The following is a 230,686-nucleotide window of genomic DNA, read 5'->3' on the forward strand; positions in this document are numbered from 1 at the left end:
ACCATGGGCACCAAACCCCTGATCCTGGCGCTGGCCAATCCGGAACCGGAAATATTGCCGCCGCTGGCCAAGGCAGTGCGTCCGGATGCCATTATCTGCACCGGCCGATCCGACTATCCCAACCAGGTCAATAATGTCCTGTGCTTCCCGTTTATCTTCCGCGGCGCGCTGGATGTGGGCGCCACCACCATTAACGAGGAGATGAAGCTCGCCTGCGTTCATGCTATCGCCGATTTGGCGATGGCTGAACAAAGCGACGTGGTGGCGTCGGCTTATGCGGATCAGGATCTGTCGTTTGGCCCGGAATATCTGATCCCCACCCCCTTCGACCCCCGGTTGATTGTAAAAATCGCCCCGGCGGTAGCGCGGGCGGCGATGGATTCCGGCGTGGCCACCCGGCCTATCGAAGATTTCGATGCTTATGTGGAGAAACTGACGGAATTTGTCTATAAAACCAACCTGTTTATGCGGCCGATCTTTTCCCAGGCGCGCAAACAGCCGAAACGGGTGGTGATGGCGGAGGGCGAAGATGAACGCGTTCTGCATGCCACGCAGGAGCTGGTGACACTGGGTCTGGCAAAGCCGATCTTGATCGGTCGCCCGAGCGTTATTGAAATGCGCCTGAAAAAACTGGGGTTGCATATCGTCGCCGGTACCGATTTCACCGTGGTGAATAACGAATCCGATCCGCGCTTTAAAGAGTATTGGGGCGAGTATTATCAAATCATGAAACGGCGGGGCGTTTCACCGGAACAGGCGCAGCGCGCGTTAATAGGCAACCCGTCGCTGATCGCCGCCATCATGGTGAAACGCGGCGAAGCGGATGCCATGATATGCGGTACCGTCGGCAGTTATCATGAGCATTATAACGTGGTTGAATCGGTGTTCGGCTACCGCGAGGGCGTACATGTCGCCGCGGCGATGAACGCCTTGCTGCTGCCCAGCGGCAATACCTTCCTCACCGATACCTATGTGAATGACGATCCGACACCGGAGCAGCTGGCGGAAATCACCCTGATGGCGGCGGAAACGGTGCGGCGTTTCGGTATTGAACCCAAGGTAGCGCTGTTATCCCATTCCAGCTTCGGCAGTTCCAACGCCCCCGCGGCTTGCAAGATGCGCAAGACCCTTGAACTGGTACGGGAACGTGCGCCCGATTTGGAAATAGACGGGGAAATGCACGGCGACGCGGCGCTGGTGGAAAGCATACGCCATGAGCTGATGCCCGACAGTCCGTTGAAGGGCTCGGCGAATCTGCTGATCATGCCGAACATGGAAGCCGCGCGCATCAGCTACAATCTGCTGCGCGTCTCCTCCTCGGAAGGCGTGACGGTGGGGCCGGTTCTCATGGGCGTGGCGAAACCGGTGCATATCCTGACCCCGGTGGCCTCGGTGCGGCGCATCGTCAATATGGTGGCGCTGGCGGTAGTGGAAGCCCAGACCGAACTGCTGTAAACGGACGACGCTATAAGGCGGTCCGGGCAGGTTTGATGCCCGGACCGCCGGTGCCCGGGACATCAGGCTCGCCCATAAAGGCGCCGCGATGAGTCCGTTATCTCTCAAACGTTGTAGTGATTAGCGACCGCTACAACGCAATTTGCCTACCCTTTTCATTACCGCATTCATTTCGACTCAACAAGTTCAGCCAATATATTTTGAAAATAATGTAATAAAAATAATTAAACTATTATAATGGTGATATTAAAATCAAAGTACAACGTTACTAATATAATAATATATTCTTCAGCTTTGCTTTCGACAGACTATTTTAAACAGCGAAGCGTGTTGAAAGAGTACCTTTCTATATAATGCGTACTAGATCGCAAATATCTCTTTTTATTAAAGCCACAGTAAAAGCAACGTGACATAATTTATTGAGTAATAGCGTATTTATTAACCCGCCGGTCATTCTTTCAGATTGAAAATATTCTTAAGGATTGATATCTATGAGCTTATATAGAAATAGCCAGTCCAGCTGGCCGTCTGCCATTTCGGCATGTCGCGGCAGTAGAATAAAAGGCCCTTGGTTAATCCTGTTGGGGATACTCTGTTTCTTTTCATATATCGCCCTGGCGGATGAAGGCGATTTTGTCTTACCCGGCGAAGCCACGCCGCCGCCAGTCAATCACGAGCTAACCTTATTTCAGAATGTCCGCATCTTCGACGGTAAAAATACCGATCTTTCCGCCCCCTCAAACGTGTTGGTGAAGGACGGCGTCATAGCGCACATCTCCACCGACCCCATTGACGTGGAACAGGCCGACAATGCCCGGGTCATCGCCGGCGACGGGCGCGTGTTGATGCCGGGCCTTATCGATGCGCACTGGCATTCGTTCATGGCGTCGACGCCGCAGATGATGCTGATGACCGCCAGCCCGGATTACCTGCAACTGCGGGCGGCGCGGGAGGCGAGCGATACCCTGATGCGCGGGTTTACCACGGTGCGGGATCTCGGCGGGCCGGTATTCGGCCTCAAGCGCGCCATTGACGAGGGGATGATCGAAGGTCCGCGCATCTACCCGTCCGGGGCCTTTATTTCACAAACTTCCGGCCATGGCGACTTTCGTTTCCCGTTTGAATTGCCTCGTCAGCCGGGCGGCCCATTAAGCTATTCGGAGCGTATAGGCATCGCCGCCATTGCCGATAGCGCGGATGAAGTGCGCCTGCGGGCCAGGGAGCAACTGCGTCAGGGCGCCAGCCAAATCAAGCTGATGGGGGGCGGGGGCGTGGCCTCGCAGTATAATCCCCTCGAATCGGTACAATTCACCGTGCCGGAAATCCGTGCGGCGGTGGAGGCCGCCGGCAACTGGGGCACCTATGTGACGGTACACGCCTATACGCCGGCGGCCATTCGCCAGGCGGTGGAAGCCGGCGCCAAATGCATTGAGCATGGCCAGCTGATGGACGACGCCACCGCCAAATTGCTGGCGGATAAAGGTATATGGCTGAGTATCCAGCCGTTACTCGACGACGAGGACGCTTCTCCGCTGCCGACCGCGCTGTCCCGGCAAAAGGCCCAGTTAGTCTATGCCGGTACCGATAACGCCTATATGCTTGCCATAAAATACCATATCAAGACGGCCTTCGGCACCGATTCGCTGTTCGACCCACGGGTAGCAGGCCGTCAGGGGGCGATTCTGGCTAAGCTGGCGCGCTGGTATACCCCGGCGGGTTTATTGAAGATGGCCACCGGCGACAATGGCGAACTCATGGCATTGTCCGGAAATATCAATCCCTATCCCGGCCGGCTCGGCACGGTAGAGCAAGGCTCGCTGGCGGACCTGCTGCTGGTGGATGGCAATCCCCTGGATAACATCAAACTCATCGAGGATCCGGGCAAAAACTTTGTCGTCATCATGAAGGACGGCCATATCTATAAAGATACTTTGCCGAAATAAGGAAAGAGATTTTTATACAGCGCACCCAAGGTACGGTAAGCCGTTGCCTTCAGGGTAAACAGCTTCCGCCGTGGGCTGGGTAATGCTGTGGGTTAGGCACGGATGGTAGTGCCCATGCGCGGTGACGATGGCCGGATATCGGTGCTTACAAGGGATTCTGGCGCCGGTATAACCGCCGCGGATGGCCGATTTTGCCATAGCGCATCTCAACGCTGAGGAATTCAATTTCCACGCAATATTCCAGATAACGACGGGCGGTGGTTTTGCTTAGTCCGGTCTGGCTGACGATATCGTCAACGGAATGCAGGGTGTCTTGGCCGGTGATAAAAATCTGCCGGATCAGATTGAGGGTATTTTCTTCAATACCTTTGCTCCCCGCCTCCTGGCTGTAGGTTTTGGATTGCAATTGATAAAGAATATCGACGTTTTGCTGATCCACCACCTTAAAGGCGCGTTGTGTTCGGGCAAACTGAATAAACCGTTCCAGAGAATGGCTCAACCGCTTCCAGGATATGGGTTTGAGAATATAATCGAACGCACCGCAGCGGATGGCCTGGCTACAGGTATTCATATCACTGGCGGCGGTGATGAAAATCACTGAACATTCCAAGCCACGCATAAGTTCGCTGTCGATTAATGAGATTCCCTCGCCGTCCGGCAGATAATTATCCAGCAGAATCAGCCGGGGCCGCTTCTGCCGGAGTTGTTCTCGCGCGTCTTTCAAGGTATGTGCTATGCCCACCAGACGAAGCAGTTCATGGTTATCGATAAAATCAGCATGCATCTGTGCCAGTTGGTTTTCATCTTCAACCACCAGCACATCAAAAATTTCGGGTTGCATCATCGAATTCATCCGGGTTAATTGGCGCGGGTAACCTTGCACGATCCTTCATAGGGATAAAAACAGTAAAAACCGTACCATAGGGTTGATTGGTTGAAACTTCAATGGTTCCGCCGGAACGATTGACATAATTGTCCACCAGATGCAGCCCGAGCCCGTGATCGCCGCTGCGTTTAGACGTTATGCCCATATCAAAAATACGTTCCCGCATCGTCGGAGGGATGCCGATGCCCTGATCGGCTATTTCGATCACCATATCACGGGGGGTGCCGACAATGTAGACTTCAACGGGATAATGCTCTCCATCGCGCAACAGCGTTGCCTCAACGGCGTTATCCAGTAGATTACCGACAATTGACATCAGTCCGGTTTCGCACAGACCGGCTGGTATATGTGTCAGGCTACAGGCCGGATCGAACAATAATTCCACGCCTTTTTCCCTCGCGCTGGCAAACTTGCCCAGTAATAAGCCACACAAAGTCGGGGAGCAAAACCGCGCCGAGACAAAATCAAGGATTTCCTGGGCGCTTTCCGATTGGGCTTCAATATAATGTATCGCTTCATCATAGCGCTTCATATGCAATAGCCCGGCGAGGGTGGCGGTCCAATTCAACTGCTCGTGGCGTAAAATGCGTAAATTGTCCGCATAACGCTTGACCTGGCTTAGTTGGATGCTAAGACTATTAATCTCATGCCGATCGCGGAAACTGATCACCCAGCCCTGTAATTTATCCTCCAATAAAATCCGCACGCGACTGGCGATAACCGTGACCTGGTTAAAAAGACAAATTTCATCATGGGTATCGCCGGCCAGCATAGTTTTTTCTTGCAGAAAAGCGATGGGCTTAATTACCGAAGAAAGAAGCTTGCCGCGCAGTTCCCTTGAGGAGGCTTCCAGGGATAATATTGATTTGGCCGCTTGATTGATCTCGGCAACGCGGTATTCTTTGTCGATAGCAATCACGCCTTCAAAGATGGATTCCAGCAGCGCTTTTTGCTGGCGCACTAATAGGCCTATTTCTCGCGGCTCCAGTGAAAACATCTGTTTCTTCATCGTATTGGCAAACCACCAGGAAAAGATGAATAATGCCACCAGCAACATTAACGCCATCAACAGAATATTAATCAATTTCCCGGCACTGAGCATATCTATACGTGTTTTTAAATAACCGATGGAAACAATGCCGATAATGTGATGTTGCTGATCGAATATGGGTGCTTTACTGCGTAAGGATATACCTAATCCGCCGCGTCGAACGGTAATGCTGTCTTTGCCTTGCAATACCTCAGTGTTATCTCCGCCAATCATCGATTTACCAATGCTGCCGGGATAGCCCGAATGATATAAATGCATACCGTGTTCATCGCCGATAACAATATAACTGGCATCGCTGCGTTCCGCCAATTCACTCACCAGGGCGGCAATGGCGGCGGTATCCTGGATTTTGACCGCCTCGATCAGCGAAGGGATCATGGCAATTTCCCGCGACTGAACCTGGGCGCGGGCACCCAGTTCTGCGTAAAGCTGCTTGTCCAAGTCGTGGTAATAATAAATGCCTATCAGCAATAGCAATAATGAAAAGAAAAGAATCAGGCTGATAAATAATTTTAAATGGAAAGAAACTTTTGTGCGCATAATAAATATAGCCATCAGGCAAACGTATTGCTTATTAGCAATCTTATCATGATTAAAATCAGCTGTAAGGGCGCTAAACCTAAAGTGTGATCTCAACCACAACCGACGGGGGATATCACCGGCAAACGCTAGCCTGTTGTTAAAGACCCAACCTACATATTTCCCACTTTTCATTAACACGCCATATTTTGTGGAATAAAAACCATTAAAACCATAAAATCCATTGAAACCATATAACCCATAAAGATTCTATCAAGATAAATTGCACCATTGCCATGACCATGAAATAATAAAATCCATTAAAATCTTTAAGACCTTTAAAATAACGGTTTAAATTTGAATTCAGTCACATAAATAACGTCAGCCGTTTTTTAGTATTCCAGCACTTATTTTATATACCCTAAATAATTCGAGTTGCAGGAAGGCGGCGACACAGCGAATCCCCAGGAGCTTACTCAAGTAAGTGACTGGGGTGAGCGAGGAAAGCCAACGCACCTGCAGCTTGAAGTATGACGGGTATAAAGGGGCTGATTATGAGCACGACAGACGATAGCTATATTTCTGCAGCTGAGCCGGCAGCGGTGAAAAAAATTTCCCTCAAGGAAAAATGGTGGCACATCCTTGATAACTGGAAAATCGGTATCATTCCATTACCGTTATTTTTCCTGGCCGCCATTCTGATCGGTATTGATTGTCTCAGCGGTAAATTACCCAACGATATCGTGGTGATGGTCGCGACACTGGCATTTTTTGGTTTTGCCTGCGGTGAAATCGGCAAGCGCCTGCCGGTGGTGGGCAAAATGGGCGCGGCGGCTATCTGCGCCACGTTTATTCCCTCAGCTATGGTGTATTACGGTTGGTTGCCCGATGTGGTGGTGACGGCCACCACCAGTTTTTATAAATCGACGAACATTCTTTATCTCTATATCTGCTGCATTATCGTCGGCAGCATCATGAGCATGGACCGGCGCACGTTGATTCAAGGTTTTTTGCGGATCTTTTTTCCAATGTTTTGCGGCGAGGTAGTCGGCATGCTGGTGGGCATGGGCGTTGGACTGTCCCTCGGCCTGCCGCCGTTTCAAATCTTCTTCTTTCTTATTCTGCCGATTATGGCCGGCGGGGTGGGAGAGGGCGCCATACCGCTCTCCATTGGTTATGCCGCGTTGCTGCATATGGAGCAGGGCGTAGTGCTGGGGCGGATATTGCCGGTGGTAATGCTCGGCGGATTGACCGCCATAATCATTGCCGGCTGCCTGAATCGGCTGGGTAAGCGCTATCCCCATTTGACCGGCGAAGGCAAGCTGATGCCGGCTAAATACCCGGGCCAGAACGAGCCGGCCGCCGCGCTCACCAGCGTGCTTAGCGGTAAGACCGATGTAACCGCTATCGCCGCCGGGGCGCTGCTGGCGGTGCTGCTCTATATGCTGGGTATGCTGGGTTATAAATTAATCGGCCTGCCTGCTCCCGTGGGCATGCTGTTTATCGCGGTCCTGATCAAATTGGCCCACGGCGTTTCTCCCCGCATGCTGGCTGGTTCCCAGGTGGTGTATAAATTTTTCCAGACCTCGGTAACCTACCCGATTCTGTTTGCCGTCGGCGTTGCCATTACCCCCTGGCAGGAACTGGTGAATGCGTTCACCCTCGCCAATTTGCTGGTGATCGTCAGCACCGTCTGCACCCTGGTGGGTACCGGCTATCTGGTGGGTAAAAAAATCGGTATGCATCCCATCGACGTGGCCATCGTGTCCTGTTGCCAAAGCGGCCAGGGCGGCACTGGCGATGTGGCTATTCTGACCGCCGGCAACCGGATGGAGCTTATGCCGTTTGCCCAGATTGCCACCCGTATCGGCGGTGCGATAAACGTATCGGTTTCCCTGTTGGTCTTGGGCAACTTTTTACTTTGAAATCCGGTTTTTTTGAAATCCGGTTTTTTTGAAACCCGGCTGCGCACGCTGGCCAAGAATGATTCGCCGGCGAATCCAGGTTAGGTCGCCGGGTTGATAAGAATGTTTATTCAGGAAAATGTATGAAACTCGCAAGTTATGTTTATCAGGGCGGCAAGAGCTACGGCATCGTGGTGGCGGGCGGCCTGATTGATTTAGGCCGCCGTCTCGCCCCGCGCTATCCGGATCTTAAAACCCTCTTGGCCGGCGATGCCTTATCCGAGGCCAGTGAACTGTGCAATCAGCCGGCAGATGTGGCGATGGATGAGGTGACATTCCTGCCGGTGATTGAAAATCCGGAGAAAATCTTATGTGTTGGTATGAACTATGCCGAAAAGCGTAAAGAATTTGACGAGATGAATCCGGCGCCGACGCTTTTCGTTCGCTTCGCCGATTCCCAAACCGGTCACGGAATGCCTATTGTCAAACCCCGCCTTTCTGCCGAATTTGATTACGAAGGCGAACTGGCGGTGATTATCGGCCGGGCGGGACATGATATTCCCGCTTCGCAGGCATTGTCTCATGTCGCAGGGTATAGCTGCTATATGGATGGTTCGGCGCGGGACTGGCAGCATAACTGGTTCACAGCCGGAAAAAATTGGCGACAAACCGGCGCGTTCGGGCCTTATCTCACCACTGCCGATGAAGTCCCCAATCCCCATGATCTGAATATCCGTACCTGGTTAAACGGCCGCATGGTGCAAAACGACAATACCGGCAGCATGGTCCACAGTATTGCCGCACTGATTGAATACATAAGCACCTTCACCCAGCTACACGCCGGCGATGTGATTATTACCGGTTCACCGGGCGGCGTCGGCAAGAAGCGCACCCCGCCGCTGTTCATGAATAGCGGCGATTGCATTGAAGTGGAAATCGAAAAAATCGGTCATTTGAGCAATATGATTGTGGATGCGGTTGATTATTCACTGCCCGGGTCGTCCCATGCCGCCGCGTAGTTTAAACGTGTCCGGGATCATCGCCGATACCCGGGATTCGAGCCAAAGGGTAAGCGTTATGTATGATTTGGACGCGTTTGAATTTGCCGTGCTGCCGGTGAAAAGCGTCGCTTGCGGCCTAAACGAAGGGCGCATCCCAATGGAAAGCGGCCCGGATGACGTGCGCACCTTGCTGGGAGGAGACAGCCTGGATGAGGTGCGCGCATTGCTGGATATCAGCGGTCTGGGCATGGACGCGGATATCGATTGTTTCGTGGTGGCCCACCATGGGCGGCAGTTGGCGGGCTGCGCCGGCATAGCCGGCAACACCATCAAATGCGTCGCGGTGGCGGAGGATTACCGGGGGGATAATCTGAGCGCCCGCCTGGTGGGGGAGGTGGAAAACCTGGCGTTACGGCTAGGGCATTCCCACTTATTCTTGTATACCCGCCCGTCCAATATCGCCCTGTTCAAGGGCTGCGGCTTTTATCCACTGGCGCAATGGGACCAGGTGGCGGTTCTTATGGAAAACACGCCGGTGGGCATTACGCTTTATTGCCGCACGCTGGCACAACAGCGTCATTCCGGCGCCCGCATCGGCGGGATGGTCATGAATGCCAATCCTTTCACCCTGGGGCACGCCTATCTGGCGGAGCAGGCCTCCGCGCTCTGCGACTGGGTGCATATCTTCGTGGTGCGGGAGGATGTCTCGCTTTTTTCCTATACCGAACGTCTGGAAATGGTGCGCCAGGGCGTGGCGCATCTCACTAATGTTACGGTGCATCACGGGTCGGATTATCTCATTTCGCGGGCGACGTTCCCCGGCTATTTTTTACGGGATACACAGCTCGTGAGCCAAACCTACAGCGCCATCGATCTGTTGATTTTTCGTCAATATATCGCCCCGGCCCTCGGTATTACCCATCGCTTTGTCGGTACCGAGCCCTATTGTCCGGTGACGGAACAATACAATCGCGATATGCGGGTATGGTTGGAAGAGCCCGGGCGCTCTGCTTTGCCGCCGGTGTCGGTGGTGGAGATTCCCCGCAAATGTCAATCCTCAGGCTGGGCGATTTCCGCCTCGGAAGTGCGGGCCTTGTTAAAGGAAAGGCAGATGTCGTCTATCCGGGAAATCGTGCCGCCTTGTACTTTTGCCTTTTTAACGTCACATCACCGGTCGGAATGTGCGTAACCGAATTTTTTTGTCAGGACAGTCATTATGAAGATAGTTAAAGAATCCTTGGCCGGCACCTTCGAATCCAGCGATCTGCTGGTAAAAATCGCCCCGGCCGACGGTGAGCTGAACGTTGTGGTGAATAGCGAGGTAATAAAACAGTTCGGCATACAAATCCGCCAGGTCATTGATCAGACGCTGGCGGCCATGGGCATCACGGAAGGGTTGATCATTATCGACGATAAAGGGGCGTTGGATTGCGTGATACGCGCCCGGTTACAAACCGCGGTATTACGGGCCGCCGGGGCGGAAGAAATTGTATGGGACAGCATGTTATGAAAAAACTTCGTCGCAGTATGTTGTTCATTCCCGGCTCCAATGCCGCCATGTTGTCCACCGCATTTATCTACCGTCCCGATTCGATCATGTTCGATCTGGAAGATGCCGTTTCGCTGCGGGAAAAGGACAGTGCCCGGATTTTGGTATTTCATGCGCTGCAACACCCCATGTACCGGGACATTGAAACCGTGGTGCGCATCAACCCGCTCAATACGCCGTTCGGCCTGAAGGATTTGGAGGCGGTGGTGAGGGCCGGGGCGGATGTGGTGCGGTTGCCGAAAACCGACAGCCCGGAGGATATACATGAGCTGGAAACCCATATTGAACGTATCGAACGGGCATGCGGCCGGGAGGTGGGTTCCACCCGCACCATGGCCGCCATTGAATCGGCCATCGGCGTAATCAACGCGGTGGCGATTGCCCGCTGTTCCCCCAGGCTTATCGGTATTGCCCTGGCGGCATTTGATTATGTCATGGATATGCAAACTGAACGGGGCGACGGCACCGAACTTTTCTACGCCCGCTGCGCGGTGCTGCACGCGGCACGTGCCGCCGGCATCGACGCTTTCGACGTGGTCTATGCCGATATCAACGACGAGGCCGGCTTCCTGCGGGAAGTGGAACTGGTGCGTAAAATGGGTTTCAACGGTAAATCATTGATTAACCCGCGCCAGATTGAACTGCTGCATAACGCCTATGCGCCGACCCAGGAAGCGGTGGACTACGCCCGGCGGGTGATCGCCGCCGCCGAGGACGGAGAGCGTAAAGGCCTGGGGGTCATATCGTTAAACGGCAAAATGATTGACGGCCCGATTATTAATCATGCCCAGGTGGTATTGGAACGTGCCCGGGCTTCCGGCGTGCGCCGGTAACGGTTTAGGTTAATAAAAGACAGGATGACCTAATGAGTGATTTTTTAGATAATTTACAGGCACAACATCGGCATCTCGGGCACCTGGTGCCGTTCAGCCATGCATGCAGTACCACTCCCTGGCTGGCGGACACGCTGGCCAAACATCAGCGCAAGCTCTGCGACGGTCTGGAACAGGCCATTGAACGCAGCGGCCTGCGTGACGGTATGACCATCTCGTTCCACCATGCCTTTCGGGAAGGGGATATTGTCATTAACCGGGTGGTGGAGACGCTGGCCCGTTTGGGATTTAAAAACCTGACGCTGGCGTCCAGCTCGCTGATGACGTGCAATGACGCCTTAATCGAGCCGATCCGGGCGGGCGTCATTACCCGCATCTATACGTCGGGCATGCGCGGCAAACTGGCGGACGCCATTTCCCATGGCCTGATGCAAGAGCCGGTTCAGATTCATTCCCACGGCGGACGGGTGAAACTGCTGCAGGACGGCGAACTCAAGATCGACGTGGCGTTTCTCGGCGTGCCGTGCAGCGATGAGTTCGGTAATGCCAATGGCAGCCATGGCCAATCCTGCTGCGGTTCCCTGGGCTATGCCATGGTGGACGCTCGTTTTGCCCGTAAGGTGGTATTGCTGACCGAAGCCCTGGTGCCATTTCCCAATATGCCCGCCAGTCTGGTGCAGGATCAGGTTGATTATATCGTCAAGGTGGATCAGGTGGGGGATCCGGCCAAAATCAGCGTGGGCGCGGCGCGTGTCACCAGTAATCCCCGTGAGCTGATGATTGCCCGTACCGCCGCCGAGGTCATTGAGCACTCCGGCTATTTCGTCGATGGATTCTCCCTGCAAACCGGTACGGGGGCGTCGGCCACCGCCTGTACCCGTTTCATGGCGGAAAAGATGGAACGGCGCCATATCAAGGCCCGTTTTGCGCTGGGGGGCATCACCGGCAGCATTGTCGATCTGCACGAGAAAGGCCTGATCGATACCCTGCTCGATACCCAATCCTTTGACAGCCAGGCCGCGCAGTCGCTGCAACATAACCCGCGCCATATCGAAATTTCCACCAATGTCTATGCCAATCCCGCGGCCAAGGCGGCCTGCTGTGATCAGTTGGATATCGTTATCCTCAGCGCGCTGGAAATCGATGTGCATTTTAATGTTAACGTCATTACCGGTTCTGACGGCGTAATGCGCGGCGCCTCGGGCGGGCATTGCGATGTGGCCGCCGCGGCCAATCTGACCATTGTGGTGGCCCCCCTGACGCGCAGCCGTATTCCTACCGTGGTGCGTCAGGTGACGACACTGGTGACGCCGGGTGAAAGCATTGACGTTCTGGTGACCGATCAGGGGATCGCCGTCAATCCGGCGCGGCCGGAGGTGCGCCAGCGGTTGGAAGCGGCCGGTCTCGAGGTGCTGGATATAGAACAGCTCTATCAGCGGGCGGTGGCGCTGACCGGGGAACCAAAACCCATCGAGTTTGCCTCGAGGATTGTCGGTGTGGTGCGTTACCGGGACGGCAGCGTTATTGATGTGGTGCGCCAGGTAAAAGAGGATGACTAGGTGACCCAGACCGAAGATATCAGCATTGACGTTACGCTGGATCAACTGCTGGCGGCGAAGGAGCGCCGCGCCGAGCGGCAAAGGGCGTGGCTTGACCGTTACGGCCGGCCGCTGATTTCACTGACCCTGGTGACGCCGGGGCCGGTGAAGGATTCTGCTGCTTACCGGCAGGTAATGGGGGAAGCCATTAACGTTTGCCAGCGGATGTTGACCGGTCGTGGCTGGCCGGTAGCGGCGCGGCAGGCCTTTTGGCTGCCCACGGGACCGGAAGCGTTTTGGGCGGTGGAGCAAGGGGCGGAGGAAATAAAAGCCGCCACGGTGGCGCTGGAACAGGGGCATCCTCTCGGCCGTCTCTGGGATATGGATGTCATTTCGGTCCATGACGGCATTATCGGACGAAGTTTCCTCCGACAAGCCGGACGCCGCTGTCTTGTCTGCGACCAGCCCGCTCATGCCTGCGGGCGATCCCGCAGGCATCCGTTGCCTCAGTTGATGACTAAAATAAACGATCTGCTGGAGGCCTATTTTGTTCGCGATGAAAGCTGAAGCGCTGCGTGGCGACGCCGATACCGATCTTGGGGTGATGGAACGGTTGGCCGCCGCCGCATTGCGAGAGGAAGTGCTGTTGACCCCCAAACCGGGGCTGGTGGATCAATCGAATACCGGTGCGCATCTGGATATGGATTTACCGCTGTTCAAACGCAGCATAGCGGCGATAGTCCCCTGGTTCAGCCGCTTTACCGCCCTTGGCTATCATTATGCCGCGCTTCCGGCCGGGGAGATAATGACCCGCATACGCCCGGTGGGCCTGGCCTGCGAGCAGGCGATGTTTGCCGCTACCGGCGGCGTCAATACCCACAAAGGCGGGGTTTTCTCCCTCGGGTTATTATGTACCGCAGCCGGACGACTGTCGGGGCGATTACAGCCGTTAACCCGCGAGGGATTGTGTGACGAAGTGGCCGCGATGTGCGCCCGCCTGGTGACGACAGAGCTGGCGGGTTGCAGGCGGGCGGCCACGGTGGGTGAGCATCTGTTCCAGCGTTATGGAATGACCGGCGCGCGCGGGGAGGCGGTGAGCGGGTTCGCCACCGTGCGCCGGTACGCTTTACCGGCTTGGGATCGGCTCAAGGCAGACGGTGCCGACGATCGTATCATTATGCTGCACTGCCTGTTACTGCTCATGGCCTATAATCCCGATACCAATCTGGTCTCTCGCGGCGGTCTGCCCGGCCTGAATTACGTTCAGCGCTACGCCCGGCGCTTATTGACTTGCGGCTGGGATCTTAGCGGGCTGCGGCAGATGGATGAGGCGCTGATAGCTTTTCATCTCAGCCCCGGCGGCAGCGCGGATTTGCTGGCGGTGTCCTATGTGCTGGCGCATCTGCCCCTATGAATGCATATGGCCCGACGCGTCGCTGCGGGCTTTCACCCGACGGGGCATCATCGGCATGTTCCGACGGGCGGCCCGCTGCGTTGACCGTTCTGCTGGTGCCGGGCATTCAGGATAGCGGACCGGAACATTGGCAAACCTGCTGGCAGCAACGGCATCCGCACTGGTTGCGCATCACACAGCGCAATTGGCTCGAACCGGATTTGGACGGCTGGGTGGCGGCGATTCGGCGCGAGCTTGGGAAACAGCACTTTCCTTTACTGTTGATCGGTCACAGCTTCGGTGCGCTCTCATCGTTGTATTTCGCCAGCCGGTTCCCCACCGAGGTGGCCGGCGTGGTGCTGGTGGCACCGGCCGAACCCGTGCGTTTCGAGATTGAAGATCGTATCCTGGCAACCCCTTTACCGGTGCCGAGCCTGCTGTTCGCCAGCCATAACGACCCCTTACTGGCGTTCAGCCGCGCCCGTTATTGGGCTGATTGCTGGGGCAGTGAACTGGTGGACGTCGGCGACGCGGGGCACATCAACGCCCAATCGGGTTTCGGCGCCTGGCCCCATGGTTTGCAACTTATCGACCTGTTCAGCCGCAAACTGAGTCCCCACCCTGCCAGCGGCTCATTATAAATTTGCTTACAATCCGCCTTCCGCAAATCAGCCCTGCCTCTATCAATTAATCTTAGGGTTCACCACAGGTATGCCATAATCAATGCAGTTTGGGTTATGCGTCGCTAAAGCAACGGAGAAAAATAATGAGTAAAAGCAACGATCATCAGCCGGATCATGATCCGGAACATCCCTACTCGGGTAAAGACTACGATCAGACCCTGCATTTACTGCAAATTGAGCTGGTCAAACTGCAACGGGAGATTATCGCCTCCAACGATCAAATCCTGGTGATTTTTGAAGGGCGTGACGCGGCGGGCAAAGACGGCATCATCAAAACCATTTCCCAGCACCTCAGCCCCCGTGAATTTCGTATCGTCGCCCTGGGCAAGCCTTCCGAGCGGGATCGCGCCGAATGGTACTTCCAGCGATATGTGGCGGAGTTGCCGGCGGCGCAGGAGATGGTGCTGTTCAACCGCAGCTGGTATAACCGCGCCGGCGTCGAGCGGGTGATGGGTTTTTGCAGCGATAAAGAGTATGAGCTGTTTATGAATACGGTAACGGATTTTGAACAGTTGCTGGTGGATTCCGGGATTAAAATCATCAAATACTATCTTGATATCAGCAAGCACGAGCAAAAAGAGCGCCTGGAGGCCCGGCTTACCGATCCCCTTAAGCAATGGAAAATCAGCCCCATCGACGAGCAGGCCACCAAACAGTGGAAGCAATACAGTAATGCCCGTAATGAAATGCTGATCCGTTCCCATACCCCCAACACGCCCTGGGTTATCGTGCATACCGATGACAAACACGAAGCCAGGATTAACATTCTGCGCGATGTGCTGGGACGGCTTAACTATAAAGGCAAGGACAAAAAACTGGCCCTGCCGGATCCTGAAGTGGTCTTCGCCTTTGATACCGTCTGCATAGAAAACGGCCGCCTGGCGCCGTAGCCCTCGTTTTAAATAGTGATATATCTTTTAGGAAACCCGCAGGATTGATGCATACTAAGCGCTTTTCTGCGGGCGTCTCGGGATTGTGACGTTTACCGCCTCTTATTATTCGGATCGTGCAGCAAAACCTATGAGCACAGAACATAAACAGTCGTTATCTGTGGCAACACTGGCGGCCATCGGCGTGGTTTACGGTGATATCGGCACCAGCCCTCTTTATACCTTACGGGAGTGTTTTTCCGGCAATTATGGTTTTACCGTCCGCCCGGACACGGTATTTGGTTTTCTTTCGCTGATTTTCTGGATGCTGATTCTCATTGTTTCGCTGAAATATCTGGTGTACGTAATGCGGGCCGATCACGCCGGCGAAGGCGGTATCATGACGCTGATGTCCCTGGCCGGCCGCAATACGCCGGCGCGCACGGCGGTAGTGATTATGGTGCTCGGGCTGATAGGCAGCGGTTTTTTTTATGGCGACGTGGTGATTACCCCGGCCATTTCGGTGATATCCGCCATTGAGGGATTGGTGATTGTCGCGCCCTCATACTCGGGTTATATCGTTCCCGTCTCCATTGCCGTCATAACTTTGTTGTTCATGATTCAAAAACACGGCACCGGCAGCGTCGGCAAGCTTTTTGCGCCGGTGATGCTGGTGTGGTTCCTGACGCTGGCGCTGATGGGCGCCCGGAGCATCCTGTCCTATCCGGCCGTTTTGCAGGCGATGAATCCGGAATGGGCAGTGCATTTTTTCATCGAATATAAAAAAATGTCTTTCTTCGCCCTTGGGGCGGTGGTGCTGTCCATTACCGGCGTGGAAGCGCTGTATGCCGATATGGGCCACTTCGGCAAACACCCCATCCAGCTGGCCTGGTTCGTGGTGGTGCTGCCGTCGCTGGTGCTTAACTATTTCGGCCAGGGCGCGCTGCTGTTGAAGGACCCGTCAACCATCATCAATCCGTTCTTTTTATTGGCCCCCGGCTGGGCATTGATCCCGCTGCTGATCTTGTCGGCCCTGGCGACGATTATCGCTTCCCAAGCGGTAATTTCCGGCGTGTTTTCCCTCACCCGCCAGGCGGTGCGCCTGGGGTACCTGCCGCCGATGCGCATTATCCACACCTCGGCCGAGGAATCAGGGCAGATTTATGTCCCCACCATTAACTGGATACTGTACGTCGCCGTGGTGCTGGTCATTGCCTTTGCCAAACACTCCAGCAATCTGGCGGCGGCTTACGGTATCGCCGTCACCGGCACCATGCTGTTAACCAGCCTGCTGGTGACCTGGGTGGCGGTGAATACCTGGCACTGGAACCGGATCATGGTGGGATTGATATTGGTGGTGCTGCTGATTATCGATGTGCCGATGTTCTCCGCCAATGCCCTGAAGCTCTTTTCCGGCGGCTGGTTGCCGCTGACGCTGGGGTTGGTGATGTTTATCGTCATGACCACCTGGAATACCGAGCGTTTCCGGCTGGCGCGCAAATTGCACTCTCACGGCAACTCCCTGGAGGCGATGATAGCCTCGCTTGAGAAAAACCCGCCGGTGCGCGTTCAGGGCACCGCGGTGTTTATGTCCCACAGCATCAATATCATTCCCTTTGCCCTGCTGCATAACCTGAAACATAACAAGATGCTGCATGAGCGGGTCATCCTGCTGACGGTGCGCACCGAGCACGCCCCCTATGTGCATAACGTTCGCCGCGTGACCATCGAGCAGCTCTCTCCCACCTTCTGGCGGGTGGTGGCCCGCTACGGCTGGCTGGAAGCGCCGAATATGCTGGAAATATTCCACCGCTGCGGTCTGGAAGGCTTGCCCTGCCAAATCATGGAAACCTCGTTTTTCATGTCCCACGAATCGTTAATCCTCACCAAGCGGCCCTGGTATCTCTTCCTGCGGGGCAAGCTGTTTATCACCTTAAGCCGCAATGCCCTGCGGGTGGCGGATGAGTATGAAATCCCTCCCAACCGGGTTATCGAATTGGGTACGCAGGTGGAAATCTAGCGGCCGATTTTCTCCTCGGGCGGCATGCAAGGCGCCGTCCGGCGTGTTATTGTCATAAGGTATCCATCGCCCCGGCCGTGTCTGGCGGAGCGTGATCCCATAGCCTATTCAAGAGGATAATTCATGACAGATTCCGTTTACGACATTCCGGTTAAAAAAATCGACGGCACACCCGCCAGCCTGGCGGACTATCGCGGCAAAGCGCTGCTGGTGGTTAACGTCGCCTCCAAATGCGGCCTGACGCCGCAATATGAAGCGCTGGAAAAACTTTATCAGGACCGGCATCCTCAGGGACTGGAAGTGCTGGGTTTCCCGGCTAATAACTTCAAGGGCCAGGAACCGGGCAGCGACACCGAGATCAGTCAGTTTTGCTCGCTGACCTACGATGTGCATTTTCCGCTGTTTTCGAAAATTTCGGTGCTGGGAGAAGATCAGCATCCGCTGTACGGCAAATTAACCGCGGCGCAGCCGGACGCCATCGGGGAAGGGCCGTTTCGCGAACGATTGAAAGGTTACGGTGTCGATCCCGTCAACCGCCAGGATGTGTTATGGAATTTTGAAAAATTCCTCATCAACCGGCAGGGGGAGATAGTGGCGCGCTTCGCGCCGGACGTCACCGCCGACGATCCGCGTTTGCTGGCGGCCATTGATAAAGCGCTGGCATAAAACCTTTACCGCCGGCCATTGATAAAATGCCGGCGTAACCCATTCATCCACCGGCGTCCGGCGGACGGTTATTTGGCGGAAGAACGCGCGGTGGAAGGGGGGGGCGCCGGCAGCGGAAGCTTTATGGCACCCAGGCCGGTATGCTAAAATCGGCAAGATGCGATTTTCCCCGGGCGTCGGATGAATAAGGCTTCATAGATGATTACCATGCAGGATGTTGCCAAAAAAGCGGGCGTTTCCAAGTCCACGGTATCCCGTGTCCTGGCGGGTAATAACTATGTCAAAGAGAGCACTCGCCTGCGGGTGTCCAATGCCATCGAAGAGTCCGGTTATCGTCCCAATCTGGTGGCCCGCAGCCTGGCCACGCAAAATTCACAAAGCATCGGCCTGATTGTCACCAACTCCATTTTCAACGGACCTTATTTCAGCGAGCTGTTATATCAAACCGCTAAAATGACCGAGAGCTACGGCCGGCAGCTGATCCTGGTGGACGGGAAGCACAGTGCGGAAAGCGAGCTGGAATCCATACAATTTTTGCTGGATCGCCGCTGCGATGCGGTGATTATCTACCCGCGTTTCCTGGGTGAAAATGAGCTGATGGCGGTTATCCGCCAACACGATATCCCCTTTCTCGTCATTAACCGCGATCTGCCGCTGGCACGGCAGCACTGCGTGTTCGCCACCCATCGGGCCAATGCCCGCCAGGCGGTAAATTATCTCATTGAGCAGGGGCACCGTGATATTGCCTTTATCAGCGGCGCGGAGGGTTCTCCCACCGCCGCCGCCCGCCACCAGGGTTACCGGCAGGCGTTGGCGGCGAAAGGCATCCCGTTGAATGAGGCGCTGAGGGTGTCGGGGCGCTGGTCATTGAGCAGCGGTTATGACGCCTGCGTTGAACTGTTGCGGCGCCCGGCGGGTTTTAGCGCGCTGGTGTGCAGCAACGACGATATGGCCATCGGCGCCGCCAAGGCGCTGCGGGAGCAAGGCAAGGCCATTCCAGGGGATATCTCCATGGTGAGTTTTGACGATATTCCCATGGCGTCCTACTTCAATCCGCCCCTCACCACCGTTCATGTGCCGGTGGCGGAAATGATCAAAAGCGCGCTGAATCAGGTGGTGGATGTGCTGGACGGCAAGCCGGTGTCGCCTCTCAAACCCTTTAGCGGCGAGCTGATGATCCGCGATTCGGTTTTGCCCGGACCGTACGCCGTCTTGAACCCAAAAAAAACGCCGGTGGGACATCTTTAGTATCCCGCCGGCGCGGCGATGGTGATATCCGCCATACTTCCCGTTGCGGGTGCGTTGGCTTGTTACCCGGCTCATTCATGAGCCCTTGCACATGATTAATAGTCAATGTCCGTATCCAGACGCTCCCCATTGGTATTGATGACTCGCCGGTACCAGTAAAAACTCTTTTTCGGATAGCGGGCCAGGTCCTTCAGGTCGTGCTCATCACGATTGACATAAATAAAGCCGTAGCGTTTGCTGATGCCCTGATGCGTGCTCACCAGATCAATGGCCGACCAGGGACAGTAGCCGAAAAGTTGGACGCCGTCGGTGATAGCCAGCCGCAGTTGCCGGATATGGGCGCTGAGATAATCGATACGGTAATCGTCATGGACTTTGTTATCCGTCGTCAGCCGGTCATATGCGCCGAGGCCGTTTTCAGTGATGATTAGCGGCAACCGGTAACGCTCGTAAATTTCCCGACAGGTGACCCGGAATCCGACCGGGTCGATATACCAGCCGAATTCATTGTGCTCCAGAAAGGCATTATCAGCGCCTATATACACCGATTTATCGATACCGGGAAGCTGCTGGTCCTCTACGTCGCGAGGGTTCCCGCCCCGGGCGCCACCGGCACGATCGGCGGCCACCGTGGTGGAGGCATAATAGTTGAACGCGATGAAATCGGGACGGCCACGTTGCAATAGCGTCATCTCCGCGTCGGTTATCTCGGGCAGATAATTCTTTTCCCGCATAAAGCTCCAGGCCACCGCGTTATAACGGCCGAAACAGGCCAAATCCAAATAAAGCCAGTTGCGAATTGAGGAGAAATTATTGGCGGCAATCACATCGTCCGGCCTGGAGCTGGCGGGGTAGACACAGGAAATATTCGGCGCAGGGCCGATTTTGGCCTGGGGCAGCATCTCGTGGCAGGCAATCATTGCCCTGGCCTGAGCCAGCATCATATGGTGGTTTTGCTGATAAAGGGTTTTTTGCGGATTGGCGGTGCCCGGCGGCAGCGTGCCGATGACATCCCCCTTCAGGATCATCATATTCTGTTCGTTTATGGTCAGCCAATAGTTAACCTGGTTGCCGTAGAGTTCAAAGGCGGTACGGGCGAAACGCTCGAAGGCGTCGACAGTATGGGGGTTCGACCAGCCCCCTTGCTGTTGCAATGCCCAGGGTAAATCGAAATGGTACAGCGTCACCAGCGGCTCAATGCCGTGACGGCGGATTTCGTCAATCAAGCGCCGGTAAAATGCCACGCCTTTGAAATTCAATTCGCCGTCGCCGGTGGGGAACAAGCGGCTCCAGGCAATGGAAAACCGGTAGGTTTTAAGTCCCAGTTCAGCAAACAGGGCGATATCGCCGGCAAAATGATGATAATGATCGCTGGTAACGGTAAAGTCGCTGAGTTCCGGTGGAAACGTGGCCCGGTCGATGACCGACGGGCCTTTGCCATCTTGATCCCAGGCGCCTTCCACCTGGTACGCCGAGGTGGATGCGCCCCACAGGAATCCCTGTGGAAACGGCGCCAATGTTTGGTAATGCATAATACTACCCCTCTGTGTTTCCGGTATGCCCGTCATACTTCACATTGCAGGTGCGTTGGCAATACTCAGCCACTCACCGGGCTTCGTCCCTCTGGCCGCTGCAAGCAGCGTTCAAATCCGCTCCAGGCGGATTTGTCCCGCGTCGGCGCCTTCAGATCACGGATTTTGCCCATTGGCCCCGCACGGGTGCCTAATGGCGTCAATTTCGCGATACAGGGCGATAATTTCTTCAATCAATTCCCGGCAAAGCATGGCGTTCATCAGGTGATCCTGGGCGTGGACCATGATCAGGTTCACCGGGATTTTGCCCATGCCCTGGTCGGCGCCAATCAACAGGGTCTGGATACGGTGGGCCCGGCGGGCGGCCTCGGAAGCGGCGGCCAATAACGCATCAGCCTTTAACCACTCCCGGTTGCGGGCGGCGCGCAGGGCCTCCATCGATTCGGAACGCGCTTCGCCGGCATGGATAATCAACTCCATCACCGTGCTTTCCATATCCATTGCCGTTACCTCGCTCATGGCTATGCCTCCTGGGCCTGGGTCTGTGGCAGCGGCTCTTCCTGCGCCAGCAACTGCCGCTCGTAGATTTTAAAGAAGGGGTAATAAATCAGCGTGGAGACGGCCACCAGCACCACCACCAGAAAGGCGGCGCGGATATCCCAGCCGGTGGACCAGGCGGCGCCGATGGGGGCCGGGGTTGTCCAGGGCACCACCGAAATCACCCGGCCCACCATGTCGGTACGGGTGGCGATATAGGCCAGGGTGCCGTTAACCAGCGGCGCGGTAATAAACGGGATGAACAGGGTGGGATTCATCACCACCGGCGAGCCGAAAATCACCGGCTCGTTAATGTTGAAAATGCAGGGCACCATGCTGAGCTTGCCGATGGAGCGCAAATGGGCGGAACGGCTGCGTAAATAGAGCCCCACCAGTCCCATGGTGGACCCCGAGCCGCCAATCACGATGAAAAACAGCCAGAACGGTTCGATAAAAATATGGGTCAGCGGCAGGCCGGCGGTGAGTTCCTGCTGATTGACACCCAGATTGGTCAGCCAGAAAGCCTGCAAAACGCCGCCGACGATCACCGCGCCATGAATGCCGGCAAACCACAGCAGATGGCAGATTAACACTGAGAGTAAAATGGCCGGCAGCGTATCGGCTGCGGAGACAATCGGCTGGAACAGCGCCATAATCGCTTGGGGCAGCAGCAAATTAAATTGCCATTGGATAAACAGGCTTAACGGGTAGAGGGTAAAAAATATTGCCAGCACCGGAATCAATAAATCAAATGACTGTTTTATTTTCGGGGGCACCTGTTCGGGCAAATGGATGCCGATGTGCCGCACTTCCAGAAAATGAATCAGCTCGGTGGTATAAATCCCCACTAATATGGCAGTAAATATACCTGTGCCCCCCAGGGAGGACACCGGCAACATCTTATCATTGGTCTGCGGCGCCGCCACCACCAGGAAGGACATTAACGACAGCAGGGCGGCCATGAAACCGTTCATCTTATAGCTGGTGGCTAAATTATAAGAAATCGCGGCGGCGATAAACACCGACATAATACCCATGGTCATGTTATAAGGCATCAGGATAACGTTTTCATATTGCTGCGCCATCCGCAGCCACCATTGGGCAAAAGACCAACTGCTGGTGGTAGAGAAGGGGGGGTGAGCAAACACCAGCATAAAGGAACCGACAATCAAAAATGGCATTGCGGAAATAAACCCATCCCGAATAGCCATGACATGCCGTTGACTGGATAATCTCCCCGCTATTGGACTAATGGTATTTTCAATAACGCCGAATACCTTTTCGCTTATTCCAGACATGGTTATCTCCTAGGCATTAAGCAGCGCCAGAGTATCGTTTAATATTTTTTCGCCGTTCATCATGCCATAGTCCATGCTGTTAATGACGGCTATGGGCTTATGCTGTTCATCGGCGATTATTTTAAAATCTTTGAGTTTATATTTAATTTGCGGTCCCAACAGATAACAATCGTAATGGGGAAACTCCGCGGCGAACTCTTCCAGTCCCACCGCGTTGATTTCCACCTCGATTCCTTTTGATTCAGCGGCTTTTTGCATTTTTCTCACCACCATGCTGGTGGACATGCCGGCGGCGCAACATAAGAGAATTCTTTTCATAACACGAACCTTGTGATGGGTGGTCTGGCAGCAGTATGACCCGAGGGCAGGAATTTCTGCAACCGGTTTCAGAAACCGGTTGCAGTTTTGTGATGACGGTCAATTCCTGTTCTAAGTCAGGTTTTTGGCGGATTTCTGATCCAGAGAAATCAAGTCTGTAAGCTGGGTTGAAGAATTCAGGGCATAAGGCGTTCAAGATATGGTCAAGTCATACATACATCTGAATCTTTGCCGAGAGGTCAACCGTGTCTCGAACCATTATGTTAATCCCCACCGGCACTCATGTGGGACTGACCAGCGTCAGCCTCGGCGTGATCCGGGCCATAGAGCGAAAGGGCGTGCGCCTGAGCGTATATAAACCTATCGCCCAGCGGCGCGACGGCGCCAGTATGCCGGATCAAACCACGGCCATCATTCGGGCCAATTCCGGTATTCCCGCCGCGCAACCGCTGTCGATGGACTATGTGGAAACCTTGTTAAGCAGCAATCGCCGCGATGTCTTGATGGAGGAAATTGTCGCCCGCTATCACGAAAACCGGCGGGATGCGGAGGTGGTGCTGATTGAAGGATTGATGCTGACCCGTCGCCATCAATTCGCCAATGGGCTGAATTACGACATTGCCCGGGCGCTGAATGCGGAGATGGTGTTTGTCACCACCCTCGGCGCCGATTCCCCGGCGCAGCTGAAGGCGCGGCTGGAATTGGCCTGCGCCGGTTTCGGCGGCTGTCAAAATAAAAATATCGCCGGGGTGATCATCAATAAATGGCATGCCCCGGTGGATGATCAGGGCCGTACCCGTCCCGACCTGTCGGAATTGTACGATGCCGCCAACCAGCGGGATGACGTCGCCGCCGATACCCGCCCGTTGTTTGCCCATAGCCCATTGAAGGTGTTGGGCTGTATCCCGTGGAATTTTGAGCTGATAGCCACCCGCGCCGTGGATATGGCCGGGCATCTCCATGCCGAAATCGTGAATGCCGGAGACTTACAGACGCGCCGGGTGCAGTCCGTGACCTTCTGCGCCCGCGGTTTGGCCAATATGGCCCAGCATTTTCGCGCCGGCGCGCTGTTGGTCACCTGTGCGGATCGCCCCGAAGTGCTGGTGGCGGCCTGTCTGGCCGCCATGAACGGGGTCGCCATTGGCGCCGTCCTGCTCACCGGCGGTTTTCCCATCCCTCCGGCCATCGCCACGCTGTGCGAACGCGCGTTCCAAACCGGTTTGCCGGTTATGATGGTGAACACCAATACCTGGCAGACGTCCCTCAATCTGCAAAGCTTCAATCTCGAAGTGCCGGCGGACGATCGTCTGCGGGTGGAAAAAGTGGAGGATTATCTGGCCGGATATATCGACAGCGGGTGGATTGATTCCCTCAGCGCCGCCTCGGAGCGTTCCCGGCGCCTTTCGCCGCCGGCGTTCCGTTATGCCCTGACCGAGCGGGCGCGGCGGGCCGGCAAGCGTATCGTGCTACCGGAGGGGGATGAGCCGCGTACCATCAAGGCCGCCGCCATCTGCGCCGAACGGGGCATTGCCCATTGCGTTCTGCTGGGCAATCCCGACGATATCCGTCGGGTGGCCGCCGCCCAAGGCGTTGTTCTGGGGGATAATCTGGAATTACAGGATCCGGTTGTGCTGCGTGAACGCTACCTGGCGCGGCTGGTGGAACTGCGTAAAAATAAAGGCATGACCGAAGTGGTGGCGCGAGAGCAATTGGAAGACAACGTCATGCTCGGCACAATGATGCTGGAGGGGGGCGAGGTGGACGGATTGGTGTCCGGCGCGGTACATACCACCGCCAATACCCTGCGCCCGGCGTTGCAGCTGATTAAACCGGCCCCGGGCAGTTCGCTGGTTTCGTCGATATTTTTCATGTTGTTGCCGGAGCAGGTGCTGGTTTACGGCGACTGCGCCATCAATCCCGACCCCGACGCCGAACAGCTGTCCGAAATCGCCATTCAGTCCGCCGACTCGGCCGCCGCCTTCGGCATCGAGCCGCGGGTGGCGATGATGTCATACTCCACCGGCACGTCAGGCACCGGCAGCGATGTGGATAAAGTGCGTGAAGCCACCGAGCGGGTGCGGCGTAAACGCCCGGATCTGGTGATTGACGGCCCGTTGCAATATGATGCCGCCATTATGGCCGACGTGGCGCGGACCAAAGCACCTGACTCACCGGTGGCGGGTCGGGCCACGGTCTTTATTTTCCCGGATCTGAATACCGGCAATACCACGTATAAGGCGGTACAGCGTTCAGCCGATCTGGTTTCCATCGGGCCGATGCTGCAAGGACTGCGCAAACCGGTGAATGACCTGTCCCGCGGCGCCCTGGTGGACGACATCATTTACACTATTGCTCTGACCGCTATTCAGGCCGTTGAGTCGTTGGCGACGGAAAAGTAATTGCTTTTTTTGTCATTATGCCGGGACCTGAACTCCCGGCATCTTCAGGTCAAATAAAGAACAATAATAATCAATGCATTACTATGCCATTGCCTCCATTTAATGAAATGGTCCGGGGATAAAAATATCCTGTGCAATATTATTTCCTGACTATACTCTTAGGGTCAGCCTGAATAAGTGCTCATTCCGGTATATCGACTTGAACGTTATTTAGAAAGATATCTCGGGAACAGTTTAATAAATTTACAGGAGCTTCACCTATGGGCATCGGAACAATTGTACTTATCGTTTTAATTTTGCTCCTCATCGGGGCGTTACCCAGTTGGCCGCATAGCCGCAGCTGGGGTTATTATCCCAGCGGTACTCTCGGCATTATTGTGATTATCCTGATTGTTCTGGTTTTGATGGGAAGAATCTGACCTCATACAATCTTAATGGTTTAGTACATAAAGATCTTTAGTGGAAATATGACCCAGTCGGGTTTCATTATAACCCCCGATATAGGGTTTAACCAACCTGGCAGCCACATGATAAAAAATGGGGATGCCGGGTGCGTCTTTTGCCAGAATATCCTCCGCCTGCTGATAGAATGCCATTGCTTCTGAAGTATTCTGAGCGACGGCCGCCTTCGCTAATGCCCGATCGTAATCCGCGCTGCTGTATTTGGCGAAATTGCCGCTGTCCTGGGATCGGTAATTATTAAGAAATGTGGCGGGATTGCTATAATCGGCATACCACCCTGAACGCGTCACCTCAAAATTATCGCTGCGCGCGGTGTTCAACAAGGTTTTCCACTCCTGATGCTTAAGCGTCGCCTCGACGCCAAGATTTTTCTTCCACATGGAGCTTGCCGCGATGGCGAGACGGCGATGGGTCTCGGACGTATTGTACAACAAGGTGAATTTAAGCGGTCGCGCCGCGTCGAAACCGGCCTGTGCCAATAATTTTTTGCCTTCGGCGATGCGCCGCGGGCGTGGCCAATGGGCATAGGCCGGTGCTGCCAATTCAAATCCGCCGATACCCGTCGCGCAGAGGGAATAGGCCGGGGTTTGTCCTTGCGCCATGATATTGTCGGCAATAATTTCCCTGTCCAGTCCGAGATTCAGGGCCAGTCGAACCCGCGCATCGTCAAAAGGCGGTTTACGGGTATTGATATCGTAAAAATAGGTACCGAATAACGGGGTGACACGCACTTCATTGCCAAGCTGTTTTTTTAACGCGGCAAATTGAGTTTCAGGTATATTTTTAACAATATCGATTTCGCCGCTTTTATAGCGATTCAGCGCGGCGGTTTCCGACACAATCGGCAAGAAGGTGACTTTGTCGATTACCGTATGTTGGTTATCCCAATAGCGGTCGTTGCGAACCCCGACAACTTTTTCATTCACCACCCATTCCTGCAGGGTAAATGGACCGCTGCCGACAAATTTCCCCGGCTGGGTCCATTTATCGCCCCACTGATTGATAAGTCCGCTATTCAACGGCACCAAGACCTGATGGGCCAGCATGTCCAGAAAATACGACAGCGGCTGCGCCAGTTGGATCTCCAGCGTATGGTCATCCAGTGCCTTGACCCCCAGCGACTCGGGCGGTTTTTTCCCTTGGACGATGGCCGCCGCGTTCAGCACCTGCATATTGGCGAGATAGCTTGCGGAGGGGGAGGCGGTATCGGGGGAAACCAATCGCCGCCAGGTCAATACCACATCCCGGGCGGTGAGAGGATCGCCATTGGACCAGATGAGATTGGGGCGCAAATGGAAAATCCACAGGGTAGGCTGTTTTTGTTCCCAACGGGCCGCCAGGCGGGGCTCAACGGTGCCGCCGTCGCTGACCGCCACCAGTCGTTCGAAAAAATCATTGATAATCGCGAACTCCACCTCGCTCTCCACTTTATGCGGGTCGAGGGAAGCCGGTTCGGCGGTGTTTTGCCGCACGATTTCCTGTTTGGCGGCCAGGTCGATCCCCGGCGGCACAATGGCGGCAACGGCGGGGGCGGGCAGCAGCGCCAGGCCGACACAGAGGGACAAGACATATTGTCCGCCGGAGAATATAGAAAATTCCGTCATAAGCGCGCTTTCCTCGCTGAAATAAGACATAGATCACTGATGTTATTACCCAGTCTACCCAGCGCCTTATCAACCAGGTGTAAACCTCTTCCGTCGGCTATGATTGATTCATGCGCCGTCGGCGCTTGCGTAAAATATCATCAGTTGTTCGACGCTACAGGAGGAAATCTATGCGGCGTATAATCATATTTCTAGTAACGATTTTGTTCGCCGGACCGTTATGGGCGCAGCCTAACCCGGTGGTGCATACTGGCACCCTATTGGGAATAGAGGGGCAAACCTTGGGTAAAATCACCGTTACCGAGGCGCCGAAAGGGGTCATATTGCGTATCGAGGCGGCGGGTATTTCTCCCGGCTGGCACGGTGTGCATTTCCACGAGAAGGGATCTTGCGGCGCCAAGGATAAATTTATGGATGCCGGGTCCCATGTGCATGCCGTTACTCCCGTGGTGCACGGCATCCTGAACAGTAAAGCCAACGACGCGGGCGATTTGCCCAATGTTTTTGTCGGTGGAGACGGCAAGCTGACGGTAGAGCTCTATTCCACGCTGGTGGCGGTGAATCCCGGCAACGGACGCCCCGCTTTGCTCGATCAGGATGGCTCTTCTTTGATTATTCACGGCAAGCCCGATGACTATGAAAGCCAGCCCATCGGCGGCGCCGGTGAACGTATCGCCTGTGCGGTCATCCAATAAACCGGCAACCATGGGATGCCTGGCCGATTAGCCTGCCGGCATCCTGTCCCGCCTGCTCCCTTTCCGCTATCTTGGTCGGTGACATTTCGGGTCGCGATGGTTAAGTCGAATTCTTTCACGGCGAATAATATCGCTCTAATCATCGGTCAGGAGGTTAACCACCGTCGGTGTTAAGCATTCGACTGCCGGGGCTGAAAAATTTTTGCGGAATAAAGCGGTCAAACCCTTTCTCTTTGCAAAATGCCTGGAGTTGACTCAGGTTATGCACATCGGCTTTTTGATAAATCTGCTGTAATTTATTCTCTATGGTCCGGTGCGAACGGTTGAGTCTTTTGGCGATGTTTTTACTGGACATGGATTGCAGGGCAAAAAAAATCACGTCCAGCTCCCCTTCTGAAAACAGATTCTCCGGCGGATAAAAGCGGAAAAAGCCCGGCTGTTCACCGTTGATATGCTTCAGCAGGGAGAAATTTTCAAATTTCCTGGCATGGAATATGGTCCCGACACATTGGGCGGTGGTATTGTCAAACAAAGGGAATTTATCAAAATAGTAGGGTTTCAATATTTGCTCTGGCCCATAACAATGAATTTCCAGCGAACACAATCGATCTTTGGTCGCTACGGTATTACGGTCATGTTCCTTGAAAAACCAGGCGAACTTTGCAATGGAGCAGGGCAGTTCATCGTCGTAATACCCCTCAATTTTCATAGAGGAGGGGTTAATATTAAGAAGTTCATAATAAGCTTTATTTGCATAAACATACCGCGAGTCGATATTTTTTACGCCCCAAGGCTCCCTTGACGTCTCCCATAAAAGAAGAAGCTGCCGCGATATATCGATGGAGTACTTTTGGAACGCCTCGAAAGCGTGACTGATATTTTGATCCATTTATCTATCATCCAATACATTATTATCTGAAATATCAATTGACTTTACTCTTAGTCAATCGGCGGAAACACCGGCGTAAACAACCTATCGCAGATTGTAAAAATAATTAAAAGTTAAATGAATGATGTTGATTTTATTTAATGATGTTATTCCCATTGTATTTTATGGATTGCGCCCCCTTTTTTTTAACAAAAAACTAGCGACACCACAAATTTTTATGCTTTAATTTGTCTTCCTTTGTCAGGATGAAAATCGTTAATAAGAATAATATCTTTTTTTATTATTCCTCTTTTCGGTCGGTCCCCGTTTGATTTTATCCAGGGCGCCGCACGGAAATATCCACCGGCGGCCATCCTGATAATTACCTTACCACCAGTCGGGACCTGTTATGAGGCTATTGGATAAACAAGCGATTGAACATATCAGTATCGGCGCCTCGCTTATGGCAAGTGGCGGCGGCGGCGACCCTTACATCGGCAAAATCATGGCGCTGAAAGCCATTGAGGAGCATGGCCCTCTGGCGTTGATTTCCGTCGGGGAACTACAGCCGGACGATTTGCTGTTATCCACCGGCATGATAGGGTCGCCCACGGTCATGATGGAAAAAGTGCCGAACGGGGATGAATGCATCACCGCCTGTCGGCTTATGGAACGGCGGCTGGGCAGGAAAATCGCCGCCATCTATCCCATCGAGGCCGGTGGAATAAACTCTCTGCTACCGCTGGCAACCGCTTCTCGCCTGGGACTGCCGGTAGCTGACCTGGATGCCATGGGGCGGGCCTTTCCCGAGTTCCAGATGACGACCTTTCATCTCGAGGGCGTGGGGGCGTCGCCTTTTATCGTGGTGAACGAAAAAGGCCATTCCAGCATGGTGGAAGCCGACGACAATCATATGGCGGAGAAGTTTGCCCGGGCGGTTTCGGTGACGATGGGCGGCGCGGCCATCTTTGCCGCTTATCCCGTTTCACCGGCGCAGGCGGGCGGATCGGGCATCACGGGATCCCTAAGCTTTATGCAGGACATCGGTCGGCAGGTTGAGCAGGCCCGCCGCGATAAATCCGGCATGGTGTCCATGCTGACGAAAGCTCTGGGAGGATACGTTTTATTCCGCGGCAAGGCGGTCAACGTGGATCAGCGCAGTGAAGGGGGCTTTACCCTGGGCGTGGCCGGATTTGCCGGCGTGGATGACCACAAGGGCCGGCAGTTCGAGGTCTATTTCCAGAACGAATATTTGCTGGCGCAATGCGGTACCGGTCCACTGTGCATGACGCCCGATCTGATTATCCTGCTGGATGAGGATACCGGTCTGCCGATTCTTAGCGAACGATTACGGTACGGTGTGCGGGTGGTGGCATTGGGCGTCCCGGCCAACCAAAGATGGCGCTCGCCGCGCGGCATCGAAGTGGCCGGGCCCCGTTATTTCAAATATGACACTGATTTTATCGCGGTTGAAGCCTTGGCCGCAGTGAACGGGAAACATTAATATGACATATCGAATCGGTATCGACGTCGGCGGAACCAACACCGATGCCGCCTTGTTGGACCAGGATAGGATGGTTATCGCCCGTACCAAACAGCCCACCACGCCGGATATTATGTCGGGAATCGACAATGCCATCGCCGCTCTGCTCGACGAGGTCAATATCGATAAGTCCGCGATCAGGCAGGCCATGCTCGGTACCACCCATTGCACCAATGCCATTGTGGAACGCAAAGGCCTGAATCCGCTGGCCCATTTCCGGCTGGGGGCGCCGGCCACGCTCGCCATCCCGCCGCTGAGCGATATTCCCGACGGTTTGCGCAACCTGTTGTCAGACCGGCTGTTTACCGTAGGCGGCGGTTATGAATATAACGGCGATCTGCTGGCGCCACTTGACGAGGCGCTGATTCGCCGGCACCTGCGGGAAGTGAAAGGGCAGGTGGAGTCGATTTCAGTTTGCGGCGTGTTCGCTCCGGTATCCGACGCTCAGGAGCGGCGGGTGGCCTGTCTGGCGCGGGAAGAGCTGGGACCGCATATTGCCGTTTCGCTGTCCGGTGAAATCGGATCCATCGGTTTGCTGGAGCGTGAAAACGCCTGCATATTAAATGCCGCCCTCCATGCCACCGTCCGGGATATTACCGAAGGGTTCGACCAGGCGCTGCGCCGGCACGACATCAAGGCGGATATTTATTTCGGCCAGAACGACGGCACCCTGATGCCGCTTAAACAGGCGCGAGCCTTCCCCATACATACCATTGCCTCCGGCCCCACCAACAGCATCCGCGGCGCTTCATACCTGGCCGACGTGCGTGATGCCGTGGTGGTGGATGTCGGCGGCACCACCACCGATATCGGCATATTGTCGAAGGGTTTCCCCCGGGAATCCAGCCATGCCGTTGAGATAGGTGGGGTGCGCACCAACTTTCGCATGCCGGACATTATCTCCATCGGCATGGGGGGCGGCTCCATTGTCCAGGTAGACGCCGATAACAGCATCCGCATCGGCCCGGAAAGCGTGGGATATCGGTTAACACGATGCGCCATGGTTTTCGGCGGCGACTCCTTGACCGTCACCGATATAGCGGTGGCGAAAGGACTGATTCACCTGGGTGATAGCCGGCGGATCCGGCATTTGCCCGCCGAACTGGTGGAACGGGCCTATAGGCGTTACGTGGGCATGGTGGAGGACGTGATAGACCGGTTGAAAACCCATGACGACCCGATGCCGGTGATTCTGGTGGGAGGCGGGGCCGCTTTGCTACCCACCCGTTTGCGGGGCGCATCGAAGGTTATCCGTCCGGTGAATGCCGATGTGGCCAATGCCGCCGGGGTCGCTATCGCCCAGGTCAGCGGCAGCGTCGATACCATTGTTTCCCTGGAGCACCGGGATCGTGAGAGCTGCCTGGCGGATGCCGCCCTCAAGGCGCGTGCAGCGGCCATCACGGCGGGGGCGATCCCGGGCACCGTCACCATTATCGATCTTGATACCTTGCCCCTGGCCTATATGCCCGGCAATGCCGTTCGAATACGCGCTAAAGCTGTGGGCACGCTGAAGTTCTAAAACGCCGAAGCCTATGGGGGGTATATGCTACTCTGGACCCGGATGGCTTCGCTTCTTAACATAGAGGGACTTTAACCTTACATGACGCGCGTTATTTGTGCGGGAGGAATAGCATGTGTAATTCTGGTTCCTGCTTTTATCAATTCCTTTTCAAAAGCAACCTCGAGTTCAGCCGTAAGTGTGACGGCAGTACGGTGATTTACGGCTCCCTGAATTTAACCTCCAGCGGTATCACGCATATACCCCCTAAGCTGATCGTCATTAATTCACTTATCATGAGATATTCTCAGATGGAAAGTTTACCCAATGGGCTGCAGGTGCTGGAAGATTTGGACTTAAAAAACACCCCGGTCAAAACATTGCCCCAAGATTTACAGGTTGGCGGCAATGTGTTTCTGGAGAACTCACAAATAAGCGAATTACCGGATAATTTTGGCATTGAAGGAGGTTTGGATCTGGAAAATACGCCTATCAAAACATTACCGCGAAATCTTTTTGTTGGTGATTATCTTAATATACAGGGTACCAATATCACCGCCTTGCCGGAAGATTTATATGTCGGAAAGAACTTGCTGCTGGATGTCGATAGAATCGCCCATAACGCCGCTTTTGAAAATATTCTGGCGCAGGGTGTTATCTGGCCGCGCCAAGATTGGGGAGGGGGCAAACGCGCAGCGGCCCGGGCCGAGGCCGGGCAAAGCGTGGTCTATTAAAGAGTCACGCCAAATGACACTCCATTAGATCCTGGCGTGCAATCATCAATGCTGATAAACGGCGATACATGACGACGTGTAATGATGTATAAAGCTCCGCCCATTGTCATCTCTGCGCGTCACTCCTCGCCGAAAAAAGCAACCAGCTCACGGGCGACCGAAGCCGGTTGCTCTTCCGGAAGAAAGTGCCCGCAAGAGGCAATCGTCCCGCCGCGTACGTCATCGGCAAAGTCCTTAAGCGCAGCAGCCATGTCCGTAATAGAACCTTGGTCCGCACCGAGGCCCAGCACCGGCATCTTCAGTTTTCCCTGGGCGCTGAGCTCCCGATTTTGTTGCGCGGAGAGGTCTGCGGCGCGGTAATAGGCGAGACCGGCGCGTAATCCGCCATCCTTCATGAAAACGCGCAAATATTCTTCCATGTCACTCTCGGAAAAAGTTTCCGGGTTGGCGGTTTTTCTGCGCAGAAACCAGTCGAGATACTCGCGCTCTTTGCCCGTAATCAGCGTCTCCGGAAGATCAGGCACCGCATGAAACGCGAAGTGCCAGGTGCGCCACGCACGTTGCGGCGCGGTCGGTAAAGCGTCTGGCAAGGTTATCCCCGGAATGCCCGCATCGAGCAGTACCAGACGTCTGACCTCGTCGCCAAAAAGAACCGAGTACGGATAGGCCACCCATGCGCCTACGTCGTGGCCCGCCATGAAATATCGGCGGACGTCGAGTTGACGCAATAAGCCATGAACCAGGAGAGCCAGGCTTTTCGTGTCGTAGCCGCCCAGCGGACGATCGGAATCACCTTGTCCGGGCAGATCCGGCGCTATTATCCGATAGCGCTCCGCGAGCAGCGGCATGACCTTGCGCCATGCGTACCAGCTCTCTGGAAAGCCGGCGAGCAGGACGATGGTGTCGCCATCGGCGCGCCCTCCCGATACGTAATGCAGTCTCACGCCGTCGACGGTGGCGAATCGATGCTTGAAGCCGTCCAGTCCGGCGTCCGGGCGGGAAGCCGGTTCGGCGTCAATCATTCGAACCGTTGCTGGAGCGGCTTTTTTGGGTTGCGGTTGTGTCATAAATGATTCTCCTGTCGAAAGTGATTTGGCGCAGCCTGTCGCTAAAGCCGGCAAACGGCAATTGACTCGCTGCAATGCCAAGGCCTTTATGATTATATAATTTGGATATAATCATTTCCAAATTGATTAAAAAGTTAACGTATCACGCGCATTGCCTGTTCGGCAGCGGCGAGCATCTCAGACCGGGTGCGTCCCGCCTTGGCGATAACTCGAAAACCTTGAAGTATGCTCAGCAAGAGGCAAGCGCTGGCATCCGTATCGATTTCCTTGGGGATAGAGCCATCGGACTGGCCGAGCTGGATCAGGCCGCGCAGTGTTGACTCCACGCGATGCAGGGCGTTTTTCACGAGGTCCGCCATCTCAGAATCGAAGGTGGCGAGCTCGATGGCGCTGGCCGCCACAAGACAACCACGCCGGCCTTCAGCGCCGTGTGAGGTCTCGGCGTAGAAGATAAGCATGGCTCTCAGCTTGTCGAATCCCGTCGCCTCGACTTCCATGCGCATTTGCAGCTCCGCGTGCCGCGTACTGACATAGCGCTCGAAAGCGCGGAGAAAAATCCCGCGCTTGTCGCCGAAAGCCTTATAAATGCTGCCGGCGGACAGTTGCATCGCCGCACTGATATCGGTAATGGAGGCTGAGCTGTAACCACGTTCGCGGAACAGCGGCACTACCGCGGCAATGGCCGCGTCAATGTCGAATTCCCGCGGTCGGCCCGGACTGTGCGGGTGCCTTGGTAATAAAGAGGATGTTGGCATAGGGTAATAATAGGAAACGATCGTTTCCTGGTCAAGTCATTTATGTCGCGGCCCGTTCAGCAGGTCGGCGGTGATTCACAGGAAGGCCCGGAAGGGTATGCGGCGCCGGCATCGGTCTGCGGCTGAGGTGGATACCTGATAATCAGTCCACGTCGACCGGCCCAGGCTACGTTGTGTTGGCCGGTGGGTTCACGCAGGCAGGTTTATGCCGACAGGCGCGATGGACTCTACATCCAGGTTTTTATACGCCTGCTCCAGCAGGGCGATATCCTGTGGGCGCGCGCTGGCGTGCATGTTGCGCACCGCCGGCACATCAAGGGCGATCGGTTGGCATAACCGGTAATCCCTGACCCGCAGCGCCGGTGCGATAGAGGTAAATATCGCCGTCGACGGCACGTCAAAACCCGCCGCAGCATGGACCGCCGCTGAATCCGACGAGAGAACGAAGCGGGCATGTTTTATCCAGGACAGGAACTGCGGGGTGTCGGTTGATAATTCGCCGATATCCACGTAATGGGGGCTGTCGAGCGGACCGAAGCCCAGCACCGGGCAGGCGAAGCGCCGCCATAACCACGCCACAAAGGTTTTATGCATTACCGCCGGAATGGAACGCAGCGGGGTACTGGCTGCGGGGCAGAACAAGACGTAATCATTATTCTGCCAGGAGTCGGGGAGCTGCGGCAGGCAGAGCCGCTGCAGCCAGCGGTTGGCTTTGTGGCCCGGCGGCACCGCGGCGGGATCGGCCCCCAGGGAGCGAAGAAAAAAGTCAATCATCGGCATGGCGGCGAAGCCCGGCCAAAATAGATGATTGCCGAGATCGATACGAGGCTCCGGCCCCGCCAGCTCCGCCAGTCCCCGGGGCAGCCAGCGCATTTCCCCGATGATGCCGGCCGCCATGTGATATAGCGATTCCACATAGGCCGGCGCTCGGGCCGGCCGGTAAAGCACCGTTCGCAGGGCGGGATTGAGAAAGCGCAGGGCCTCGACGGCGGTGAGGCCGATAATGGAATCGCCGAGGGCTACTCCCATACCGTTGACGATGTGCACCGCGGACAGCCGCGGATAATCAAGGGTGAATGCCGACGCCGCGGCATTGTAAAAACCGGCCTGCGCATAAAGGCTGCGATATACGCCGATATCCCGCTGCTGCTCGATATCGTAGGGGGCCACCACATGGCCGTCCCCTGTCAACAGGCTGCCGGGATGGAACAGCGCGTCATCGCCGCTTATGATGCCCATAGCGGCGACCTCGGGACTAACCGTTCGCTGAAATCTTTCAGCGCAAACATCTGCCGCCGTCCAAGCCCAGGGTCTGGCCGGTGACATAACGGCTTTTGAACAGATAGTTCACCAAATTCACAATCTCTAATTCCCCCGGTTCAATCTTCATCAGGGTTTTATTCAGCACATGCCGGCGATAATCCTCGTTGTCCTGTTCATTAAACAGGATCAGGGCCGGAGCGATGGCGTTGACTTTGACATCCGGGGCCAGCTTGCGGGCAAATGAGCGGGTCATATTGTCCAGCGCGGCCTTGCTGGCCGCGTAGGCAATGTGTTTTTTGCTGCCTTTTTCCACCGCGAAGTCGGTGATATGAATGATGTCCGCCGCCGCGTGTCCCTGATCCCGCAGGCAGGATTCCAGGGCCAGGTTAAGCAGATAGGGGGTATAAACGTGGATTTGCAGCATGGCGGCCATGGTGTCTTCCGGCGGTGTCTCCTCGCTCTCCGCCACCCAGGCGCTGGCATTGTGGATGATGGCCCGCAGCTTGGCGCTGTGGGCTTTGACCTGGTCGGCAAAGGCGTAAATGCCGCGGTTATCCGAAAAATCCGCCTGGATACAGTGGGCGCCGAGAGCGGTGAGCCCATCAAGGGCCGGATAGTGCCGTCGGTAACTGACGATGACCGGTATCCCCTGTTGCAGCAGGGATTCCGCCAACGCCAAACCGATACGGCGCGCACCGCCGGTGATGAGTACCGGCGCGGGTGGGATTATCGTTGTCAACCAAATCTCCTGAAGTCAGTGGCTTATACCGTCATACTTCCCGCTGCGGGTGCGTCGGCTTTCCTGCAACACGAATTATTTTGTATAGCCTCATGGCATTCAGACATTATATCGACAAAAATTTCCCGCGCTCCACTACTCTTTAAGGCAGTTATTCAACCCAGACCTTAACTCAGGCGGTCAGGCTTTCCCTCGCGGCGGTTTTACGGCTGACCAGGGCGCGCAGCGCGACATAAAATACCGGCGTCAGGAACAAACCGAACAAGGTGACACCGAGCATGCCGGCAAAGACCGTGATGCCCGTTACGCCACGCACCTCCGCGCCGGCGCCATGGCCCAAAATCAACGGAACGGTACCGGCGATAAAAGCGATGGAGGTCATGACAATCGGCCGCAGCCGCAGACGGCATGCTTCCAGCGCCGCGTCGACAATGCTCCTGCCCTGAATTTCCAGCTCGCGGGCGAACTCCACAATCAAAATGGCGTTCTTACAGGCCAGACCCATCAATACCACCAGCCCCACCTGGACAAAGACGTTATTGTCGCCGCCGGTCAGCCAGACGCCGAACAGCGCCGAAAGCATGGTCATCGGCACAATCAGGATCACCGCCAGCGGCAGCGTCCAGCTTTCATACAGCGCCGCCAGCACCAGGAACGCCAGCAGTACCGCCACCGGGAAGACAATCAGCGCCGTATGGCCCTGAATGGACTGTTGATAGCTTAAATCGGTCCACTCGATGTTCATGCCGAAGGGCAATACATGGGAAGCAATTGCACTGACTTTTTCCATCGCCTGGGCGGAAGAGAGAATCCGCGGGTTGGCATCGCCGATAAGGTCCGCCGCCGGGTAACCGTTATAACGGATGACCGGATCCGGCCCGTAGGTGGTGCCCAGGGTCACCATGCTGCCGATGGGCACCATTTCCCCTTTATTGTTGCGGGTGCGCAGATTGGCGATATCCTCGATACTCTGGCGGAACGGGGCGTCCGCCTGGGCGAAGACCTGCCAGGTGCGCCCGAATCGGTTAAAGTCATTAATATAGGTTGAGCCCAGATAGGTTTGCAGCGTACCGAACAGTTCGGTGAGCGGCACGCCCTGCGCCTTGGCCTTGTCCCGGTCGACGCGGGCGTCCAGCTGCGGGACATTGGCCTGATAGGCGCTGATGGGGAATTGCATCCCCGGCGTCTGGGCAATGGTGCCGGACATGGCGTTTACCGCGTTTTGCAACGCGCCGTAGCCCAGTCCGGCGCGATCCTGGATATAAAGCGAATATCCGGATCCCTGGCCCAGCCCGAGGATCGGCGGCGGCATGATGGAAAACGCGAAACCTTCCTGAATCTGGCTGATTTTGGCGTTAATTTCGGCATTGATCTCCAGCGCGGTGCGATGCCTTTCGCTCAGGGGTTTCAGGGCGAAAAACACCGTGCCGGTATTGGGCGTATTGGTAAACTGCAGAGCATTAAGGCCCGGAAACGACACCGCATCGCTGACGCCTTCGGTATTCATGCCTATGGCGCTGATTTTGCGGATGATCGCGTCGGTACGGGCCAAGGACGACCCTTCAGGCATTTTCACGCCGGCGATGAGGTAGAGTTTATCCTGGGTAGGGATAAATCCGCCCGGCACCGCTTTAAACATCACCCCCGCGCCCACCAGCAGCAGGATATAGACCGCGAACACCGCCCCGCGCCGGTTGAGGGTGCGGGCGACGGCGCGCTGATAGCGGTGGGAGCCGGAAGCGAAAAAGCGGTTGAACGGCCGGAACAGCCAGCCGAGCAAATGGTCTATGAGGCGCGTCGGCACGTCTTTCGGCGCGTCGTGGGACTTCAGCAACAGGGCCGCCAGGGCCGGCGACAGCGTCAGGGAGTTGATGGCCGAGATCACCGTGGAAATGGCGATGGTCACCGCGAACTGCTTATAAAACTGACCGGTGACGCCGGACAGGAACGCCATGGGGACAAACACCGCGCACAGCACCAGCGCGATGGCGACGATAGGGCCGGATACTTCGCGCATGGCCTGGTGCGCGGCTTGCACCGGGCTGCGTCCCTCGGCGATGTTGCGCTCGACGTTCTCCACCACCACGATGGCGTCATCCACCACGATGCCGATGGCCAGCACCAATCCGAACAGACTGAGGGTATTGAGGGAAAATCCCAATAAATACAGGATCGAAAAGGTGCCGATCACCGATATCGGTACCGCCAGCAGCGGGATAATCGACGCGCGCCAGGTCTGTAAGAACAGGATAACCACCAATACCACCAGGATCACCGCTTCAAACAGGGTCTGAATCACGGCGCGAATGGAGTCGCGCACGAAAATCGTGGGGTCGTAAGGGGCTTTCCAGGTCATGCCGTCGGGAAAGCGGGTGGCCAGTTCGGCCATTTTCGCCCGTACCGCGTTGGAGAGGTCTATGGCGTTGGCGCCGGGAGACTGGAATATACCGATGCCCACCGCTTCCTGGTTGTTTAACTGGGAGCGCAGGGCGTAACTGCCGGCGCCCATTTCAATGCGGGCGACGTCCCGCAGCCGCACCACTTCGCCGTCGTCGCCGCTTTTCAGAATGATGTTGCCGAACTCTTCTTCGTTTTCCAGCCGGCCCCGGGCGTTAATGGATAACAGGAAGTCGCTGGTGGTGGGCATTGGTTCGGCCCCCAGCTGACCGGCGGAAACCTGGACATTCTGCTCGCGGATGGCGGCCACCACGTCAGAGGCGGTCATTCCGCGCGAGGCCACCTTTTGCGGATCGAGCCATACGCGCATGGCGTACTCACCGGCGCCGAACACCTGGATTTGGCCGACGCCGGGCAGGCGGGCCAGTTCGTCCTTGACATTAAGGGTGGCGTAATTACGCAAATACAAAGAATCATATTTGCCCGATGGGGAGGTCAGGTGCACCACCAGGGTCATGGTGGGGGATTGTTTCTGGGTGGTGACGCCCTGGCGCACCACATCGTCGGGCAGCCGGGCCTGGGCCTGGGCCACCCGGTTTTGCACCTGCACCTGCGCCTGGTCCGGGTCCGTACCGGGACGGAACGTCACGGTGGTCACCAGGACGCCGTCCGAACCGGCGACGGATTTCATATACATCATGTTTTCCACGCCGTTAATCGCTTCTTCCAGCGGTGTTGCCACCGTTTCGGCGATTTCCTTCGGATTGGCGCCCGGATATTGTGCCCGCACCTGCACGCTGGGGGGAACCACATCAGGGTATTCGCTGATGGGCAATAGCGGGATGGCAATCAAGCCGGTGACAAAAATGATGATTGATAAGACGGCGGCAAAAATCGGCCGATCGATGAAAAACCGGGAAAAGTCCATCGCAGTGGGTTCCTTGACTGGCCTAGTTAAGCACGGTGGCGGCTGAAGCCGAGGTCATCGGCACGTTTTTGGCGTTAACCTGCATGCCGGGCATGAATATTTTTTGCACGCCGTCGATGACCACCCGATCGCCGGGGACAAGGCCCTGCTGTACCACCAGTAATCCCTCAAATTCGCGGCCTGGCGTGATATCGCGGCGTTGCGCTTTGCCCGCGCTATCCAGCACATAAACAAACTTGCGGTCCTGGTCGGTTATCACCGCTTTATCATCAATCAGCACCGCGTTGAAACGGTTGCTGGCGGGCAGCTGCACGCGGGCGAACAGTCCGGGAGTAAAGCGCCGATCGCGATTGTCCAGCAGGGCGCGCATGCGTATGGTGCCGGTGCTGGGGGCCAGCTGATTATCGAGGAAATCGATTTTGCCGCCGTGGGGATAACCCTCTTCCCCCACCAGGGCGATATGCACTTCCTGCGGACGATTGTCGCCGTTGGCCCTGGCCAGGCCCTGATAACGCAGATAGGTACTCTCGTCCACATCAAAATAGACATACACGGTGTCCAGGGAGACCAGTGTGGTCAGCACGCTGGCGCTGTCGCCGGCGGTGACCAGGTTGCCTGCGGTAATCTGCGCGCTGCCGGCGCGGCCATCGATGGGGGCGGTAACGCGGGTGAAATCCATATTGAGCTGCGCCGTATCGACGGCGGCCTGTGCCGAGAGCACATTGGCCTGGGCCTGTTCCGCGGCGGACCGCCGCTGTTCACCTTCTTCCGCCGAGACGGCGCTGGTGCTGAGCAGCTTTTCCGTGCGTCCCGATTCGCTGCGGGTCAGCTTCGCCTGGGTGACGGCGCTGGCGAGCTCCGCCTTGGCCTGTTCCAGCGAGGCGCGGTAGGTGCGATCGTCGATAGTAAAAAGCACGTCGCCCTTATGGACTTCCTGGCCTTCCTTGAAATTCACCCGGTCGATATAACCTGACACCCTGGGCCGGAGCTGGACGCTTTGCACCGCTTCGATGCGGCCGTTAAACGTATCCAAAGGTTCTATTTGTTTAAGCACAACCGGAGCGACGCTGACGGAAGGCGGCGGCGGGGCGGTTTGCACCGCGCTGCCGGCATCGCAGCCCGTTAGCTGCATCGCCAGCAGAATCGCCGGCAGCATCGTCGGTAAAAACAGGCTAAACCCGGCATGTCCCAAGGGGTAGCGAAAAGCGTTAATGTCTGTCATGGAGGAGGCCCTGATGTTAAGAAGATGGCGCGGAATTCGACGGCATCCTCAATGATTTAATTGCAACTATTATAAATACATTTAAAGCGCAGATTGTAGGAAGGCAGTTGGTAAAATGCAAGTGTTATTGTTGCTTTTTAATTTTCTTACAGGGGGACATTACGCGCCGCTCCGGCAAGGCGGGCTGCTTCGGGTTTATTATGTCCATTACGTTATAGTAAAGTTGAGAAACTGTTTTACCCGAAAGGGCGGTAATGGCGAAATAAGCGGGACAGCGAGGCGGCCTAATCCGCCGGAGGAAGATTCACGGGGATTGACGCGGCGCCGGCGTCCGGTGATGACGGGCGGCGGTCCTTCTCCTGCAGTTCCCGCAGGGCATCGGCCACGGTGCGCCGCGCCAGCACCTCAAGGCAGGCCTGTTCGGCTTCTCCGGCCAGCGAGTCGAAAAACCAGCCGGTATTGGCCGTCACCAGGCAGCACTGCGATGCTTCCGGTCGTTTGCCCCATAGCGGCTTGTCTTCCGTGACCGACAGATAAATATCCTGCAGGGTAATCCGGTCCGCCGGGCGGCCGAGGTGGATGGAGCCCTGACGGCCGTGGGTGGAAATAATAATTCCGCCCCGTGTCAGCGGCACCATCAGTTTGCGGACAAAACTCGGGTTTGCCTGAAGACCGGTGGCAAGGACGGCGCTGGTGGCACGCGTACCGTTCTGTTCCGCGTTGGCGACACTCAGCACCATTTGCAGGGCGGTGGGAAAGCGTAAATCAATCATGTATTCATTCTCACGTTGTCCGGAGAATCAGCATTCTTAAAATCAATTTTTAATAGTTACATATCTTCGGCCCAGAATCCAGTCCCCGCGATATTTGAAAAATTAGAATCCCACCGCCTGTCCGTCCCGGCGGCTATCGCTGGCGGCCACATAACCGTGGTCGCTGTCGGTTGACAGTCGCCAGATAAATTGGCCGGAGCCGAAATCCATATAAGGATCGTTAATGGTGTGGAGCTGATGCCCCAGCCGCTGCAATTGCGCCGACACCGCCGGGTCAAAGGTGGATTCAAGATCCAGGGTGAAATCACGGTTGACTTTCCAACGGGGAGCGTCGCAAGCGGCCTGAGGCTGCTGATGGAAATCCAGCATCCGCACCAGGGTCTGGACATGGCCTTGCGGCTGCATATCGCCCCCCATCACGCCGAAACTCATCTGCGCCTGGCCGTCCTTGGTGAGAAACGCCGGAATAATGGTATGAAAAGGCCGTTTGCCCGGCGCCACGACGTTGGCCGAACGCGGGTCGCTGGAGAATCCCGCGCCGCGGTTTTGCAGGCTGACGCCATATTCCGGCACCACCACCCCGGAGCCGAACCCCATATAATTGGATTGAATAAACGACACCATCATCCCGCTCTCATCGGCGGTGCTCAGATAGACCGTCCCGCCGGCGGCGGGCCTGCCGGCCTGGGGTATGGCGGCCCGGCGCGGGTCTATCATAGCCGCGCGGCGGTCCAGATACGCATCCGCCAGCATGTCGGCGGGAGTGATTTCCATTGAGGCCGGATCCGCCACGTAGCGGTAGACATCGGCAAAGGCCAGCTTCATGGCCTCGATTTGCAGATGCTGGGCTTGGGCGCTGTCCAGCGGCAACGCCGCCAAATCGAAGCGTTCCAAAATCCCCAGGGCGATCAGCGCGGCGATGCCCTGGCCGTTGGGGGGGATTTCATGCACTTGATAGCCGCGATAGGCGCGGCTGATGGGCGTTACCCACTCTGGACGGTAAGCGGCCAGGTCGTCCAGGGTCATGCTGCCGCCGGTACGTGCGGCCCAGGCCACGATGCCTTCGGCGACTTCCCCTTCATAAAAAGCGCGTCCGCCCTGGTCCGCCAACAGTCGCAGGGTGCGGGCGGCGCCGGGGAAGACAAATTTCTCCCCGATGGACGGCGCGCGTCCGGCGGGCATAAATGTTTGGGCATACCCGGGCTGAGCAGAAAGAATCGGGATCGCCGCCTGCCATTTGCGGGCGACAATCGGCGCGATGGTGACGCCGCGTTCCGCCACTTCAATGGCGGTATGCATCAGCTGTGCAAAGGAGAGGCGACCGAACCGCCGGTGCAGCGCCTCCCAGCCCGCCACGGCGCCGGGCACCGTCACCGCATCCCAGCCTCGTTCCGGCCGCCGCGCCAGTCCGTGGTCGTCTTCGCCATAGCGCCGGCGAAAAAAATCCAGGTTCCAGGCGGCGGGGGCGGGTCCGGAGGCGTTCAGACCGTGCAGCTGCGCACCGTCCCATACCAGCGCGAAGGCATCGCTGCCCAGTCCGTTGGAGATGGGTTCAACCACGGTTAAGGTGGCGGCGGCGGCAATGGCGGCGTCCACGGCGTTACCGCCATCCAGCAGAGCGCGATTGCCGGCCTGGGCGGCGATGGGATGCGACGTCGCCACCACGTTGCGGGCGAATAACGGCGCACGGGTGGTGAGATAGGGGTTATGCCAATCAAAGCTCATAGGGTGCTCCGTTATCGTAAGAGGTGCGCCTAGCGCACGGGCGATGCGTTATTTAAAAAGCCGTTTTCGTCGTATAGGGTGGGCCCGTTTAACCACCGGCATTCCGCCGGACCAGCCGTTCGGCTTCCAGTCGTAATGCCCGCCTGTCCACTTTATTGGAACCGGCAAGGGGAAAGCTGTCCACCAGCCAGATATGCCGCGGGTGGAGATAGGCGGCGCCATGGCGCAAAGTGAACTGCTTCAGTTCCTCCCCGGTGGCGGTGTACCCCGGCCGCAGAATCACCCAGGCCGTGGGTTTAGTTCCCTTGATCTCGTCCGTCACCGGCACCACGCAGGCCTGCTGCACCGAAGGGTGCCGTTCGATGATTTGCTCCACCTCGCCGGGGTAGATATTTTCCCCGCCGCTGACGAACATATCGTCCACGCGGCCGACAAAAGTATAAAAGCCGTTTTCGTCACGGCTGAAAACATCGCCGGTAATATAAAAACCGTCGTCGGTAAACGGTGGTTTAATATCGGGACGCTGATGGTATCCCTGCATCAATCCGGGGCTTTTCATTTCCAGCACGCCGGTATGCCCCGTCAGGTTGCCCTCGCTGTCCCGCAGGCGAACCTGGACTTCGGGATGGGGATACCCTGACGATTGCAAGGGGGTGGGGAGATCCTCCGGGTGGGGACCGAACACCACCGGGCCTCCTTCAGTGGTGCCGAAGGCATTGATGATGCGGGCCGACGGCAGCAGTTGCCCGATTTGCGCGTAAAGGGTGGCGTTCACCGGCGCCGAGCCCATGCGCACCACCCGTACGCTGGACAGGTCGCTGTGCTGCAACAGGGCTTTTTCCCGCAGCATCATGGCAATCATCGGCGGGACGGCGGTCAGCCAGGTACAGCGATAGCGGCTTATGGCATCGATATAGGCCGGGGCGCTGAACTGGGGCAGCAGGACGGTGGTGACGTGGCTGGCCAGGGTCAGCAATACCAGCGCCAGGGCGTTCATATGGTACAACGGCGCGGCAATCAGCACCCGCTCGCCGGTTAATTCCCGGTTGGCCAGCCGGCTGCGCACTACCCACAGATGGCTGGCATGGGTCAGTCTTACCCCTTTGGGCATGCCGGTGGAGCCGGAAGTGTAAAGCAATAGCGCCAGATCTCCCGGCGCGGGATTAAACAGGGGCAGCGCGCCGGGGTTTTCAAACGCCCCCAGGCCGTCCGCCTCCGTGGAGCGGAACACCACGCGTGGGATAGCGTACCCCGTGGCCGCCAGGTTTTCCTTGTCCCCCAGCAGCAGTCGCGCGCCGCTGTCGCGTAAAATGTTCTCCTGGGTTTCCACCGGAAATTTGAAGTTGATGGGCACCGCCACCAGACCGGCGCGCAGGATGCCCAGCAGGCTGGCGACATAATCAATGGAATTGCGGCCGAGAATGGCGATACGTTCGCCGGGGGAAAAACCCCGTGCCAGCAGGGCGCGGCCAATGCCGTCCGCCCTGGCGTCCAGTTCGCCGAAGGTCAGCTTTTCGTCGCCGCCGCCGTCCAGCGGGGCGATAAAAGCCAGTTGCCCGCCGTCCTGGCCGGGAGAGATTAATGCTCCCAGATTGGTTGTCTTGGGCAAAGTGATGGCTGTCATGGCAAGAACTCGAGTAAGGTCAATAAATCGGGCAGGGCAACCTGTAGCAGTTCCCCCTCCCGGCGCATGGGCAGGCCCATGGCCGCCGCATCCCGGGCGATGTGCTCGCCGTCGCCGCCGCGCAATCGGATGGCGGCGAACAGGCTGCCGCGCTCGGCGGGCGGTTGGATTAATCCGCCGCACCGGCGGGCGAATTCGGTTGGGTGAATGATTTGCAGCCGAAATCGTTCATCAGTGTGGCCCAGCCGGCGGTAGTGCCGCTCCTGTTGTTGCGGGTCGCCGGCCACCAGGGTCAGGCGGTCGATGGCGCTGACCCCGTTCGGGTGCGATAGCCATTCGGGGCGCCAGACCCATTCAGGCGTATGGTGCTGGCAGAAATAGACGCGACCGGCGGGGAATTCACCGGCGGCGAGGCGAACGGTGGTAAAGCGGGCCACTCCGCGCGCGTCGCCGCTCACTACCTCGCGGGAGAACGATTGCACCGGCTGCAGCGGGAATCCCGCCTGGCTCAGCTGCCGGGCGGTCTGTTCGGCGCCGTCGCTGGTGAAGACCAATCCGTCGATACCCGGCGGGCTATCCAGCAGCTCCCGGCGAATTTTATCACCCTGGGTCGGCAGGCCCACCAGTTCCAGATAATGTCCGGGGAACATCATCAGGTAGTTCAGCGAACCCAGGGAGTGGACGCCGCGGGGGGTCAGGGTAAACCCCAGCCCGCAGAAGATGTCCGCCGTCGTTTCAACGGCGAAGTGGCTGTTTATCACCAGGTGATCCAGGGACAGGTTCATGTTATTTCCTCAGGCGGCGGCGGTGGAGTAAAGCCCTCGTCCGCTGGCCACCAGTACGCCCTCGCTGTCGTAAATCCGCGCTTCGGCGCTGGAGAATTGTTTACCGACTTTGATAACCTGGCCGATGGCGGTTAAATCGCCCCGCGCCGGGCGGTGATAGTCCACCCGCAAGTCCAAGGTGGGCACGCCCTTGCCGGTATAGGCCACCAGCGACCAATCGGCGGTCAAGTCCACCAGCGCGGCGAGAATACCACCGTGGATGTAGCCGCCCGCCACGTTCACCACCCATTCGTCGCGAAAGCGGGCCTGGAGCTTGATTTCCCCTTTACCTACGGACAGGACTTCCAGCCCCAGCCATTGGTGATAAGGACCTTTTAACAGCCGGGCCTGCACGTCGGCGGGTTCGGGAATCTGAATATCTGCCATATAACACTCCTCAATCTGAAAATATAAATACGGCGCATGAGATCGCTGTCACGTTCGATGATAGCGGGCCTACCATGCTGTGGGGCGCTCCGGCGGGCGGTAAAACCACGCCCGCTTCGACCCGGCCTTGGCAAACACGGTCTCCCTTTAACACGCTCGGTTCAGGCCGCCGAGATAGCGGGCCTATCGTGCTGTGGGGCGCTCCGGCGGGCAGAAAAACCATGCCCGCTTCGACCCCATCAGCACGGTCTCCCTTTAACACGCTCGGTTCAGGCCGCCGAGATAGCGGGCCTACCGTGCTGTGGGGCGCTCCGGCGGGCAGAAAAACCATGCCCGCTTCGACCCCATCAGCACGGTCTCCCTTTAACACGCTCGGTCCAGACCGCCGAGATAGCGGGCCTACCGTGCTGTGGGGCGCTCCGGCGGGCGGTAAAGCCACGCCCGCTTCGACCCGGCCTTGGCAAACTCGGTCTCCCTTTAACACGTTCGGTTCAGGCCGCCGTGATAGCGGTCCTACCGTGCCAGGGAGCTCCGTGGTTTCGTTAATTTGTTACGGCGTCACAATTACCTTGCCAAGCACTTCGCGGTCGCGAATGAGCCGCAGGCCTTCCGCCGCCTGTTCCAGCGGCAATACCCGGTCGATTAGCGGGTCGATTGAGCCGTCGGCAATCATGTCCAGCAGGGCGGAAAGGTCCTCTTGGTAAAAACTGTTGGAGCCCTTGACGGTAAGTTCGAAACTCCAGATATAACGCAGGTCTTCTTGCGGGTCGTAGCCGGCGGTGGCGCCGCACACCAGCAGCAGGCCGCCCCGCTTCAGGCATTTGAGGGAAGGGCGCCAGGTCTCGCCGCCGGTGAAATTGATCACCACGTCCACCCCGCCTTCATAGTCGCGGCGCTGCGGTTTGCCGTAATGTTCGATGGCCCATTTGGCAAAATCCGTTTCGCGGTAATTCACCACATGATCCGCTCCCAGCGCCTTCAGCGCCCGGGCCTTTTCCTCGCTGCCGGCGCAGGCGATCACTTCAGCTCCCAAATGCTTGGCCAGGATGACGCAAGCGGTGCCCACGCCGCCGCTGGCGCCGAGTATCAGCACCCGATCGCCCTTTTTCACGGTCTTATGGGTAATCAGCATGCGATGGGCGGTGCCGTACGCCACCGGCAGGGCCGCGGCCTGCGAAAAATCCACACCCGCCGGCAAGGAGATGAGCTGCTTGGCATCCACCGCCGCATATTCCGCCATGCCGCCGTCGGTCATTTCACCCATCAGGCCCACGCCCGGTTTCAGCGGATTGACCAGCACACGGTCGCCGACTTTCCAGTCGCTTACATCCGACGCCACCTCGGTGACGGTACCCGCCAGGTCAAGGCCGATAACCACCGGCAGGGGCACTTTGATGCCCGGCATGCCGCGCACGGTAAAAACGTCGTGGTAGTTGAACGAGGAGGCGCCCACCCGGATCACCACGTGACCTGCGGCGGCGGTCGGGCGCGGTTTATCAGTAACCACCCGCAGCGCATCGAGGTCGCCGTGCTGGGTCAGGACTAAGGCTTTCATGGTATCGGTCACAACAGACTCCTATTATTTAATGGATTTGGCGGCCAGATAAGGACGGTTATCGAACAGGTCGTCTTTCAACTCCCCCTTGATGGCGCCGCTTTGCAAAAATACGCTGTGCTGGCGCTTCAGCGTGTCGATATCCGCCGGTTCAAAAGTGAGCCGGTTCATGCTGTCCCAGCGCCCCACATAAATCCGCGCGTCTTTTTCGGGCAGGTTGGCCTGTTTTTGCAAAATGCCCACTACCGCGTCGGGATTGGCACGGCCCCAGGCCAACGTATCTTTCAGCGCGGCAATGACCCGGGCCACGGCGTCGGGATGCATGGCGAGATAGTCGCTGCGTACCGCGCCGACGCCGATATAGGGCACCGCGTCGGTGTGGGTAAGTTTCTTCCATTCGTCGGCGAAGCTGCCGATGGGGGTGACCTTCAGCTCGTCAAGCTGATCGATGGTTAACGAGCGCAGGGCGGCGGCATCAATCTGCTTTTGCGCCAGGAACTGGGCCAGCCGGGATTCATTGCCGCCAATCAGGGAAAATCCATCCGGTTTTATGCCGTAGTTTTCCTGCAGAATCGTGGCGGCTATCACCGCCACCGACGAACCCGCTGGCGACATGCCGACCTTTTTACCCGCCAGCTGTTTCAGGCTGGTAATGGGGGAGCCGGCCGGCACGACGAACTGCACATCCGCCGGCTGGGTGGCGGCGAAAATCTTGATGGGCACCCCTTCGGCGGCGGTGCTGAATACCCCGGCCAGGGGCGCGCCGAAGGCCAGGTCGATGGAACCGGACGCCAGGGCTTTAATCGGCGCGTTGACATCGGGAAAATGCACGAATTCGGCGTCTATGCCCCGTTTGGCAAGGAAATTCTGGCTTTCCAGCACCGCGCCGTAGCCCAGGCTGACGCCGCTAGTCCAGTAACCGATGCGTATTTTATCCGCGCCCTGGGAACCGAAGGCAGGCAGAAGGCCGACGGCAAGGACGGCGGCGAGGGTGGCGGTAAATAAAAATCTCTTCATGTTTTTCAATCCCGTGTGCGCTGTTTCCAGCGGAATAGGTAACGTTCAAGGGGCTTTAGCAGGCCCCCTTCCAACAGCAGCATCAGCGCCACCAGCAGCAGGGTCCAGGCAAAGACCTGATCGGTTTGCACCAGATCGCCGGCCTGGCGCAGCCGGTAGCCGATGCCGTCGGAGGAGCCCAGGGTTTCCGCCACCAGCGATACCCGCCAACCGAAGCCGAAGGCCAGCCGGGCGCCGGAAAAGAAGTAGGGCATAATGGTGGGCAGATAAATTTTCCACAGGGTTTGCAGACGACCCATGCGAAAACTGTGGGCCAGCTCAACATAGTGGGCATCCACGGTTTGAGCCCCTTGCCAGACATTGGTGAGGATGAGCGGCATGGCGGTCATAAACACCACAAATATCGTGGTGGCGTCGGAGATGCCGAACCAGATAATGGCGAAGATGGCCCAAATCGCCGACGAGACGGTATTGAATACCGCCAGCAGGGGTTCGAAAAACTGCGCCAGGAGGCGATTGGCTCCCAGGGCCAGTCCCAGCAGGGTGCCCACCAGCGTGGCCAGCAAAAAGCCGGACAAGACCCGGGAAAAGGTGATGCCGATATCATGGAACAGCCGGTGCCCTTGCCATAACGCCATCAGCGCCTGCCAGGTTTTGTCCGGCCCGGGCAATACGAACGCCGGCATGCGCTGCGAGGCGAGCCACCAGGCGACGGCGAAAATGGCGATCAGCACCAGCCGCTGGACCACCAGGGTTAATAACGGGGAGTACGCTTTCATTAAACCTCCAGCCTTAACAGCCGCGCCTGTTCGGCTACCTCGGGACTGGTGGGCACTCGGGGATGGGGCAGGGAGATAGGGTGGATATGGTGAATATGGCCGGGGTTGGGACGCAAAATCACCACCCGGTCCGCCAGCACCACCGCCTCTTCCACATCGTGGGTCACCATGACCACGGTCATGGCGGTTAACCGCTGGATCCGCAGCAGTTCGTTATGCATTACGCTGCGGGTTTGCGGGTCGAGCTTGGAGAAAGGCTCGTCCATCAATAAAATTTCCGGTTCCGCCACCAGGCTGCGCGCCAGCGCCACCCGGCTGCGCATACCGCCGGATAGCTGGTGCGGCCAGGCGTGCTCGAAGTCCTGCAGGTTTACCAGACGCAGCACGTCCTTAACCCGTTTTTGCCGTTCCTTGCGGTCGTAGTCGCCGTTTTCCAGACCGAAATTGATGTTTTTGCCCACCGTGCGCCAGGGTAATAAACGATCCTCCTGGAACAGATAACCGACTGTCTGCCAGCGGTTGAATTGTGAGGCGGGCTGGCCCTGAATAAGGATCTGCCCTTCATCCGGCGGCAGCAGGCCCGAGAGAATATTCAGCAGCGTGCTTTTTCCGCAGCCGGAGGCCCCCAGCAGGGCGATGATTTCACCCGGCCGCACCTGGAAGGAGATATTCTCCAATACCCGCAGGGGTCCGAAGCTTTTACCGATACCCTCGACGCGAATGATCTCCGTCGCGGCCTCCCGCGATTCCTGTAACAAAACGCTCATTGGAACAGGCTCCTGTCGAGAATGGGCAGCAGCGCCCCCTCTTTGCTCAGGGTGGCGTAGACCTTTTCCAGCGTCATGGCCTGAAAGGTTTCGATATGGCGCCGGGCAATCAGCTCCACCCGCCGGGCATCTCCTTCTTCGAATGCCGCAATCATGGCGTTATGATCGTGTTTGATTTCCGGCTTGACCTTTTGCACATTGAAACCCAACGCCACCAGCCGAGACATTTCGTCCATCAGGCTGGAGAGGGTACGGATCAGGTGGTTGTTGCCCGACGCTTCAACGATGGCCAGATGAAAACGCTTATTGGCGTTCATAAAGACATTGATCTGTTCCGGCAACGGCGCTTTCAGCTCAACGCGGCAGGCGGCTTCCAATTGGCGCAGCAGACTGATATCCACCTTGCCCACCGCCAGACGGGCGGCCAGGGGTTCAAGCTGGGCTCGCAGGGCGAAGATTTCTTCCACGTCCTGTACGGTGATGGGGGCGATGCGATAGCCCTTGCGCGGGCGGGATTCCACCAGATGCTCATGACACAGACGCGCCAGCGCCACCCGACAGCTGCTTTTGCCAATCAGGTACATTTCCATTAATCCCGCCTCGGTAATCAGCGAACCCGGTAATAACCGGCAGCGCAAGATATCGTGGCGAATATGCAGGTAAGCGCTATCGCCCAATGACAGCTCTTTTTCCGCCGGAACAGCGGGCGTCTTGAAATCTACTGGCATCTGACCGTCTCTACTTAATCTTGTGAGCAGCTCACAGGATCTCTCTGGGGTGCTTAACATAGTGGCAGTCTAAAAGGGAAATAAGCCAGCGCGCCAATAACAAATATGTATTTGCTTAGCTGTAAAAAGACTTTACTGAGCTGCTCAGACTATTAACCTTGCAGCAAGAAAGGTTAATATCCGGCAGTTGTGAACCGGTCACGGAATTAATCATTCTCATAAGAGCGTTCTTTCAAAAATGAGGTCTTTTATCGAAAATAGGAAAGGATATTGCCAAATCAAAGGAAATGGCAATAGCGCTGACGACGCTAATCTTCGCAGATTTGCTGATAGGTTTTCCACCACAGCTGATGCAGTGGGTAATAGGGATCAGCCTGGTCAGGCGGGGTATTGTCTTGCCACGGTTTGGAGAGAATATAATGGAGATTTTTAACCTCAAAAATATTCCACAGAGGGGCATGCTGCACGGCAAGGGTTTTTAATGCATTATAAATATAAGGCAACGGCAGCCAGCGTCCGGTGAAATACTCATTCAATAAATCCTGTTCGGGAAAAGGGTACGCGGCGAGTGAGCGAATGGCGGCAACCTTGTTCTCCAGCTCGGCCGCGGTACGGTCGTCCGGCGTTATCAGCATAAAGCCCGAATTGAAATAGGGGCGGAATTCCCGGGGCAGCGGCGCGCCGTTTTGCTTTGGCAAGTAGCTGTAAAAACAATTCTCCGGCACCCAGTCACTGGGATAGGTGGCGATGCGATGCGGGTTGCAGCGGCAGGCGTGGCAGGCGGCAATATGTCCGTCCGGCAAAGGGAAATCAAAGACTTCATCCATGTTTTTCACCACCAGCATATCGGCATCCACAAAGGCTAGCCGTCCGAACTCCGTCATCCGCCAGGCCGCCAGTTTGGTCCAGACTTCCGAAAACCGGGGGTTAGCGTAACTGCCCGGCACCTCTGGATTGGGGGCGACGGGCTTTACCTGACGCACCAGGCAGCCTTCATCAGTTAATAACCGGCGGGTGGATTCATCAATATTTTCCGTCACCATCACTACCAGGGGATAACGGGTACGGTTATTTTCTAGAGATTTACGCAGGGTTCTGACACCCTGTAAATAGGACGGCTGAGTTAATAACGTTATCCATGCGGGCATGATTTTTTCCTCCGGTCAGAGGGTGACTTTTTATTGGAAAAGAAGTCTAGAGTAAAGAGCGTTTTGACGAAAAAACGTATTGGCAAAATCGTCATTGGAAAAACGCTATTGAAAAAGATCGGTGATAAAATCGTTGGCGAATTTCCCCTCGGGATCCAAGGCGGCTTTTACCCGACGGAAATGCTCCCATTGGGGATATAATTCCCGCCAGTGATAGCGATCTTTATCGTAATATTTCCCCCAATGGGGGCGTCCCCCTTCTTGTGCCAGCAATTTTTCAGCGGCGTTAATAAAACGCACGCCGTCCGGCGACAATGAACCGTCCTCGGCGTAATAGACCACAAAGCCGAAAAAACAGGTGGCTTCGCCATAGGCCGGACTCAGCCAGGCGGCGGAGGGGCCGGTACACCTGAGAATAATGGGATAATGCATATGGGGGCTGGTGTCGTTGTGCCACTGCTTTATCTTATTGATAACCTGGCCGGCGCGGTGCAGGGGAATACCGATTTCAATATTGATTTGCGGGGTGGCGATACCCCGGCAAAAGAGCTGATTGATATCGCCGGTAACGTCGGAAAAGTCCTTGAAGCGAGTGACGGTCTGGTAGGGTTTGCCCTCTTTTTCTTTTATTTTGGTGTCGTCCTGCATATGGCGCAGGGTTCGTTCCACCGTGTCATTCAGGCTGCTGTCGCGGGTGGGGCGGATTACCGGCTGTCTTTTGTTGAGCTGGTAGCGCTGCTCTTCGTCAGCGGTTGCGTTACGGGCGCACCAGACATGCACCTGATCTTCGGCGGGAAACCACCAGGCTTTATTGAAGGGGAACGCTTCATTCCATTCATAAAGCTTGCTGTGCAGATGCTCCGCGCCGGAGGCGCTTTTCTGGCAAGTATAGAGACGCGCCGGCCAGGTGCGCAGGGTGATTTCAGTCATGACGCCCAGGGCGCCGAGGGCCAGTTGCACCGCACCGAAACGGGGATCCTCGGAGGTGAATTCGATCATTTCCCCGTCGCCGCGAATCATGCGGATACGCAGGACCTCGTCCGCCAGGGAGCTTTGCTCCAATCCTTGACCGTGGGTGCCGGTGGCGATGGCGCCGGCCAGGGTTTGCAGCGCAATGACCCCCGGCGAACAGGGCAACATCCGGTCCATCTCCGTCAGCGTCCGGTAGATCTCCTGCAGGGGAGTGGCTGCGGCAAACGTTACCGTATCCGCCGTTGAAGCCAGCAACCCGGACAGGGCCGAAGGATCGATAAGGGTATCCCGCGGTCCCCGGATATGCAGCAGTTCGCCGGGGGACAGGCGGCTGCCCATCACCTTTATTTTGCCCTGGCAGGCGGCGATGATTTTTTGCAGCCGCGCTTCATTTTCAGGACGCTGTACCGCCGCCCGCGCGCCTACGGGATAATTCTGTGCCCAATTCCAAACCTGCGGGTCGCTCTCCGCCAGTTGGGGATGTCTGCGAGGATAAATCTCTCGTTCTTGTGCCATCACACCTGCTCCGTGAGTGAATTCGATGGATAATGCGCGTGAAAACCGGGTTACCATGCCACCTTATCAACATCATCGGCGGCAGAGAGGTCGTGTGCGCCAATGTCAGGGTTATTGCGCTCGTCAGGTCTAGCTGCTTTCGTTATGCATAGTTATGTTCTTGATGACCAGTTACGTTCTTGATGACTAGTTACGTTCTTGATGATTAGTTACGTTCGCTATTCACTGCCGCGGCCTGTTTTTCAACGCCAAATCCGGGCGAAATATTTATTATGCCGCTAAAGAGTAGCGTAGACCATTTATCGGCGTGCCGGTAATAGCGAGGGAAGTCGGGGGGAGAGCCGTACCGGTGGCACGAGGGCAGGCAGATGGAGTAATATTGACGGAATACGTCGCGCGATCTACGAAAAAATGATTAAAATCATATTATTAATATATCCGGCTTAATGAGCTGGTCTAAAGCGTGCACTTGATAACATGCCCTTATAAATATGTGTTTTATCCGGACGGACATCCTCCATGCGTGCAGACTCTTCCACAGCAATTCATTTTCTCCTGGCTTCGCGCCAGTGCGAACTCAACAATCTGCGTTATTTGCTGAAAAACGGTGAACTGGTGGGGAAAGTGAGCCAGCTTATCCACACGCTGCAATGCGAGCGCGGAGCATCCAACCTTTATCTCTGCTCCACGGGGCCTCGTTTTGCCGATGAGCTTGCCCGCCGGGTCAGCGAGACGGATGTCGCCCAGGGTCCGGTTATGGACTCCTTGGCGCAGCTTGAAAAATCCACGGCGGCCCTGCCGCAGTCGTCACGCCTGTTCAGCGGCGTGGCCAGCGTTATTTACGCCCTGAGCGTGCTGTCGCCCCTGCGGCGGCAAATCCTCGAGCGCGCCCTGCCGCAGCCGAAAATGACGGCGTTTTTCAACGATATTATCCGCCATTTGCTGGCGCTGGTTTCCGAGGTAACGGATACCGCCGCCGAACCGGCCGTGGCGCGGGCTCTGATTGCCATGCTCAGTTTTATGCAGGGCAAGGAGTTTGCCGGGCAAGAGAGGGCGGTGGGGGCCGCCGCCTTCGCCGCCGGACTTTTTGACGATGACAGCCGCCGGCGCATGGCGGAGCTGATTGACAGCCAGGAACGGTGCTTTGAACGGTTTCGCGATTTCGCCGATGAGGCGAATGCGCAACGCTTCTCAAGCCAGACGACGGACAGCGGCTTCGAGCGTCTGCGGAGGATAGCCTGTACCCGCACAGTGGCGGGATCCTCGCCGGAAGAGGAAAGCCTGAGCTGGTTTACTCTGGCGAGCCGGCGCCTGGACGGGATGAAACAGATAGAGGACGGATTGGAACGGGTGCTGATGGAGCAGTGCCAAGGGTGTATTGACGCCGCGGAGCGGGCTTGCCATGACCAGCAGGCGGATATCGAAACCCTGATGCGCCGCCAGGGGGAGCAGCCGCCGGACTATGCGGTATTTGTCGCCGGCAATGACGAAGTCTGGCTGCATGGGGAGGGGCTGCGCCCGCGGCTGGGCCGGTCGCTGCTGACCCTGATCCGGCAACAGGATCGGCGTCTGCAGTCTCTGGACCAGGAACTTTCCGCCCTGCGCGTCACCCTGGATGAACGCAAGCAGATTGAACGGGCAAAGGGTTTATTGATGCAGCACAGGGGATTGAGCGAGGAAGAAGCCTATACTACCCTGCGTCGGCTGGCGATGAGCCAGAACAGGAAACTCATCGACATTGCCGCCGCGGTGCTGACTATCGCCGAGGTGTTGCCCAATCATCCGGAGGGACGAAGAGGTTAACCCCTTGAGATAACGCGGCAGTTTCAGCAGCCCGGGGATATTTCCACCGGGCGGCCGACAAGCGGCGAGCCGTCAAATCACACATTCAGTTCCGCGGGCCAATGAGGGTTCGCGGGACGCAAAAGGGCAAAGGCGTCCATAGGCATACGATTATTCGTATGGCTGTGGGCGCCTTTTTTGTTTTTCAGGGGCTGCCGTCCGGTGATTTTCCCCTGGGTAAAAGGCGGCCGTGGGTTGCAAGGACTGATGTCATGAGTAAACCGGTATTAATTGTTATTGGCCACGGCATGGTGGGTCATCATTTCCTGGAACAACTGGTGGAGCAGGACCTGCACCGACGCTACCGGGTTGTGGTATTCGGCGAGGAGCGTTATCCGGCCTACGACCGGGTTCATTTGTCGGAATATTTTTCCGGACGCAGCGCGGAGTCCCTGTCGCTGGTGGAACCGGGATTTTTTGTCGACAACGGCATCGAATTGCGCAGCGCCCGGGAAATCACCCATATCCATCGGGCGCGCCGCTGCGTCGCCGATGCCCAGAGCAAGGAAACCGCCTATGATAAGCTGGTTATCGCCACCGGTTCATATGCATTTGTGCCCCCCATTGCCGGCAGCGAGCGCGAGGGCTGCCTGGTTTACCGTACCCTGGATGATTTGGACGCCATCGCCGCCCGGGCGCGCCGTTCGGAAATCGGCGTGGTGATCGGCGGCGGCCTGCTGGGACTGGAGGCCGCCAATGCCCTCAGGCAACTGGGACTGGAAACCCATGTGGTGGAATTTGCGCCGCGATTGATGGCGGTACAGCTGGACGAGGGCGGCGCGGGTATGTTGAAGCATAAGATTGAAGCGCTGGGCGTCCAGGTACATACCGGTAAGGATACCCGGGAAATCACGGTGGGAAATCACGGTCGCCTGCGGCTCTGTTTTGCCGGCGGCGACACATTGGATACCGACCTGGTGCTGTTTTCCGCCGGCATCCGGCCGCGGGATCAATTGGCCCGGGAGTGCGGCCTGCAAATCGGTGCGCGCGGCGGCATCGTGATCAACGACCAGACACTGACCTCCGATGGGGATATTTTCGCCATCGGCGAATGCGCGGTCTGGCAGGGGCGCAGTTTTGGCCTGGTGGCGCCGGGATACCAAATGGCACGCACAGCCGCCGCTATGCTGGCGCAACGGGACGCGGTTTTTCACGGTTCAGACATGAGCACCAAGCTTAAACTGCTGGGGGTGGAAGTGGCCTCGGTGGGGGACTCTCTGGCCGGTACGCCCGGCAGTCAATCCTATCAGTGGACCGACGGCCCCAGGGAAATTTACAAAAAGATCGTTGTTTCCGCCGACGGCAAGCATTTGCTGGGTGCGGTGCTGGTGGGGGACAGCGGCGATTACAATACTCTGCTGCAAATGGCGCTCAATCAGATGACGCTGCCGCCCCATCCGGAAAGTCTGATCCTGCCTGCGGGGGACGGCCAGGCCAACAAGGCCCTCGGCGTGGCGGCCTTGCCCGACCAGGCGCAGATTTGTTCCTGTCATAACGTCAGCAAAGGCGATATCTGCGCAGCGGTAAAAGACGGCTGCGTCGATCTCAATGCCGTCAAAGCCCGCGCCAAAGCCGGAACCGGCTGCGGCGGCTGCGTCCCCCTGGTGAAACAGATCATGGAATACCAGCTCACACAGTTGGGGGTGGAGGTGAAAAAGGACGTCTGCGAACACTTCCCCTATTCGCGGCAAGAGCTCTACCACCTGGTGCGGGTCAATAACATCCGAACCTTCGACGAGCTTATCAGCCGCCATGGCCGGGGCATCGGCTGTGAAATCTGCAAGCCGCTGGCGGGGTCGATTCTGGCATCCTGTTGGAACGACTATTTGCTGCAACCCGAGCATCTGCCGCTGCAGGATACCAACGATCGCTTCTTCGCCAATATTCAAAAAGACGGTACCTATTCGGTGATACCCCGCATACCGGCGGGGGAGATTACTCCCCGGGGGCTTATCGCCATCGGCCAGGTGGCGCAGCGTTACGACCTCTATACCAAAATGACCGGCGGGGAACGCATCGCCATGTTCGGCGCCCGCCTGGAGCAACTGCCCGACATTTGGCGGGAATTGGTGGATGCCGGCTTTGAAACCGGCCATGCCTATGGCAAATCCCTGCGTACGGTAAAATCCTGCGTCGGATCCACCTGGTGCCGGTTCGGCGTCCAGGATTCCACCGCACTGGCGCTTCGGCTGGAGAACCGCTACAAGGGGCTGCGCTCGCCGCACAAGTTTAAACTGGGCGTCTCCGGCTGTACCCGTGAGTGCGCCGAAGCGCAGGGCAAGGATATCGGCGTCATCGCCACCGACAAAGGCTGGAATCTCTATATCTGCGGCAACGGCGGCATGAAACCCCGCCATGGCGACCTGTTCGCCAGCGACCTGGACGCCGACCAGCTGATACGCACCGTCGATCGGGTGCTGATGTTTTATATCCGCACCGCCGGCCGGCTGCAACGCACCAGCACCTGGCTGGACAATCTGGAAGGTGGGGTAGATTACCTTAAAGAGGTTATCCTGCGGGACAGCTTGCAGCTGGTGGATGAACTGGACCGGGAAATGCAGCGGGTGGTTGACAGTTACCAATGCGAATGGCATACCACGCTCGAAAGCCCCGACCGGTTGCCGCTGTTTCGCGCGTTCCTCAACAGCGACAGCCCCGACGAAGCGGTGGTCATGGTGCCCGAACGGGGACAAATCCGCCCGGCCCGCATTGAAGAGAAACCCGCTGCGGATACCGCGCCGGTCGTACCGGCAACGTCTGTGGCCGGCGACGATCAATGGCATCCGGTAGGCAAACTGGCGGATATCCCCGCCAACGCCGGCATTGCCGTACGGGTGGCGCAGCGGCAGATTGCCCTGTTTTATCTGCCGCAATCCCGGCAGCAGGTCTACGCCCTCGACAACCTCGAGCCGGGCAGCGGCGCTAACGTGTTGTCCCGGGGCATTATCGGCGATATCGCCGGAGAACCGGTGGCCATCTCTCCGCTGTATAAAAAACGGTTTCGCCTGCGCGATGGCATCAGCCCCGACGATAGCGCCCTGCGGGTAAACGCCTGGCCGGTGAAAGTGGAACAGGGTCAGATCTGGGTTGGAAGCCAGCCCCTGGCCGCGGCGGATATCCCGGATGAGGAAATTGCCTGCTGACGGCGGCGGGCTGTTCATCCGGCCCGCTTTTTAAATCCTGAATAATTCGGGGAAAGATCTATTGCCGGATCGTGCCCATACAACTTTCTTAGCGAACTCCGCCACCGCCTTGTCTCACTGGATACTATGACGGCGTGGCGGGATCGGCGCTGAAAGAGTGGCTGAATGCATGATTAGTCGCCTGGTTCGTCAATTTTCAGCCGTTTTTTTGAACATAATTGACTTACCTGTAAGCTTAACCAACTTATATTGGCCTTAAAAATAGGCTGGGAAGGGTAATGGGGTACTGAGGTGTTATCCTCAAACTTCACATTGTCCATAAAATCGAAATGCAATGACTTTATGAACTTTTTGCTAAGGGGATTCCCGATTAAAATTAATTCCTGCACCTGAAGGAGTAACTTCCGGGGTAATTTTTCAATTTTATTATAACTCAGATCGATTTTTACCATCTGATCAGGGTAGGGTAAAGGCAAAGCGGTGAGCTTATTGTGGCTGGCATTGAGGATTTTCACAAAAGAGGGTAATATCGGCAGGCAGCGCAGGCTGAGATGGGATAAATCAAGTTCTTCCTGCCGATGGTTATAACAATTCATTATTCTGTCATAAGCGACTTGTCGGTTTCTTTTTTCCTCACCCCAGGCTTCTCTGGCCCAACCTGCCCATTCACCGTGATAATTAGGAACCCAGTCCAAGTTTCTCATCCTGGCATTGCCATCTGAAAAATCTTGCTTGGGACAACAGGTTAAATATTCCGCTAGTCGCATAATTAATGCTCTCCTAACTGGTTAAAGGATTTAATAAGCAGCATATCAGCGCTATGATAGAAAATCGTATCTGTTTTTATATTTAAGAAAAAATATATTGTCAGATTATCTTTTTACGATAAACCTGTACTCATCTTTTTAAAAATATCTCATGGGTGAGACACACAGAGAACGAGCGCATGCTTACCCACTCACAGATCTCTTTACATTATCATAAAAAATTAAAATCTATTTATTTTTTTCATGATAGGTTAAAGAAAATTTAATAATCTTGTCTGTCATATCATTCGGTTTAATGTAATATGACCTAATAAAATAATGATCACTCCCTCTCATTATAGCATATTCTTTTCTGAAATAATTTTCGGAAATAAGGTCTTGTCCATTTCCAATTATGTATTCATTATTTTTAAAATCATATAATTCTTTTGTTATTGGATCGCGAAAGCTGGTCCCAGTGATCATGGCTTCTTCGAGCTCTGACCCTCCGCCGGCAATGATTATCCCTGCTGTCTTATCTGCCGTCTTTGTTACTAAAGCTCCTTTAGTTACTTTAGCTTCATTCACTGGCGTAAACTTGGCAGGATATGAATTATAATAAATATGCAATAATTCATGGTAAAGGGCAATGGCGGGATCACGATTACGCCAGGGCTCCGCCTTTAGTGATTTACCGTCGCCGATGATGAAATTTCCCGGATCAAACGCGATGGCGCCGCCGGCACTGTTTTTGGCATAAAATATACCGTCCTTGACACGCTCTATGGCGCTCATGGTCGGGGGGTGTATGGTGAAGGCTTTTTCTCGCAAAGCCAGTAAAATTTTTTGTCCCAGCGCTGTCTGTTTGATGCCGTTTAATACATGTGTGACCAATGCAATAAAAAAGTCATTGCCCGAGATGGCGATTTTTGTCGCGGTTCTTGTCCCCTTCAGGACTAGATTATAGTGTAGAGTTTTTGGATTCACACCATAAAGCGGCATGGGTGTGGTGGATAACTCATCCAAGGCTGACGCGAATTTTTTAAAAATATTTTTTGACTCCGACGGTTGGAGATAATTGATGATTTTTTTACAAAATACAGGCGTTTCCATAAACAATTCTTCAATATCATCCACGTCAACTTTCGCATTGGTTTTCAACGGCAGTTTGATATTTTTCAGCCATGCTTCTTGAATAGCTGTTATCTCTGCCGTTGCAAGATTGACCTTTTCATCCCTGAACACACATTTTTTTATAAAATCCATCGCGAGCCGCTTCAACTGGTGTATCGAACCCGCTTCGTATTGCCGGTGTTCTTGGAAGGCCTTATTTATATGGTGAGCGCCTTTCAATACCCGGTTGTTCTCTATATCCTGTTTGGCCTTATCAAGTAATTTTTTTATATTACTCCGCTGTTTAAGAAAGGTGTTTTGCTGGCCATATTTTACCAGTTCTTGAGGTTGAACTGTTAGCTGTCTAAACAGCCCATCCTTGTAGTGTAAGGACAATGCATGTTGGTCATCCTGCGACCTGATTTCATAACAATTGACATAACCTTCCGACGGTGAAACGCCTATAAACCTTCCCTTGATGCGCAAATAGCTTTTTTGGTCTTTTGTCCACTGTAAGCCCCGGTCATCCGGAGCGGATAACATGTGTTCCGTGAAATGAGGGTCAATCATGTCGGTTCTGATAGCATCTAACAAGGACGGATCGATTTCTTCCGCGGTAGGCGTTTGCAATTGCCAGCGATCGTCATTGAACGACAGGGCATGTTGAATATCCGGTTTGCTTTCGTCGATCATGGCATACTTTATTCCATGCCCCTTGGTGCTCGACAGTTTAACGGCGGCCTTTTCGCCTTTTATTTCGATATAATGCCGGTATACCGGTTGCGAAAAGGCCGCGTCTTTGGCCACCAATTCATAAATAGGCACATGGCCATAATAGTCGGAATCAACGAACGGCTTTAGCACCCCTTCTTCGTTGGCGGCGAGCTTGATTTTGCATTGGTCAATAATGCTTGCGCTCGAGCGCGCCGGCGCGTCAGGCCATGCTCTCGCGCTCAAACCGGCGCCGGCCTCCGTGAATCGGACGGCCTCTTGGGCATGGCCCGCCGCCGCTCGTGCGACGGGCAGGGGAACGATCACCAACTCACCACGCTCAGGACCGTCAAGCGGCGATTTTTCCCTCCCGCCGTCAACAGTTTCCTTGCGGCCGGCTAACGGCACGTGGCTCTCAGGCACCTTCACCCCAGGTTTGGCTAACGATGCTTGGCTCTCAGGCAATATCTCCCCCGGCGGGCGGTGCGCCACCCGCTCGGCGGGACGGGCGATTTCCGCCGCCTCGAAAACGTGCTCGGATTTCATCATGTCTATTTCAGCCTTGCCGATCTTGACGCTGACGTCGGGCGAGGGGAGATCCGCAGAGAGCGGAGCGGTCATGTCTGACGTTTCCCGGTTTTTTAACATACTTCCGGGAGGAGCCGTTTTTTTTACCAAATAAGACCGCTTATCACTGACGAGAGACTGTTGCAGCGTCTTAGGCGGGACATTCCCGGGCGACATAACGGGTGCGTCAATGTGATTACGACGCATGCTTGTTAAGAGGTCGGCGATATCATTATTAACGGAGAGGGCAGGTTTATTAGCTGATGCCGTACGATGAATATCGCGCTCTTTAAACGGAGACAAAGCGGCAAAATCATCGTAGTGTGAGACGCTTTTAACGCCGACAGTTTTTACAATAGCGGCGGCACTACCGCCCGCCAACACGACACCGCCACCCGCGGCCTTGGCTCCAGCGCGTAACAGTACTGCACCCCCAGCGCCCGTTTCTGCGAGCGCTGCGCTGCCAGCGGCCGCGGCGCCCGTTTCTGCGAGCGCTGCGCTGCCAGCGACCGCGGCGCCCGTTTCTGCGAGCGCTGCGCTGCCAGCGACCGCGGCGCCTGTTTTTGCAAGCACTGCGCTTCCGCCGATCGCGGCGCCTGCTCCTGAAAGCACCGCGCTCCCGCCGATCACGGCAAGACTTGGTCCAGGTGCTATGATCTCTTCCAGTACGGGCCTCTCAGACACCTTACCGTCGGGGTCCTGCCTTTGGTCGTTAACCGGCGTTTCCAAGGATGCAGGCGCGGGGCGCTCATCAACAGCGGACAGTCGGACGGTATCCTCCTTCGCAGCCCGGCCAGATGAATCAAGCCCCGGACTCAGGTCTTGCCGTCCTGGCCGCTGTTCAATCGTGGGTATGTACGGCGGCGGCAGGGCCGGCACCGAAACAGGTTTCTTATAGACGGGGCGGGCGAATAAGCGCGGGCCAGGGTAATGAGGGTATTCGTCGTGCGGCACGGTAAAAAATTGGAATGAAATCTCATTGTGGTTTTTTTTCACTGTGGGCTGTTGAGGTTCCACTTCCGGCGGCAAAAGGGCCGGCGCCGGCGGACGATTTTTATAGATTGGCACCGCAAAAAAACGAGTGCCTTTATAAGCGGGATATTCGTTATCCGGCAAATACATTAAATTGAACGAAACCTCAGTATTATTTATCTTCGGCAAATGCGGGCGGGGATCGCTATTTCTGTGCCGAGGGTTGGAAGACGTGCCGGCGGTGATATCGGGCGGAGGAGAGGCTAAAGCAAGATTATCTGCCCCACGGCCGCCGGCATGGCCGATCCGCGAATTATTCACCGCCGGCGGGGCCAGCGTTTGCGTCGCATAAAGCCCGGCCATTGCTGCCTGGGTCACGCTTTGGATACGCAGTTTCGGCGCAGACGAATTTTCATAAGCAAGGGTGTTTGGGTCATTTATTTCTTGCGCCAGGTGGTAAAGCGCCCGGCCCTCGGTTCGGTATGCTTCTTCCGCGGCCCGGTCCTCCGCCGTCGGGAGATTGCGTGCCCAGGTGATTGGCAACATAAACAGGGAAAATACCGGTGAATAAATATGTCTGTCATTAATTCTTGAAAATATAAAGTGATTTTTGCCATAGTGACCGACCCCGGTGAAATTTAATTTCATAGATATTAAAAATCGAATGGAATTTTTCGTTTTAGAAACACGTATTTATATTGCTTATAATTTGTGTGATTAATATAGGGTTTTATAACGGACTAATAAAAATCTGAAGGATTAGGCAAAACAATAACAGAACATTTTCCCTCCCGGAAGGGAAAATTATTCTTATATTAATCCCATTCGGGAAAGCCAGACCGTTGAATGAGGTAAACTTCCGCGAGCGTGCTAATTCTTCCGGCCGACAAAGGACATTAATTGCGTGGACCAGACATTTGCATTGCCTTGCATGATGATATGACGAATTTACTCCGGAACGTGCCGCGAACCCGCTAAAGCATCCGGTTCTGCAATGCCCAGACCGCCGCCTCGACCCGGGACTTAAGGCTCATTTTCTTTAGCAGATGCTTCACATGTACTTTCACCGTGCTTTCGGTAATATCCAGCTTGCGGGCAATCAGCTTGTTCGACAGTCCGTGGGCCAGCAGTTTAAGTATATCCCTTTCCCGCGGGGTCAATGACTGGAGATCCCGCTCCGCGCCGGGGCGGTTTTCACGCAGCCCCGCCGCCAGCACCGGCATCAGCGCCGCGCTCAGCACCATCTTGCCCGCCGCCGCCTGTCGCAGAGACTCCAGCAAATCCTCCGGCTCCATATCCTTAAGCAAATACCCGTCGGCGCCGCGTTTTATGGCGGTAATCACGTCATCTTCGTGGTCGGACACGCTAAATACCACGATCCGTCCGGAAAGGGGAATACGGCGCATTTTATCCAGCGTATCCAGTCCGTTCAGTCCCGGCATATTCAGATCCAGCAGAATCAAATCAGGATCCCACTCCTCGGCCAGCCGCACGCCTTCTTCGCCATTGGTGGCTTCCGCCACCACTTTCAGACCGCCGTCCAGGCTGATTAATTGCCGGACCCCGCTGCGAAGCATCGGATGATCGTCAATCAATAAAATGGTGGCGGGCTCTACATCGCTCATGGGTGGCTCCTGTTGACCTGCTCTTCCGGCGCCTCTGTCGTCATCGGTTCCGGATAAACCACCACCCGGACTTCCGTGCCGCCGGCGGGACGGCGCATGGCCCTGCAATGACCCGGCAGCCCGGCGGCGCGATCCCGCATGATCATTAATCCGTAATGATGCGGTCGCTGCTGCTCATCCGGCAGGCCGCGTCCGTTATCGCAAATGCTCAGCACGGTCTCATCACCCTCCCTGCCCGCCGTAACGCTGACCCGGGTGGCATGCGCGTGTTTGAGGACATTATTCAGCGCTTCGCGGCTGATATGGATAAGATGAATCACCTGGTGCGGCGTAAAGGTGCCTGCGGGTAATTGATAATCGAAATCTATCCGAAACCCCAGCTTGGCCGAAAATTCATCCACCGCCTCCTTCAGCGCCGCCCGCAGACCCGGCTCGGTCATAGTCAGCCGGAACGTGGTCAGCAGTTCCCGCAGTTGCCGGTACGCGGTATTCATCTCCTCGCGCATCTGCTGCATCAACAGTTTATTTTCCGGCGCGGTATCCTGGCTTTGCATTTGCAGACAGCCGATTTGCAATTTCAAACAGGACAAAGACTGGGCGATGCTGTCATGCAATTCCGCGGCGATGGCGGTCCGTTCCGCCATCAGCAGCATCTGCTGACGATGCTCGGCCTGTCGCTCCAGCGCCAGCGTACTGGTGACTTGTTCAATCAGCGTAGCCATCAAACGCTGCTGGGCAGTGTCCAGGGGCTGCCGTACCGGATGCCGCGCCAGCACCAGGCCGTAATTGCCCAGTTTATCCCGCAGGCTCCAGCTCAGGGGCTGCAAATCCTCATCCCCCGCCGGACCGGCGGGGGAATGCGCGATCTCAGCCATCGGCGCGTGGTCGTCCGCAGTCGGCTCCGCCGGTCGGTCTTTAAAGGACTTAATCGCCGCTGCCTGGCCGTTTGCGGACGGTTCGGCGGACAGCGCGGGATCGCCCAATCGATCCACGCCGTCGCTTTCGTAAAGCCTGATTTGGATTTCCCGCAGCGGCGTGAAGGCCTGCAATTCCTCCAGCACCGGCAGCAGGCGCCGGCTTAACGGCTGGTTATTATGCAATTGCCGGCTGGTGCGATAGAGATAGTCCAGCACCCGGTTTTTTTGCTGTAAATCGGCGGTTTTTTGTGAAACCCGCTGCTCAAGTTCAGCATACATTTGCGACAGGGATTGTGACATGCTGTTCAATGTCAGGCCGAGCAGGTCCATTTCATGATGACCACGGCTCCCTGAGCCGGATGGCAGCGGATAGCGCTGGCTGAAATCCCCGGCGGCCACGGCGTTGGCCTGCCGCAGCAGCCGTCGCCAGGGTCGCAGCAGGCGCAGGCGCAGGTAAACAATCGTCCCCAGCAGTACTAGCAGGGATAAAACGATCTCCACCTTCTGCACCTGCGCCACCAGCATCAGCCGGTGCTCGGTTTTTTGATCGATGGCTGAAACCAGCGCATCCAGCTGACGTACAAACTCCCCCACCTCGCCGGCGGCATCCTGTGGACGTTGGGCCTGCAATAACCGCGGTTTCAGCCGGGTCAGCCAGTAATCATGCATCGCAAGATACCGGCCCGCCAAATGCTCACGCTGAACCAACTGCTGCAAGTCATCGCTTGATTGATCCCGCTCCAGTTCCGACAGCAACGGGGCGCTGTCTTCGCCAAGAGGCACCCGCGACAGCAGCCGGTAGCTTTGCATGCGCAGCGAGCCGGCCTTGTTGATGGCATGGGCGTTACCCTGCATGCTGTGCGCCATCCACAACGAGAGGCTCATGCCGCCGATACCGAGCACGCTCAGCGTCAGCATGAGCAGCGTCACCTGGCGAACGATGGAGAGCGGGGCGGAAACCTGTTTACTCATGAAGGGGCATACCTTATCAGCAGGGCTTCTGTTTGGTTACACAGGGCAGACGCTATCAACCCTATATCACAGGGCATATCTATCATCCAACGTACATTCTTTCCCATCGCAGGGGATTACCCTATACCCCTTATGGAGTACTCCTAAATAGCCAAAGCGAGGGGATTGATAACCATACAAATTATATATGTTTATAGTGCTTTGAATCTAAATATCTTTTTCAAAACGCCGCATACTTATAAAGGATATGGGCGCCTCATGTGTCGTTTTAATGACAACCGTTAGCTTGATTTACATCAATTCCGGTCGGGGAAAGGTTGCCTAGGGTAGCGAGCAATAACTCTACTCTTCTTAGCCTGAGCGAGGCCCGTCATGAACCCTCTCACACGAACCATCAGCGCTCCCCGCGGATCCGTCATCGAAGAATGGCAGCCGGAGCAGCCGGAATTCTGGCGCGCCGATGGACAGCCTATTGCCCGGCGCAACCTGTGGATTTCAATTTATTGCCTGCTATTGGCGTTTTGCGTCTGGATGCTGTTCAGCGCGGTGGCGGTAAACCTGAACAAAGTCGGTTTCCATTTTACCACCGACCAGCTGTTCTTGCTTACCGCCCTGCCAGCGGCGTCGGGAGCTATCCTGCGGGTGCCGTACTCTTTTATGGTGCCGCTGATGGGCGGGCGCCGCTGGACGGCCATCAGCACCCTGTTCATGGTGATCCCCTGCCTGTGGCTGGGGGTGGCGGTACAGGATCCGCACACGCCGTTCGGCGTCTTCGTCACCATCTCCCTGCTGTGCGGTTTCGCCGGCGCCAATTTCGCCTCCAGCATGGCCAATATCAGTTTTTTCTTTCCGAAAGCCATGCAGGGCAGCGCGCTGGGGCTGAACGGCGGCATGGGTAATCTGGGGGTCAGCGTCATGCAATTGGTGGCTCCGCTGGCCATCTCCTGGTCGATGTTCTCCTTCTTCGGCGGCAGCGGCCAGCTACAGGCGGACGGCAGCCGGTTATGGCTGGAAAACGCCGCCTGGGTCTGGGTGCCGCTGCTGCTTATCGCCACGCTGGCGGCCTGGTTCGGCATGAACGATCTCGCCACCGCCAGGGCGTCTCTGGGCCGTCAGCTCCTGGTGCTTAAACGCGGACATATGTGGATACTCAGCCTGCTCTACCTGGCCACCTTCGGTTCCTTTATCGGCTTCTCGGCGGGGTTCGCCATGCTGGCGAAAACGCAGTTCCCGGCCATGCAAATCCTGCATTACGCCTTTTTCGGCCCGTTTGTCGGCGCGCTGGCGCGTTCCGCCGGCGGTGCGCTGTCGGACCGGCTCGGCGGCATCCGGGTGACGCTGGGGAATTTCATCCTGATGGCGGTCTTTGTCGCCCTGCTGTTCCTCACGCTCCCCAGCCAGGGGCAAGGCGGCTCCTTCGTGGGGTTTCTCGGCGTATTCCTGCTGCTGTTCCTAACCGCCGGGCTGGGCAGCGGTTCCACTTTCCAAATGATTACGGTGATTTTGCGGCGGCTGGCGGTGTCACGAGTGCTGGCCCAGGGCGGCAGCGGCGAGGAAGCACAGCGGGAGGCGGCCACCGAATCCGCCGCCGCGCTGGGGTTTATTTCCGCCATCGGCGCGGCGGGGGGCTTTTTTATTCCCCAGGCCTTCGGCATGTCGCTGGCGCTCACCGGTTCCCCGGCCGGGGCGATGAAGCTGTTCCTGGTGTTTTACGTGGTATGCGTCCTGATCACCTGGTTTGTCTACGGCCGCAATATCAATCACGGCCTAGCCACCAAAAAACCGCGCCCATAGTAACCGGATGCGGTTTCGGAATGATGGCTAACATACTCGGGGTCAATAAAGGAGGGACAGGATGATAGAAGAGTAAACCGTCCGCGCCAGGACGGCGCGGATCGAGCCCACAGGGATGTGTTCACGGCCGGATTTACCGCATTGCTGCGATCTAGCATCCTGTTCCGCCCGGGCACTTTGTAAACGCTCTTAAACCGCGGCGGCACTCTAACTTCAACCTGGAGACATCCGGATGAGCAAATTTCTCGACAGGTTCCGCTATTTCAGCCAGCTGGACAAGCCATTCGCCGACGGACACGGCCAGACGCTGAATACCAACCGCGATTGGGAAGACGGCTACCGCAGCCGCTGGCAGCACGACAAAATCGTGCGGTCCACCCATGGCGTGAACTGTACCGGCTCATGCAGCTGGAAAATTTATGTCAAAAACGGCCTGGTGACCTGGGAAACCCAGCAAACGGATTACCCCCGCACCCGGCCGGATATGCCGAACCATGAGCCGCGCGGATGCCCGCGCGGCGCCAGCTACTCCTGGTATCTTTACAGCGCCAACCGGCTCAAGTACCCCCAGATACGCAAGCTGTTGCTGTTTTTATGGCGCGAGGCCCGGGCGGAACATGAAGATCCGGTTGATGCCTGGGCGGCCATTATGTCCAACACCGCCGCCGTCCGGCGCTACAAACAGGCGCGCGGGCGAGGCGGTTTTGTCCGCACCTCCTGGACGGAAGCCAACGAGCTGATTGCCGCCGCCAATGTCTATACCGCGAAAACTTACGGTCCGGATCGCATCATCGGCTTTTCCCCCATCCCGGCGATGTCGATGGTGTCCTACGCCGCGGGCACCCGCTATCTGTCGTTAATCGGCGGCGTTTGCCTGAGCTTTTATGACTGGTATTGCGATTTGCCCCCCGCCTCGCCCATGACCTGGGGCGAACAGACCGACGTACCGGAGGCGGCGGATTGGTACAACTCCTCCTATATCATCGCCTGGGGCTCCAACGTGCCGCAGACCCGGACGCCGGACGCCCATTTTTTCACCGAGGTTCGCTACAAGGGCACCAAAACCGTCGCCGTGACCCCCGATTACTCCGAGGTCGCCAAGCTGTGCGATCTGTGGCTGCATCCCAAGCAGGGCACGGACAGCGCGCTGGCGCTGGCCATGGGCCATGTGATCCTGCAAGAGTTTTATATCAATCGCCAGAGCGCATATTTCCTGGATTATGTTCGCCGCTATACGGATATGCCGATGCTGGTGCTGCTGGAGCCGCGGGACGGCTATTATGCCGCCGGCCGCCTGCTGCGGGCCGCCGATCTGGTGGAGGGATTGGGGCAAAGCAATAACCCGCAGTGGAAAACCGTGGCTATTGATGCCGAAAGCGGCGAGCTGACGGTGCCGCTGGGTTCCATCGGTTTTCGCTGGGGCGAAAAGGGCAAGTGGAACCTTGAACAGCGCGACGGCGGCAATGGGCGGGCCATCACGCTGCAGCTGAGCCTGATGGAGGGTCGTGATCGGGTAGTAGAGGTAGGTTTTCCCTATTTCGGCGGCATAGAGGGGGAACATCTTAACGCCGTGCCATTGGACAATATCCTGCGGCATAAGCTGCCGGTGAAATCCCTGATGCTGGCGGACGGCAGTCAGGCGCTGGTGACCAGCGTCTACGACCTGACCCTGGCCAACTACGGCATTGAGCGCGGCCTGGGGGATGAAAACTGCGCCGGCGATTACGATCAAATCAAGGCTTACAGCCCGGCCTGGGGAGAAAAGGTCAGCGGCGTTTCCCGGCAGAATATCATCCGCGTGGCGCGGGAATTCGCCGATAACGCCGACAAAACCCATGGGCGCTCCATGATTATCCTCGGCGCCGGCATCAACCACTGGTACCACATGGATATGAGCTACCGCGGCCTGATCAACATGCTGGTCTTCTGCGGCTGTATCGGACAAAGCGGTGGCGGCTGGGCGCACTACGTCGGCCAGGAAAAGCTGCGGCCGCAAACCGGCTGGCTTCCGCTGGCCTTCGGCCTGGACTGGCAGCGGCCGCCCCGGCAAATGAACAGCACATCGTTTTTTTATAACCACTCCAGCCAATGGCGTTATGAAACCTTGTCGCCCCAGGAACTATTGTCGCCCCTGGCGGATAAATCCCGCTTCACCGGCAGCCTGATCGATTTTAACGTTCGCGCCGAACGCATGGGCTGGCTGCCTTCCGCGCCGCAGCTCAATACCAACCCGCTGTCCATTGCCGATTGTGCCCACGCAGCCGGGCTGACGCCGCAGGAGTACATGGTAAAGGCGCTGCAGGACGGCTCCTTGCGCTTTGCCGCCGAGCAGCCGGACGAACCGCGGAATTTTCCCCGCAATCTGTTTGTCTGGCGCTCCAATTTGCTCGGCTCGTCCGGCAAAGGCCATGAGTATATGTTGAAATACCTGCTGGGCACCGAACACGGTATCCAGGGTCAGGATCTGGGCCGCCAGGGCGGCGTGATGCCGGAAGAGGTGGAGTGGCGCGAGCAGGGGGGCGAGGGCAAGCTTGATCTGGTGGTAACACTGGATTTCCGCATGTCCAGCACCTGTCTTTATTCCGACATCGTGCTGCCCACCGCCACCTGGTATGAAAAGGACGATCTGAATACGTCCGATATGCACCCCTTTATCCACCCGTTTTCGGCGGCGGTGGATCCGGCCTGGGAATCGAAAAGCGACTGGGAAATCTATAAAGGCATCGCCAAGGCGTTTTCACAGGTTTGCCGGGGGCATCTGGGGGTGGAAACCGATGTGGTGACCCTCCCCATCCAGCATGATTCTCCGGCTGAACTGGCGCAACCTTTCGGCGTGGAGGACTGGAAAAAGGGCGAATGTCCGTTAATCCCGGGCAAGACCGCGCCGCATTTCATGGTGGTGGAACGGGACTATCCAAACACCTACGAACGCTTCACTTCCCTCGGTCCGCTGCTGGATAAGCTCGGCAACGGCGGTAAAGGCATCAACTGGGATACCCAGGCCGAGGTGGATTTCCTCAGAAAACTGAATCGCGCCAAACTCGACGGCGCCGCCGTCGGGCGTCCCAATATTGATACCGCCATAGACGCCGCCGAAGTGATTTTATCCCTGGCGCCGGAAACCAACGGCCAGGTGGCGGTTAAGGCTTGGACCTCTCTGGGGGTGACCACCGGCCGTGATCACCGTCATCTGGCCCTCAACAAGGAAGACGAAAAAATCCGTTTCCGTGATTTGCAGGCGCAGCCGCGCAAAATAATCTCCAGCCCTATCTGGTCCGGCCTGGAAGATGAGCATGTGTCCTACACCGCCGGTTATACCAATGTGCACGAACTGATTCCCTGGCGCACCCTGTCGGGCCGGCAGCAGCTGTATCAGGATCATGCGTGGATGCGCGCCTTCGGCGAAAGTCTGCTGGTCTATCGCCCGCCCATCGACACCCGTGCCGCACTGCCGTTGCTGAACATGAAACCCAACGGTAATCCGGAGAAAGCGCTGAACTTTCTCACGCCGCACCAGAAATGGGGTATCCACTCCACCTACAGCGACAATCTGCTGATGCTGACCCTGTCCCGGGGCGGCCCGATCCTTTGGATAAGCGAAGACGACGCGCGGGAGCTGGGCATCGCCGATAACGACTGGGTGGAGGCGTTCAACGCCAACGGCGCCCTCAGCGCCCGGGCGGTGGTGAGCCAGCGCATTCCCGCCGGCATGATCATGATGTATCACGCCCAGGAGCGGATCATGAATCTCCCCGGTTCGGAAATCACCGGCCAGCGCGGCGGCATTCACAACTCGGTGACCCGGGTCTGTCCTAAACCCACCCATATGATCGGCGGATACGCCCAGCTCGCCTACGGCTTCAACTACTACGGCACCGTCGGCTCCAACCGCGATGAATTCGTGGTGATCCGCAGAATGGACCGTATCGACTGGCTGGACGGCGAAGGCAATGATGACGCCCAGGGCAATGCGGCGGCGGGAACTTCACATTATACGGCGAGGGTAAAATGAACATTCGCTCTCAAGTGGGCATGGTGCTCAATCTCGATAAATGCATCGGCTGCCACACCTGCTCGGTGACCTGCAAAAACGTCTGGACCAGCCGTGAAGGCATGGAGTACGCCTGGTTCAATAACGTCGAGAGCAAGCCGGGTATCGGTTATCCCCATGCCTGGGAAGATCAGGAAAAATGGCAGGGGGGCTGGATCCGCACCATCAAAGGCCGGCTACAGCCGCGCATGGGCAGCCGGGTCGGTTTGTTGTCGAACATTTTCGCCAATCCCCATATGCCGGAAATCGATGATTATTACGAGCCGTTTGATTACGACTACCAAAACCTGCATAACGCGCCCCAGGGCAAACATCAGCCGGTGGCTCGGCCCCGATCGCTGCTGACCGGCCGGCGGATGAAAAAAATCGTCGGCAGCGCCAACTGGGAAGATATTCTCGGCGGCGAATTCGAGCAGCGCGCCCGGGACCGCAATTTTGATCATATTCAAAAAGCCATGTACGGCGAGTATGAAAACACGTTCATGATGTATCTGCCGCGCCTGTGCGAGCACTGCCTTAACCCCGCCTGCGTGGCCACCTGCCCGAGCGGTGCTATATACAAGCGCGGCGAAGACGGCATTGTGCTTATAGACCAGGACAAATGCCGCGGGTGGCGCATGTGCCTTACCGGCTGTCCTTACAAAAAGATTTATTTCAACTGGAAAAGCGGCAAGTCGGAAAAATGCATTTTCTGCTATCCGCGTATCGAAGCGGGACAGCCTACCGTCTGCTCTGAGACCTGCGTCGGGCGCATCCGCTATCTGGGCGTATTGCTCTATGACGCCGATCGTATCGAACAGGCGGCGTTGGCGCGAGACGAGCAGCATCTCTACCAGAGCCAGCTGGATATTTTCCTCGACCCCAACGATCCACAGGTCATCGCCCAGGCGCTGCGGGACGGCATACCCCAGGGGGTGATCGACGCGGCCCGTCAGTCCCCGGTCTATAAACTGGCGGTGGACTGGAAGTTGGCGCTGCCGTTGCATCCGGAATACCGAACGCTGCCGATGGTGTGGTATGTCCCGCCGCTGTCTCCCATCCAATCCGCCGCCGACGGCGGCTATGTGTCGCAAAACGGCGTGCTGCCGGACGTGGAAAGCCTGCGTATTCCCCTGCAATACCTGGCCAATATGCTCACCGCCGGCGATACCGCGCCGGTATTGCTGGCCTTAAAGCGTCTGCTTGCCATGCGCCATTACAAACGCGCTGAAACGGTGGAGGGCGTGACGGACACCCGCGCCCTGGAGGAAGTGGGCTTAACCGAGGCCCAAGCACGGGAAATGTACCGCTACCTGGCCATCGCCAACTACGAGGATCGTTTTGTGGTGCCCTCCAGCCATCGGGAGCTGGCGCGGGAAGCCTTCCCAGAAACCCGTGGCTGCGGTTTCAGCTTCGGCGACGGCTGCCGCGGCAGCGACAGCCGGTTCAATTTGTTTGATGCCCGGCGTATCGACGCCATCGATATCAGCGGCAAAACGGCCCGGGGAGGCCCCCATGATTAGCCTGAAAATCATTGGCATATTATTGGATTATCCCCGGCAGGATGTCCGGGATAACCTGGATGAACTGATCTCGGCGGTTCAGGGTGCCGATGAGCTTGCCCCTGATCAAAACGCACTGCTGGTGGATTTTATTCAGGGACATTGCGCCGGGCCGCTGTTGGACGCGCAGGAAATCTATTGCGGATTGTTCGACAAGGGCCGCGCCATGTCGCTGCTGTTATTCGAGCATGTGCACGGGGAATCCCGCGATCGCGGCCAGGCCATGGTGGATTTGCTGCGGCAATATCAAGACGCCGGTTTGCAGCTACGCAGCCGCGAGCTGCCGGATTTCTTGCCGCTGTATCTGGAATACCTTTCGCTAAGCCCGGCGGAAGACGCCCGGGAAGGTCTGCGGGATATCGCGCCGATCCTGGCTCTGCTGGGGGCGCGGCTGCGGCAGCGCGAGACCCGGTATGCCGAGCTGTTTGATCTTTTGCTTTACCTGAGCGGTAGCGAATTGCGCAGCACCACCCTGCGGGAGCAGGTCACCGGCGAGGCGCGGGACGACACCCCGGCGGCGCTGGACGCGGTGTGGGCAGAGGAGCAGGTCACGTTCCTGGGCGGGGAAGGCTGTGGCACGGCGGAGCAGACCCGGCATCAACGGAGGTTCGCCGGCGCGGTGGTGCCGCAATATCTTGATATCGGACAGGTCCCGGCGCGGCCGTCCGCCGATGATGTCGCCGCCGATGCGGCCCGGCAATCCTCATTAAACGATCCCGCTGAGGCGTTACAGCAATCTGCGGCAAGTAAAATCGCTGATGCGCGGCCGTCTCCCGCCCGGCACAGAGGACAATAACGATGTTATTTCTCAACGCGTTTTTTTTCGATATCTATCCCTACATCGCCGGCGCGGTGTTCCTCATCGGCAGTTGGCTGCGCTATGACTACGGGCAATACAGCTGGCGAGCCGGTTCAAGCCAGATACTGGACAAAAAAGGGATGCGCCTGGCGTCCAATCTGTTCCATATCGGCATTCTCGGTATCTTTTTCGGCCATTTGTTCGGCTTGCTGACGCCCCATTGGGTCTACGAGCCGTTTTTGTCCGTGGCGCTAAAACAAAAGCTGGCCATGGGGGCCGGGGGAATCTGCGGCTTATTGACACTGGCGGGGGGCGGACTGCTGTTAAAACGCCGGTTATTGAACCCGCGGGTGCGGGCAAACTCCAGCTTCGGGGATATCATGATTCTTACCTTGCTGGTGGCGCAGGTCTGCCTTGGCCTGCTGACCATTCCGTTTTCCGCCCGTCACCCGGACGGCAGCGAGATGATGAAACTGGTGGGCTGGGCGCAAGCGGTGGTAACGTTTCATACCGGCGCCTCGGCGCACCTGGAGGGCGTGGCGTTTATCTACCGCCTGCATCTGGTTCTGGGCATGACGCTGTTCCTGCTGTTCCCCTTCTGCCGGCTGGTGCATATCTGGAGCGCGCCGGTGGAGTATTTGACCCGGCGTTATCAACTGGTGCGGAACCGGCATTAAATGGAGTGGTCTAGAACTGGCTTGTTCAAAGAATTGTTCTGCCATTGTTTTGAGCTTGAGGCCACTCAGTAAAATGGCACGTCCCATTAGCGCGCGTTTCAGACAGATTTATAACAAAATACCAGCGATTTATCGCCGACGAGCTGTGTCCGCGTTTTTTCAAAGTCATTTGGCAGTACCATAAACTCTTTAAACTTAGGCCTCTAAATTTGCAAACGCTCTCCCTTTTCCGTCACTACACCATTATAGTGTAATGCTCTAACAAAAAAAATTATAGAAGCTACATCATGATGCTTAGTATATTGAATACGACGCATTTAGGGGATACCTACTTTAATGAGTTGTATGAAAATTTATTTTTAATTTATAATTATGAAAAACGTTCTTCATACAATCGATATTTGTTAGGGTTGTTTTTCTCCTTGCTGATATCGAAATGAGTTGGTAGTATCTTCGCTAGAACAATCGTTTAATTTTACAAGGTGTTTTTTTATCTGTCAATAATATTCAGCATAGGTATGTTTATTATAAAAAATAATTAAGGTTTAATTTTTTTAGCATGATGTCAAATAAGGATTTTTTTAAAAATAAAAATTCTTAAATGTATAATATCAATAATTTGAATAAATGGCTCATTATTGGTAAAGAATATATTTTTTTGTTTTTAAAAAATTATCTTCCGAAATGATAGGGACATTAAGACGCTTTGTGCAAAATCCGTCATGGATTTTTAAATACGCTCTTATTTCATATAAGGATATTTTATGAATTTTATAAACGTAATCAAACCAACTCATATATGTAATTTGGCATGCACATATTGTTATAATGAAGATGTTCGTAAGCCAATTATGTCAAAACAAACTTTGCAAAAGCTAATTTATGAGAACTTCAGTTATGTACGTAAAATGGGTGCATTCACAGGTATCGAGTTCATTTGGCATGGCGGTGAACCTTTCATCGCAGGCATAGACTTTTACGAGGCTGCTGTGCAATTCCAAAATGAATATGCACAAGGTCTACATTATATTAATACTATACAGACCAATGCAACTTTATTCAATAATAGATGGTTAGATTTCATAATAAAAAATAATTTTGCTGTCAGTGTGTCTATTGATGGCCCAAAGGACATCCATGATGAGAATAGGATAGATCATAAAGGCCGAGGCAGTTTCGAACGCGTTATGGCTGGAATAAAAAAGTTGCGCGAGGCAAATATTAGTTTTGGCAGCGTGCTGGTCGTAAACAAGAAAAATAAAAAATATATCGACGAAATATACGATTTCCTTCTGAGTGAAAAGATTGCTTTCAACATAATACCATTAACTAAATCGGGTAGTGCTGCTACATCATTTGATAATTTAGGATTGGATGCGGAAGAATATGCAGACCCTTGGATAAAGTTATATGATCGTTGGTTTGAAGCTGCAGGCGAGAATTATATCTATATATCAGATTTTGTCAGAAAAACTCAAGCTATCATGGCCGGTAGAGCTGCAGACTGTATTGGTATGTCTCAGTGTGGTAATGCTAATTGCTCAACGGATCCACTCGGGGATATTTATCCTTGCGCTAGCCTATCAGGACATTCAGATCTTAAATTCGGTAATATAAATGATCATTCGCTTTTTGATATCATGAATTTCAATAGTGCCAAAGCGTGGCGAACTCGTAAAGTAGACAAGAATTGTAGCGTATGCAAATGGCAGCATGTATGTCATGGAGGATGTCAGTCAAGGTCTTACAATTTCTTTTCGGGTAATTACAACGTGAGGGATTATTATTGCCCAAGTTTATACAAAACTTACGAGCACATTGAACAGAAACTTCTGACCAAGGGTATAAAAGCAAGGGCTCCTTTCATTGATCATATGAACGACGGTCTGGGAGATACAGCGGCTTTTTTAAATATTCAACGAGATGAAGCTAATAAAATCGATATTACTGCTATTTAAAGGAGAGACTATGAGCGATAGAAACATTTCAACGTTACATACCTGGAATAAGGCACTTATAGATTGCGTTAAATTGACTGAGGATAATGTCTTAAAAGAGGGAGCAAAAATGGACCATGAAATTATTGAAAAATTAGTCCAAGCATCAACGGTACCATCATGGAATAGCAACGTTCACAAATATAGATGTTAAGTTTGTTCTGGCCTGAATTATTCAGGCCTTTGTTTAATGACTCATACCATTATAAAACATTATCCATCATGCACTGAATGAAAGGCTTTACTTCTTCTTTCCGTATATTGTTTGCTTCCTGAAGTGTCTCATCGGTAATGCTGAGTTCTTTCGTTACTTTATTTTTTGTATCGTGTAATTTTTTATCCATGATGACCTTGATACCTATTGTGTATGTATGGCCGTCGGGAAGTAATTCCGCACATTTTTCAATGCGTGTATTAGCGTTCTGTCTCATTATCTCCGTTCTTTCATGTGCCGCATTCGCGTTTGCAAAGGTAGCTACTGTAAGAGATGTAATTAATATGCAAGCTAATTGTTTCATATCGTCTCCTTGTTGAGGTAAATTAAGTTATTTTTTATCCATGAGAGTTGATTACAAGCAGAGATCTCATTATTTAAAGTATATCGCTAAGTAATGTAGATCTGCTGTAAGTAAGGATATTGCTTTTCTGTGTTTACATTTAGAATATAGGCTCAAGGAAAAGTTCATCGAATGGCGTAAGTATTTTTTTAATTTTTATTGCTAGATGGTAGTTAATGTTATAAATATAATTAGGTTTTTAATGAAAATAATATCACTTAAGAAAATCCCGATTAACACATTAAAGCGTCTTTATTTACCCATTTACCCATTTACCCATTTACACATTTACCCAAACTACGGCAGTGGTTGTAGCCGGGTTATTATGTGCAACATCAAGCCGTTCTTTAGCCGATTTTCGATTATCGTTTCTCGAATCCTCTAGCATACTGAACCCAGCACCGAGCAACATAACATGGCCCAATCATTATTCCCATCACATGCACCATATTGGTGCAGTAAAGGCCCGCTTATTGTGCAGGGTACTCTCCTGTTTATATGGACTTTTCACTGCCATCCTGCCGGCGAAAAAATTAAATTCACTCAATTTTGAATCAAATGAATCATCCAACCTGACCCCCTGCTGATTCTTTATCCTTTTAAAACGCTGCTCTGCCGTGCCAAGAATGAATCAATTGAATCATATTGAATCATTCTTGGCATATCCGTTGCAATTATGATTGGGATGAATCAAAACAACGGATAACCCTATGGATCAGCTTGCTCTGTGCCAGGCCATTAAAGCGCAATACGAATCCTTGCCGAAACAGGTACGGCAGGCGGCCAGTTTTGTTCTTGATCACCCGCAGGAAGTGGCGGTGATGTCTATGCGCGAACAGGCCCGGCTGGCGGGTATCCCGCCGTCCACCATGACCCGGCTGGCAAAACGCATCGGTTTATCGGGCTACGACGATATCCGCGATATCTTTATCAACGCCGTGCGCGCCAAGGGACATGAATACGGCTCCAGGGTCCCCGCGCTGGTGGAGATGAAACAGAAGGTGGGGGAGAGTTCGTTGCTGCTGGACCTGGCCAACACCACCACTGCCCATATTCAACAACTGTGCCAGCCCGATAGCCTGGCGGGAATCGTGCGCGCCGCCAAGACGCTATCGGCGGCCCGGGACATCTATTGCCTGGGACTGCGGTCCTCGTTCCCGGTGGCGTTTCACTTCTGCCATGTGGCCGCCTACTTTCAGCACAACGTCCATTTGGTGGAAGGAGCGGGTGAGAGCGGCATCATGTCCCTGATGAGTAACATCGGGCCTAAAGATGCCCTGCTGGTGTGCAGTCTGTCGCCCTATTCGCGCCGTTCAGTGGCCCTGACCCGCTACCTGTCCCAGCAGAAAGTCAAAATTATCGCCATCAGCGATAACGCCAGTTCGCCGGTGGCGCGGCTGGCCGGCGAATCCATCCTGGTAAAAAAACAGACCACCTCCTTTTTCGACACCCTGACGCCGGCTTTCCTGGTGAGCGAACTGCTGGTGGCCCTGATGGCCGCCACCGCTAAAGTGGATGTGCGCGCCTCGGTCAGTGCCACCGAGGAGAAATTATGGGCCATGGGCGAGTGGTGGAGCAACGAATAATTCCCCCTTGACCGGTCCAAACCCCGCAGCGTTATGAAAATTTTATAGGAAAACAACATGAGTGATTACAAGCCAGAATTGACCACCGCACCGAAGCACGGCCATAAAAGCCTGCTCTATTCCGAGGTGGTAAGTGATTTAAATACCCTTGATTCGGTGGATATCGCGGTTCTGGGCATTCCCTACGGTTCCCCTTACTCCATTGATGAGGTCACCAACGATCAGACCAATGCCCCCACCGCGGTACGGCAGGCCACCGATCGCGCGGTGCGCAGCATTGAGCGCTACGATTTCGATATCGGCGGTCCGCTGATGGACAATCAGCCGATCCACATGGTGGATTGCGGCGATATCGCCGGCGATGCCCGCACATTGGGCGGCCACTACGACGCCGCCGAAGCGGTGATACGCAAAATCCTCTCCCTCGGCGGTTTACCGCTGGTGATTGGCGGCGACCACGGGGTGCCTATTCCGGTGCTGCGGGCCATGGATACCCTGGGGCCGATTACCCTGATTCAAATCGATTCCCATCTGGACTGGCGGCAGGAAGTCAACGGCGTGACCGACGGCTACTCCAGCCCCATCCGCCGGGCGTCGGAAATGAAACACATCGGGGAGATTTTTCAGATTGGCCTGCGGGCCAACGGTTCCGCCCGCCAGGAGGAAGTGGATGCCGCGCTGGCTTACGGCGCGCATCTGATTACCGCCCATGAACTGCATGATGAGGGGGCGGAGGCGATTCTGAGCCGTATACCCGACGGCGGAAACTACTACCTGACCCTGGATGCCGACGGCATCGACCCCACCATTATGCCCGCCGTCGCCGGCCCGGCGCTGGGGGGCGTCACCTATTCCGAGGCCCGTAAAATCATTCAGGGCCTGGTGAAAAAAGGCCGGGTGGTGGGCATGGATATCGTTGAAATCACCCCGAAAAAAGATCTTAACGGCATTACCGCTATCACCGCCTGCCGGTTCTTTGTCAATCTTATCGGCACGGCGGTTCGGGCCGGGTATTTCAAAAAATAGTGTCATATCTTGCGCCGGTTCCGGCGAGGGGAGGTCTTTCGGGCCTTTCCTGCCGGCCGCGCTGTATTTCAACCTTTGACTGTTCAGGATTTGCATAATGAAAAGACGCTTTGCAATATCAATACTGGTGGGCACGCTGGCCGCTTTTTCCATGGTGACGGCCAATGCCGCCACGCTCCTCGATACCATCGTCAGCCAGAAAACCCTGCGGGTGGCGGTGCCGGTGGATTATCCGCCCTACGGCTACGTGGGCGGCGACATGGTGCCGCAGGGTCTGGATATCGATGTGGCCAACCTGATCGGCGAGAAGCTGGGGGCAAAAGTCACCCTGGTGCCGGTGACCGCGCCGAACCGGGTGCCTTATCTGCAAACCGGCAAAGCGGACATGACCATTTCCTCGTTGGGCAAAACCGCCGAACGCGCTAAGGTCATCGATTACAGCATCGCCTATGCGCCGTTTTTTGACGCGGTCTTCGGCGGCGCCAAAACTCAGGCGACGAATTATGCCGAACTGGCGGGTAAAACCGTTTCCGTGACGCGGGGATCGATGCAAGACGAAGAGTTGACACGTCTGGCGCCGAACGCCGAGGTGAAGCGATTCGAAGATAACAACAGCACCATCTCCGCCTTTCTTTCCGGTCAGACCCAGTTGACGGCTATCGGCACCACGGTGGCCGCCGCCATGCAGCAAAAGCATCCCGGGCTGGATTTGCAGCTGAAAGTGATTTTGTCCAATTCTCCCTGTTATGTGGGTATGCCCAAAGGCCAACCGGAACTGGTGAGTAAGGTCAATGAGATCCTGCGCGCCGCCAAGGCAGACGGCACCCTGAGCAAGATTTCCCAGAAATGGCTGGGCGCGCCGGCCGGCGATTTGCCGGAATAAGCCGGAATAAATGACGGGACCTGATGAGATGACGATGACAAGCGCTACCCAAACCCTGGCACGCTGGCTGACGGCGCTGGCGCCGGGTGACGTGCCCGGCGCGGTGAGTTGGGTGGCCACCCGCTGCCTAGTGGACACGCTGGGGGTCATGCTGGCGGGTTCGGCCACTTCCGTCGCCGGTATGGCTCGCCGGGTCATCGCGGTGAATGCCGCTACCGGCGCCGCCGCGGTGGCGGGGGACGCTCTGCGGGTTAGCGCCCCGGCGGCGGCATTTGCCAACGGCGTGGCCGCCCACGCCCTGGATTTTGACGATAACTGCTATGCCGGTTTTGTCCATGGTTCGGCGGTGATCGTGCCGGCGGCGTTAGCCGTCGCGCAAACACGCCGCGCCGACGGACAGACATTGCTCACCGCTTTGGTGGCCGGAGCGGAATGTCAGTACCGGGTCGGTATGGCCCTGGGCCGCCCCCTTTACGATCGCGGCTGGTGGACCACCGGCGTGCTCGGGGCGATTGGCGCCTGCGCCGCGTCCGCCCGATTAATGGGTCTGGACGCTGAAACCACTGCTCATGCCCTGGGGCTGGCCATAGCCGGCACCGGCGGGATGAAAAGCGTGTTCGGCAGCGACGCCAAACCGCTGCTGGCGGGGCGGGCCGCCGAAGCCGGCGTGACGGCGGCGCTGCTGGCGGAGCAGGGAGCAAGGGGGCCCCTCGACGCCCTGGAGCATGCTTACGGCCTGGCGGCGCTGTTTAACGACGGACATTTTGAGGCTAAGTGGCTTAATCCGCCGGAAGACGATTGGTGTTTGCTAGCGCCGGGGGTGGACGTCAAGCGCATACCGGTATGCCTCTCGTCCCACGCGGCGGTGGACGGGGTATTGAAGCTGGTGGCGGAGCACGGCATCGAACGGTCGCGGATCGCCGGCATCCGCTGCGACGTGCCGCCGGTGGTGGTCGCCAATCTTATTTATCCCCATCCCCGCAGCGGACAGCAGGGGCAGTTCAGTTTGCCGTTTGCCGTGGCGGCGTCTCTTCTGTTCGGCGAACTGACCCTGGAGCATCTGGACGATGCGCTGATGGCGGATAAAACGCTGACGGCCTTGATGGAACGGGTGAGCATGGTAAGCGGCCCGCGCTGGCAAGACGCCTCCCTGCTCACCGTCGCGCCGGAAGGGGCCGAGGTCACCCTAAGCCTGCATGACGGCAAGACCTTCAGTTGTTTTATGCCCAAGGCTATCGGCAGCGCTGATTACCCTTTGAGCGACGGGGCGCTGGAAAATAAATTCCTGCGCTGCGCAGGCAGGGTAATGGAACCGGCGACGTCGAAGCGGCTGGTAGCGGCGCTATGGCAATTGCCCCGGTTGGCCGATGTCAACGAACTTGCCGAAATGATGACGTTGCCGAGGGTGGACGGGATATGAATGAATTGTCATCGGGATTCACGTTCTCAGGGGCTCAATCTCATCGGAACGCAATGCGGTTCGGCAATGATAGCCGAATTTTCACCGGTAACTTTTCGCCGGAAATTTTTCACCGGTACGAAGGGAGGGCAGGTGATGACGTTTGATTTTTCCTCGGTTTTGCAGCAATGGCCGCTCTTGCTGAAAGGTACCCTGATCACACTGGCGATGACGCTGGTGTCCACGGTGCTCGGCCTGATTCTGGGCATCGCCTGCGGCTGGGCGAGGGCTTACGGCAAAAGGTGGCTGCGCCATCTGACGGGCTGCTACATCGAACTGGTGCGCAATACGCCCTATATCGTGCAGCTGTTTTTTATCTATTTCGGCCTGCCGGCCTTGGGACTGAATTTGTCCGCCATTACCGCCAGCGTCCTGTCCCTGATCCTGAACCTGGCGGCCTATGCCGGCGAGATCACCCGCGCCGGCATCGACGCCACGCCCCGCAGCCAGGTGGAGGCGGCGCAAAGCCTGGCGATGAATCGCTGGCAGATATTTTCCCGGGTGGTGCTGCCGCCGTCGTTGTCCCGGGTCTGGCCGGCCCTGATAAGCCAGGTGATCATCATCATGCTCGGGTCGGCGGTATGCAGCCAGATTTCCACCGAGGAGCTGTCGTTCAGCGCCAGTCTCATCGCCAGCCGCTCATTCCGCAATTTTGAAGCTTTTATCATCGCGGCGGCGATTTACCTGGCGTTGGCGATTTTTGTGCGCCAGTTCCTCGGCTGGGTTGGGCCGCGGTTTATCTTCGGACAAGCGGCGAGGAAACGGTCATGAGCGATTTCACCCTATGGGATATTTTCCGCAATCTGCTGTTGGCGCTGCGCTGGACCGTAGGATTGTCCGCCATCGCTTTTGTCGGCGGCGGCATCGTCGGGGCCATCCTGCTGATTATGCGCCTGTCGCACCGGAGATGGCTGCAATGGACGGTTATCCTCTATGTGAACCTGTTCCAGGGCACGCCGCTGCTGATGCAGCTGTTCCTGACCTATTTCGGCCTGGCGCTGTTCGGCATCAATACCACGCCGCTGTTCGCCGCCAGCATTTGCCTGACGCTCTACGCCAGCGCCTACCTGACGGACATCTGGCGCGGCAGCGTGGAAAGCATCCCCCGCCAGCAGTGGGAAGCGTCCGCCAGCCTGGCGCTCTCCTTTGGCGAACAGCTGCGCTACGTCATTTTGCCCCAGTCGTTCCGGCTCGCCCTGGCGCCGACGGTGGGTTTCCTGGTGCAGGCGGTGAAAGCCACCGCCCTGGCGTCGGTAATCGGTTTTGTGGAACTGACGCGCTCGGGGCAGATCATTTCCAACGCGACGTTTTCGCCCTTTCTGGTCTACGGCAGCGTGGCGTTGCTCTATTTTGTGCTGTGCTTCCCCCTCTCCTGGTGGAGCCGGCATTTGGAAAAACAGTTAACCCGTGGAGCAAACCGGCATGAGTGAACTTTCAACGGACAAGCCCTTCGCGGTGGTGGATATTCAGGGCCTGCATAAGCGCTTCGGCGATAACGAGGTGCTCAAGGGCATCGATTTGCAGATTAAACGCCAGGAGGTGGTGTGCATCCTGGGCAAAAGCGGTTCGGGCAAAAGTACGCTGCTGCGCTGCATCAACGGCCTGGAAAGCTTTGAAGAGGGAACGCTCCGCGTGGACGGGCAGGCCATCAAACAGCACGACCCGGTCGCCATGCGCGATTTGCGTCAGAACGTCGGCATGATTTTTCAAAGCTTTAATCTTTTTCCTCATCTCACGGTGGGCAGAAACATCATGCTGGCCCCGTCGCTGGTGAAAAAAATGCCGAAGGATACGGCGGAACGCGCCGCCCGGCTGCTACTGAAGCGCGTCGGCCTGGAAGAAAAATTCCATACCTGGCCGGACAATCTCTCGGGGGGCCAGCAGCAGCGCGTGGCCATCGCCCGTGCCCTGGCCATGACGCCGGAAGTGTTGCTGTGCGATGAGATCACCTCCGCCCTGGATCCTGAGCTGGTGGGTGAAGTGCTGCAGGTTATCGAGGCTCTGGCTACGGAGGGGATGACCATCATCATGGTGACCCATGAGATGAATTTCGCCCGCAAGGTCAGCGACCGCATCATATTTATGCATCAGGGCAAAGTCCACGAAACGGGTACGCCGACGGAGATTTTCGACAACCCGCAAACCCCTGAACTGAAGCAATTCCTGGCCTGATGGCCCCATTGCCGGCAGCCTGTCCCGCCAGGCACTTTGTCAACAAACTCACCGGCCTAAGGCCGGTATTAATCTTCGCCTCGGCACGCGCCCCGGCCATAAACCGCACTATCATGATATTTGGAGAAACAAGCATGGTCCATACCCGTATTCGTCCGTTCAATACCAAGGAAACCTATCCGGAACAGAAGCTGGATAACGATTTATGCCAGGCGGTGGTGGCGGGGAATATGATTTTCCTGCGCGGCCAGATAGGCCAGAACCTCGATACCCGCGAATCCGTGGGCATTGGCGACGTGGCGGCGCAAACCGAACAGGCGATGTACAACATCAATATGCTGCTGGAAGAAGCGGGCAGCAAGCTGGAGGATATCTGTAAAATCACCGTCTATCTCATTGATGTGCGCTACCGTGAAACGGTGTACAACATCATGGGGCGCTGGCTGAAAGGCGTTTTCCCGGTCTCCACCGGCCTGATGATCAGCCACCTGGCCCGGCCGGAGTGGTGGGTGGAAATCGATGTGATCGCCGTTAAGCCTTAAGGAGCATGCCGATGGTTACCGCAATCGAGCTGTTGTCGGCGCTGGTGGGCTATCCGACCCTGAGTCGCCGGTCGAACCTTGGGTTGATAGATTTCGTTGAGTCCTATCTGGCGGATTTCGGTATCGGCGCCCGCAGAATCTACAGCGAGGACGGAAGCCGGGCCAACCTTTATGCCACCATCGGCGCCGCGGACCGGGGGGGCATCTGCCTGTCCGGCCACTCTGACGTGGTGCCGGCGGACGGGCAACCCTGGAGCAGCGATCCATTCACCCTGCTGCGACGCGGCGACCGGCTGTACGGCCGAGGCAGCGCCGATATGAAAGGCTATCTGGCGTGCGTATTGGCCATGGTGCCCCGTTTCATCGAGGCGACCCGTGCCGCTGACGCCCGGCCGGTGCATATCGCCATCAGCTATGATGAAGAAATCGGCTGTGTCGGGGTGCGGGGATTACTGGATGAGCTGGCCCTTGACGGGGCCCGTCCCACCGGTTGTATTATCGGTGAACCGACCCTGATGCGGGTGGCCACCGCCCATAAAGGCAAAAGCGCCTGGCATTGTCTTGTGCAAGGGCAGGCGGCCCACTCCTCGCAAAATCATCTTGGCGTGAATGCCGTTGAATACGCGGCGGAGTTGGTGCTGTTTTTACGCAGCCAAGGTCGCGGCTGGCGGCAGGAAACCCAGGACAGCCGCTACGATCCGCCCTGGTCGACGGTGCAGGTGGGCACCATAAGCGGCGGCAGCGCGGTGAATATCGTGCCGGATAACTGCGAATTCGAGTTTGAAATCCGCCCGCTGCCCGGTACCCGGCATCACCTGCTGGCTGGAGAACTGGGGGATTACGCCAAACGTCTGCTGCCGGAAATGCGCTCGGTGTCGACGGCGGCGGATATCCTGCTGGAGCGGCGGGCGGAGTATCCCGGATTACTGGACGACGGCTCCCTTGATGCCCTTAAGCACCGTTGCGCCGGTGCGCTGGGACAGAAGGGCTTTGATTCGCTGAGCTTCGGCACCGAGGCCGGACTGTTCCAGCAGGCGGGCATTCCCACCGTGGTGTGCGGCCCGGGCTCCATCACCCAGGCCCATAAGGCGGATGAGTATGTGGATATCGAGCAGTTGGAACAGTGCCAGCGGTTTCTGGGGAAAATAGCGGGGTGCTGACAACTTTCGGCGTAAATCATAAACGATCAGCGCTTAGGTATTCCCGCGATGTATCAGCGCTGCTCCGGGCCGGATCGTTCCATTCGTAAATTTGATTTGAGGCGGGATCGCAGCAACAACAGCCGCCGCATTTTGCGCTTTTTGTCGTATAGCTGATGATTTTGTCTTTTTGCAGCCAGATGTCCAGCATGCCGCTGACCACCTGCGGCTCGCTGTGAAAATGGGTACTGACATCCAGCAGGCTCACCCGTTTTTTGTCACGGATATAATTTCTCAATTCTACTAAATTCATATCTATACCTCCAATGCAAGACCCGGCTCAGTCGCCGCCGGGCCCGGATTTATTCGGTTTTGGCCACCAGCGTCGTCATAGACTTGCCGGCGTTGTGCAACAGCACCAGGGTAACTAAAAAGGCGATTATCACCACGGCAATCGCGATGCTGGAATAAAGCTGATGCTGCATAAAGGTGCCCGCCTGATACACCAGTACCGCCGAACCGTATCCCAGGCCGGTGGTCCACCCTGCGGCGAAGAGGGTCCAGCGGGTTCCCACCTCGCGCCAAATGGCGGAAACGGCGGCGCAACAGGGGATATACAGCAGTATCATCATCAGGTAGGCGAAGGCGCCCAACGATCCGGAAAATAACGTGGTAATGGCGGTAATGGACGATACCGATACTGACTGTTGCGCAGCGGCGGCATTGCGGTCGCTAAGGTCACCGACGCTAATACCCAGCGGATCGGTAAAGGCGGAGCTTAATTTATGCAAATTTTCCGGGATAGTGGCGAAAGCGGCGGTGATACCGTCACGCAGGCTGAATGCTTTGCCATTATTGGCCGCTGTAACGTCCTGGGCACCCGTTGTTGATGCAGCGCCGATAGTGCTATAAAGGGAATTCAGGGTGCCCACCACCGCTTCCTTGGCGAAAATGCCGGTAAAAATCCCCACTGCGGCGGGCCAGTTATCCGGTTGCATCCCCATAGGGGCAAATACCGGTACGATGGTTTGGCCGATGGAGGAGAGCACCGATTTATTGGTGTCCTGGTTGCCGAAAGACCCGTCGGTACCCAGCGAATTCAGGAAGCTCAGAATTGCCACGATCGCGACAATCAGCTTGCCCGCCCGCAGGATAAAACTTTTCAGCCTGTCCCAGGTGCGCTGCAAAATGCCGCGCAGGGTGGGTAAATGATAGGGCGGCATCTCCATGACGAATGAGGACGCCTCGCCGCGCAGCGCGGTGTGTTTTAACAGGTATCCGGTACCCACCGCCGCCACGATGCCCAGGATATACAGCAGGAAGACCAGGTTCTGTCCCCCCACCGGAAAGAATGCGGTGGCGAACAGCACGTAAACCGGCAACCGGGCGCCGCAGGACATAAAGGGCGCCATCATTACGGTAATAATACGATCTCGCGGATTTTCGATGGTGCGGGAGGCCATGATGGCCGGCACATTACAGCCGAAGCCTACGATAAGCGGCACAAAGGCTTTGCCGGATAATCCCAGCGCCCGCATCAGGCGGTCCATGACAAAGGCCGCGCGTGCCATATAACCGGAATCCTCCAGCCAAGATAAAAAAAGATAGAGGCAACCGATCACCGGAATAAACGACGCCACGGTCTTGATACCATTGCCGATGCCGTCCGCCAAAATGGCTTTTAGCCATTCCGGCGTGCCTATCGCTTGCAACAGATGGCCGAAACCGTCAACGAATACCGTGCCGGTAAGCTGTTCGAAAAAATCAATAAAGCTGCTGCCGATATTAATGGTGAAGACGAACATCAGGTACATCACTGCAAAAAATATCGGGATGCCTAAAAAGCGGTGCAATACCACCTTGTCGATTTTATCGGTGAGGCTGGAGGATACCTGACCGTGGCGCATCACCGCCTGGCGAGCGATGGCGGAGACAAAACCATACCGTGCATCCGCCAGGAAAATATCCAGATCATCTTCATAATGTTCGACCAATTCGGCGATGGCGTGGTCGGCGTAGGCCAAGACGGGATCCGGCACCAGGGGACGGATGGTCCGGTCGCCCTCTAGCAGTTGGATTGCCAGCCAGCGGGGCTTGCCGGTGCTTTGAGCCGGAATGCGTCCGGCGATATCCTCAATGGCGCCGGCGATGTCGTCGGCATAAGGAATGCGGCTTTTTGGCAGCGGGGGCTGTTGCAAACCTTGCAGGCATAATTGGCGCAGATCGTCCAAACCCTTGCGACGACTGGCCACCATACCGATGACAGGACAACCCAGTCCGCGTTCGAGTGCCGCCAGATCGATTTCCAACTGATGCGCCTTGGCGATATCCATCATATTGACGACAACGATCATCGGCACAGCCATTTCGATGATTTGGGTTGTCAAATACAGGTTGCGTTCCATGTTGGCCGCATCGACGATATTTATCACCAGTTGCGCTTCGTTGGCAAGAATATAGTCACGGGCGATACGTTCATCTTCCGAACTGCGGGATGACGGATTCAGTGAATAAATGCCAGGCAAATCCACCAGCGTGATCAGCGTGTCGCGGTATTGGTAAGTACCGCTCTTTTTTTCAACGGTCACCCCCGGCCAATTGCCCACTGTCTGTTTACTGCCGGTGAGAGCATTGAACAGCGTGGTTTTACCGCAATTGGGATTTCCTACGACACAAATTACATTTTGTCCCGGCATGGCATTAATCCCTACTCTACATTCGGACTGTTTGCGTCCATTTTTTCCACCATCAGGATCCTGGCTTCTTCTTTGCGTACACTGATAGAGGAGCCTCTGACGCGAATTTCAATGGGATCGCCGAGCGGGGCGACGCGGGTTACCTGGAACAGAACGCCCGGCGTGACGCCCAAGGCCAGTAAACGCCGGCGATAATCGCTGGTGCCTTTGCTGTACCCGGTGACCCTACCCTGATCGTTAGGGGATAATTCCTGTAAAAACATACCCGGTACTCCCTGGTAGACGTTCGATGGGGGAAACCATGATTTTTTTTGCCATGTCATAATCCACGGCGATGCGATTATCTTCCACCGCAACCAATACCGGTCCTTTCTCCGAGCGTTGGATAACGCTGATTTCGCTGCCGGCGCGTAAACCCAAGGCGGCGAGTTGCTCCCGACGATCGTTTTCAAAGCGGATCAACGCCACCACCACCTTTGCCCCCAGGGGAATCTGCGCTAGCGACTGTAACCGCGTTATCCTGTCCGTCATCATAATTTTCCGGTTTTATAAACAATAGGCATCGTATCGGCGCTCGACTATGGGAAACACCGGTGAAATGAGAAGGCTAATCAATTGTATTCGTGCAGGCGTTGAGGCTGTTGATCTATATCAAAGGGGCTGGTTTCAGAGGATGAGAACTGTAAGAGTCTGTAATTGGCACATTAACAGATGATTTATCGGTGGCGGTCACATTATTTTCCCCCTGGACTGATCATGTTTATACTGATTTTCCTACCTCTGCGGATGCCTATGCACGGGTAGGTTACGGAGTGCTGAGAGCTGATAACCGCCGGGCCGCTTCTTACATGATTTATCTGCACGGCAGCAGGTGCCACCCGCATAATAGATGTCACCAGCGCCGCCGCGAATGAAGCGAGGCCCGCGGCAATCGTCTTATAGAACGGTGTTCAGGACAGGTCGGATAGCTTTTGCGCCGAGGCGATAAGTTCCGACAGCAGCATCTGTCGCCGCGTCTCATCCGTGTCGCGGCTGACCATAAAGCAGAACGCCGCAATGGCGTGACCACCGCGGGAGTGTACCGGCGCCGCCATGCAGCAGGTAAAGCTGTCGGACAATCCTTCGGTCAGGGAGAACCCCTGCTGTGCGGCGCGCCTAACATCCTCGAGAAACTGTCCGCTATCGATGGTGCGTCCGTCCGCCAGGATAAAATCTTCCGCCGGGATCAGCTCAAGAATGTCCTTCGGTGAGAGATGGCCCAGCAGCAATCGTCCGGAGGCGGTCCAGGGAATGGGCACCTTGACGCCGATATCCGAGGTGATTTTAAACGGACGCGAGCTGCTTTCCGATAACACCACCGTATATTTATTGCCTTCCAAAACGCAGAGCTGAACGGTTTCTCCCAAACGGTTTATCAGCTCAAGCATCAACTGATGGGCGCGACGCAGCAAATCGTTTTGCATGGCATAATCCGCACCGTAATAGTGCATTTCCCGACCGAAAAACACGCTGCCGTCCGGCAACGTTTCCAGCCAGTCCGCCTCCGTCAATAGGTTCACCAGTTCGTAAATACTCGATCGCGGCGCATCGGTGGATGCGATCAGTTCACGCATGGTCATGGGTCTTCTGGTGATATGCAACTGCCGGAATAATTCAATGATCCGGTCTACTCCCCTGGCCCGAGGCGGGTTAACTGAGGGCATAGCTGTTCTCCGTGATATCGCCGGCCGGCGTAATAGTGAGTATGCCGGAGCCGCCATTGTTCTGTCTAAACGGGCGGCGGCCGCCGGGTTTTGCCAGTGGGTATCATACACGGAATCAACAATATCCACAGCGTCCGTTCATTTTTGCTTAATGATATTCGATGCACTTTTATGGGGCCCTATTATTTTGCGTGGAGTGGAAATCTTATTTTCCATGGTGAAACGGTATTGAAAAGAGTAAACGGATTTAAGCAAAGGCACAGCGGAAAATAACGGCTTAATCGTGACAGTTCTGAATCCAGACATATAAATTCTGATTGCTTATTGCAAATTAAATTCTTTTATGACAGTCTGAAATTGTCCGGTATGTCGGAAATTAATCCGATATACCGGACAGATGTGCCGGACAAAGTGGGGTAATGGCTACTTAAATTATTTTGAACAAACAGGGCGGACAAAACCAGGTTTTGTGGCGCGGGAGACATCCTTATGGCAATAAAACGGTACGGTACCGAAGGCGGCGTGGGTACCGGCGGACAACGATTACCCTTTGCCCGGGCGGTTGAGGCGGACGGCTGGCTCTACATCTCGGGTCAGACGCCGATGACCGATGGCGAAATAGTGGAAGGCAGTATTATTGAACAAACCCGGCTGGCATTTGATAACTGCCTGCGTATTGCACAAGAGGCGGGCTACGAGGCTAAAGACGTGGTGCACGTCACCGCCGTGCTCACCGACGCGCGTTATTTCGGATCCTTTAATAAAGTCTTCGCTGAATATTTCTCTCAATTTCCTCCGGCGCGAATTTGCAGCGTTCAGGACCTTGTGGTGGATTGTAAGGTGGAAGTCGATATGAAATGTTTCCGCGCCGATAAAAAATAAACATTAACCGCCGGCGAGTTTATTTTAATCCAGCAAAATTGAAAACAGATATACCTAATAGGTTTCGAGTTGCTGCCGACGCAGCTGCAACGTGGAAGACGACGGGTATCACAATCATTTATTCGGGGGAATACAATAATGAATTGTTTTAATTACAAGAGGCATGCCGCCTGTCTGCTTACCGCCGCCGGCGTATTATCCATTATCGGCTGTACGCCCACCGATAACGGTAAGGCTAAAGACGCCGCCCTGGCCTCCACCCTGCAAACCGTCTTACAGCGGGGCACCCTGCGGGTGGGGGACTGCTTGTCCTTTGCGCCCTTTGGTTTCAACAATAAAGACGGCCAACCCGACGGCTACGATGTGGACTTGGCCAAGGAGCTGGCCAAGGATATGGGAGTGAAGCTCGAAGTGGTGGACACCACCAGCGCCAACCGTATTCCCAATTTGCAAACCAATAAAGTGGACGTGGTATTCTGTAATTTCACCCGCAATCTGGAGCGGGCCAAGGAAATCGGTTTTACCTCGCCTTATGTGGTGGCCAGCGAAGCGATGCTGGTGCGTAAAAACAGCGGCATCCAGTCCGCCAAGGATATGAGCGGCAAAACCATCGCCACGGTAAAAGGCTCCACCAATGGCGATGAAGTCCGCTCCATGGGCATCCCGGTGAAAATCCAGGAGTATGACAGCTCCCAGGCCGCGATACTCGCCGTCAAGCAGGGACAGGCCGACGCCATGATAGAGGATAACAACTTCCTGGCTTACCAGGCCAAGCTGGATCCTACCCTGGTGGTCACCAACGAGGCGCTGGTGCCGCTGGAATATAACGCCTTCGGCGTGAAGGCCGGCGATCAGCAGTGGATCAATTACCTCAATGAATTCCTGTTTGAAATCAACGCGTCTAAAGAAAACGCCGCGCTCTATCAAAAATGGTTCGGCACGGCGCCCCGTTATCCGCTGAATCCTCAGTATTGATGACCAGCGTGGGGTTTATCCGCCGACGGAGGCCGCTATGAGCTATCAATGGTTAACCCTCATCAGCTATTTTGATGTGTTTCTCACCGCCGCCTGGGTGACATTGCAGGTGACGGTGCTGGCATTTGTCCTGGCAATGGCGTTGGGTTTGCTAACCGCTCTGGCCCGATCCTGCCGTTTCTCCGTCCTGCGGTTTATTGCCGCCGCCTACGTTGAAATCATTCGCAACACGCCGGTGCTGCTGCAAATATTCATCGTGTTTTTCGGCCTGCCGTCCCTGGGGATGACCATGAGTGCCTGGACCGCCGGTATTATCGCCCTGGGCGTGAACGTGGGAGCGTACCTGGCGGAAGTCTTCCGCGCCGGAATCCAATCGGTGCCCCGCGGCCAGCAGGAGGCGGCAATGATTCTCGGTATCGGCCGGCGGGATATTTTTTTGCAGGTGGTGTTGCCCCAGGCGGCAAGGGCGGTCTATCCGGCCATTATCAACAATCTGATCCAGCTGTTGCTGGGCACCTCGCTGCTGTCGGCCATCGCCCTGCCGGAGCTCACCGGCACGGCGACGGTAATTAACGCCCGGACGCTGCTTTATATTCAGACCTTCACCGTGACCCTGGTGGCCTATCTGATTATGAGCAACGCCCTGGTGTGGATTGGCGGCTTTTTAGGACGGCATCTTTTCACGCCGCCGGTCATCGCCATAAAAAAGACCGGACCCTGGTTCAGCCGAAATAAAGCTAAAAACGGGGGCCTGGCATGAACGAATTATTAATCACCAGCATGCCGCTGCTGTTAAAGGGGCTGGGGGTTACGCTGCTGCTGTCGGCGGCCTCCATTATCGGCGGCACTGTGCTGGGGCTGCTGGCGGCCATACTGCGCAGCAGCCGCAACGGACCGGCCATCATCGTCGCCCGCCTGTATACCGAGCTGTTTCGCGGTTCGCCGGTGCTGATTACGTTGATGTTTATCTATTTCGGCGTGGCCTATTTCGGCTATGACATCAATATCTTCGCTGCCGGCGTTATCGGCCTGAGCGTTTATCAGGGCGCCTATATCGGCGAGGTATTTCGCGCCGGTATCGAGGCGGTGCCGAAAGGGCAATGGGAAGTGGCGCAAATCCTCGGCATGAACAAGCGCCACACTTTTTTATCGGTTGTCCTGCCGCAAACCCGGCGCATTGTCTTGCCGCCCCTTATCGGCCAGTACCTGTCGCTGATAAAAGATACCTCCATTATCAGCATGATCGGCATGTCAGAACTGCTGCGCCAGGGACAATCCATCGTCGATCGCATCGGTCAGCCGGTGGCGGTGTACAGCCTGGTGGCCGCCCTTTATTTCATTATCTGCTTTCCCATCTCCCGCTGGGTGCGGCGGCAGGAAAGCAACAGGAGTCTTTTATCATGACGGCTATTGTCAGCCCCAAACCCGCCATCGCCCTGAGCGGCGTGTCGAAATCCTTCGGCAGCACCCAGGTGCTCAAAGGCATCGATCTGGCCGTCAGTCCCGGCGAGGTGTTGGTGTTAATCGGCGCGTCCGGGTCCGGGAAAAGTACCGTGCTGCGCATCATGAGCGGTTTGGAGACCGCCGACGCCGGTGAAATATGGGTCAACGACGTGCCTTTGCATGACAGCCGGCGGGCCAAGGAGATTCGCGGGCATGTGGGCATGGTTTTCCAGCAGTTTAATCTGTTTCCCCATAAAACCGCCCTGGGCAATGTGACGCTGGCCCTGATCAAGGCGCGCAAAATGTCGAAAGCGGACGCCGAGCGCACCGCCATGGCGGCCTTGAATCGGGTGGGGCTGGCGGACCGGGCCGGTCATTATCCGTCGCAGCTGTCGGGGGGACAACAGCAGCGGGTGGCTATCGCCCGCGCCCTGGCGGTGGAGCCGAAGATTATGTTTTTCGACGAAGCCACCTCGGCGCTGGATCCCGAACTGGTGGGGGAGGTGACGGAAGTCATGCGCGAACTGGCCCGTGAGGGGATGACCATGGTGGTGGTGACCCATGAAATGGGTTTCGCCCGCAAAACCGCCGACCGGGTGGTATTTATGGACCAAGGGGTGATTGCGGAACAGGGGGCGCCGGAGCAGATTTTTGTCCATCCGCAAAATGCCCGCACACAGCAGTTTTTAAGCCGGGTGCTTGAGCACTGAGATAACCGATAGCCATCAAGACCGCCAGGCGGTTCGATATTAGGGGAATTCCATTATGTCCGATACCACAGATTTTTATGCCGCCGACGGCAGCCTGAACCCGGTGACACCGGGACCATTATATAAATCCGCCGGGGGAGACGGCCGCTCAGTGCTGGCAGCCGGCACCCCCTTGTTCGGCGGCGACGCGGTTTTTTCGCCGGTCATGATCCTCAAACAGGCGGCTTATGAGCAGAATATCACCGCCATGGCTGTTTATTGCCGCCAGCAGGGAGTGCTGCACGCGCCGCACGGCAAAACCTCCCTGGCGCCGGAACTGCTGCGTGGAGCAATACGCCAGGGGGCGTGGGGACTGAGCGCCGCTACGCCCGCCCAGGTGCGCGCCTTTCGGTCCTTCGGCATCAAAAACGTCTTTTTAGCCAATGAACTGGTGGACCCGGCGGGCATCCGCTGGATAGGGCGCTATCAGCACGACCATCCGGAGCAGCGGTTTATCTGCTACGTGGATTCCCTGGCCGGAGTACGGATACTGGAACAGGCCCTGGCGGATATTGACGTCCGCCTGACGGTATTGCTGGAAGTGTCGGTGGCCGGTGGTCGCACCGGCTGCCGTTCTTTGGCGGAGGCGCTGGACATCGCCCGGGCGGTGCGAGACAGCAATAAGCTGCAACTCATCGGACTGGCCGGCTACGAAGGCGCCATCGCGGGAGATCGCAGCGCTGAATCCCTCGCCAAAGTGCGGGACTATTGCCGCTGGATGATGACCGTGGCGAGCGCCGTGGACGGCGAGGGGCTGTTCGGGGTGGATGAAATATTGCTGAGCGCCGGGGGCGGGACCTTTTTTGATATTGTGGTAGAAATGTTCAAAGCGGTGTCCCTGTCCCGTCCCACCCTGGTGATGATTCGTTCCGGGGCCTATATGGCCCACGACGACGGTCTTTATGCCCGCATCGCCCCATTTGCCCAGCCCGGCTCGGCGTTCCATTTGCAACCGGCGCTGGAAATCTGGGGCCGGGTGCTGTCGCGCCCGGAACCGGAGTTGGCTATTCTCGATTTTGGCCGCCGCGACGTGCCTTTTGACCAGGATTTGCCGATGCCCCACAGCTTTCGCAATCAAGACGGCGGACAGTCGCGTGACGCCAGGGCGGCGGAGGTCACCGCGGTAAACGATCAGCATGCCTATCTGCGCGTGGCGGCGGACGACCCGCTGCAGGTGGGTGACTGGGTGGGATGCGGGATATCCCATCCCTGTACCGCCTTTGACAAATGGCGCTACCTGCCGCTGGTGGACGATGATTATGTCTGCGTCGGACAGGTGACGACCTGGTTTTAACGATTTTTTATCTGCGCTGGCCGTCGGTGATAGCCAATATCATCGAAGGCCTCAGCGCAGAGAAAAGCATGCTGCAAAAAAAATCTATAAGCCCGCCCTAACAGGGAATGTCTATTACAGCACTTTGCTTGAATATTCAGAAATTCAAAGATTGAATTGTATCTAAGGCAGTTGCTTTCGTTATAAAAAACCAAATTTGCAAGTTCCCATGCTTAATCTCCTTTAAAGTAAAATTAATGGATGCATGATATCAACGGCTCATTCCCTGATCTACTTTAATGATTGTCATTGTGTCCTTTAATAATTGAATTTACTGAACTTTTTATCAAACTAAATTAAGGAAGAATAGAGAATGATGAATTCCAGCCCTCATTCCGTAATGGGTTCAACGTTTTGTCCGGTATCTAATGAAGAAAACCTTGATGATAACGGGTTGGCGGAGGTTGCTAAAACCATCAAGGTAAGCAATACCTCTTCAGCGATGCCGCAGTCGACTCATCCTCGAAGCGGCACAGATAATGTTAAGCCAAAGTACACCCTATCTTATTTTCTGGCCGCAAACTCGGGGGAAAAAGATTTCACTTTAGAACATAAATATCATCCTGTGGCTGTATTTGGCTTAAGGAAAAAACAAGATAATCTTAAGTCTCTTTTGGAAGAAGGTTTAGGATTAAAAAGAGTAACAACAATTAATATACTGAATATGCGTATAGGACTAAATGAACCGCCCCGGCACTGGGAAAAACTTAGTTATCCCACAAAAAAACTTTTTGATCGTGCTATTAAAAATATTTCAAAAATCAGTGACCGCGCGCCCTTGCAAACTTCAGAAAAATCCCACAGAGGGTTAATGTTTCGTTGGAGCAATCACTTATATGCTAACAAGGAAAAGCTTGATCCCATCATCCGAATCAGAACTCTTCTTAATCAAACTGTGGCTAATGGTAATAAAGATAATCTGGAACAATTTATTCTTAAAAACAGTGAGGCGGATTGCGACACTGAGGAGCTGTGCAAACATCTTAAATACTTAATTCTTGAGCTTGGTTGCAAAAATAGCGCTGAGATGGAGCAGGCCTTAGGGTCTTACAAAACGGAAAAAGGGGTATCACTACTGTCATCGGAAAACTACAAGGATTTATATCATCTTTATAACTTTCATTTTTTTAGAAATACCAGCAAGCTGGGCTTGAGGTTTTTTGTCGAGGAGCGCTTTGATATTGCGTACGCATGGAATGCGGAGGAAAACGCTGAAATTAACCTCGACGAGGCAAAGTGTAGACCCTGGAAAAGAGGACAGAGACGTGACGACATACAATTAAATCGACCCGTACATGAATGGATTACTTATTCAGAAATTCGATCAATCCTACGTAATAAAAATTTCGTATTTTCTTCCAATAAACCCTTTAAGTTTTTCTATGCATTAGATTATAGAATGAAGAGATTTAATGTTGAAATGGCGCGGTCGTTACGTTCTGATCATTGGGTTAAGCTCTAATAAGTTGTAAAGGGACGTTCATCCCGAGGTGCCCCAGGTTTATCTGTGTCAGCTATCCTTAACATTCAGGATACATTCAACGACGCGAGGATGTCATGGCAAAGCTGACCAGTGATTTTTTTGTTGAGCGCCTGCGGGCGTGGGGCGTGACCCGGATATTCGGCTACCCCGGCGACGGCATCAACGGCGTGCTCGGTGCGCTGCAGCGGGCTGAAGAGCAAGGGCAGGGCATAGAATTTATCCAGGTGCGCCATGAAGAGATGGCGGCCTTTATGGCCAGCGCCCATGCCAAATTTACCGGTCGGCTCGGGGTATGCCTGTCCACCGGTGGCCCCGGCGCCACGCATCTGCTCACCGGCCTGTACGACGCCAAAATGGATCATGTGCCGGTGCTGGCCATCGCCGGTCAGGCGGAGACCACCGCCCGCGGATCCAATTATCAGCAGGAGCTGAACCTCGATCGGGTCTTTGCCGACGTCGGCAGTTTTGTGCAGGAAGCCGCTACCCCCGCCCAGCTGCGCCATCTGGTGGATCGCGGCGTACGTATCGCCGTGGCGCAAAACGGCATTACTGTGCTTATCCTGCCCAAGGACGTGCAGGACGAGCCCTGGCAGGAGCCGAAGCAGGCTCACGGTTTTACCCGCTCCGGACCGGGTTATCAGAGGCCAAAAGTGGTGCCTTACGAGCAGGATTTGCAGCGGGCGGCGCAGGTGCTGAACGCCGGCAAAAAAGTGGCGATTCTGATTGGCGCCGGCGCGCGCGGCGCTGCGGTGGAAGTGGTCCAGGCCGCCAACCTCTTGGGGGCCGGCGTCGCGAAGGCGCTGCTGGGCAAGGATGTGCTGCCGGACGATGCGCCTTTTGTCACCGGCTCCATCGGCCTGCTGGGCACCGAACCCTCGTCGGATATGATGAAGGCGTGCGACACGCTGCTGATGATAGGCACCGGCTTCCCCTGGGCGGAGTTCTTGCCGGCGGACGGACAGGCGCGGGCGGTGCAGATTGATATCGACCCGTCGATGCTGGGGCTGCGTTATCCGGTAGAGGTGAATTTGCACGGGGATGCGGCCGAAACGTTGCGGGCGCTCTTACCGCTGTTGCAGCATAAAGATGACCGTAGCTGGCAGGAAAATATCGCTTTGGGCGTCAAAGCCTGGTGGCTGAAGCTGGAAGAACGCGCCATGGCGGAAGCCCACCCCGTCAACCCGCAACGCGTGGTGTGGGAGATGTCCCCCCTATTGCCCGAAAACGCCATCGTCACCTCCGACTCCGGTTCCTGCGCCAACTGGTTCGCCCGGGATTATCGGGTAAAACAGGGCCAACGGGCCTCGCTGTCGGGGGGACTGGCCTGCATGGGGGCGGCGGTGCCTTACGCCATCGCCGCCAAATTCGCCCATCCCTCGTCGCCGGTGGTGGCGCTGGTGGGTGACGGCGCCATGCAAATGAACAACATGGCCGAGCTTATCACCATCAAGAAATATTGGCAGCGCTGGCAGGACCCGCGTTTTGTGATCTGTGTTTTCAACAATGAGGATTTGAACCAGGTCACCTGGGAACAGCGGGTGATGGAGGGCAACCCCCGCTACCCGGCCACCCAGTCGGTGCCGGACGTGGGCTATGCCCGCTTTGCCGAGTCCCTGGGTCTGAGAGGCATATTCATTGACGATCCCGCCATGCTGCATGCCGCCTGGGTTGAGGCCCTGGCCGCCAATCGGCCGGTAGTGCTGGAAGTGAAAACCGACCCCGAGGTGGCGCCCTTGCCGCCGCACATTACCCTGGAGCAGGCAAAAGCCTTTATGTCTTCCATGGCCAAAGGCGATCGCGGCGCCGGGCGGGTGATTGCCGATACCGCCCATCAGATTTTAGGCGGGATACTGCCGGGTAAGTCCTGAGGATGCATAAATATTTGTAGCGGACCATTAAAACTCTTTATTTCCCTTATCCGGGGTATTCCCTATGCTGGATTCATACGCACCGCAACCCAGTGATAGAGGATTGATGATGTCAGCACCCAAGCGTACCTGTGTTCGCCATGCGCTCCCGGCACTTTTGTTGACAGCCGCCGCCGGCGGATTGTGGCATCCGTCGGCGGCGCTGGCCGCCGAAACCCTGCGCCTTGCCCACGCTTCCAGCAGCGATAGCCTGATTAACCAGGCGATGGTGCGCTTTGCCGCCGAGGTCAAAGAGAAAACCAATGACCGTCTGGAAATCCAGATCTTCCCTGACGGCCAGTTGGGGGATGAAGGCGCCATTGCCGATTCAGCCGGCTCCGGCGCCATCGCCATCGGGCTGGGGGGCGTGGTGGATGCCATTGATCCTCGTCTGAACGCGGTGTCGTTGCCCTTTCTGTTCAAGGATGCCGGCGCGGTGCACCATTTTCTGGACAGCGCGGCGGGGAAAAAATTCCTCACAATGGGCGAAGATCGCGGTTATGTGATGCTGTCCGCCCTGGACTCCGGCTTTCGCCAATTCGCCAACAGCAAGAAAGCCATCGTGGAACCCGCCGACCTGGCCGGTTTGAAAATCCGCACGCCTCCCAACCCGGTGATTCTTTCCACCATCAAGCAGCTGGGGGGGTTACCCCAATCCATTCCCTTTGGCGAGGTATACACCTCTTTGCAATCCGGGGTGGTTGACGGTGTGGAGCCCGAGCTGCGGGACTTCAGCGACCAACGCTGGTACGAAGTGGTCAAGCACGTCTCCATGGCCAACTACATCTGGTCGGCGAATTTCTGGTATATGAATAAAACCGCCTATGACGGCCTAGCGCCGGCCGATCGCCAGGCGCTGCAACAGTCCGTGGCCGATACCACCGCCTGGTACAGGGACCAGCTGTCCCAGGTTTACGCCAAGCTCACCGAGCAGCTCAAGGCGAAACAGGTGGTGTTCAATGATGTCGACCGGGCGGCGTTTCTGGCCAAGTCCGGGCCGGTGTATGACCAGTTCTCCAAGACCTGGGGTGCGGACTTTATCAAACAGCTGCGCGCCGACGCCGCGGCAGAGTAACGGATCATGACCCAGATCCATTACGCCCGATCCAGCGGACCGGCATGGCTCCGGCTTCTGCTGATGTGGGCGGGCTGCCTGCTGTTTTTGGTCACCCTCGGCTCGACGCTGCTGGGTATCGTCGCCCGCTATTTCGGCTGGACCGGCGTTGAATGGACCTTTGAAACCGCCGAAATCAGCTTTATCTGGGTGACCTTTATCGGCGCGGTGCTGGCGGAGCTGCGCGGGGAAAACGTGCGTTTCACCAGCCTGGTGACGCTGCTTCCCCATGCGGCGCAGCGCGCACTGGACCTGTTCGCCACGCTGGTGCTGCTGGGTTTGAGCGGCTGGCTGCTGCAAAGCGGCATCCGCGTCTTGAACGGCTCGGGCCGGGTGCCGACGCCGGTCATGCGCCTGCCCAGCGGCGTTATCACCCTGGCGCTGGTGAGCTTTTCAGCCATGCTGATGTTCGTTTCCCTGTGGCGCATTTGGCACTTTTTTCATGTTCGCAAGGAACCGGCTGAATGACCGTTATCATCCTTATCGTGGCATTCCTGATTTTGTTGTGCGCCGGCGTCCCCATCGCCTGGTCCATCGCCGGCGGCAGCCTGGCCGCCCTGGCTCTGGGGGATTTTCCCATGCCGCCTACCTGGCTGGCGCAGCAGACCATCCGCGGCGCCGACACCGCGTCGCTGATTGCCATTCCGCTATTTTTGTTCGCCGGCGAACTGATGAACCGCGGCGGGCTGACCCATCGCATCATGCGGGTGGCGGAACATCTGTTCGGCCATTTCCGCGGCGGGCTGGGGCTGGTGAACGTGGCCACCGCCTTTATCTACGGCGGCCTGACCGGTTCCGCCACCGCTGATACCAGCACGGTGGCCAAGGTGATGATCCCCATCATGGAGAAGATGGGATATCCGCGGGACTTTGCCGCGGCGGTCACCGCCGCCTCCGGTACGCTGGGCATCGTGGTGCCCCCCAGCGTCATTCTGCTGCTATATGGGGTACTCACCAATACTTCCATCGGCGGCCTGTTCGTGGCGGGTATCGTGCCCGGCTGCCTGCTGGCGCTGGTGTTTATGTTTACCGCCTGGGTCATCGGCGTGCGTGAAAATTTCCCCCGGCTGGAAGGCAGCATTGATTTTCCGCAGTTTTGGCGCGACCTGTGGCGGGCCTTGCCGGCCATGTGCATGCCGGTCTTTGTCCTCGGCGCCATCGTGACGGGTTTTGTCACCGCCACCGAGGCGGCCGGATTATCGGTGGTTTACGCCCTGCTGGCGGGCGGGTTGTTTTACCGGGAACTCTCCTGGCGGGACATCATCCCGGCCATTGTGGAATCCGTGGCTATCACAGGGTCGGTTATGATTATCATGGCGGTGGCGGTGCCCTTCGGCTGGCTGCTGACGGTTACCCAGGTTCCCCATATGGCGGCCGCCTGGATCACCTCATTGCATTGCGGCCCGCTGATGACCGTGCTGCTGGTGATTTTACTGCTGAAAGTGGTGGGCTTCTGGCTTGATCTGGGGCCTGCCATGATCATCCTGGCGCCGATTCTGGTGCCCATTGCCAAACAGGCCGGTCTGGCGCCGTACCAAATCGGGCTTATCTTCACCATGACCCTGGGCTGGGGACTGTTCACCCCGCCGGTGGGCAGCAACATTTTTGTGGTGTGCAACGTGGCGAAAATAGATATCGGGCCGGTATCGCGCCGATTGATTCCTTTCTGGATAGCCACCGCTTTCGCTATCGCGCTGCTGGTGCTATTCCCTGCTTTAACCGAGTGGTTGCCCGCATTGCTGGGCTATTGACGCGCTTTAAACACGAGAACCGACATGAAACATTTAGTGGGTGGAATATCCAGCGCCGGCCGCGCTTTGCCTGAAATGGACGGCCAATCGTTATTGATTGAAAAAGCCGCCGGTCCCTGGCTGTGGGATCGGGACGGCCGCCGTTATATCGATACCGCCCTGGGCTTCGGCGCCACGCTCCTGGGGCATAACCCGCCGGAGGTCCTGGATGCCCTGCGGCAAACCCAGGAAAAAATGATGATGCCCGCCTATTCCCATGCGCTGGAGGAAGAGGCGGCGACGCTCTTAAGCGCGTTTACCGGGGAACTGGACAAGGTCATTTTTGTCAATTCCGGCAGCGAAGCGGTTCATTTGGCCTGCCGTGCCGCCCGCGCCTTCACCGGTCGCAAAAAGGTGGCGAAATTCGCCGCCGGCTACGACGGCTGGTTCGACAGCGTGGCGTTCGGCAACGCCGGTACGCCGGACGCGGAGATGTCGCAGCCGGTGCGTCCCGAGAAAGAGGGTATGCTGCTGCTGCGCTACAATGATTTCACCGATGTGGATCGTTTGTTCGCCGAGCACGGCGATATCGCCGCGCTGATTGTGGAACCGGTGATGGCCAATGCCGGCTGCATTGAACCGGCCCCCGGCTATTTACGTTATCTGGCCGACAGCGCCCATCGCCACGGCACCCTGGTGATTCTGGATGAAGTGCTGATGGGCTTTCGTGTGCACCTGGGGCTGACGGGGCATTTACAGGGCATTGATGCCGATTTTGCCACCGTGGGCAAGGCCATCGGCAGCGGCACGGTGGTAGCGGCGCTGGTGGGGAAATCGGCGTATATGGCGGTATTTGAACGCGGGCTGGCGACGCGGGCCGGAACCTATAGCGGCAATCCGCCGGTGTGCGCGGCGGTGATAGCCACCCTGACAGCGCTGAAAACCCGGGATTACCGGCAACTGCTGAGTCAGGGGGATGCGCTGCGGCAAAAAATCATAAACGGCTGCCGGGCCCGAGGCGAGGCGTTATGCTCCACCGGCTATGGTTCCGTCTTCACGTTCTGGCGGGGGGATGCTCCGCCGCTGGACTACCGGCAAGCGGCGACAACGGCGGATAAAGCGTGGAGCCTGGGGCTGCATTTCGCCCTGCGTCGTCGGGGCATTCTCGCCATGCCCTTTGCCTTCGGCCGTTTTTACCTTTCCTTCAGTCACGATGTCGCGGTGCTGGATACCTTGGCCGCCGGCTGTATCGAGTCGATTACCGAGCGGCCTGAATAGGCCTCGGCATATCCGCAGGGGGAACGGTAATCAGCTCGCGGATAAACTGCGCCAGCCGCCGGGTGCCGACGTGGGCATCGGCGGGGACCAGCAGCGCCAGATCCAGCGGTTTCAACGCCGGCAGGTGGTCATTTTGACCCAGGATGCGCCACTCCGGTGAAATCACCGACGCGGGCAGCACCGTCAGCGCGGCGCCCACGCGCACCGCGGTTTCCACGCCGGTCAGGTGGGACGAGGTGCAGACGATGCGCCAGCGCAGGCCGGCGCCGTCCAACGCCGCCAGCACCTGCGGCCGCGACCGGCAGCCGTCGGGGAATAATACCAGCGGCAGGACGGATTGCCGCTCGGGATAACAGTTTGGCGATGTACACCACAGTTGGGCTTCATGGCGCAGAAATTCTCCCTGTTCCTGGCCTGGACGGCGTGTCACTATCGCCAAATCAAGATGTCCTTCCTCCAGGGATTTTTGCAGCTTGAACGAGAAATCGCTGACAATTTCCACCTGAAGCTGGGGATTGCGCTGGGAGAAATTCTCAATCAGCGCCGCGCCGACGGTGCCCAGATAATCATCGGGCATGCCGATACGGATGCGCGTTCTGGCGTCATAACAGCCCAGGGCGGACAGCGCCTCCTCTTCCAGCATTTGCATCTGGCGGGCATAGCCGATGAGCTTTTCACCGGCGGGGGAGAGGGTAATGCCCTGGCGGGAACGCTCCAGCAGCCGCTGGCCGAGATGTTTCTCCAGCCGGCTTAACATGATACTGACCGCCGCCTGGGTTTTCCCCAGCTGTTCGGCGGCGGCGGTGAAACTGCCGTGATCGTAAACGGCGACAAAGGCGGCGAGGGTATCATTATCAAGATGGCGCATGGCACATTCCGGTGAATAAACGGGCAAGGGAAAGTGATGCAAGATTTATTCCATTCAAACCGGCGATCGCTGCGGCGATGGAAACGGCTCAACGGCGATTCGCGAAGGTTATGCAGACTATGGCCTCAGGGCGCGCGCAGCGGATTATTCAGTCGTCGTCGCGAACCGGCACCATAACCATGCAATGTGGCGGACCTTTGCACCGCATTAACCACTCCCATTCCTGAGCCTGACTGCCGTGCCTGCGCGCGCGCTGACATGTGGTGGGGCCTACTTCGCTTTAAGGCTTTCAAATAAGTAGGCTCGCGAATATCTTGCCCAAATCTCTTTGGTAAGCGGTTTTACGGCAGCCCCAAGCGGGATGCGGCAGACAGAGTCGCCTCAAGACGACGAGTCTGTCTCTCACGGGCACGTTTTTCCAGCCTCTCAATCCTCGATGCACCGGCAAATTCAGGATCCTTCGGGTTGTAGGGCGGAGCCGGATCGTATTCGATAGCAAGCTGGACATCTTTTGCGATCTCTTCGCCAAAGAGCTCACCGACCACGGTTAACGCAAAGTCGATGCCGGCTGAGACGCCCGCGCCGGTGATGCGATTCCTGTCACGCACGACCCTTTCTTTGACCGGGATTGCCCCCAGCATGCCGAGCTGCGGTATTGACATCCAATGGCATGTCGCCCGATAGCCCTTCAAAAGTCCCGCTGCGCCTAAAACCAAAGAACCGGTACACACTGAAGTAATGAGCGATGCATGTTCCGCCTGAGTTCTGATGAACTCGATCGTTTCGCTATCGTCCATCAAATCAATCTGCCCGGTACCGCCAGGAATGCATATTACGTCGAGCTGAGGGGCGCTCTCAAATGTTCGCGTCGGATTGATGGACCACTGAGAACCCGTTACCACCGGCGAGAGATTTTTCCATATCAAATGGACGTCGCAATGTTGGCTTGCCGAAAAAACTTCGGCCGGACCGGTGAGATCAAGCTGGGTTACGCCCGGGAAAAGAAGCAATCCAATTTGCGCTTTAGCCGTAGTCATAGCGTCAGGCCACCTTTAAGACAAATATCCAATATACATTTTAGGGGGGATATTAAATAGAACCTTGCAATCTTCTGAATGTTTACCTATCTATTTTGCCTGATGCCATAATGTCACAGACGTTGCCTTAATTTTGCGTTGGTTAACGCGTTTAGCACATTTGTCCACTTTCTCTCCATGCATGCAGATAAGATAAATTGGCGAGTCTATCAGGAAGCCTCAAAGGGTTGGTGTCGCTTTTATGATTAGCGATATTAAGCAGGCTAATTTGGATGAACAGAATATTTCCATACGGAACGTCGAGGGATAGTCCGTCTTCACAAGGCGAACGCGTCGTGAGTGGCGATTTCAGAACGGGAAAACGTCGTCTAAACAAGAAATTACCTCGATATCATTCATCTCAATGAAGAGGACGTTTTCAAAACCATTAAGTCGATTTTAACAAGGGGATTGTAATGAAAACTAAAATTTGCGTGTACGGCGCCGGCGCGATTGGCTGTCATATTGCGGGCCATCTTGCCCGTTCCGGTCAATGTGAGGTCTCAGTGGTTGACCGTGATGACGTTGTGTCTGCCATACAAAAGCAGGGCGTTCGGGTCAAAACGCACTCAGAAGATTTTACCGTCCCTGTTATAGCCAGCACCAACCCGCAAACGTTGGGAATACAGGATTATGTCATCGTGGCGCTTAAAATTCAGCAGTCTGTAAAAGCGTTGGAAAGTATGGCTCATTTGATCGGTCCTGATACCACTATTGTCCCGCCTTCAACCGGTATACCTTATTATTTTTTCCATCAATTTCCGGGCCGCTACGCCCAAGCTCGATTACCTGAAGTCGATCCCGACGAAAGTCAATGGCGAACCCTCCCTCCCGCCCAGGTTTTACCCATGGTTTTTTGGTATGGCGCGCATGGCCTCGGTCCGGGTTCGATGCAACAGGATGGCGAAAGTGGACGTTATCCGCTGGGGGAACTGGATGGCAGCGTTACGCCCCGGGCCCGTTTATTATCTGAGTTATTGCAGGCTGGAGGGCTTAACGCACCCATTACAGATAACATTCGTGGCGAAATCTGGATAAAATTTGCCAATAGTCTTTGTGGGAATCCCCTTGCCATATTGACATTGGCTGATATGAACGGCTTCGCTTCCTCACCGCAGGTATTGTCGATCTTTGAACGCTCACTGGCCGAGATCGACGCCATGGCGGAGGTTTTTGGTATCACTATTCCGCAAACCATCCCGCAACGGATGGCGTTTACCTTGGGTACCGGCACGCATAAATTTTCGATGCTTCAAGATTTAGAGCAGGGCCGGCAGTTGGAAATCGCGCCTTTTGCCCAATCTTTGGCGGCAATTAAACGCTTATCGGGAGGGACAACACCCATAACCGATATCATACAGGCCCTGGTCATCCTTAGAGATGCTTACCATCAAAAGAAAATTCACGGTATGTAACAACAGAAGAACAATGTCCCCTGGCAGGCTGGCTATTATAGGGAAAGTGATTTCCCTCGCACGGTCATGCCAATATTCAGCGCACTCAATCGACCACGATTACATTCGATAACAGAGTGATAATGATTCGGTTTAGTCAAACCGGCAGGAATAATGCCCTACCGGCAAGGCCAAGGTTCAATGCAATACCTTACTTTCAGGAATATCATCAATTTTGCTATGCACAATCAATTCCATGGCTTCGATTCCCCACTCCGTTAACTGTGGCGGTTCGGTAAGAAAATCGGGATCAACCATGTCACGTAAAAATTCGCAGGCATATTCAGGACCCTGTTCTAATCCATATTCAATGATATGATCCGCTTCAACTTGCCAAGCGATCTTGATTTCAAGCGCGTCCAACTCCAATGGCTGATTAACGCCTTTGAATAAGCAGAAATTTTGATAAGCCAGCGCGGCAACGCGACGGTAGAGGGCGATGCGAAGTTCAGTGGTAAGAATGGCGGTATTCACAGAAGAATCTCCTTAAAGTAAAAATCTTACTGTTACATCACGCTGGGCGCGTGAGGGTCTCCTTAAAGATTCTCGGGCTGCAAATCCCGGCTGACGATTAATCGACAGCAAAAGAATTATATTGAATTTCGAGTAAAGAAAGAAGCTTTCCAAATGGATAATTGGTTTTGTTTAAAAAGTATTTATTGCATAAATATATCATACGTTAAATAAACATTGATTGAAGTATGTAATTTATTTTTTTGAATATACATAATGCCCTTACCTTAAGCATATTTTCAGCCAACATATAACAGTCAAGTTCTTCGGTAGAGCAAAAGGCTCTCTTGACGGAAAAAGTACTATGATTTAATAGATTACACCGGTAAATATCTGATTGGGTGACAATGATGTGCCGCGTAGCGCAGGGAAAGTTTCAACACCGCCACCGAATGACAAATTTGTCATCCGGCGGTCATGGGGCGGAGCGGGTTGGTTTGGCAAGCTAGCGCCATTAAACATGAAAAGGAGATCATATGTTAATCATTATCCTGGCCTATCTCGGCGGCGTGTTGACCATCGCCAGCCCCTGTATATTACCGGTGCTGCCGTTTGTATTTGCCCGGTCGGACCAATCCTTTGTGCGTTCCGGACTGCCGTTGCTGGCGGGTATGGCGCTTACGTTCAGCCTGGTGGCCACCCTGGCGGCGGTGGGCGGCGGCTGGGTGGCGTCGGCCAATCAGTATGGCCGCTGGCTGGCGCTGGCCCTGATGGCGCTGTTTAGCGTGACGCTGCTGATGCCGCACCTGGCGGATCGGGTGATGCAACCCCTGGTGTCGGCGGGCAACCGCATGAACGACCGCCTTTCTTCCGGCAATAAACAGGCGCCCATTGGCGTCTCGCTGTTGCTGGGCGTGGCCACCGGCTTGCTGTGGGCGCCCTGCGCCGGCCCGATTCTCGGTCTGCTGCTTACCGGCGCTGCCCTACAAGGGGCCAGCGTCGGCACCACGCTGTTATTGCTGGCCTATGCCGCCGGCGCGGCCACCTCATTGACCCTGGCGCTGCTGATCGGCGGCAGGGTGTTCAAAATGATGAAACGTTCGCTGGGGGCCGGCGAGTGGATACGGCGCGGCATCGGCGCCGCCATGCTGGTGGGGGTGGTAGCCATTGCGTTTGGCCTAGATACCGGCGTATTGGCGCAGATTTCAACCGCCTCCACCGGCGGTATCGAACAAAAGCTGCTGAACCGCTTTACCCCGGCGGACAGCCATGGCGTCGCCCCGGCGCCGGCGGAAAGCGCCGCGCCGTTGACCGTGGCGGATATTTCGCCAATGCTTACCGATGACGGCCCGATGCCGCCCCTGGACGGCGCGGTGCAGTGGCTGAATTCGCCCCCGCTCACCGCCGCGGCGCTGCGGGGTAAGGTGGTGGTGGTGGATTTCTGGACCTACTCATGCATCAACTGCCTGCGCGCCTTGCCTTATGTAAAAGCCTGGGCCGCCAAATATCACGATCAGGGGCTGGTGGTTATCGGTGTCCATGCGCCGGAATTTGCCTTCGAACGGGATATCAACAACGTGACGCGGCAAGCCAATAAGCTGGGAATCGATTATCCCATCGCCATCGACAATAATTACAGCATCTGGCGCGCGTTCAATAATCAGTACTGGCCCGCCCACTATTTTATCGACGCCAAGGGGGAAATTCGCTATGAGCATTTCGGCGAGGGTGAATACGCCCAGTCGGAACAGGTGATTCAGCAACTGCTGCGGGAGGCGGGAGCACGTAACGTCAATACCGCCATCAGCCAGGTTCAGGGGCAGGGGGTGGAACAGGCCGCCGGCGGGCAGCAGGATATTTCACCGGAAACCTACCTGGGGTATATGCGGGCGGAGAATTTCGGCTCGGGGCAAGCCGTCAACGATAAAGCGGCGGAGTATAAGGTGCCCGCATCGCTCTCTTTGAATGATTGGGGACTGGGGGGACGCTGGACGGTGGGCCCGGAAAGCGTGACGCTGAACGGCAACGACGGACGTATCGTCTACCGCTTTCATGGCCGGGATCTGCATTTGGTGCTGGGTCCGTCCAAAGACGGCAAACCGGTGCGCTTTCGCGTCACGCTGGATGGCAAAACGCCGGGTGACGCACACGGTACCGATGTCTCGCCGGTGGGAGATGGCACGGTGACGGAGCAGCGTTTGTATCAATTGATTCGCCAGCAGGACAGCGCGGGTGAGCATACCTTCAGCATCGAGTTTCCCGATGCCGGTGTTTCAGCTTACGCCTTTACCTTTGGTTAACGGCGGTGGGGACTATCATGACTAGACGCTTATTCACCTCGAACTTTCCATTTTTTCAGGGCCGCCACGGTTTATTGGCGGCGGCCATAACGATTACCGCGCTGCTGTGGCAGTGCATGGCCTGGTCGTCCGGCGGTCCCGAGGATGCGGTAAAGATTCCGCCTCCCGTGCGTGATGAGGCCGCCGCCACCGTGCATGCCGAGACCGCCGTGCTGGCGGGAGGCTGCTTCTGGGGCATGCAGGGGGTCTTTCAGCATGTCAAGGGCGTGACCGGCGTGGTGGCGGGTTATACCGGCGGATCGGCGCAGAATGCCAACTATGACGCCGTCAGCGGCGGCGACACCGGCCATGCGGAATCGGTGGAGGTGGTTTTCGATCCGACCCAGGTATCCTACGGCACCCTGCTGCAGATTTATTTTTCCGTGGCCCATAACCCGACGGAACTTAACCGGCAGGGGCCGGACAGCGGCACGCAGTATCGTTCGGCGATTTTCCCGCGCTCCGCCGCGCAGCGGCAGGTGGCCGAGGCCTATATCACCCAGCTGAATGCCGCCCGTGTCTTTGGCGCGCCGCTGGTAACCCGCCTCGAAAAGGGGGATTTTTACCCGGCAGAGGCTTATCACCAGAATTACCTGACCAATAATCCCGAGGCGCCGTATATCATGATTAATGACCTGCCGAAGCTGACTGAGCTCAAGCAGATTTTCCCGGCTTTATATCGCGATGATCCGGTGCTGGTAAAGGTGCAGGAGTCGTCTTATCGGCTGCCGCCGATATAAGCCCAACCAGGCGCGGTCTCCCTTTAACAGGGTCGTTGCACGATCGGTGATAGCGGGCCTACCCTGGCATGGGGCGCTTCGCGGCCGACTATGGCCGCTCCGGCCCCATTGCCGCGGTCTCCCGCTATTTGGTTTTTTGCACGCGTATTCGACGGCTGAAAATTCACTCGAGGCTGGTAAGGAGGGGCAGGATGATAGAAGAGTAAACCGTCCGCGCCAGGACGGCGCGGATCGAGCCTACACGGACGTATTCACGGCGTGTTTACGATCTATCATCCTGATCCGACCGGACACGTCTTTAATCAGGCGTAGTGCCTGTAATGGAATCCCTGGTATATTCGCCGTTCACCAGCCGCAGCAGGTTCAGCGGGTTGGCATCCAGAAGCGGCGGGGGCAATAGTTCCGCCGGCCAGTTTTGCAGGCATACCGGCCGCTGAAAACGGCTGATGGCCAGGGTGCCGACAGAGGTGCCGTGGGCATCGGAGGTGGCGGGCCAGGGGCCGCCGTGCACCATGGCATCACTGACTTCCACCCCGGTGGGGTAGCCGTTGAACAGCACTCGGCCGGCCTTGTGCAGCAGGCGCCGGCACAGCGGACTTGTCAGCGGCAAATCCGCCGGCTCCGCCAAGAGAGTGGCGGTGAGCTGCCCCTGCAAATGGTCAAGGACCGCCAGCAATTCCTCAAGATTATCCACCGCCACCACCGCCGCCAGCGGTCCGAAAACTTCCTCCTGCAACACCGGGTCCACCGCGGACAGCAGCAGAGCTTTATCCCCCTGATAGAGCCGGGATGCCGCCTGGTTAGCCGCCGTTTTGCCTTCCGCCAGCTGCCGCAGCGCAGGATGCCGGTCCCATCGGGCCACCCCCTGCCGGTAATTTTCCAGGATACCGGCATGCAGCATGAATTGAGGCGGGGCGTCATTCACCCACTGCGCCAATTGGTTTATAAACCGGTCAAAAGCTTCCCCTGCCACGGCAATAATCAGTCCCGGTTTGGTGCAGAACTGGCCCGCCCCTAGGGTAAAGGAGGCCACCAGGTCTCGGGCAATCTGCTCGCCCCGCACATTCAGGGCGTTGGGCAACACCAGCAGCGGATTGACGCTGGACATTTCGGCAAACACCGGGATGGGCTGCGGCCGCCGGGCCGCCAAATCGCACAGCGCCCGTCCGCCTTTCAGGGAGCCGGTAAAACCCACTGCCTGTATGGCCGGCGCCTGCACCAGCTCGGCGCCGATAAGATCGCCGAAAATCATATTAAACACGCCCGCCGGCAGGTTTTGCGCCACCCGGGCGCGCTCAATGGCCATAGCGATGCCCTCGGCGGTGGCCGGATGGCCGCTGTGCGCCTTGAACACTACCGTGCAACCGGCCGCCAGGGCCGAGGCGGTATCGCCGCCGGCGGTGGAAAACGCCAGCGGGAAATTGCTGGCGCCGAATACCGCCACCGGGCCGAGGGCCAGCTGATACTGGCGCAAATCCGGCCGGGGCAGGGGTCGCCTCTCCGGGAGAGCCGTATCAATACGGACATTTTCCGTATCACCGCGGGCCAGCAGTTGGGCGAACAGCCGCAGCTGACCGCTGGTGCGGGCCTTTTCCCCCTGTAGACGGGGCAGGGGCAAGGCGGTTTCCAGATGCGCCAGCTGCAGGAAGTTCTCGTCCAGGGCGTCGATTTCATCGGCTATGGCGGTTAAAAACCGCGCGCGCTCTGCGCTGTCGGTCTGGCTGTAGGCCGGGAAAGCGTCCGCCGCGGCTTGCGCCGCTTGCCGGGCTTCCTCGGCGGTGGCCTGGTAGTAGGCGTATCCGGTGGGTTCACCGGTGGCGGCGCACAGGCTGCGAATGATATCGCGACCCGCGGCGACCCGGTCTCCGGCGATAAATTGCCCGCCGATGACGGCGGTGTGGGAAACAGACATGGTGGTCCTCCGGATACGGCAGTGGCTCAAACGGGTGCCTGCCTTGTTGACGTATGGGGTTACCTTGACGGTTATTACCGATGGCGGCTTGAGGATTTTCGCCGTGAAGGCCGGTGAAATCGGCACAGCGGACAAAGATAGCGGCCCCCATTAGCGTCCATCAGACTGCTGACAAACCCACTCGGGGTCAATAAGGCTGGACAGGCTGCCACAAGAGTAAACCGTCCGCGCCAGGAATGGCGCGGATCGAGCCTACAGTTATCGTCTTATCCGTCAAGCCATGGCAGCCTGTCCCGACCGGGCACTTTGTCAACAAGCTCCGGCTCTCACTAGGGGCTATAGGCTAAATAAACGCCTTATACCCGCAGGCTGGCGCGGAAATCGCTGGGAGTGGTGCCGGTCATGGCCTTGAATTGGCGGCTGAAGGCGCTGTGATCGGTATAACCGCACTGCAGGGCGATATCGGTAATAGGCAGGGCGCCGCTCAACAGCTCGGTGGCTTTCTCGAGCCGGACCTTATGTATGATCTGGCGCGGGGTGAGCTGGAAAATACGTTTGCAATAGCGCTCGATTTGCGCCACTGACAGACCGGTGAGGCGGGTCAGCTCTTCCATGGCCACCGGGCGATGGAAATTGAGCCGGATATGGTTCTCCATGGCGAGCAGACTGTGGTATGACGGATGATTGGCCCGGGTTTCCTGAAGATCGTGAGAGATACCCGCCATGCCGATAATCCGTCCCTGCCTGTCATACAGCGGCAGTTTCTGCGTTAGGCACCAGCCGGTTTTGCGGCCGTTGTAGAAATGCAGTTCCAATTGATCCTGGATAGGCAAGCCGGTGCGCATCACCCGGTAATCCTGCTCGATATAACCGATGCCCAGCTTTGAGGGAAACACCTGTGCCGAGGTTTTCCCCAGCAGTGCATCGACGTTCTTTAACCCGCAGCGGGTCGCCAGGGTATGGTTGGCTATCAGATAGCGCGCTTCACCGTCTTTGACAAAAAATACCACGCCGGAGATGGCGTCCAGTAAAGGCAGCAACAGCGCGACGGCATCCAGCAGGCTGCCCATGTCTTCCGGCCGCCGCTGCCCCAGACCGGCATACAGCGAGGAAAAGGCCCGATGTGGGGACAACCTGTCGGCCGAAATGTTATCCCGGTCAACGGGTAATGGGGAAGATTTTCTATCAACGGGCGCTGACCACATAAGGACCCTCTCTTACCGCGAGTGCGATAGGGATGTAGAGCAACAGGGATGATGTCAGCATGCCAGTGTCGCCGGGGTGAGTAAAGCGCCCGGGTGATAGGATTTGATTATATACACTGAATAATTCGAGTTGCGGAAAGGCGGTAACGTGAAGTATGGCGGGTATAACGCGGCGGCGGGGCTATGCCGTTTTCTCTACCAGGGGTGTGGAAAGGTATCAAGCGCCGGCGGGGGTTATGGGTCCAATCTGCATTAAGGCTCACTAAAACCACCGGGGGCAGTTGTGACATTATCTTCCCGTTATACCGCGATACGCGCCATCGATTCCCATACCGCCGGCGAACCGACCCGCCTTATCGTCGAAGGATTTCCTGATTTGGGCCAGGGTAGCATGGCGGAACGCAAAATACGCCTGGGGGAACAATTCGATCGGTGGCGCAAAGCCGCCATTCTCGAGCCTCGCGGCAACGATGTGCTGGTGGGGGCGCTGCTCTGTACTCCCTGTTCACCCCAGGCCGCCGCCGGGGTGATTTTTTTTAATAACAGCGGCTATCTGGGGATGTGCGGTCACGGCACCATCGGCCTGGTGGCTTCCCTGGCGTATCTGGGGCGGATTTCCATGGGCGAACATGTGATTGAAACCCCGGTGGGGGATGTGCGCGCCACCCTGCACGAAGACGGCAGCGTGACGGTGGAGAACGTGCCCGCCCGCCGCGCCGGCCGGCAGGTGGCGCTGGAGGTGCCGGGTTATGGCCGGGTCTGCGGCGATATCGCCTGGGGCGGCAACTGGTTTTTCCTGATAAGCGGACACGGGCTGGCGGTGAATGCCGATAATATCGAAGCGCTGACGGCTTACGGCTGGGCGGTGCGCCAGGCGCTGGAGCAGCAGAAAATCACCGGCGATGACGGCGGAATTATCGATCATATCGAGCTTTTCGCCAACGATGACCATGCGGACAGCCGCAGCTTCGTGCTCTGTCCGGGCAAGGCGTACGACCGCTCCCCCTGCGGCACCGGCACCAGCGCCAAACTGGCCTGTCTGGCGGCGGACGGTAAATTGCAGCCCGGAGAGCCGTGGCGTCAGGCCAGCGTCATCGGTAGTGAATTCACCGCCTCGTACCGGCGGTATGATGAACACCAGATTATCCCCTCCATCCGCGGCTCGGCGTATGTCTGCGGTGACAACACCCTGTTGCTGGACAATCAGGACCCTTTTATCTGGGGTATAGGCTGAGGGGAATTGATTTATGAGACAAACCAGCGGGGCCGACGTTATCGTTATCGGCGCGGGAATTATCGGCGCCGCCTGCGCCCGGAGCCTGGCGGCGGAAGGGATGCGCGTACTGCTGGTGGATAATCTGGCGGGCGGCGCCACCCAGGCGGGCATGGGGCATCTGGTGTGCATTGACGATAACGCGGCGGAACTGCTGCTCAGTAGCTACAGCCTGCGGCTGTGGCGTGAACTGGCCGCCGACTTGCCGGAAGACTGTGCCTGGCGGGGATGTGGCACCTTATGGCTGGCGGAAACCGACGACGAAATGGACGCGGCGGCGGAAAAACAGCGGCGGCTGTCGCAATATGATGTCGGCAGCGAAATACTCACTTCATCCCAGGTAGCGCAGTTGGAACCGGCCCTGCGTCCCGGTTTGGCGGGGGGCTTGCGGGTGGCGGGGGACGGCATTTTGTATGCCCCGTCCGCCGCCCGTTGGCTGGCGTCACATCCGGGCATCACCAGGGTGGTGGGGGAGGCGGCGGCCATTGAGCGGGATCGCGTGCTGTTGACCGACGGAGAGCGCCTTGGGGCGCCGGCCATTGTGGTGGCCAACGGCTTATCCGCCGATGCGCTGCTGGGCAGCGGTTTTCTGCGGGCAAAAAAAGGCCATCTGGCCATTACCGATCGGTATTCGCCCAGGGTGCATCACCAATTGGTGGAACTGGGTTACGGTGCCAGCGCCCACGCCGCCAGCGGCACGTCGGTGGCGTTTAATTTACAGCCTCGGCCCACCGGGCAGCTGTTTATCGGTTCGTCGCGCCAGTTCGACTCCCTCGATCCCGCCGTGGACGGCGAGGTGCTGGCCGCCATGCTGACGCGGGCCAGGGCCTGGATGCCGGCGCTGGCGGAGATGAACATCATCCGCTGCTGGACCGGGTTTCGCGCCGCCACCGCCGACGGCTTGCCGCTGCTGGGCCCCCATCCCTCTTATCCCGGCCTGTGGCTGGCGCTGGGGCATGAAGGGCTGGGGGTGACCACCGCGCTTGGCAGCGGGGCGATCATCGCCGCGCAAATCCGGCAACGGCGGCCGGACATCGACGATACGCCCTTTCTGCCCGCCCGTCTGTTCACCACGGATTCCACCTCCCATCCAGTGGAGGAGACGCAATGACGTTATTGATTTCCATTGTGGTGGACGGACAGGTTTTTACCGTGCCTGCCGGGATAACCGTGGCGGCCGCGCTGGCCTATACCGATAAACAGGCCACCCGCCGCTCGGTGGCGGGGCAATGGCGAACGCCGTTTTGCGGCATGGGTATCTGCCAGGAGTGCCGGGTCACCATAAACGGCCTGCGCCGTCCGGCCTGCCAAACCCTGTGCCGGGAAAATATGCGTATCGAGAGGATCCAATAGCCATGCTTGACCTGGATTTCAACTGTGAGCTGCTTATCGTGGGGGCCGGTCCGGCCGGATTGGCGGCGGCCTGCGCCGCGGCGAAAAGCGGTATAAGCATCATTATTCTGGATGACAATCCCTTTCCCGGCGGCCAGATCTGGCGCGATGGCCCGGCGGTAAGCCTGCCGGAAAAGGCCCGGCATTACCGGCGGCAGCTTGATCAACTGCCTAACGTCTCCTTGCTCTGCGGCGCCAAGCTTATCGCCCCGGTGGGAGAAAAGCAGTGGCTGTATGAGCAGGAAACCGCCAGCGGCATTATCCGCTATGAGCGACTGATTCTTTGCAGCGGGGCGCGGGAACTGCTGTTGCCGTTCCTGGGCTGGACCCTGGCGGGGGTCAGCGGGGCGGGGGCGCTGCAGGCCTTTATCAAGAGCGGGTTGCCGGTAAAAGACCAAAGGATCGCTCTGGCGGGCAGCGGACCTTTGCTGCTGGCGGCGGCGCAGGCGGTAAAAAAAGCCGGCGGCAAGGTGGTTTTACTGGCGGAGCAGACGCCCGCGTCGCGCCTGGCGCGGCTTTTTCTGGGCCTATGGCGCTGGCCGGACAAGCTGCGGCAGTCCTTTTCGCTGTCCGATCCTCATTATCGGTTAAACAGCACCGTGCTGGCGGCGGAAGGCGAAGGCCGGATCGAACGGGTGATCGTTCGTCAGGGACGGCGGCGCATCAGCGTGGCGTGCGACCGGCTGGCCTGCGGTTTTGGTCTGCTGGCTAATATAGAACCGGCGCTGGCGTTGGGTTGCCGCATTGAACGGCAGGCGATATGGGTGGATGAGTGGCAGCAAACCAGCCGGGAAGATATCTACGCCGCCGGGGAGTGCGCAGGCGTCGGCGGCAGCGAACTGGCGCTGGTGACGGGTAAAATCGCCGGCTACGCCGCCAGCGGCAACCGGGAGGAAGCCGCCAGGCTATGGCGGGAACGCCGTCGCTGGCGGCGATTCGCCAAAATGATGGAGCGCGCCTTTCGCCTCAACGATCGGTTAAAACAGCTGCCGCGGCCGGACACCCTGGTGTGTCGCTGTGAAGATGTCGCCTTGCAGCAGATTTCCGGCGCGGCGGGCTGGCGGCAGGCTAAAATTCACAGCCGCTGCGGCATGGGCGCCTGCCAGGGAAAAGTCTGCGGCGCCGCGACGCGTTTTTTGCTGGACTGGCCGCTGGCGACCCCCCGCCTGCCGCTGGCGCCCGCCAGGCTGTCTACCTTGGTCAAAATGGGGGAGAGGGTGGATAAAAACGCCTAGGAGACAATCGGCGGATTTTTCCCGCCACGGGACATCGACACGCAGCGGCTATGAATCATCTGTCACGCGCGGTTTTATTTCCTTCGCTTGTTCCGGGCCCGGAAGCATGTCAGGATACCATTTCGTATACCATATCGCTTATTCTGTTTACTGAGGTCATGATGTCCCTTTCCCTGCTGAATCCACCGAATCTTGGTGCCGCACCCTCGGCGTCGGAAGTGATCACCAAGCATTTGCGTGAGGCGATTATTGCCGGCCATTTTGCCGACGATGAGCCGATCCGGCAGGATGATATCGCGCGGCTGTTTAATGTCAGCAAGATCCCGGTTCGCGAAGCGTTGAAACGGTTGGAGGCCGAAGGGCTGGTGCAGTTTTTCCGCCACCGGGGCGCGATGGTGGTGCGCATCTCCGAACAGGAACTGGCGCAAATATTCGAAGTGCGCATCCTGCTGGAAGTCCAAGCCATACGGCTGGCGCTGCCCAATCTCACCGCCGATCATTTGTCCCGGGCGCAGGCCATCTGCGATCAGTTTATCGCCGATGACGACGTGGGCCGCTGGGCGGAGCTGAACTGGGCTTTTCACTGCTGCCTGTATGAAGCGGCGCAGCGCCCGTTCCTGGTAAATCTTATCCGTTCCATCCATGACAAGATTGAGCGGTTTTTACGTATGCAGATGAGCCTGTCCCCGGACGGCAAGATGCGTGCCGATCGTGAACACCGGGCGATTCTCGCCGCCTGCGCGCGCGGGAACGAGGATCAGGTAGCGGAGCTGATCGAGCAGCATATCATCGGCGTGTGCCAGACCCTGCTCACCTATTTGCCGAAACCCCACGACGGTCGGCCATAAAGCGCGTAAGACCTCTGCACCATTAAAGCGCGCCATGATGGCGCATGGCGCTGCTCATCCCACGGCGCACTTATCGCCGCCTATTTTCCCATTCAGCTTATAACTCCATAATTAACAATAAATTAATATTTGTCGCCGTTTTTTTTAACTGTGACCGGTATCGCGGCATGGTGATTGCATAATAGATATCGTATACGAAATTATGGCAGTCGCGTTTTCACCCACTCCTTCACAACCGTTATGAGGTCGCCATGAAACGTCAGTCTCTCGCCGCAATCATTACCAGCCTCGTGTGTGTTTTTACCCTTGCCCAGGCCCACGCCGATAAACTCGATGATATTATCAACTCCGGTAAGCTGCGCTGCGCGGTTACCCTGGATTTCCCGCCCATGGGTTCCAGAGATGCGAGCAATAATCCGGTCGGCTTTGATGTGGATTACTGTAACGATTTGGCGAAAACCTTGGGTGTGACCGCCGAAGTGGTTGAAACGCCGTTCCCGGATCGTATACCGGCGCTGATGTCCAATCGGGCCGACGTCATTGTCGCTTCCACCTCCGATACGCTGGAACGCGCCAAGACCATCGCCATGAGCATTCCCTATTTCGCTTTCCAGCAGGTGGTGCTGACCCGCGACGGTACCGGCATCAATACCTATAACGATATGAAAGGACACCCGGTGGGCAATACCGCCGGCACCTTTGAAGGACTGGCGCTGGAAGCGGACGTGAAAAAATGGGGCGGCGGCAGCTTTCGGGCCTACCAGACCGAAAACGACACCATACTGGCGTTGAGCCAGGGGCATATCGACGGTACGGTAGTCACCTCCACGGTCGCCGCCGCGTCAATCAAAACCGGCAAATATAAAGGGTTGAAAGTGGTGGGCAACGCGCCCTATGTCATCGATTACGTTTCCCTGGGCGTTGCCCGGAATGAACTCGGCCTGGTGCATTACCTCAACCTGTTCGTCAACCATCAGGTGCGTTCCGGCCGCTATCAGGAGCTCTATGCCAAATGGGTGGGCGGTACGGCGCCTAATCTGACCATCCCCGGTGTCTATTACTAAGCGACGAGGCGGGCATGATGGCAACGATGACGGCCCAGGGGCGTTTTCTGATTACCGGCAGCGGCCGGGGAGAAGTGCTGTTCAGTCATACCGGCCTGAGCTTCTGGGGCGGCGTTGATGGCGCCAGCGGCGAAATCATCGATTATCATCATCCTCTACAGGGCCGCTCCCTGGCGGGCAAAGCGCTGGCGATACCCAGCGGACGCGGATCCTGCACCGGCAGCAGCGTGCTGCTGGAGCTCATTCTGAACGGCCACGGGCCGGCGGCGCTGCTGCTGGCGGAAGCGGATGAAATTCTGGCGCTCGGCGTATTGGTGGCGCGCCAGCTCTTTGCGCGCGACCTGCCGGTCATCACCCTTGATAAGGAAACCTTCGGACAATTGGCGACGTGCCGGCGGGTGGAAATCAATGACTACCGCCTGCGGGCCTTCGGCCATGACGGACTGTGCTTCCTGGATATCCCCCTAGCCCGGCCCGAGACCGGGCTGTTTGTCCTCAGCGACGAAGATCGCGCCATGCTGGCGGGGGACATGGGCGAGGCGGTGCGGCGGGCCATGGAAATCGTGGTGTATATGGCCCAACTGCAACAGGCGGTGGGACTGATTTCCGTGAGCCAGGTGCATATCGACGGCTGTATTTATACCGGCGGCGCCAGCCTGTCCTTTGCCCGGCAATGGCTGGCCTGGGGGGGCAGGGTGCGGGTTCCCACCACCCTTAACGCGGTATCGGTGGATTGTCGCCGCTGGCGGGAGCAGGGAATTGATCCCAAGGAAGGGGAGCCCGCCGGCCAACTGGCGGACGCCTATCTGCAACTGGGCGCGACCGGCAGCTTTACCTGCGCCCCCTATCTGCTGGCCACGGCGCCTCGGGCCGGCGAACATATCGCCTGGTCGGAATCCAATGCCGTGTCCTTTGCCAACAGCGTGTTGGCGGCGCGGACCCAGAAATACCCCGATTTTCTCGATCTGTGCATCGCTCTCACCGGACGCGCGCCTCTCAGCGGTCCGCATCTTGACGCGTCGCGCCATGCCGAAGTGCAAATTGATGTTCCGCTGCCCGCGGAGGCGGACGACTCCCTCTATCCACTGTTGGGACATCTGGTGGGTGAACTGTCGCCGAACCATATTCCGGTGGTCTGCGGCCTGGAACCCAGCGGGATGAGCCGGGATGATTTAAAAGCGTTCAGCGCGGCATTCGCCACCACCTCGGCGGCGCCGATGTTTCATATCGTCGGCGTCACGCCGGAAGCAACCGCCCTGGCGGACGCGCTGGGCAACCGGCCGCCCGTGCGGCATTACCGCCTGACCTCAACAGACCTGCTCTCGGCCTGGCAGGCGCTCAATACCGCCGTTGATAGCGGCGTTCAGCTGGTGGCCTTGGGCAATCCCCATCTTTCGCTGACGGAATATGCCCGGCTGGCGCAGTTGTGCCGGGGCGGGCACCGGCACCCGGATGTGGCGCTGGTGCTCACCAGCGGCCGGGAGGTCTACCGCCAGGCCGAAGAGGCGGGTTATGTGGCGACCCTGGAGTCCTTCGGCGCCCAATGTATCAACGACACCTGCTGGTGCATGTTGCGCCGTCCGGTGGTGCCTGTGTTTGCCGCCACGTTAATGACCAACTCCGGCAAGTATGCCCATTACGCCCCGGGACTGGTGGATTGCCGCGTTCACTTTGCCTCGCTGGCGGACTGTATCGCGGCAGCCCGACTTGGCTACGCCGATTTACGGCCGCCCCGCTGGCTGATGCCGTTCGTTGACACCTCGGGCGGCACTGCCGATGGCTCGACCGACGGCGTGGTCAAGGGCGCAATCAACGCTGTAGCTAACGGCGCTGCCGACGGCTCTGCCAACTTTACCGCCGACATTTCTACCAGCGGCTCAACCAACGGCACAATCCATGATGAAACCGGCGGTACGATTATCGATGCGCGCCATGGCGCAACGGGAGGCTCGCTGACCGATGTTTAATTACAGTTTTCACTGGAATGCCGCGTTCCGCGCCTTGCCGGAGATGCTGGCGGGCAGTTGGATAACCTTTTATACCGCCGTCCTGTCCATGGTGCTGGGGGTGTCCATCGCCCTGTTGCTGACCATGATGCGCGTCGGTCCCTGGCGTATCCTGCGGATGTTTGCCGAGACCTGGGTGTCGCTGGCCCGCAACACGCCCGCGCTGTTTCAGGTTTACATCCTGTACTTCGGTCTCGGCGCCTTCGGCTTTTATGTGAGTTCCTGGATTGCCCTGCTGCTGGGCATCACCTTTAACAACGCCGGGTATCTGGCTGAGAATTTTCGCGGCGGCCTGCGGGCGGTGCCGGAAACCCAGATGCGCGCCGCGCGCTCCCTGGGCATGACCTCATTCCAGGCCTGGCGGCTGATTGTGATGCCGCAGTTATTACGGGTAGTGTTCTACCCGATGACCAACCAGATGGTGTGGGCGGTGCTCATGACCTCCCTGGGGGTAGTGGTGGGACTGGATAACGATCTCACCGGCGTAACCCAGGCCTGGAACGTCAAGACCTACCGGACCTTTGAGTTTTTCGCCATTGCCGCCGCGCTCTATTACCTGATAGCCAAAGCGGTAATGCTGGTGGGGCGATTGATGGCCTGGAAACTGTTCCGCTACTGAGGGCAACACTATGTTTAGCACCAGCCTTACCGGTACCGATTTTCTCTACTTGCTGCAAGGGGCGGGGGTAACTCTGGAACTGACGTTTTGCGCCATGCTGGCGGGCACCGTGGCCGGTGTGGTTATCGGCATTCTCTATACCCTGCTGCCCCGGCTCTCCATCCCTCTGGCCTGGTTTATGGATATTTTCCGCAGCGTGCCGTTGCTTATTCAGTTCGTGCTGTTCAACGCCTTCAAAAGCATTATCGGTCTTAACCTGAGCGCCTTTGCCGTCGCCTGCGTGGTGCTGGGCATTTATACCGCCTCCTTTTGCGGGGAAATCGTGCGCGGCAGCGTGCTATCGGTGCCGGACAACCTGCAGCGGGCCGGACGCTCCCTGGGCATGAACCGCAGCCAGTCCCTGCGCCATATCGTACTGCCGCTGGCGCTGCGGGTGGCGTTTCCCAGCTGGCTCAGCCTGTCGTTATCCGTGATGAAGGACACCGCGCTGGTGATGTGGATAGGCATCATCGAATTGCTGCGGGCCTCGCAAAACATTATTACCCGCATTCAGGAACCGCTGCTGGTGCTGTGCATCGCCGGGGCCATTTACTACCTGATGAGCCTCGTGATCGCGCGTATCGGCGTCCGGCTGGAAAAAAGGTGGCAGGAAAATGATTGAAATAACAGATTTACACAAATCCTACGGCAACCTTGAGGTGGTGAAGGGCGTCGACCTAACGGTGAATAAAGGAGAGGTGCTGTCGATCATCGGCGGTTCCGGCTCGGGGAAATCCACCCTGTTGATGTGCATCAACGGTCTCGAACCCATACAAAAGGGCCGGATATTGGTGGACGGCGTCGAGGTTCATGACCGACGCACCGATGTGAATAAACTGCGCTGCAAGATAGGCATCGTGTTCCAGCAGTGGAACGCCTTTCCCCATTTGACGGTACTGGAAAACGTCATGCTGGCGCCACGAAAGGTGCTGGGGAAAAGCAAACAGGAAGCGGAGGAGATGGCGGTGCGCCAACTGACCCACGTCGGCCTGGCGAACAAACTGTCCGTCTATCCCAGCCGTCTTTCCGGCGGACAGCAGCAGCGCATGGCCATTGCCCGTGCACTGGCGATGTCGCCGGACTATATGCTGTTCGACGAGGCCACCTCGGCCCTCGATCCTCAACTGGTGGGGGAAGTCTTGGATACCATGCGGCTCTTGGCGGAGGAGGGCATGACCATGATCCTGGTAACCCATGAAATCCGGTTCGCCCGGGATGTTTCCGACCGGGTGGCGTTTTTGCATTATGGACGGGTCCATGAAATCGGTACGCCGGATCAGGTGATAGGCCAGCCTCAGCGTCCTGAAACGGCGGAATTTCTGAAATCGGTAAGATAGGGGAGCGGTATGCGTTCAGCCAAAATCATTCATGTCGTCAGTTGCCATGCGGAAGGGGAAGTGGGGGATGTCATTGTCGGCGGCGTGGCGCCGCCGCCGGGAGAGACACTTTGGCAGCAGTCCCGCTGGATAGCCAGTGACGAAACCCTGCGCAACTTTGTCCTGAACGAACCGCGCGGCGGGGTTTTCCGCCATGTCAATCTGCTGGTGCCGCCAAAGGATCCTCGGGCGGACATGGCGTGGATTATTATGGAACCGGCGGATACGCCGCCGATGTCCGGATCCAATTCCCTGTGTGTCGCCACCGTTTTGCTTGATAGCGGCATCCTGGAGATGCATGAACCGGAAACCCGGCTGGTGCTGGAGGCCCCCGGCGGTTTAATCGAGGTGCTGGCCCACTGCCGCAACGGCAAGACCGAACGGGTGGAAGTACGTAACGTTCCCTCGTTTGCGGACAAGCTGGATGCGGTGCTGGAGGTCCCCGGCATCGGCAGCCTGCGGGTGGATACCGCTTACGGCGGCGACAGCTTTGTTATTGTCGACGCCCAAACGCTGGGTTTTGCCCTTACCGCCGACGAAGCCGCCGACCTGGTGGCGACCGGGTTGAAAATCACCCGCGCCGCCAACGAACAGCTGGGTTTTGTCCATCCGCTGAACCCGGACTGGGATCATATCTCCTTTTGCCAGATTGCCTCAACGGTCAACCGTGATGAGCAGGGCTTAAGCGCCACCAATGCGGTGGTGATCCGCCCGGGAAAAATCGATCGTTCCCCCTGTGGCACCGGCTGTTCGGCGCGGATGGCGGTCTTACACGCCAAGGGCCTGCTGGGGGTAAACGACCCTTTTATCAGCCATTCCATTATCGGTTCCACGTTTCACTGCCGCATCGATGGCCTCACCGATGTGGCCGGCAAACCGGCTATCCTGCCGCGCATTGCCGGGCGGGCGTGGATTACCGGTACCCACCAGCTGCTGTTGGACCCGGCGGATCCCTGGCCGCAGGGCTATCGCCTGTCCGACACCTGGCCGATGGGGATTCAACCACGTTAACGTACACAGCAAACGCTATTTGCAGAGCGTTTAATCAATAGATACCCGATAGATTTCGAGTCGCAGCAAGGCGGCAAGCTCGTGACGAATCTGTCCGGAACAGATTTGTCACGAGTGAAGTCAACACGGCTGCGACTTGAAAGATGAAGGGTTTAGTATACGAAATACCATTTAATCGAGAGGTGAAATAGCATGGCGCAACAGGTTAGCTGGAGTGGGGTATTCCCTGCCGTTACCACCCAATTCAACGACGATTTTTCCGTGAATCTGGAGGCCACCCATCAGGTGATCAATGCGCTGATCCGCGACGGGGTGTCCGGTCTGGTGATTTGCGGCACGGTGGGTGAGAACACCTCCTTGAGCATGGGAGAAAAGGTCAGCATTGTGGAAATGGCCAAAGATGCGGCCAAGGGCCGGGTGCCGGTGATTTCAGGTATCGCCGAATTCACCAGCGCCAACGCCTTGACGATGGCCAAAGAGGTGCAGCGTATCGGCGCGGACGGCATTATGTTGATGCCGGCGCTGGTTTACTCTTCCAAGCCCTTTGAAACCGCGGCGCATTATCGCACCGTGGCCAGCGGCATCGATTTGCCGGTGATGGTGTATAACAATCCGCCGGTGTATAAAAACGACGTGACGCCGGATATTCTCATTTCCCTGGCGGATTGCGAAAACATCGTCTGTTTCAAGGATTCTTCCGGCGATACCCGCCGTTTCATCGATGTGCGCAATGAGGTGGGGGATCGTTTTGTGCTGTTCGCCGGGCTGGACGACGTGGTGCTGGAGAGTATTGCCGTCGGGGCGGTAGGTTGGGTATCCGGGATGTCCAACGCCTTCCCGAAAGAGGGAGAGACCTTGTTCCGGCTGGCCAAAGCCGGACGCTTTGCCGAAGCGATACCTTTATATGAGTGGTTTATGCCGTTGTTGCATCTGGATGCCCGTCCGGATTTGGTGCAGTGCATCAAGCTGTGCGAAGCCATCATGCAGCGCGGATCGGCGCTGACCCGGCCGCCGCGTTTGGCGCTGCAGGAAGAGGAGCATCGTTATATCGATAAAATCATGCAGCACGCCCTGGCTCATCGTCCGCAGTTGCCGGATGTCGGCCTTTAAGTTAACCGCCGGTGGCGCCCGTGCGCAACGAGGGGATACAGCCGGGCCCCTCTTTTAATTCAGCAGCGCCAACAAATCCCGGTAGAGCGAATCCGGCAGGGTGATACCCTGTTCCAGACTGCGCTGCCGGGCTTCATAGCGCCGCTGTGACGGCAGGCGTCCGTTTTGCGCCATGGCGGCGAACAGCGGTTCGGCGCGGGCCAGGTGTTCCGCTGCCTGGGGGCCGAGAAAACGCCGGGGGTCGATGATGATAATCAGCTCGCCGTGATAGGGCAGCGCGCCGGCGCCATTGTCCCAGGCCCGGGATTCGGCGCTGGTGAAATCGCCGATCAAGGGTCCGGCAATCAATTCAATCATGGCGGAGAGGGCCGATCCTTTATGGCCGCCGAAGGTGAGCATGGCGCCGGCCAGGATGGCGGCGGCATCGGTGGTGGGCTGTCCGGCGTCATCAATGCCCCAGCCGGGAGGGACCGGTTTGCCTTCCCGCCGGTGCAGTTCGATTTCACCCCGGGCGATGGCGCTGGTGGCGAAATCGAACACGAACGGCAACTGTCCGGCGCGCGGCCAGCCAAAAGCGAACGGGTTGGTGCCGAACAGGGGTTTGCTGCCTCCCGCCGGCGCCACCCAGGCATGGCTGGGGGTGCAGGCTAGCGCCACCATGCCGGCGGCGGTGATTTCTTCAATCTCCACCCAGAGGGCGGAAAAATGCACGCAGTGGTTGATAGCAAAGGCCGCTAAGCCATTTTGCCGGGCTTTTTCCAGCGCCTGCGGCAGACCGCGGCGAAATGCCAGCGGGGAGAAACCGCCTTTGGCATCCACTTTCAGCAGCGCCGGGGCGATGTCGTGCGTTTCCGGCTGTGCGTCCGCCACTGCTTTGCCGGCCTTGAGGGTGGCGATGCAGCCCAGCAAGCGGTATAAACCGTGGGAGGCGCACTCGTCACGCTGGCCGGCGGCCATGGTGTCGGCGATGGCATCCGCCTGTTCTTCACTGAAACCATGGTGGCGCAGGATATTGTGCGCCAGGGCGTGGGTGTCTTCTAATGAAAGTTGTGCCATTCAATGCCTCGTTTTTCGGTGTTGTTGCACGACTTTCCCATGATTGACTCCGTCATGCTTGTTAAAATTCGTCGCTACGGATGTCGATTCTGGCACAGTTATCCTTCAACACGCTCGTTGCACGATCGATGATCGCGGGCCTACCGTGCCATGAGGCACTCCGGCGGGCGGAAAAACCACTCCCGCTTCGACCTCATTGGCGCGCTCTCCCTTTAACACGTTCGGTTGCATGCTCGGTGATGGCGGGCCTAGCGTGCCATGTGGCGCTCGGTCGAGCGGAAAAACCACGCCCGCTTCGACCTCATTGGTGCGCTCCCCCTTTAACAGATTCGCTGCACGATCGATGATCGCGGGCCTAGCGTGCCATGAGGCGCTCGGTCGGGCGGAAAAACCACGCCCGATTCGACCTCATTGGCGCGCTCTCCCTTTAACAGGTTCGCTGCACGCTCGGTGATAGCGGGCGTGGCCTGCCGACTAAAAGACTTGCCCCAGCCGGCCCAGCACCGAGGCTCCCACTAAGCCGCCCTGGGCGATAAATCTTCCCGGCACCACCAGGGGGTAGTCGTAACGATGCAGTACTCCGGCGCGCACTTCTAAATCCAGCGCGGCAATCAGCGGGGCGGAGGAGGCCAGGCCGCCGCCGGCGACAATCTTCGACGGACCGAGAATATTCACCAGCAGCGCCAGCGGTTCGGCCACCAGTTGCAGCCAGGCGTTCACCGTAAGCGTGCTGTCCGGCTGTTGATCCAACCAGCCGTCGACGATCTCCATGCTGGAACGATCCCGTTGGTGCAAATGGCGGTGCAGCCGTTCCATGCCGCGGGCGCCGCCGAGGGTATCGATGCAGCCGGTTTGCCCGCAGGGGCAAGGCAAACGGGGAATGGGATAGGTTTTGCCGTTAAGCGTCAGCTCGGTGCGGGTGATTGCGCCATGACCCCATTCGCCGGTGACGCCGCCGTAGCCGCGCACCAATTGGCCGTTAATCACCAGCCCGCCGCCGACGCCGGTGCCGAGAATAATCCCCGCCACTACCGAGCAACCTTGCGCCTCACCGGCATGGGCTTCCGCCAGGACAAAACAGTCCGCATCGTTGGCGGCGCTTACCGGGCGGTTTAAGACCGAGCAGAGTGCCGTCGCCAGCGGCCGGCCGGTAAACGCCGGGATATTCACCGACAGCAGTTCGCCGGTTTGCGGCGAAATCAGTCCGGCGGTGGATAGCGCCAGCGGGGTGTGCGGCGGTAAATCCGCGCCATATTGCGTTATCAGGGAGCGCATGGTCGTGACCACATCGGCCCAAGATGCGGTGGGGGTCTGCACTTTTACACATTCCTCAACTTCCCCGGCGCGGCGGGAGACGCCGAATTTGATAAATGAACCGCCGATATCGGCGCAAAAAACCGCTGAATCTCCGGGTGTGGCAACAGAGGCGCTCATAAAGGTCATTCCTGTAAGTCCCGCGGCTCGTCGCCAAAGAGGATGAAATCGGGCATCAGAGGCACCAAGGTCAGGCCGGGGAATCGCGAAAGATAAGGTAAGCCGATAAAATCACGGCCGTCGCTCAGTATGTTACCCCATTGAAAGCGCCGGCTGTACTCTCAACGCAGGGCAATATTGACGGCACGAATGGTTGTCGGCAAAAAAAACTTGCCTGGGTTATTCCACCTCGATTTGTTTTACCTGTAATTGGTCGCCGCTTTCCACCCGCAGGGCATGGCTGCCGCACAGGGGACAACCCGTGTCGTAACCCTGGACGGATACCAGCCTGTCGCACTGCCAGCACCACGCTCTCGCCGGCGCATAACTCACATGCAGCCGGCAGCCTTCAGCCAAGGTGTGGCGGCAGGCAGAGTCAAAGCAAAAACGCAATGCCTCCTCTTCGATGCATGAAAGGGCGCCGATTTCCAGCCATACGCCGGTTATCCGGCTGCCTCCATGCCGCCGCGCCTGATCTTCAATCAGCTCCAGCGCGCTCAGGCAAAGGGAGATCTCATGCATCGGTCCGGCCCTTGACGCGGGTTAATAACCACCGGCGATGCATATTTTCAGGGGCGTCGGCATCTCTTACCGGCAGCGCCAGCGCCATGCGGACGCACTGCTGCGCCAGTATCAGTGCCGGTTCGGCGGCGAGTTCCGCAGGCAGCGGCGACATCAGCGAACTGCTGAGATACTGACCGCAAGCGTCGCTCCCGCCCAGCGGATTAGTGTCGCTCCCGCACGGGGGGAACCCGGCGATTTCTCCCAGGGTAAAACCGACATTACCGCAGGGCAGGGCCAATGCCAGCCGCGTGCCCGCCGAACGGCGGGGCCACAGCTGCCCGGGCCCCGGCAACACCAGCAGACTGAGCATCCAGGGGGTCAGCAGGGCACCGATCCATTGCTGTTCAAACAGTTGAAAGTCGCAGGCGCGGATGGGGATTTGCGGCCGATAAAACGGCAAGGTGCGCATTTCACGCGCTGCAATACCGCTGAACAGGCGCTCCAGCAGAGGCTGCGGATTTTGCTCAAGGCCAGGAATGTATTCAGGCATGCCGGTTGTTCCTCGATATCACATTATGTTCGGGCATACCGGTTCTCCTTCAATTATCATGGGGCCTGGCACGCCGGTTTCCTCACGTTATCATTACAAATCCCGCTATCCCGATTCCGCTTCATTACGGCCGCGACGACGTAAGGAGGGTCGGTCTGCCGGCTGTTTCACAGCCCCGACGGCGTAAGATCGCCGGCCGGCCCCTTGGCGGTTTGCTGAGCGGCGTCGCGAGGGGCCGCGTTCACCCCCGCCTGGGCCAGCAGTGCCAGGATATGGGCCAGCGCCGGTTCAATGGCGGCGGTCGCCGTCGGCGTCAGGCCGATGCCCGGCGCCAGCGATGCCGGCTCTATGCCCACCAGCGTCAGCCGGCGTGGGAACTCATCCGTCAGATGCAACGCGGTCAATACGTCGGACAGGCCCAGTTGATGGGGAGATATTTTGCGGCTGAACAGCGCCGGCACTTCCGCGTCCCGCAGCACCGTTACGCTACCCGGTTCGGCGCCGGTGAGCACCGCATCGGCGACAATCAGGCTGTCGCGGCCGGCCATGACCTCCATCAGCGCCATGCCGGAGGTGCCGCCGTCCAGGATTTCCACCGGCGGCGACAGGATAAAACGCCGCTCCAGCGCTTCCACCACCCGCACGCCGACGCCTTCGTCCCCCAACAGCAGATTGCCGATGCCCAGAATCAGCATGTTCATTACACCACCCGCACGGCGGTCACTTCCGCGCCCGTCGTATCCACGATGTGCACCGCGCAGGCCATGCAGGGATCGAAGGAGTGAATGGTGCGCACCACTTCCAGCGGTTTGGCCGGATCCGCCACCGGGGTTCCCACCAGCGAGCGCTCGTAAGGGCCGGGTTCATCCTGGTTGCCGCGCGGGCTGGCGTTCCAGGTGGAGGGGACCACCGCCTGATAGTTGGCGATTTTGCCGTCCTTGATCACTATCCAGTGGGAGAGCATGCCGCGCGGCGCTTCCACGAATCCCACGCCGCGAATCTCGCCGCTTTGGGGGATATCATGCTTGATAAAGGTCTCGTGGTCGCCGTTGCCGATATTGGTTACCAGCGCCTGCCATTGCTGCGCCAGCGTTTCCCGCAGCACGCAGCAGTGCACGGCGCGGCCGACGATGCGGCCGGCGGTGGACGGCAATTGATCAGGACCCAGCTCCAGGCCGCTGAGCCGGCGGAAGTCGGCGCCGATATGGGCCAGATGTTTCCCGGTGGGTTCATGTCCGACCGCCAGACTGCACATTAGCCAGGCCAGTGGCCCCATTTCCACGGTTTTGCCATAGAAACTCGGGGCCTTGACCCAGGAGTATTTGCCGTCGTCCTGCCAGCCGGTATAGTGAGGCCGGGTTAACCCTTCCCAGGGTGCCAGGGGTTGATCGTCCTGATACCAGGCGTGTCGGGCGCTTTCCTCAATGCCTTTCATTAAATAAGGATCCCGGTGGCTGGTTATCGGGCGGAACGTGCCGTTTTCCAGGTAGCCCCCCGGCAGCAGGAATGTCTCCCCAGGGCCGTCAACGGGCAGTTCCGGGGCGCACAGGTAGTTGTCGGCGCCCTGGCCCAGGCTCAGCCACTCCGGATAGTGGGCCAGAATCAGCGCGGTATCCACTCGGTACACCTGCTCGATAAAGTCCCCCAGCCGGTCGATAAAGGTCTTGAGGTACATCAGGCGCTCCATGTTCAGCACGTTCGGCGCATCCAGGTTGATGGGATTGGCCACGCCGCCCACCGCCAGGTTCTGAATATGCGGCGTTTTGCCCCCCAGCATTGCGACGATGCGGGTGGCGTCGCGCTGGCACTCCAATGCCTGCAAATAGTGCGCCACCGCAATCAGATTCACCTCCGGCGGCAGCGCCATGGCCGGGTGTCCCCCGTAGCCGTTGGCGAAAATACCCAGTTGGCCGCTGGCCGCCAGATCGTGAATTTTACGCTGTACGCGGCTGAACTCCGCCGCGCTGTTCAGCGGCCAGTCCGACAGCCCCCGCAGCAGGTCTTCCGCCTTTTGCGGGTCGGCCTTCAGGGCTGAAACGATATCCACCCAGTCCAGTGCCGACAGCTGGTAGAAATGCACAATATGGTCGTGCAGGGTATGAGCCGCCAGAATGATATTGCGGATGTATTGCGCATTCACCGGCACCGCCATGCCGAGGGCATTTTCCACTGCCCGTACCGAGGCGATGGCATGTATGGTGGTGCAGACGCCGCAAATGCGCTGCACGATAATCCAGGCATCGCGGGGATCCTTGCCCTGTAGAATTTGCTCCATGCCGCGCCACATGGTGCCGGAAGACCAGGCCTTCACCACCTTGCCTTGTTCGATTTCGCAGTCGATGCGCAAATGTCCTTCGATGCGGGTGACGGGATCAATGGTGATGCGCTGACTCATGATCAACCTCTGTCTGATGATGATTGTGTACTACAATATGGGCCGGAAGTACCGGCAAGAGCCGAATCAATAAAATGTAGGCGCACACCTCGATGGCCAGGAATCCCACGCTTATCAGGATTTCGCTCGCAGTGGGGAAATAGTGGTAACCGTTGCCGGGATCGAATGCCAGCAGCGAATAGTCCATACGCCATAACACCGCGCCGAGGATCATGCACAGCGCGCCGGTGAACAGCAGCCGCGCGTCATAGCGGCAGGCTTTCAGGTTGAAAATGATAAGCGGCAACAGCATCAGCAGGATTTCACACCAAAAGGAGAGGGCGTAGCGATCCAGATGCCAGAGATAGGCGGTTTTATGCCGGAACAGCAGTTCGCCGAACCGCAGCACGATGAACAGGATCAGGAAAATATTGATAATCCGCGTCAGCCGGTAAAACAGCGAGGTCTCGCTGCCGCCGGCGCCGCGCAGGCCGGCCTGCACCAGAGAACCTTCGAACACCACCATGGAAAACCCCATGATAAAGGCGGTCAACAGGGAGAACAGCGGCAGCATTTCATAGCTTTGCCACAGCGGATGCACCTTGTAACCGGCGACAATCATCAGCGACCCCATGGAGGATTGATGCATCATGGGCAGCAGCGCCCCCAGGCCGATGACAAAGAACATAATGCTGTTCAGCCGCTTGAGGGGCAGATGCCAGCCCAGGCGTTCCAGCGTCGCCGGCGCGAATTCCAGCGCCATGACGCAGATATAGATGGTCATGCAGACCGCGGTTTCAAACAGCACCGAGGAGGTGTTGTATTGCCCCGGCAACAGGATATAGGGCAGGTTCCAGTAACGGCCGAGATCGATGGTGATGGACAGTCCGCCCAAGGCGTAGCCGAACAGGCTGGCCAACAGCGCCGGCCGTACCAGGGGATGATACTCGCCGCGATTGAACACATAGACCGTCCAGGCCAGGGCCCAGCCGCCGCAGGCCAGGCCGGTGCCCACCAGCAGATCGAAGGCAATCCACAGGCCCCAGGAATAACCGCCGTTCAGATCGCTTACCGCGCCGATTCCCATGATCAGGCGTTTGACAATCATCAGGCCGCACAGCGCGACGAAGGGCGCCAGCAGCAGCACCGGCCAGGTCAGCAGCCGGCCTCCCAGTGGTTTTGCTTCATGCGTCGTCATGATGGTCATTCTCCTCGTCCGGCGGATTTTTTTTCATGTTGCGGTGTACCAGGGTGGTGATCCCCGCCAGCAGCGCCAACGGGATCACCATGCCCTGGTACAGGGTATGCTGCAGATGTTCGGAGCGTTCGCCGGTGGACAGGGGGGCCAGGGGAGGCAGATCCAGTCCGGCGAAGGGGACGCCCGCCAACACCAGCACCTGGGTTCCACCGCCCTCCAGCTCGCCGTAAACATGCGGGGTATAGCGGGCCGCCTGTCGTTCATTGGTGTCATTATCCGTCAGTCGCTGCCGGGGATAGCGATACACCTCGCCGGCTTTCAGCCCTAGACGCCGTTTCGCTTCCGCCAGCAAATCCCTCCGGGCGCCGAAAATAACCGCACCGGTGGGGCACACCTCCACGCAGCCGGGCAATTCGCCGCGATCCAGACGCTCCAGCCCCTGCTGATTGCATAATTCACATTTATGGATCTTGCCCACCGGACTGTCGTAATCATATTTGGGCACGTCGAACGGGCAGGCCACCATACAATAACGACAGCCGATACACACTGACGGGTCATAGTGCACCACGCCGGTGACCGGATGTTTTTGCAGCGCGGTCACCGGGCAGACGGAAACGCAGTTCGGATCAACGCAGTGCATACACTGTTTTTTGATATAGGCGTAGCCGTTTTCCGGCTGGTCTTTGTGTTGGCCGTTGCCACTGCTCCAGACCTGAATAATATTGTTGGTGTAGGGACTGAGCTTATCGTTATTCGACCAGTTAACCTCGCCGCCGGCATAGGGGCCGCCGTGGGGACCCTGTTCGCTGTGGTTCACCTGCTGGCACTTGCTGACGCAGGCCTGGCAACCGATACACAGGGTTGAATCGTAAAGCATGCCCAAGGCGCCGGGGAGCGGCGCTTTGTTTTGCGCCGCGCCTTGGCCGGTGGCTGGGATGGCGGCCATCAGGACGCCGCCGGAGGCCAGTTTGAAAAAATGACGTCTGTTCACGGCTATTCTCCCCGTGGCGGTTGGCCGTCATTGTCGCGATGCTGCTTTTGCTGTCGCCCCAGTTCACGCACCGTCATCAGGCTGACCCCCGCCACCACGCCCACCACGCCGCCAATCAGTCCCATGGCGGTAAGCGAGACCTGGCCGCCTTCGGTTTTGTGAACCGCGGGTTTATCCACCCGGGGAGTGGGATTGGCGACGTTGGCCAATTGGGAAATGCCCTTGGTGAAGCCAATTCCTTTCTCGTTGCAACCGTAACAGGGATGACCAATGCCCACCGGCCAAATCCCTCCCCCCACATCGCAAAATTGCAGGGTGGAGCAGTTGCCGTAGGTTTCCGGACCTTTGCAGCCGAGATGGTAGAGGCACCACCCCTGCCGATGGCCTTCGTCGCCGAATTGCCGGGCAAAGCGGCCAGCGTCGAAATGCGGGCGACGTTCGCAGTTTTCATGGATCAGCCGGCTGTAGGCGAAGGCGGGACGATTCAGGCCATCCAGGGCCGGCGGACGCCGCCAGGTAATGATATGGGCCACCGTGGCCAGGAAGTTATGAGGATTGGGCGGACAACCCGGAATATTGATCACCGTTTTGCCGGGCAGCGTTTCCTGCAGACTGACGGCGCCGGTGGGATTGTCGCCGGAGGAGGGCACGCCGCCCCAGGCGGAACAGGAGCCGATGGCGATAATCGCCGCCGCGTTTTGTGCCGCGGCGCGGATATGTTCCACCACCGGTTTACCGGCAACCATGCAGTAAATTCCACCGTCCTTAAGGGGGATGGATCCATCCACCACCAGGATATATTTTCCCCGGTATTGCGCCATCACCTGGTTTTTATTCTGCTCGGCCTGTTCGCCGAAAGCGGAGGACAGCACCTCGTGATAATCCATCGAGATCATGTTTAACAGGAGATTTTCCAGGGTCGGGTGGGTGGCGGCCAGCAGCGCTTCCGTACAGCCGGTACACTCTTGTGCGCCGATCCAGATAACCGGCGGTCGGAGGGGAGAACTTACCGAGAGCGCCATTTCGGCGGCGGCCCCGGTGCTCAGTCCCATGGTGGCGGCCAGGGCTGTGCAAAGTTTCATAAAATCACGGCGGTTGATACCCTTCTGGGAAAGCAGCTGATTTTCCCCGGCCATGTTTATTATCCTTATTGTTCGAATTTTTCCACGCCTTTAGCGAAGGCTTTATGATCGAACTGATAACTTAATACCCATTAATGCCGCTCAAGTTAATCTGCATCAAATAAAATGAGGTTTTCCTATATTAATTCCATTAAAGACAACAGTTGATGAAAAAATACTTTTTTGTTAAGTGCTAAACGCGCTAATAAAATATTTTCCGAGTGCTAAATCGTGCCAGCTAATTTTTTATGATGTTTTTTTATAAAAGGCCGCTTGATGTCATGGTGACGCGGAAGAATCTGTCTTAAATGATTTATTTCATAAAAAACAGCAGGATGATTCGAGACGTAAACTTTTATCACCCCTGCGCCCAGCGCGGGGAAAATAACCCCGTGGCGTCAATAACAGTCTGTGACGCGTGAAAAAGGTCCCTTCTCGTCCCTGGATGCAATCCACGGATGCTGCCATTAATGCATTTTTGCATGTGGCCCTTGGTTGAACAAAAAAACGGGTATAGCACTATTTCGTTCTTCTTCACCGTCCGATGAAAAATTGAGGTGGCTCTTTAATTCCACAGGTCCAACGGTTATCGGACTTTAATGTAGAGCTATTTTATCTATATCCAACGAGATAATTTTTTTCAGTGATAATTTGACGCTGAAACGGCAATAGGTCTCTGCCAGCAGGTGCAGGGTCTTTTATGACCGTTTTTGCCAAAATGTTACAGCATGTTCCTGTGAGGCGTCCCACGGCAGATTTTGGTTTGTTCGTCCCTGACAAAGGCTTACCATATCAGCCACATTAATTTGCCTGGTTTATGGATATCCAATGCGTTACCTGGCTGTATTAGTTCCTCTATTCGCTTTACTCTCCGCCTGTAGCAGCAAACCGGTGCCTCCCGCCGAAGCCCCTCTTGGCAGCGCTTCGCCGAGTGGTTTCTTGCTCCAGCCGGACCATAGCGGTCTGCTTGAAAACGGCGATTTCGCCGCCGACCCGGCGGTGGACCGATTTGTCGACAAAATGGTGGCTGAGCACGGCTTCGAAAGGGAACAGCTCCATAACGTTTTAGCTCAGACCAAACGATTGGATTATGTACTTCGGCTGATGGATCAGCAGGGGCCGTCGGGGCCGCCGTCAACCATCCCCAATGGGGCCTGGCTCCGCTATCGCAGCAAGTTCATCACCCCCGACAATGTGCAGAACGGGGTGGCTTTCTGGAATCAGTATCAGGATGCCCTGCAACGGGCCTATCAGGTTTACGGCGTGCCGCCGGAGATCATCGTCGGCATCATCGGCGTGGAAACCCGCTGGGGTAGGGTGATGGGCAAGACCCGCACCATCGATGCACTGGCAACGCTGGCCTTTGCCTATCCGCGCCGCGCCGACTACTTCGCCGGTGAACTTGAAACCTTTCTGCTGATGGCGCGCAGCGAGGGGGACGACCCGCTCTCTTTGCGCGGCTCCTATGCCGGCGCCATGGGTTACGGTCAGTTTATGCCCTCATCCTTCAAAAGTTTTGCGGTGGATTTCGACGGCGACGGCCATATCAACCTGTGGGACCCGGTGGATGCCATCGGCAGCGTCGCCAATTACTTCCAGGCGCACGGCTGGGCGCGCGGCGGCGAGGTCGCCATACCGGCCGTCGGTCAGGCCCCGGGGTTCGATCAGGGCTACGATACCCGCTACCCCGTTGCCACCCTGGCGGCGGCCGGACTCAGTCCGCAGGGTTCGCTGCAGAATTATCAGGAAGCCAGCCTGCTGCGCCTGGATCTCGGCAACCGCTATCAATATTGGTATGGCCTGCCGAATTTCTACGCCATTACCCGGTATAACCACAGTACCCATTATGCCATGGCGGTGTGGCAACTGGGCGAGGCGGTAAACCAGGCGCGCCAGGGCAATATGCTGGCGTCGAATTGATTCTCCGCGCCAAAAGCCGGGGGTGGCTATGCCCCGGCTCTTTACCTGTTGGTCTTGAAAGGGCCAAGGCGGCGGATAGAGTGAAAAAATATTTATTGTTCGCAGGGGAATGCTCGGGCCAATATAACCTGCAACGCAGAAATAGACAGGGTGAAATGGTTTTCATAGCCGATAAAACCGTCGAGATTAACCCTTGGGGAGAGTGTCGGTTTTTACGGCGACGCGGAATAGGCATATCCTGAGGGGACATTTATGAAGATATTCAGATAAATTAGTATAACTGACGTCGTGGGCGAGCCGAAAAATTAATAGCTACAGGAAGTCCGCTAATTATAACGTGTATATTTAACACCGCAGTTATTTAGGATATATCTTAAATTCAATAATCCTTCATTATTAAATTTTCGACAAAAAAAACCATGCTTTTATCAAGCATGAGCTGTTTGCCCAACCGAACAGGGGCTAAGGCCTTGCGGCCTTAGCCCTACTATTCAATTATTTCTTTCTTTTATCAGAGGCTTGAGCCGCTTCTGCAGCTGCTTTTTCGTTAGCGGCCGGTTTTTGGTTCTTCTGCTGATCGTTACCTTTAGCAGAACCTGATTTGGCGTTTTTGTCATTCTTGGACATCATATATACCTTGCATAGTAAGGTCGTTCCGACATTGGAACTTTCCTCTGGGCATATCATGTGCCTTTGTAAAATAATTTCAAGCGCTATAACAAGGGTAAATGAAACTATTTTCATAAAAGAGTAAATCGGCGGATTGTCATTAAATTGACGGGTTTTTCACCCAGAGGGTAATGTTATAAAACCTGTGGATTTTTTAATGATAATACTATTTTTTTAGAAAATGGTTATTTTGGAGGATCCCTGAAAATAAATGAAGTCAACCGTATTTTTAAATAATTATACAGGACTCTGGCAATAAAAACGGCGTCAATGCCCTTAATAATTGAGACTAATAGCGTTCTCAGCGTGAACGAAGGTAACATTAATTGATAAAGTTATTATATAGTATCATATAATATCAAAGTGCAATTACCAGTTCCCACATTAACCACTCTCGACTTTCTCCATTATTGGGACTTTCCCGAATCAAAGCATGCCGCCGATGGACCGAACGGGCCGTTTATTTGGGCCGTAATGCCGAGGGGCCGCCGACTGCCATGACGCTATATGTAGCGGCCTTAATGGTTAATAAAAGCGCAAGATAGTGTGAAAGTACGTCGGCCGCCGGCTCCTTGAGGGATTGAGATCCGAGTCTGACAGAATTCGGATCTTGGTTGAAGGAGAAAACAAACCTATGCCTGACCTATGCATACCTGGTGACGAACAATACGAGAGAGTTTGCACGTGTGCCGTTACTGACGCTGGAGGAGTGGCGGAAATGGGGTTAACCCCTCCTTAGTCCATTGCCGTCATTTTTTTAACGAGAGTTTCACGATTGTTTCGCTTGGCCAGCTTCTGTTCGGAACAGCAAAGGGATGCGTGCGGTGAGGGGGCATTAGGGGGAGCTGCTCAAATTTCACATAGTTCAGCATCGGGTCACGCAATGTCTTCCTGAATTGTTTGTTCAGAGGGTTCCCGGTTAAAATTAATTCTTCCACATTGTACAGTAAATCCCGTGGAATTTTTGTAATATTATTATTACTCAGGTCTACCTGAATAAGTTTAGTGGGGTAGGGATAAGGTAAGCCGGTTAACTTATTGTGGCTGGCATTAAGAATTTTCACCTGGCGGGGTAATATTGGCAAGCAGCGCAGGCCGAGATGGGATAAGTCCAGTTCTTCCTGCCGATGGTTATAACAATGAAATATTTTTTTTTAGCCACCTGCCGATTTCTTTTTTCTTCAAACCAAGCTTCTTCGGCCCAACTTTCCCAATTTCCATGATAATTGGGAGCCCAGTCCCAGTTCCTCAACCAAGCATTGCCATCTGAAAAATCTTGCCGTGGACAACAGGTGAAGTATTCCGCAAGACGCATAATTGATACTCTCCTAGGGGGTTAAAGGGTGTTAATGAGACAGCCTATCAGCTCTTCGATAGACAATCATATCGAATGTTAAAATTCAACAAGCCTAAATGTTCACTGTATGTTAATTTCATAATCATGCTTTTTATAAATATTGTAATGATTGACAACAATGACAGCACGTTCCCCCACTCACAAATCATAGAGAATTATCATTATACGTAAAATTTACCTGTATTTATAACTGTAGGTTAAACGGAACTTTATTTGCTTTGGTGTCAGTTCATCCGACTTAACGTAATAAGGTCTTCTATAATAATGATCGGAACCCCTCATGCGGGCATATTCTTTTCTGAAATGATTTTCGGAAATAAGCTCCTGTCCATTTTCTTTTATGTAATTATCTTCGATAAAATCATATAATTCATTCGTTATAGGATCTTTAAAACTGACGCCGGTAATCATGGCCTCTTCGAGCTCGGACCAGCCACCGGCAATGGTTGTTCCCTCTGTCTCCTGTGTCTCCTTTGTTTTTTTTATTTCTTTTGCCGCTGATTTCTTATCTACTGGCTTAAATTTGACAGGATTTGAATTGTAATAAATATGCAATAATTCATGATAAAGGGCAATGGCGGGATCCCGATGACGCCAAAGCTCCATCTTTATTGTGGACCCGTCGCCAACAATAAAATTCCCGGGATCAAACGCGATGGCCCCGCCGGCACTGTTTTTGGCGTAAAACCGACCGTCCGCGTAACGGTCTATGGCGCTCATGGTCGGGGGCTGTATGGTGAAGGCTTTCTCATGCAAGGCTAGCAGAATTTTTTGCCCCATCGGGACCTGCTTGATGTCGTTTAATACTCTTGTGACCGATGCAATAAACAAATCATTGCCAAGGATGACGATTTTTGTCGCGATCCTTGTTTTATCCAGCACCAAATTATACTGTCCGGTTTTAGGGTTAACGCTATAAAGCGCCATGGGCGTGGTCGATAATTCATTCAGTGCTAACGCAAATTTTTCCAAAATCTTCTTTGGCCCCGGTTTATGAAGATATTTCACAATATATTTACAATAAATGGGAACTTCTGTGAATAATTCTTTTATATCATCCTCGTCAGCTTTCATATTGGTTATCAACGGCAGCCTGACATTTTTTACCCATGCCTCTTGAATGGCGGTAACATCTGTCGCTGCCAGGTCGACTTTTCCATCCCGGAAAACACTTTTTTTTATAAAATCCAAAGAAACTCGGGTCAATTGGTGGATAGAGCCGGCTTCGTATTTTTTGTGTTCTTGAAAGGCTTTATTTATACGGTGTGCGGCTTCCAATACCCGTTTGTATTTTATTTCATGTTCGGCCTCATCCAATAGATTTTTTATTCTGCTGCGTTGTTTTAAAAACACGTTTTGCTGACCATATTTATACAGACCATGAGGTGGAACTGTTAGCTGGCGAAAGCGCCCTTCCTTGAAGTGTAAGGACAAGGCATGCCGGTTATCAGGCGAAGCGATGACATAACAATTAACATACTCTTTCGACAGTGAAACGCGGACAAACCTTCCCTTGATACGCAAATAACTTTTTTGGTCTTTTGTCCACTGTACGGACTTTATAGCTGAGCCGGCCCCGCCCCGTTAAACGCAGGGGCGTTGAGCCCTCCATCTGGCCGTTGTGAGCGGATTATCGAGCCTGGCGGGCCGGGAAATATTCTGAAATAAACTATTTTACCCGTTGCGGACAGGGCCAGGGGCAATCCCGCCGGCAATAATCCGTCATCAAACGCGTTTTTTTTCCAATTTGTCTTACGCTTAACATCGATGAAGTTAAATCTTAGTAAGGTTACTATTATGCAAGATAAGGGATGGGGTTCACGATTGCTGATCATCATTACGGTACTCTTCGCCGCGCTGAGCGGCCTGTATCTGTTGATTGGCGGTATATGGCTGCTGAAACTTCACGGCTCGCCATACTATATTATCGCAGGCGTGGTGATGCTGCTCACCGCCTGGCTGTTGTACCGGCGCCGGACCTCGGCGCTGTTGCTGTATGCGGCTTTCCTGCTCGGCACCACGATTTGGGGCCTGTGGGAAGTGGGGACCGATTTCTGGGCGCTGACGCCGCGTCTGGACGTGGTGTTCTTCTTCGGCCTGTGGATCACGCTGCCGTTTATCTATCGCGCGCTGGTGGTAAAAGGCGGGGGAGCGCGGATGGCCTTGCTGGCCTCGCTGCTGGTTACCGTGGTGGTGTTGGTGTATTCGGTGTTTAACGATCCCCAGGAGGTCAACGGCACCCTGAGCGCCGACCAAACCACCGTCGCCAAAGCGGCGTCGACGATTCCCGACGACGACTGGCCGGCCTACGGCCGTACCCAGCAAGGGACCCGTTACTCCCCGCTGAATCAAATCAATGAAAAAAACGTCGGCCAGTTGAAGGAAGCCTGGACATTCCGCACCGGTGATTTGAAAACCAGCAGCGATCCGCTGGAGTTCACCAGTGAGGTTACGCCCATCAAGATTGGCGATATGCTTTATCTGTGCACGTCGCATCAAAAGCTGTTCGCACTGGACGCGGCCACCGGCAAAGAGAAATGGACGTTCGATCCCAAACTTAAAAGCGATCCTTCCTTCCAGCACGTGACCTGTCGCGGCGTGTCTTATCATGAAACGCCCCAAGCGGCTCAGGCTAACGCCCAGGGCGCGGCTCCCGCCGTCTGTTCCCGACGTATCCTGCTGCCGGTGAACGACGGCAATCTGTATGCCCTGGATGCGCAAACCGGCGCGCTTTGCCCCGATTTTGGCGATAACGGCAAGCTGAACCTGCAAAACAATATGCCGAATGCCAAGGCCGGCGCCTACGAGCCCACCTCGCCGCCCGTGGTGACCGATAAAGTCATCGTCGTGGCCGGCGCGGTCACGGATAACTATTCCACCCGCGAGCCTTCCGGCGTGATCCGGGGTTTTGATGTCAACAGCGGCAAACTGCTGTGGGCATTCGATACCGGCAGCAAGGATCCCAATATCATACCGGAAGGGCCGCAGCTGTATACGGCAAATTCCCCCAACTCCTGGGCCCCGGCGGCCTATGACGACCAGTTGGATTTGGTCTATTTGCCCATTGGCGTGGAAACGCCCGATATCTGGGGCGGCAACCGCACCCCGGATATGGAACGCTATGCCAGCGGCATGCTGGCGCTGAATGCCACCACCGGTAAACTGGCCTGGTTTTATCAGACGGTCCATCACGATTTGTGGGACATGGACGTACCGGCGCAGCCGACCCTGGCGGACATCAGCGACGAGAATGGCAACAAGGTCCCGGTGATTTACGTGCCGGCGAAAACCGGCAATATCTTCGTCCTTGATCGCCGTAACGGCAAACTGGTGGTTCCCGCACCGGAAACGCCGGTACCGCAAGGGGCGTCCAAAGGCGATCACGTCGCGCCGACCCAGCCGTACTCCGATTTGACCTTCCGGCCCAAGCAGAACATGACCGACAAGGATATGTGGGGCGCCACCATGTACGATCAGTTGGTGTGCCGCGTGATCTTCCACCGCCTGCGTTACGACGGTCCGTTCACACCGCCTTCCGAGCAGGGCACCCTGGTGTTCCCGGGCAATCTCGGCATGTTTGAATGGGGCGGTATTTCGGTTGATACCGACCGGCAGGTGGCGGTGATGAATCCCATGGCGCTGCCCTTTGTCTCGAAGCTTATCCCGCGCGGACCCGGCAACCCCATAGAGCCCGACGCCAATGCCAAGGGAAGCGGTACCGAAACCGGTATTCAGCCGCAGTACGGTATTCCTTACGGCGTCACGTTGAACCCGTTCCTGTCGCCGCTGGGTTTACCTTGCAAGCAGCCGGCCTGGGGCTATATGGCCGCCCTTGATCTGAAAACCAACGAGGTGGTCTGGAAGAAACGCATCGGTACGGTACGTGACAGTTCGCCGTTGCCGCTACCGTTCAAGATGGGTATGCCGATGCTGGGCGGGCCTATTTCCACCGCCGGCAACCTGGCTTTTATCGGCGCCACGGCGGATAACTATCTGCGCGCCTTTGATGTTTCGAACGGCAACCTGTTATGGCAAGCGCGCTTGCCGGCGGGCGGTCAGGCGACGCCGATGACTTATGCGGTGAACGGCAAACAGTTTGTGGTGATTTCCGCCGGCGGACACGGTTCTTTCGGTACCAAGCTGGGAGATTATATTATCGCCTACGCTTTGCCCGACGCTAAATAACCGTTAATACCACAAAGCCGAGCCACTGTCAGTGAAAAGGAAAACACCCCCTGTTTGAGAAAACAGGGGGTGTTTTTTCGGAAAAATTGGACGGGATGGAAGGATTCGAACCCCCGTTCGTGGAATCAAAATCCACTGCCTTAACCCACTGGGCTACATCCCGCCTCTTCGGCATGGGGATGTCTGACCGGCCATTATCTTCCCTGACCAGCGTCTCCTGCCGATCCTTAGCAATAGCCTGCCAAACAGCCAAACCGATATGAATAGGATAACGCGAGTCCAGGTTTTTGCAGAGGCATTTGCGGCTAGGGTTTTTCCGAGAAAAATTGCGTCCGGTCATTAAAATCCTTGCTCTCCGGCAGGATTTGTCCCCCGTCAACCACAATCGTGGTGCCGGTGATATAAGACGCCCCGGCGGAAGCCAGGAAAATCGCGGCGGCGGCCACGTCCTCCGGACGGCCTAAACGGCCCAGGGGGATGGATTCTTCCATATTGCTGATAAAACTTTGGCTGCGGCCCGCGGTTAACCCTTCAGTGATGATATTGCCCGGTTCGATACCGTTCACCGTGATGCCGTAGGGCGCAAATTCCAGCGCGGCGGAGCGAATCAGGCCGTTTATCCCCGCCTTGCTCGCCCCATAGGCCCCCACGCCCGGATTAGCCACCCGCGGCCCGGTGATGGACGAGGTGAAAATCATGCGGCCGCCTCCCTGCGCCCGCATCACCGGCAGACATGCCTGCATGGCCAGGAAGGTTCCCGTCAGGTTTACCGTCAAGACATGCTGCCACTGTTCCAAGGATAAGTCTTCCAGCAGACAGGAGGGATAAATGCCGGCGTTTTGCAGCAGAATATCCACCTTGCCGAAGCGGCGAACCGCCAGGGCCACCAACTGGTCCATATCGTTTTTGCTGGCGACATCGGCATATTGGAATACCGCTTTGTCTTCTCCCAGTTCCAGCACTAATTGCCGGCCGCACTCACTGTCGATATCCCCCAGAACAACACAACAGCCCTCGCGGGAAAAACTGCGGGCCATCGCCAGGCCAATTCCCTTGGCCGCTCCCACAATAATGGCTACGCGATCGGGTAAATCACTTTCCATTAAGAATCCACCTTAATAACAAATTTACGCTGCCCATTTAGATCGCTCAATATTGATAAATTCATACATCAAAATGTGCAGCCAGTTTAACAAACTCTCTTTAACTGACTTGACGCATCAAGACTTGCAGCTGGTTTGATAAAAATATTTACGCACCGCCGGATCATTGATGTTTTTCTGCGTGGCAATCACAAAAGGCAGCAGGTTATCATGGGGCACCTGGGCCTTATTGATTTGCTTACGGGCAAGCTCCGCGGCTAATTTCACTGACTGATATCCCATTTGATAAGGTTGTTGAATAATGAGCGCATCGTAAATACCGTCTTTTAAATCACGGATTTCCTGCGGATCCCCATCAAAGGAAATGAGTTTAACCGTACCGCGTTTACCCGCTTCCATAATGGCCGAAGAGGCGCCGGTAGCGGCGGCGGAATGGGTCACATAGACCCCTTTGAGATCGGGATTGGCCTGCAGGGCCGCCGCCACTTGCTGTGCCGCTTTGGTGGAACTGGTTTCGGGATAGATAACCGGCAGGAGTTTTGCCTGCGGATACTCTTTCTTGAAGGTATCCATAAAGCCTTTCACCCGCGCATCGATATCCGGCAATCCGGGACGCATCCCCACCGCCAAAAATGTTCCGCTGGTGCCCGCCACTTCCGCCATGGCTTTGGCCGCGGCGACCCCGCCCAGATAGTGGTTGGATTGGATGCTTTGCGTCTCCACCGGCTTGTTCAGCGGCGCATCCACCGTAATGACCGGCGTGCCTTGCTTTTCCAACTCAGCGACCTGGGTAATCAGGGCGTTGCCGTCGGTGGGGGCCAGGACAACCGCCGCCGGGTGCAGCTGTAACGCCGCATCGATAAAGGGCTGTTGCAGCGCAATATCCCAATCCGGCGGCCCGTTCCAGCTCAGCGCCACGTTAAATTCCTTGGCGGCCTTTTGCGCGCCGCACTGCATGGTTGAATAGAAAGGTATCCCCACCTGACCGGGCAGGAAGGCAATATTCACCGGTTTTTCCGCCAGCGCGGACCCTGAAGCCAATAAGGCGGCAATACAAATTCCCAGGCGTAAATTCATGGCACTTTCCTTTACATGTTGAGAGGGGTTTAAACGCTGCGCTGACGGTTACGTTGATCGATATACACGGCCACAATCACAATCAGGCCAACGACGATGAGTTGGTAAAAGGAATCCAGTCCCATAATGACCAGTCCGGTACTGAGCACTACAGGTATCAGGGTACCGATAACGGTGCCCGACATTGAGGCGATACCGCCGAACAGGCTGGTGCCGCCGATGACCGCCGCCGCCACCGCCTGCAGGTTATCGGTTTGATGGCCGCCGATATTGGTGGTGGCGAAGCGGGAAATGTCCAGTACGGCGGCAACGCCGCATAACAAACCCATCAGGCTGAAGAGGTACAGCGAATGGGTGTTGATATCTATTCCCGCGCGCCTGGCCGCGTTAGGGGAAGATCCTAGCGCCAGCGTATGGGTGCCGAACCGGGTTTTGGATAATACATACCAGAGCACGCAGACGATAATCAGCGATACCGCCACCGGCAGGGGGATCACGCCAAAAATCTTGTTGGTGGCAAATGAAATCTGCAATACGCGCGGGATGTCGGGAACATTGGCCCCGTGCGTGATAACCAGGGCGATACCCAGTCCCACTGTGGTGGTGGCGAGGGTCACCAGAAACGAGCTGATTTTGAGTCGCGTCACCACCAAGCCGTTAATCAGTCCGAACAGGGTTCCGGTCAGCAGCGCAACGGCCACGCCGGCGATAATGGCCACCGTTAAATTGGGATAATCCCCCATGGCGACCTGATCCGGGGTACCGGCAAGACCGGTAATGGTTTTTGCCGACAGGATCGAAGAGAGCACCACATTGGCCCCCACCGACAGGTCAAATTCACGGGAACCCAGCAAAAAAGTCATCCCGGCGGCAAGCAGCACCAGTTGAGAGGCGTTGAGGGCAATGGTGAAAAAATTGCTGACGCTGAAAAAAGCGTGATTGGGGGAAATCAGCGAAAAGACAAATACCAGACCCAGCAATATCAACAGCATCCAAAAAGCGGTATGTTCACATAACCTGGAGAACCAGGTGGAGCGATCGGCATGGGCCAAAGGGGACAGATTTTCTTCATGGGACGGTGCGCTCATTGTGTTACCTCTTTTGCGCCAAGCATGACATCCACCACATCGCGCACGGTGACTTCGGCGGGGAGTAGATTCGCAATGGCCCTGCCTTGGCGCATTACGATGATGCGATCGGCGATTTCCAGCACCTGCGGTAAATCATGGGAAATCAACAGTACCGCCAGATTTCGCTTGGCCGCCGCGCGAATGGCCCGATACACCATTTCCCGCTGCAATGTGCCCAGCGCCGCCGTGGGTTCATCAAGCATGATGGCGTGGCGCGCCCACTTGATGGCCCGGGCTATGGCCACCCCTTGCCGTTGACCGCCGGAAAGGCTTTTGGTGGTGGTTCGATAGGTTTTCAGCGTCACCCCCAGCTCACGCAGGGTTTCCGCGGTACTGGCCTGCATGGCGGCCCGGTCCAGCATGCCGAACGTGCCGCGCCAGCCGGCCGCCGGCAGTTCGCGGCCCAGATAGACGTTCTCCGCCACCGATAAATCAGGGGCGAGGGCCAAATCTTGATAGACCGTTTCGATACCGTAGCGTTGGGCATCCTGGGTCGAACGCAGCCGCACCTCCTTGCCGTTAACGCAGAGCTGGCCGCCGTCCGGAATATGCTCGCCGCACAGCACCTTCATAAAAGTGGATTTCCCCGCGCCGTTATCCCCGACGATGGCGGTAATCTCACCGCGGAACAGCGAAACCGATACCCCCCGCAAGACGCTGAGAGAACCAAAATTTTTCACAATATCGATGGCCTGCAGTGCCGCCTCATGATGCAAAAGCGTTGGCGGAGGTGAACTTCCTGCAGTACCGGACTGCGTCGGTGACGACCCTGAGTGTGAAAATGGCATATTCAAGTTCCTACGCAGAAAGTAAGCAGTGAGAAAAAATTCCCTGTAAAGAGATTGAAGTAATCGATTACGTTAATCGATTACGTTATAATTAGTGGCGGGTAATAAAACTGTCAAGAAATATTTGAAAATGCCTGGCTATTTACTTTTCGCATCGCTTGTGCGATGCACTAGGGATCGGGAAAAGGGGGGATGATGTGAAAGGGCGGAAGAAACCAACAATGCAGGATGTCGCTTTCGAAGCGGGCGTTTCATCGGCGACGGTCTCGCGGGTTCTGGCCGGGCTGAAAGCCGGGACATCGGAGGCCACCGCGCTACATGTGCTTCAGACCGCCAGGCAACTGGGTTATGTCGTCAATTCAGTGGCCGCCAGTCTGCGCAAAGAGAAAACCTATTCCGTCGGCCTGATTTTGGCGGATATCGCCAACCCGTTTTTTGCCGGACTGGCACGGGGGGTGGAAGATACGCTGCGGCCGGAGGGGTTCAGCATTTTGCTGGCCAATACCGACAACAACGTTGAGGAAGAAACGCGGCTGCTCAGGCTGATGATGGAAAAACAGGTGGACGCCGTTATCATGTCCAGCTCAGCCAGTACCAACGATCATATTTTAAGCGCCATGGCCCACGGGCTGCAAATTATCCTGGTGGACAGCGAGATTAAAGACACGGCGGTGGATACCATCGTGGTGGATAACCAGCAAGGGGCGCAAAACGCCATTGATTATCTTATCCGGCAGGGGCATGAAAATATCGCCATTGTCACGGGTTCCCTACAGGCCTCTTTTGATCAGGAACGGCTGGCGGGCTATTACGATGCATATAGCGCCCGGGGTCTTACCGTACCGGAACACCTGATTTTTTCCAGTGATTCCACCTATGAAGGCGGGCGTCGGGCGGTGAAATCCCTATTGCAAAATAACCGGGATATCAGCGCATTTTTTATCACTAATAATCTGATGACCATGGGCACCATTACCGAACTGGTTGAACAGGGATTTGTGATTCCCGATGATTTTTCCCTGGTGGGTTTTGATGATATGGAATGGTATTCGATCTTCAAACCGGCGATTACCGCCATCAGACAGCCCATTTACCAGTTAGGCCGGATAGCGGCGGAGCGTTTATTGAAAACCTTGTCCGCCGATATTCCCCCGTCCCCCGAGCGGATTGTGCTCAATACGGAATTATTATTGCGAAATAGCGTCGCACCCCGGTCTTTTCAACTCGATATCTCACCTCAGGAGAAAAAGTAATGCCTGGTTTCCCCCTGATAGACGCCCATGTGCATTTTTACGACCAGCAGCAATTGGACTATCCCTGGCTAAACGACGTGCCGCAGATTCAGGGACGTTATCTGCCGGATATTTTTTCCCTGGCCTGTGGCGGCGTCGAGGTCGAAAAAATGATTTTTATCGAGGTGGATGTCGCCCCACACCAGAAACTCGATGAAGTCCGGTTCGTGGAGCGGCTAAGGGCGGAGGATCCCCGCATCGCCGCCATTGTCGCTTGTGCCGCGCTGGAAAAAGGGGCCGCGGTGGAAGACGAGCTTGAACAGCTGGCTGAATTCGGCGCGGTGCATGGCATCCGCCGGCTGCTTCAGTATCACGCTGACCCGGACTACTGCCTGCGGCCCAATTTTATAGAAGGGGTACAGCGGCTGGCGAAATTCGATTTCAGCTTTGATATTTGTATTCGGCACCATCAGTTGGCGAGCGCCACCGAGCTGGTGCGCCGCTGCCCGAACGTCAGATTTGTGCTCGATCATATCGCCAAGCCGGATATCGCCGCCGGGCTGTATGCGCCCTGGGATAAACACATAGCGGCCATTGCCGGATTACCCAATGTGGTGTGCAAAATAACCGGCGTCACCACCGAGGCCGATCGCGGGAACTGGACCCTGGCGCAAATCCGTCCCTATATCGAGCATGTTATCGAACAATTCGGTTTTTCGCGGATACTGTTCGCCAGCGATTGGCCGGTCATTAATCTCGGCGCCGATTATCCCCGCTGGGTGGCGGTGATGGATGAGATTTTGACCGGTTGTTCAGACCAGGAACGGCGGCGGTTTTATCGCGAAAATGCCGCATCCGCCTATAGATTGAGTTAAAAAAAGGCTTAATTTAATCAACCCCGCGTTAATTCAAAAATAGGCATTCGCAGCGCTGAATTTTTAAAAACGACCTCTTCACAGGTGCGGCTTATTTTTCGTTACGATAAGCCGTACGCAGTTCCATTAATATTTTGCCAAGCTGGTTTTCTCCCCGGCCCTGATATTCACCCCAAAAACGCGCCACCTCGCCGTCAACGGGGGAGTCCTCCGCTAATTTGCGCTCCCCGGTGGCTAATAAACGCTGCTTTAAATCCTCCGCGTCGTCAAATTTGGCCCGAACGATGGCGGACATCGCCTCAACACAGATGTTAGCCCAGTCCGGCACCGTTTCTTCTTCGGTCAGGGCATCGCCGGCCACCGCCGCCAGTTCAGGGGTCGGCGCCTGTTTCAGCCAGTTTTTCATCCTTGGGGACCGCGCTTTTTCAACCTGGAAAGCGTGCTCCGGCGTGTCATATTTCGTGCCGGCAAACACCAGCGGGCGAGGGTGAAGGTTGCTGAGAAAGCAAAATTCTCCCTGCCTCGGATCGTAAAAATTAATGGCGTCCATTTTTGGTTTTCCTGGAATCAAGGTTTTAAGGGCGTCCCAGTTATAAAAACAATATCCTCACCCGTCAAGCTCAGCCTAGGTTGAAATAATATGTTAAAACCCCTTGAAATACGTTCAGCATCCGTGTTAATAATTTAACGTAATCGATTACTCAATATCTCATCGGTGGTTAAATGTTTGTACTTTCTGATATCCAAGCCGCGGCGGAACGCATTGCGCCTTTCATCCGCCGGACGCCGCTGATTAAAGCCGACGCCCTGTTTGAAAACATCACCGAAGCAGAGCTTTGGCTTAAACTTGAATGTCTGCAGCCAACGGGATCATTTAAAGTGCGCGGCGCCACCAACCGGCTGTTATTAACGTCGGAATCGCAGTTAACCCATGGGATTGTTACCGCGTCGGGGGGCAATCATGGATTGGCGGTGGCACGGGCGGCGGCAATGGCGAAGGTGCCGGCAAATATCTTTGTTCCCGCCACCACCGGCAAGGAAAAATTGGACAAACTGGCGGCCTGGGGCGCGAATGTGCATGTTGTGGGCAACGTCTGGGACGAAGCCAATGTCAAAGCCCTTGCCTATGCTAAGGAGCATCAGTGCGCTTATTTCCATCCTTTCGCCGACCCGGCGGTCATCGCCGGTCAGGGAACCCTGGGCCTGGAGATTCTGAAACAGCTGCCGGATCTGGATGTGATTTTGGTGGCGATAGGCGGCGGCGGATTGATATCCGGTATTTCGGCGGCGCTGAAAAGCCTTAAACCCTCGGTGCGTATTATCGGTATTGAACCGGAGGGTTCGCCAACCCTTTATGCCAGCCTACAGGCGGGTAATGTCGTCAGCTTACCGGCGGTGACCACCCGGGTGGCCACCATGGCTTGCGGCCGTACCGATGAGCGGGTTTTTGAACAGGTACGCCAATCGGTGGATGAAATCGTGCTGGTTTCCGACCAGGAGATGATGGCGGCTGCGCGTTGGTTATGGTTTGAGTTCGGACTGGCGGCGGATCTGAGCGGCGCGGCGGCGGCGGCGGCGCTGCGTTCAGGCAAGGTTCGTCTCGCAGCCGGCTCCAAAGCCTGCGCCCTGGTGTGCGGCGCGGGCAAAGATGCCTTGTTGTAGCCTGCCGGCGGTGCATCACCGCGGGTTTGTCATGCAATAATCTTAAACCGGGTAAGCGTCGCGTCTATAAACCAGCGGCATTATGCCGGTTGCGCCGCGGGTCTGGGGGAGCAATATCAGCCGGAGAACGCCCGGTTATGATTCCGGTCGCCGGCGGCTAAAAAGGTCCGGAAACGGTTCACCCCCAGTTCAAGTTTGTCCAATGAGCTGGCAAAGCACCAGCGGATGCAGCCTTCGCCGGCAGGCCCGAAAGCGCTGCCCGGCGCCAGTCCCAGCCCGGCCTCGGCCACCAGCGCTTTGCACAGCGCGAGACTGTCTTTGAGCCCGTCCATCCGGAAAAACAGGTACATGGCGCCTTCCGGCAGGGGCGTTTCGATGCCCGGCAGTTCCCGCAGCTTGCCGTACAGAAAGTCCCGCGACGCCTGGAAGCGCGTCACGGTATCCCGCAGCACATTTTCCCCCTGATTGACCGCCGCCACTCCCGCCTTCTGGATAAACCCCGGCGCGCAGCTGCTGTTATATTCGATTAATTTCCCCAGGTCGTGCATCAGTGCGTCCGGGGCCACAATCCATCCCAGCCGCCAGCCGGTCATCATCCAGCTTTTAGAGAAGCTATTGATGACCACCAGCCGGTCCTGCTCATCGGCGATATCCAGAAAAGAGGGCGCGCACCGGTTCGGCAACCCGTCAAATAAAATGCGGCCGTAGACCTCATCGGAGACAATCCAGATGCCGTGTTTTCTGCAGTGCGCGAGTACGATTGCCTGCTGGGGGGCGGGCATCACCCAGCCGCTGGGATTATTCGGCGAGTTGATCACCAGCGCCCGGCAGTCCGGCGTCAGGGCCGCCAGCAGGGTATCGGTGTCAAGATGCCAGCGGGAGATGCCGGCCTTCTCATGGCGCAGCGTCAGCGGCACTTCTTCCACCCGCGCGCCGAGAATTTTCGGGATTTCCACCAGGTTCGGCCATACCGGCGTCACCACCACCACCCGATCGCCGGGAGTATACAGCGCCTGTGCCGTCAGCATCAGCGCCGAAACGCCGGAGGAAGTGACGGCAATCCGGCTTTCGGCCACCGGACGGTGCCAGGACGATAGGTAGCGCGACAGCGCGGCTCGCAGCGCCGGCTCACCCAGGTTCGGCGTATAGAAGGTTTCTCCCGCCGCCATGGACGCCTGTGCGGCGGCGCAGATAAAGTCCGGCGTCGGACGGTCCGGTTCGCCGAACCAGAACGGCAGAATATCGTTTCTGCCGATACCGGCGTTAGCCACCTCGCGAATGGAGGAGAAGCGCAAATCCCGCACGCTTTCCCGGGCCATGGGGGTGCTGTCTGCCATCAGGAACGGCGGGTGGTCTTTTTGCGCTGACATAACTGTGCCTTGTACATAAAAGCGGAAGAGGGTGACCTGCGTCACGGAATTAAAGCAGAATACCAATGATTAGCTGAAAAATCATTCTGACAATATCATTTCGGGTAGGGAAATTGCGTCGGACATCCCTTGTCCCGCAGGAGCTTGGATCAATTTTGTGCGAGGGATCACAGAAATCCGGAAGGTGTGCAAGATAGCATTAGGGTAATCGATTACCACAGCAAGACGACATGAAAAAACCTACGGCAATCCGTGATGTGGCCCTGGCGGCGGGAGTTTCAACCGCCACCATATCACGCTATATGAACGGTAAATTCCACAAGATGGGTGCCGACACCCGGCTGAGAATTGAAAAGACTATTAAAACAATGGGATATTTACCCAATGACGTGGCGCGCAGCTTAAGGAGCACCAAGAGCAACACTATCGCGGTGATCCTGTCGGATATCCTTAATCCTTATTCCATTGCAATTCTGCAGGGCATTGAAGAGGCCTGCGCCGATGTCGGCTATACCATTTTTGTCTGCAATTCCAACGAGTCGATGGCGAAAGAAAAAGAATTCATCGAAATGATGCTGGCTAAGCGGGTCGATGGTTTTGTTATCAATACCACCGGCGGCAATGATGAATTGATTGCCGCCCTCGCGGACGAAGTGGCGGTGGTTCTGGTGGGACGCAAGATAAGCCTGGGAGCGGTCAATTCCGTTGCGGTGAATAATGTCCAGGGTGTTTTCCTGGCGGTGGAACATTTGCTGGCGCGGGGCTGTACTTCCCTGGCCCTGCTGAGCCCGCGAATTGACCACGTCAGTCCGCGAATTGATCGCGTGGAGGCCTACCGTGCCCTGGCCCGGCGGGGAAAAATGCAGGGGATAACCAGCGCTGTTCATATCATTGAAAAAGTCGCCGTTGAACCGGTCGCCGAAATCTTAAAGGCGCTTATTCGCCAACGCCGGCCCTTGGACAGAATGGGCATTATCGCCGCCAACGGGATGTTATCGCTGGCGGTACTAAAGGCCGCGAAATCCTTGGATTATGAAATTCCGCGAGATTTTCTCTTTATGGGTTTCGACGATACTGAATGGGCGTCGGTGGCTAATCCCAGCCTGACGGTCATCGCGCAGCCGACCTATGAAATCGGCGCCACCGCGGCGAAGCGGCTGCTGGCCGGCTTAGGGAAAGATGCGAAGCAATCTCAGGCAGAATCCCTAGAGCTTCCGGTTAAATTGATAATGCGGAATTCGACGTTGATTTAATCCCTTTTTTTTATCTATTTTGGTAATCGATTACCCGTTATGCAGGAGAGATCTATATGCGTATCAAAGAGATTAAAACGCACATTATCGTGCAGAAATTGGAAACACAGTTCGGCATGTCTCAATGGTTATGGGATACGCGCGGCAGCTGTCTGGTGGAAATCATCACCGACGACGGTCTTATCGGCTGGGGAGAGTGTTTCGGTCCGGCGAAGGCCAATGCCGCATTGATTCATGAACTGTACGCGCCGCTGGTCATAGGGCTGGACCCGTTGCTACGGGCCTCTATTTGGGAAGATTTATACAATCACACCCGGGAATTCGGTCGCAAGGGCATTGCCATTTCCGCCCTATCCGGAATCGATATCGCCTTATGGGATATTTTCGGCAAGGTGATGGGGCAACCCATCGCGAGATTACTGGGGGGAAATACCGCGGTTCCCATCAAGGCCTACGCCTCCTCTTTTTATTATGCCCCCGACAACGGCGATTCCCTGGAAAAAGACGCCGAAGCCTCGCTGGTCCAAGGCTTTCAGTCGTTCAAAATGAAGGTGGGGGGCATGACCCTTCAACAAGATGCGGCGAGAGTAGCCAAAGTGCGGCGGCTTATCGGCCCCGACGCCGGCCTGGCGGTGGACGCCAATCGCGCCTATACCGTCCGGGAAGCCATTCGATTCGGCAAGATGATTGAAGAGTACGACATCTCCTGGTTCGAAGAGCCGGTACTGCCGGATGATTTCCAGGGCTATCGGGAAGTTCGGTCCGCCCTTGATATGCGCATCGCCGGCGGCGAGTCGGAATTTACCCGCTTTGGTTTCCGGCCCTTTTTGCAGCAGGGCTGCGTGGATATCGTTCAGCCGGATGTGGCCGCGTGCGGCGGTTTGGGCGAAGCGCTGAATATTGCCATGATGGCGACGGCCTTCGGCGTCGATTGTTATCCCCATCTCTGGGGATCCGCTATTTCCCTGGCGGCGACGCTGCACTTGATTTCCGCCATTCCGGTGGCGGTGCCCTCCCTGGTGAGAGAGCGTCCGTTGCTGGAGCTTGACCGGGCGCCGAATATCATTCGTGAGCAGTTATCTGATTTAGTCATCGGCCCCTTTTTCCCGGTGCCGGATAAGCCCGGACTGGGGATTGAAATAGATAGAGATCTCATACGACATTTAGAATTGAAATAAGGCTGATGCCGCTGATCCTACTGCGGGACAAATCCTACAAAGAGTGGAATGATGAAATGAATAATTCAAAATGGTACCGTATTGGCGTGACGTTAATGATAGGGTTATTTGTCGCCTATCTGGATCGATCCAATCTCTCCATCGGTTTGCCCGGCATGGAACGGGATCTTGGCTTCTCCGGCGCGGGAACCAAAAGCCTGGCGCTGACCGGCTTCCTTATCGGTTATGCCTTATCCAATTTTTTCGGCGGATTTCTTACCTATAGGCTCAATCCTAAAACCACTATTATCGCTATGGTATTTATCTGGTCACTGGCGCAGATATTCACCGCCTGGGTGACGACACCGGCCCTATTGATTACTTATCGAATCATCCTGGGTATTGCTGAAGGAATTTATTGGCCGCAGCAGTTTCGTTTTGCCCGGGCCTGGTTTAATAAAGAAGAAATCACCCGAGGTACCAACTTAATCCAGTTTTATGGCCAATTCCTTGCCCTTGCCATAGGATTTCTGGTGCTTACGCCTATTTATGATCACGTGGGCTGGCAGTGGTTGTTTTATATCACCGGCGGCCTGGGGATTGTTATTGTCGTGCCGTTATATTTAATTTTTCTTAAAACGTCGCCGGAAGGCGCCGCCAGCGCCCGTCAAGAAGCCAACGTCCTTCAAGAAGAAGTCCGGCCAACGGAAAAACTCACCTTTGATTCATTGGGAGGATATCCTTTCCTGTTGCTGGTGTTCAGCTATTTTGCCAACGGCATGCTGTTCTGGGGTATTACGCTGTTTATTCCCATGCTGGTGACGTCGTTAGGGTTCACCGGATTATGGCAGGGATTCGCCAGCTCGTTGCCTTATATGCTGGCAATTATTTTAGCGATTCCGGTGTCCTATTTAAGCGATCGCACCCAGAAACGGGGCTTGATTGCGGCGTCGGGGCTGGTGGTGGCCGGGGTGTTGCTGGTGCTGCTGCCGGTTATCGCCTCACCGGTGGTGAAAATGGCGCTGATAACCTTGGCGATCGGCTATTTTACCAGCAGCTATACCACCAATATCTGGTCTATCATCACCTCCAGCGTCAAACCGTCGGCGGTGGGGCCGGCAGCGGGCGTCGTCAACGGTATCGGCGCGGGGGGCGGCGGCACGGTGGCGGGTTTTGTGGTGGCCTATTTGTTTAAAAGCACCGGCTCGTATTTGCCGGGATTCAGCGTTATCGGCGCCATGGCGATATTGGGCGGGATAGCGGTATATGCCTACAGCAGAATCGTAGCGGGTAAAAACCGCCAATAAGCCCGCTTACCTCCGGCGTGGTGTTATCGATATGCAGGGCCTGTCCCGACTGGGCACTTTGTCAATAGGCTCAGTCGGTCAGGATTGGCCGGCCCATGCCGAAGGGCGGCAGGGCTATTTCACCAGGGGAGCATTGTTTAAGGTTGCCGGCCCTGACGCCCGTTCCATAGCCGTGGGCAACGCCTTGTCTTTGGTAAAATATTGCAGGATCATCGCTATCAGGGCGGCGCCTGCGCCTACTGCAAACCCAGCGATATAACCGCGGGGATTGTTCCAGCCGCCGAAATGATCAATCAGCCATCCGGCCATGGGAGAAGCGGGCAGGGTGCCCAGGAACGTCAGCATCAGCAATAAGCCCATGGCTGAACCCGAGGCCTTGGGCGCGTGGTCGGCCATCATGGCGTAATACACCGGATAGACGGCGTTAAGCCCCAGCCCCCACAGCAGTAATATGATCCATAACATACTCATTCCGGTAATAAAGATGAGGGCAAATACGCAAAGGGCATACCAGGCGGATAAAAATATCAGGGTCTTGCGGCGTCCGATATGATCGGAAACGTAGCCGAAAAATAGCTGCCCGAACCAACCGGTGATATAAGGAACCACGCCGATAATCGCCCCCACGGTATCATGTTGGTGCATGGTAAATACCACATAGGGCGCCAGGAACCATAATCCCACCGTTTGTGAAAAATTGATCAGGCACGCGCCGATGACCGTTAAAAGTATATTTTTGTCCGCCAGTACGGTTTTGGACTCGATCATTTGCTCGTTGAACGTCAACGTTTCTTCCGCATCGGCGGAAGGAGGCGTCAATCCATGCTCGCGGGCGAATTCGTCCACTTCCCGGTAGCTTTTCGGCGTCGCGAACACCCATAGCGCCAGGGCCAGAAAATAACCGATTATCGGCGTAAATAAAAAGACCATACGCCAATTTTCGCTGCCAAAGGTCCCCAGTATCCAACTTGCCGCCAGACCGCCCAGCAATGCTCCCACCGGATAGCCGGTATGATGCAGTCCAAGGGCAAAACCGCGATGTTCTTTGGGCCAGTATTCCGAACATTGGGCGATATTGGTCACTTCCGCGCCGCCTGCCGCTCCCATGCCAAGCACCCGCCAAAGTATAAACTGCCAAAAATAAAGGCTGGTGGCCTTAATGCCGATAAGAATTGATAGCGTGGTAAAAATAATCATATACCAGACTTGGCTTTTCTTTCTTTTCCAGCCGCGGCCGAGTTTATCGGCAAAAATTCCCGCCGGAAGGGCAATAAGGGCATAAGCCAGGAAAAAGGCGCTGACTATATAACCCCACTGAACACCGCTTAAATGGAATTCATTGATGATAGATGGCTGGACACGGAACATGATTTCCCGGTCATTTGCATTCATCACCCATAAGAACCAGGTAATAATAAGTATAATCCAGCTGGCGCGGGCACCTTTGGGCAGCGTTAAACGGGTCATTTCGACCTCCATACAGGTTATTATCGGTTGGTTTATTTTATTATCTTGATTGAAAAAGCAATCAGATTTATAGCCGAAATTCCGATGACCGAAAATGCCAGTCTGATATAAAATGGATAAGTTAATATCCCGGCTGTACTGAAAGCTATCATCACGCTTATCAATATGCCGGCGGCAAGCATTACATAAAACTCTCGACGAATAAGCATATTCCGTTCGCTTTTGTTGCCTAGCAGCGACTCATCAGTTTTCACAATATATCTCCTACTTCATATAAATAACCCGTTCCCCAGGCATGGTGAGATGAAATTTACCGCCGGGATAATGTTGCAACATATAATCGACAAAATGAGCGGGATTATCGGTATTGTTAGGGAACATATCATAATGAATCGGCAGTAAATAATCGCTACCGACGCTGTGATATAAATCCGCCGCATCCCGGAAAGTCATATTGGGCACGATGCCACGTTTAAGTCTTGAATAGTCGCCGCCGTTTATCGGCAATGCCATGACATCCGGTTTACGCCGTATCAATTCTTCTTCCAGTTCGGCGGTCACCAAGGTATCACCGCTGTGGTAAAACGAGAGGCCGTTGGTTTCGATAAAATAGCCGATATAACGATCGTGGCCCTGGGCGTTTTTCTCATATTCGCTGTGGGCGGAGGCAATGGGCGTGATGGCGAAATCACCGATATGCAACGTTTCATGGGTAATGGCGGGAGCAACATTTCGCCGCAAAGAGGCGTATTTCGCGGCAATATCCCGGGCATCTACAGAAGGTATATAAAAAGGCAAATCAGGCCGTTTTTCCGCAACCCGTAGCAAAGTCTCCAGGTCCATATGATCGTCATGGAAATGCGTGACCAATATGGCGTCGATATCCAGGATATCTTCCGGCTCAAGCACCGGCGGAAAACGCCGGGTGAATTCCGTGCCGGGATGGTTTTTTTCAATGGCGTGGCTCAGATAGGGGTCAATTGCTATCACATCGTCATGATGATTTTTAATGACCATTCCGGCCTGGCCCAGGCTCCACAGTGCAAGGGTTTTTTCAGGCACATGAGTCTGTTCTATCTCGTGTTTTATACTGGATCGGTCTCTTATGTTAAATGACATGATAACCTCTGTCTCATTGGGTATGGGCCACCATGGATACGCCAGCGCTGTTTTCTTCCGCGCCTTCCGTTTGAGCGTCCCGATCCCGGTTAGCGCAGATGAACAAAAGATGATATATCGTAGCACCATAATTTAACATTGTAGTACAATATAGATCACACTTTAGACAAATGGCCCGCGTTGATTCTTTCTCATAAACGGCAACACACTTCTCTGCCGCGCCGCTGCCCGAAAAGCGTATGCTATGCCTCCATCGGAGGATAGCAGCAACATGGGCAAGAAAATCTTTTTATCGCTGGCGGTGGCGCTGACGCTAACGGGGTGTGCGGGTCATCAACAGGACGCCGGGGACAATGCGGTAAATACCGATAGCGCTACCCGGCATCGGATTGAGCGGCTTATGGCCGGGCAAGGGGTGAAGGCTGCCGCAGCGCATGAAGGCGAGGCCATCGCGGCCATTTCCGCGGATTTCCTGGGTACGCCCTATGTGGCCGACACCCTCATCGGTTCGGATACCCAGACAGAGCAATTGGTGATCAATTTTCACGGCGTGGACTGTTTTACCTATCTGGATTATGTCTATGCCCTCAGCAAATCCGCCGATGCGGCGCAGTTTAGCGAGCATCTCCGGCAGACACGTTATGTTAACGGCGACGTCAGCTACCGGCACCGGAAGCAATTTTTTACCGACTGGTCCCATCTGCCGCCGTTGAACGCCACGGACGTGACCCGTGCCGTCAGCCCCAATGCGGTCACCGTCACCAAAAACCTCAATCAAACCGCTGACGGAGGTAAATATTTCCCGTCCCTGGACGTGACGACGCGGGAAATTACCTATATCCCGGCCAAGGCGGTAAATAGCGCCGTTATCCATCGTCTGAAAGACGGCGACTTCATCGGCATCTATACCCCCAAAGCCGGCATGGACGTCACCCATACCGGCATATTTGTCATGACCGAGGGCGGCCCCATGCTGCGCAACGCCTCATCCCGGGCGGCCAACAGAAAAGTGGTGGATTCGCCTTTCCTGGCTTACGTCAGAAGAACGCCGGGCATCGTGGTGCTGAGGGGAATCTAGGCACGGGTAGGTTGATAAAAATAGGCAAACATCCTGTAATAAGGTGCATTCCAAAATTTCCCGCCCCCTCCTATAACTTAATTACTTGCCCTGTAAATACCGAATTATAAAGGTTCGCAGGTTATCAGCGGGATGGGCGTATGGGGGAGACTGAATCACAATGACGCCGGGCATCCTTATCACCGCGGCGGGCTTGGGAAGTCGCTATCAAGCCGCCGGCGGGCGGGGCTTTAAGCTCGATCAGCAGGTTGCCGACGGCCGGTCCGTCTTCCAACTGACGCTGAAACATGCCTGTGATTCCGGATTGCCGGTGCACGTGGTAACCCGCTCCTCTTATCTATCGATCCAGGCCCATTGCCGCGCTATGGGTGTTCCCTATACCTGCCGCGATACCCGCGGTCTCGGCGAGACCATCGCGGAGGGGGTCCGGTATAGCGCCGGCTGGGACGGCTGGTTGATTCAGCTGGCCGATATGCCTTTTGTGCCGGTGGACGTCTATCGGCTGGTAACCCATGCCCTGGCGCGGCATGTTTCCGCCCGGCCTTTTTATCACCGGCTGCCGGGACATCCGGTGGGGTTTTCCCGCCCGGCGAAAGAGGCGTTGCTGCAACTTCAGGATGCCGAAGGCGCCGCGGCGGTTCTCAGGCGTTATCCGCCATTTAAAATCCAGGTGAGGGACGAGGGTGTGGTCAGGGATATGGATTTGCCATTACAACCTATTCGGATGAAAGGCTGATGCAGAATCTGGACAGACAGGTTATCGCCCAGTCCCTGAACTGGGTCGCTCAGGAGCCGGTCTGGCTGTGCACCGTACTGTCTACCTACGGTTCGTCGCCACGGGCGCCGGGGGCCATGATGGTTATCAGCGCCGCCGGGTTATACCGCGGTTCGCTGTCGGGGGGCTGTGTGGAAGAGGATTTTATCGGCCGTATCCGGGCCGGCGCATTCAGGGACGGCAGCCAAATCGTCCGCTACGGGGACGGCGGGTTATCCCCCGATCGCGCGCTTCCCTGCGGCGGCAAGCTCGATATCCTTATTGAAATGCTGCCGGCCGGTCCGGGGAGCGTTGCGTATCTTTCCCGCCTGGGGCAGGCACTGGCAGGCTATCTCTCGCTGCGCAAAGAAGTCATTTTGCCCCATGCCTGCCGTTATCTGGAGGAGTGCGCTTATAGCAGCGGCACGATTATCAACACTATTATCGACACTATCGACAGCACTATCGTCAGCGAGGAGGGGAAGCGGATCGGTTTGACCATTGCCGCCGCGCCACGGCTGATCATCGCCGGTTTATCCCAGGTAGCCCTCTTTTGCGCCGAGTTTTCCGTTGCGCTGGGTTTCGAGACCATCGTCTGTGAACACCGGCCCGACGCACTGCAAAATTTCGTCTCGCAGCTGAATAGGGAAGTTATCGTCAAGGAGACGTTCCCGGCCCACTATCTTGAAAAAGAAGGCTGTCACGGCAATACCGCTGTGGTGGCGCTGACCCACGATCCCCGCATTGACGATTTGACCATGATGGAAGCCGTGCATACCGACTCTTTCTATTTAGGTGTGATGGGCTCCGTGCGCAACAGCCGGCAGCGGTTGCGACGCCTGGAAAATATTGGCGGCCTCACCGCCGGTGAGTTGGCGCGTATCCATGCGCCGGTGGGTTTGGATCTCGGCGGTAAAACGCCGGCGGAAATCGCCCTGGCGGTGATGGCGGATATCGTGCGCCACAAGAACCGGCAATAAGACGGGCGTTAAGGCTGCCCGCCGTTTACAGCCCCGCTCGTCAAATCAATTTATCCAGGGTGATGGGCAAATCCCTGACCCGTTTGCCGGTGGCATGATAGACGGCATTGCCGATGGCCGCCGCCACGCCCACGATGCCCAATTCACCCACCGCCTTGCCCCCCAGGGCCGTGGCCTGGTAATCGGGCTGACCCACATCAAGGGTGATAATCTCGGGCACGTCGGCGTTAATCGCCACCAGGTAATCCGCCAGATTGTTGTTAATGACCCGGCCATGGCGCGGGTCGATCACGCCTTCTTCCAGCAGGGCTTGTCCCAGCCCCATCACCATGCCGCCAATCCACTGGCTGCGGGCCAGTTTCGGGTTGTAGAGCCGGCCACTGTCCATCGCCGCCACCATGCGTTTGACCCGGACGGTGCCGAAATCCTCGTCCACCCGCACTTCCACAAACTGCGCGCTCCAGCTATGAGCGGAGACGCCGGGAACGACGGAATGAGTCGATTGTCCCAACGTGCTGACTATTGCCTCGCGCTCCTGCGCCGTGGCGCCCTCTTTAAAGGTATCCGCCATCACTTCCATGCTGTCCATCCGGGCCAATTGCAGTAATTTACCCAGGGCAATACCCCGTCCGGGACGCATGGCCATACGCACTTCGCCGTCCGCCACCGTCAGGTGGTTTTTCTCCATTTGATGCAGCGGCGATGCCAGTTGCTCCACCGCCAGGGTAATCAACTTTTCACGCATCAGATTGGCGGCTTTACTTACCGCCCCCATCAAATTGCCCGCCAGCTGTGAGCCGCCCGCCACCCCCGCCAGGGGTAACCGAGTGTCCCCCAACTGCACGATAATGGCCTCGGACGGCATTTGCAGCACCTCCGCCGCCGCCTGGGCCAGTATGGTATAGGTGCCGGTACCGATATCCGCGCCGGCGCTTTGCACAATGAGCTGCCCGTCCTGGCGCAGGATAAGCTTCGCCTCCGCCGGGATACGGTTCACCGGATAGGTGCCCGACGCCAGTCCCCAGCCGATAAGCTCATGTCCGTCACGCATGGAGCGCGGGGCAGGGGTGCGCTTATCCCAGCCGAAGGCTTTGGCCCCCGCCAGCCAGGCTTCGCGCAGATGATGAGTGCTCCAGGGAAGATTGGATTTGTAATCATGATCGGGCCAGTTGCGCAACCGCAGTTCCAGCGGATCGATATCCAAGGCATAGGCCATTTCATCCATCGCCGTCTCCAGCCCGAAAGCGCTGGGGTTCTCCCCCGGCGCCCGCATCCAGCCGGGCGTCACGGTATTGATGGGGACAATCCGATGACGGGATCGGACATTGGGTATGCCGTACATCAGCGCGGTGACCTTGTTGCAGGACTCGATATGCACATCATGCAGGGAGGTTTCATTGAAACTGTCATGGAGAATAGACACAATTTTACCATCCCTGCCGGCGCCCATTTCAATGGTTTGCGAGGTGGCCGGGCGCCCCCCCAGGCCGGTGAAAATCTGCGGCCGGGTGAGGGAGACCTTGATGGGACGGTTAAGCTCACGGGCCGCCGCGCAGGCAAGAGCGACGTGGGTATAGGGCACCGGCTTGGACCCGAAACCGCCGCCCACATAGGGCGAAACGATATGCACATTGGCCTTGTCCATACCCATCCACTGGGCGATTTCGGTTTTCGCCCCGGCCACCCACTGACTGGGTTCCCATACGGTGAGATGCTCTCCTTGCCATTGCGCCATGCAGGCATGAGGCTCCATGGGCATATTATATTCCCGTGGGGTGGTGTAGGTGCCGCGAATACGAACCGCCGCGCTGTCCATGGCCTGACGGGCGTTGCCCAAATCAATATTCAACGGGTCGAGGGTCTTGGGCATGGCGCGGGCATCATCGGGAAACACAATGGCCGGAGTCTCCTCATAGTCGATTTCCACCAGCGACGCCGCATAAGTGGCCTGTTCAAAGGTTTGCGCCACCACGATGCCGATATTTTGTCCGTTATGGATAATGATATCATCCTGAATGGGCGTATAGGTTGACTGGGCCGCGCCGCCTTTGGCAATGGGCGTCGGCTTATTGATTTTCAGCCCGCTTTGATGGGTGTACACCGCCAGCACCCCCTGGGCCTGTCGCGCCTTGTCCGCATCCATGCGGGTAATGCGCCCGCTGGCGATAGTGGACTGGATCACCACGCCGTACACCACGCCGTCAAGCTGGTGCTCAATGGCATAGGTGGCCTGACCGCCTATTTTAAGCCGTCCGTCACCCCGGGAGCGGGCGGCGCCCACGCCCTGATACTTTTGCCCGGCGGCACTGTCGGTTGCCGATGCCGGTTCCTCCCCTTGCCCATGGCCTAACCGCATGCCTATGCCTCCGGCGGCGGTTATCACCGCAGTGGCTTTCAGCAGATTGCGGCGCGTGGGATCTGCGGGCTGTTGACTCATGATGTTTCTCCCGGAGTAAGCTGGCCGGCGGTTAACAGGGCGCGGGTAATGACGCGCGGGGCCAGAACGATTTTGAACCGGTTATGTTCCAGCGGGCGGGCATCGGCGGTGATAAGCGACGCCGCCTGGCTTATTTCCCCTTCAGTAAAGGGTTTGCCCCTAAGCGCCGCCTCCACGGCATGCGCCCGCCAGGGTTTGGTGGCGATCCCGCCCATGGCGATACGGATATCGCGAATCACCGACCCTTCCAGATCCAGACCTACCGCCGTGCTGGCGGCGGCGAATTCATAAGAAGTACGATCGCGCACTTTCAGATAATGGGAACGGCGCAGCGCCGGCACGATCGGCACCTCAACGGCAATAATCATCTCATCGGCGGCCATATCATGCTCTTTATCCGGCGTATTGCCCGGCAGCAGATAAAAATCCTCGATGGGTACCCGCCGCTCCCGCCCGGCGGCATTGCGCAAAATCACCCGCGCGTCAAAGGCCGTCAGCGCCACCGCCAGGTCGCCGGGGTAAAGGGCGACACAGCTCTCGCTCGCGCCCAAAACCGCATAATTGCGATTGATGCCGTGCAGCGCCGAGCAGCCCGAGCCGGGGCGGCGTTTGTTACAGGCGCTGAAGGTGGCCGGATCGCGAAAATAGACGCAGCGTGTCCGTTGGCACAGGTTGCCGCCGATGGTGGCCATATTACGTATCTGCGGCGAGGCCGCCTGCCACAGACTTTCATAAATCACCGGCGCCAGGCCGCGGCAGCGGGCATCCGCGGCCACCTCGCTCATATGCGCCAGAGCGCCGATGCGCAGGGTGCCGGCGGTGACGCTTATGTCATTCAGGGCGGAAAGGTGTTTAATATCAATGAGATTATCCGGGGTTTCCACGCCGCATTTCATCAGGTCGAGCTGGGTGGTGCCGCCGGCGATAAATCGGCTGTTGACCCCGCCCGCCCGCGCGATGGCATCATTAACATTCAGTGCCCGATGATAATTAAATTCATTCATACCGACTCCCGGCTGGTTTCCGCCGCCGCTTCTTTTACGGCATCGACAATATGGGGATACGCCCCGCAGCGGCAGATATTGCCGCTCATATATTCACGAATTTCCCCTTCGGAACCGGCGTGGCCCTCTTTGATGCAGGCAATGGCCGACATGATTTGGCCGGGGGTACAGTATCCGCACTGGAAGGCATCGTGTTTTAAAAAGCTGGCCTGCACCGGGTGCAGGGCGCCGTCGCTCCCGGCCACGCCTTCAATGGTGGTGACGCGTCGGTTTTCCGCCTGCGCCGCCAGGGTAAGACAGCTTAATACCCGCTCACCGTCAAGATGCACCGTGCAGGCTCCGCATTGCCCCTGATCGCAGCCTTTTTTCGTGCCCGTCAGCGCCAGATGCTCTCTCAACAGGTCAAGCAGCGTCACGCGGGGGTCCAGCGTAACGTCATAATCTTTATCATTTACATTGAGATGCAACGTGATGCTTTTAGCCATGATGGTCTTCCCGTCAGGATGAGATTGAATGTGTGCCGCGATGTTAAAACGAAGGGAAACAACTGAATAGCAGTGCCGTTGACCTAAGTGTATATGCAGTTCTCACCGGCCGGGTTGCCTGTTTTTGCAATTGTTTTGCCTGATTTTTTATATTTGCTCCATGGCGCGGTAAACCGCTGCATGCCGGGTCGGACGCAGGCCCATCGGGGGAGGTGTATATTACTCTTTGTATCAACTATAATTAATCATCAAAAGGAAGACGATGATAAAGGAAATATAAATGATGATGATATGTTAGCACGATTTTCATTTAACATAACGGTGAGTGTAAAACATGTCGGAATTAAAGAGCGTCATCGATAAACGAAATAAAAAAATGATAGATATCATCAACCGCCTGATTTCCGGCGAAGGCGTGTTTGCCACCAGGATGGCCGAGATTAATTTTATCCGTTCAACAAAACATATCCCGCGCAGCGCGGTAATGTATGAACCCTCCATCGTTATTATTTTGCAGGGAAAGAAAATCGGCACAATGGGGGAAAGACTTTTTATTTATGACAAAAATGAATATCTCACTTTAACCATTCCATTGCCGTTTGAGTGCGAGACCATCGGCTCAATAAATGAGCCCTTGATTGGCATTATTATTAAAGTCAGCCCCACGCTCATTACGGAAATATTATTGCAAATGGATAACCCTTCCTTAAGTGGCGAGGATATTGAATTTATTTCGACGCAATCTTTAACCATGCATCAATCAGGCATACTGGTGAGGTTGGTGGAAAGCCTTGAACATAACGAACCGGCCAGGATCCTATCGCAAAATATTCTTCGGGAGTTTCTTTATAATATCTTAATCGAAAAAAGCGGCGATAATCTCAAATTTCTGGCCATGAATAAAGGCAGACACAGCCAGATAGCCAAGGTATTAATCCAGATGCACGCCAAATACGCTGATAATTTCGATATGGCGGAGCTGGCCAAGGAGAGTGGCATGAGCGTGTCGGCTTTTCATTCCCATTTCAAAGCCATTACCCATTCCACACCGCTGCAATATCTCAAGGAGATCCGCCTGCATAAAGCGCGCCTGATGATGCTGTATGATAATATGACCGCCTCCCGGGCCGCCAGCATCGTTGGTTACAGCAGCAATTCACAGTTCAGCCGGGAATTCAAACGGCTGTTTGGCGATGCGCCCACCATCGATTCCGCCAAAATGAAAAAAAGCTGGCTGAAGGAGAAAAGCGGATAACATGCCGATGCCGATGCCGTTTCGTTGTTGACTTAATGTCTTAATGACGACCTTTTGCGGTGATCCGCCTGCGGGTTCCGGACCGCGACCAATTCAAGAACCTTCAATCCTTAAAGCGGTTAAAATACCTCTGCGGCGTTTCCCCCAGGGTTTTCCTGAACATGACGATAAATGCGCTGCCGTTGAAATAGCCAAGCCGATGCGCTATTTCCTCAATAGTGTAGCCCTGTGCCATCAGGCTGATGGACTCCATGACCTTGAGCTGTTGCCGCCATTGGGCAAAGGTCAGGCCGGTATCGTGGCGGAATAACCGGGACAGCGTGCGCGGCGTGGCCCCGATGCCTGCGCTTAGCTGGTCCAGCGTATCGTCATTGCTTATGTCTTCCGTCAATATCCGGGTCACGGCGCGCAGACGGCGTTCGCGGGGAAAGGGCAGAAAGCCCGCCGACGCCGACGCGGCGGCATTGAGTTCATGCAGCAATAACGGCAGCATCAATGGGTAGCGCTGCTGATGCCGTTCCTTCTCTTCGCCGGGGGGAGTCAAAACTTCTATCAGAGAGTGCACCATCTTCGAGACCAGAATGACGCAAAAATCCCCCACCTGTTTAGTGACCGTGTCTTCCGGCAAATAGAGGTTATGGGTTACGGCGGCCCCCAGCGCATGGATCTGGTGCGGTAGTTCCGCCGGAATCCACAGCCCGCGATAGGGCGGCAGGGTCCATATGCCGGTGGCGGTATGGATTTTAATCGACCCCTGGCTGGCGTAGGTAAGCTGCGCCGTTTTATGGGAATGCCACACTTCGGATTGCAAATGCGCATAACGATAGGAGATAAACGATACAGACTCACCGGTGGATTTCACGGGAGCGCACAGGCGTACAACGGAAGAAGCCCCTTCACCAAGCCTCGCATTGTTATTCATGGTAATAATTTCTATCCTTAAGGATTATTTGCTGCTGTTTCATTATCGCCGCCCGCGGGGCCGGTTCACGGCGTCCCGCGACATTGTGCCTGAAAGCCCCCTGAAATACTTTTTGCATTACCGCCTGAAAATGACTGCCCGTACTGCTTATCGCTAGTGCCTGCTTAATATAGCGCCCGAAATTTTTTGTATCGGCGGCGCAGGTTTTGAGACAACTTTCGTCCCAAATTAAGGGTACCGCCGCAACATACATTATACCGGACGACTCCCGCCTTTCAATAAGAAGAAAAATCATTATCATTCGTCTTCAGGTTGAAATGGGTATGACGGGCCGCAGAGCCTGAACGTCAGTGAGCATTCTTTTCATTATCAGGCAGGAATCAGGCAGGGTTGAATTCATGAGTAAGATCAGATTCAGGCAAGGCGGGGTAATCCGGCAAAGGCGGCTTTTTGCCGTTGAATTCACATTAAGCGCCATGGCCCTGGCATTGACCGGCGCGCAGGCATTCGCCGCCGATCAGGCCCGCGACAACGCGGGTACATCCAATGTGATGACCGTGACCGGCAAACAGGACGGTACGACAATACCGGTGGCGAAATCGGTGTCCAGCGCCACCAAAACCGATACCCCGATCATTGAAATCCCACAGTCCGTTTCGGTGGTGAACAAGGAGCAGATAAAGGCGCAAAACGCCCAGACCGTCGCCCAGGCGTTGCGTTACACCGCGGGCGTGCGTTCCGAGCTTAGGGGGGATTCCACCGCCGGCGCGCCCTATCTGTTTAGCCGAGGCTTCTATCTGGAACAGTTGCTCGACGGTTCGAGAATGCCCAGCGACACCAGCTTCGGCTATGCCATCGCCAATTTCGATCCCTACGGGCTTGAGCGCATTGAAATTCTGCACGGACCGGCGTCGGTACTTTACGGACAGGTCAATCCCGGCGGCGTGGCGAACCTGGTGAGCAAGCGCCCCACTGAAACGCCGGTACATGAAGTCTTCACCACCGTCGGCAGCCATAATCGCTATCAGGCCGGTTTTGATCTGGGAGGGAAACTCACGGACGATGGCAAACTGCTTTATCGGTTGACCGGCACCGGCCTGGACAGCGACACCCAGGTGAAAGATACCAAACAGAAACGGCTGTATATCGCCCCCGCCGTCACCTGGCGACCCAACGACGATACGTCCCTGACGGTCCTGGCCAAATACCAGCACGATCCCGATGTCGGCTATTACAATTTCGTCCCGGCGGCGGGCAGCCTGTTTAATACCGCCGACGGCAAGATCTCATCTCATACCAATATGGGCGCGCGAGGTTTTGATAGCCACTCCAGAACGCAATTCTCGGTAGGCTATGAATTCGAGCACCGCCTGAACGATGTCTTCACCCTGCGCCAGAATACCCACTACAGCTATGTCAAAGATGATTTGGATAACGTGTTCAGCAACGGCTTCGTATCCGGGTCTGATGATACGGTAAATCGATACGCGTTTTTCAATAATGAACATGCCAAGGTTTTTACCATCGATAACCAGGTGCTGGCGGATTTCGCCACCGGACCCGTATCCCATTCGCTGCTCACCGGCGTGGATTTCCAGCGCATTTTATACCGGGAAACGGTGGGGCTGGGGGCCGCGTCGACGCTAAACGTTTTTTCGCCGGATTATGGTGATATCGCCACACCCGCCACGTCATCGGACGATTTTATCCGGCAAAAACAGCTGGGGGCCTATTCCCAGGATCAGATGAGTTTCGGCAACTGGCGCTATTTGCTGGGCATGAGGGAAGATTGGGCGGATGCCGACGATGTCAATCCCGTCACGGCATCTTCCACCGCGCAGTCATCCCGTGCATTTACCTGGCGCACCGGATTGGTTTACCTGTTTGACAACGGCATCGCGCCTTATGCCAGCTTTGCAAAATCCTTTACCCCACAGGTGGGGGAACTCTTTGGCGGCGGCATGGCAAAACCCACCACCGCCAATCAGTATGAAGTGGGGGTCAAATACCAGCCGACGGGCTCCCAAAGCTTTGCCACCGCCTCGCTTTTTGATCTCACCGAGGAGAATGTCCTGACCGCCGACCCTGAAAATCCGGGTTATTCCACCCAGGCCGGCAAGGTGAGGTCCAAAGGGTTGGAGCTGGAGGAGCATGCCCATATTACGGATAATCTGCAACTGATAGCGTCTTATACCTACCTTCACGCGGTTACCGTGGACTCCAACGATTCCGCCACCACGATCGATGGAGACAGCACGCCGATGGCCGGGAAACGGATATGGGGCATGCCGCGCAATACGGTGTCCACCTGGCTGGATTACAGCTTCCATAACGGGATTTTACAGGGCTTCGGCACCAGCGCGGGGGTGCGTTATCTCAGCGCGAGCTACGACACGTCAAACACCATCCGCGTACCTTCGGTGACTTTGTTCGATGCCGGCGTGCACTATGACACCGGACAACACTGGCTGTTATCATTGAACGCCATGAACCTGCTCGACCGCCATTATGTCGCCTCATGCTATAGCGCCAATACCTGTACCTACGGTGACGGCGCGCAAGTGCTGGCCACGGCCCGCTACCGGTGGTAAACGCGGTAGCCGGACGGATCCGGGCGCTCTGCCTTCGGCCGACGGCGGCGGGCTGAGACGATGCAACGGCGCAGATTCGTCAAGACGCTGGCCCTGTGGCTGCTGACGCTGCCGGTCATTCCCCGGCGGGCCTGGAGCGGGACGCAGGCGGTGGCTGAGGTTCCACCCACCGCCCCGGTCCCCCGGCTGGCGGTATTGGACTGGGGGCTGGTGGAAACGGTGCTGGCGCTGGGCATAACGCCGGTGGGCGTGGCTGAGATCGACGGTTATCGCGATAATGTGGTAATCCCGGCTATTCCCGCCGGGGTGGCGGAGGTGGGGCTGCGCCTCGCCCCCTCGCTGGAGTGGCTGCAACAGCTCGCGCCGGATATTATCCTGATTAATTCAAGCCAGGAGTCGCAGCGGGCCATGCTGGAGCGAATCTGCCCGGTGCGCGCCTTTGCCGTTTATACCGATGAAGGCGCGCCCCTAGCCCATGCGCTGGCGATTACCGATGAACTGGGGCGGTTATGCCGGCGGGAGGCGGCGGCCGGCGCGCTGATTGCCGAAACCCACCGGACGCTGGCCCACGCCCGCGGCGAGCTTGACGCGTATCGCCGGCGGATACCCGCGGTGTCGGCGCCCCTCTATCTGATTCGATTTTTCGATGCCCTGCATATCGGCATTTACGGCCGGCGCAGCCTATTTCAGGATGTGATGGATGCTCTGGGGGTCCGCAACGCCTGGGACGGTCCGACGGACTATTGGGGCATTGGCGTCGCCGGGCTGGAGGCTCTGGCGGCACGGCATGATTCAGCCATTTTATACTTCACGCCGCTGCCTGCGCCGGTGGCGTTGAGCCTGCAATCCAACCGGCTGTGGCAGGCGTTGCCGGCGGTAAAACGGCATCAGGTTTTTGGGCTGGCCCCGTTTTGGGGATTCGGCATGCTGCCCTCCGCCGGCCGTTTCGCCCGCGAGCTGTTATCGGCGCTGGGAGAGCAGGGCGGTGAAACCGGCGCGCGCCCTGAGGGAGGGGCTGAAAAATGAGCTCTGTTTTCCGTCCCGGCCCGTTCCGGGCCTCCAGGCAGTGGCCGCTGCTGCTGATTGTGTCGGCCGTCGCCGTCGGGCTGCTTCTGAGCATGGACAATCTGTCGGCAATTTTGCCCCCTTCGCTCTGGTGGCAAATCGGGCTGCGGGAACATCGGCAGGACATCAGTCACATTATGCTTTACGACGGCTGGCTGCCGAGACTGGCGATAAGCGGGTTATGCGGTGCCGTGCTGGGCCTGGCGGGCACGCTGTTCCAACAGGTGCTGAAAAATCCGCTGGCGGAGCCCATGACCCTTGGGGTGAGCGCCGGCGCTCAGTTGGCGCTCACCGTTATCACCCTATTGGCGCCGGGGGTTATGCTTTATCATCCCCAATGGGCGGCCCTTGGCGGCGCCCTGGCCGCGGCCCTTATCGTCCTGGGTCTGTCCCGGTCCCGGCAGTATGAGCCCTCGGCGGTATCGGTGGCGGGCCTGGTGGTCACCCTGTTTTGCGGTTCCATCATCATGGCCCTGCAACTGCTGTATACGCCATATTTACACAGCCTGTTTATCTGGGGCGGCGGATCCCTGCTCCAGCAGGATTGGCATAATGTCGCCGCGCTGGGGCTACAACTTGTGGCCGGGCTTTGTTTCGCCTTGCTGCTGCGGCGGCCGCTGACGGTGCTGGCCGTGGGAGATACCCACGCCGGTAGTCTGGGTCTGGGTTCGTCAACCATCAGATTCACCGGCTTTACCCTGGCGGTGGTGCTCAGCGCCGGCGTGGTGAGCGCGGTGGGCGTCATTGGTTTCGTCGGGTTGTCCGCGCCGGCGCTTGCCCGACTGGCGGGTGCGCGCCGGTTCACACAGCGGTTGATTATCGCGCCGCTGTGCGGTGCGCTGGTGCTGTGGCTTACCGACCAAACGGTGCAACGCCTTTCCGGCCTGTTGGGAGACCTGCCCACCGGCGCCGCCACCGCCCTGTTCGGCGCGCCCTTGATGCTGCTGTTGCTGGCGCGTTTTCAGCCGACGGCGTCCCCCGGTGAGCGCCCCTATGCCGTGACTTCTCTACATCGGCCCGAATATACGGCTATTTATCGCCGATTTGCGGCAATAGTGGTATTGCTGGCGCTGGTGCTGGCGTTATCTCTTGACTTTGGCCGCACGCCGTCCGGATGGCAGTTTACCGCCTTCGACGCGTTGTCGCGGGTGGCCATTTGGCGCGGCCCGCGCGCCGTGGCCGCTATGTCCGCCGGCACGATGCTTGCCGTGGCGGGGGTGATGATTCAACGGTTAACCGGCAACGGGCTGGCCAGTCCTGAGCTGCTGGGGGTCAGCGCGGGTGCCGCCCTCGGGCTGGTGGCCTTGCTGCTGTATCAGGGCGACGCATCCCCTATGGCGCGCCTTTCAGTCTCGACCCTCGGCGCGCTGTCGGCCCTGCTGGCCATCCTCTCTTTCGCGCGCCGAACGCGGTTTTCACCCCAGCGTATCCTGCTGGCGGGGATCGCCGTCAGCGCGCTGTTTCAGGCCATTGTCGCGGTGGTGGTGGCGGGGGGCGGAGATCGGGCCGCCGCGCTTATCTCCTGGCTGGCCGGTTCCACCTATTCCATCGGCCCGGCGGAGGCACGAAACGCACTGTTGCTTTGCCTGCTGCTGTGCCTGGTGACGCCGTGCTGTCGACGCTGGCTGAGCCTATTGCCCTTAGGCGAGGAGACATCAAACGCCCTGGGGTTGGCAACCCCCAGGGTCAGGCTGGCGTTGCTGGGGTTGATTGCGCTGCTGTCGGCGGCGGCCACGTTGATTGTCGGTCCTGTTTCATTCATCGGCCTGACCGCCCCGCATTTTGCCCGGTTTTTGGGCGCCCGCAGGCCGGCGCACCAGGTATTGCTGGCGGCGCCGCTGGGTGCGCTGATGCTGGTGGCGGCCGACTGGCTTGGACGCACCCTGCTGATGCCCAGGGAGCTTCCGGCGGGCCTGGTGGCGACGCTGCTCGGCTCGCCCTACCTGATGTGGCTATTGATGCGGCGGCGCTGACGGAACACCCAACTGGCGTCCCGAGCGATCCGGCGGCGCTGACGGGATAGCGGTGGGGCCGGGCGTTTCCTCATATGCAGGGCATGATAAATAATAGGCCGTGGCGAAGATGTTGATATGTCACCGTGCCCTTGAGCACAGAGCGCCCCATTACCGGGAATTTGTCAGGAGCTGAAAATGATGGATGCCGATACCGGCACTCCGGCATCACACATGATGGCGGAAGTATTGCGATTGCTTAAACCCTTTTGGCCGGTGGTGGCGACGGCGACCCTGCTCGGCATCGTGGGCGGCTTGACCACCACCGGACTGCTGGCACGCATTAACCAGACGCTGCAACGGGGCGAATTGTCACCGGGTTTTTGGCTGAACTTTACCGCACTGCTGTCCGTCAGCGTGGTGGGTACCGCCGTGGCCGGTGTCCTGAACAGTCTGATCGGACAAAAAATCATTGCCTCGCTGCGCAAGGATATTTCATCGCGCATCCTGCGCGCGCCCCTGGATGCCATTGAGCGTTACCGTTCCCATCGGCTTTTGGCCACTCTGAATAATGATATCGATACCGTCAGTGCTTTCACCTTCAATTTCTCGGCTTATGCCATTGCCCTGGCGATGACACTGGGGGGGCTAATCTATCTGTCATGGCTGTCCTGGACGCTGTTTGCCTTCTCGCTGGTTTTTCTCGCCGCGGGCATGTTGTTGACCGCGTTTTCGCGTCACGGCTGGATGAAGGATTATGAAGGGGTCCGGGATGCCCAGGACGATTTGCAAAAACAATACCGCGCCATTATTGAAGGCGCAAAGGAGCTGCGCATCAACCAGACCCGCCGGGCGCGGATCTTCGGTATTCAGCTCGGCGGCGCGGTGGATACCATTGCCCGGCTGAAAAGCCATGCCATGGGCCAAATGTGGATGATGAACGGCGCCAGCACCGCCCTGCTGTTTATTTTTATCGGCATCATGCTTACCGCACGGCGGTTCTTGGGGATAGATTCCGCCGATATCAGCGCCGCGGTTATCGTCTTGTTGTTTATCAAAGGCCCGATGGAACAGCTGGCCAACGCGCTACCGGTCTTGGGGCAGGCCTATGTCTCGATGAAAAAGCTGGCGGCGCTGTCATCGGCGTTCAGTAATCCCGAGCCGGATATCTCCCTGGCGCCGCCGGGAGAAGATGAAGTGACAATGTCACTAAATAGTCTTTCACTCGAGCAGGTGGGTTATACTTTTAAACCGAACGGCGGAACGGGTTTCTCCCTCGGACCGGTGAGCCTGGATATCCGCGCCGGCGAGTTTGTGTTTATCGTCGGCGAGAACGGCTCCGGCAAGACCACCCTTATCAAAATATTGCTGGGACTGTACGCCCCGGACCGGGGGCGAATCCTGTATGACGGCCGGCCGGTCACCGCAGCCGGGCGTGACGCCTATCGTCGGCTGTTTACCACGGTGTTCGCCGATTATTATCTTTTTGATGAGATCCTGGTGGATACGGCCCGGGCAGGCGACAGCCAGCGCTATCTGGAACGATTGGATCTCGCCCATAAAGTCCGGATCCAAAACGGGCGTTTTTCCACCACTGATTTGTCCACCGGCCAGCGCAAGCGGCTGGCGCTGGTACAGGCCTATCTCGAGGATCGCCCGGTTATCGTGTTCGATGAATGGGCGGCGGACCAGGACCCGGTGTTTCGCCAGGTGTTTTATACCGAGCTGCTGCCGGATCTGAAGAGAATGGGTAAAACGTTGATTGTCATCTCACACGACGATCGGTATTTCTCCGTGGCTGACCGGATTATTGTTATGGCTGATGGCAGAATAGCGCAATAGCCTTTTGGCCCGCATGCGGCGGGCCCAACCGGACATGATGCGCTCCGGCAATCCCTCTCAATCGATGTATTTCAGGCCGGCCTGCCGCAGCATGTCCCTCATATGATACATATCCAGCCCTAATTCCCCATTGGCGAAGCGTGCCCGTTTGTCCTGTTCATTATCTTCGCGTTTTTGCGCCGCATCGGCGGTTTGGGCGGCGATTTCCCTGGGCACCACCACCACGCCGTCCTCATCGGCGACCACCACGTCGCCGGGGTTCACCAGCGCGCCGGCGCAGATAACCGGCACGTTAACCGATCCCAAGGTAGCCCTGGCGGTGCCTTTGGCGCTGATGACGCGGGAAAATACCGGAAAACCCATCGCCTGCAATGCGCCCACATCCCGGACGCCGGCCTCGCTCACCAGCCCGCCGGCGCCATGGGCGCGGTAGGAAGTGGCAAGCAGTTCGCCGAACATGCCGTCGCCGTTTTCCACGGTACAGGCCACCACTACGATATCCCCTTGGTGAATTTGCTCCGCCGCCACGTGCAGCATCAGGTTATCGCCGGGCTGAGCCAGCACCGTCAACGCATTGCCGCATAAACGGGCGCCGGTATAGGCGGGGCGAATATGGGATCGCATCAGCCCGGTCCGCCCCATGGCCTCATGCAGGGTGGCCACGCCAAAATGACTCAACCGTTCCACCACCGCCGAATCGGTGCGTTCGATAGTGCGTTTAACGATGCCCAAGGCATTAACACGAGTTTGCATACTCTTTCCTTATCGGCTCTGGGCCGACAGTAATGTGTCCAGTCGGGGATAAACCCGGCGCGCATTATTCTCAAAGATCAGACGCTTTTGGGCGTCGGTAAGCGCCGCCGACTCGATATAGCGCCGGGTATCGTCAAAGGCGAAACCGGTTAGGGGATCGATGCCCCGTACCGCGCCGATCATTTCCGAGGCGAACAGCACATTTTCCACCGGGATCACCCGGGTTAACAGATCGATGCCGGGCTGATGATAGACACAGGTATCGAAGAAAATATTCTTCAGCAGCTTGCTCTGCATATCATCGATGTGCATGGCCTGCGCCAGTCCGCGAAAGCGGCCCCAGTGGTAGGGTACCGCGCCGCCGCCGTGGGGAATGATAAAGCGCAGCGTGGGGAAATCCGTGAACAGATCCGAGGTCAGGCACTGCATAAACGCCGTGGTATCGGCGTTAAGGTAATGGGCGCCGGTGGTGTGAAATGCCGGGTTGCAGCTGGTGCTGACGTGGATCATGGCCGGCACGTCATATTCCACCAGTTTTTCGTAAATCGGATACCAATAACGATCGGATAAGGGCGGTGCCGTCCAGTGGCCGCCGGAAGGATCCGGGCTGAGATTCACCGCCACAAAGCCGTAATCCCTGATGCAGCGCTCCATTTCCCCCAGGCAGGTGCGGGTATCGGCGCCCGGGGACTGCGGCAGCATCGCGGCGCCTGCGAAATAGGCCGGGAAAAGCTGCGTGACGCGGTAACATAATTCATTGCATACCAAAGCCCAGGCGGAGCTGGTATCGGCATTGCCGATATGATGGGCCATAAAGCTGGCGCGCGGTGAAAAAATCGTCATATCGATACCCCGTTCGCGCATTTTGAGCAGTTGATTGCTCTCGAGGGTATCGATGATTTCTTGGTCGGAAATCCGCACGTCCGCGGTATTAACGGTGATAGCCCGATCGGTGAGTCCGGCGATTTGCCGTTTGCGCCACGTCTCCAATCCCTCCGGCGCGGTGGTGTAATGCCCGTGTATATCGATAATCATTGAATTCGTTCCATAGCTGTAGGTTGGTCACTTTCCATAACGATATTGCTCAAATCCCGCCCTCTGGTTTCCGGCAACAGCATGGCGGCAATCACTACTATCACATACGATGCGCAGGCGCAGATTCCCATGGCCGGCCCGAGGTCCAGCTTGATGCTGAGCAGTCCCACCATGGTCGGCATGACCGCCCCCAGGGCGCGGCCGGCGTTGCCGCATAATCCCTGGGCCGAACCGCGGACTCGGGTGGGGAAGAGCTCGGCGATAAAGGCGCCGGTACCGGCGGCGGTGCCGGATTGCAGCGTTCCCAAGACAAAACCCAGCAACAGGGTGATGGTCAGATTGATGGGCGCCATGGTATACACACCCACCGCGATGGCCTGGCAGCAGGCGATAATAATAAAGGTTTTGCGCCGTCCCAGGGCATCGGCCATCCAGCCGTTCAGGAAGGCGCCGGCGAAGGACCCTAGAATATTAATGGCAAGATAACCGCCGACATTGTTGATGGACAAATGCAAAACAAGTTTCAAATAGGCCGGCAACCAGGTAATCATTACGTAATTACCGCCATAGATCCCGAAGGTCAAGAGAATGGCTTTGAGGGTCGTTGCGCGAAATGAAGGTGCGAAGACCTCCCAGATATTTCGGGATTGTCCTTTATCGGCGGCCTGCTCCTTTTTGTAAAGCGGCGCTTCTTCAATATTACGCCTAATCCACAGCACCAGCAGCGCGGGAAGAAGCCCCAATGCAAACAGGATGCGCCAGACGATATCCGCGGGAAAATAGTCGAACAGCAGGGTGGCGATAATCACGGTAATGCCGTAGCCGAGAGCCCATCCCGCCTGTAGCGCGCCCACCACCCGGCCCCGCACCTGCGGGTTGATGGTTTCGCTTATCAGCACCGCGCCCACCGCCCATTCGCCGCCGAAACCCAGCCCTTGCAGGCTGCGGGTCAGCAACAGTTGCCAGAAGGAGTCGGTGAAGGCCGAGAGGAAGGTGAACAGGGAAAACCAGGCAATGGTCACCTGCAGTATTCTCACCCGGCCGTAGCGGTCGGAAAGAATCCCGGCGATCCAGCCCCCCAGCGCCGCCATGATCAACACGGTTGTGCCCAGTATGCCGGCCTGGCCTTTGGTCATGCCCCATAAAGCTATCAGCGTCGGGATGGACAGCGCGTACATTTGCGTGTCCATGGCATCAAGCCCCCAGCCGCTGAAGCATGCCCAAAAGGTGCGTTTTTCCACTTTATTAAGGGATGTGAACCATTGAAACATCATTATTCCCGCCTTATTGCATCCATAGCTGTGCCAGAGTCAGGCATTGCTTCACAACTATCGATGGCAATTTTCCAAGGTTATGTCGTTTCACTTAACAACGGCGTGGATACCACTTCGCTCTGTACCGAACTCCAACCGCCTAAGCACGTAGTAATAAGGGTCTATATCGCGGCCAGCATGGGCGCCCCGTCTCCTCCTAATCGCTCTGTGGCCCGGGCCGCGATATCAAGCAGCGCCGGGCGATACTGCGCCATCAGCGCCATATCCAAACGGCTCACCGGCGCGACAATACCCACCGCGCCGATGAGTTTTTGATCTGAACCGAACACCGGCGCCGATATCCCCGAGGTTTGTTCATCACGTTCGCCCACCGAGGCGTAGGTATAGACGTTGCGCACGCGGTCATAGAGTTCGCCGGGTTCGCCGGAAAATGCCAGCAGGATCCGGCCGCCGGCACCGCGATCCAATGCCTGTACGTCACCTTGCTGGACGTTGACCCGCACGGAAAACTGCGAATTGATGCGAAACAGGCACAGGCGATGGTCTCCTTCGCGGATGTGGAAAGAGACGGTTTCACCAATCTGTTCATTTAATTCGCGCATCAACGGCAGCAGCACGTCGCTTAGATTCAGGTTGGCGAGGTAGTGGGTGCCCAGGGAGAAGGTGGCGGAACCCAGGCTGAACCGACCGTCTTCCAGACGGATCATCAGCCGGTGATGGCAGAGCGCGGCGGCAAGCCGAAGGACCGTGCTTTTGTACAAGCCGGTACGTTTGGAGAGTTCGGTCAAGGTTAATGAGCGATCCTGCTTTTTAAAGGCAAAAAGCAGGGCTACGGCCCTGTCGATGACATCCACGCCGCTGGGGGTGACGCCCAAAAGCTGCGGCGCGTTTTCCTCTTTTTTTGCCATCATGAAACTCCAATTGTTCTATCTGGTAGAACTTAATATCGTCTGATAGAACAATTATAGTGGGGTTCAAGGAGGATTCTGTGGTTCTCATCACAAGAAGAGGTATTGTCGGAAGGGTATTTTCAGGCGATATACGTCGCCCAGAGATAGGAGAACGGCATGATTAAGAACAGCCCGGGCAGCATATTGGCCACCGGGAACAGCTTGATACCGCAAATCCGCAGGCCGGTCGCCAGCATGATAAGGCCGCCCGCGGCGGAAAAGTCCGACATCATATCAGGGGTGGTCATCGGCAGGATAAATGCGGCAAGCGTAGCCAACGCGAGCTGGATAGCCAACTGCGGGATGGCGATGACCACCACCGCGTAACCCAGTATTGTCGCGAAAATGGCCGAGGTGAATAGGTCCAGCACGGTCTTGATATACAAGATGGAGGGATCCCCGGTCATGCCTTCATGCATGGCGCCGAAGACACCGGTGCCGCTGGCGCAAAACAGCACCACGATGGCCACGAATTTATCCATAAATTCCTGATGGGTCAAACCCTGGGCCGGCGGCAGGAATTTATCCACGATGCCCCGGGTATAACCCGCCGCTTTGCCGATGCCTCTTTCGACGAAGAAAAGTTCCCCCAGCATGGCGCCGATGACCATGGCCAGCACCACCGCGGGCATATATTTCACCTTGACGATAAGCATAATACCCAGGCCCATGGAACACAGGCCGAAGGTCATCGGCAAGGCCGAACGAATGCGTTCAGGCAATCGGGTGCCGAGAAAGGCGCCCACCAGGCCGCCAATCACTACCGCCGCCCCGTTTACATAAGGTCCAATTAACATTCCAAATCCTTAAAATTAATCATCCGCCGGTTCGCCTTGGGGTATTGTTGTCCTATCGCCATCACCCCAACGGGGCTGATTTTTCACTTCGATCCCCGGCATACCGAGCGTATGGAAAGATCCGCTGGCGATAGAAGCGCCGAGATTATCAATGGGGTGGACCTTATCCGCCAGGGAAATGACGTCTTCCATCCGATAATCGGTTTCCAGTCAGCAGGTTTTCTCCGCCCCCCGGGAGACAACCAGATGCACTTCCAGAACCAGCCCCTTCAACAGTTCAAGGGCTTTGACTCCATACTTGAAACCTGATGCCCCGCTTATGCCGATGATAATGCGCCGTGAAATCATGCTATCCCTTACTCAAAGTCCGGCAGGAACCGTTTGACATCCACATCTTTAAAGCGGGAACGTTCAAACTGCGATTTCATGCTAAAGGGGACCGTGCAATCAAAAATGGTCTTGCAGGACATGCCTTCTTGCAAAATGCTGGGGCTGTATGCCGGGACCTGCGACGGGTCGAGGGGATGGCAGCGTACGCCTGGAATAAAGACCGTATCCACATCCCCTTGATAGCGGGTTTGCATGGCCCACATCACGTCATCGCTGTCAAAAATGTCCACGTCTTCATCCACTAAAATCACATGTTTCAATTCCGGGAAGGCGGCAAAGGCCAGCAGGCCGGCCTGGCGCTGACGCCCTTCGTCAACCGCGGCTGATTTTTTAAATTGCATCACGGCCAGCAGTTTGCCGCCGCCCGCGGAGTGCGCGAAGACGTTGAGTAATTTACCCGGCATGGCGCGGTTAACCAAATCGAGGATACTGGCTTCCGTGGGGATACCCGCCATATTCACATGCTCTTCACCCGGGCCGATGGTGGTGCGCCAGATGGGATGCAGGCGATGGGTGACCGCTTTCACCTTGATAACCGGCAGGGCCGCTTTCGCGCCGCCGGTATAGCCGGGGAATTCAGGCATCGCTTTGCCGGTATGGGTGTTTTGATCTTCACGCAACCGCACGTTCGGCAGTAATTCGCCTTCAATCACAATCTCGGCATGGGCAATACAACGCTCATTGATGGTTTTACACTGGACCATTTCCACCGCGCGTCCGCGAAGGGACCCCGCGATGCTCAGCTCGTTAAAACCCAGCGGCGTTGTCGGCGGCTCAAAACAGGCGGCGATTTCAATAGCGGGATCCACGCCGATGCTGATGGAGATAGCCAAGGGTTTACCCGCGGCTTCGGCCTTTTGTCGGAAGGCATCGATATGACGCCCGGGCGTCAGCCACATGGAGAGTTCGTCGCGGCTTTGCACGCAAAGACGGTGGATGGTGATATCCGATTCACCGGTGTCAGGGTCGGACGCGTAGCACAGGCCCATGGTCACATAGGGGCCGGCATCTTCTTCGGTATTGGTGGGCGCCGGCAGCAGCGCGCGCAAATCGAAGCCGGCATCGGTGGCTAAATGGACTACTTCCTGACAGGGGGCGCCCTTGGCGTCGATAGTGATGGGCGCAATAGGCGTATGGACCGAATCTCTCAATAAAAAGCCGAGTTTTTCCGGGGCGCAGCCTAAAAATTGTCCCACACGCTTACGGGAGCCCACCAGGCCGATGGCGACGCTGATATCATCAAAGCCCTTGATCTTATTGAACACCATGGCCGGCCCGTTTTTGCGGGTAGGTCGCATACACGTACCGCCGGCGCCGACATAGCGGTAGACCCCTGACAGTTCGGCGTTGGGATCGACTTCCACCTCGGTGGTGACCAGCTCATTGGGCAGGGTTTTCAGCAGCGCAAGCGCGGAACGCAGGTCGTGTACCGGGTTTATATCGGCATGAGATTTTTTAGTAGACATATCTTTTCCCTACAGGGCAAGTATTATACCCGTCATACTTCAAGTTGCAGGTGCGTTGGCTTTCCTCGCTCACCCCAGTCACTTACTTGAGTAAGCTCCTGGAGATTCGCTGCGTTGCCGCCTTCCTGCAACTCGAATTATTTAGGGTAAATGGAATTTGATAGGAAAAATACGCCTATTTTAAAAATTCAGCGAATACCATTTTGATAATATATCTCATACCAAAACGGTTATTTTCTTTGACTAAAGGATGATATGCGTCACTATCTTGAGGTGCGTTTAATTTTAACCTAATCAAGGAGGTATTTACGGATCTTAAAAGGTTGAAGTATTTTTGCGTTATCTTTGAACAAGGGACTATCAGCCAGGCCGCACGTATATTAAATATGGCGCAACCCCCGTTGAGTAAACGTATACAGGAATTGGAAGAAGAACTTAACGTTCCCTTATTTTTGCGTAATGGCAGAAGACTGGAACCTACCGAGTCCGGATATCATCTTTATAAAAATGCCTGTGCCATTTTACGCGAGGTTGAAGATACCAAACGCGAATTAATCCTTATCAAGAACAGGGATAGCCGCCTGCTGCGCATTGGGCTTACCCACCTGTTCCAGTCTTATTTCAAGCCCTTGATCCTGAAGCTGCATCGGCTTAATCCAAACGTGGAAATGAGCGTTTCCGTTTCTGATTCCAGTAATCTTGAATCGTTGCTGCAAAATGGCCTGATTGATATCGCCCTGATTCAAAAACCCTCTCATAGCGAAGGTTATGATTGCGTTTCTTTTGCTCCCATCGGACTTGTGGCGGTTATTAATAAAAAATTATTGCCGGAAATACCTGCCGGTCCCATCCCCTTTTTATCCATCGGAGAATTTCCACTGGTATTATTGCGTCGGTCCAGAGATACCGGAACTTACGAATTAATTACCGATCATTTTCGTAAAGGGGGCGTTAATCCTAAAATCATTATGAATATTTCCCAGCCCGGCGTTATTCTCGACTGGCTGGACTCCGGACTTGAAGCCGCCGCGTTGCTCCCGGCCTCGGAAGTGGATCCGGCAAAGCTCTCTCATTGCCATGTCATTGATATTCTCTCCCCGCCGCAAATTTTTTTCCCGGCGGTGGTAAAAATGTCGGTGGCATCCTATATGAAAGAACTGATGGATATTGTTCAATCCGGCTATCCTTTTCCGGCCGGCGGCGCGGATCGCTAAGCCAACCGCGACAAACGCCGGGCTTAACACCGCCGGATAAATCCTCCCGATCGTCTTGCCCCCTGTCCCACGCACCGTAAATCTTGTCTTTCAGCGCGAGGATTTGCTGAAGCCTGATTTTCCAGGACATGGCCTCGGGCTAAACCGGCGGCAGCCGCAGCGGTGTTCCCAATCCCCAGGCGGAGGGCAACAGGCTTTCGCCGTTGCGGGGACGGGGGAAATCATCATCGATCATCTGCCAGAAGGCCGGCGTTTCATCAAATTGATGCTCAAGCAGATCAATGGTCTCACTGACGGCGCAGGCCACCAAGCTGGCGGCATGGCAAATCGGTCCGCTGGGATTGTGCGGCGCGCAGCCGATGCCGTATGCGGCGGCCAGGGACGCCACCGCAAGCACGCCGCTGATACCCCGAGCATATTTGACATCCGGCATCACCACGTCATAGGCCCCGGCGGCAAGCCAGGGGGTGAATAATGCCGGACTGATGAGTTCTTCCAGTCCGGCCAGCCGCATGCCCAGCCCGTTGGCTTGACCGCGCAGCCTTTTCAGGGCGGGGATGTTTTCCGACGTTTCCGGCAGCGGGCATTCAAACCAGCTCACCCCCAGCGCCGATAGCTCTTTCATTACCGCCGAGGCGGATTGCGCATCGAATCGCCAGTGGCAGTCAACATACAGATCGGCGGCGCCGATGCCTGCCCGGGTGGCCGCCACCCTGGACAGCCCCAGCTCCATCAGTTTCACCCCCTGGGGGGAACGGAGGTTTTCCGGCGTCAGCCCGTCAAACGGCGCGATTTTAATGCGGTTAAACCCGGCGGCGACGGCTTTTTGCCCCGCCAGCATAAAGCCCGGTTCGGAACGGTCGGTAATGCTGCGGTTAATGTTGGCGTAAAGGGGAACGCACTCGTGATGGAGACTACCGGTGAGCGCCGATGAAGGACATCCGCGCCTTTGGCCGCGAATGTCCCACATTGCCTGGTCAAGTGCGCTCCAGATTGCCGCCTGCTGTAACGTGACAGTGTCACCTGAAAGGTATTCGGTTAACCCGGTCCAATCCTGTCCCAGCAGCCGCTCCCGGGCGAGGGCATGATAAACGTCGAGGGCCGCCGGATGACGCACCCAGCTGGCTTCTCCCCATCCCGTCATGCCGTCGGACAAACGCAGCTTGATAAACGACCAGGTGGTTTTCTCCGTCACCGGACAATGAAGCAGTTCCAGCGCCTCAATGCGGCCATTATCGCGATAATCCTTATTGCGGCGAATAGTCATGTTGCTCCCCGGAAGGTTGTGGGTCGGATGAAAGGGCGCCAACCCGCATTCTGTTAAGCAATACCAGCTTCGCGCGCGCGGTATGGGCCGCGGTGACCGCCGCCGCCGATTCGCTGTCGCCGGCGGTAAACGCCGCCAGCAGTAGCCTATGGTCCGCCACCACCCCGGCAAAACGGCCGGATTCATAGCCGTAGCGCCGCCACAGCGCGCGAATCAGCCGCCAATGCCGCTCCAGAATAAGATTGGCGTCGCGATTATCGGCAATGTGATGGATAGCGGCGTGAAAATCCCGGTTTGCCAACAGCGCCAGGGAGGCGTCCCCTCGGGCCACCGCCTCCTCATGCCGCGCCCGCAGGATTTCCAGCTGGGCGAGATTCTGCGGCGTCATGCGTTCGGCGGCGCGCCGGGCCAGATAGCTTTCTATGACGATGCGGATATCCAGCAACTGCGCGACAAAGTTCTCATCCACCGCCACCACCCGCGCGCCCTTGTTCGGCTGGGTGACGATGAGTCCCTCGCTTTCCAGCCGGTGCAGCGCCGCGCGTATCGGCATATGGGAAACGCCGAAACGCGTCGCCAGGGCATCGATACGCAGCGGCGCGCCGGCGTCGAATTCCTGACGATTGATAATGGCGTCACGGAGCCGGTCGGTGATCTCGGTTTCGCTGGTTTTGTTTTCTATATCTAATTTCCGCATAACCATATTTGATCAAAGTATATGAATTGTGATCTTATTTTCTTTTATATGTCGCTACTATTCAATAGTATTCGAACTAAGCAAAGTAAAAGTTTGATCAAATATCGGCTTTGATGTTGATCACATCACAAAGCGCCATGAGGGAATGTATGAGATTGAAGAGGTTCGGCCGCTGGGCCCATGCCGTTGTGTTTATCCTGCCGTTGTTGATAACCCTGGGGCCGGGAAGTCTGAAGCTCTTTGCCGCCGAACGCGACCAACTGGTCATCGGACAAAGCGCCGATATCACCTCGTTTGATCCCACCGAACTGCGCATGGGCACCTTTGTCCTGACGCGCCTGCTGTATAACACCCTCATCGCGCTGGATGCCGACGGCAAGCCCCATGCCGAACTTGCCCAATCCTGGAACCGTTCCGACGACGGCAAAACCATGACCTTCAAACTGCACAAGGGCGTCACCTTTCATAACGGCAAGCCCTTGACCGCACAGGATGTGGCGTTCAGCCTGAACTACGCCAAAGATCCCGCCAACGGCGCCAATATCCTGCCGCTGGCGAAAATGATCAAAAGTATCGACACCCCTGATGACGATACCGTTATTCTGCATTTTGACGGCGCATCAGACGCGGTATTCGATTTACTGGATTTGGCCTTTATCATCGACGGCAGTCAGCCTAAAAACATCAAAACCGACGGCAACGGCACCGGCCCGTTTAAGCTCGGCAGCTACGAACCGGGGCAGGACGCGGTTTTTGTGCGTAATGATGCCTATTGGGGCGGCAAACCGACGCTGAAGAAAATCATCATCAAAATCATTCCCGATCAGCAGTCCGGCGTGATGCAAATGAGCGCCGGCGCGGTGGATTTTCTGCCTTCCCTAGACCGGGAAGCCGCGGGACAGCTCTCGGCGGCCGGTTTTGCCACCGGTGCCGCCACCGCCGAAGGCCGGGTCCTGGATATCACCTTTAATACCGAGGCCCCGCCCCTGGATAAGCCCGAAGTGCGGCAAGCCATCGGCCTGGCGCTGGATCGCGCGCGCATCGCCCATGATATCGCCGGTCCGTCCTCGCTGGTGAAATGTCTGCCCTGGCCGCGGTACAGCCATCGGGAAGCCGCCGGGCACGAGAAGGACTGCGCCTACGATCCGGCCCGGGCCAAGGAGCTGATTGCCCAGGCCGGCGCGGCCGGCGCCGAGATTTCAATTATGTCCCGCAGCCAGTCGGAGCCGCAAATCGGCGCCATGGCGCAGGTGCTGCAAAGCGCGCTGCAGGATATCGGCCTGAAAGCCAATATCGTCGAAATGTCCGAGGCCGCCTATATTTCCCGCTTCCGCAAAGGGGATTTCCAACTGGCCGCCCATGTCTATGGCCGTGCCGGTCGAGGTCCGTCCACCATCCTGCTGTCGGCGGTAATCTTTCGCACCCGTGATAATCCGGCGCAAATCTCCTCGCCACAGTATGCCGACGACATCGCCCTGGTCACCAGCCGTTCGTCCGGACCGGATACCGACCAGGCATGGCAGCGCATCGACAGTTTTATGCTCAAGGAAAACTGGGTGCTGCCGGTGGCGACGCTGCCGGTATTATGGGCCTCCGCCAAAGGTCTTAGCGGCCTGCGGTTCAATCTCGACGGCATGCCGATCCTGACGGATGTGAAACTCGAGAAGTAACGTCCTTTAACCCTGAGGGGTCTTTAATGGCAGCCTATTTGATACGACGAATCCTCCAGTGGATTCCGGTACTGCTGATTTCAAGCGTTATCGTGTTTGCGGTGGTGCGCGCCATGCCGGGTGACCCGGCGGATATCATTGCCGGACCGGACGCCGCCCCGGCGGATGTGCAACGCATCAGGGCAGAGTACGGCCTGGACCGTTCGCTGCCGGTACAATACATCGCCTGGCTTAAGCATATGGCCCGGGGCGACTTCGGCGTTTCTTACATCTATCACCGGGATAATAGCGAGCTGATTTTCAGCCGCCTGCCGTATTCGCTGCTGATCGCCGTCACGTCGCTGCTGACCGCCCTGGCCGTTGGCGTTCCTTTTGGGCTGGCCGCCGGCCTTGGCGAGGGTAAAACCATCGATTGGGCGGCATCGCTGTTTTCATCCCTGGCGGTGGCGACCCCCAGTTTCTGGTTCGGTATGCTGGGGATACTGGTGTTCGCGGTGAAGCTTGGCTGGCTGCCGCCGGGAGGGCTTATCCGCACTGATGAATCAGTGGCCGGCTTTTTGTGCTCGCTGGTGCTGCCGACATTGACTCTCGGGCTGCATGGGGCGGCGGTGCTGATGCGCTCGACGCGCAATGCGGTGATAGACACTCTTGGCGAGGCATACATTCGTACCGCCCGCGCCAAGGGGCTCCGCCACCGGACACTTATCTACGGGCACGTATTGCGTAATTCCCTGTTGCCTATCGTGACCATGACCGGCATTCTGCTGGGCCGCATGCTGGGCGGCGCCGTGGTAATCGAGTCGGTATTCGCCTGGCCGGGCATCGGCCGCCTGCTGGTGCAATCCATTATCAACCGCGATTACGGCATGGTGCAGGGGATATTGATCATCCTGGTGCTGTTTTTCCTGCTGCTCAATCTGGTGGTGGATATGTTATACGGCGCTATCGACCCGCGTATCCGCCTGGTACGGAGTCATCATTGATGAGTGCGGCAGCCATGGAGCCCGCCGGCGCCCGGCAGCAACGCCGCCGGTTCAGGCTGATAAAAGCCGTGCTCTCCAAACCGTCCGGCCTGTTCGGTTTTGCCGTGGTCGCGCTGATCACCCTGGCGGCGGTACTGGCGCCCTGGCTGGCGCCCTGCGGTCCCGATACCCAGTTCGCCGGGCTGCGGCTGGCGGCGGCCACGGCGGGCCATCCCCTGGGCACCGACGAATTGTCACGGGATCTGCTTAGCCGCGTGCTGTTCGGCGCGCGCATTTCGCTGCTGGTGGGGTTCGCCAGCGTCGCCGCCGGCGCCGGCCTCGGGATTATCGTCGGGCTGATTTCCGGCATGGGGAGCCGGATAGTGGATACCCTGCTGATGCGCGCCTGCGATATTCTGCTGGCTTATCCCGGCATCTTGCTGGGGGTGATTACCGTGGCTATCCTCGGGCCGGGGCTGATACAAATTTGTATTGCGGTGGCCTTTGTTAATCTTCCTCTTTTCGCCCGTCTGATGCGCGCCTCGGTACTGCGTGAACGGGAACTCGACTATGTTAACGCGGCGGTGGTGCAGGGCAGCGGCCTGTGGCGCATCATGCTGCGCCACGTCATGCCCAACAGTATCGGCGGGGTGATTACGCAACTGGCCTCGGCGGCCGGCCACGGGGTTTTACTCGAGGCGTCCCTCTCTTTTATCGGCCTGGGCATCAGGCCGCCGGCCGCCTCCTGGGGAACGATGCTCAGCAGCAGCCGGGACTACCTGACCGTCGCGCCGCTCTACGCGGTGGTGCCGGGTTTGCTGTTAATGTTACTGGTGCTGGGACTTAACCTGCTTGGCGACGCCATGCATAAAGCACTGGATCCTGCGGGGACAACCCATGCCTGGTCATGATCTCACCCCGCCGCAAGCGCCGCTGCTGGACGTCAAGGGGCTGAACATACAAATCGAAAGAAAAGGCGGCAACCGGCGGATCGTTACCGATGTGTCCTTCACCGTGGCGCGCGGGGAAACCCTGTGTATCGTCGGTGAATCGGGGTCGGGCAAGACGTTGACGGCACTGTCGCTGATGTCGCTGCTGCCGCCCAGGGTATCCGTGACCGGCGGCGGCATACTGTTTAACGGCCGCGACCTGCTGACCCTGGATTCCCACAGCCGCGAGCGGCTGAACGGCGATGAAATCGCCATGATTTTCCAGGATCCCATGTCATCCCTCAATCCGGTGATGACCGTCGGCCGGCAGCTTACCGAAAGCCTCTCCCGCCATCAGCCCTCCCTGACCCGGGCCCAGCGCGAAAGCCGGGCGGAACAGGCGCTGGCCCTGGCGGGTATCAGCCGGGGCGCGGACATTATGCATCGCCATCCACACCAGCTGTCGGGGGGGATGTGCCAGCGGGTATTGATAGCCATCGCGCTGGTGAATCATCCCCGGCTGATTATTGCCGACGAGCCCACCACCGCCCTGGATGTCACCGTGCAGGCCCAAGTGATGAAAAGCATGCGTGCCGCCTGCGAGCAGACCGGCGCGGCGCTGCTGCTCATTACCCACGATATGCAGCTGGTTGCGCAGTATGCCCACCGGGTGGCGGTCATGTATGCCGGGCGCATTGTGGAGCAGGGGCAGGTACACAACGTGTTCAGGTCGCCGCGCCATCCTTATACCCGCGCCTTGCTCGGCAGTATTCCCGGCCTGGATACCGACGTCGAGGGGGATCTTGAGGCCATCGCCGGCGAACCGCCGGATTTTGCCCGTTTGCCGTCGGGGTGCGCCTTCCGACCACGCTGCGGGTTATGCGCTAACCGCACGCGCTGCGCCACGGAAGTGCCGCTCCTGCGGGCGGGTCAGCAAACACCCGATCATTTGAGCGCCTGTCATTTTGCCGATGAACTGTCCCAACCGGCCAACGCGGGAATAGCCTCAGCATGTCAGTGATCGCACGTCAGACGAAGGAATGAAATCAACATGTCGGTGATCGCAGGTCCGATAAAGGAAAAAATCTCTTCACCGCCGCTGTTGCGGGTGGAAGACATTAAAAAAAATTTTCCCGCCGCCACGGGCTGGTTTGGCCGCTCCGGCGGCGGAGTAAACGCGGTGGACGGGGTGAGCTTTACGCTGCGCGCCGGTGAAACCCTCGGCCTGGTGGGGGAGTCGGGCTGCGGAAAATCCACCCTCAGCAAGATGCTGGTGGGGCTCACGGCACCGACTTCCGGGCGGATATGGTTCGACGGCGAGGAGATTACCGCCATAAAGCGTCGCCATCATGCCAGGCTGTGCAGCGAATTTCAGATTGTGTTCCAGGATCCCCTGGCCTCCCTTAACCGACGCATGACGGTATTTGATATCATCGCCGAGCCGCTCATCGTGCACCGCACCCATCACGGCGCCCGGCGGCAAGAGCGCATTTATGAGCTGATGGCCCAGGTGGGACTTAACCCGGGTCTTGCGCACCGCTATCCCTCAGAGTTATCCGGCGGCCAGCGCCAGCGCATCGGGATTGCCCGGGCCTTGGCCCTTAACCCGCGCCTGCTGATCCTGGACGAGCCGGTTTCGGCCCTGGACGTGTCGATACAAGCGCAGATTCTCAATTTATTGCGCAGACTACAGCGGGAATACGGGCTGGCTTATCTGTTTATTTCCCATGATTTGCGCGTTGTGCGTTATATGGCGCCGCGCATTGCCGTAATGTACCGGGGAAGATGGGTGGAAACCGGCGATAGACAACAGATTTTCACCGCCCCGGCGCATCCCTATACCCAAGCGCTGCTGTCGGCCCTGCCCGAAAGCGATAACGGATAGCGGTGGGGAATGAGTCAGGAATAACCCCGTTAATCTCTGATTGCGGCAATATCAATATCAGCGGCCGTTGCCGATATTCCCCGTATCCCTGATTTTATCGATATCGCTGATGTTATCGGTTTCGCAATTTTTACCGGGATTTTTATCGATATGTCCCGATGGGCGTTCGGGGAAGCAGCGGTCGCATTAACGCTGTTTCAACCGCGCCACGTCGGGAAATCCGCCCTCGTTTTTCCTGTCCCACAGCACTTCCCTCGCCACAAGACTGTTTAAAAAAGTATCAAAAAAAGGATTGTATCGTCGTAAGAATGATACATAGGAATTTTCCTAGATCATTATTATACTCACGCACTCAAAAAATATTATTTCTCAGCCTTACGGCTGAAGGTCGTTATTCAACTAGCATAGTTAAAAATTAAATAACATTATTTTCACAAACAGTACATTAACGAAGAGGTTTATGATGAAGTCGCCTTTCATAGTCTTTTTATGACATTAATATGTTAGTTAATCATGAAATTGAGTTGCGCTATAAGGGTGGCACTTTGTGAAAACGGGCCGGCCATAAAGCGTGGTGTAAAAAATCAGGTAAAGTGGTCTTTATAAAATGAATTTAATTATTTCGTATCTATTTCTTAACATACTAATGGTTTATAGCTTTTACCGTCATATAAAGTTTGTGAGCAGTCGGAGATTGACGAAATCAGCCCATTTACACAGAAGAGGGCATCACCGTTATGGCAAAAATAGCCTGTCGTTTATGCAGCCTCATTCTGTCGGGAATATTTCCGATAGCCGGTTTTCATCAATCCACACGTCTCGGGACGTCAGCAAGGCGGCCTGATAACGGCCTTATTTATCAGATAGTAACAGGGTTTTGGTTGACCAATGCCGATTGATACTGGCGGATCCAGGTTAATGGTGTTAATGAGGGCCAATACAGGCGAATGCGGTGAATACCGACTGATAGGTTAATTAGCCCCTATTTATTCAGCTGTGAAAATTGAAGCACCAAGGGGATCCAGGCGTACTTGTAAATAAATAAGTATTTCTGCGATATCTATTTCCAGAATATGTCATTCGGAAATAAGGCATAGATGTAATAGCTGCTGTCACGCTATTTATTTAAGCATTTATTTTACAAGTAGGCAAAAATGAAAAGGTTGATGTTAATATCAGCGCTGGCACTTTGCGGTTGCAGCGGGGTGGGCCATTATCATGTGGATAAAACGGCAAGCACCAAGGCGGATTTCCATTTCATCGGTATTCCCGTATTGGCGGGCGCGGTGGGCTCCAGCTTCCCGCTCACGGAACATTACAGTCTGACCGCAGGGCATGTTGCTAAAATAATGATGGTGAAGGTGAAAGCGTATAATCCATTATGCGACGTCGCTATTATCTATCATGATAATAAAGGCGCGACATTACCCAGGGTTGAATCCGCCGTAAAGGGCGAACATATAAATCTTTACGGATATAATGCCTATACCGCCTTGCCGACATCGTCCTCAGGTACCTTAAAGGAATTTGGCTGGTGGGATAAACCCAATACCAGTTGCCTGGTGGGGCTTACCGACGCCGGCGGCATACAGGGCATGAGCGGCGGACCGGTTTACGGTGTGGACGGTGCCGTTATCGGCGTATTTACCGCAACCCACCCGAAAAGGGACCAAAGCATTTTTGTCCCCTATCAGAATATCGCGGGCTGGATTAATCAGGAATTGCAGGGGGAGGATTTAGCGCAAATCAGGCAAGCGGAAAACCTGCGCCTGGTTAAGCGCACGGTGACGTCATTGCCGCTGGCGCAGGCCGACACCACAGGCCTTTGATGAACGGATAGGGCATAAACCCGCCAGGGCTGGCCGAGCGACCAGGAAGAAATGACCATCACCCTGTTGATATGATCGCCCGCTACGGTTCAGGGCGGTAATGCCTATACTCGGGACGCCGATGGGCAGGGCAAAGTGGCGTCAGCCCGCCAGGCTGGCGGCATGGGGATCCTAACCCTGTTTGCTTTGCTGCTCACGGTAGGCCAAGGGACTGATGCCCAGATTGCGCTGAAAAACGCGGCGGAAAACGTCCGCGCTGGTAAAACCGCATTTCATCGCAATCTTGTCCAGATTCATCGAGGTCATTTGCAAAAATCGCTGGGCTGTTTCCAGGCGGATATTTTCAATATATTTTGCCGGTGTGGTATTCAGCTCATGTTTGAATATCCTTATGAGCGTGCTGCGACTCATGGCCAACCGGTCCGCCAGCACATCAACCGTGAGTTCCTGGGCGAGATGTTCATGGATCCAGGGCTGCAGGGCTTTTATGTTCCGATGGTTTGAGTATTGGGCCAGCAGGGAAAAACTCAGTTGGGCTTGATCGGCGGGCCGCCGTAAAAAAAGCACCAGTTCCTTGGTCACCTCTCCCGCCAATGCCTCGCCATGATCGTCGGCAATCAGATTCAGGGCCAGATCGATCCCGGCGGACATCCCGGCGGACGAATAGATTTTTCCGTCCTTTACCCATATCGGCTGTTCCTCCACATGCACACCGGGATGGTGTTTGGCGAATTCATCCATCAGGCGCCAATGGGTGGTAACGTGTTTACCTTCCAGGATGCCGGTTTGCGCCAGCGCAAAAATGCCGGACGAGACGGTGCAGATGCGCCGTACCCGGCTTGCCTGGGTTCGCATCCATTCTATCGTCTCTGCCGGATACAGGCCGGAAGAGGCGATATTGGTGGTAACGATCAGCGTATCGATATTCGGCGCGCGCCATTTTTTGTCCGACAGCACGGAGTGACCCAACACACTGATACCCGTTTCGCTTTTGATTTCTTTATCCAGGCCGGCGGAAACCAGTTCCACCTGATAGGGGTAAAACTTCTCCGTAAGAGTATTTGCGATGCGAAATGCCTCCATCGGTCCGGCAATATTTAATAAATCGATGGGGGGAATACCAAGAATGACTATTTTTTTTGTCAATGGGCGATTCGGCATCATTAATCCTCTTCCACTATTAAACGGAAATAGCAAAGAGCCAAATTAACTTTTGACACAAATCGTCGGGAAATTGAAATTTCAGTACGCCTGGAATTATTTTGAGTAACCATTCGCGGCTATAACTTCCTAAAAAATATCCTTGGAAGGATAGTAATGTAAGTAACTGCTTTAGCGCAAGGTTCTGAAATAATTAGATACATTTTAATATTAAAGAAATATCCATTTGGATTTCCACGTAAATAATTGTGTAGCGGAAACGAAGACGCCAGTTATTCCCATACAATCTATATCATTTTTGGCAATTTTCCGAATCCTGGCGCAGTCCAGGATACGATTCATTTTAACTTATTGATAATAAATGGTTTTCAGCAACCATCATTTTCATTTTTCTTTATCAATAAGATTTTACTTAAAGTCGATTCTTTACATAAGATGCTATTCATAGAAGATATACGCCATGCGGTTAAACGTTTAAATGTTATTTTTATTTTTATAACAACCCTAAATTAAATATTATTACGAAAACCAATCGCATAAGAAATATTTTGATACATTTTGTAATTAATATAATAAGCATTTATTGTTCCTGAATGTAATGCCCTATTCGGTATTGCCAATTGATAAGTTTTTTGAATATATTCTGACTCAAACAAGAAAGCCTGCTTATATCTGGATATATTGTTGATTATATGTTATGAAATAGTTAATAACGTTAAAGGAGAATAAATTCCGCCCCACGTTGATAGTGTTTCCGCGCCCGTTATTTCTGAAACCGGCGGGGCATGGACGCCGGAGGTTTTTTCCGCTCGGCGGTGGATTGCCGCTTGATTAACTCCAATGTTTGAATACAGATCATCGGCGGCTGTTCCGGCTGTTGTTTGAATAATTCCAGCAGCAGTTCGATGCCCTTTGATGCCATCGCCGCCGTGGGTATCGCCACAGTGGTTAACGTCGGGCGTGACTGGCCTGCAAGCTGAATGTCGGTAATGCTCACCACCGACAACGTTTGCGGTATTTTGATGTGCAGATCCGCTGCCGCGCTCAATACACCCAGGGCGGGTAAATCGTTGGACACGAACAACGCCGTAATATCGGGTTTGGCGGCCAGCAGCTGGTGCGCCGCTTCATAACCTCCGTCAAAGGAATCTATACACACGGCGGTGAACCGTTCATCACTTTCCAGACCGGCGTTATTTAACGCCGCCAGATAGCCCCTATATCGGCCTCCATGGATGCCGTGCAACGGACTGGCGATAATGGCGCCGATTTTTTGATGTCCCAGTGAAATCAAGTGCTGTGTCGCGATTTCGCCGGCGCGTCCGGAATCAAACGCCACGCAGGGAATACCCGGATGCCGGTGAGGAAATTCCCAGCCGCTGATGACCACCGGCACACCCCGTGCCTCCATGTCTTTTAACTGGCGTATATCCAATTCACCGGTATTCGCCACTAATACGCCGTCTGACAGCGATCCCGCCACCTCATCGAGAAAGGCCAGTCCGCCGTCTTTTTCATAATCCGTATTGCATACCAGCAAAAAGCGCCCGTTACGACGGGCGGCAAGCTGTGCCTGCAGGGCGAATTCCGGATAAAAGGGATTGGTGATACAGCCTAGCATGAGCGCGAGAGTAGGAGCTTTGCGCTCCACCAGGGCCCGCGCATTCAAATTCGGACGATAACCTTGCTCCGCAACCGCCGCCAGCACGCGTTTTCGGGTAGCTTCACCCACCCGGCCGCGGCCGCGCAGGACGTTGGTCACGGTGGTGGGCGTGACGCCGGCGCGTGCCGCTACCTGTTTAATTGTCGCCATATTGTTCACACTCAGGGATCAGGCCATCAATCAAAAGTGAGATCTCTAACGATTTTTTATTATATCACTTGATTTAACGTTAAACCATTAACGGTTGAGGAGAGAGCCAATGGCCGCCATTACGTTACGCAACGTCTCAAAAACGTTCGGGGACAACGGACCCGTGGTCTTGCGCGATGTGGACCTGACGATAGGAAACCACGAATTTTGCGTGTTCCTCGGCCCATCGGGCTGCGGTAAATCTACGCTGTTGCGCATTATCGCCGGCCTGGAAGATCCCTCAAGCGGCGAGATAGCCATTGATGGCAAACGCGTTAACGACGTAGCGCCGGCGCAGCGGGGCGTGGCCATGGTTTTTCAAAGCTATGCGCTGTTCCCCCATATGACCGTGGCGGAAAATATCGGCTTTGGACTTAAAATAGCGAAAACGCCGCCGGAAGAGATTCAGCGGCGCGTTAAAGAAGCCGCGGCGATTTTGCAACTGGACACGTTGCTGGATCGCAAGCCTAAAGCCTTGTCCGGCGGTCAGCGGCAGCGGGTCGCCATTGGCCGCGCCATCGTACGTGAACCCGGCGTTTTTCTTTTTGACGAACCCCTATCGAACCTGGATGCCACGCTGCGCGGTAAAACGCGCCTTGAAATTGCCCGTATCCACGCGCGTTTTAATCATGCCAGCACGGTTTATGTGACGCACGATCAAATAGAGGCCATGACGCTCGCCGATAAAATCGTATTGCTTAATACCGGGAAAACCGCGGAAACAGCCGGAAGTATTGCCCAGGTTGGCGCACCCCTGGAATTATACCACCGCCCCAATAGCCTGTTTGTCGCCGGTTTTATCGGTGCGCCGCAAATGAATTTTCTCGACGCCCAGGTAGCGGATATAAAGGACCAGGGCGTGAGGGTCCAATTATGCCAATCGGGCGAATTTGTCATGACCCGGCAATCCGGTACCCATCTCACGCCGGGGGAGCCGGTCACCCTGGGCATCAGGCCCGAGCATCTCTGCATCATGGATTCAACCGCCGGACCTCCCGCTGATTCGGTAATAACCCGCGCGCTTTCCCTGGTGGAGCGCCTGGGGGAGCAAACCTATTTGCATTTCAATGATCCCGAGGGAGATCAAAAAGGCGCTCCTCTCATGGCCAAGGTGCAGGGAAACAGCACAGCCTGCCCCCCGGACCCAATACAGATGTCAGTTCCCGCGGAGTACTGCCATCTTTTTACCGCTGATGGTCGTGCAGTTCAGCACCTGCAATAACACCTCAGGAGACACTATGAAGAAGGTATTTCGTTATTCCCTATTATGGGCATCAATGGCCCTGGCGGCGATGGCCAATGCCGGTACGCTCAACGTCAATATCGCCTTTAAAGGGGCTAATCAGCGGGCGGTGTGGGAATCCGTTATCAAGGATTTTCAATGGGCCAACCCCGATGTGACGGTTAAAACCGCGTTTATAGAAGAAGAAACCTATAAGGTGCAACTGCCCGCCTGGCTTACCACCGTCGCCCCCGACATTATCAAATGGCACGAAGGCGAGCGTATGGCCTATTACGCCAGCCGCGGCTTGCTTGAAGATATTTCCGGCGACTGGACCGCCAACGGCTGGGATAAACAGTTCACGTCGTTAAAAACCGCATCATCCTATAACGGCAAACAATACGCCGTTCCAACCGACTATTATTCCTGGGGAGTCTTTTACCGCAAAGACCTGTTCGCCAAAGCCGGCATTAAAGCGGAACCCACCACCTGGGTTGAGTTTCTCGATGCCTGCCAAAAGCTCAAAGCGGCCGGGATTACGCCGATTCTGGTGGGCGGGCGAGACTCATGGACCCTGGCGGGATGGTTTGATTACCTGGATTTTCGCCTTAACGGCTACGATTTTCATATGAAGGTCATGAAGGGAGAAATCCCCTATACCGATCCTCGTATTAAACGCGTTTATACCGAATGGAAAAAGCTTATCGATAATCACTATTTTATCGACAATGCCCTCTCATACTCCCTTGATTCGACGCTGCCGCTATTTAACCAAGGGCAGGTGGCCATGACGTTGATGGGAACCTTCTTCTCCGCCGGAATACCGCCTGAAATAAAACAAAATACCGGCTATTTCCGCTTCCCCATTATGGATAAATCCATTCCCGTTGCCGAAGACGGTTCCGCCGAGTGCCTTAATATCCCGGCTAAAGCTAAAAATAAAAAGGATGCCCGCCGTTTCCTGGCTTTTGTCAGCACCCCGACGGTCAATGCCCAATTGGCGAAAGCCTTTGGTTCGCTGCCGGCGAATAACATGGCGAAAGTCCCCTTGGATTCCATTGCGCAAAAAGGATTCGACATTCTGTCTTCCACCACCGGCGGCATCGCCCAGTTTTACGACCGGGATATGACCAAGGAGATGGCGGACGAAGGCATGAAGGGCATGCAGCGCTTTTATACCGACCCCGGCAAGATGGATGAAATATTGGCCCAGTTGGAAAAGGCCCGGCAGCGGATATACAAAGTACAGTAGGCGCCAAGTTGATTTGCTGAAATAAGGAGCATGCTTTATGGCGAAAAAAGCGGTGTTATCCGTTCTGGCCCAGCGACGCCGCCGGGCGGCGTTTATGTTTATCCTGCCGGCGGCGCTGGTGTTCAGCGTCTATGTCATCTATCCGATTTTCAGCAGCATCTTTCTCAGTTTTTATAATTGGGACGGCGTCACCGATAAGGTCTTTGTCGGCTTGGCCAACTATCAGGAGCTATTCCAGACAGAGACATTTTACACCGCTCTCAAGAATAACCTTCTCTGGTTGCTGCTGTTTATGCTGGCCCCGCCCATCGGCCTCGCGCTGGCTCTCTACCTTAACCAAAAGGTGCGGGGAATACGCTTGGTCAAATCCCTGTTCTTCGCGCCATTTGTCCTGTCCGGCGTGGTGGTGGGATTAGTCTTCAGCTGGTTTTTTGACCCGAGCTTCGGCCTGTTAAAGCTGATTATCGGCCATGGCGTCCCGGTATTAGGGGATGAACACTACGCCACCTTCGGGGTGATATTCGCCGCGCTGTGGCCGCAAATCCCTTTTTGCATGATTTTATATCTCACCAGCCTCACGGGAATAAACCCTGAAGTCATCGAAGCCGGACGACTGGAAGGGGCCAAAGGATGGTCGCTGTTATGGCATGTGGTGTTGCCTCAGCTACGTCCCGCCACTTTCATGTCCGTCACCTTAACCGTTATCGGCGCCCTGCGCAGTTTCGACCTGATTGCCGTGATGACCGGCGGTGGTCCTTATGACAGCTCCACGGTATTGGCGTATTTCATGTATGACCAGTCGATTAAATACTTCCGGTTCGGTTATTCCGCCGCCATTGCCGTGGTGCTGTTTTTAATTATGGCGGTGTTCATCACGTATCAACTACGCCATCTGCTGCGTTCTGAAGCTTGATAGGGGAGGTCTATTATGTATCCGCTGCCCGTTGAAAAATGGCGACCGGCCAACCGGTGGTTATATAAAATCACCCTGCCGCTGGCCTTGATAGTCTGGTTATTGCCGCTATTGGCGGTCATGCTCACTTCCCTACGCTCAAATCAGGAGCTGATGCAAGGGGATTACTGGGGCTGGCCGAAACACTTTTCATTGGTGGAAAATTATAAAACCGTGCTGGTTGATTCGCCGATGCTGCATTACTTCTGGAACAGCTGTCTGATCACTTTTCCGTCGGTGCTGGGGGCGATGGCCCTTTCGGCGACGGCGGGTTTTGCCTTGGCAACCTATCCGTTCCGGGGCAATACCGCCATTCTGGCCACCTTTATCGCCGGTAATTTTGTCCCGATCCAAATCCTGATGATTCCGGTACGGGATTTGACGTTGAGGATGGGATTATACAATACCGTTGAGGGCCTGATTTTTTTTCATATCGCCTTCCAAACCGGATTTTGTACGCTGTTTTTGCGAAATTTCATCAAAGAATTGCCTTACGAATTATTCGAAGCGGCGCGGGTCGAGGGGGCATCGGAATGGCAACTATTCTACAAAATCGTGCTGCCGCTGATTGGTCCGGCCTTGGCCGCTTTGGCCATCCTGGTGTTCACCTTTGTCTGGAATGACTATTTTTGGGCTTTGTGCCTCACCCAAGGCGACGCCGCCGCTCCCATCACCATCGGAGTGGCGGGACTGAAGGGGCAATGGACCACCGCCTGGAACCTGGTGTCGGCCGGGTCATTACTGGCGGCGCTGCCTTCGGTAATAATGTTTTTCGCCATGCAGAAATATTTTATCGCCGGCCTGACATTCGGCGCAACCAAGGGCTGAACTTGCGCTTAATAGCGCGACTATTAATGGTGCGCCGCGTTGGCTACTTATATCCAAGCTCTGGCGAAAACTGCTGAATACTGCTGGGAGGTTTTGATGAACGTCGGCGTCGACTATTATCCGGAGCATTGGGATCCCGCCATGTGGCCGGCGGATGCCGTTGAAATGAAAGCCGCGGGGATTACCCTGGTGCGCCTGGCGGAATTTGCCTGGTCAAGGCTTGAGCCGCAGGAGGACCAATTTGATTTCCGGTGGCTGGATAACGCCATCGCACTGTTCGCGGCACAGAGGATTAATATTATTATCGGCACGCCCACGGCGGCCCCGCCAAACTGGCTGGTGGAAAAATATCAGGATATATTACCTGTTGATCATCATAAACACCCGGTTTATCCCGGCGTCCGTTGCCATCGCTGTTATAACAGCCCCTCCTTGCGCCGGCATGCGCTGAATATCATTGAAGCGCTCACCCGACATTATGTCGGCCATTCCGCGGTGATCGGCTGGCAGACGGATAATGAAATAGCCGCCAATGATTGCCATTGCGAAAATTGCACCCGCGAATTCAGATCCTGGCTGCAACGCAAATATTTAACCTTGGAAAACCTGAATCAGGCATGGGGCACGGTGGTGTGGAGCGGGGAATACAGCGCGTGGTCTCAGGTCACCACGCCGTTGGGCGGTTCGCCCCATCACAATCCGTCGTTCGTGCTTGATTTTCAGCGTTTCTCTTCAGATTCCGCGGCTGATTTCAATCGTTTTCAGGCCGAGATTATCCGCAAAAACTGTCCCCGGCATTTTGTCACCCACAATCTTTGGGGATATCCGGTCGTCACCGACTATTACCGGCTGTTTGACCCGATGGATTTTGTCTCGGTGGATTATTATCCCAGCACGGATCTCAAGGACGATACAAAAGCCGCTATCTACCACGGCGCGCTGACCCTGGATTTAACCCGGGGGGTGAAACGCAAGAATTTCTGGGTCATGGAACAGCTCAGCGGCACGCCGGGCTGCTGGAATCCCATGTCCCGCGCGCCGTGGCCGGGCATGATTCGCGCCCATGGCTGGCAAAGCATCTCACGGGGCGCCGATAGCATTATTCATTTCCGCTGGCGCACCGCGCGTGCGGGCGCCGAGCAGTTTTGGCACGGTCTGTTGGATAGTCATGGCCATCCCGGACGCCGTTTAGCGGAGTTTAAAACCTTTGCCAGTGAAGTGGCTCAGTTAAACGATCTTATCAGCGGCACCCGGCTCCATAACGAAGTGGCGCTGTTGTTCTCCCATGAACAAAACAATGCGTTTAACATTCAGCCGCAGTCCGATGGTTTTGATTATTTCAAAAACCTCAAGCAGCTGCATCAGACGCTGGTGCGCCAGGGCGTAGGGGTTGACGTGATCAATTGGACCGAGAACGTTGACGATTATACATTGGTGGTGGCGCCGTTTCTGTTTCTGGAAGATGCCGCGGTGGCGTTAACGCTGGAAAATTATGTGAAGGGTGGCGGGACTTTGGTGCTCACCACCCGCACCGGCGTTAAAAACAGTTTCAACGTCTGTCAGTCTGATTACCTGCCGGGCCTGTTAGGCGGCATTGGCGGCATACGGGTGGAAGAATACGATCCGGTGGGCTTCGATAAACAGAAAATCCTGCTGTTTAAAGATGAAATCGGCTGTTCCCAGTGGTGCGATATCATTATGCCCATCACCGCAAAGACCATCGGCGTTTATGCCAGCGATTTTTTTAGCGGACGCAGCGCCGTTACGGTGAATGCCGTCGGGAAGGGCAGCGTCTATTACATCGGGTCGGTGCTGGATGACAGCGGCTACCGGCGCCTTTTTGCCGATATCCTGCGTGAATGCCGCATTGAATTTATCGACGACTTACCCGCCGGTGTCGAGCTGTCCGTTCGTTGTGATAAAACCAAACGTCTACTGTTTATACTGAATCTGACCAAGGAACAACAGTCTGTCAGCCTGCCGGAGAGAGTAAGATATGACGCGTTTAGCGGCGAAGCGGTACTGCCCACTCTGTCGCTGGGACCCTTTGAGGTCAGGATTGTGCTTGAGGAGTAATAGCGTAGAGGGACTTTTCTTCTGTGGTTTGATGAGAAGACGGCCGGTGATATTGGCGGAACCGGGGCATAGTGATTCTGGGCGCTGTTCACGATCCGCCAGAAGTGTGCCTATCGACCATGACGATGGCGAAATATTGGTGATTAAGCCCTTATCCGCCACAATAAGGGACATCCGGTCAATGACAAATCCGTGTCAGAGAGGGTTTGGGCAATATAGTTTAAAACAGGTATTGCACGCCGGCGGATGCGGTATAATAGGTATTGCTCATGCCGGATGAATTACCGCCAAAATAGTCTTTGTTTCCGCAATGGTTGCAGGTCTTTGTATGGCTGCCTTTATTTTCTTCATATTTATTAAGACTCAGTTCTGCATAAATTTTTGTGTTAGGGGTGACATAATATCCGGCATCCACCGTGGCGGAATAATATCTGGAGCCTTTCCCCTGGTGGCGGAATGTAATATCTCGCATATAGTGTTCATCATTGTCCCTTGCTTTTACCCAAGGGCTGAATTTCAGCAAGGTGTTAAATTCAACGTTTTGGTAACGGTACATGCCGGCCACCCCCAGGTAGGGCATAAAATATTTTTGCCGGTAACCAATGGCTCGCGCTCCCGGAGCATACTCGCCGTTATCGGTTCCGTTTTTATAGTTAAAACTTCCGCCAAACGCTGTCCAGCTAAAGCGCGTCTGCTGATAGCCAAACACTGTCCCCAGACGATACTCCGGCGCATTAAGCAGCCACCCTTTGACATTGACATCAAATTCATTTGCATGATTAAGACGGGAATTAGGATGAGTGGACCGGTCTGTCCAGTGAGACTGACCGCGATCTAACCAGTCGTAGTCGTCCATTTTTGAGCCGCTGGAGGCCAGGGTCGTCCATCCCCGGAGATTGAGCGTCAAAAATTCGGTGGCATCCCAGGCAATATCGCCTTTAAAAATGGCGGTGTTTTTTAGCGTCCAGTTTAATTCACTGATTTTATAACCATCACGTGCATCATATGCAAACTCTTTCGATTCTCCGTTCAGCCAGCCCATGGCCGCGCTGGCTTTTATGCTTTGCGCATCATAGCGGAACTTGTCAGCCAGCGCGGAGGGGACGGTAACCAGAACAGCAACCAGGGCAAAAACATTCTTTTTAAACATGACGATATTTCCCTAGATTAATTAATAAGTGCTTCATTCATATTTCTGATAATTATTTATAAATTGATAATTTCATTAGAAAGCTGATTGTGTTAAAAGCAAATAAAAAGCCAGTGAGTAATTAATCACAGAGAAGCTCAAAAAATAGTAAACGAAACATAAAAGACCTGAATCTAAAACGCAAAAACGGCGGTACCAAATCACCCGCCGCTATGGTCCAAGGGCAGCACTTGAAATCGAGAGGGTATAAAGTGTTGATTGCCGGACTTTTATGGCTCGATGTTAAGACGCCACATTATGCTGGTTTAAAATCGATTATCGGATTCTTGAAAAACTCATAGGTTTCATTATCTGGCGCCGCCGGTAATTCAGCAGCCAGAATGGCTTTCACGGCCGCTTCACAAAGCGGTTACTGATTGATCTTTAAAACTAAAGAAGTTATTTTTTTATTATAATCCAGTGATTATAATGGACCATTGACCAATATTTCCGAGGGGGAAGACTTACCAGGTATGGATCTTATATGATAATGGCATAGAGCTAATAATCATTCTGTCCCGCACCGTGCCAAAATTGATTCACCGTCAGCTTCATCGCTGCTGAGGTATTTTCAGCCATTAAGAAGCCGATGGATCGTATTGACCACCGGCTGCCATTTATCATCAGTTCAGTTTGGCCTTGGAAAAGTCGCTGCCGTTGAGGCTGACGCTATAGCCGGTGACATTACTGCGGGTGGCGTAGAAGGTTTTACCGTTGGCCAGCGGCACCCAGGGGGCCTGCTGATGGAATACCTGCTGGGCCTGTTTATACAGGGCGGCGCGCTGGGCCGGGTCGCTGATGATTTTGGCCTGCTGGATGAGCGCGTCATACTGTTTATCGCACCAGAACGCGGCGTTGGAGCCGCTTTTGACGCTATCGCAACCCAGCAGGGTATTGGCGAAATTATCCGGATCGCCGTTATCCGACATCCAGCCGAACAGGGCGGTAGAGTGTTCTCCCTTGCGAATGCCGGCCAGGTATTCACCCCATTCATAGGTCACGATTTTCGCCGTGACGCCGACTTTCGCCCAATCGCTTTGGATCATTTCCGCAATACGGCGTGAGTTCGGGTTATAGGGACGCTGAACCGGCATTGACCATAAGTCGGTGGTAAAGCCTTTTTCAAATCCCGCCTGCTTCAGTAGTGCCCTGGCCTTGGCCGGGTCATAGGGATAATCCGCCAAATCTTTATCGAAGCCGAGCATATTGGGGGGAATGGGAGATTTCGCCACTGTGCCCGAGCCGAGGAATACCGCATCGACAATGGCCTTTTTATCCACCGCATAATTTAGCGCCTGACGCACCAGCACATTATCAAAGGGCTTTTTCGCGGTATTAAACGCCAGGTAGCCCACGCTCATGCCGTCCACGCTGTGGAGGGCTAAATCTTTATTGTTTTTGATCTGGTCAAAATTCACCGGGCTGGGCGCGGGAATAATCTGGCATTCGTTTTTCTCAAGCTTTGCCAGGCGGGTGCTGACGTTGGGGGTAATGGAGAAAATCAGCCGCTTGGTGGGCACGTCGCCCTGCCAATAATGGGGGTTGGCCTGATAGCGGATAATGGAGTCCACTTTATATTCCTGCAGATTATAGGGCCCGGTACCGATAGGGTCGGTGTCTACGCGTTCCGGCGTGCCGGCTTTCAACATGGCGTCGGCATATTCCGCGGAGAGAATGGAGGCGAAATCCATGCCCCAGTCCGCCAGGAAGGAGGCATCAGGTTTGGTCAGGGAAAACTGGACGTGATAATCATCGATTTTTTTGACGTCCTGAATAAGCGAACCGAGGCCGACGTCGTTGAAGTACTCATAGGTGGCTTGGGATACCTTGTGATAAGGATGATCGGCGTCTTTCTGCCGTAATACGGAGAAAATCACGTCGTCGGCGTTGAAATCACGGCGGGGGGTGAAAAATTTGTTGCTGTTGAACTTGACCCCCTGGCGCAGGGTAAATATATAGGTTTTGCCGTCGGGACTGATTTTCCAGCCGGTGGCAAGGGACGGTATCGGCAAATTATCGCTTTCCCGGAATGTGACCAGCCGGTTATAGAGCACCTGGGAACTGGCGACAAAGGAGGGGCCGGAACTGGCGATTTGCGGGTTGAAGGATTCCGGTGATGCTTCGGAGCAGTAGACCAACACGCTGTTGTCGGCGGCAAGCGTAGCGCCGGCAGGTAACATGGCGCTCATAAGTAATACGAGAGAGGTTTTCCTGAAGTCCATTGTTCTTGCCTTAATAAAGTAATTAATCTGTCGTTTTTTCCAGACCATTATAAGCGGCAATGGGGGAAACTGAAAAATCTTATGCTTATTAGGAGGTTCTTCTCGGTTATAAGCGCTACAGTATTATGCGCGGGCACGGGGAAAATGCTTCGCTGGGACAGCGTGGCAATGAAGCTTTCCCTGTGGTGGTCATAAAAGTGGCGGCAGTCTGCGGCGTCTATATGGATAAGCGGCTATTTCAAGGAGGCCTTTGTCTTTATACTGGCAACGGGATATAAAAATAGTCGTATGTGTTTAAGGTCATTCCATGGATTTAATTTTACCCAGGTATTGCAGCAAAATAGTCTTTGCCGCTTTTCTGTTTACAGCCGGGATTGCGCTCGCGGCGCAAGGCGTTGAAACGGGCAAACTATCCGGCATGGTGCTCGCGGCGCAGGGCGCCGAAACGGGCAAATTACCCGGCATGGCGCTAACGTTGCGAAGCGCCGAGTCGGGCAAACCGGCCGCATTAGCGGTGGTCAAACCCGCCATAGCCTGTTCAGCGCTGGCGCAGTTTGATTTATCAGCCATCGGCGGCAAAGGCGGCCGGGTGGTTTCGGCGCAGGAAGTGTCCGCGGAGGGTACACCGTTCTGCGCCGTTGAAGGTTTGTTGGCGCCGGAAATCACCTTCAAGCTTATGCTGCCCATGGCGAGCTGGAACCAGCGCTATATGCAGCTGGGCTGCGGCGGGTTATGCGGCCAGGTCAATCTTCAGGTCGGCGCGGCGGCCGGCTGTGCTTTGCTTAACAGCGGCGGTTTTGCCCTGGCCGCCACCGATATGGGCCATGCCATGTCGGAGCAGGATTTTGGCAACGATCCGCAAAAACGCAGGGATTTCGCCTATCGTTCGGTGCATCTGACGTCCCTGGCGTCCAAAGCGCTGGTGGCGGCGTTCTATCACCGCCCCGCGACCTGGTCTTATTTTAACGGCTGTTCCGACGGCGGACGTGAGGCATTGATGGAGGCGCAGCGCTACCCGAAAGATTTTAACGGCATCATCGCCGGTGCGCCGGCGATGAATTTTCAGGTGCAAAATGCCCTTTACCAGAGCTGGCAAGCCGTCAGCAACACCGGCGCCGACGGCAAGGCCATTATCACCGCGGCGCAGCTGCCCTTTATTCACCAGGCGGTATTGGCGCAGTGTGATGCGATTGACGGCCAGAAAGACGGTTTGATTGCCGATCCACAGGCCTGCCACTTTAATATGCACGCATTAAAATGCGATGCGGTGAAAACCAACGGCGGCCGGCCATGCCTGACGGATATCCAGCTCACCGCGCTGCGTCGTCTTTATGACGGGCCGCGAGACGCCGGCACGGGTAAAAAAATGACCGTCGGCGGGCCGCAGTATGGGTCGGAACTGGCCTGGGCCGGCGTGTTTGTGCCGCAAAACGCCGACGCCCCTATTTTCAGCCGGACTATCGCGCTGTCCTCCCTGAAGTACATGAACTTTGTCACTAATCCGCCGGCAGCTTTTGCGCTGAAAGACCTGAAGTTCACCACGGCAACGTTCCAGGCGTTGGAGAAATTACACCCGCTTTATGATGCCACCAATCCCGATCTCAGCGCGTTTGCGTCGGCGGGCGGCAAGCTGATTATTTGGCATGGCTGGGCGGACCCGCATATTTCTCCGCTGAACTCCATCGCCTATCACAATGCCCTGGCGCAATTCCTGGGCACGTCAAGGCGGGATGGGTTCGAGCGGTTATACCTGCTGCCGGGGGTATATCATTGTTCCGGCGGGGAGGGGCCAAGCCTGGTTGATTTCCTGACGCCGATGATGGCCTGGGTGGAAAAAGGCACACCGCCGGATGGCGTTGCCACCTGGCAAGCTCCTGACAGGGCAAAAAACAGCTTTGGTCAGCCGGATGCGGGTAAAAATCCGGATAAGGCCGCCCCGCGACAGGAAACCATCCCGGTGAACGCGGCCTCGCGACCGGTGTTCCCATACCCCTATTACGCGGTATACGGCGTCAAGGGAGACCGGGTCGGGGCGGTTTCGTATATCCGCAGGCCGCTGCTGGAAACCCATGACTATTATCAATGGCTCGGCGAAGGTTTTTATCGGCCCTATAAATTCATGGATTAACTGTTATCCCTGAGTACGCCGTTGTTGACAGCATTGGGCTTGTTTATCCTGGGGAATGGCCGTTATCGCGGCGGGGGAAATTGCCGTCCGCTACCTCCGGCAGCATAGGGATATTCAACGCGTAGTGCTCCGCTTTTTCCCGTCCCGGCGGTGGTTACATGCCGCCCCCGGGACCTTGCGGGATAACGTCATACCGTTTGCGGCTGACCGGGCTGAAACCGGTGATAAGCACCGCCCGGCATACCGCCCGATATTCTGGTTTGCTCGCCAGCGACAGAAGCGCCGTCCGCAGGGCGGCCAGCGTCGCCGGGGGGGTGTGCTGTTGCGTAATCAACGGCAGGCCGGGGCAGAGCGGCGTCTGTCCAATCACTTTCAAACCGCGTATCCTTTCGGGGCGATGGCGTTGCAGCAGGGCATAAGTGACGCAATCGACGGCGGCAATGTCCGCCTCTTCCCGCTGCAGGGCGAGCAGGGATTGCTCATGGCCGCCGCTGAATATGACCTCGCTGAAAAATGCGCCCCCGCCCATCAACGGCTTCACCATCCCTTCCAGAGCATGATAGCCCGAATAGGAGTCGGCGCCGTTGCTTACCGCCCGCCGCTGCCTGAAATCCCCCAGCGTCGAACCCTTCTCACGCCGGCGGGCGAGGATAAGGCTCCGGTAGCCGATGCCTTCACAGCCCGGAGCGTCATAATGGAAACAGCCCACCGGCTGTACGTTCGGCAACAGATTCATCAACGGATAGCCGCAGGTCTGGCTGAGCAGCAGGCGAGGATCGCGCCAATGGTCCACCAGGTCTTCCGGCCATTGCAGGCTAAGGTCGGCGACGGGCAGTCCCTGCTCCGCCAGCAGCAGGCGCAGCTGTTGCCACTGGGCGTCGACGTCGGCCCGGTTAACGGCATACATGGGAAGAGAAACGATATCAGTCGGCCCCATCAGGTTTTTTTTCCCCGATGAACGACGCCGGATGAATGTTCACCTCCACGGGCCTGAACAGGAAGCGGCTTAACCATTCGAAATACCCCCGCACGACAAAACCCCGGTTACGCAGCTGATAGCTGTGCCGATAGGTCAGATAGATAGAGCGTAGAGCATACCAGGGAACACCCGGCAGATTATGGTGTACCGAATGATAATTCAAATTCAGAAACAGCAGGCGCCAAGGCAGGGCGGCTTCATTGATGACCGAGCGGGCCTGGGGATCGTCCGCGGCGCGATGTTCCATAAAGGAGCGGATTTTGGTCATGCCCAATGCCGGGTAGCTGACCGCCAGCAGGAAATAGAGCACCGGGAAACCACAGTATCGCATCCAGGCAACAATCAGCGCCAGCAATACACCGTGCACCAGCCACATCCCCATGGCCGGTTTATCATGGCTGCGCAGAGCGCCTATCAGGCAATGGACGGCTTGGGCAATATCCAGCGCCGGTCCCATGATCACCCGGCCCGGAAGGGTATTGTACAGCCGTATCAGACCCCGCTGCCGGCGGGTAAATCGCCCCCAGCGCTCCGCCGAGAAATAATAGGTTTCCGGATCTTCGCCGGGCAGCGTCAGCTGCTCTTCGCGATGGTGGCGCAAATGTAAATCGCGGTACAGGCCGAAGGGATACCAGATAGCCAAAGGCAGCAGCCCCAGCAGCTGGTTAACGCGGGGATATCGGGTGGGATGCCCGTGGATCAGTTCATGCTGCAGCGACATATACCAGGTGGTGAACCAAATAAGGATGAGCGTGGCGGGAACCAGTCCAAGGGTACGCCAATAGGCCATGGCGGCAAACCAGCCGCTGTAAATGGTTAGGATCAGTATCCAGGTGGGCAACTCGCTGCGCCATAACCAGGATTGCGATAACCCATGAATATACTCCCGCTGTTGACCGTGCAGGTAAGACGCACCGTTTTTAACTGTCGCCATCAACTTTATTCCGATTAATAAATACCCACAGATAAATAAAATGGAATAGGCGACCCTAATTAACAACGAATTTGATCGGTAATATATTAACCAGAAATGGATATAAACCCCGCCCGTTAAGTCGCTGGGATGTTACACATTTTTTATCTATAGTTTGCTGAAAATGTTATTTAAAAAATGACGGCGTCCTGGTGCCGGGATTGGCGGCAAAACGCTTTGATGTTATCGGCGCCGGACTCTTTATCAATCATTCCCGTTGCCAGGTCATTGGCTTCTCAAATCCGGTTATCCGATCCGGCGGGGCGTTGATACCGAGGCCCTGGCGGCATTTAAGGCAAGTTGCGCCGCATCATATTGCCGCAAGCCTTGCCTTTTATGCTGCCGCCGCTGGGTAATCTGCTGGTGGAATTATTAAAGTCCACTTCCTTGGTTTCGATGATTACCCTCAGCGACCTGACCTTCTCCGGTTCTACGCTGAAAAGGTGGCGCTGATCGGTCCCAGCGGATCCGGGAAATCCACTATTCTCAGGCTGATCAAGGGGCTGGAAGCAGTGTCGAACGGTGCGGTAACCGTCGATGGCGTGCCGGTAGTTACCGGCCGCCGGCAGCATCGATGGTTCTTACGCGGACCGGTTCGCCATCAGGTGGGCATGGTGTTCCAGCATTTTAATTTATTCCCCCATTTGACCGTTGAGCAAAATATCATGGAAGCGCCGTTAAGGGTGCTTAAGCTTGCCGCGGAGGATGCGCGGCAACGGGCACACTACTATTTGGACATTGTGGGATTGGCGCATAAAGCGCCGGCCTGGCCCGCCACCCTGTCCGGCGGACAGCAGCAGCGCGTGGCCATTGCCCGTGATGTGGCCGATCGGGTGCTGTTTATAGAAAAAGGAAAAATCATTGATGACGGCACGCCGGCGGACGTGGTGGTAAACCCCCTCAATCCACGTACAAGGCAATTCCTCAACATCCTCACGGAACGTTAATCGCCGGGATGTTGATTCAACCGGTCCCATCGCGCGCCTATCATGATGTGCTTTAGGCAAACATGCCGGCTCATCAGGGTTGGTAACGCAGGGCATCAACAAACAGGGCGAAGGCAGTGGTATGCTGTTTGCGGCTGGGATAATAGAGATAATAACCGGAAAAAGGTTCGCACCACGCCTCCAGCACCCTGATAAGATGACCACGGTCAATCTCATTTCGCACCGTATCTTCCGGTACATAGGCCAGGCCGAAACCGGTGGCGGCGGCGTCAATCCGCTGCTTGAGGCTATTGAAGGTGAGTTGCCCCTCAACGCGGACTTTTAGCTGCTGCCCGTCTTTTTCAAACTCCCAGGCATACAATCCGCCCATGGTGGGCAGGCGCATATTGATGCAGGAATGATGCTGCAGCTCTTGCGGCGCGCCGGGGACGCCATACCGTTCTAAATACGTGGGCGCGCCCACCACGGCCATTCTCATAGAGGGCGCGATGCGCACCGCAATCATGTCCTTCGCCACTTGCTCACCCAGGCGGATTCCGGCATCAAAACGGCCGCTGACAATGTCGGTTAAGGCGTTATCAACCGTGATCTCCAGCTTGATATCCGGATACCGGGTGAGGAATGATTTCAACACCGGCCAAAGAATGTAATCCACCGCATGCTCACCGGCGGTCAGGCGAATATTTCCCGCCGGCCGTTCACGCATGTCGCTTAGGGCTTCCAGCTCGCCCTCAATGTCGGCAAAGCGCGGTTCCAGGCTGGCGATCAGCTTTTCGCCGGCTTCCGTGGGGGCGACGCTGCGGGTGGTGCGGGTGAGTAATCGAAGCGCCAGCCGTTCCTCCAGCCCACGGATGGCATGGCTTAATGCGGATTGTGACACGCCGAGTTTTGCCGCCGCCTTGGTAAAGCTGCGTTCCCGGGCAACGGCAATAAACGAAATCAAATCATTGAAATTTTCTTTTAGCATTTCAATCGTGACGCTTTTTTTATGATGGGTAGAGGATAGATTATCACTTTACAGGGGCAATGGGGCATCATTGATGAGCTAACCTCATAGACTTATGCGCGTTGCCCGCACTAATCCTCAACGCGGTTCTTTGCTATCTTACTAATAGGAATATATTATCATTATGTGACATTGTCACATAGGGTTTCACCCTATGTACTGGTTTCGAAATGACATCGGAGGAATTATGGCTCAGGGTATTGAAAATAAAGTGGTGGTTATCGCCGGGGCCAGCAGCGGCCTGGGTGAAGCACTGGCACGTCGTTTGGCCAAGGACGGGGCAAAACTCATGTTGGGCGCCCGCCGCCTGGACCGGCTGGAGAGGCTGGCCGGGGAGCTGTCGCTGGATAAAGAGGCGGTGCTCAGAACCGATGTGACCCGGCCGGAGCAGGTGCAGGCCCTGGTGGATAAAGCGGTGGCGCTGTATGGCCGGATTGATGTAATGGTCAACAACGCCGGATTAATGCCGCATTCGCTGCTGGAACGCCGCAAAATCGACGACTGGAACAAGATGATTGACGTCAACCTGAAAGGCGTACTGTACGGCATTGCCGCGGCGCTGCCGTATATGAAAGAGCAGAAGGGCGGGCATATCATTAACACCTCCTCCGTGGCGGGCCATAAGGTCCGGCCGGGCAGCGCCGTCTATGCCGCCACCAAAACCGCGGTGCGGGTGATCTCCGAAGGGCTTCGACAGGAAGTGAAACCCTACAATATCCGCACGACGATTATTTCACCCGGTGCGGTCACCAGCGAACTGGCGGACAGCATTACCGAGGACGACGTTAAGGCGAATATCAAGCAATTCTATGAGGAGACGGCCATCTCCGCCGACTCATTTGCCGCCGTCGTCGCCTTTGCCATCAGTCAGCCGGAGGAGGTGGATATCAATGAAATCTTGTTCCGTCCCACTAAACAAGAGCTTTGAGTAACAGTATGGGGTTACACACATATTCCACCCGGTTAATACCCGACGAAAACTGTAGGTTATGATCACATCAATCGTCACAAAACCATACTATTTTACAAGATAAGCCTATGGCTTCTGGTGATTATGGAGTGCCGCAGTACTAACGAATTGATAAAAGCGACTCCTGCCGGTGCTATCGCGGTCGGGGTGTCCTTTTTCCATCAACGATAGGGCATATTCATGGATCATATTGTGTATGTTGTTGACGACGATAATTCGGTAAGACAATCCATAGTCAGTTTGCTACAGTCGGAAGACTACCATGTGGCTGATTTTGCTTCGGCCCAGGCATTTCTTGGCCAACCCTTCAGTCATCTGCCCAGTTGCGTCATTCTTGATATGAACATGCCGTTGTCGGATGGGTTTGAGGTGGTGGAGACGCTGGGGAAAACCGGCCGGACATTTCCGGTGATCTTCATCACCGGTTACGGCACCATCCCGATGTCGGTAAAAGCGATGAAGGCCGGCGCTTATGAGTTTTTAACCAAGCCCATCGTGTCCGAACAGCTGTTGAACGCGGTGCGGGAAGGGCTGTTGCTGGCTGAAAAAAATCTCTCTCTTTCCCACGAGCAATCAAGCCTGGCCGAGCGGCATCAAACTTTGACGCCGCGGGAGCGCGAAGTGCTGGGATTGGCCATCGGCGGATTGCTTAATAAGCAGATTGCCACGGCGCTGGGGGTCAGTGAAATTACCGCCAAAGTGCATAAACGACGGGTGATGGAAAAAATGCAAACCCGATGTCTGGCCGATCTGGTCAGGGCGGCGGAGCGTCTGCATATCGTCAAGTCGCAAAGCCGCTAGAAGCCGCCGCGGAACCCTCCGGCATTCACCCGCGCCGTCGTGCCGACCGACTTCGCCATGGCTGAAACCAAAACGTTACGCTTACCGAGGAAAACATCGATGAACACGCAAGAGATAACCGATCCCCGCACCGGCCTTAAAGGGATGTCCATTGCGCTGCGCAAGCTGCACAAAGCTCTGGTTGATCTGGAAACCCAGCGTTTCGGCCCGGTGGGGAGTCCTTTTGAACATCTGCAACTGCTTACCGGCCATTCGCAGTTCGCCTGGTTAAGGCGGCTTTCGGAAATCATGGTTGAGCTGGATGAACGGCTGGATGACAAGGAGGAGATCGATTCCACGGCGGTGGTGGCCTATAAAACCGTTATCGAACGCTTGCTGTCCCTGGGTCCGGAAAACGACACCGATTTTTACCGTAAATATGTGGATGCCCTGCAGGAATCAACCGAGGTCGCCATGGCCCACGGTGAGCTGCGCCATCTGCTGTCATTTCTGGCCGCCCCGGCGGACAAGGCGGCTAAACGCCTGCCATAAACGGCCGACCCGGCAGCATCAAGGCTCAAACGCCCGCAGGGGCGAGCCATCCGTTGGCGTCGACGGTCAATTCAGCCCGCGATGTGAGGCTGCACCATGATTCAGCCGCCGCCGGTAAAATCATGGCCCTTGACCTTGTTACGCTGCCAACTGCCCGGCGGCGTTCCAATAACGCTTTTGAACACGCGGGAAAAATGGCTTTGGTCGGTAAAACCGCACTCAAGAGCGATTTGCGTCAGGCTTTGTTCATGACCGCCAAGTAATTCCTGCGCTTTCAGAATGCGCATTTTTTGCAGCCAGGCATAGGCCGAGGTACCGGTGGTGTTTTTAAAATAGCGGGCAAAGTGCGCTCGCGATAGCCGGCACTCCTTGGCAATCTGTTCCAGGGATATCCCCTTGGCCATATTCTCCAGCATATACTCCTTTGCCCGCTGCTCCTGCCATGGCGCCAGCCGGCCTTTACGGCGGGTCAACTCCGACGGCGCGTTGCCGTAAGCCGCGGTGAGGTGAGCCAGCAGCGCCAGGGAAATATGCTCAATGAGAAAATCCGGCGCGCCGCCGGCCATATCCATCAACGGTACCAGCGCCTGCGCCAGATGGAACATGACCGGATCGGTCGTGCCGGGGGCGCAATCAAGGCGGCCGATGCGTTTCTGACCGCTGTCATAGGTGAATTCGTCAAGGGCCTGGCGGGGAATCAGCAAACGGACATTGTCGAAAGGGCTCAGATGCTGGCAGCGCCAGTCTTCGGTGAGATCGGTAATCGCCAATGCCTGTTTGGCATGGCCCCCTGAATGGACCAGTCGGCCGTCATGCCACAATTTATGCAGCTTGAAATCCGCCAGTTGGACAATCACCGCAAAAGCCTCGCCGCAGGGGATGGCGATGATGGGCGTATTTTCCTCCGGCCCGGTATTCGCCTGCCGGCTGGCATAGAGGCGGGCGGTGCCGGCGCTGAGGGACATTCGGTTGGATAAAATCATGTCGTCAGTATCCCTTGCCTGAATCCAGGCTAAGAATGATATATGCTGTAACAGTAAGCATCATTTTGTTAACAGTAAACTACGGATTTCCCGACAAACGGCGGCGTCGACATCTTAATCCGGCGCGAACGGCGGTGTACCGGCGTTTGCCGCGGTAACGGCGGCCTGCGAATCAGATTAAGACTATTCCGCCGGCGGAGTACTCCAGCGGGTTGACAATCGGGTAGTGAAGCCTGCAAACCGCTGTTTTATCGGCGGCTGACGCGTCACGACGGCGGGTCATAGATGGGCAATATAAAGGAGAAGCAGCTACCGACCGGGTGTCGCGGCGCCGCGGTCATTTTTCCCCGATGGCACTCGATAATGGCGCGACTAATGGCCAGTCCCATGCCCATGCCCTGTTTTTTGGTGGTGTAAAAAGACTCAAAGACCCGTTCCTGAACCGCGGGATCCAGGCCGGTGCCGGTATCCCTTATTTCAAATCGGATTTGTTGCGGCACGGGGTTGACGGATGACAAGGTAAGGATTCGCGGATGGCCCTCAACCGCGGCCATGGCATCAATGGCATTCATCACCAGGTTAAGCAGTACCTGCTGGATCTGGACGCTGTCGCCGAAGATAAAAAACGCCTCGGCGTTGAGTGCATACTCCACCGACACCCGGCGCCGTTCCAATTCGCTGCGGGATAAGGTCAGAATATGCAGTGCGATATGATGCAAATCCACGGGGATAAAAACGGGGTCTTCATTGCGGGTCAGCGCCTGCAGGCTGTGGATGATCTCCCCGGCGCGCTGCCCTTCGGCAACAATCTCTTCCAAACCAATGCGCGCTTTATCCAGCCTGGGCAGCTCCCGGTTCAGCCAGCGCAGGCTGGCGCCCGCGTTGGAGACGATGGACATCAGCGGCTGGTTGATTTCATGAGCGATGGAAGCGGTCAATTGCCCTACCGTGGTTGCACGGGATACCCGCGCCAGATCCGCCTGCGCCACCCGTGCGGCGTCCTCCGCCTGCCGCCGGCTGGTAATATCGGTGACGGTGCCGAAATATTCACTGATCGCCTCACCGGCATAGACCGGTTCTCCCACGCCCAGGATATAACGGTTGGCGCCGTCCGCCCCGATAATGCGATATTCGGCGCGCATGGTGACTCCGTTGCGTAAGCTCGCCTCTATCAGCTCCATCGTGCGCGACCGGTCGTCAGGATGCAAAAGCGCCGCAAAATCTGTAAAGGTCAGGGTTGACCGGCTTTCCGCCAGGCCGAAAATACGCGCGAATTCGGCGGAAATATCCAGCGTGTGCCGCCGTATCTCCCAGCGCCAGCTGCCGGTATGGCTGATTTGTTCTCCCAGCACCAGCGACGTCTGGCTGGCGCGCAGGTCCTTTTCCACTCGGCGGCGTTGGATATTTTCTTCCAGTAGTTCGGCATACAGCCGGGCGGTTTCAAGGGAAACGGCGGCCTGAGCCCCCAGCAGGGCGATAATTTTTGAGTGTTCGGCGGTGAAAACCTCGGGCATAAGCCGGTTTTCCAGATATAACACCCCCACCAGCCTGGACTGCTTGAACATCGGCACACAGAGCGCCGCGGTGCCGGAGGTCGCCAGGTAGGGATCTCGACTGAACGGACTGAATTCCCCCGGCATACCGAGGCGGATTTCCTGGCCGCTGCGGATGACCGCCGACAGGACGGAAAGGGGCAAATCGGTTTGGGTCGGTCTCGCCTTTACCACCCGGACGTTAACGCTGCCGGCGGTGGTATCCGCCCGTGCTTCGATTTCCGGGGTATCGTCCGCCGTCATGCGAATAAGCAGCCCGCGCTGCGCCCCCGCCTGCTCCAGCGTCATGGTCATCAGGATCTGGATCAGCCTTCCAAGATTGATCTCTTCGGACAGTGCGCGGGACGCCTTGATGACGCTTTGCAAATCCCGTATCTCATCGCATTGGACAAAGGCCACCGTGCCGCAGGGGCCGGTAGGCCAGGCGGGGACCATATGGGGATATTGCTCCTCAAGCCGGCGTACGTTGCCCTTGGCGCCCCAGCGCCCATAGGCGGCCATGGCCCCTTTGATATGGGCATCCGCGGCGGTGGCATAGCCGCAGGCACCGGCGAAACGGGCCGCTAGCTCATGGGCCAGTCCGTTAACGTGATGGTATCCTCCGTCACGGGATAGCCTTATCGCTTTCTCGTACTGCGCCATGGCAACGGCGGTTTGGCCGTCAATGCGGGCGATTTCCCCTTGCAGCAGCGCCTCTTTATCCTCAAAGGCGCCGGGGTTGATTCGCGCCCACTGGGCTATTTTGTCATAATGCCGCTGCAGTTTTCGCCGCTGTTCCGGCGAATATTCCCCGCCTATCGGCTGAACCGTCAGGGTGAGGGCGCTGAATAAATGATAATCCATCAGATGGAGATGCCCCGGCGCCGACCAGGCCAGGTCATCCCCACGGCGCAGGCATGATGATGCCGAGTCGAACTCCCCGGCATAAAAGTGGGACATAGCCTGATACAGCCACAGCCAAAATATCATGGTGGGCATCTGCTCCGGCGCCGAGCTGAACAGCGCTTCCGGTAACATGTCATCGCCATCGGTCGGGACGGTGCCGTCATCCCCCGGAGGTTGAATCAAGGGTTGAATCATGTTCCGCACATAGTGCCTCTGAATCAGCAGGATGGTTTCCACATCCTTAAAACGCGCCTTGCGAACGAAGGCCAGCCCCCGGTCTATGTCGGACAGTACGCTGTCCAGAGCATCGCCCCGGGCCAGGTAATTGATGACCTGGTGACAACGGGCAAAACAGGCTTGGGTGAGATCGCCGTTGGCTATCCCCGCTGCATAACCGGCGTTGGCGCAGTCAATGGTGAAAGCCAGGGGCTGGGTCCATACGCTCAACTGCTCAAGGGGCAGCAGGGTCTTGGCTTCAAAAGCGATATAGCCATGACGTCTCACCAGATCCCGTGCCAGCATTCCATACTGAAAACCCGACCGATATTCACCGTAACAGTGGCCGATAAGCACGCCGAACCAGGCCAGCGCGGTAGTGGCTGCCCCGGTCATACCGTATTCCATCGTCAGGCGGAGGGTCTGGCAAAGGAGCAGAAAGTGCAGCCGGGAACAGGAAAAGCCGGCTGTGACGCAGGCAATCGCCAACAGGCTCATGGCGGCCTCAATCTCTCTATTGTCCATGGGCGGCAAGCGGTTGAACGTCTCCACAGGATCCTCGCCGATACGGGTCGCTATTTCCCGGTAGGCTGACTCGCATTCCGATGACTCGGGGCGCCGGCTGAGATGGATACCGAACAGCGCCAGCGCGGGCAGGGCGATTTCCAACGCCTGGCGGTTGTCCGAGCGTCGCATATGGATCTCCGCCAGCAGACGTGCGGCCATGGCTTTCTCGGCCCGATTAGCCGATAAATCCGCCAGTCCGGCGCACAGGTTGCAGGCCAGGGACAGGTTGCCCAGCAAAAATTCACACTCCGCTTCCTCAAGACCGAGGATGAAATCCAGGTCGTTTTGCGGCTGCCGGCGGCTCTCTCTCAACGCGTTGGCCGTGCGCAGATAGCTCAGGGCCGAAACAACGTCACCGGTGCGTTTTGCCCGTTGCGCCGCCAGCAGGCTGAGTTCAAGGAACATCCGGCGCTGTTCCGCGGACCGGATCAACGAGACGGCGCAAGAGGCGTGATCAACGGCGAGAAACAGTTTGTCGTCGCCAGCGGACTGAGGCGCCTTCTCCGCCAGCAGGATGGCGGCGGACAGATGCAGGTGACTTTTTTCCGCCGGATTTAATAAAGCAAACGCCGCCTCCTGGATGCGATCGTGGGTAAACAGATATCTGTCCGTCGACAAGACAATCACCTGGGCGACGATGGCCGGCTGAAGCAGGCGCGGAATTTCGGCGGTCGGAATGCCCTGGACGCGGCTGAGCATGGCTATATCGCCGTAACGTCCAAGACAGGCCAGGCAGCCCAGCAACTTTTGCGTCGTCGCCGGCATCCGTTCCAACTGCTGCAATACCAGATTGGCGACATTTTCAGTATATTGACGCACCTCGATGGCGGTCAGATCGTAACGCCATTTCCCATTGCGCTTATCGCGGGCTATCAGCCCGTCTTCCACGATTTTTTGGGTAAACTGACGAGCAAAAAACGGATTGCCGCCGGTTTTTTTATGGACCAGTTTTGCCAGATCTCCCATCCTGGCCGGTCGGGTCTGGAAGGTTTCCCCCAGCCACCGCTCCATGGATTTCACATCCAGCGGCGCCGGTTCGATGTCCACCACCCGTGGCGCGGCGGCTCGCAACCGCGCCAGCTGCCGATTAAACGACGGGCGGGACAACGAGGCCAGGTCCTGATGGGCCACCACTGTCAGCAAGGGTAGCGACGCCCGTATCCCCAGTAAATATTCCAGCGACTGCATGCTGGCCGGGTCTGCCCAGTGGATATCGTCAATCAGCAGTACCAGCGGGCAACCGGGCGTGGCAAACGCGCTTACCAGACGGTGGACCATGTGGTTAAAACGGTCCTGGGCCTCCACCGAGGGTATATCAAAAAACGGGACGTTATTCCCCAGCAGCAGGGCCAGTTCGGGCACCAAATTCACCGCTAATCCGGCATAACTCCCCAGGCAACCGGTGAGCCTCGCTTGCCACCGGGCAATTTCCGCCGCAGGGAGTCCGAGCACCTGTAAAATCAGCGAACGCAGGGCCGAGGAGAGCGCGGCAAAGGGCAGAACCCGGCGATACTGATCGACTTTAGCTACCGCCAGTAATGCCCGCTTGTGCTGCAATACCTCCAGCGCCGCCGCAATCAGCGATGATTTGCCGATACCGGACGGACCGCTTATGACCACCAGGACATGCTCGCCGCTGATTTTCACCTCATTGAAAGCAGAGAGTAACCGCCGGGCCGGAGCTTGATCGGTAAAAAGCGTATCGGACAAATGAAGCTCGGGGCAGGTATCCTGTAGCCCGGGGGTGAACTGCCGGATAACGCCGGCGGAGGTTAACGACGCCAGGCAGCGTTTAAGATCGGCCTTCAGCCCGTCCACCGTCTGGTAGCGGTTTTCCGGGATTTTGGCCAGCAGCTTGAGAATGATGAGTGACAGCATGTCGGGAATGCCGGGGCGAACCAGATGGGGCGGCAGCGGCTCCGAAGCAATATGATGATGTTCCCATTCCGCCAGGCCACCGGCGTCGAAGGGCAGGCGGCCGGTGAGCAGTTCGTACAAAACGATGCCAAGGCTGTAAATATCGCTGCGGCTGTCCCTCTGACGTTTGGTTCGCCCGGTATGTTCCGGCGACATATAGGCCAAGGTGCCGCCGAGGGCCGGTGAACCCGGCTGGGAAAACAGGGAGGATGTGCTGCCCGCCAGACCAAAGCCCCCGAGGCGAAACGTCCCGTCGCCGGCAATGTACAGCGTGGCGGGTTTGATATTGCCATGGATTAAACCTTGCAGATGCATCTGTTTAAGGGGGGCGCACAGGCGGATGGCCAGGGTAATAAAATCCGTCATATCCCTGGCGGGGGCGCGGGACAGAGGCTCCAGAGTGTTGAAAGGGAAAGCGTCATAGAGCAAGGCGTAACGGCCGTGGTAGAGGGTATAGGCAACCGGTTTTATCGACCAGGATTCAGCCAGTTCGCGGCGTAGGGAAAATTCATTTTTCAGCTGCAAAGCAGCCTGGATTTCCCTCTCCTCGCGGGCGGCTGCCAGAATATACTCCCGGCCGTCCACGGGATGCCGGCACCATGACCAGGAGAGAAATCCGTCATGCGCCAGGGGGCTGAAGATAAAACCGGTCAGCTCGAACGAGAGGGCGCTGTTATCGCCGAGGCTCATACGATCGAACGAGTGGGCGCGGTTATCACCGAGGCCTATCAGATCGAACGATGGGGAGGCAGAATCGCCGCCGGTGAACCTGGGTACCGGGGTCGGTTTATCGTTCATGGTGTGCCCTCGCCGCTGGATAGCGCCCGTTGAATGCTTTCCAGCAGGATATCGACATCGATGGGTTTACGCAAAAAAGCGATGGCGCCGGCGTTGACCGCCAGCCGGTGGGTATTTTCGTCGCCATGACCGGAGATAAAGATAACCCAAGGCGGGGGCGTCCAAAGCAATAGCCGCTCATAGAGTTCAAAACCGTCAATGCCTTTGAGTTTAACATCAAGAATGATCAGCGCAATCTTGGCCGCCCCCGGCCCTTGATTGAGAAACGCTTCGGCGGACTCAAAAGACCGGGTGGCGTAACCGGCGGATTGCAGCAAATTGCTTAATCCGCTGCGAACGGAGCGATCGTCGTCAACAATGGCAATAAGCGGAGGCGGCGTCATCTTGGTGATCCCCATACAAACCCTACCTAAACCGGCGGCGAACCCGATGGCGGTTTTTCACCTCCCGCCGTCGGCGTGCCGCTGATCTTCGGCACGCATTCATGACGAAACCATGCCATGGTCAGCGGTTGCCGGTTAATCAGCCGCTTGCAAACCGGAACGATTTGTTCGCCCACCAGCATGCCGAGCAGTCCCAGCAGGGCAACCACCGGCGGCGCGGGTGAATGCACCTGCAATAATGAATAAATGATACCGGCCAATATGCCGGTTATCAGGGAAACCAGATAGGGTTTCATCACTTTTTCCCCTTCGTATCATTGCCGGCCCGTGCAAAAAAACGCGCCATCACCGACTGTGCCGCCAGACCCGTCGTCGGCGCCATCAATGCCCAGGCGGTATGTTGCCCATTCACCGCCGCGGGTGCCGTTAGCGTTGCAGGGATGTCCGGTCCGACCGGCTGGCGGGCGCCGCCGCCGCGTGCCGCACCATCTGGGTGATGATCTGTTCGCCCGCCAGCATGCCCAGCAGGCCGATAAGGGCGATGGCGGGCGGCGCGGGCGAACGCACCTTGAGCAGGGCGTAAACCATCCCTATCAACACGCCCGCCCCCATGGAAATAAGATAGACTTTCATGGTTGTTTACCTCAGCGACGTCCGCTTCAGCCGGACTGAGATATCTCTTATCGGCCCGCGCAATGTCGCCTGGCCGGAAGATTTCTCCGCCACCGGTTGGAAATATCTCTCGATCGGAAGTTATCCTGCGACTGGTTAGACATGTCTCCCGATCGGAAGTTATCCCGCGACTGGTTAGACATATCTCCCATTCGGAAGGTTTTCCCGCCACCGGCGGATCATGTTATCTGGCCGGAACCGGCGCCAAGGTGCGGTGATCGCCTTGAGTGCGTTCAGGGGCTTTATGGACCATGGTATAGGCATAATCCACACCCATGCCGTAGGCGCCGGAATGTTCCTTGACGATCGCCATGACGGCGTCGTAGGTTTCCTTGCGCGCCCAATCCCGCTGCCACTCCAGCATGACCTGCTGCCAGGTCACCGGGATCACGCCGGCCTGGATCATCCGTTGCATGGCATAATCATGGGCTTCTTTTGAGGTCCCCCCCGAAGCGTCGGCCACCATATAAATTTCATACTGTCCTTCGGCCATGGCGCATAAAGCGAAACTGTTATTACAGACTTCGGTCCATAAGCCCGAAACCACCACTTTTTTCTTGCCGTTGGCCGCCAGGGCATCGCGCACCTTCTGATCGTCCCAGGAGTTCATGGAGGACCGTTCGAGAATGTCATGAGTGGGAAAGACGTCCAGCAGTTCGGGGTAGGTATGGCCGGAAAAACTTAATGTTTCCACCGTGGTGATGGTGGTGGGGATGCCGAATGTCTTGGCGGCTTTTGCCAATGCCACCACGTTGTTCTTCAACGCCTGGCGATCCATTGACTGCACGCCGAATGCCATTTGCGGCTGTTGATCAATGAAGATCATTTGACAGTTGGTGGGGGTCAGTACATCAAGTTTAGAGTCGATCATAATGATTTCCATTGAGGTATGAGTAATGGGAAGCCCGCGTGTCCGCGGCGCGCCGATGAAGTTGATAGCGGCAGAGCCGTGCCCGCTTCCTGGTGTCAGGATAAATCCAGGAAAAGCCTGCCGGCCGATCCGGCGAAGGTCCTTGACGAACGTCCGTACCGACCGGACCGCCGGGGACTGTTATGTGCTATCAGTTCGCATGGTAGGGCGTCTGGGCGGGGGAGACTATTATCTCTATGTATAACAAGAGTGCTGCTGGGTATAGTAAATTTGATGGCGCAAAAAAAGTGCTCTTATTGTCTACAACAACATAATGTTGCCTCGACCATGTGGATTATAAAATAAATTTTCAGGGAGTTTCGCAATGTAATGAAACCCGGCTTTTTTCTTTTGATTATTATTGATAAAGTATTTTTTAAATCAGACAGCACCATGTCTTTGTTAATAAAATTTTCGTAAAGTATTTAAAATTTTTCGTAAGGCATTTTGGTTTTTATTCGGTGAGTTAATTAAATTGGCGCTACATCAAAAAATAAAAACGTGACGATAAGTGTCGCATCGACTAAGGAGATCTGATGCATGGGTTATATGATATTTTTGAGAAAACATACTTCAAGAGTCTTGAGGATAGAGAGAAAATAATCGGCAGAGTCCAATTAAATTTTACTATTTATGTCAGTATGCTTGCTGTGATTTTTTACATGCTGCGCATAGTGGACTACAATGAAAAAATAATTTCGTTGATAATGTTTTTTGTGGCGCTTTTAAGCTGTTTATCATCAATGTTGACATCGCTTTATTTCGCTTACAAAACCCTCTGTGGAAATTATGATTACCGTTATTTTAAACCTCATCACAAAGTATCGGGATATATCAATAATTTACAAAAATATCGTAATAAATCAGAACAATATAATACAAAAAATAATGAAATCTCCATGCATAGTATTGGATTTTAAATAAAAAGGTATATATTTTATGTAGTGGGTTGTTGCAGTGATGAGAACACCCATCTCAATAAAAAGCGGATGTTCTTTTTGAAAAAATCAATGGGATGGCTCTGGATTTCCGGTGCTTTATTCGTTATGGCTTCAGCAGTTTTCGCAATAGTTGATCTTGACGTATCCTCACCTAGAAAGGATACTTTGGTCAAAGATCTGACCGTGGCGAATGAAATTAAAAGTTTTGGTCAACATGTTATAAATGAAATGAGATACTCTATGTCTAATAACGAAGAAAACAAGGCAAATGGAAGTGAAAGCTCCAACGCGAACACTATCTCTCAGCAATGTGATGTCGATGAAATACCCACCAAGCCAATTCCACCTACATATGAAATTATTTCAGATAGTTATAATATTTTTAATATGAAATGGACTGAAGACTGAACGGTCGAAAAATTTCGGCCTCCAGGTCTCTTAAAAAACTTCGAGGCTGTTCCTAAATTCTATCATAAAGTAATGTTTGAAGTGATAAATTCATCTGTTTCCACTCTCTTAACGCTATAACCTTATTTCCGTGGAAATCTGCCCGATTCTGACAACCGTTTCCTTACATTAATCACTCCTAATTAGGTCAATGTAAGCTTCTGGGCAATTTATTCTGGGATGAGCGCGTTTTCGTCAAACTCCCCCCGACAGAACGGTTTATCCACGCGTTAACACCTGTTTTCGCATCTATGAGTCGCCGCCCTCCGGCAAAACCATTATCTCTTTGTATAACTAGACGCTGCTCCGGCTTGCCGACCATAATCCGGTCATTGTCCATGCCGCACTGGCCCTCACGGTTTCGGAGGTTTTATGGTTTCGCCCAATAAAGCAGAGTTAATCCTGATAAACGGGAAATTTCATACCCTCGATCGGCAAAAGCCCCTTGCCGATGCGGTCGCCGTCAGCGGCGGCAAATTTCTGGAAGTGGGGACCCGTGCAGAGGTGATGCGCCACGGCGACGATAAAACCCAAGTGATTGACCTCGGAGGACGGACGGTCATCCCCGGTTTGAACGATTCCCACCTGCACCTTATCCGCGGCGGACTGAACTATAACCTGGAATTACGCTGGGAAGGGGTGCCGTCGCTGTCCGACGCCCTGGCCATGTTGAAAAAACAGGCGGATCGCACGCCTCAGCCGCAGTGGGTCAGGGTAGTGGGGGGCTGGACCGAGTTCCAGTTCGCGGAAAGGCGCATGCCGACCCTGGAAGAACTGAATGCGGCGGCGCCGGATACGCCGGTGTTTGTGTTGCATCTTTACGATCGGGCCTTGCTTAATCAGGCGGCGCTGCGGGTGGTGGGCTACACCAAGGACACCCCCAATCCTCCAGGCGGCGAAATCCAGCGCGACAAGGCGGGCAATCCCACCGGTATGTTGATAGCCAAGCCTAATGCCATGATCCTCTACGCTACCCTGGCCAAAGGGCCGACCCTGCCGCTGGAATACCAGGTGAATTCCACCCGGCAGTTTCTGCGCGAGCTTAACCGGCTGGGATTGACCAGTGTAATCGATGCCGGCGGCGGCTTTCAAAATTATCCCGATGATTACAAGGTGGTGGAGCAACTGGCTAAAGAGGGTCAACTCACCGTGCGCATTGCCTATAATCTGTTCACCCAACGCAAAGGCGGGGAGCTGGATGACTTTAAGCGTTGGACCGATATGGTAAAGCCGGGACAAGGGGATGATTTTTACCGGCAAAACGGCGCCGGAGAGATGCTGGTGTTTTCCGCCGCTGATTTTGAGGATTTCCTCCAGCCCCGTCCCGATCTGGACCCCGGCATGGAGGGCGAACTGGAGGCGGTAGTCAGACATCTGGTGGGCCAGCGCTGGCCGTTCCGGCTGCATGCTACCTATAACGAGTCCATCAGCCGGATGCTCGACGTGTTTGAAAAAGTGGACAAGGATATCCCGTTCGACGGCCTGCACTGGTTTTTTGACCATGCGGAAACCATCACCAGCAAAAATATCGAACGGGTGCGGGCGCTCGGCGGCGGTATCGCCATCCAGCACCGGATGGCATTCCAGGGAGAATATTTTGCCGAGCGCTACGGCGCGGCCGCCGCCGCCCAGACGCCGCCGGTGGCGCGTATGCTGGAAATGGGTATACCGGTGGGCGCCGGTACCGATGCCACCCGGGTGGCCAGTTATAATCCCTGGACCTCGCTGTACTGGATGGTCTCCGGCCGCACCGTCGGCGGCATGAAGCTGTTTGACAGCGTGAACCGGTTGTCCCGGGATACCGCCCTGGAATTATATACCGCGGGCAGCGCCTGGTTTTCTAGCGAACAGGGTAAGAAAGGGCATATCCAGGCCGGCCAGCTGGCGGATCTGGCGGTGTTGACAGCGGATTTTTTCACTGTCCCGGAAGAGGAGATCAAGTCCATTGAATCGCTGATGACCGTGGTGGGCGGCAAGGTGGTCTACGCCGCCGGTGAATTATCGTCCCATGGCCCGGCGGCGATTCCGGTAGTGCCGGATTGGTCTCCCGTCACCCTGGTGCCGGGGCATTACCGCCCGCTGGCCGCCAGCGCATGCCTGTTGCCACATAGCTGCATCGGCGCCTGCGGCGTCCATGGCCACGCTCATGACAATGCCCGGCGTTCGGCGGTGCCGGTATCGGATCATACCGGGTTCTGGGGTGCGCTGGGCTGCAGCTGCTTTGCGTTTTAATACCATGAAAATATTCGGGATAACGCCTTTGACCCCCCGCATCGATCTGGGTCTGCTGTTCCTGCGGCTCTCCGGCTGCTTTATGCTGCTGTACGTGCATGGCATACCCAAGGTGCTGCATTTCAATGAACAATTGACGCAGATCGAGGATCCTTTCGGCCTGGGACCCTATTTAAACCTGTTGCCGGCCATTTTCGCCGAAGTAGTGTGCCCGATTTTTATCATTTTGGGAGTCGCCGCCCGGTTGGCCTGCCTGCCGATTATCCTGGTGCTGCTGGTGGCCATGCTGGCGGTCCATCCCGAGTGGACGGTGGCGGAAGGGCAGTTCGGCTGGCTGCTGCTGATTATATTTATCACGCTGGCGGTATGCGGCCCGGGACGGTGGCGCATACCGCCGGGTTTCGCGGGGGAAATCCATGACTGACGCCGAAGAGAGCCGGCCCAATATCCCGGTTACCGGCGGTTTTTCTCCCTGGAGTCCGCTGCGGCAACCGGTCTTTCGCATACTGTGGATAGCTACCGTGGTGTCCAATATCGGTTCCTGGATGAGCGACGTGGGCACCAGTTGGATGATGTTGTTGCTTAATCCCGATCCGCTATGGGTGGCGCTGGTACAGGCCGCCGGCAGCCTGCCGATGTTTCTGTTCGCATTGCCCTCGGGCGTCATGGCCGATATCGTCGATCGGCGCCGCTACCTGTTGTTTTCCCAGCTTTGGGTGTTTATCGCCGCCTCCGGCCTGGGCCTGCTGGTTCTCAGCGGGCACGTGACGCCCATTGGCCTGCTGGCGGCGGCGTTTTTGCTGAGCACCGGGGCGGCCATGAGTTCGCCCCCTTTTCAGGCCATCGTGCCGGAACTGGTGGCTAAATCTGAGCTGCCTTCGGCCATCGCCCTCAATTCCCTGGGCATTAATATCAGTCGGGCCATCGGTCCGGCCCTGGGTGGGCTGATTTTGTCCTTTGCCGGGCCGGGGGTGGTATTTTTGCTCAATGCGCTTTCGGTATTGGGGGTGGGTTTTGTACTGTATCGCTGGAAAGCCGAACCCACCATCCAGCGGTTGCCTCCCGAACACTTTTTTTCCGCCGTGGGGGCGGGACTGCGTTATGTCCACTCGGCGCCGGTATTAAGAAACGTACTCGTGCGCGCCCTGGCGTTTTTCCTGTTCGGCAGCGCCGGCTGGGCCTTGCTGCCGCTGGTGGCGCGCCGGGAACTGGGGCTGGGGCCCGGGGGCTACGGCGTTCTGCTGGCGTCTATCGGCATCGGCGCGGTGTGCGGTGCCATACTGCTGCCGGGGCTGCGAAAAAAACTCTCCCCGGATCGCCTGACGGTGCTGGCCAGCCTGCTGTTTGCGCTGACCATGCTGGCCCTGGCGTTTATCCGATATTTTTGGGTTTTGACCGCCATTGAGTTTTTTACCGGTTTTGCTTGGATTACTATCCTATCAACCCTCAACGTCGGCGCGCAGCGCAGCGCGGCCCGTTGGGTCAAGGCCCGCGCCCTGGCGGTATATCTCACGGTGTTTTTCGGTTCCATGACGCTGGGCAGCGCCATCTGGGGCCAACTGGCGTCGAAGGCCGGTATTCGCATCGCCCTTTGCGCGGCGGCCGTCGGCATGATCCTGTCCACCGCCGCCGCCCTGCGCTGGCGCTTGGATAAAGATCCCGATTTAAACCTGGATACCAGCGAACATCCCCTGGCCCCGGCGCCGGACTTGCAGCATGAGCGAGGGCCGGTAATGGTCAGCATCGAATATGAGATAGACCCGGCCCAGTCACGAGCGTTTTTGCTGGCCGTCCAGGAAATGCGCCGGGTGCGGCGGCGCGGCGGCGCGATGACCTGGGCTGTCTATCAGGATGTCCAACTGCCGGGCAAATTCGTGGAAGTGTTTGTGGTCGGTTCCTGGCTTGAGCATCTCAGGCAACACGAACGCCATACCGTAAATGATCGTCTTATCCAAAGCCGGGTGCAGGCCTTTCACCAGGGAGCTGGGCCGCCGGTGGTGCGCCACATGGTAGCGCCCGGTTAACACGTCTGGACCTGACGCACAGGTCTTTTTCCAAACTGGTTCCCATGCCAGACATAGCGACACGTCACCCTTCATATCAATCACTTGTGGAGAACATCATGAGTACTATCACTACCAATGACGGCACCAGCATTGCTTATAAAGATTGGGGCAAAGGCCAGCCTATCCTGTTCTCCCATGGTTGGCCCCTGGCGGGTGATGCCTGGGAGGCGCAGATGCTCTACTTCGGTCAGAAAGGTTTTAGGGTGATAGCACATGACCGCCGTAGCCACGGCGCCTCCGATCAAACCTGGGAAGGCAATAATATGGATCAGTATGCCGACGATCTGTCGGAGCTGATTGAACAGTTGGATTTGCAGGAGGTGATTCTGGTGGGTCACTCCACCGGCGGCGGAGAAGTGGCCCATTACATCGGCCGCCACGGCACCGCGCGCGTTGCCCGCGTTGTGTTGGTGGGCGCGGTTCCGCCGTTGATGCTGAAGACCCCGGACAATCCTGAAGGCGCGCCGCTGGAGGTTTTTGACGGCATCCGTAAAGGCACGGCCCTTGATCGCTCGCAGTTCTTCCTCGATCTGGCCCTGCCGTTTTATGGTTTCAACCGTGAGGGCGTTAAATTGAATCAAGGGTTGCAAGAGTCATTCTGGCGTATGGGCATGCAGGGGGGAATAAAAGGCGAATACGATTGTGTGCATGAATTTTCCGAGGTGGATTACACCGGCGATCTGCTGAAAATTGATAAGCCCACGCTGATTATTCACGGCGATGACGACCAAATTGTCCCCATTGCCGCGGCGGGGCTGAAAAGCGCCAAACTGGTGAAAGGCGCCCAACTGAAAATTTATCCGGGCGGCTGCCACGGCCTGGCTCAGTTGCATGCCGAACAGTTTAACGCCGACCTGTTGGCATTTATCAAAGGGTAATGCGGTGCCGGATAAATGCGTATCTGCCGGCGTTGACTAAAAGGTAACGCGCCGGAGGGTAAATACTCATTTGCCTGCGTTTATCAACCAATAACCTGCTGCCATGCCCGCGCCGGTGAGTAAACCGGGGCGGTGCATCCCTGGGCCGCGGGTTTCCAAAACCTCCCTCTAAAAGCCCTCAGCGCCATAAAGCCGAAATTGCCGTTGTACAACGCCGTTCATGTCGGCGAAAAGCGCTGGTTTGCCCGGCAGCCCTGGATTATGCTGGGGTTTTAGCGCGCCAGGGAGATAATATGACCGCCAGCCTGATGATCGCCAACCGGCAAACCTGGTTCGGTACCGGCAGTATCAGCCAACTGATTCCCCTCTTGCAGTCCGATGCGCAACCCACGCTGCTGTTCAGCTGCCGCTCTTTCCTGGGCGGCCCGATCTATGCGGCGTTAGCGGATAGGCTGGCGCCGTTGCTGGCCGGCACGGAAATCGTCAGTCATGAGGCGTCGCCGCAGGATATTGACCGCTGGGTCGCCCGCTGGCGCGGCAAGGTGCGGCGGGTGGTGGCTATCGGCGGCGGCAGCGTGCTGGACGCCGCCAAGGCGTTTGCCGCACTGGTGGAGCATCCGCTGCCGGCCCTGCGCTATATGGAAAAGGTGGGTGATAGTAAAGTGAGCGGCGCTACTCTGCCGCTTATCGCCATCCCCACCACTGCCGGTACCGGCAGTGAAGTGACGCAAAATGCCGTTATTACCGACACCCATGTGTATAAGGTGAAAGCCTCGTTGCGCCACAACAACTTTGTGCCGCAGATGGCGATACTCGATCCGCAACTGCTGGCGGGAGCGCCGGACGCGGTGCTGGCCTATTGCGCCATTGATGCTTTCACTCACCTGTTTGAGTCTTACCTGTCCAAAACCGCCACCAGCCTCTCCCGCGAAATGTCCCTTACCGGCATTCGCCATTTCCTGCAGGCCTGGCCGGCGCTGAACCACGACGATGAGGCCCGTGAAGCCATTATGCAGGCCTCCTACCTGGGTGGCCTGACCCTGAGCATGGCGGGGCTGGGGGTTATCCACGGCATCGCCGGGGAAGTCGGCGCGTTGCGCAGCTATCACCATGGACAAATATGCGGTCGGCTGCTGCTGCCGTTCCTGGATGTGCTGGCGGAAAGCGAACAGCCGCGGCAGAGGGCGCTGATGACCGAACTGGCCCTCCGCCTGTTTCCCCGGGAGCAGGGCAATCCGGAACGCTATTTGTCGGCATTTATCACCCGCAATGCCATTGCTCCGTTCTGGCGGGAGGATTTGCCCCTGAGCCAGCAGGAACTGGCGGTCAGCCTGGAGAAATCCAACAGC

The 230,686-nt window shown here is 56.2% G+C and carries 192 protein-coding genes, 1 tRNA gene and 4 pseudogenes (2 of these 197 cut by a window edge); 107 read left to right on the plus strand and 90 right to left on the minus strand.

Annotated elements, in window-relative coordinates:
- Positions 1 to 1,455, plus strand: partial view of an NADP-dependent malic enzyme gene (maeB, locus tag HB631_RS01020; protein WP_213989298.1) — the 3' portion only. 825 nt of this gene lie to the left of the window's left edge; only the last 1,455 of its 2,280 coding nucleotides appear in the window; the start codon falls outside the window, past its left edge; its stop codon occupies positions 1,453 to 1,455.
- Between the two features lie 491 nt (positions 1,456 to 1,946).
- Positions 1,947 to 3,398, plus strand: coding sequence for an amidohydrolase family protein (locus tag HB631_RS01025; RefSeq protein WP_213989299.1), 1,452 nt, complete (start codon positions 1,947 to 1,949; stop codon positions 3,396 to 3,398).
- A gap of 145 nt (positions 3,399 to 3,543) precedes the next feature.
- Here the strand turns inward: HB631_RS01025 and HB631_RS01030 are convergent, their stop codons facing one another.
- Positions 3,544 to 4,242, minus strand: a complete 699-nt coding sequence (locus HB631_RS01030; protein ID WP_213989300.1) for a response regulator — start codon at positions 4,240 to 4,242, stop codon at positions 3,544 to 3,546.
- Entirely contained in the window at positions 4,220 to 5,875 is a 1,656-nt protein-coding gene (locus HB631_RS01035) for a sensor histidine kinase (protein WP_213989301.1), read from the minus strand. Before HB631_RS01035 ends, HB631_RS01030 begins: the two co-directional genes overlap by 23 nt.
- Before the next feature lie 533 nt (positions 5,876 to 6,408).
- On the opposite strand from HB631_RS01035, the gene HB631_RS01040 reads away from it, so the two are divergent.
- The 13 genes from HB631_RS01040 to HB631_RS01100 all read left to right on the plus strand — a co-directional run bounded on the left by HB631_RS01040 (position 6,409) and on the right by HB631_RS01100 (position 19,558).
- The gene (locus HB631_RS01040; protein WP_213989302.1) at positions 6,409 to 7,779 is read left to right on the plus strand and encodes a 2-hydroxycarboxylate transporter family protein; all 1,371 of its coding nucleotides are present in this window, start codon (positions 6,409 to 6,411) and stop codon (positions 7,777 to 7,779) included.
- A gap of 122 nt (positions 7,780 to 7,901) precedes the next feature.
- Positions 7,902 to 8,777: a fumarylacetoacetate hydrolase family protein gene (locus HB631_RS01045; protein ID WP_213989303.1), complete on the plus strand. Its 876-nt coding sequence runs from the start codon at positions 7,902 to 7,904 to the stop codon at positions 8,775 to 8,777.
- Positions 8,778 to 8,916: 139 nt separating this feature from the next.
- Positions 8,917 to 9,948 (plus strand): [citrate (pro-3S)-lyase] ligase, encoded by a 1,032-nt coding sequence (gene citC, locus HB631_RS01050; protein WP_213989685.1) that lies wholly within the window; start codon positions 8,917 to 8,919, stop codon positions 9,946 to 9,948.
- 27 nt (positions 9,949 to 9,975) lie between these two features.
- Positions 9,976 to 10,269 (plus strand): citrate lyase acyl carrier protein, encoded by a 294-nt coding sequence (citD, locus tag HB631_RS01055; RefSeq protein ID WP_213989304.1) that lies wholly within the window; start codon positions 9,976 to 9,978, stop codon positions 10,267 to 10,269.
- Positions 10,266 to 11,141 carry a citrate (pro-3S)-lyase subunit beta gene (gene citE, locus HB631_RS01060; protein ID WP_213989305.1) on the plus strand — a complete coding sequence of 292 codons (876 nt, stop codon included), beginning with the start codon at positions 10,266 to 10,268 and terminating at the stop codon, positions 11,139 to 11,141. The genes citD and citE overlap by 4 nt, the downstream gene beginning before the upstream one ends.
- Before the next feature lie 32 nt (positions 11,142 to 11,173).
- On the plus strand, positions 11,174 to 12,700 hold the full coding sequence (citF, locus tag HB631_RS01065) for a citrate lyase subunit alpha (RefSeq protein WP_213989306.1): 1,527 nt from the start codon (positions 11,174 to 11,176) through the stop codon (positions 12,698 to 12,700).
- Positions 12,701 to 13,246 (plus strand): citrate lyase holo-[acyl-carrier protein] synthase, encoded by a 546-nt coding sequence (gene citX / locus HB631_RS01070; protein ID WP_213989307.1) that lies wholly within the window; start codon positions 12,701 to 12,703, stop codon positions 13,244 to 13,246.
- Positions 13,247 to 13,283: 37 nt separating this feature from the next.
- On the plus strand, positions 13,284 to 14,093 hold the full coding sequence (gene citG / locus HB631_RS01075) for a triphosphoribosyl-dephospho-CoA synthase CitG (protein ID WP_213989686.1): 810 nt from the start codon (positions 13,284 to 13,286) through the stop codon (positions 14,091 to 14,093).
- Positions 14,090 to 14,713, plus strand: coding sequence for an alpha/beta hydrolase (locus HB631_RS01080; RefSeq protein ID WP_213989308.1), 624 nt, complete (start codon positions 14,090 to 14,092; stop codon positions 14,711 to 14,713). Before citG ends, HB631_RS01080 begins: the two co-directional genes overlap by 4 nt.
- Positions 14,714 to 14,838: 125 nt before the next feature.
- A complete protein-coding gene (ppk2, locus tag HB631_RS01085) occupies positions 14,839 to 15,645 on the plus strand; it encodes a polyphosphate kinase 2 (RefSeq protein WP_213989309.1) in 807 nt (268 codons plus the stop codon).
- Positions 15,646 to 15,775: 130 nt separating this feature from the next.
- Positions 15,776 to 17,644, plus strand: coding sequence for a low affinity potassium transporter Kup (gene kup, locus HB631_RS01090; RefSeq protein WP_213989310.1), 1,869 nt, complete (start codon positions 15,776 to 15,778; stop codon positions 17,642 to 17,644).
- A 123-nt stretch (positions 17,645 to 17,767) separates the two neighbouring features.
- Entirely contained in the window at positions 17,768 to 18,310 is a 543-nt protein-coding gene (gene btuE / locus HB631_RS01095) for a glutathione peroxidase (protein ID WP_213989311.1), read from the plus strand.
- A gap of 198 nt (positions 18,311 to 18,508) precedes the next feature.
- Positions 18,509 to 19,558: a LacI family DNA-binding transcriptional regulator gene (locus HB631_RS01100; RefSeq protein WP_213989312.1), complete on the plus strand. Its 1,050-nt coding sequence runs from the start codon at positions 18,509 to 18,511 to the stop codon at positions 19,556 to 19,558.
- Positions 19,559 to 19,653: 95 nt separating this feature from the next.
- On the opposite strand, the gene HB631_RS01105 is transcribed toward HB631_RS01100, so the two are convergent.
- The 4 genes from HB631_RS01105 to HB631_RS01120 form a co-directional block, all read right to left on the minus strand.
- Positions 19,654 to 21,090 carry a glycoside hydrolase family 1 protein gene (locus HB631_RS01105; RefSeq protein ID WP_213989313.1) on the minus strand — a complete coding sequence of 479 codons (1,437 nt, stop codon included), beginning with the start codon at positions 21,088 to 21,090 and terminating at the stop codon, positions 19,654 to 19,656.
- Between the two features lie 156 nt (positions 21,091 to 21,246).
- The gene (locus HB631_RS01110; RefSeq protein ID WP_213989687.1) at positions 21,247 to 21,591 is read right to left on the minus strand and encodes a PTS lactose/cellobiose transporter subunit IIA; all 345 of its coding nucleotides are present in this window, start codon (positions 21,589 to 21,591) and stop codon (positions 21,247 to 21,249) included.
- Between the two features lie 20 nt (positions 21,592 to 21,611).
- The gene (locus HB631_RS01115; RefSeq protein ID WP_213989314.1) at positions 21,612 to 22,925 is read right to left on the minus strand and encodes a PTS sugar transporter subunit IIC; all 1,314 of its coding nucleotides are present in this window, start codon (positions 22,923 to 22,925) and stop codon (positions 21,612 to 21,614) included.
- 9 nt (positions 22,926 to 22,934) lie between these two features.
- The gene (locus tag HB631_RS01120; RefSeq protein ID WP_213989315.1) at positions 22,935 to 23,243 is read right to left on the minus strand and encodes a PTS sugar transporter subunit IIB; all 309 of its coding nucleotides are present in this window, start codon (positions 23,241 to 23,243) and stop codon (positions 22,935 to 22,937) included.
- 245 nt (positions 23,244 to 23,488) lie between these two features.
- On the opposite strand from HB631_RS01120, the gene pta reads away from it, so the two are divergent.
- A complete protein-coding gene (pta, locus tag HB631_RS01125) occupies positions 23,489 to 25,642 on the plus strand; it encodes a phosphate acetyltransferase (RefSeq protein ID WP_213989316.1) in 2,154 nt (717 codons plus the stop codon).
- A gap of 266 nt (positions 25,643 to 25,908) precedes the next feature.
- The gene (locus tag HB631_RS01130; RefSeq protein ID WP_213989688.1) at positions 25,909 to 26,061 is read left to right on the plus strand and encodes a DUF3309 family protein; all 153 of its coding nucleotides are present in this window, start codon (positions 25,909 to 25,911) and stop codon (positions 26,059 to 26,061) included.
- 12 nt (positions 26,062 to 26,073) lie between these two features.
- On the opposite strand, the gene HB631_RS01135 is transcribed toward HB631_RS01130, so the two are convergent.
- Entirely contained in the window at positions 26,074 to 27,708 is a 1,635-nt protein-coding gene (locus HB631_RS01135; protein WP_213989317.1) for an ABC transporter substrate-binding protein, read from the minus strand.
- 170 nt (positions 27,709 to 27,878) lie between these two features.
- Here HB631_RS01135 and HB631_RS01140 point away from each other — a divergent pair, with 170 nt between their 5' ends.
- On the plus strand, positions 27,879 to 28,403 hold the full coding sequence (locus HB631_RS01140) for a superoxide dismutase family protein (RefSeq protein ID WP_213989318.1): 525 nt from the start codon (positions 27,879 to 27,881) through the stop codon (positions 28,401 to 28,403).
- Between the two features lie 154 nt (positions 28,404 to 28,557).
- Here HB631_RS01140 and HB631_RS01145 read toward each other — a convergent pair whose 3' ends face one another.
- Entirely contained in the window at positions 28,558 to 29,112 is a 555-nt protein-coding gene (locus tag HB631_RS01145) for a helix-turn-helix domain-containing protein (RefSeq protein ID WP_255556714.1), read from the minus strand.
- Positions 29,113 to 29,680: 568 nt separating this feature from the next.
- Here HB631_RS01145 and HB631_RS01150 point away from each other — a divergent pair.
- The 3 genes from HB631_RS01150 to HB631_RS01160 all read left to right on the plus strand — a co-directional run bounded on the left by HB631_RS01150 (position 29,681) and on the right by HB631_RS01160 (position 33,046).
- Positions 29,681 to 30,775 (plus strand): DUF917 domain-containing protein, encoded by a 1,095-nt coding sequence (locus tag HB631_RS01150; RefSeq protein WP_213989320.1) that lies wholly within the window; start codon positions 29,681 to 29,683, stop codon positions 30,773 to 30,775.
- 1 nt (position 30,776) lies between these two features.
- Positions 30,777 to 32,333, plus strand: a complete 1,557-nt coding sequence (locus HB631_RS01155; protein ID WP_213989321.1) for a hydantoinase/oxoprolinase family protein — start codon at positions 30,777 to 30,779, stop codon at positions 32,331 to 32,333.
- A gap of 194 nt (positions 32,334 to 32,527) precedes the next feature.
- Complete coding sequence (locus HB631_RS01160) at positions 32,528 to 33,046, plus strand: hypothetical protein (protein ID WP_213989322.1); 519 nt, start codon at positions 32,528 to 32,530, stop codon at positions 33,044 to 33,046.
- 119 nt (positions 33,047 to 33,165) lie between these two features.
- Here the strand turns inward: HB631_RS01160 and HB631_RS01165 are convergent, their stop codons facing one another.
- From HB631_RS01165 to HB631_RS01250, 18 genes are all read right to left on the minus strand, one after another.
- Positions 33,166 to 34,068 (minus strand): alpha/beta hydrolase, encoded by a 903-nt coding sequence (locus HB631_RS01165; RefSeq protein WP_213989689.1) that lies wholly within the window; start codon positions 34,066 to 34,068, stop codon positions 33,166 to 33,168.
- Positions 34,069 to 34,247: 179 nt separating this feature from the next.
- Positions 34,248 to 34,868 carry a TetR/AcrR family transcriptional regulator gene (locus HB631_RS01170; RefSeq protein WP_213989323.1) on the minus strand — a complete coding sequence of 207 codons (621 nt, stop codon included), beginning with the start codon at positions 34,866 to 34,868 and terminating at the stop codon, positions 34,248 to 34,250.
- Positions 34,869 to 35,057: 189 nt separating this feature from the next.
- Entirely contained in the window at positions 35,058 to 36,107 is a 1,050-nt protein-coding gene (locus HB631_RS01175) for a hypothetical protein (protein WP_213989324.1), read from the minus strand.
- A 37-nt stretch (positions 36,108 to 36,144) separates the two neighbouring features.
- Positions 36,145 to 36,870, minus strand: coding sequence for a dihydromonapterin reductase (gene folM, locus HB631_RS01180; RefSeq protein WP_218626909.1), 726 nt, complete (start codon positions 36,868 to 36,870; stop codon positions 36,145 to 36,147).
- Positions 36,871 to 37,042: 172 nt separating this feature from the next.
- Positions 37,043 to 40,195 carry an efflux RND transporter permease subunit gene (locus HB631_RS01185; protein WP_213989325.1) on the minus strand — a complete coding sequence of 1,051 codons (3,153 nt, stop codon included), beginning with the start codon at positions 40,193 to 40,195 and terminating at the stop codon, positions 37,043 to 37,045.
- Positions 40,196 to 40,217: 22 nt separating this feature from the next.
- Entirely contained in the window at positions 40,218 to 41,417 is a 1,200-nt protein-coding gene (locus HB631_RS01190) for an efflux RND transporter periplasmic adaptor subunit (protein WP_213989326.1), read from the minus strand.
- Between the two features lie 284 nt (positions 41,418 to 41,701).
- The gene (locus tag HB631_RS01195) at positions 41,702 to 42,190 is read right to left on the minus strand and encodes an Rrf2 family transcriptional regulator (RefSeq protein ID WP_213989327.1); all 489 of its coding nucleotides are present in this window, start codon (positions 42,188 to 42,190) and stop codon (positions 41,702 to 41,704) included.
- A 102-nt stretch (positions 42,191 to 42,292) separates the two neighbouring features.
- Positions 42,293 to 43,915 (minus strand): gamma-glutamyltransferase family protein, encoded by a 1,623-nt coding sequence (locus HB631_RS01200; protein WP_213989328.1) that lies wholly within the window; start codon positions 43,913 to 43,915, stop codon positions 42,293 to 42,295.
- Positions 43,916 to 44,003: 88 nt separating this feature from the next.
- Positions 44,004 to 45,539 carry a class I adenylate-forming enzyme family protein gene (locus HB631_RS01205; protein WP_213989329.1) on the minus strand — a complete coding sequence of 512 codons (1,536 nt, stop codon included), beginning with the start codon at positions 45,537 to 45,539 and terminating at the stop codon, positions 44,004 to 44,006.
- Entirely contained in the window at positions 45,536 to 46,324 is a 789-nt protein-coding gene (locus HB631_RS01210) for a VOC family protein (protein WP_213989330.1), read from the minus strand. Before HB631_RS01210 ends, HB631_RS01205 begins: the two co-directional genes overlap by 4 nt.
- A 9-nt stretch (positions 46,325 to 46,333) precedes the next feature.
- Positions 46,334 to 46,750 carry a PaaI family thioesterase gene (locus tag HB631_RS01215; protein WP_213989331.1) on the minus strand — a complete coding sequence of 139 codons (417 nt, stop codon included), beginning with the start codon at positions 46,748 to 46,750 and terminating at the stop codon, positions 46,334 to 46,336.
- Between the two features lie 550 nt (positions 46,751 to 47,300).
- Entirely contained in the window at positions 47,301 to 48,317 is a 1,017-nt protein-coding gene (locus tag HB631_RS01220) for a zinc-binding dehydrogenase (protein ID WP_213989332.1), read from the minus strand.
- A 12-nt stretch (positions 48,318 to 48,329) separates the two neighbouring features.
- Entirely contained in the window at positions 48,330 to 49,322 is a 993-nt protein-coding gene (locus HB631_RS01225; protein ID WP_213989333.1) for an ABC transporter substrate-binding protein, read from the minus strand.
- 5 nt (positions 49,323 to 49,327) lie between these two features.
- Positions 49,328 to 50,101 (minus strand): ABC transporter permease, encoded by a 774-nt coding sequence (locus tag HB631_RS01230; protein ID WP_213989334.1) that lies wholly within the window; start codon positions 50,099 to 50,101, stop codon positions 49,328 to 49,330.
- Positions 50,101 to 50,868: an ABC transporter ATP-binding protein gene (locus HB631_RS01235; protein ID WP_213989335.1), complete on the minus strand. Its 768-nt coding sequence runs from the start codon at positions 50,866 to 50,868 to the stop codon at positions 50,101 to 50,103. The genes HB631_RS01230 and HB631_RS01235 overlap by 1 nt, the downstream gene beginning before the upstream one ends.
- Positions 50,865 to 51,596, minus strand: a complete 732-nt coding sequence (locus tag HB631_RS01240) for a GntR family transcriptional regulator (RefSeq protein ID WP_213989336.1) — start codon at positions 51,594 to 51,596, stop codon at positions 50,865 to 50,867. Before HB631_RS01240 ends, HB631_RS01235 begins: the two co-directional genes overlap by 4 nt.
- A 308-nt stretch (positions 51,597 to 51,904) precedes the next feature.
- On the minus strand, positions 51,905 to 52,744 hold the full coding sequence (locus HB631_RS01245) for a glycosyltransferase family 8 protein (RefSeq protein WP_213989337.1): 840 nt from the start codon (positions 52,742 to 52,744) through the stop codon (positions 51,905 to 51,907).
- A gap of 105 nt (positions 52,745 to 52,849) precedes the next feature.
- Positions 52,850 to 54,232, minus strand: a complete 1,383-nt coding sequence (locus HB631_RS01250; protein WP_213989338.1) for a D-arabinono-1,4-lactone oxidase — start codon at positions 54,230 to 54,232, stop codon at positions 52,850 to 52,852.
- A gap of 519 nt (positions 54,233 to 54,751) precedes the next feature.
- Here HB631_RS01250 and HB631_RS01255 point away from each other — a divergent pair.
- Both HB631_RS01255 and nirB read left to right on the plus strand, forming a co-directional pair.
- Entirely contained in the window at positions 54,752 to 56,035 is a 1,284-nt protein-coding gene (locus tag HB631_RS01255) for a nitrate regulatory protein (protein ID WP_213989339.1), read from the plus strand.
- Positions 56,036 to 56,283: 248 nt separating this feature from the next.
- Positions 56,284 to 59,217: pseudogene (gene nirB, locus HB631_RS01260) on the plus strand (nitrite reductase large subunit NirB); the annotation flags it as partial.
- 173 nt (positions 59,218 to 59,390) lie between these two features.
- Here nirB and HB631_RS01265 read toward each other — a convergent pair.
- The 4 genes from HB631_RS01265 to narX form a co-directional block, all read right to left on the minus strand.
- Positions 59,391 to 59,984 (minus strand): hypothetical protein, encoded by a 594-nt coding sequence (locus HB631_RS01265; protein WP_213989341.1) that lies wholly within the window; start codon positions 59,982 to 59,984, stop codon positions 59,391 to 59,393.
- Positions 59,985 to 60,212: 228 nt separating this feature from the next.
- Positions 60,213 to 63,974 (minus strand): hypothetical protein, encoded by a 3,762-nt coding sequence (locus HB631_RS01270; protein ID WP_213989342.1) that lies wholly within the window; start codon positions 63,972 to 63,974, stop codon positions 60,213 to 60,215.
- Between the two features lie 326 nt (positions 63,975 to 64,300).
- Positions 64,301 to 64,951, minus strand: a complete 651-nt coding sequence (gene narL / locus HB631_RS01275; RefSeq protein WP_213989343.1) for a two-component system response regulator NarL — start codon at positions 64,949 to 64,951, stop codon at positions 64,301 to 64,303.
- Positions 64,948 to 66,840 carry a nitrate/nitrite two-component system sensor histidine kinase NarX gene (narX, locus tag HB631_RS01280; RefSeq protein ID WP_213989344.1) on the minus strand — a complete coding sequence of 631 codons (1,893 nt, stop codon included), beginning with the start codon at positions 66,838 to 66,840 and terminating at the stop codon, positions 64,948 to 64,950. The genes narL and narX overlap by 4 nt, the downstream gene beginning before the upstream one ends.
- A 372-nt stretch (positions 66,841 to 67,212) precedes the next feature.
- On the opposite strand from narX, the gene HB631_RS01285 reads away from it, so the two are divergent.
- From HB631_RS01285 to dynB, 7 genes and pseudogenes are all read left to right on the plus strand, one after another.
- Positions 67,213 to 68,634, plus strand: a complete 1,422-nt coding sequence (locus HB631_RS01285; RefSeq protein WP_213989345.1) for a NarK family nitrate/nitrite MFS transporter — start codon at positions 67,213 to 67,215, stop codon at positions 68,632 to 68,634.
- A 232-nt stretch (positions 68,635 to 68,866) separates the two neighbouring features.
- Entirely contained in the window at positions 68,867 to 72,646 is a 3,780-nt protein-coding gene (locus tag HB631_RS01290; RefSeq protein WP_213989346.1) for a nitrate reductase subunit alpha, read from the plus strand.
- A complete protein-coding gene (gene narH / locus HB631_RS01295) occupies positions 72,643 to 74,187 on the plus strand; it encodes a nitrate reductase subunit beta (protein WP_213989347.1) in 1,545 nt (514 codons plus the stop codon). The genes HB631_RS01290 and narH overlap by 4 nt, the downstream gene beginning before the upstream one ends.
- Positions 74,180 to 74,869 (plus strand): annotated as a pseudogene (narJ, locus tag HB631_RS01300) (nitrate reductase molybdenum cofactor assembly chaperone); the annotation flags it as partial. The gene narH and the pseudogene narJ, both read left to right, overlap by 8 nt.
- A 155-nt stretch (positions 74,870 to 75,024) precedes the next feature.
- Entirely contained in the window at positions 75,025 to 75,702 is a 678-nt protein-coding gene (narI, locus tag HB631_RS01305; RefSeq protein ID WP_213989349.1) for a respiratory nitrate reductase subunit gamma, read from the plus strand.
- Positions 75,703 to 76,466: 764 nt separating this feature from the next.
- Positions 76,467 to 77,660: a dynobactin maturation radical SAM/SPASM protein DynA gene (gene dynA, locus HB631_RS01310; protein ID WP_213989350.1), complete on the plus strand. Its 1,194-nt coding sequence runs from the start codon at positions 76,467 to 76,469 to the stop codon at positions 77,658 to 77,660.
- A gap of 10 nt (positions 77,661 to 77,670) precedes the next feature.
- Positions 77,671 to 77,853, plus strand: coding sequence for a dynobactin A family peptide antibiotic (gene dynB / locus HB631_RS01315; RefSeq protein ID WP_213989351.1), 183 nt, complete (start codon positions 77,671 to 77,673; stop codon positions 77,851 to 77,853).
- 49 nt (positions 77,854 to 77,902) lie between these two features.
- Here dynB and HB631_RS01320 read toward each other — a convergent pair whose 3' ends face one another.
- The gene (locus HB631_RS01320) at positions 77,903 to 78,217 is read right to left on the minus strand and encodes a hypothetical protein (protein ID WP_213989352.1); all 315 of its coding nucleotides are present in this window, start codon (positions 78,215 to 78,217) and stop codon (positions 77,903 to 77,905) included.
- Positions 78,218 to 78,966: 749 nt separating this feature from the next.
- Here HB631_RS01320 and HB631_RS01325 point away from each other — a divergent pair.
- From HB631_RS01325 to argE, 9 genes are all read left to right on the plus strand, one after another.
- Positions 78,967 to 79,842 (plus strand): MurR/RpiR family transcriptional regulator, encoded by an 876-nt coding sequence (locus tag HB631_RS01325; RefSeq protein WP_213989353.1) that lies wholly within the window; start codon positions 78,967 to 78,969, stop codon positions 79,840 to 79,842.
- A 57-nt stretch (positions 79,843 to 79,899) separates the two neighbouring features.
- Positions 79,900 to 80,868, plus strand: a complete 969-nt coding sequence (locus HB631_RS01330; RefSeq protein WP_213989354.1) for an agmatinase — start codon at positions 79,900 to 79,902, stop codon at positions 80,866 to 80,868.
- A 97-nt stretch (positions 80,869 to 80,965) separates the two neighbouring features.
- Complete coding sequence (locus tag HB631_RS01335) at positions 80,966 to 81,751, plus strand: transporter substrate-binding domain-containing protein (protein WP_213989355.1); 786 nt, start codon at positions 80,966 to 80,968, stop codon at positions 81,749 to 81,751.
- A 34-nt stretch (positions 81,752 to 81,785) separates the two neighbouring features.
- Positions 81,786 to 83,171: an MmgE/PrpD family protein gene (locus HB631_RS01340; protein WP_255556743.1), complete on the plus strand. Its 1,386-nt coding sequence runs from the start codon at positions 81,786 to 81,788 to the stop codon at positions 83,169 to 83,171.
- A 135-nt stretch (positions 83,172 to 83,306) separates the two neighbouring features.
- On the plus strand, positions 83,307 to 83,981 hold the full coding sequence (locus tag HB631_RS01345; RefSeq protein WP_213989357.1) for an amino acid ABC transporter permease: 675 nt from the start codon (positions 83,307 to 83,309) through the stop codon (positions 83,979 to 83,981).
- On the plus strand, positions 83,978 to 84,640 hold the full coding sequence (locus HB631_RS01350) for an amino acid ABC transporter permease (protein WP_213989358.1): 663 nt from the start codon (positions 83,978 to 83,980) through the stop codon (positions 84,638 to 84,640). The genes HB631_RS01345 and HB631_RS01350 overlap by 4 nt, the downstream gene beginning before the upstream one ends.
- The gene (locus HB631_RS01355; protein WP_218626910.1) at positions 84,633 to 85,382 is read left to right on the plus strand and encodes an amino acid ABC transporter ATP-binding protein; all 750 of its coding nucleotides are present in this window, start codon (positions 84,633 to 84,635) and stop codon (positions 85,380 to 85,382) included. The genes HB631_RS01350 and HB631_RS01355 overlap by 8 nt, the downstream gene beginning before the upstream one ends.
- A 134-nt stretch (positions 85,383 to 85,516) precedes the next feature.
- Positions 85,517 to 85,924 carry a RidA family protein gene (locus tag HB631_RS01360; protein WP_213989359.1) on the plus strand — a complete coding sequence of 136 codons (408 nt, stop codon included), beginning with the start codon at positions 85,517 to 85,519 and terminating at the stop codon, positions 85,922 to 85,924.
- A gap of 11 nt (positions 85,925 to 85,935) precedes the next feature.
- Entirely contained in the window at positions 85,936 to 87,084 is a 1,149-nt protein-coding gene (gene argE / locus HB631_RS01365; protein WP_213989360.1) for an acetylornithine deacetylase, read from the plus strand.
- Positions 87,085 to 87,100: 16 nt separating this feature from the next.
- On the opposite strand, the gene HB631_RS01370 is transcribed toward argE, so the two are convergent.
- The 5 genes from HB631_RS01370 to HB631_RS01390 form a co-directional block, all read right to left on the minus strand.
- Entirely contained in the window at positions 87,101 to 87,376 is a 276-nt protein-coding gene (locus HB631_RS01370) for a FeoC-like transcriptional regulator (RefSeq protein WP_213989361.1), read from the minus strand.
- A 49-nt stretch (positions 87,377 to 87,425) separates the two neighbouring features.
- Positions 87,426 to 89,759 carry a Fe(2+) transporter permease subunit FeoB gene (gene feoB, locus HB631_RS01375; protein ID WP_213989362.1) on the minus strand — a complete coding sequence of 778 codons (2,334 nt, stop codon included), beginning with the start codon at positions 89,757 to 89,759 and terminating at the stop codon, positions 87,426 to 87,428.
- 11 nt (positions 89,760 to 89,770) lie between these two features.
- Positions 89,771 to 90,022 carry a FeoA family protein gene (locus HB631_RS01380; protein WP_213989363.1) on the minus strand — a complete coding sequence of 84 codons (252 nt, stop codon included), beginning with the start codon at positions 90,020 to 90,022 and terminating at the stop codon, positions 89,771 to 89,773.
- A complete protein-coding gene (locus HB631_RS01385; protein ID WP_213989364.1) occupies positions 89,997 to 90,293 on the minus strand; it encodes a FeoA family protein in 297 nt (98 codons plus the stop codon). Before HB631_RS01385 ends, HB631_RS01380 begins: the two co-directional genes overlap by 26 nt.
- Before the next feature lie 416 nt (positions 90,294 to 90,709).
- Positions 90,710 to 91,462, minus strand: coding sequence for an IclR family transcriptional regulator (locus HB631_RS01390; protein ID WP_213989365.1), 753 nt, complete (start codon positions 91,460 to 91,462; stop codon positions 90,710 to 90,712).
- Between the two features lie 489 nt (positions 91,463 to 91,951).
- On the opposite strand from HB631_RS01390, the gene HB631_RS01395 reads away from it, so the two are divergent.
- From HB631_RS01395 to HB631_RS01450, 12 genes are all read left to right on the plus strand, one after another.
- Positions 91,952 to 92,344 carry a RidA family protein gene (locus HB631_RS01395; protein WP_213989366.1) on the plus strand — a complete coding sequence of 131 codons (393 nt, stop codon included), beginning with the start codon at positions 91,952 to 91,954 and terminating at the stop codon, positions 92,342 to 92,344.
- Between the two features lie 138 nt (positions 92,345 to 92,482).
- Positions 92,483 to 93,319, plus strand: coding sequence for a transporter substrate-binding domain-containing protein (locus tag HB631_RS01400; protein WP_213989367.1), 837 nt, complete (start codon positions 92,483 to 92,485; stop codon positions 93,317 to 93,319).
- A 37-nt stretch (positions 93,320 to 93,356) separates the two neighbouring features.
- On the plus strand, positions 93,357 to 94,079 hold the full coding sequence (locus HB631_RS01405; RefSeq protein ID WP_213989368.1) for an amino acid ABC transporter permease: 723 nt from the start codon (positions 93,357 to 93,359) through the stop codon (positions 94,077 to 94,079).
- Positions 94,076 to 94,723, plus strand: coding sequence for an amino acid ABC transporter permease (locus HB631_RS01410; RefSeq protein ID WP_213989369.1), 648 nt, complete (start codon positions 94,076 to 94,078; stop codon positions 94,721 to 94,723). Before HB631_RS01405 ends, HB631_RS01410 begins: the two co-directional genes overlap by 4 nt.
- Positions 94,720 to 95,472, plus strand: coding sequence for an amino acid ABC transporter ATP-binding protein (locus tag HB631_RS01415; protein ID WP_213989370.1), 753 nt, complete (start codon positions 94,720 to 94,722; stop codon positions 95,470 to 95,472). The genes HB631_RS01410 and HB631_RS01415 overlap by 4 nt, the downstream gene beginning before the upstream one ends.
- A gap of 55 nt (positions 95,473 to 95,527) precedes the next feature.
- Positions 95,528 to 96,805: an alanine racemase gene (locus HB631_RS01420; protein ID WP_213989371.1), complete on the plus strand. Its 1,278-nt coding sequence runs from the start codon at positions 95,528 to 95,530 to the stop codon at positions 96,803 to 96,805.
- A 352-nt stretch (positions 96,806 to 97,157) separates the two neighbouring features.
- Complete coding sequence (locus HB631_RS01425; protein WP_213989372.1) at positions 97,158 to 98,306, plus strand: hypothetical protein; 1,149 nt, start codon at positions 97,158 to 97,160, stop codon at positions 98,304 to 98,306.
- 95 nt (positions 98,307 to 98,401) lie between these two features.
- The gene (locus HB631_RS01430) at positions 98,402 to 100,195 is read left to right on the plus strand and encodes a thiamine pyrophosphate-requiring protein (protein ID WP_213989373.1); all 1,794 of its coding nucleotides are present in this window, start codon (positions 98,402 to 98,404) and stop codon (positions 100,193 to 100,195) included.
- Between the two features lie 106 nt (positions 100,196 to 100,301).
- Positions 100,302 to 101,309 carry a TRAP transporter substrate-binding protein gene (locus tag HB631_RS01435; RefSeq protein ID WP_213989374.1) on the plus strand — a complete coding sequence of 336 codons (1,008 nt, stop codon included), beginning with the start codon at positions 100,302 to 100,304 and terminating at the stop codon, positions 101,307 to 101,309.
- Between the two features lie 6 nt (positions 101,310 to 101,315).
- Positions 101,316 to 101,816 carry a TRAP transporter small permease subunit gene (locus HB631_RS01440; protein ID WP_213989375.1) on the plus strand — a complete coding sequence of 167 codons (501 nt, stop codon included), beginning with the start codon at positions 101,316 to 101,318 and terminating at the stop codon, positions 101,814 to 101,816.
- Positions 101,813 to 103,099, plus strand: coding sequence for a TRAP transporter large permease (locus tag HB631_RS01445; RefSeq protein WP_213989376.1), 1,287 nt, complete (start codon positions 101,813 to 101,815; stop codon positions 103,097 to 103,099). The genes HB631_RS01440 and HB631_RS01445 overlap by 4 nt, the downstream gene beginning before the upstream one ends.
- 24 nt (positions 103,100 to 103,123) lie before the next feature.
- Positions 103,124 to 104,356 carry an aminotransferase class III-fold pyridoxal phosphate-dependent enzyme gene (locus HB631_RS01450; RefSeq protein ID WP_213989377.1) on the plus strand — a complete coding sequence of 411 codons (1,233 nt, stop codon included), beginning with the start codon at positions 103,124 to 103,126 and terminating at the stop codon, positions 104,354 to 104,356.
- Here the strand turns inward: HB631_RS01450 and HB631_RS01455 are convergent.
- Together HB631_RS01455 and HB631_RS01460 are read right to left on the minus strand one after the other, a co-directional pair.
- Positions 104,337 to 105,224: a LysR substrate-binding domain-containing protein gene (locus tag HB631_RS01455; protein WP_213989378.1), complete on the minus strand. Its 888-nt coding sequence runs from the start codon at positions 105,222 to 105,224 to the stop codon at positions 104,337 to 104,339. The two genes, HB631_RS01450 and HB631_RS01455, sit on opposite strands and share 20 nt — an antisense overlap.
- A 341-nt stretch (positions 105,225 to 105,565) precedes the next feature.
- Entirely contained in the window at positions 105,566 to 106,261 is a 696-nt protein-coding gene (locus HB631_RS01460) for a DJ-1/PfpI family protein (protein WP_213989379.1), read from the minus strand.
- A 455-nt stretch (positions 106,262 to 106,716) separates the two neighbouring features.
- Between HB631_RS01460 and HB631_RS01465 the strand changes: the two genes are divergently transcribed.
- Positions 106,717 to 107,715, plus strand: coding sequence for a 2-dehydropantoate 2-reductase (locus tag HB631_RS01465; protein ID WP_213989380.1), 999 nt, complete (start codon positions 106,717 to 106,719; stop codon positions 107,713 to 107,715).
- A gap of 177 nt (positions 107,716 to 107,892) precedes the next feature.
- On the opposite strand, the gene HB631_RS01470 is transcribed toward HB631_RS01465, so the two are convergent.
- On the minus strand, positions 107,893 to 108,228 hold the full coding sequence (locus tag HB631_RS01470) for a DUF5375 family protein (RefSeq protein WP_213989381.1): 336 nt from the start codon (positions 108,226 to 108,228) through the stop codon (positions 107,893 to 107,895).
- Between the two features lie 515 nt (positions 108,229 to 108,743).
- Between HB631_RS01470 and HB631_RS01475 the strand changes: the two genes are divergently transcribed.
- Positions 108,744 to 110,507 (plus strand): cytochrome c biogenesis protein DipZ, encoded by a 1,764-nt coding sequence (locus HB631_RS01475; RefSeq protein WP_213989382.1) that lies wholly within the window; start codon positions 108,744 to 108,746, stop codon positions 110,505 to 110,507.
- A 17-nt stretch (positions 110,508 to 110,524) separates the two neighbouring features.
- Positions 110,525 to 111,286, plus strand: a complete 762-nt coding sequence (gene msrA, locus HB631_RS01480) for a peptide-methionine (S)-S-oxide reductase MsrA (RefSeq protein WP_213989383.1) — start codon at positions 110,525 to 110,527, stop codon at positions 111,284 to 111,286.
- Positions 111,287 to 111,584: 298 nt separating this feature from the next.
- On the opposite strand, the gene HB631_RS01485 is transcribed toward msrA, so the two are convergent.
- Positions 111,585 to 113,198 carry an aldehyde dehydrogenase (NADP(+)) gene (locus tag HB631_RS01485; RefSeq protein WP_213989384.1) on the minus strand — a complete coding sequence of 538 codons (1,614 nt, stop codon included), beginning with the start codon at positions 113,196 to 113,198 and terminating at the stop codon, positions 111,585 to 111,587.
- Between the two features lie 356 nt (positions 113,199 to 113,554).
- On the minus strand, positions 113,555 to 114,403 hold the full coding sequence (locus HB631_RS01490) for an AraC family transcriptional regulator (RefSeq protein ID WP_213989385.1): 849 nt from the start codon (positions 114,401 to 114,403) through the stop codon (positions 113,555 to 113,557).
- 283 nt (positions 114,404 to 114,686) lie between these two features.
- On the opposite strand from HB631_RS01490, the gene HB631_RS01495 reads away from it, so the two are divergent.
- From HB631_RS01495 to HB631_RS01550, 12 genes are all read left to right on the plus strand, one after another.
- Positions 114,687 to 115,637 (plus strand): 4-hydroxyproline epimerase, encoded by a 951-nt coding sequence (locus HB631_RS01495; protein ID WP_213989386.1) that lies wholly within the window; start codon positions 114,687 to 114,689, stop codon positions 115,635 to 115,637.
- A gap of 13 nt (positions 115,638 to 115,650) precedes the next feature.
- Positions 115,651 to 116,787 (plus strand): FAD-dependent oxidoreductase, encoded by a 1,137-nt coding sequence (locus HB631_RS01500; RefSeq protein ID WP_213989387.1) that lies wholly within the window; start codon positions 115,651 to 115,653, stop codon positions 116,785 to 116,787.
- Positions 116,784 to 117,029, plus strand: a complete 246-nt coding sequence (locus HB631_RS01505; protein ID WP_213989388.1) for a 2Fe-2S iron-sulfur cluster-binding protein — start codon at positions 116,784 to 116,786, stop codon at positions 117,027 to 117,029. The genes HB631_RS01500 and HB631_RS01505 overlap by 4 nt, the downstream gene beginning before the upstream one ends.
- A 2-nt stretch (positions 117,030 to 117,031) precedes the next feature.
- Positions 117,032 to 118,303, plus strand: a complete 1,272-nt coding sequence (locus HB631_RS01510) for an FAD/NAD(P)-binding oxidoreductase (protein ID WP_213989389.1) — start codon at positions 117,032 to 117,034, stop codon at positions 118,301 to 118,303.
- 158 nt (positions 118,304 to 118,461) lie between these two features.
- Positions 118,462 to 119,151 carry a GntR family transcriptional regulator gene (locus HB631_RS01515; protein ID WP_255556744.1) on the plus strand — a complete coding sequence of 230 codons (690 nt, stop codon included), beginning with the start codon at positions 118,462 to 118,464 and terminating at the stop codon, positions 119,149 to 119,151.
- Between the two features lie 251 nt (positions 119,152 to 119,402).
- Positions 119,403 to 120,215, plus strand: coding sequence for a transporter substrate-binding domain-containing protein (locus tag HB631_RS01520; RefSeq protein WP_213989390.1), 813 nt, complete (start codon positions 119,403 to 119,405; stop codon positions 120,213 to 120,215).
- Between the two features lie 14 nt (positions 120,216 to 120,229).
- Positions 120,230 to 122,182, plus strand: a complete 1,953-nt coding sequence (locus HB631_RS01525; protein WP_213989391.1) for an aconitase family protein — start codon at positions 120,230 to 120,232, stop codon at positions 122,180 to 122,182.
- Positions 122,175 to 122,840, plus strand: a complete 666-nt coding sequence (locus HB631_RS01530) for an amino acid ABC transporter permease (protein WP_213989392.1) — start codon at positions 122,175 to 122,177, stop codon at positions 122,838 to 122,840. Before HB631_RS01525 ends, HB631_RS01530 begins: the two co-directional genes overlap by 8 nt.
- 10 nt (positions 122,841 to 122,850) lie before the next feature.
- Positions 122,851 to 123,501 (plus strand): amino acid ABC transporter permease, encoded by a 651-nt coding sequence (locus HB631_RS01535; RefSeq protein WP_213989393.1) that lies wholly within the window; start codon positions 122,851 to 122,853, stop codon positions 123,499 to 123,501.
- Complete coding sequence (locus HB631_RS01540; RefSeq protein ID WP_213989394.1) at positions 123,494 to 124,216, plus strand: amino acid ABC transporter ATP-binding protein; 723 nt, start codon at positions 123,494 to 123,496, stop codon at positions 124,214 to 124,216. The genes HB631_RS01535 and HB631_RS01540 overlap by 8 nt, the downstream gene beginning before the upstream one ends.
- Positions 124,217 to 124,225: 9 nt before the next feature.
- Positions 124,226 to 125,266 (plus strand): proline racemase family protein, encoded by a 1,041-nt coding sequence (locus HB631_RS01545; protein WP_213989395.1) that lies wholly within the window; start codon positions 124,226 to 124,228, stop codon positions 125,264 to 125,266.
- A gap of 192 nt (positions 125,267 to 125,458) precedes the next feature.
- Entirely contained in the window at positions 125,459 to 126,376 is a 918-nt protein-coding gene (locus HB631_RS01550) for a dihydrodipicolinate synthase family protein (RefSeq protein ID WP_213989396.1), read from the plus strand.
- A gap of 54 nt (positions 126,377 to 126,430) precedes the next feature.
- On the opposite strand, the gene HB631_RS01555 is transcribed toward HB631_RS01550, so the two are convergent.
- From HB631_RS01555 to hybO, 9 genes are all read right to left on the minus strand, one after another.
- A complete protein-coding gene (locus HB631_RS01555) occupies positions 126,431 to 127,432 on the minus strand; it encodes an Ldh family oxidoreductase (RefSeq protein WP_213989397.1) in 1,002 nt (333 codons plus the stop codon).
- A gap of 474 nt (positions 127,433 to 127,906) precedes the next feature.
- On the minus strand, positions 127,907 to 128,866 hold the full coding sequence (locus tag HB631_RS01560) for an ROK family protein (protein WP_213989398.1): 960 nt from the start codon (positions 128,864 to 128,866) through the stop codon (positions 127,907 to 127,909).
- A 219-nt stretch (positions 128,867 to 129,085) separates the two neighbouring features.
- Positions 129,086 to 129,427, minus strand: coding sequence for a hydrogenase maturation nickel metallochaperone HypA (hypA, locus tag HB631_RS01565; protein ID WP_213989399.1), 342 nt, complete (start codon positions 129,425 to 129,427; stop codon positions 129,086 to 129,088).
- Positions 129,420 to 129,959, minus strand: coding sequence for a hydrogenase-2 assembly chaperone (gene hybE, locus HB631_RS01570; RefSeq protein ID WP_213989400.1), 540 nt, complete (start codon positions 129,957 to 129,959; stop codon positions 129,420 to 129,422). Before hybE ends, hypA begins: the two co-directional genes overlap by 8 nt.
- A 167-nt stretch (positions 129,960 to 130,126) precedes the next feature.
- Positions 130,127 to 130,660: a HyaD/HybD family hydrogenase maturation endopeptidase gene (locus HB631_RS01575; protein WP_213989401.1), complete on the minus strand. Its 534-nt coding sequence runs from the start codon at positions 130,658 to 130,660 to the stop codon at positions 130,127 to 130,129.
- The gene (hybC, locus tag HB631_RS01580; protein WP_213989402.1) at positions 130,660 to 132,354 is read right to left on the minus strand and encodes a hydrogenase 2 large subunit; all 1,695 of its coding nucleotides are present in this window, start codon (positions 132,352 to 132,354) and stop codon (positions 130,660 to 130,662) included. Before hybC ends, HB631_RS01575 begins: the two co-directional genes overlap by 1 nt.
- Positions 132,332 to 133,531, minus strand: coding sequence for a Ni/Fe-hydrogenase cytochrome b subunit (hybB, locus tag HB631_RS01585; RefSeq protein WP_213989403.1), 1,200 nt, complete (start codon positions 133,529 to 133,531; stop codon positions 132,332 to 132,334). The genes hybC and hybB overlap by 23 nt, the downstream gene beginning before the upstream one ends.
- Positions 133,518 to 134,525 carry a hydrogenase 2 operon protein HybA gene (hybA, locus tag HB631_RS01590; protein WP_213989404.1) on the minus strand — a complete coding sequence of 336 codons (1,008 nt, stop codon included), beginning with the start codon at positions 134,523 to 134,525 and terminating at the stop codon, positions 133,518 to 133,520. Before hybA ends, hybB begins: the two co-directional genes overlap by 14 nt.
- 2 nt (positions 134,526 to 134,527) lie before the next feature.
- Positions 134,528 to 135,661 (minus strand): hydrogenase 2 small subunit, encoded by a 1,134-nt coding sequence (hybO, locus tag HB631_RS01595; protein ID WP_213989405.1) that lies wholly within the window; start codon positions 135,659 to 135,661, stop codon positions 134,528 to 134,530.
- A gap of 813 nt (positions 135,662 to 136,474) precedes the next feature.
- Here hybO and mltB point away from each other — a divergent pair.
- Positions 136,475 to 137,566 (plus strand): lytic murein transglycosylase B, encoded by a 1,092-nt coding sequence (gene mltB, locus HB631_RS01600; protein WP_213989406.1) that lies wholly within the window; start codon positions 136,475 to 136,477, stop codon positions 137,564 to 137,566.
- Positions 137,567 to 138,061: 495 nt separating this feature from the next.
- On the opposite strand, the gene HB631_RS01605 is transcribed toward mltB, so the two are convergent.
- The 3 genes from HB631_RS01605 to HB631_RS01615 form a co-directional block, all read right to left on the minus strand.
- Positions 138,062 to 138,310, minus strand: a complete 249-nt coding sequence (locus HB631_RS01605) for a hypothetical protein (protein WP_213989407.1) — start codon at positions 138,308 to 138,310, stop codon at positions 138,062 to 138,064.
- A 985-nt stretch (positions 138,311 to 139,295) separates the two neighbouring features.
- Positions 139,296 to 139,550, minus strand: a complete 255-nt coding sequence (locus HB631_RS01610) for a hypothetical protein (RefSeq protein WP_213989408.1) — start codon at positions 139,548 to 139,550, stop codon at positions 139,296 to 139,298.
- 216 nt (positions 139,551 to 139,766) lie between these two features.
- Positions 139,767 to 141,116, minus strand: a complete 1,350-nt coding sequence (locus HB631_RS01615) for a M91 family zinc metallopeptidase (protein ID WP_213989409.1) — start codon at positions 141,114 to 141,116, stop codon at positions 139,767 to 139,769.
- A gap of 273 nt (positions 141,117 to 141,389) precedes the next feature.
- Here HB631_RS01615 and HB631_RS01620 point away from each other — a divergent pair, with 273 nt between their 5' ends.
- Positions 141,390 to 143,777, plus strand: coding sequence for a glucose/quinate/shikimate family membrane-bound PQQ-dependent dehydrogenase (locus tag HB631_RS01620; protein WP_213989410.1), 2,388 nt, complete (start codon positions 141,390 to 141,392; stop codon positions 143,775 to 143,777).
- Positions 143,778 to 143,864: 87 nt separating this feature from the next.
- Here HB631_RS01620 and HB631_RS01625 read toward each other — a convergent pair.
- The 5 genes from HB631_RS01625 to HB631_RS01645 form a co-directional block, all read right to left on the minus strand.
- Positions 143,865 to 143,940 (minus strand) — tRNA-Gln (locus HB631_RS01625).
- A 142-nt stretch (positions 143,941 to 144,082) separates the two neighbouring features.
- Positions 144,083 to 144,880, minus strand: a complete 798-nt coding sequence (locus HB631_RS01630) for an SDR family oxidoreductase (RefSeq protein ID WP_213989411.1) — start codon at positions 144,878 to 144,880, stop codon at positions 144,083 to 144,085.
- Between the two features lie 117 nt (positions 144,881 to 144,997).
- Complete coding sequence (locus tag HB631_RS01635; RefSeq protein WP_213989412.1) at positions 144,998 to 145,957, minus strand: ABC transporter substrate-binding protein; 960 nt, start codon at positions 145,955 to 145,957, stop codon at positions 144,998 to 145,000.
- 29 nt (positions 145,958 to 145,986) lie between these two features.
- Positions 145,987 to 147,045, minus strand: coding sequence for an ABC transporter permease (locus tag HB631_RS01640; RefSeq protein WP_213989413.1), 1,059 nt, complete (start codon positions 147,043 to 147,045; stop codon positions 145,987 to 145,989).
- The gene (locus HB631_RS01645; RefSeq protein ID WP_213989414.1) at positions 147,042 to 147,875 is read right to left on the minus strand and encodes an ATP-binding cassette domain-containing protein; all 834 of its coding nucleotides are present in this window, start codon (positions 147,873 to 147,875) and stop codon (positions 147,042 to 147,044) included. Before HB631_RS01645 ends, HB631_RS01640 begins: the two co-directional genes overlap by 4 nt.
- Before the next feature lie 221 nt (positions 147,876 to 148,096).
- Here HB631_RS01645 and HB631_RS01650 point away from each other — a divergent pair, with 221 nt between their 5' ends.
- The gene (locus tag HB631_RS01650; RefSeq protein ID WP_213989415.1) at positions 148,097 to 149,128 is read left to right on the plus strand and encodes a substrate-binding domain-containing protein; all 1,032 of its coding nucleotides are present in this window, start codon (positions 148,097 to 148,099) and stop codon (positions 149,126 to 149,128) included.
- On the plus strand, positions 149,128 to 149,982 hold the full coding sequence (locus tag HB631_RS01655) for an amidohydrolase family protein (RefSeq protein ID WP_213989416.1): 855 nt from the start codon (positions 149,128 to 149,130) through the stop codon (positions 149,980 to 149,982). The genes HB631_RS01650 and HB631_RS01655 overlap by 1 nt, the downstream gene beginning before the upstream one ends.
- A 91-nt stretch (positions 149,983 to 150,073) precedes the next feature.
- Here the strand turns inward: HB631_RS01655 and HB631_RS01660 are convergent, their stop codons facing one another.
- Positions 150,074 to 150,532: an NADAR family protein gene (locus HB631_RS01660; RefSeq protein WP_213989417.1), complete on the minus strand. Its 459-nt coding sequence runs from the start codon at positions 150,530 to 150,532 to the stop codon at positions 150,074 to 150,076.
- Between the two features lie 173 nt (positions 150,533 to 150,705).
- Between HB631_RS01660 and HB631_RS01665 the strand changes: the two genes are divergently transcribed.
- Positions 150,706 to 151,644 carry a threonine/serine dehydratase gene (locus HB631_RS01665; RefSeq protein ID WP_213989418.1) on the plus strand — a complete coding sequence of 313 codons (939 nt, stop codon included), beginning with the start codon at positions 150,706 to 150,708 and terminating at the stop codon, positions 151,642 to 151,644.
- 116 nt (positions 151,645 to 151,760) lie between these two features.
- Here HB631_RS01665 and HB631_RS01670 read toward each other — a convergent pair whose 3' ends face one another.
- Positions 151,761 to 153,014, minus strand: a complete 1,254-nt coding sequence (locus HB631_RS01670; RefSeq protein WP_255556745.1) for a pyridoxal phosphate-dependent aminotransferase — start codon at positions 153,012 to 153,014, stop codon at positions 151,761 to 151,763.
- A gap of 230 nt (positions 153,015 to 153,244) precedes the next feature.
- Here HB631_RS01670 and HB631_RS01675 point away from each other — a divergent pair, with 230 nt between their 5' ends.
- Genes HB631_RS01675 through HB631_RS01685 form a run of 3 tightly spaced genes read left to right on the plus strand, consistent with a single transcriptional unit; the run spans position 153,245 to position 156,731 of the window.
- Complete coding sequence (locus tag HB631_RS01675) at positions 153,245 to 154,267, plus strand: LacI family DNA-binding transcriptional regulator (protein WP_213989419.1); 1,023 nt, start codon at positions 153,245 to 153,247, stop codon at positions 154,265 to 154,267.
- A gap of 56 nt (positions 154,268 to 154,323) precedes the next feature.
- A complete protein-coding gene (locus tag HB631_RS01680) occupies positions 154,324 to 155,445 on the plus strand; it encodes a mandelate racemase/muconate lactonizing enzyme family protein (protein WP_213989420.1) in 1,122 nt (373 codons plus the stop codon).
- A gap of 56 nt (positions 155,446 to 155,501) precedes the next feature.
- Positions 155,502 to 156,731: an MFS transporter gene (locus HB631_RS01685; RefSeq protein ID WP_213989421.1), complete on the plus strand. Its 1,230-nt coding sequence runs from the start codon at positions 155,502 to 155,504 to the stop codon at positions 156,729 to 156,731.
- Positions 156,732 to 156,845: 114 nt separating this feature from the next.
- On the opposite strand, the gene HB631_RS01690 is transcribed toward HB631_RS01685, so the two are convergent.
- From HB631_RS01690 to HB631_RS01700, 3 genes are read right to left on the minus strand one after another with little or no spacing between them, the layout of a single operon-like run.
- Positions 156,846 to 158,198 carry an MFS transporter gene (locus HB631_RS01690; RefSeq protein WP_213989422.1) on the minus strand — a complete coding sequence of 451 codons (1,353 nt, stop codon included), beginning with the start codon at positions 158,196 to 158,198 and terminating at the stop codon, positions 156,846 to 156,848.
- Positions 158,199 to 158,230: 32 nt separating this feature from the next.
- Positions 158,231 to 158,452: a hypothetical protein gene (locus HB631_RS01695; protein WP_213989423.1), complete on the minus strand. Its 222-nt coding sequence runs from the start codon at positions 158,450 to 158,452 to the stop codon at positions 158,231 to 158,233.
- A gap of 10 nt (positions 158,453 to 158,462) precedes the next feature.
- Positions 158,463 to 159,317: an MBL fold metallo-hydrolase gene (locus HB631_RS01700; RefSeq protein WP_213989424.1), complete on the minus strand. Its 855-nt coding sequence runs from the start codon at positions 159,315 to 159,317 to the stop codon at positions 158,463 to 158,465.
- A gap of 271 nt (positions 159,318 to 159,588) precedes the next feature.
- Between HB631_RS01700 and HB631_RS01705 the strand changes: the two genes are divergently transcribed.
- The 3 genes from HB631_RS01705 (at position 159,589) to HB631_RS01715 (ending at position 162,129) form a co-directional block, all read left to right on the plus strand.
- Positions 159,589 to 160,395 (plus strand): DUF1460 domain-containing protein, encoded by an 807-nt coding sequence (locus HB631_RS01705; protein WP_213989425.1) that lies wholly within the window; start codon positions 159,589 to 159,591, stop codon positions 160,393 to 160,395.
- 160 nt (positions 160,396 to 160,555) lie between these two features.
- Positions 160,556 to 161,131: an NTP transferase domain-containing protein gene (locus HB631_RS01710; RefSeq protein ID WP_213989426.1), complete on the plus strand. Its 576-nt coding sequence runs from the start codon at positions 160,556 to 160,558 to the stop codon at positions 161,129 to 161,131.
- On the plus strand, positions 161,131 to 162,129 hold the full coding sequence (locus HB631_RS01715; protein ID WP_213989427.1) for an XdhC family protein: 999 nt from the start codon (positions 161,131 to 161,133) through the stop codon (positions 162,127 to 162,129). The genes HB631_RS01710 and HB631_RS01715 overlap by 1 nt, the downstream gene beginning before the upstream one ends.
- Positions 162,130 to 162,169: 40 nt before the next feature.
- On the opposite strand, the gene HB631_RS01720 is transcribed toward HB631_RS01715, so the two are convergent.
- From HB631_RS01720 to HB631_RS01730, 3 genes are read right to left on the minus strand one after another with little or no spacing between them, the layout of a single operon-like run.
- On the minus strand, positions 162,170 to 164,566 hold the full coding sequence (locus HB631_RS01720; protein ID WP_255556746.1) for a xanthine dehydrogenase family protein molybdopterin-binding subunit: 2,397 nt from the start codon (positions 164,564 to 164,566) through the stop codon (positions 162,170 to 162,172).
- The gene (locus tag HB631_RS01725; RefSeq protein WP_213989428.1) at positions 164,563 to 165,570 is read right to left on the minus strand and encodes a xanthine dehydrogenase family protein subunit M; all 1,008 of its coding nucleotides are present in this window, start codon (positions 165,568 to 165,570) and stop codon (positions 164,563 to 164,565) included. The genes HB631_RS01720 and HB631_RS01725 overlap by 4 nt, the downstream gene beginning before the upstream one ends.
- Entirely contained in the window at positions 165,567 to 166,055 is a 489-nt protein-coding gene (locus tag HB631_RS01730; RefSeq protein ID WP_213989429.1) for a (2Fe-2S)-binding protein, read from the minus strand. The genes HB631_RS01725 and HB631_RS01730 overlap by 4 nt, the downstream gene beginning before the upstream one ends.
- A gap of 334 nt (positions 166,056 to 166,389) precedes the next feature.
- On the opposite strand from HB631_RS01730, the gene HB631_RS01735 reads away from it, so the two are divergent.
- Positions 166,390 to 167,310: an AraC family transcriptional regulator gene (locus tag HB631_RS01735; RefSeq protein WP_213989430.1), complete on the plus strand. Its 921-nt coding sequence runs from the start codon at positions 166,390 to 166,392 to the stop codon at positions 167,308 to 167,310.
- A gap of 103 nt (positions 167,311 to 167,413) precedes the next feature.
- Here HB631_RS01735 and HB631_RS01740 read toward each other — a convergent pair whose 3' ends face one another.
- Positions 167,414 to 168,232 (minus strand): helix-turn-helix transcriptional regulator, encoded by an 819-nt coding sequence (locus tag HB631_RS01740; protein ID WP_213989431.1) that lies wholly within the window; start codon positions 168,230 to 168,232, stop codon positions 167,414 to 167,416.
- 398 nt (positions 168,233 to 168,630) lie between these two features.
- Here HB631_RS01740 and HB631_RS01745 point away from each other — a divergent pair, with 398 nt between their 5' ends.
- The 4 genes from HB631_RS01745 (at position 168,631) to HB631_RS01760 (ending at position 175,682) form a co-directional block, all read left to right on the plus strand.
- A complete protein-coding gene (locus HB631_RS01745; protein ID WP_213989432.1) occupies positions 168,631 to 170,823 on the plus strand; it encodes a TonB-dependent siderophore receptor in 2,193 nt (730 codons plus the stop codon).
- 60 nt (positions 170,824 to 170,883) lie between these two features.
- Positions 170,884 to 171,849 (plus strand): ABC transporter substrate-binding protein, encoded by a 966-nt coding sequence (locus HB631_RS01750; protein WP_213989433.1) that lies wholly within the window; start codon positions 170,884 to 170,886, stop codon positions 171,847 to 171,849.
- Positions 171,846 to 173,861 (plus strand): Fe(3+)-hydroxamate ABC transporter permease FhuB, encoded by a 2,016-nt coding sequence (gene fhuB / locus HB631_RS01755; protein WP_213989434.1) that lies wholly within the window; start codon positions 171,846 to 171,848, stop codon positions 173,859 to 173,861. The genes HB631_RS01750 and fhuB overlap by 4 nt, the downstream gene beginning before the upstream one ends.
- A gap of 177 nt (positions 173,862 to 174,038) precedes the next feature.
- The gene (locus tag HB631_RS01760; RefSeq protein WP_213989435.1) at positions 174,039 to 175,682 is read left to right on the plus strand and encodes a cyclic peptide export ABC transporter; all 1,644 of its coding nucleotides are present in this window, start codon (positions 174,039 to 174,041) and stop codon (positions 175,680 to 175,682) included.
- A gap of 57 nt (positions 175,683 to 175,739) precedes the next feature.
- Here HB631_RS01760 and HB631_RS01765 read toward each other — a convergent pair whose 3' ends face one another.
- The 7 genes and pseudogenes from HB631_RS01765 to HB631_RS01795 all read right to left on the minus strand — a co-directional run bounded on the left by HB631_RS01765 (position 175,740) and on the right by HB631_RS01795 (position 182,347).
- A complete protein-coding gene (locus HB631_RS01765; protein ID WP_213989436.1) occupies positions 175,740 to 176,435 on the minus strand; it encodes a 4-carboxy-4-hydroxy-2-oxoadipate aldolase/oxaloacetate decarboxylase in 696 nt (231 codons plus the stop codon).
- 9 nt (positions 176,436 to 176,444) lie between these two features.
- Entirely contained in the window at positions 176,445 to 177,470 is a 1,026-nt protein-coding gene (locus tag HB631_RS01770; protein ID WP_213989437.1) for an amidohydrolase family protein, read from the minus strand.
- Entirely contained in the window at positions 177,467 to 178,744 is a 1,278-nt protein-coding gene (locus HB631_RS01775) for an MFS transporter (RefSeq protein WP_213989438.1), read from the minus strand. The genes HB631_RS01770 and HB631_RS01775 overlap by 4 nt, the downstream gene beginning before the upstream one ends.
- A 161-nt stretch (positions 178,745 to 178,905) precedes the next feature.
- Positions 178,906 to 179,655, minus strand: a complete 750-nt coding sequence (locus HB631_RS01780) for an IclR family transcriptional regulator (RefSeq protein WP_213989439.1) — start codon at positions 179,653 to 179,655, stop codon at positions 178,906 to 178,908.
- A gap of 119 nt (positions 179,656 to 179,774) precedes the next feature.
- Positions 179,775 to 180,491, minus strand: coding sequence for a DUF554 domain-containing protein (locus tag HB631_RS01785; RefSeq protein WP_213989440.1), 717 nt, complete (start codon positions 180,489 to 180,491; stop codon positions 179,775 to 179,777).
- 99 nt (positions 180,492 to 180,590) lie between these two features.
- Positions 180,591 to 180,839 (minus strand): annotated as a pseudogene (locus HB631_RS01790) (flavoprotein); the annotation flags it as partial.
- Between the two features lie 8 nt (positions 180,840 to 180,847).
- Entirely contained in the window at positions 180,848 to 182,347 is a 1,500-nt protein-coding gene (locus HB631_RS01795) for a UbiD family decarboxylase (RefSeq protein WP_213989441.1), read from the minus strand.
- A 293-nt stretch (positions 182,348 to 182,640) separates the two neighbouring features.
- On the opposite strand from HB631_RS01795, the gene HB631_RS01800 reads away from it, so the two are divergent.
- Positions 182,641 to 183,561: a LysR family transcriptional regulator gene (locus HB631_RS01800; protein ID WP_345945684.1), complete on the plus strand. Its 921-nt coding sequence runs from the start codon at positions 182,641 to 182,643 to the stop codon at positions 183,559 to 183,561.
- Between the two features lie 139 nt (positions 183,562 to 183,700).
- Here HB631_RS01800 and HB631_RS01805 read toward each other — a convergent pair whose 3' ends face one another.
- Together HB631_RS01805 and HB631_RS01810 are read right to left on the minus strand one after the other, a co-directional pair.
- A complete protein-coding gene (locus HB631_RS01805) occupies positions 183,701 to 184,828 on the minus strand; it encodes an enolase C-terminal domain-like protein (protein ID WP_213989442.1) in 1,128 nt (375 codons plus the stop codon).
- Positions 184,809 to 185,525, minus strand: coding sequence for a GntR family transcriptional regulator (locus tag HB631_RS01810; protein ID WP_213989443.1), 717 nt, complete (start codon positions 185,523 to 185,525; stop codon positions 184,809 to 184,811). Before HB631_RS01810 ends, HB631_RS01805 begins: the two co-directional genes overlap by 20 nt.
- A 149-nt stretch (positions 185,526 to 185,674) precedes the next feature.
- Between HB631_RS01810 and HB631_RS01815 the strand changes: the two genes are divergently transcribed.
- Genes HB631_RS01815 through HB631_RS01835 form a run of 5 tightly spaced genes read left to right on the plus strand, consistent with a single transcriptional unit; the run spans position 185,675 to position 190,971 of the window.
- The gene (locus HB631_RS01815) at positions 185,675 to 187,195 is read left to right on the plus strand and encodes an ABC transporter substrate-binding protein (RefSeq protein ID WP_213989444.1); all 1,521 of its coding nucleotides are present in this window, start codon (positions 185,675 to 185,677) and stop codon (positions 187,193 to 187,195) included.
- A gap of 26 nt (positions 187,196 to 187,221) precedes the next feature.
- Entirely contained in the window at positions 187,222 to 188,178 is a 957-nt protein-coding gene (locus tag HB631_RS01820; protein WP_213989445.1) for an ABC transporter permease, read from the plus strand.
- Positions 188,178 to 189,068 carry an ABC transporter permease gene (locus HB631_RS01825; RefSeq protein ID WP_213989446.1) on the plus strand — a complete coding sequence of 297 codons (891 nt, stop codon included), beginning with the start codon at positions 188,178 to 188,180 and terminating at the stop codon, positions 189,066 to 189,068. The genes HB631_RS01820 and HB631_RS01825 overlap by 1 nt, the downstream gene beginning before the upstream one ends.
- Complete coding sequence (locus HB631_RS01830) at positions 189,055 to 190,107, plus strand: ABC transporter ATP-binding protein (protein WP_213989447.1); 1,053 nt, start codon at positions 189,055 to 189,057, stop codon at positions 190,105 to 190,107. The genes HB631_RS01825 and HB631_RS01830 overlap by 14 nt, the downstream gene beginning before the upstream one ends.
- 30 nt (positions 190,108 to 190,137) lie before the next feature.
- The gene (locus tag HB631_RS01835; RefSeq protein ID WP_213989695.1) at positions 190,138 to 190,971 is read left to right on the plus strand and encodes an ATP-binding cassette domain-containing protein; all 834 of its coding nucleotides are present in this window, start codon (positions 190,138 to 190,140) and stop codon (positions 190,969 to 190,971) included.
- 186 nt (positions 190,972 to 191,157) lie between these two features.
- On the opposite strand, the pseudogene HB631_RS01840 reads toward HB631_RS01835, so the two are convergent.
- Positions 191,158 to 191,220, minus strand: a pseudogene (locus HB631_RS01840) (Rdx family protein); the annotation flags it as partial.
- Positions 191,221 to 192,137: 917 nt separating this feature from the next.
- Here HB631_RS01840 and HB631_RS01845 point away from each other — a divergent pair.
- Positions 192,138 to 192,800, plus strand: a complete 663-nt coding sequence (locus tag HB631_RS01845; protein ID WP_213989448.1) for a trypsin-like peptidase domain-containing protein — start codon at positions 192,138 to 192,140, stop codon at positions 192,798 to 192,800.
- A 171-nt stretch (positions 192,801 to 192,971) separates the two neighbouring features.
- Here HB631_RS01845 and HB631_RS01850 read toward each other — a convergent pair whose 3' ends face one another.
- Both HB631_RS01850 and HB631_RS01855 read right to left on the minus strand, forming a co-directional pair.
- Complete coding sequence (locus HB631_RS01850) at positions 192,972 to 193,964, minus strand: helix-turn-helix domain-containing protein (protein WP_213989449.1); 993 nt, start codon at positions 193,962 to 193,964, stop codon at positions 192,972 to 192,974.
- A 760-nt stretch (positions 193,965 to 194,724) separates the two neighbouring features.
- A complete protein-coding gene (locus HB631_RS01855) occupies positions 194,725 to 195,774 on the minus strand; it encodes a LacI family DNA-binding transcriptional regulator (protein WP_213989450.1) in 1,050 nt (349 codons plus the stop codon).
- Between the two features lie 109 nt (positions 195,775 to 195,883).
- On the opposite strand from HB631_RS01855, the gene HB631_RS01860 reads away from it, so the two are divergent.
- From HB631_RS01860 to HB631_RS01880, 5 genes are all read left to right on the plus strand, one after another.
- Entirely contained in the window at positions 195,884 to 197,035 is a 1,152-nt protein-coding gene (locus tag HB631_RS01860) for an ATP-binding cassette domain-containing protein (RefSeq protein ID WP_213989451.1), read from the plus strand.
- Positions 197,036 to 197,051: 16 nt separating this feature from the next.
- Positions 197,052 to 198,287: an extracellular solute-binding protein gene (locus tag HB631_RS01865; protein WP_213989452.1), complete on the plus strand. Its 1,236-nt coding sequence runs from the start codon at positions 197,052 to 197,054 to the stop codon at positions 198,285 to 198,287.
- Between the two features lie 37 nt (positions 198,288 to 198,324).
- The gene (locus HB631_RS01870) at positions 198,325 to 199,200 is read left to right on the plus strand and encodes a sugar ABC transporter permease (protein ID WP_213989453.1); all 876 of its coding nucleotides are present in this window, start codon (positions 198,325 to 198,327) and stop codon (positions 199,198 to 199,200) included.
- 15 nt (positions 199,201 to 199,215) lie between these two features.
- Entirely contained in the window at positions 199,216 to 200,067 is an 852-nt protein-coding gene (locus HB631_RS01875) for a carbohydrate ABC transporter permease (protein WP_213989454.1), read from the plus strand.
- 96 nt (positions 200,068 to 200,163) lie between these two features.
- Entirely contained in the window at positions 200,164 to 202,143 is a 1,980-nt protein-coding gene (locus HB631_RS01880; protein WP_213989455.1) for a beta-galactosidase, read from the plus strand.
- A 220-nt stretch (positions 202,144 to 202,363) separates the two neighbouring features.
- On the opposite strand, the gene HB631_RS01885 is transcribed toward HB631_RS01880, so the two are convergent.
- The gene (locus tag HB631_RS01885; protein WP_213989456.1) at positions 202,364 to 203,293 is read right to left on the minus strand and encodes an omptin family outer membrane protease; all 930 of its coding nucleotides are present in this window, start codon (positions 203,291 to 203,293) and stop codon (positions 202,364 to 202,366) included.
- 662 nt (positions 203,294 to 203,955) lie between these two features.
- Complete coding sequence (locus tag HB631_RS01895; protein ID WP_213989458.1) at positions 203,956 to 205,554, minus strand: ABC transporter substrate-binding protein; 1,599 nt, start codon at positions 205,552 to 205,554, stop codon at positions 203,956 to 203,958.
- 307 nt (positions 205,555 to 205,861) lie between these two features.
- Here HB631_RS01895 and HB631_RS01900 point away from each other — a divergent pair, with 307 nt between their 5' ends.
- Positions 205,862 to 207,682 carry a tannase/feruloyl esterase family alpha/beta hydrolase gene (locus HB631_RS01900; RefSeq protein ID WP_213989459.1) on the plus strand — a complete coding sequence of 607 codons (1,821 nt, stop codon included), beginning with the start codon at positions 205,862 to 205,864 and terminating at the stop codon, positions 207,680 to 207,682.
- Positions 207,683 to 207,836: 154 nt separating this feature from the next.
- On the opposite strand, the gene HB631_RS01905 is transcribed toward HB631_RS01900, so the two are convergent.
- The gene (locus HB631_RS01905) at positions 207,837 to 208,619 is read right to left on the minus strand and encodes a PhnD/SsuA/transferrin family substrate-binding protein (RefSeq protein WP_213989460.1); all 783 of its coding nucleotides are present in this window, start codon (positions 208,617 to 208,619) and stop codon (positions 207,837 to 207,839) included.
- Positions 208,606 to 209,595 carry a fatty acid desaturase gene (locus tag HB631_RS01910; protein ID WP_213989461.1) on the minus strand — a complete coding sequence of 330 codons (990 nt, stop codon included), beginning with the start codon at positions 209,593 to 209,595 and terminating at the stop codon, positions 208,606 to 208,608. Before HB631_RS01910 ends, HB631_RS01905 begins: the two co-directional genes overlap by 14 nt.
- A 339-nt stretch (positions 209,596 to 209,934) precedes the next feature.
- On the opposite strand from HB631_RS01910, the gene HB631_RS26855 reads away from it, so the two are divergent.
- Together HB631_RS26855 and HB631_RS01920 are read left to right on the plus strand one after the other, a co-directional pair.
- A complete protein-coding gene (locus HB631_RS26855; RefSeq protein ID WP_255556791.1) occupies positions 209,935 to 210,087 on the plus strand; it encodes a hypothetical protein in 153 nt (50 codons plus the stop codon).
- Complete coding sequence (locus tag HB631_RS01920; protein WP_345945677.1) at positions 210,078 to 210,581, plus strand: ATP-binding cassette domain-containing protein; 504 nt, start codon at positions 210,078 to 210,080, stop codon at positions 210,579 to 210,581. The genes HB631_RS26855 and HB631_RS01920 overlap by 10 nt, the downstream gene beginning before the upstream one ends.
- Positions 210,582 to 210,654: 73 nt before the next feature.
- Here HB631_RS01920 and HB631_RS01925 read toward each other — a convergent pair whose 3' ends face one another.
- Positions 210,655 to 211,548 carry a LysR family transcriptional regulator gene (locus HB631_RS01925; protein ID WP_213989462.1) on the minus strand — a complete coding sequence of 298 codons (894 nt, stop codon included), beginning with the start codon at positions 211,546 to 211,548 and terminating at the stop codon, positions 210,655 to 210,657.
- Positions 211,549 to 211,774: 226 nt separating this feature from the next.
- Between HB631_RS01925 and HB631_RS01930 the strand changes: the two genes are divergently transcribed.
- The 3 genes from HB631_RS01930 to HB631_RS01940 all read left to right on the plus strand — a co-directional run bounded on the left by HB631_RS01930 (position 211,775) and on the right by HB631_RS01940 (position 213,889).
- The gene (locus HB631_RS01930) at positions 211,775 to 212,515 is read left to right on the plus strand and encodes an SDR family oxidoreductase (protein WP_213989463.1); all 741 of its coding nucleotides are present in this window, start codon (positions 211,775 to 211,777) and stop codon (positions 212,513 to 212,515) included.
- Positions 212,516 to 212,737: 222 nt separating this feature from the next.
- Positions 212,738 to 213,358, plus strand: coding sequence for a response regulator (locus tag HB631_RS01935; protein ID WP_213989464.1), 621 nt, complete (start codon positions 212,738 to 212,740; stop codon positions 213,356 to 213,358).
- Positions 213,359 to 213,457: 99 nt separating this feature from the next.
- Complete coding sequence (locus tag HB631_RS01940; RefSeq protein WP_213989465.1) at positions 213,458 to 213,889, plus strand: hypothetical protein; 432 nt, start codon at positions 213,458 to 213,460, stop codon at positions 213,887 to 213,889.
- Positions 213,890 to 213,990: 101 nt separating this feature from the next.
- Here the strand turns inward: HB631_RS01940 and HB631_RS01945 are convergent, their stop codons facing one another.
- The 6 genes from HB631_RS01945 to HB631_RS01970 all read right to left on the minus strand — a co-directional run bounded on the left by HB631_RS01945 (position 213,991) and on the right by HB631_RS01970 (position 222,734).
- Positions 213,991 to 214,872, minus strand: a complete 882-nt coding sequence (locus tag HB631_RS01945) for an AraC family transcriptional regulator (protein WP_213989466.1) — start codon at positions 214,870 to 214,872, stop codon at positions 213,991 to 213,993.
- A gap of 266 nt (positions 214,873 to 215,138) precedes the next feature.
- Complete coding sequence (locus tag HB631_RS01950) at positions 215,139 to 220,808, minus strand: AAA family ATPase (protein ID WP_255556749.1); 5,670 nt, start codon at positions 220,806 to 220,808, stop codon at positions 215,139 to 215,141.
- The gene (locus tag HB631_RS01955) at positions 220,805 to 221,191 is read right to left on the minus strand and encodes a response regulator (RefSeq protein ID WP_213989467.1); all 387 of its coding nucleotides are present in this window, start codon (positions 221,189 to 221,191) and stop codon (positions 220,805 to 220,807) included. Before HB631_RS01955 ends, HB631_RS01950 begins: the two co-directional genes overlap by 4 nt.
- 26 nt (positions 221,192 to 221,217) lie before the next feature.
- On the minus strand, positions 221,218 to 221,487 hold the full coding sequence (locus HB631_RS01960) for a DUF1427 family protein (protein ID WP_213989468.1): 270 nt from the start codon (positions 221,485 to 221,487) through the stop codon (positions 221,218 to 221,220).
- A 130-nt stretch (positions 221,488 to 221,617) separates the two neighbouring features.
- Positions 221,618 to 221,824, minus strand: coding sequence for a DUF1427 family protein (locus HB631_RS01965; RefSeq protein ID WP_213989469.1), 207 nt, complete (start codon positions 221,822 to 221,824; stop codon positions 221,618 to 221,620).
- 223 nt (positions 221,825 to 222,047) lie between these two features.
- Positions 222,048 to 222,734 (minus strand): hydrolase, encoded by a 687-nt coding sequence (locus HB631_RS01970; protein WP_213989470.1) that lies wholly within the window; start codon positions 222,732 to 222,734, stop codon positions 222,048 to 222,050.
- A 575-nt stretch (positions 222,735 to 223,309) separates the two neighbouring features.
- Between HB631_RS01970 and HB631_RS01975 the strand changes: the two genes are divergently transcribed.
- The 7 genes from HB631_RS01975 to HB631_RS02005 form a co-directional block, all read left to right on the plus strand.
- Positions 223,310 to 223,693: a hypothetical protein gene (locus HB631_RS01975; RefSeq protein WP_213989471.1), complete on the plus strand. Its 384-nt coding sequence runs from the start codon at positions 223,310 to 223,312 to the stop codon at positions 223,691 to 223,693.
- Positions 223,694 to 223,771: 78 nt separating this feature from the next.
- Positions 223,772 to 224,122, plus strand: coding sequence for a hypothetical protein (locus HB631_RS01980; protein ID WP_213989472.1), 351 nt, complete (start codon positions 223,772 to 223,774; stop codon positions 224,120 to 224,122).
- 411 nt (positions 224,123 to 224,533) lie between these two features.
- Positions 224,534 to 226,393, plus strand: coding sequence for an amidohydrolase (locus HB631_RS01985; RefSeq protein WP_213989473.1), 1,860 nt, complete (start codon positions 224,534 to 224,536; stop codon positions 226,391 to 226,393).
- 28 nt (positions 226,394 to 226,421) lie between these two features.
- Positions 226,422 to 226,817: a DoxX family protein gene (locus HB631_RS01990; RefSeq protein ID WP_255556750.1), complete on the plus strand. Its 396-nt coding sequence runs from the start codon at positions 226,422 to 226,424 to the stop codon at positions 226,815 to 226,817.
- Positions 226,810 to 228,417 (plus strand): MFS transporter, encoded by a 1,608-nt coding sequence (locus HB631_RS01995; protein ID WP_213989475.1) that lies wholly within the window; start codon positions 226,810 to 226,812, stop codon positions 228,415 to 228,417. Before HB631_RS01990 ends, HB631_RS01995 begins: the two co-directional genes overlap by 8 nt.
- A gap of 98 nt (positions 228,418 to 228,515) precedes the next feature.
- On the plus strand, positions 228,516 to 229,337 hold the full coding sequence (locus HB631_RS02000) for an alpha/beta hydrolase (RefSeq protein ID WP_213989476.1): 822 nt from the start codon (positions 228,516 to 228,518) through the stop codon (positions 229,335 to 229,337).
- Between the two features lie 293 nt (positions 229,338 to 229,630).
- On the plus strand, positions 229,631 to 230,686 hold the 5' portion of the coding sequence (locus HB631_RS02005) for an iron-containing alcohol dehydrogenase (protein ID WP_213989477.1). Its footprint extends 117 nt past the window's final position; only the first 1,056 of its 1,173 coding nucleotides appear in the window; its start codon is at positions 229,631 to 229,633; the stop codon falls past the right edge of the window.

It is taken from the genome of Sodalis sp. dw_96 (genome assembly GCF_018449575.1).
Classification (GTDB): domain Bacteria; phylum Pseudomonadota; class Gammaproteobacteria; order Enterobacterales; family Enterobacteriaceae; genus Acerihabitans.

Coding starts and splice junctions, on each gene's coding strand:
- HB631_RS01025 (WP_213989299.1), top strand. CDS start 1,947: ATGAGCTTATATAGAAATAGCCAGTCCAGCTGGCCGTCTGCCATTTCG.
- HB631_RS01030 (WP_213989300.1), bottom strand. CDS start 4,242: ATGATGCAACCCGAAATTTTTGATGTGCTGGTGGTTGAAGATGAAAAC.
- HB631_RS01035 (WP_213989301.1), bottom strand. CDS start 5,875: ATGCGCACAAAAGTTTCTTTCCATTTAAAATTATTTATCAGCCTGATT.
- HB631_RS01040 (WP_213989302.1), top strand. CDS start 6,409: ATGAGCACGACAGACGATAGCTATATTTCTGCAGCTGAGCCGGCAGCG.
- HB631_RS01045 (WP_213989303.1), top strand. CDS start 7,902: ATGAAACTCGCAAGTTATGTTTATCAGGGCGGCAAGAGCTACGGCATC.
- citC (WP_213989685.1), top strand. CDS start 8,917: ATGGAAAGCGGCCCGGATGACGTGCGCACCTTGCTGGGAGGAGACAGC.
- citD (WP_213989304.1), top strand. CDS start 9,976: ATGAAGATAGTTAAAGAATCCTTGGCCGGCACCTTCGAATCCAGCGAT.
- citE (WP_213989305.1), top strand. CDS start 10,266: ATGAAAAAACTTCGTCGCAGTATGTTGTTCATTCCCGGCTCCAATGCC.
- citF (WP_213989306.1), top strand. CDS start 11,174: ATGAGTGATTTTTTAGATAATTTACAGGCACAACATCGGCATCTCGGG.
- citG (WP_213989686.1), top strand. CDS start 13,284: ATGGAACGGTTGGCCGCCGCCGCATTGCGAGAGGAAGTGCTGTTGACC.
- HB631_RS01080 (WP_213989308.1), top strand. CDS start 14,090: ATGAATGCATATGGCCCGACGCGTCGCTGCGGGCTTTCACCCGACGGG.
- ppk2 (WP_213989309.1), top strand. CDS start 14,839: ATGAGTAAAAGCAACGATCATCAGCCGGATCATGATCCGGAACATCCC.
- kup (WP_213989310.1), top strand. CDS start 15,776: ATGAGCACAGAACATAAACAGTCGTTATCTGTGGCAACACTGGCGGCC.
- btuE (WP_213989311.1), top strand. CDS start 17,768: ATGACAGATTCCGTTTACGACATTCCGGTTAAAAAAATCGACGGCACA.
- HB631_RS01100 (WP_213989312.1), top strand. CDS start 18,509: ATGATTACCATGCAGGATGTTGCCAAAAAAGCGGGCGTTTCCAAGTCC.
- HB631_RS01105 (WP_213989313.1), bottom strand. CDS start 21,090: ATGCATTACCAAACATTGGCGCCGTTTCCACAGGGATTCCTGTGGGGC.
- HB631_RS01110 (WP_213989687.1), bottom strand. CDS start 21,591: ATGGATATGGAAAGCACGGTGATGGAGTTGATTATCCATGCCGGCGAA.
- HB631_RS01115 (WP_213989314.1), bottom strand. CDS start 22,925: ATGTCTGGAATAAGCGAAAAGGTATTCGGCGTTATTGAAAATACCATT.
- HB631_RS01120 (WP_213989315.1), bottom strand. CDS start 23,243: ATGAAAAGAATTCTCTTATGTTGCGCCGCCGGCATGTCCACCAGCATG.
- HB631_RS01135 (WP_213989317.1), bottom strand. CDS start 27,708: ATGACGGAATTTTCTATATTCTCCGGCGGACAATATGTCTTGTCCCTC.
- HB631_RS01140 (WP_213989318.1), top strand. CDS start 27,879: ATGCGGCGTATAATCATATTTCTAGTAACGATTTTGTTCGCCGGACCG.
- HB631_RS01145 (WP_255556714.1), bottom strand. CDS start 29,112: ATGAAAATTGAGGGGTATTACGACGATGAACTGCCCTGCTCCATTGCA.
- HB631_RS01150 (WP_213989320.1), top strand. CDS start 29,681: ATGAGGCTATTGGATAAACAAGCGATTGAACATATCAGTATCGGCGCC.
- HB631_RS01155 (WP_213989321.1), top strand. CDS start 30,777: ATGACATATCGAATCGGTATCGACGTCGGCGGAACCAACACCGATGCC.
- HB631_RS01165 (WP_213989689.1), bottom strand. CDS start 34,068: ATGATTGACGCCGAACCGGCTTCCCGCCCGGACGCCGGACTGGACGGC.
- HB631_RS01170 (WP_213989323.1), bottom strand. CDS start 34,868: ATGCCAACATCCTCTTTATTACCAAGGCACCCGCACAGTCCGGGCCGA.
- HB631_RS01175 (WP_213989324.1), bottom strand. CDS start 36,107: ATGGGCATCATAAGCGGCGATGACGCGCTGTTCCATCCCGGCAGCCTG.
- HB631_RS01185 (WP_213989325.1), bottom strand. CDS start 40,195: ATGGACTTTTCCCGGTTTTTCATCGATCGGCCGATTTTTGCCGCCGTC.
- HB631_RS01190 (WP_213989326.1), bottom strand. CDS start 41,417: ATGACAGACATTAACGCTTTTCGCTACCCCTTGGGACATGCCGGGTTT.
- HB631_RS01195 (WP_213989327.1), bottom strand. CDS start 42,190: ATGATTGATTTACGCTTTCCCACCGCCCTGCAAATGGTGCTGAGTGTC.
- HB631_RS01200 (WP_213989328.1), bottom strand. CDS start 43,915: ATGAGCTTTGATTGGCATAACCCCTATCTCACCACCCGTGCGCCGTTA.
- HB631_RS01205 (WP_213989329.1), bottom strand. CDS start 45,539: ATGACAGCCATCACTTTGCCCAAGACAACCAATCTGGGAGCATTAATC.
- HB631_RS01210 (WP_213989330.1), bottom strand. CDS start 46,324: ATGAACCTGTCCCTGGATCACCTGGTGATAAACAGCCACTTCGCCGTT.
- HB631_RS01215 (WP_213989331.1), bottom strand. CDS start 46,750: ATGGCAGATATTCAGATTCCCGAACCCGCCGACGTGCAGGCCCGGCTG.
- HB631_RS01225 (WP_213989333.1), bottom strand. CDS start 49,322: ATGAAGAGATTTTTATTTACCGCCACCCTCGCCGCCGTCCTTGCCGTC.
- HB631_RS01230 (WP_213989334.1), bottom strand. CDS start 50,101: ATGAAAGCGTACTCCCCGTTATTAACCCTGGTGGTCCAGCGGCTGGTG.
- HB631_RS01235 (WP_213989335.1), bottom strand. CDS start 50,868: ATGAGCGTTTTGTTACAGGAATCGCGGGAGGCCGCGACGGAGATCATT.
- HB631_RS01240 (WP_213989336.1), bottom strand. CDS start 51,596: ATGCCAGTAGATTTCAAGACGCCCGCTGTTCCGGCGGAAAAAGAGCTG.
- HB631_RS01245 (WP_213989337.1), bottom strand. CDS start 52,744: ATGCCCGCATGGATAACGTTATTAACTCAGCCGTCCTATTTACAGGGT.
- HB631_RS01250 (WP_213989338.1), bottom strand. CDS start 54,232: ATGGCACAAGAACGAGAGATTTATCCTCGCAGACATCCCCAACTGGCG.
- HB631_RS01255 (WP_213989339.1), top strand. CDS start 54,752: ATGCGTGCAGACTCTTCCACAGCAATTCATTTTCTCCTGGCTTCGCGC.
- HB631_RS01265 (WP_213989341.1), bottom strand. CDS start 59,984: ATGCGACTAGCGGAATATTTAACCTGTTGTCCCAAGCAAGATTTTTCA.
- HB631_RS01270 (WP_213989342.1), bottom strand. CDS start 63,974: ATGAAATTAAATTTCACCGGGGTCGGTCACTATGGCAAAAATCACTTT.
- narL (WP_213989343.1), bottom strand. CDS start 64,951: ATGAGCGATGTAGAGCCCGCCACCATTTTATTGATTGACGATCATCCG.
- narX (WP_213989344.1), bottom strand. CDS start 66,840: ATGAGTAAACAGGTTTCCGCCCCGCTCTCCATCGTTCGCCAGGTGACG.
- HB631_RS01285 (WP_213989345.1), top strand. CDS start 67,213: ATGAACCCTCTCACACGAACCATCAGCGCTCCCCGCGGATCCGTCATC.
- HB631_RS01290 (WP_213989346.1), top strand. CDS start 68,867: ATGAGCAAATTTCTCGACAGGTTCCGCTATTTCAGCCAGCTGGACAAG.
- narH (WP_213989347.1), top strand. CDS start 72,643: ATGAACATTCGCTCTCAAGTGGGCATGGTGCTCAATCTCGATAAATGC.
- narI (WP_213989349.1), top strand. CDS start 75,025: ATGTTATTTCTCAACGCGTTTTTTTTCGATATCTATCCCTACATCGCC.
- dynA (WP_213989350.1), top strand. CDS start 76,467: ATGAATTTTATAAACGTAATCAAACCAACTCATATATGTAATTTGGCA.
- dynB (WP_213989351.1), top strand. CDS start 77,671: ATGAGCGATAGAAACATTTCAACGTTACATACCTGGAATAAGGCACTT.
- HB631_RS01320 (WP_213989352.1), bottom strand. CDS start 78,217: ATGAAACAATTAGCTTGCATATTAATTACATCTCTTACAGTAGCTACC.
- HB631_RS01325 (WP_213989353.1), top strand. CDS start 78,967: ATGGATCAGCTTGCTCTGTGCCAGGCCATTAAAGCGCAATACGAATCC.
- HB631_RS01330 (WP_213989354.1), top strand. CDS start 79,900: ATGAGTGATTACAAGCCAGAATTGACCACCGCACCGAAGCACGGCCAT.
- HB631_RS01335 (WP_213989355.1), top strand. CDS start 80,966: ATGAAAAGACGCTTTGCAATATCAATACTGGTGGGCACGCTGGCCGCT.
- HB631_RS01340 (WP_255556743.1), top strand. CDS start 81,786: ATGACAAGCGCTACCCAAACCCTGGCACGCTGGCTGACGGCGCTGGCG.
- HB631_RS01345 (WP_213989357.1), top strand. CDS start 83,307: ATGACGTTTGATTTTTCCTCGGTTTTGCAGCAATGGCCGCTCTTGCTG.
- HB631_RS01350 (WP_213989358.1), top strand. CDS start 83,978: ATGAGCGATTTCACCCTATGGGATATTTTCCGCAATCTGCTGTTGGCG.
- HB631_RS01355 (WP_218626910.1), top strand. CDS start 84,633: ATGAGTGAACTTTCAACGGACAAGCCCTTCGCGGTGGTGGATATTCAG.
- HB631_RS01360 (WP_213989359.1), top strand. CDS start 85,517: ATGGTCCATACCCGTATTCGTCCGTTCAATACCAAGGAAACCTATCCG.
- argE (WP_213989360.1), top strand. CDS start 85,936: ATGGTTACCGCAATCGAGCTGTTGTCGGCGCTGGTGGGCTATCCGACC.
- HB631_RS01370 (WP_213989361.1), bottom strand. CDS start 87,376: ATGAATTTAGTAGAATTGAGAAATTATATCCGTGACAAAAAACGGGTG.
- feoB (WP_213989362.1), bottom strand. CDS start 89,759: ATGCCGGGACAAAATGTAATTTGTGTCGTAGGAAATCCCAATTGCGGT.
- HB631_RS01380 (WP_213989363.1), bottom strand. CDS start 90,022: ATGTTTTTACAGGAATTATCCCCTAACGATCAGGGTAGGGTCACCGGG.
- HB631_RS01385 (WP_213989364.1), bottom strand. CDS start 90,293: ATGATGACGGACAGGATAACGCGGTTACAGTCGCTAGCGCAGATTCCC.
- HB631_RS01390 (WP_213989365.1), bottom strand. CDS start 91,462: ATGCCCTCAGTTAACCCGCCTCGGGCCAGGGGAGTAGACCGGATCATT.
- HB631_RS01395 (WP_213989366.1), top strand. CDS start 91,952: ATGGCAATAAAACGGTACGGTACCGAAGGCGGCGTGGGTACCGGCGGA.
- HB631_RS01400 (WP_213989367.1), top strand. CDS start 92,483: ATGAATTGTTTTAATTACAAGAGGCATGCCGCCTGTCTGCTTACCGCC.
- HB631_RS01405 (WP_213989368.1), top strand. CDS start 93,357: ATGAGCTATCAATGGTTAACCCTCATCAGCTATTTTGATGTGTTTCTC.
- HB631_RS01410 (WP_213989369.1), top strand. CDS start 94,076: ATGAACGAATTATTAATCACCAGCATGCCGCTGCTGTTAAAGGGGCTG.
- HB631_RS01415 (WP_213989370.1), top strand. CDS start 94,720: ATGACGGCTATTGTCAGCCCCAAACCCGCCATCGCCCTGAGCGGCGTG.
- HB631_RS01420 (WP_213989371.1), top strand. CDS start 95,528: ATGTCCGATACCACAGATTTTTATGCCGCCGACGGCAGCCTGAACCCG.
- HB631_RS01425 (WP_213989372.1), top strand. CDS start 97,158: ATGATGAATTCCAGCCCTCATTCCGTAATGGGTTCAACGTTTTGTCCG.
- HB631_RS01430 (WP_213989373.1), top strand. CDS start 98,402: ATGGCAAAGCTGACCAGTGATTTTTTTGTTGAGCGCCTGCGGGCGTGG.
- HB631_RS01435 (WP_213989374.1), top strand. CDS start 100,302: ATGATGTCAGCACCCAAGCGTACCTGTGTTCGCCATGCGCTCCCGGCA.
- HB631_RS01440 (WP_213989375.1), top strand. CDS start 101,316: ATGACCCAGATCCATTACGCCCGATCCAGCGGACCGGCATGGCTCCGG.
- HB631_RS01445 (WP_213989376.1), top strand. CDS start 101,813: ATGACCGTTATCATCCTTATCGTGGCATTCCTGATTTTGTTGTGCGCC.
- HB631_RS01450 (WP_213989377.1), top strand. CDS start 103,124: ATGAAACATTTAGTGGGTGGAATATCCAGCGCCGGCCGCGCTTTGCCT.
- HB631_RS01455 (WP_213989378.1), bottom strand. CDS start 105,224: ATGCGCCATCTTGATAATGATACCCTCGCCGCCTTTGTCGCCGTTTAC.
- HB631_RS01460 (WP_213989379.1), bottom strand. CDS start 106,261: ATGACTACGGCTAAAGCGCAAATTGGATTGCTTCTTTTCCCGGGCGTA.
- HB631_RS01465 (WP_213989380.1), top strand. CDS start 106,717: ATGAAAACTAAAATTTGCGTGTACGGCGCCGGCGCGATTGGCTGTCAT.
- HB631_RS01475 (WP_213989382.1), top strand. CDS start 108,744: ATGTTAATCATTATCCTGGCCTATCTCGGCGGCGTGTTGACCATCGCC.
- msrA (WP_213989383.1), top strand. CDS start 110,525: ATGACTAGACGCTTATTCACCTCGAACTTTCCATTTTTTCAGGGCCGC.
- HB631_RS01485 (WP_213989384.1), bottom strand. CDS start 113,198: ATGTCTGTTTCCCACACCGCCGTCATCGGCGGGCAATTTATCGCCGGA.
- HB631_RS01490 (WP_213989385.1), bottom strand. CDS start 114,403: ATGTGGTCAGCGCCCGTTGATAGAAAATCTTCCCCATTACCCGTTGAC.
- HB631_RS01500 (WP_213989387.1), top strand. CDS start 115,651: ATGAGACAAACCAGCGGGGCCGACGTTATCGTTATCGGCGCGGGAATT.
- HB631_RS01505 (WP_213989388.1), top strand. CDS start 116,784: ATGACGTTATTGATTTCCATTGTGGTGGACGGACAGGTTTTTACCGTG.
- HB631_RS01510 (WP_213989389.1), top strand. CDS start 117,032: ATGCTTGACCTGGATTTCAACTGTGAGCTGCTTATCGTGGGGGCCGGT.
- HB631_RS01515 (WP_255556744.1), top strand. CDS start 118,462: ATGATGTCCCTTTCCCTGCTGAATCCACCGAATCTTGGTGCCGCACCC.
- HB631_RS01520 (WP_213989390.1), top strand. CDS start 119,403: ATGAAACGTCAGTCTCTCGCCGCAATCATTACCAGCCTCGTGTGTGTT.
- HB631_RS01525 (WP_213989391.1), top strand. CDS start 120,230: ATGATGGCAACGATGACGGCCCAGGGGCGTTTTCTGATTACCGGCAGC.
- HB631_RS01530 (WP_213989392.1), top strand. CDS start 122,175: ATGTTTAATTACAGTTTTCACTGGAATGCCGCGTTCCGCGCCTTGCCG.
- HB631_RS01535 (WP_213989393.1), top strand. CDS start 122,851: ATGTTTAGCACCAGCCTTACCGGTACCGATTTTCTCTACTTGCTGCAA.
- HB631_RS01540 (WP_213989394.1), top strand. CDS start 123,494: ATGATTGAAATAACAGATTTACACAAATCCTACGGCAACCTTGAGGTG.
- HB631_RS01545 (WP_213989395.1), top strand. CDS start 124,226: ATGCGTTCAGCCAAAATCATTCATGTCGTCAGTTGCCATGCGGAAGGG.
- HB631_RS01550 (WP_213989396.1), top strand. CDS start 125,459: ATGGCGCAACAGGTTAGCTGGAGTGGGGTATTCCCTGCCGTTACCACC.
- HB631_RS01555 (WP_213989397.1), bottom strand. CDS start 127,432: ATGGCACAACTTTCATTAGAAGACACCCACGCCCTGGCGCACAATATC.
- HB631_RS01560 (WP_213989398.1), bottom strand. CDS start 128,866: ATGAGCGCCTCTGTTGCCACACCCGGAGATTCAGCGGTTTTTTGCGCC.
- hypA (WP_213989399.1), bottom strand. CDS start 129,427: ATGCATGAGATCTCCCTTTGCCTGAGCGCGCTGGAGCTGATTGAAGAT.
- hybE (WP_213989400.1), bottom strand. CDS start 129,959: ATGCCTGAATACATTCCTGGCCTTGAGCAAAATCCGCAGCCTCTGCTG.
- HB631_RS01575 (WP_213989401.1), bottom strand. CDS start 130,660: ATGAACATGCTGATTCTGGGCATCGGCAATCTGCTGTTGGGGGACGAA.
- hybC (WP_213989402.1), bottom strand. CDS start 132,354: ATGAGTCAGCGCATCACCATTGATCCCGTCACCCGCATCGAAGGACAT.
- hybB (WP_213989403.1), bottom strand. CDS start 133,531: ATGACGACGCATGAAGCAAAACCACTGGGAGGCCGGCTGCTGACCTGG.
- hybO (WP_213989405.1), bottom strand. CDS start 135,661: ATGGCCGGGGAAAATCAGCTGCTTTCCCAGAAGGGTATCAACCGCCGT.
- mltB (WP_213989406.1), top strand. CDS start 136,475: ATGCGTTACCTGGCTGTATTAGTTCCTCTATTCGCTTTACTCTCCGCC.
- HB631_RS01605 (WP_213989407.1), bottom strand. CDS start 138,310: ATGAAAATAGTTTCATTTACCCTTGTTATAGCGCTTGAAATTATTTTA.
- HB631_RS01610 (WP_213989408.1), bottom strand. CDS start 139,550: ATGCGTCTTGCGGAATACTTCACCTGTTGTCCACGGCAAGATTTTTCA.
- HB631_RS01620 (WP_213989410.1), top strand. CDS start 141,390: ATGCAAGATAAGGGATGGGGTTCACGATTGCTGATCATCATTACGGTA.
- HB631_RS01630 (WP_213989411.1), bottom strand. CDS start 144,880: ATGGAAAGTGATTTACCCGATCGCGTAGCCATTATTGTGGGAGCGGCC.
- HB631_RS01635 (WP_213989412.1), bottom strand. CDS start 145,957: ATGAATTTACGCCTGGGAATTTGTATTGCCGCCTTATTGGCTTCAGGG.
- HB631_RS01640 (WP_213989413.1), bottom strand. CDS start 147,045: ATGAGCGCACCGTCCCATGAAGAAAATCTGTCCCCTTTGGCCCATGCC.
- HB631_RS01645 (WP_213989414.1), bottom strand. CDS start 147,875: ATGCCATTTTCACACTCAGGGTCGTCACCGACGCAGTCCGGTACTGCA.
- HB631_RS01650 (WP_213989415.1), top strand. CDS start 148,097: ATGCAGGATGTCGCTTTCGAAGCGGGCGTTTCATCGGCGACGGTCTCG.
- HB631_RS01655 (WP_213989416.1), top strand. CDS start 149,128: ATGCCTGGTTTCCCCCTGATAGACGCCCATGTGCATTTTTACGACCAG.
- HB631_RS01660 (WP_213989417.1), bottom strand. CDS start 150,532: ATGGACGCCATTAATTTTTACGATCCGAGGCAGGGAGAATTTTGCTTT.
- HB631_RS01665 (WP_213989418.1), top strand. CDS start 150,706: ATGTTTGTACTTTCTGATATCCAAGCCGCGGCGGAACGCATTGCGCCT.
- HB631_RS01670 (WP_255556745.1), bottom strand. CDS start 153,014: ATGTCAGCGCAAAAAGACCACCCGCCGTTCCTGATGGCAGACAGCACC.
- HB631_RS01675 (WP_213989419.1), top strand. CDS start 153,245: ATGAAAAAACCTACGGCAATCCGTGATGTGGCCCTGGCGGCGGGAGTT.
- HB631_RS01680 (WP_213989420.1), top strand. CDS start 154,324: ATGCGTATCAAAGAGATTAAAACGCACATTATCGTGCAGAAATTGGAA.
- HB631_RS01685 (WP_213989421.1), top strand. CDS start 155,502: ATGAATAATTCAAAATGGTACCGTATTGGCGTGACGTTAATGATAGGG.
- HB631_RS01690 (WP_213989422.1), bottom strand. CDS start 158,198: ATGACCCGTTTAACGCTGCCCAAAGGTGCCCGCGCCAGCTGGATTATA.
- HB631_RS01700 (WP_213989424.1), bottom strand. CDS start 159,317: ATGTCATTTAACATAAGAGACCGATCCAGTATAAAACACGAGATAGAA.
- HB631_RS01705 (WP_213989425.1), top strand. CDS start 159,589: ATGGGCAAGAAAATCTTTTTATCGCTGGCGGTGGCGCTGACGCTAACG.
- HB631_RS01710 (WP_213989426.1), top strand. CDS start 160,556: ATGACGCCGGGCATCCTTATCACCGCGGCGGGCTTGGGAAGTCGCTAT.
- HB631_RS01715 (WP_213989427.1), top strand. CDS start 161,131: ATGCAGAATCTGGACAGACAGGTTATCGCCCAGTCCCTGAACTGGGTC.
- HB631_RS01720 (WP_255556746.1), bottom strand. CDS start 164,566: ATGAGTCAACAGCCCGCAGATCCCACGCGCCGCAATCTGCTGAAAGCC.
- HB631_RS01725 (WP_213989428.1), bottom strand. CDS start 165,570: ATGAATGAATTTAATTATCATCGGGCACTGAATGTTAATGATGCCATC.
- HB631_RS01730 (WP_213989429.1), bottom strand. CDS start 166,055: ATGGCTAAAAGCATCACGTTGCATCTCAATGTAAATGATAAAGATTAT.
- HB631_RS01735 (WP_213989430.1), top strand. CDS start 166,390: ATGTCGGAATTAAAGAGCGTCATCGATAAACGAAATAAAAAAATGATA.
- HB631_RS01740 (WP_213989431.1), bottom strand. CDS start 168,232: ATGAATAACAATGCGAGGCTTGGTGAAGGGGCTTCTTCCGTTGTACGC.
- HB631_RS01745 (WP_213989432.1), top strand. CDS start 168,631: ATGAGTAAGATCAGATTCAGGCAAGGCGGGGTAATCCGGCAAAGGCGG.
- HB631_RS01750 (WP_213989433.1), top strand. CDS start 170,884: ATGCAACGGCGCAGATTCGTCAAGACGCTGGCCCTGTGGCTGCTGACG.
- fhuB (WP_213989434.1), top strand. CDS start 171,846: ATGAGCTCTGTTTTCCGTCCCGGCCCGTTCCGGGCCTCCAGGCAGTGG.
- HB631_RS01760 (WP_213989435.1), top strand. CDS start 174,039: ATGATGGATGCCGATACCGGCACTCCGGCATCACACATGATGGCGGAA.
- HB631_RS01765 (WP_213989436.1), bottom strand. CDS start 176,435: ATGCAAACTCGTGTTAATGCCTTGGGCATCGTTAAACGCACTATCGAA.
- HB631_RS01770 (WP_213989437.1), bottom strand. CDS start 177,470: ATGATTATCGATATACACGGGCATTACACCACCGCGCCGGAGGGATTG.
- HB631_RS01775 (WP_213989438.1), bottom strand. CDS start 178,744: ATGATGTTTCAATGGTTCACATCCCTTAATAAAGTGGAAAAACGCACC.
- HB631_RS01780 (WP_213989439.1), bottom strand. CDS start 179,655: ATGATGGCAAAAAAAGAGGAAAACGCGCCGCAGCTTTTGGGCGTCACC.
- HB631_RS01785 (WP_213989440.1), bottom strand. CDS start 180,491: ATGTTAATTGGACCTTATGTAAACGGGGCGGCGGTAGTGATTGGCGGC.
- HB631_RS01795 (WP_213989441.1), bottom strand. CDS start 182,347: ATGTCTACTAAAAAATCTCATGCCGATATAAACCCGGTACACGACCTG.
- HB631_RS01805 (WP_213989442.1), bottom strand. CDS start 184,828: ATGACTATTCGCCGCAATAAGGATTATCGCGATAATGGCCGCATTGAG.
- HB631_RS01810 (WP_213989443.1), bottom strand. CDS start 185,525: ATGCGGAAATTAGATATAGAAAACAAAACCAGCGAAACCGAGATCACC.
- HB631_RS01815 (WP_213989444.1), top strand. CDS start 185,675: ATGAGATTGAAGAGGTTCGGCCGCTGGGCCCATGCCGTTGTGTTTATC.
- HB631_RS01820 (WP_213989445.1), top strand. CDS start 187,222: ATGGCAGCCTATTTGATACGACGAATCCTCCAGTGGATTCCGGTACTG.
- HB631_RS01825 (WP_213989446.1), top strand. CDS start 188,178: ATGAGTGCGGCAGCCATGGAGCCCGCCGGCGCCCGGCAGCAACGCCGC.
- HB631_RS01830 (WP_213989447.1), top strand. CDS start 189,055: ATGCCTGGTCATGATCTCACCCCGCCGCAAGCGCCGCTGCTGGACGTC.
- HB631_RS01835 (WP_213989695.1), top strand. CDS start 190,138: ATGTCGGTGATCGCAGGTCCGATAAAGGAAAAAATCTCTTCACCGCCG.
- HB631_RS01845 (WP_213989448.1), top strand. CDS start 192,138: ATGTTAATATCAGCGCTGGCACTTTGCGGTTGCAGCGGGGTGGGCCAT.
- HB631_RS01850 (WP_213989449.1), bottom strand. CDS start 193,964: ATGATGCCGAATCGCCCATTGACAAAAAAAATAGTCATTCTTGGTATT.
- HB631_RS01855 (WP_213989450.1), bottom strand. CDS start 195,774: ATGGCGACAATTAAACAGGTAGCGGCACGCGCCGGCGTCACGCCCACC.
- HB631_RS01860 (WP_213989451.1), top strand. CDS start 195,884: ATGGCCGCCATTACGTTACGCAACGTCTCAAAAACGTTCGGGGACAAC.
- HB631_RS01865 (WP_213989452.1), top strand. CDS start 197,052: ATGAAGAAGGTATTTCGTTATTCCCTATTATGGGCATCAATGGCCCTG.
- HB631_RS01870 (WP_213989453.1), top strand. CDS start 198,325: ATGGCGAAAAAAGCGGTGTTATCCGTTCTGGCCCAGCGACGCCGCCGG.
- HB631_RS01875 (WP_213989454.1), top strand. CDS start 199,216: ATGTATCCGCTGCCCGTTGAAAAATGGCGACCGGCCAACCGGTGGTTA.
- HB631_RS01880 (WP_213989455.1), top strand. CDS start 200,164: ATGAACGTCGGCGTCGACTATTATCCGGAGCATTGGGATCCCGCCATG.
- HB631_RS01885 (WP_213989456.1), bottom strand. CDS start 203,293: ATGTTTAAAAAGAATGTTTTTGCCCTGGTTGCTGTTCTGGTTACCGTC.
- HB631_RS01895 (WP_213989458.1), bottom strand. CDS start 205,554: ATGGACTTCAGGAAAACCTCTCTCGTATTACTTATGAGCGCCATGTTA.
- HB631_RS01900 (WP_213989459.1), top strand. CDS start 205,862: ATGGATTTAATTTTACCCAGGTATTGCAGCAAAATAGTCTTTGCCGCT.
- HB631_RS01905 (WP_213989460.1), bottom strand. CDS start 208,619: ATGGGGCCGACTGATATCGTTTCTCTTCCCATGTATGCCGTTAACCGG.
- HB631_RS01910 (WP_213989461.1), bottom strand. CDS start 209,595: ATGGCGACAGTTAAAAACGGTGCGTCTTACCTGCACGGTCAACAGCGG.
- HB631_RS01925 (WP_213989462.1), bottom strand. CDS start 211,548: ATGCTAAAAGAAAATTTCAATGATTTGATTTCGTTTATTGCCGTTGCC.
- HB631_RS01930 (WP_213989463.1), top strand. CDS start 211,775: ATGGCTCAGGGTATTGAAAATAAAGTGGTGGTTATCGCCGGGGCCAGC.
- HB631_RS01935 (WP_213989464.1), top strand. CDS start 212,738: ATGGATCATATTGTGTATGTTGTTGACGACGATAATTCGGTAAGACAA.
- HB631_RS01940 (WP_213989465.1), top strand. CDS start 213,458: ATGAACACGCAAGAGATAACCGATCCCCGCACCGGCCTTAAAGGGATG.
- HB631_RS01945 (WP_213989466.1), bottom strand. CDS start 214,872: ATGATTTTATCCAACCGAATGTCCCTCAGCGCCGGCACCGCCCGCCTC.
- HB631_RS01950 (WP_255556749.1), bottom strand. CDS start 220,808: ATGAACGATAAACCGACCCCGGTACCCAGGTTCACCGGCGGCGATTCT.
- HB631_RS01955 (WP_213989467.1), bottom strand. CDS start 221,191: ATGACGCCGCCTCCGCTTATTGCCATTGTTGACGACGATCGCTCCGTT.
- HB631_RS01960 (WP_213989468.1), bottom strand. CDS start 221,487: ATGAAACCCTATCTGGTTTCCCTGATAACCGGCATATTGGCCGGTATC.
- HB631_RS01965 (WP_213989469.1), bottom strand. CDS start 221,824: ATGAAAGTCTATCTTATTTCCATGGGGGCGGGCGTGTTGATAGGGATG.
- HB631_RS01970 (WP_213989470.1), bottom strand. CDS start 222,734: ATGATCGACTCTAAACTTGATGTACTGACCCCCACCAACTGTCAAATG.
- HB631_RS01975 (WP_213989471.1), top strand. CDS start 223,310: ATGCATGGGTTATATGATATTTTTGAGAAAACATACTTCAAGAGTCTT.
- HB631_RS01985 (WP_213989473.1), top strand. CDS start 224,534: ATGGTTTCGCCCAATAAAGCAGAGTTAATCCTGATAAACGGGAAATTT.
- HB631_RS01995 (WP_213989475.1), top strand. CDS start 226,810: ATGACTGACGCCGAAGAGAGCCGGCCCAATATCCCGGTTACCGGCGGT.
- HB631_RS02000 (WP_213989476.1), top strand. CDS start 228,516: ATGAGTACTATCACTACCAATGACGGCACCAGCATTGCTTATAAAGAT.